This is a genomic window from Streptomyces sp. NBC_00442 (genome assembly GCF_036014195.1).
Lineage (GTDB): Bacteria > Actinomycetota > Actinomycetes > Streptomycetales > Streptomycetaceae > Streptomyces.
In genome coordinates, this window is the sequence record NZ_CP107918.1 from 5,991,390 (window position 1) to 6,219,078 (window position 227,689).

A 227,689-nucleotide genomic window follows, 5' to 3' on the forward strand; every position below is an offset into this window, starting at 1 on the left:
ACCGCCTCCTGGAAGGGCCCGCGACGGCCGAACAGCCGGCGGGCCTCGACGCGACGCTCCGCGACTACCAACTGCGCGGCCTGGCCTGGCTGTCCATGATGACCTCCATGGGCCTCGGCGGCTGCCTCGCCGACGACATGGGCCTCGGCAAGACGATCACCGTGATCGCCCTGCACCTGCGGCGCGCCCGCCGCGAGCCCACCCTGGTGATCTGCCCGGCCTCGCTGCTCGGCAACTGGCAGCGCGAGATCGCCCGCTTCGCGCCGGGCGTCCCCGTGCACCGCTTCCACGGCAGCAGCCGCACCCTGGAAACGCGGAGCGGCGAAGGCGGCTTCGTCCTCACCACGTACGCCACCATGCGCACCAGCGCGCCCCAACTCGCCTCCCGCGCCTGGAACATGGTGGTCGCCGACGAGGCGCAACACGTCAAGAACCCGTTCTCCGCCACCGCCAAGGCGCTGCGCACCATCCCCGCCCCCGCCCGGATCGCGCTCACCGGCACCCCGGTGGAGAACAATCTCTCCGAGCTGTGGGCGCTGCTCGACTGGACGACCCCCGGCCTGCTCGGCCCCCTCAAGGCGTTCCGGGCCCGGCACGCCCGCCTGGTGGAGAACGGCGAGGACGACGACGCGGCGGACCGCCTCGCCCGCCTGGTGCGGCCCTTCCTCCTCAGGAGGAAGAAGTCCGACCCGGGCATCGTGCCCGAGCTGCCACCCAAGACCCAGACCGACCACCCCGTGCCGCTGACACGCGAACAGGCCGCCCTCTACGAGGCGGTGGTCCGCGAAGTGATGGCCGCCGTCGAGGCCTCCGAAGGCATCGCACGGCGCGCCCAGGTCATGAAGCTGCTCACCGCCCTCAAGCAGATCTGCAACCACCCCGCGCAGTACCTGAAGGAGGAGTCACCGCGTCTCGCGGCCCGCTCGGGCAAACTGGCCCTGCTCGACGAGCTCGTGGACACCATCGTCAGCGAGGACGGCTCGGTCCTCGTCTTCACCCAGTACGTCGCGATGGCCCGGCTGCTCTCCCGCCACCTCACCGCACGCGGCGTGCCCTCCCAACTGCTCCACGGAGGAACCCCGGTGGCCGAGCGGGACCGCCTCGTCGACGCCTTCCAGACCGGCGAGGTGCCCGTGTTCATCCTTTCCCTCAAGGCCGCGGGCACCGGCCTCAACCTCACCCGCGCCGGCCATGTCATCCACTACGACCGCTGGTGGAACCCGGCGGTCGAGGAACAGGCCACCGACCGCGCCTACCGCATCGGCCAGACCCAGCCGGTCCAGGTCCACCGCCTGATCGCCGAGGGCACCGTCGAGGAGCGCATCGCCGAGATGCTGGAACAAAAACGCCGCCTCGCCGACGCCGTCCTCGGCTCCTCGGAGAGCGCCCTGACCGAACTCACCGACCGCGAACTGGCCGACCTGATCTCCCTGCGGAGAGCCACATGACCGCCGCCCGCCCCGCCGGCCCCTCCCTGCGCACCCCCCGCCACGACGACCGCCGGCGCACCTACCCCGCGCTCGGCGCCCGCACCGAGCGGACCGGCACCTGGTGGGGCGATGCCTGGGTGGAGGCCCTGGAGGAGCTGGCCCTCGACGCCGGCCGGCTGGCGCGCGGCCATGCCTACGCGCAGTCCGGTCACGTCGACGCGATCACTGTCACGCCCGGCCGCATCACCGCCTACGTCCACGGCTCCCGGCCCCGCCCCTACCGGACGGAACTGCGGCTGCGTACCCTGCCCGACCAGGCGTGGGAGGAGTTCCTCGACACCGCGGCGCAGGCACCCGCTCACATCGCCGCCCTCCTGGACAAGGATCTGCCGCACGCCCTGGCCGACGAGGCGGCCCTGCTGCCCGCCTCCGGCGACCTGATCCCCGACTGCTCGTGTCCCGACGACGGCTACCCCTGCAAGCACGCGGCGGCTCTCTGCTACCAGACGGCCCGCCTCCTGGACGAGGACCCGTTCGTGCTGCTGCTGATGCGCGGGCGCGGCGAGCAGGAGCTCCTGGCCGCGCTCACCCGGCGCAATGCCGCCCGTATGGCCGTGGAGCGGAGCGCCCCGCTGCCTCAACTCCCCACCGTCCAGGCCCGCTCCGCGGTCCAGCCGCGCACCAGGCCGCCGCTGCCGCCGCCGTTCCCCCTGCCGTCGCGTCCGGGACATCCGCCCGCGTTCCCCGCGGTGGCCGGTGGCCCCGACCCCCTTTCGCTCGACCTCCTCGCCACGGAGGCGGCCATCCGCGCCCACACCCTGCTCACCACCGGGCAGGATCCGATCGCCCCGCTCACCACCTGGCAGGACGCGGTGCGCCTGGCCGCGGCACATCCCGGCTCCGGGCTCACCTCCGCCACCCGCGCCCTCTACACCGCCTTGACCCGCGCCACCGACCGCACCCCCACGGATCTCGCGCGCGCGGTGGCCGCCTGGCGCCAGGGCGGCATCGAGGCGCTCGCCGTCCTCGAATCCCCCTGGGACCCGCCGGCCGGCCCCTTCGACCGGGCCCGCCCGGCCCTGAGCGCCGCCGGGTTCCCCGGTTTCCGGCCCAGCCGCAACCGCCTGTCCACCCCCAGCACCCAGCTCCGCTACGGCCGCGACGGGCTCTGGTACGGCTACGAGTCGGACCCGGGCCGGGACGACTGGTGGCCCCGGGGCAGCCCCGACGCCGACCCGGTGGGCGCGCTCACCACCCGCCTCGGCTGACGTTCACGGGCGAGCGAGGCGCCACCGGGCCGGCCGGGGCACGGCCCCAGCTGGGTCAGGCGGCGGGTCAGACAGCCGGGTCAGGCGGCCGTGCCGGGTGCCGTCGCCCTGCGCTGCGCCGGGCGGGGCCGCTCCAGGCGTGTCACCACATGGGAGTGGAACACGTCGACCGCCGCGTCGACACCGCGGATGAACCCGGTCTCGGCATTGCCGCGCGTATGGCCCACGCTCTTGGAGAGCGACAGGCGGAATCCAGTGATCCCCTCCGACCCCTTCGGGAGCAGGTCCCCGGGCTCGGGGCGCAACTTCTCCAGGGTGCCGCGCGGACCGACCCCGTCCCCTTCGAGCAGGGTCTGCACATGCAGATCGGCCGGCGCCTCGGCGAGCTGCCTCATCAGGCGCTTCACCCAGGAGAGCGGATAGCCCTGCTCGGGGGCCGGGATCTCGATGGACGTCCTGAGCCGCCCCATCCGCAGGTCGGCGACGACACCCAGCACCCCGGGCGCACCCTCGACCCGGATCTCCGCCCGGAGCTGCCCGTCCACGCAGAGGCGGTGTGCCAGTTCGGCCCGGCGCGACTGGGGGTCGGTGCCGCGCCGAGCCCGCTGCACGGGCACCACCTTCGCGCCGAGCTCACCGCCGAGCCGCAGACAGACCTGGCGGATCAGCCGCTCCCAGCTCTCGACGACCTGCACGGACCGCGGGTCGCCCGGCGTCAGGGTCTCCTCGTCGATTCCATTGCGCACCGGCACCCACGCCGGGCCCATGTTCTGGAAGCCGTGGCAGCCGGAGTTGTCGTGCTGGAGGTAGTGCAGCAATTCCTGGAGCAGCCAGGCGTGCGCCTCGTTGCGTACGCCCTCGTGGCGGATGAGGAGCTGTGCCTGGTGCGTCACCTCGGCCCAGGACAGGTGCCACAACGCGACCTTGTGCTTACGCCGCCCGTCGGTCTTCACCTCGACCAGGGAACTTCCCTCCAGGGCCACGTCGTTGGACAGGGTGATGACCGCCTCGTAGCCCCGCCGGGCGGCGATGTCCATGTACGCCTGGATCTGCTCGTCCTTGAGCGCGTTGCCGTTGGTCTTGGTTTCGACGAGCGCGGTCCACAGCTTCCCCGCGCGTTCCACGCGGATGACGCCGTCGGGCCGCTTGGGGCTGTCGCCGTGCGGGAGTGAGACCTCGGTGAAGGCCTCCATCCGCCCGGTGGGCGCGCCGAACGCGGCGGTGAGCCGGCGTCCGAACTCGGGCACCTGGGTCATCACCGCCAGCAGCACGGACGTCGCCCGCATCTCGCGTTCCCGGTCGCTCTTCAGCGAGGACGCGGGGAACAGCCGCGCGGCGCGCCACGTGTCGTTCTCCGCGAGGGAGGCCTTGGACGCCCTGGGCAGCGTGACCTTCTTCTTGGCCGTACGCAGGCGGCGCGCGGCGGCAGGGGCAGGGGCGGAGGCCGGTTCCGTGGCGGCCGGCTCGGAGCCGCTCTGGGCAGGCACCGTGGCCGAGGCCGACACTGCCACCTCAACTGCACCAGCCGGTACGGTGGTTGTCGCCCTGGCCTCGACAGCTGCCTCACCGGTGGCGCCGGAGACATCGGCCACAACGGTCTCCACGGCCACAACAGCCACCTCAGAAACCTCAGGGATCTCGGCGGCCTCCACCCCTTCACCCGCACCGCCGGGCCCGTCGCCGTCCTGCTCGTCGTCCTCGTCGATCTCGATGCCGTAGTCGGTGGCCAGCCCTGCGAGTCCGGAGTCGTAGCCCTGGCCGATGGCCCGGAACTTCCATGCGTCCCCGCGCCGGTAGACCTCGCCGAAGACGAACGCGCTCTCCGTGCTCGCCCCGTCGATGGAGAAGCCGAGCAGCCCGTCGCCCGAGCCGTCCGTCACCACCAGGCGGATGTTCTCCAACTCCCCGAAATGGGCCCTGCGGTGGCGGCTGGCCGCCACAATGACCCGGTCGACATCGCCGGGAATCGCGGTCAGATCGAGCCGAATTCGGTCCTCGGTGCCGTTCTCGGTCGGTGTGGCGCCGAGGAGCTGCACCGTGCCGTCGGCCGCGGCCGGGTTGTTGTAGAAGAAGAAGTCCGCGTTGTCGCGCACTTTTCCGTTCGCGCCGAGCAGCAGCACGGAGACATCGGCGTCACCCTCGCCGTTCGGGCTGCTCCAGCTCAGGCTGACGATGACGGAGCCGGCGTTCTCGCTCAGCGCGGACAGGGCGACGTTGGCACCCTTGACCATTTCCTGCATATGAGATCCCCCCACGGGATGGAGGGCTGCACGGGCATGGCCGAACTGCCCTCTGTTCACGGAAAGTTGTTGCTCTCCCCAAGAGCGCGAATTCAGCCTACTGGTCGGGGTGACCGGCGATCACGGTAATGGGCGCTCTTCGGTCAAGACCGTCGTCGCCCACCGGGTCAGCGTGGTGAAATCGGCCTCCCGCAGACCGCGTCGCGGATGCACGCGCACCAGCAGTGCGGGCGCGTCGTGGTGGTCGCGCACATAGGTCTCGTCCAGATCGGTGATCATGTCGTCGACCCAGGCGAACGGGCGTCCCGCCGCCCATTTCAGCAGGGGCCTGGTCTTCCAGTACAGGCCGTCCGGGTCGGTGGCGAAGAGCTCGGGCCAGGCGATGAAGGGGAGGTCGGGCGGGAGGCCGATGGCGGGGGCGATCATCTCGTTCGCCTCGTTCATCCAGGTGGTGGCCCAGGCGAGTTCGTAGGGCAGCGAACGGAGCCGGGGCCCGTGCGCCGGATTGAGCCGGACGCGCAGGCCCCGTCGGTGGGAGCGGGAGCCCGGGGCCTGGCGCGCGAGCCAGATCGCCGGGTGGAGCCGGTGGGCGCGGTAGCCGCGCAGTTGGGCCAGGCGGGCGGCGTACGGGTTGAGGGGGCCGTCGACGTCGAGGAGCAGCAGGGGACGGTGCGGCGCGGTCGTCATGGGGGAGGGATACCCACGAGCGTGCCGTCAGCCGCCCGAAGTGGTCACCGACTCCCGCGTCTCCGGGGCCCACGCGAGCGACACCAGCATGCCCGCCAGTAGAACCGCCGCCAGCCAGTACATCGAGCCGCTCAGCCCGAGGTGTTCCAGACTGACCGGCAGGATGAACGTGCCGACGGCCGAAGCGATACGGCTCGTGCCGTTGAGGAAGCCCACGCCGGTGGCGCGCAGATGCGTCGGGTAGAGCTCGGCCGGATACACCTGCGTGAGGTTTGAAGCGCCGGCCATCACAAAGGTGTAGACGAGGAAGGGAATCATGAGGGCGGTCGTCGAGGCGTGGGCGAAGGCGCCCATCAGCGCCAGCGCCGCCGTCATCACGCCGAACGTGACGATCGTCAAGGGGCGGCGCCCGGTCTTCTGCAGGAACCAGAGCCCGATGATGCCGCCGGCGAGCAGGAACAGGTTGAGCAGCAGGTTTTGCAGGTCGGGGTCGGGGACGTTCAGGGCGGCCAGAATGGTCGGCATGAAGGTGTAGATCGCGAAGTAGGGGAGCACCTGCGCGCTGTAGAACACCGTGCCGAACCAGGTGCGCCGGGCCTGACCGGGGGAGAAGAGCTCCCGGTACGCGGCGGTCGCACCCGCGTGGTGCCGGGCCGGGGCGGCCTCGGCGGGGCCGAGCTCCGACTTCAGATACCTCCGGGCGATGGCCCGCGCCTCCTCGACCCTGCCCTGACTGATGAGCCAGCTCGGTGACTCCGGCGTACCGATGCGCAGGAGCAGCACCACGAGCGCGGGGATTGCCCCGGAGGCGAGCAGCAGGTAGGCGGCGCCTTCGGACTTGCCGAGGTAGGTGCCGAGGATGCCCGCGATGACGTATCCGACGGTCCACATCACGGTCAGGGAGCCCAGGAGCACGCCCCGGAGCCTGCGGGGTGCGAATTCCGACAGCATCGTCGGACCCACCGCGTAGTCGGCGCCGAGCCCGAAGCCGATGAGCAGGCGCAGGGTGAACAGGAGCGCCGGATCGCGGGCCCAGAGCTGAAGGGCGGAGGCCACGGTGATCAGGACGAAGTTGTAGATGTACAGCTTCTGGCGGCCGATGATGTCGCCGACGCGACCGAGCACGATGCTGCCGAAGAACAGTCCGATCAGCGCGGAGGCGCCCAGCAGGCCCTGCCAGACGCCCGACAGGTGCCGGGCGTCGGTGAGGGTGGCGAGGACCGCGCCGATCATGCCCAGCGCATAGCCGTCGGAGAAGTTCGCCCCGAACGTTGTCGCCGTCACCCGCAGGTGAAAGGGGCGCAGGGGCGCCTCGTCGAGCGACGGGGCGAGTCGCTCAGGTGCGTCGGTTTCCGCGGTGGCCGGCTTCGGCATCGGCTGTTACCTCGCCTTGGGCGTGGGCCCGCCTGGGGTGGCGGGGACGGACGGCTTGAGTCGAGCGCAGCCATCCTGCCTGCCCGAGCCCTGGAAGGGAATCTTTCTATGCGAAAGAAGTGTGAGTGAATGGAATTCTTACGTATCCGGAGGATTGCCTTCCGCGACCATGGAGGCTACCTTGCCGGGCGCTGAGGGCGCTGAGGGCGCTGAGGGTGCTGAGGGTGCTGAGGGTGCTGAGGGCGTCGAGGGGGCCGACGGCGTCGGCTGCGGCAGCGACCACGCGGCCAGAACGGCGTCGATCGCGGCGGCCACCCTGACCCGCGCCCGGTTGTGCGGCACCCGGGCCATGAGCAGCGCGTCGTACTCCGTATCCAGATGGCGAACGGAGGCGCGTACGGCCAGCGTCACCGCCGTCTCGTCCAGCGCCCTGCCCGCCGCCGACCGCCCCACCCGCCCGCTGCCGCGCACCGAGGCGTGCTCGGCGATCTCGCGGGCACGCCCGGCCGGACACCTCGGAAAGAGCCGCAGGATCTCGCCCGTCAAGGCCGCGGTGAACCGGACGTCCTCGGCTGCCCGCCGCTCGGCATCGCGGGCGCGCCGCCGAGCACGCGCCTCGCCGTCGGCAAGACAGGCGGCCTCGGCGGCGGCGAGGGCGCGTTCTTCGACGAACACGCCCTGCCGCTCGTAGCGCCGTCGGCGCCGGTTGAAGCGGACCACGACGGCCGAGAGCGAACTGCCCGCCCGCGCGCGGCGGGTGAGCGCGGTGTCGCCGCGTGGCAGGAACACCAAGTGCCCCAGGTCCGAACAGTCAAGACAGCGCGGCGAGCCCGACTCCAGGACGAGACGGCGCAACGGTCCGCTATCGCAGTCGGCGCAGCGGTGGTGGCGCCGGGGTTCAATGACGAGAATGGCGGCAGCCTCCTTGCCCGCGTCCGCCCCCGGGACCTTCTCTTCTCTGTCCGGCCTCGCCGGCTCCCTCCCTTTCCCTTCCTGATTCCCCGCTCAACCGCCTCTGGAACAGGCCAAGTTGACGCAGGTGACCACGCGCTCCGCCCAGTACTCCGTTCAGACGGCCGTCGACGCGGTGTCCCGCAGCGTGACGTTGGCGTGGCTCTCCTGGAAACTCTGGTCGGAAACGAGCGTCAGGCGGGCCGATGAGCGGAACTCCGCCAGCGTCGTGGAACCGCAGGAGACCATCGTGGTCTTGAGCTTGGCGATGGTCAGGGCGAGCCCTTCGTCGAGGTCGCCCGCGTAGGGAACGTAACCGTCCACGCCCTCCTCGAAGAGGAGCCCCTGACCGCCCTGCCCGTAGCGCCGCCAGTTACGGGCGCGGTTCGAGCCCTCCCCCCAGTACTCCTTCACGAAGCCGTCCCGCGTGGGGAGTTTCGCGCCGGCCGCCTGGTCGAAGCGTGCGAAGTAGCGCCCCATCATGACGAAGTCCGCCCCCATCGCCAGGGCCAGCGCCACGTGGTAGTCGTGGACGAGGCCGCCGTCGGAACAGATCGGCACGTACTCGCCGGTCCGCTCGCGAAAGGCGTCCCGCGCCGCCGCGACATCCAGCACCGCGCTCGCCTGACCGCGGCCGATCCCCTTCTGGTCGCGGGTGATGCAGATGGAGCCGCCGCCCACACCGACCTTGACGAAGTCCGCCCCCGCCTCGGCGAGGAAGGTGAACGCCTCGCCGTCGACCACATTGCCGCCGCCCGCCGCGATCTCGGGATAGTGCTTCTTCACCCAGGCCAGAGCCTCCGCCTGCCAGTCGCTGTAGCCGTCGGAGGAGTCGAAGCACAACGCGTCCACGCCCGCCTCGGCGAGCGCCGGCACGCGCTCTCGGTAGTCGTGGGTGTTGACGCCCGCGCCGACCCGCGGACGCCCGGCGCCGTCCACCGCTGTGGCCTTGGCGTTCTTGACCTGGCAGACCGCCGCGACGTGATCCTGGATCGGACGGTTGTGGTGCAGGAAGCTGAGACCGCCGTTGCGGGCGAGGGCGATCGCGAGTTCCGGCGTGCTGACGGCCTGCATGATCGCGGACGTGAACGGCACATGCAGCTCGATGGCCGGCCGCTCACCCACGACGTGCCGGACCAGCGGCGTGCTCAGCCCCACCGTCGAGGGCGAACAGCCTGCCCGTGTGCGATTGGGCAGCAGAAGAAATTCGTTGAACGTCCGCGAGACCTCGGCGATGATCCGTGCCACTCGTTCCTCCTGACCCGTCGGCAGGGGCCCGACTGCCCCGCCGTGGAGACCGCCCCGGTCGTACCGGGGCCGGGCTGAGGCAGAGATCGGCACGGAAGTCGTGGAGGTGCCACAACCGCGGCAGAGCCCTGACCGGCCCATGGATCGAACTGGGTGCGGTCGTGACCTGGCACCCTACCGATCACGCGGCCGCCGCACGAATCGTGGCTTCCAGTCGCCAACGGCCGCTCCCGCACGTCCCCTTGGGGCGCCGACACCGCGGCGCACTCCAGGCCGCGCACCCGCACCCACCCCGACCACGCATGATGGAAGCGTGCGATTCGAAGCGATCACCTGGGAACGGCTGACCGACGCCCTCGCCGAGCGGGCCATGCGTCTGAAGCCCGCCGATGGCGGCTCCTGGCTGCGCGTCGGCATCGACGGGGCCCCCGCGGCCCGCACCGGAGAGCTCGCGCAACGCCTCGCGCAGTCGCTCCGGCTGGGCGGCAGGTCGGTGCTCGACGTCTCCACCGAGGGCTTCCTGCGACCCGCGTCGCTCCGCTACGAATACGGACATCAGGACCCGGACACGTACTACGACGGCTGGTTCGACACCGGCGCGCTGTGGCGGGAGGTCTTCGGGCCGCTGGACCCCGGCGGCACCGGACGGGTGCTGTCCGACCTGTGGGACCCGGTGACCGACCGGGCAACCCGGAGCCCCTACCAAGTCCTCCCGGAGGGCGGGGTGCTGATCGTGCACGGCCCGATGCTCCTTGGCCGCTGGTTCCCCCTCGACCTCACCGTGCACCTGCGCCTCGCGCCCCACGCGCTGCGCCGCAGAACGGAGGAGGACGCCCGCTGGACGCTCACCGCTCTCGAACGCTACGAGTCCGAGGTGCGGCCGACGGACGTGGCCGATGTCGTGGTGCGGGTGGACGACCCTCGCCATCCGGCCTGGGAGGCGAAGGGGGAACAGTAGACGGGTGAACAGCAGACGGGGCCCAGTGGACGGGGGCCAGTGGACGGGGCGCCAGTAAGGGCCGCCGTCCTCTACTCCCTTACTCCCTCGACAGCGGCCGCCCTCCCACCGCGCCCACCGCCAGCGCCCCGGCCCGGCACCCCGCCTCCGCGGCCCGCACCGGGGACGCCCCCAGCAGACGGGCGGCGAGAAAACCGCCGGTGAAGGCGTCGCCGGCACCCGTGGAGTCCAGGGCCCGCGCCCTCGGCGCCGGCACCCTCGCGACGACCTCCCCGGCCGCGGCCACCAGCGCGCCGGCCGAACCGAGCGTTACCGCCACCAAGGGGAACAGCCTGCTCAACTTGGCCGCCGCGTCGGCGGGTTCGGGCAGGCCCGTCAGGTACGTCGCCTCCTGCGCGTTGGGCAGCAGGACGTCCGCGCCCTCGGCCGCGGCAAGGAACCGTTCGACGCCGAGATCGGCGAGGAAGCCCGACGACGCCGGGTCGACGCTCACGCTGACGCCGGCGCCCCTGGCCGAATCCCGCGCCAGCAGAGCGAGTTGGCGGCTCCGGTCGGCGAACAGGAGATAGCCCGACAGATGGAGGTGGGCGACGCCGTCGAGGAGGGCGGGGGACCAGTCGGCGGGGCCCAGATGATGCACCGCGCCACTGTCCGTGAGGAAGGTCCGCTCCGCCGTGGCGGCGTCGACCAGGGAGATCACGGTCGCCGTCGGCGTGTCGGCGTCCTGGACCAGCAAGGGGCGCACACCCGCGCGACGCAACCGCAGATCGTGCCAAGCGGCGGCGTCCCGGCCGACCCGGGCGAGCAGCCGTACGTCCGGTAAGCCCGAATGAACCGCCCAGCACGCCGCGTTGGCGCCCGCGCCGCCCGCCACCGTAACAATGTCGGCCGCGGTGTCGCTGGCGGTACTGAGCGGTCCGCGGTACCGGGCGACCACGTCGGTCACGACGTCCCCGACCACCAGGAGCCCGCCCGCGGCACGGCCACGGCCCGCCTCGGCACCACCCGCTCCGCTCACAGCGCTGCCGCGATCTCCGCCGCGAGCCGCACGTTGCCGCGTACGGCCGCCACATTGGCCTCCAGGGACGCGCCCTGCGTGTGCTCGACGAGATGGGCCAACAGGAAGGGAGTGACCGCCTGCCCCGTGATCCCTTGGGCGCGGCAGGCGGCGAGACCCGAGGCGAGCACCTCGTCGTGCAGCCGGGGATCGAGCTGCTCCGCCTCCGGCACCGGATTGGCCACGATGACCGCCGAGCCGAGCGCGAGCGAGCGATGGGCCCGCAGGACGTCCGCCGCCTCCCGAGGCGTCCGCACCGTCCAGTCGACGGGCTCGCCCGAACTCGACAGGTAGAACCCGGGGAAGCGGTCGGTGCCGTATCCGACGACCGGGACCCCGAGCGTCTCCAGGCGCTGGAGCGTGGCCGGCACGTCGAGGATCGACTTCACGCCCGCGCACACCACCGCGATCGGCGTCGTCGCGAGCAGCCGAAGATCCGCCGACTCGTCCTGAGTGCGGTCCCACTCGCGGTGTACGCCGCCGAGGCCGCCCGTGGCGAAGACGCGCAGCCCCGCCCGCTCGGCCAGGAACGCGGTGGCCGACACCGTCGTCGCCCCGCTGACCCCCGTCGCCAGCGCCATCGGCAGATCACGGTGGCCGAGCTTGCGCAGCTCGTCATGGGCCACGCGCTCCAACTGCCCCTTGTCCAGGCCCACCCGGGGACGCCCGTCGAGCACGGCGATCGTCGCGGGAACGGCACCCCCGGCCCGAACCAGCTGCTCCAGCTCCTGGGCGACCCGCAGATTGCATGGCCGGGGGAGGCCGTGCGAGATGATCGTCGACTCCAGGGCCACCACGGGGCGGCCCTCTTCCAGGGCGGTCCGTACTTCCTTCGAGATCTCGGTGACATCGGTGATCTCGCGCGCGTCACGTACGTCGTCACAGGACATGTCCCATCCCTGGCGCGCCCGGAGGGCGGATAAACGCGTCCGGCGTGTCCGGCGGGGCCGACCGGAGGCCGCTCGACAGTGTGTCGCGCCGGGGCGCCCGGAGCGGGTCGCGGTGTCGCTCGAAGCCCCGGCCGGGCGCGGCTAGATTGAGCGGCCATGAGCACCATGGACGACGCCACCGCCCCCGCAGGCCACAACCCCCAGGGCCCCGCATCCTTCGCCGTGCGCGTGTCCGACGCCGCACTGGAACCCGAGCCGCTCGATCCGGCCCAGATCGTCTCCGGCAGCCCCGAGGTGACGGGGAAGGTGCTGTGGGAGTCGCCGGACGGCAAGCAGATCCGGGGCATCTGGCAGATCACTCCGGGCGTGGTCACCGATACCGAGGCCGACGAACTCTTCGTGGTGGTCAGCGGGCGCGCCACCGTCGAGGTGGCCGGAGGCGCCACCCTTGAGCTCGGGCCCGGCGACGCCTGCGTGCTGCGTGAAGGCGACCGCACCACCTGGACCGTGCACGAGACGCTCCGCAAGGTCTACCAGATCAGCTCGTAGGCCCCTGCGCTGGAGGCCGGGGGCGGGGGGCAGGGGCGGGGGCAGCGCCCAGACCAGTGACGCCGCTCGGAACAGAGGCGCCGCTCGGGACAGAGGCGCCTCTCAGAACAGAGGCTGCGGCAGCACCCCTTCGAGCGCGAGCAGCTGTCGCTTGGTCTCCAGGCCGCCGCCGAACCCGCCCAGGCCGCCGCCGCTCTCCACCACGCGGTGACAGGGCACCACCACGGGCAGCGGGTTCGCCCCCATGGCCGCGCCCACCGCCTGCGCCGCCCCGGGCTGGCCGACCCGGCCTGCCAGATCGCCGTAGCCCACCACCGTGCCGTACGGCACCCCGGCCGCGAGCTCGCGCAACACCTGCCGATTGAATCCGGACGCGAGCGACCAGTCGAGCGGCAGCGTGAATTCGCGCAGCCGGCCGTCGAAGTACGCCCCGATCTGGCGTATGGGCTCCTCCAGAGGGCCCGCGCGGCCGGGCACGGCCGGGGCGGGCTCCGTGCCGAACCGGGCGGCCAGGGCCCGCACGGCACGGGCCCGTACCGCTTCGTCGGCATGGAACACCACGTTCACCAGACCCTGGCCCGTCGCGGCCAGGAGCAGCGGACCGATGTCACTGCCGACCACGGTCCACTCGACGAACTGCGCATCGCTGTCCATGCCGACCACGGTACGACCGCCCACTGACAACGCGGCCCCGCCCGCCGGCACCGAAACCCCGCCCGCCGACGGCACAGCCCGTCCGCTGACACCAGCGCCCCGTCCGCCAGGGAAGCCACGAAGGCGGTGCCAAAGCGAACAGATCCCCCCAGAGGGGAACGCCCCGAGCGCCCGGAGTCGATAAATTGCCCGGAAAATGTTTGCCTGTCGCGCGGCGAGCCCTAATGTCGCCCCGAACCAGGGCCGCAACAGGAGTAGGGCCTCTTCAGTCGGTACGGGGTGAAGGGCACACGCGTATGCACGGGACGGTCGACGGATTCAGCTATGGCCTGGTGACGCCGGTGGCGGCGTTCATCATGGCCTGTCTAGGCGGAGCGCTCGGGCTGCGCTGCACCGCACGGTCCGTGCTGAGCGGGCGCTCCTTCAAGGCCGCCTGGCTCGCGCTCGGCGCCACGTCCATAGGCTCGGGCATCTGGACCATGCACTTCATCGCGATGATGGGCTTCAGCGTCCACGCGGTGCCGCTGGGCTACGACCGCGGCATCACCTTCGCCAGCCTCGTCGTGGCGATCGTCATGGTCGGCATCGGCATCTTCATCGTCGGCTACCGGGGCGCCACCCCCATGGCCCTGGTCACCGGCGGCACCATCACCGGGCTCGGCGTCGCCACCATGCACTACCTGGGCATGGCCGGGATCAAGATGAACGGAGAGTTCGAGTACAACACCTTCGTCGTCAGCATCTCCGTGGTGATCGCCGTGGTGGCCGCCACGGCCGCCCTCTGGGCGGCCGTCTCCGTGCACGGGTTCATGGCGAGCCTGGTGGCCAGCCTCGTCATGGGCGTCGCGGTCAGCGGCATGCACTACACCGGCATGGCCGCACTCAGCGTCCAGCTCCACGGCGGCGCCACCGGAACGTCCAGCGGCGGTGAGTCGCCCGCCGCCCTGCTCGCACCCATGCTGATCGGACCCGTCGCCTTCCTGGTCCTGGCCGGCGTGGTCGTGATGTTCGACCCCCTCGTGGTCATGGGCAAGCCGGACTGGCAAAAGCGCCCGCCGCGCCAGATCCCCACCCCCAGGCACCGCCCGTCCTTCCCGGAACGCACCAGCTGGGCGGCGTCCGAGCCACCGCGCGAAGGCTCCGCGTCGCCGCACGACTGGTGACGGGAACCCGATCGGACCGCGGTTGTCAGTGGCGGGTCGTACGGTGGTTGCATGCGGCCCGTTTCCAAGATCGAACGTACGGTGGCGCCCTTCGAGGTCGTCAGTCCCTACCAGCCCAGCGGTGACCAGCCGGCGGCCATCGCCGAGCTGGAGAAGCGCATCCGCGCAGGTGAGAAGGACGTCGTCCTGCTCGGCGCCACCGGCACCGGAAAGTCGGCGACGACTGCCTGGATGATCGAGAAGCTCCAGCGCCCCACCCTCGTCATGGCGCCGAACAAAACGCTGGCCGCCCAGCTGGCGAACGAGTTCCGTGAGCTGCTGCCCAACAACGCCGTCGAGTACTTCGTGTCGTACTACGACTACTACCAGCCCGAGGCGTACGTCCCGCAGTCGGACACCTACATCGAGAAGGACTCCTCGATCAACGAGGAGGTCGAGCGGCTGCGCCACTCCGCGACCAACTCCCTGCTGACCCGCCGTGACGTGATCGTGGTCGCCTCCGTCTCCTGCATCTACGGCCTGGGCACCCCGCAGGAGTACGTCGACCGCATGGTGCAGCTGAAGGTCGGCGACGAAATCGACCGCGACCAGCTGCTGCGCCGCTTCGTCGACATCCAGTACACCCGCAACGACGTGGCGTTCGCCCGCGGCACCTTCCGGGTGCGCGGCGACACCATCGAGATCTTCCCGGTGTACGAGGAACTGGCCGTCCGCATCGAGATGTTCGGGGACGAGATCGAGGCCCTCTCCACCCTGCACCCGATCACCGGCGAGATCATCAGCGAGGACCAGTCGCTGTACGTCTTCCCGGCGAGCCACTACGTGGCCGGCCCGGAGCGCATGGAGAAGGCCGTCAACGGCATCGAGAAGGAGCTGGAGCAGCGCCTGGCGGAGCTGGAGAAGCAGGGCAAGCTCCTGGAGGCGCAGCGGCTGCGCATGCGCACCACGTACGACCTGGAGATGCTCCGCCAGATCGGCAGCTGCTCGGGCGTCGAGAACTATTCGATGCACTTCGACGGCCGCGACCCCGGCACCGCGCCCAACACCCTGATCGACTACTTCCCCGAGGACTTCCTGCTGGTCCTGGACGAGTCGCACGTGACGGTGCCGCAGATCGGCGCGATGTACGAGGGCGACGCCTCCCGCAAGCGCACCCTCGTCGACCACGGTTTCCGGCTGCCCTCCGCGCTGGACAACCGGCCGCTGAAGTGGGAGGAGTTCCTGGGCCGCATCGGCCAGACCGTCTACCTGTCGGCCACCCCCGGCAAGTACGAACTGTCCCGCGGCGACGGCTTCGTGGAGCAGATCATCCGCCCGACCGGCCTGGTCGACCCGGAGGTCGTGGTCAAGCCCACCGAGGGGCAGATCGACGACCTGGTGCACGAGATCCGGCAGCGCACCGAGAAGGACGAGCGCATCCTGGTCACCACCCTGACCAAGAAGATGGCCGAGGACCTCACCGACTACTTCCTCGAACTGGGCATCCAGGTGCGCTACTTGCACAGCGACGTCGACACGCTGCGCCGCATCGAGCTCCTGCGCGAACTGCGGGCCGGCGAGTACGACGTCCTGGTCGGCATCAACCTGCTCCGTGAGGGCCTCGACCTGCCCGAGGTCTCCCTGGTGGCGATCCTCGATGCCGACAAGGAGGGCTTCCTCCGTTCGGGCACCTCTCTGATCCAGACCATCGGCCGTGCGGCACGCAACGTCTCCGGCCAGGTCCACATGTACGCCGACCGCGTCACCCCGGCGATGGAGAAGGCCATCGAGGAGACCAACCGGCGCCGCGAGAAGCAGATCGCGTACAACACGGAGAGGGGCATCGATCCGCAGCCGCTGCGGAAGAAGATCAACGACATCGTCGCGACCATCGCGCGCGAAGAGGTCGACACCGAGCAGCTGCTCGGCACCGGATACCGCCAGGGCAAGGAGGGGAAGGCCGCCAAAGCGCCGGTCCCCGCACTCGGAGGCAAGGCGGCGAAGACGGCCAAGGGCGCCAAGAAGGAGCTCACCGACCGGCCGGCGGCCGAACTGGCGGGAATCATCGAGGAGATGACCGACCGGATGCGGGCCGCGGCCGCGGACCTGCAGTTCGAGGTGGCGGCCCGGCTGCGCGACGAGGTCGGCGAACTGAAGAAGGAACTCCGTCAGATGAGGGAGGCGGGTCTCGCCTGACGGGCGGGGCGCGGGGGCGGGGCCCTTGCGTGCGCGGTGTGTTGCAACACCGCCACAAAAGGCCCCCGCGTAGTGGCGTGGGGCGCGTCACTGCGTAGGGTCGGGCGCGAGAACGTACAACAACGCAAAGCATGTCAAGGCACATCAAGAACGACACATGGGGAGAGGGGACAGCGCGTGACGGTCAATCTGTCCAAGGGTCAGGCCATCAGCCTGGAGAAGCAGGGTGGCGGCACCCTGACCGCGGTGCGCATGGGGCTCGGCTGGCAGGCGGCCCCGCGCCGAGGTCTGTTCGGCAAGCGGACGCAGGAGATCGACCTGGACGCCTCGGCGGTGCTCTTCGCCGACAAGCAGCCCGTGGACGTGGTCTTCTTCCGTCACCTCGTCAGCGACGACGGCTCGGTCCGGCACACCGGTGACAACCTGGTGGGCGGTGCGGGCCAGGGCGGTGACGACGAGTCGATCCTGGTCGACCTCGCGCGCGTGCCGGTCCACATCGACCAGATCGTCTTCACGGTGAACTCGTTCACCGGCCAGACGTTCCAGGAGGTGCAGAACGCCTTCTGCCGTCTGGTCGACGAGACGAACGGCCAGGAGCTGGCCCGCTACACGCTGGACGGCGGCGGCCAGTACACCGCGCAGATCATGGCCAAGGTGCACCGCGCGGGCGCCGGCTGGCAGATGACGGCCATCGGCAACCCGGCCAACGGACGCACCTTCCAGGACCTGATGCCGGCGATCCTGCCCCACCTCTGATCGCACCGCAGTACGGACACCGCAGTAGTACGAAACACCGCAGCTCCCGGAGGCACGACGCCGCCGGGAGCTGCATCACAACCACCGATGCATCGCCGTCCGCAACTGACGGTCCGTAACTGACAGTTGGAGAAGGGTAGTTGGGGACCAGTGGTCGGCCACTGACAGCGAAGTCTGCCAGCCGACGACTGACAGCCGAAGTCTGCCAGCCGTCAGCTGCCAGCCGACAGCTGACAGCCGGCGACTGACAATCGACGGCTGACAGCGGACAACTGACAACCGCGCACGCACGACCATCAACTCGACGAGGGGACAGAGGCGATGACGGCCGAGCTGGTACGGGGACAGAACCACCCCCTGCCCCAGACCCGACTGGAAATCCGGGTGTCGGCCGGCACCCCGATCGTGGCGGGCGCCACGCTCGGCGACGAGCAGGGCAGGGTGCACGGCGTCGAGCGGGTCGCCCACCCCGGCTCGCCGGCCCTGCCCGGCGTCGAGGTCTCCCGGCAGGCCGCCGCCGAGCACCGCTTGGCCGTGGACCTGGAGGCCCTGGGCGAGGGAGTGCACCGGGTCGGCGTGCTCCTCGCGCTGCCGCTCGGGACGCCGGGCCCCAGCCGTTTCGCCGCCGTCGCCGCGCCCTTCGTCGCCGTCACCGGCCTCGACGGCGCGGAGATCGCGAGTTACACGATCACGGGCCTCGGCGAGGAGTCCGCGGTCGTGGCCCTGGAGCTCTACCGCCGCCAAGGCGCATGGAAGATCCGCGCCGTCGGCCAGGGGTACGCGGGAGGCCTCGCGGACCTGCTGGCCGACCACGGCCTGCCCGAGGCCGGGCGGCTGGCCACCGCCGTCCAGGAGGCCATCGCGGTCGGTGTCTCCCGCTCCGTGGCGGCGCCGTCGCCGCGTACGAGCGACGACGCCCGCGTTCGCGCGTCCGGGGCGGCGCCCGGCGCTGGGCCCGCGCGGACCGACGTCGAGCCACCCGGCGCCCAGCCGTCAGTTGCTCAGCCGTCCGTTGCCGTGCCGCCCCAACAGGGAGTCGCCGACGGCGGTCCCATCAGCTATGCGCATCCGCGCCGCCGGACCACCCCACCGCCACCGCCATCGTCGGTGCCCTCCGCCGCGCCGGCGGCCGCCCCGGGTGAGCCGGCCCGTCCGGTCGCGGGCGACGCCGCCGGCTGGTCCATGGACGAGCGGCTCTACAACCAGGTGTGGGGCATGTTCGAGGACCTGGCCCGCGCCGTCGCGGCCTTCCGAAGCGCCGTCGACTTCGCGGACTCGCGCAGGGAGCAGGAGCTGGACCGGGCCCTGTCCGACCCGTGCGGCCGCCTGGGCTCCGCCGGAAACCAGGCACGGGAAGAGGCCCACGCCAAGCGGGAGGACCTCGTCGCACGGGCCAAGGAGGTGCTCGACCGCGACCTCGCTCAGCTGACCGCCGAGTCCGAGGTCGTCGAGCCCGCGCTGCCGCCCGCGTACGCCCGCTGGGACAACCCGGTCTGGCATGCCTACCGGGTGCCGATGGAGATTCCCATGGCGCTGCGGATCGGTGACGTCCGGCTGCCCGAGCGGCCGGAGCTGCGCATCCCGATGCTGGTCAGGCTGCCGTTGGAACGGGGCCTGTGGATCGACGCGGGCCGCGTCGGCTCCGAGGCGGCCGCGTTCATGGATGCCGCGCAGATCAAGGGCCTCGCCGTGGACACGGCCGTGGCGATCGCGGCCCGGCTCCTTGCGGTCTACCCTGCCCATGAGTTCGCCGTCCATGTCATCGATCCCGCGGGCTCGGCCGCGAGTCGGCTCGCCCCGCTCACGCGGTCCGGGGTGCTGGCCGCGCCGCCCGCCGCGGGCGCCGCGGGCGTGTCCGAGGTGCTGGCGCGGCTCACCGAGCGGGTGGACCTCGTACAGATGGCGGCCCGGGGCGGAGCGGGCGCCGACGCCCTGCCGCCCGACATGGACACCGCCGAGCAGCTCCTGATCGTCAACGACTTTCCGCACGGCTTCGACGACCGCGCCCTGAACCAGCTGCGCTACCTGGCCGACGAGGGCCCCTCGGTGGGCGTCCACCTCCTGATGGTCGCCGACCGCGAGGACGCGAGCGAGTACGGGCCGGTGCTGCACCCGTTGTGGCGCTCGCTGCTGCGGCTGACGCCCATCCCCGAAGACCACCTCGCCGACCCGTGGGTGGGGCACGCCTGGACGTACGAGCCGCCGCTGGCGCCGTCGGGCAGCCGGGTCCTGGAGCAGGTGCTCGACCGGGTCGGCGAGGCCCGCGCGGCCTGGCCCCGCTAGCGCGCGGCCTGTCCCCAGCCGGCCTCGTCCGTCGGGTTGAGGCGGCTCGGGCTGGGCCGAAAGAATGAGCGAGGAACCGCCTCCACCTGGCCTTTTGGTTCTTCTTTACCCATCTCTTTACCTTCTCTTGGTTATTCGGGTAGGCTTCCTCCCAGCGGAGGGGAGTACTCCCGACTGCGGCGTTCCCGTCAATACGGACCCACGGGACGGGTCCCGGGGCGCCGGCCCGCGGTGCGAGGGAAGGCGCCCGGGTGGAAGAGACCTCCGGCAGCGACGACGCTGATCAGTAGCCGTACGACGCCGGAGGCGCAGTGGACGTTTCAATGACTTTGTGGGTGCTGACCATTCTTGGTCTGTGCGCCCTGATCGCGGCCGACTTCTTCATCGGGCGCAAGCCCCACGACGTATCGGTCAAGGAAGCCGGCATCTGGACCGTGGTCTGGATCGTGCTGGCCGCGCTCTTCGGCGTGGGTCTGCTGCTCTTCGGCAGCAGTCAGGCGTCGGGTGAGTTCTTCGCCGGATTCATCACCGAGAAGTCGCTCTCCGTCGACAACCTCTTCGTCTTCATCCTGATCATGGCGAAGTTCTCGGTGCCCTCGCACCTGCAGCAACGGGTGCTGCTCTTCGGCGTGTTGATCGCCCTCGTGCTGCGCGCCATCTTCATCGCGGCCGGCGCGGCGGTCATCGCCAACTTCTCGTGGGTCTTCTACATCTTCGGCGCGTTCCTGATCTACACCGCCTGGAAGCTCATCCAGGAGGCGCGCTCCGGCGACGAGGAGGAGGAGTTCGAGGAGAACCGCCTCCTGAAGTCCGTCGAGAAGAAGTTCGGCGTCGCCGACAAGTACCACGGCACCAAGCTGTTCGTGGCGAAGAACGGCAAGAAGATCATGACGCCGCTGATGGTCGTCATGCTCGCCATCGGCACCACCGACGTGCTCTTCGCGATGGACTCGATCCCGGCGATCTTCGGCCTCACCCAGGACCCGTACATCGTCTTCACCGCCAACGCCTTCGCGCTGATGGGCCTGCGCCAGCTGTACTTCCTGATCGGCGGACTGCTCAAGAAGCTGGTCCACCTCAGCTACGGCCTCTCGGTGATCCTCGGCTTCATCGGCGTGAAACTGGTGCTGCACGCCCTGCACGAGAACGGGGTGCACGTCCCGGAGATCTCCATCCCGGTCTCCCTCGGTGTCATCTGCGGCGTGCTGGTCATCACCACCATCACCAGCTTCGTCGCCGCCAAGAAGCAGGGGGCGGCCGAGGCGCCGGAGAAGGACAGCATCGGCGCCTGACCCAAAGCCGGAAGGGCCCCGAAGCCTGAAGGGCCCCGGGGTACCCATGGGCCCAAGACCCCAGGCCCTAGGGGCCGTGGCGGCACGACGAGAGGGCCCCCTACGCGGGGGCCGTCTCCGATTCCGTCCCGGGCGCCGGCCGCATCACCGCGTGCGGGCCCGTCTCGGGCAGCAGCGCGAAACAGCCCAGACTCAGCAGCCCGAGCCCGGTCAGATACGCGGCGACGCCCCACGGCGGGCTGTCACCGCGTGACAGCGCGGTCGCCACGATCGGGGTCAGCGCGCCGCCGAGCACCCCACCCAGGTTGTAGCCGACCGCGGCGCCCGTGCAACGCACCCTCGGCTCGTACAGTTCCGGCAGGTACGCGGCGATCACCGCGAACATCGAGATGAACGCCAGCATCGCGCCGAGGAACCCCACGAACATCCACAGCGGCTCGGCGGTCCCGAGCAGGGCCACCATCGGGAACATCCAGACCACTGTCGCCGCGCACCCCACGAGGCACAGCGGCCGCCTTCCGTAGCGGTCGCCCAGCAGCGCCGCGAGCGGGGTCAGCGCGCCCATGATCGCGACGGCCGCCATGATGCAGGCCAGCATCACCGTGCGGTCCACCCCGAGGCGCTCCGTCGCGTACGCGAGGGACCAGGTGGAGACCGCGTAGAAGACGGCGTATCCGACCGCGAGCGCACCCGCGGTCAGCAGGACCAACCGGCCGTGTCCACGCGCCACTTCGAGCAGCGGCAGCCTGACCGGTTCGCCCATCTCGCGGAAGTGCGGCGTCTCCGCGAGGGAGGTCCGCAGCAGCAGCCCGGTCAGCGCGAGCAGCCCCGCGCCCCAGAACGGGACCCGCCACCCCCAGGCGTGGAACTGGGCGTCGCTCAGGGCCGAGGACAGGGCGAGGACGACGCCGTTGGCGAGCAGGAAGCCGACGGACGGCCCGATCTGCGGAAAGCTCGTCCACAGCCCGCGCCGGTGGGCGGGCGCGTGCTCGGCGGTGAGCAGTACCGCGCCGCCCCATTCGCCGCCGAGCCCCAGCCCCTGGAGGAAGCGCAGCACGAGGAGCAGGACGGGCGCCGCGATGCCGAGCGTCGCGTACGAGGGCACACAGCCGACCGCCACCGTGGCGAGCCCGGTCAGGGCGAGTGAGGCGAACATGACCGGGCGGCGCCCGTAGCGGTCGCCGATGTGTCCGAAGACGACGGAGCCCAGGGGGCGGGCGAGGAAGCCGGCCCCGAAGGTGCCGAAGGCGGCCAGGGTTCCCGCGAGCGCGGAGAAGGTCGGGAAGAAGAGCGGGCCGAGAACGAGTGCGGCCGCGGTCCCGTACACGAAGAAGTCGTAGAACTCGATGGCGGTGCCCGCGAGCGAGGCGGCCGCGAGGCGGACCATCGACGGGGGACCGGGGGCAGGTGTGGTGCTGGTGCGCATGCCGCGCCAACTACCCGCGGTGATCAAGCGTTACGGGGGCGCGCGGAAGCGCAGGGGGCGGGGTGGAGGCTCGGCGGCGGGGTGGGTGCCGCGCGCGCCGTGGGCCCGGAAACGGGGCGGACCCCGCGCACGGACCCGATTGTCAGTGGCGGGTGCCACGATCGGGGCATGGACTTCTTCGGCGCGGCGAACGGACCGGTTCCCCCGGTGGGGCCGGCGGCGCGTGCCGCCGGCGGGCGGCTACCAGCCCCGTGCGTGCCATTCCGGCAGGTGCGGGCGCTCGTCACCGAGCGTGGTGTCGTTGCCGTGGCCGGGATAGACCCAGGTTTCGTCCGGCAGGGTGTCGAAGAGCTTGGTCTCGACATCGCGGATGAGGCTGGCGAACGCCTCGGGGTCCTTCCAGGTGTTGCCCACACCGCCGGGGAAAAGGCAGTCGCCGGTGAACACATGGGGGTGCCCGTGCGGGTCGTCGTAGACCAGGGCGATCGAGCCCGGCGTGTGGCCGACGAGGTGGCGCGCGGTCAGCTGGACACGGCCCACGGCGATCGTGTCGCCGTCCTCGACGAGCACGTCGGTCGCCACCGGGATGCCCTCGGCGTCATGACGGCCCGCGTAGGTGCGCGCGCCGGTCGCGGCGACGACCTCGGCGAGCGCCTGCCAGTGGTCGCCGTGGCGGTGCGTGGTGACGACGGACGCGATGCCGTCGTCACCGATCAGCGTGAGCAGCGTCCCGGGCGCCGCGGCCGCGTCGATGAGCAGCTGCTCGCCGGTGGCGCGGCAGCGCAGCAGGTAGGCGTTGTTTCCCATGGATCCGACCTGCACCTTGGAGATCATCAGGTCGGTCAACTCGTGCACATCGGCGGGACCGCCGGCCTTCACCGCTCCGCTGTACGTCATGGGCTCAGCCTAGCGCCGGGGTCACAGCGGGGGCAGGGCGGGCAGCGTTCCGCCGGACGCCTTGAGGGCCGCGCCGTCGCGCCGTCCCGCGAGCCAGCCGACGAGATCGGCGGCGCGGCCGCTGACCTGGACGGGATCGCCCTCGGCGCCGCCTCCGGTGGTCCACGTCCGCCCCTTGTCGTCGCTGAGGCCGATCGACGGGAGGTCCTTGTGCCCGGCGAAGCGATCGGTGAGGAAGTCGGTCTCGCGGCGCACGAAGTCCTCGGGGAGGTCTTCGAGTTCATAGCCGATCCCGAGGTCCACGTGGTGCAGCTCGACCTCGACGAGCCGGCGGAACGGCACGCGGGCCGCGGCGTCCGTCACGCCGTTGCGCAACTCGACGGTGCGGGACCAGTCGGCGGGACGCTCACCCTCCGCCTGGAAGCCGGCCGCGCTGTCGCGTACGTCCGCGAGCTGGACCTCCAGCGGGCGGGGCGCGTCGCGGTCGATGTCCGCGTCCCGGGTCTCGGCGCTCGCATACATGGGCCGCCCCGCGAGCACATTGACGAGCGCGTCCGCATTGCGTGCGACGTGGGCCAGCACATGGCCTCGGCTCCAGCCCGGCAGCCGTGACGGCTCGGCGGCGGAGGCGTTGTCCAGGGCGGCGGCTGCGGTGAGCAGCCGGTCGGTGGCTTCGCGTACAGAGGCCAGGTCGCGCGCGTGATCAATCATGACGCCGACGATAGCCCCGCCACTCGTCCGGGTGAAGGTGGCTGGACGAGGCCGTAAATCGAATGCACGTGCTATACGCTCGGGAATGGGTTCCCGCTCAGAACCGTTGAGGAACCCGGCGGACCCTGTCCGGGTTCATCCAAGAATCAACGACATCACCGTGGCGGCCCCCCTACCCTGGATGGGGGCTCCTGCAGCTCCCTCCCCCCAAGAAAGGTGCGGACCGGCGTGGCCGACCGTCTCATCGTCCGTGGCGCGCGCGAGCACAACCTCAAGAACGTCTCGCTCGACCTGCCGCGCGACTCCCTCATCGTCTTCACGGGTCTGTCCGGGTCGGGCAAGTCCTCGCTCGCCTTCGACACGATCTTCGCCGAGGGCCAGCGGCGGTACGTCGAGTCGCTCTCCTCGTACGCCCGCCAGTTCCTGGGCCAGATGGACAAGCCGGACGTCGACTTCATCGAAGGTCTCTCGCCCGCCGTCTCCATCGACCAGAAGTCGACCTCGCGCAACCCGCGCTCGACGGTCGGCACCATCACCGAGGTCTACGACTACCTGCGTCTGCTCTTCGCGCGCATCGGCAAGCCGCACTGCCCCCAGTGCCACCGGCCGATCTCCCGCCAGTCGCCGCAGGCCATCGTCGACAAGGTGCTCGAACTGCCCGAGGGCAGCCGCTTCCAGGTGCTCTCGCCGCTGGTCCGCGAGCGCAAGGGCGAGTTCGTCGACCTGTTCGCCGACCTCCAGACCAAGGGATACAGCCGGGCCCGGGTCGACGGCGAGACCATCCAGCTCGCCGAGCCGCCCAAGCTGAAGAAGCAGGAGAAGCACACCATCGAGGTGGTCATCGACCGCCTCACCGTGAAGGACGGCGCCAAGCGCCGCCTCACCGACTCGGTGGAGACCGCGCTCGGCCTCTCCGGCGGCATGGTCGTGCTCGACTTCGTCGACCTGGCGGCCGACGACCCCGAGCGCGAGCGGATGTACTCGGAGCACCTGTACTGCCCGTACGACGACCTCTCCTTCGAGGAGCTGGAGCCGCGCTCCTTCTCCTTCAACTCGCCGTTCGGCGCCTGCCCCGACTGCACCGGCATCGGCACCCGCATGGAGGTCGACCCCGACCTGATCGTGCCGGACGAGGACAAGTCGCTCGACGAGGGCGCCATCCACCCGTGGTCCCACGGCCACACCAAGGACTACTTCGCCCGCCTGGTCGGCGCGCTCGCCGGCGAGCTGGGCTTCCGCACCGACATCCCCTGGGCCGGTCTGCCGCAGCGCGCCAGGAAGGCGCTCCTGTCCGGGCACAAGACCCAGATCGAGGTCCGCTACCGCAACCGGTACGGCCGCGAGCGGGCGTACACCACCGCCTTCGAAGGCGCCGTCCCGTTCGTCAAGCGGCGCCACTCCGAGGCGGAGAGCGACGGCGCCCGCGAGCGCTTCGAGGGCTACATGCGCGAGGTGCCCTGCCCCACCTGTGAGGGCACCCGCCTCAAGCCCCTGGTGCTCGCGGTCACGGTGATGGAGAAGTCCATCGCCGAGGTCGCCGCGATGTCGATCAGCGACTGCGCCGACTTCCTGGCCCGGCTGCGGCTCAACGCCCGCGACAAGAAGATCGCCGAGCGAGTTCTCAAGGAGGTCAACGAGCGGCTGAAGTTCCTGGTCGACGTCGGCCTGGACTACCTCTCGCTCAACCGCGCGGCCGGCACCCTCTCCGGCGGCGAGGCCCAGCGCATCCGGCTCGCCACCCAGATCGGCTCCGGCCTGGTCGGCGTCCTGTACGTCCTGGACGAGCCGTCGATCGGTCTGCACCAGCGCGACAACCACCGCCTCATCGAGACGCTCGTGCGCCTGCGCGACATGGGCAACACCCTGATCGTCGTCGAGCACGACGAGGACACCATCAAGGTGGCCGACTGGGTCGTCGACATCGGCCCCGGCGCGGGTGAGCACGGCGGAAAGGTCGTCCACAGCGGCCCGCTGAAGCAACTCCTCAGCAACAAGGAGTCGATGACCGGCCAGTACCTGGCGGGCAAGAAGTCGATTCCGCTGCCCGACGTGCGGCGCCCTTCGGACCCCAAGCGCCGGCTCACGGTGCACGGCGCGAAGGAGAACAACCTCCGCGACATCGACGTGTCGTTCCCGCTGGGCGTCCTGACCGCCGTCACCGGCGTCTCGGGTTCCGGCAAGTCGACGCTGGTCAACGACATCCTCTACACGCACCTGGCCCGGGAACTGAACGGGGCGCGCAGCGTGCCCGGCCGGCACACCCGGGTCGCCGGTGACGACCTCGTCGACAAGGTCGTGCACGTCGACCAGTCGCCGATCGGCCGCACCCCGCGGTCCAACCCGGCGACGTACACGGGCGTCTTCGACCACGTCCGCAAGCTGTTCGCCGAGACGATGGAGGCCAAGGTCCGCGGGTATCTGCCCGGCCGGTTCTCCTTCAACGTCAAGGGCGGCCGCTGCGAGAACTGCTCGGGCGACGGCACCATCAAGATCGAGATGAACTTCCTGCCGGACGTGTACGTGCCGTGCGAGGTCTGCCACGGGGCGCGCTACAACCGGGAGACCCTGGAAGTCCACTACAAGGGCAAGTCCATCGCCGAGGTCCTGGACATGCCGATCGAGGAGGGCCTGGAGTTCTTCGAGGCCGTTCCGACCATCGCGCGCCACCTGCGCACGCTCAACGAGGTCGGGCTCGGCTACGTCCGCCTCGGGCAGTCCGCGCCGACGCTGTCGGGCGGTGAGGCCCAGCGCGTGAAGCTGGCTTCCGAGCTGCAGAAGCGCTCCACGGGCCGTACGGTGTACGTCCTCGACGAGCCCACCACAGGGCTCCACTTCGAGGACATCTCCAAGCTGATCAAGGTGCTGTCCGGTCTTGTCGACAAGGGCAACACGGTGATCGTCATCGAGCACAACCTGGATGTCGTCAAGACGGCGGACTGGGTCATCGACATGGGCCCCGAGGGCGGCAACGGGGGAGGCCTCGTCATCGCCGAGGGCACGCCCGAGGAGGTCGCCTCGGTGCCGGCCAGCCACACCGGTAAGTTCCTGCGGGACATTCTGGGGGCGGACCGGATCAGTGACGCGGGGCCGTCGCCGGTGCGGAAGCCGCGGAAGGCGGTCTCTGCGGCCAAGGGTGCCGCGGCCAAGGGTGCCGCGGCCAAGGCTGCCCCCGCGAAGAAGGCGGCGCCGGCGAAGAAGGCGGTACGGGCTCGCAAGGCCTGAGGTCCGCCCCTCCCCGCCCCTTCCCCAAACCCTCCGGGGGCGGGAGGGGGCGGGCAAGCCGCCCTCCGGGGCTCCGTCCCCCTGCGCCCCCGTCCACGCCCGAACGACGCTCGTCCCCGACCTCCCCCAAGGCCTTAAGGGCCAGAGGGACCCCCATGACAGGCCAAAAACGCCCACACCGCCCGGAGCCGAGCAGTCAGGGGCGCGGGGAGCTGCGCACGCGGGTGGTCAGGAGACGGAGGCCAGCTCTTCGGACGTGGGGGGCTGGGCTCCCTCCTTCGTACAGGTCAGCGCCGCCGCCTTCGCCGCGTACCGCAGGACGTACGGCCAGTCCGCCGCGTCCAGGGCGGACCGCGTACGGACGTGGTGCAGCAGCGCCGCGTTCACCGTGTCGCCCGCGCCGATCGTGTCCGCCACCTCCACCCGCTCCGCCGGCACCACGTGCTCGGCGCCCCGCGCGGTGTGGACCGACAGGCCCGCCGCGCCGCGCGTCATGACCACCGCCCGCGGACCCTCCCTCAGCCACTCCTCGACCGTGCCGCCGAGCCACGCCGCGTCCTCCTCGGAGAGCTTCAGGAGGGACACGTACGGCAGCCAGCTCCGAAAGCGGGCGCGGTAGGCATCGGGGTCCGGGATCAGGGCCGGGCGGATGTTGGGGTCGAGCAGCGTGAGCAGGCCCCGCACCGACTCCCTGCGCAGCAGAGCTTCGTAGGCGGTCGCGCCCGGTTCGAGGATGAGGGAACATGTGCCGAGGGCCAACGCCGTTGCGCGGGGCGGAAGTTGGGGAGGGAGCTCGAAGAGGCGGTCCGCGGTGCCGTCCGCGTGGAAGCCGTACCCCGCCGAACCGTCGGGGCCCAGCGCCGCCACGGCGAGCGTCGTCGGCTCCGGGCCGCGCTGCACCAGGGACGTGTCCACCCCGGCCGCGGCCAGCCCGCCCAGGAGCGCCTCGCCGAACCCGTCCGTGGACACCCGGGAGCAGAAGGCCGCCCCCGAGCCGAGCCGCCCCAGGGCCACCGCGGTGTTGTAGGGCCCGCCGCCCGGCCGTGGCCACAGCGGGCCCAGGGGGTCTTCGGGGTGCTGCGGCACCAGGTCGATGAGGGACTCTCCGGCAACGACGATCACGGCCCAGAACGTAACCCATTCCGAGCCCGCAGACCCATCGCGGGCCGGTGTGGGCAGCCCCGGTGAAGGCCAGGCGTTCTGCGCCGGTATGGTCGATGCGCAACCCGGGTCGGTTGCGCGACGGCCGGGCAGGGGACCGGGCGGGTCGCGCGGAGGGCCGGCCAGGACAAGACCAGTGATCAGTGGAGACAGCCCATGACCGGCCAGCCCGCCGCCCGTCGCACCGTGCTGAAAGGCGCCGCCCTCGCCGGGGCCGCGGGGGTGGGTGTAGCCGCCTGCTCCACCGAGTCCAAGCTCGGCCACGCCGAGACCCCCACCCCGACCGCGCCCGAGCCGCTCGGCTCGCCCGACGAGGTGCCGGTCGGCGGCGCGAAGCTCTACCGCGAGCAGCGCGTCATGGTGTGCTGCCCGGCGAAGGGCGAGTACAAGGCGTTCAGCGCGCAGTGCACGCACGCCGGCTGCCTCCTGGAGAAGATCGAGGACGGCCACGCGAACTGCCCCTGCCACGGCAGCCGCTTCAACGTGATGACCGGCAAGCCCGTCCAGGGCCCCGCCACCGTGCCGCTGCCCTCGGTCCCGGTGAAGCTCAAGGGCGGCCAGCTGATCGCCGGGCCCGACGCCTAGGGCCTGTCCGGCGGGTCGGGTTGGCCTTGGTTCCGGGTGCGTTTTCGGTGGTGGTGGGCGTGCCAGCCCCCCCGCGTGCCGACAAGATCCGCCGCACAGGCCCTGGACACCGGGCCCGGGGGTGCGGGGCTCACTCCCAGTCCCAGTCCACCCCGAGGATCCCGGGGCGAATGCCCTGCTCCACCAGGTGTACCGACCGGTGCCGCCCGCTGAGCGTGAGGTCGCCGCGGCCCGAGCGGGTGGCACCCGTGGAGCTCTGGGAGAAGCGGCGGCAACGGGCCGGCAGCGCCCGCTCGTCGAACCGCACCTGCAGGACGTACTGGCCGCCCGCGAAGGTGAAGCCGCGCATGTACTCCCGGCTCGGGCCGCCCGTGCCGTCCTCGAAGCCGTATCCGAACAGGAACGTCTCGCCGGCCCGCAGCCGCGTGTCGAAGAGCAGCTCGGCGACCAGGACCCCGCTGGGCGCGTCCCAGCGGACGCGACCGGTGCGGCAGTTCTCGCCCGCGCGGACCTCGACCCGGGCCGGATCGCAACCGGCGTCCCCACGGTGGACGGCCAGATAGCGGTCGACGCCGTCGCGGTGGGCGCGTACGACGTGCTGCGAGGCGCGGCCGCGCAGTTCCCGGGCCGCGCCGATGCGGACCCGCTCGTGGTGGCCGACGGTGTGCAGCCCGCCGTCCACCGGTGATTCGAGCCCGGCGATGAGCTGTTCCACGATCCCCGACGCCTCGACCAGCGAACGGTAGGAACGCCCCGCGGGCCGGTCCACCTCGCTCGCGGCGGCGTCGTCGAGCAGGCGCAGCAGGGAGTGCGCGGGCAGCCCGAGCACCTCTTCGAGCCCGCGCACCGCGCGCAGCGACTCGGGGCGCTGAGGCCGGCGCGCGCCCTGCTGCCAGTAACTCAGGCTGGTCACACCGACCTTGATGCCGCGCCCGGCGAGATGGTGCTGGACGCGCTGGAGCGGCAGGCCTCGTACGGACAGTGCGGCGCGCAGCGCCAGGTGGAACGGGCCGGTGTGCAGCGCCTGTTCCAGGTCGGCTTCGGTGTGGAGCATGGGGGACTCCTCAGTGAACGTTCACGGTGGGGGGTGGGCGCGGCGTGGCGGCAGGTCGGGGAAAACCTGGTGGCGGGGAAGGAGCGGTTCACACTCCGGCCACTTCGTTCACACCCGCGTCCCACCCCGCATTCAAGCGCGTTGACCTGCTCTCGACAACGCCCGATGCTCATCAGCAAGCGTCCGGACGCGATCCCCCACCATCCCCAACCCCCCACCCCGCCATGGGAGGAACGCGATGCGCGACAAGAAGAGACGGCTGTCCGCCCTCACCCTCGTGGTGGCGGCCCTGTTTGCCGCCCCCACGGCAACGGCCACCGCCGCCCCGCACAGCGACAAGCCGGTGCCCGCCGCAGCCGCCGCGGCGAGTGCTGCCGGTTCCAAGCGCCTCAACATCACCATGCAGTCCCAGCAGAAGGACAACTGGTGCTGGGCCGGCAGTGGCAACACCATCGCCACCTGGTTCGGTCGCACCTACACCCAGAACCAGTTCTGCAACGCCGCCTTCGGCCGTGCGCAGGGCTACGACTGCCCCAACTGGCAGGCGGATCTGGGCAATGTGCAGAACGCCCTGAACTGGGCGGGCATCAACTCGGGCTCGTACGTGACCGGGTGGCTGCGCTACGCGACCGTACAGAGCGAGATCAACAGCAACCGCCCGATCGAGACCCGCATCCAGTGGTCGAGCGGCGGAGGTCACATGCACGTCGTGTACGGCTACGACGACGCCAACTCCTGGGTGTACTGGGGCGATCCCTGGCCCTCGAACACCCGCTACAACTGGGCGTCGCACGACTGGTACGTGAACAACGACTCCTTCTCCTGGACCCACTCGCTGTACCGGATCGGGGCGTGACCACGATGAAGCCGACCCGTCTCGTGCCCGCGGTCATCGCCGTGTCGCTCGTCGCTCTCGCGGCCCCGGCCGCCGTCGCCGGCCCGTCCGTCCCGTCACCGCTCGCCTCCGCCGAGTCCAGGGCCGCGGCCCGCCAGGCCGCGTCCGCCCCCGCCACCCTCGACACGCTCGCCCGCTTCTTCTCCCGGGACGGCAAGGTGGCCCTGAAGGCCGCGGACCCGCACATCGAGGGTGACGCGGTGCCCGTCTACGCGCTCTCCCCGCAGTTCGTGGCGGGCAAGGCCGGCGCTCCGGTCGCCCAGCTGGAGTACCTCGCCTCCACGGCCGTCGCCGCCGACGGCCAGAAGGCCTCGCTGTGGACGGTCCGGCAGGACGCGACGTGGAAGGTCGTCAACATAGCGACCGGCGACGACGAGTCCCGCTACGCCGCGGCCGGGGCCGCGAAGCTCCCCGGCGGCACCGTGTTCCAGGAGCCGCAGATCAACGCCTGGTACGTGGAGAAGGGCAGCAAGGTGCTGCCGCTCGACGAGGACGCCGTCAAGGCGATCGGTGCCGGTGGCACCACGCTCGCGGGCTACCAGAAGCGCGTCGCCACGGCGTACGGGGACAAGTTGCCGGGCTCGGCGTACGACAGGTCGGGCAAGGCGGGCGGCTACGCGGAGACGGCCGCGCCTCGTGGTACGGGGAGCGACGACTCCCTGACGGTGGTGTCCGTCGCCGGCGCGGTGTTGGTGTCCGGGCTGGCCGGGGTGGGCGTGCTGCGCAGGCGGCGGGGGGTGCGGGGGTAGGCCCGGGGCCGGTGCGGGGCCCCCGGCCCCGGCCCCGCACCGGCCGCCCCCACCCCGGGGCGCGGGTTGCTCGCGCAGTTCCCCGCGCCCCTGACCCCGCTGTCGTCCGCGGGCCGTGCCCGCTGCTCGCGCAGTTCCCCGCGCCCGTCAAGACCCCGGTTCGTCCGCGGACCGTGCTCGCTTCTCGCACAGTTCCCCGGCTTCGGGGCGCCCTGCGCCCACTGCGCGACCCGGATACGCCAGAAACCCGCCAGAACTTGCTCTTGGCCTGCTGAGTGCCTGACGCTGTCGGGGATCTTGGCGATGACGGACGGCCATGCCCTCGACATCCCGGCCTCCAAGATCCCCGACCTCGTCACCCGCGTCAGCTCTGTGTTTCCTCGCGGCGTCCAAGAGCGGCCGCACCGGGTACGACGAGCAGCTTGCCGGTGGTACGCCGAGCCTCCAGATCGCTGTGGGCCTGGGCGGCCTCGGACAATGCGTAGCGGCCCGTTACGGTGACCGCGAGCGCCTTGGAGCGCACCCACTCGAACACATCGGCGGCCCGTCGGAGCAGCTCGGACCGATCGGCGATGAAATCCCCGAGGCTGGGCCGGATCAGGGTCAGCGAACCGCCGTGGGCGAGCCGAATCGGATCAAACGGAGGCACGGCACCACTTGCCGCGCCGAAGAGCACGAGATGGCCGCGGGACCGCAGGCTGGCGAGGCTCGCATCGAAGGTGTGCGCGCCGACGCCGTCGAAGACGACCGGCAGTCCCTGACCGCCGTTGAGCCGCCTCACCTCGGCTGCGAGATCGTCGACCGCAGAGGACAGAATCACCTCAGCGGCCCCGGCACGCTTCGCCAGCTCGGCCTTCGCCGTGGTCGACGTCGTGCCGATCACCCTGCCGCCGAGATGGGTGATGAGCTGGGTCAAAAGCAGCCCCATGCCACCAGCAGCCGCATGCACGAGCACCGTGTCGCCCCCCTGAACCGGGTAGGCGTCCTTGACGAGATAGTGCGCGGTCATGCCTTGGAGGAGCACGGCGGCGGCTGTCTCGAAGTCGATGTCGTCGGGCAGCGGCACCAGCCGGGAGGAGTCCACGACGGCCCGCTCGGCATACGTGCCGGGAATCTCCACCCAACCAACCCGGTCCCCGACTGCGACGTCAGCGACGCCGGGACCGACTTCGACGACCGTGCCGGCGCCCTCAGCGCCCGGGGTGAAGGGCAGCGGGAGGCTGTACCGGCCTTCGCGGTGGTAGACGTCGAGGTAGTTGACCCCGGATGCGGCGACCTCCACGACCGCCTCGCCCGGACCCGGCCGCGGCTGGTCCACCTCGGCCTCCTTCAGCACCTCCGGACCGCCCACCTCGTACACCTGAATCGCTCGCATCATGGCCCTTCAATATGCTCTTCGACATCGGCTTTCCCCCACCAACCCCGTTGATGGCGATCCGATTCCCGGCCAGCAGACCAGCTCGCCGCCCGGCAGAGCCTCGTCCCGGACGAGGCCGGGATCGAGGACGCGGTCGTCTTCGAGGAGGACCCCGGCACCGCCAGCCGCCTCCACCCGCTCCAGCGCCCGAAGTTCGGCGAACTGCTCACGTACGCGCGGCCGGGCGGCACCCTGCACATCTCCGAGATGGCCTGGGCAGCACCCTGCGCGTCAGCGCCGTCCCCGCCGTGCACCGAGGGCTCCTCGCCCGCTGCCGGCCGCTCGGCGGCAGCCAGGACCGTCCCGCGGTCCCGGCCCGGCGCAAGGGCCGCCGCGAGTACGAGAACGGGGGCAGCGCCCTCACACCCTGAACAAGATCGTTCTCACCGGCAACCGCTGTACCGATGTTCCCCGACGCGGTTCCCCGCACCCCCGACGGGGCTCGGCAGGGGCAGCCTCAGCCCGTCATGGGGGTCCCCCTGCTCGTTGAGAGCTTGGGGAGGGGGCAGCGTGCGAACGGGGTCCGCGGACGGGGCCCCAGGGGCGGGGTGGTGTCGGTGGGCGCCAGTAGGGTGGTGGGCATGGCAGACCCCTCCACCTACCGCCCCAAGCCGGGACAGATCCCCGACTCGCCGGGGGTCTACAAATTCCGCGACGACCACCGCCGAGTGATCTACGTCGGCAAGGCGAAGTCCCTGCGCCAGCGGCTCGCCAACTACTTCCAGCCGTTGACGAGTCTGCACCCCCGCACGGCCACGATGGTCACCACGGCCGCCTCCGTGGAGTGGACCGTCGTCGCCACCGAAGTCGAGGCGCTCCAGCTCGAATACTCCTGGATCAAGGAGTTCGACCCCCGCTTCAACGTCAAGTACCGCGACGACAAGAGTTATCCGTATCTCGCGGTGACCATGAACGAGGAGTTCCCGCGCGTTCAGGTCATGCGCGGCGCCAAGAAGAAGGGCGTGCGCTACTTCGGGCCGTACGGACAGGCGTGGGCGATCCGCGAGACCGTCGACCTGATGCTCCGCGTGTTCCCGGTGCGCACCTGCTCGGCCGGCGTGTTCAAGCGTTCGGCGCAGATCGGCCGGCCCTGTCTGCTCGGCTACATCGGCAAGTGCGCGGCGCCCTGTGTCGGCCGCGTCACGCCCGAGGAACACCGCGAACTGGCCGAGGACTTCTGCGACTTCATGACCGGCCGCACCGGCGCGTACCTGCGCCGCGTCGAGCGGGACATGATGGTCGCGGCCGAGGACATGGAGTACGAGCGGGCGGCGCGGCTCCGGGACGACCTGGGCGCGCTCAGGAAGGCGCTGGAGAAGAACGCGATCGTCTTCAACGACGCCACCGACGCCGATCTGATCGCGGTCGCCGAGGACGAGCTGGAGGCGGCCGTCCAGATCTTCCACGTGCGCGGCGGCCGGGTGCGCGGCCAGCGCGGCTGGGTCACCGACAAGGTCGAGGCGGTCGACACCGCGGGCCTGGTCGAGCACGCGCTCCAGCAGCTGTACGGCGAGGAGACCGGCGACTCGGTGCCGAAGGAGGTCCTGGTACCGGCGCTGCCCGAGGACGCGGACGCGGTGAGCGGCTGGCTCGCCGCCCGGCGCGGCTCCGCCGTCTCGCTGCGCATCCCGCAGCGCGGCGACAAGAAGGCCCTGATGGTCACGGTCGCGCGCAACGCGCAGCAGGCGCTCATGCTGCACAAGACCAAGCGCGCGTCCGACCTGACCACGCGCTCGCGCGCGCTGGAGGAGATCGCCGCGGCCCTGGACCTCGACAGCGCGCCGCTGCGCATCGAGTGCTTCGACATCTCGCACCTCCAGGGCGACGACGTGGTGGCCTCGATGGTCGTCTTCGAGGACGGCCTCGCGCGCAAGAGCGAATACCGGCGCTTCCAGATCAAGGGCTTCGAGGGCCAGGACGACGTCCGGTCCATGCACGAGGTGATCAGCCGCCGCTTCAAGCGGTACCTGGCCGAGAAGGCGCGTACGGGGGAGTGGGCCGAGGAGGAGACCGGGGACGAGACCGAGGAGGGGGCCGGCCCCACCGCCGCCGGGACGCCCGCCGCTCCCGGGCCCGGCGCCCCGGTTCCGCTCCCCGCGGCGCCCGGCCCCGCGTCCGGTGAGGTGTCCGCGCTCCAGGACGAGGACGGCCGCCCCAAGCGGTTCGCCTACCCCCCGCAGCTCCTCGTCGTCGACGGCGGGCAGCCGCAGGTCGCCGCGGCCAAGCGGGCCCTCGACGAGCTGGGGATGGACGACATCGCCGTGTGCGGGCTCGCCAAGCGCCTCGAAGAGGTCTGGGTGCCCGGCGAGGACGACCCCGTGGTGCTGCCCCGCTCCAGCGAGGGGCTCTACCTCCTGCAGCGGGTGCGTGACGAGGCCCACCGCTTCGCCATCACCTACCAGAGGGCCAAACGGACCAAGCGCTTCAAGGCGGGCCCCCTCGATGCCGTGCCCGGCCTCGGCGACACCCGCAAACATGCTCTGATCAAGCACTTCGGCTCGGTGAAGAGGCTCCGGTCGGCGACAATCGACGAGATCTGCGAGGTCCCCGGCATAGGCCGCAAGACGGCCGAGACCGTTGCCGCGTTCCTCGCGCAGGCCGCCCCGGCGGCGCCCGCCGTGAACACGGCGACAGGAGAGATCATTGAAGAGGACGACGGGGGCAGCACGACATGACTGAGCAGAACGAAGAAGACCGAGAAGCAGGAGTAGACGTGAGTACGGGCACCACGATCGAGGCCGGCGGGGCCGATGCGCCCATCCCCGAGCTGGTGATCATCTCCGGTATGTCGGGCGCCGGGCGCAGCACCGCCGCCAAGTGTCTCGAGGACCTCGGCTGGTTCGTCGTCGACAACCTGCCGCCCGCGCTGATCCCCACCATGGTGGAGCTCGGCGCCCGCTCCCAGGGCAATGTGGCGCGCATCGCCGTCGTCGTCGACGTGCGCGGCCGCCGGTTCTTCGACAACCTCCGCGAGTCGCTCGCCGACCTCGACGCCAAGGAGGTCACCCGGCGGATCGTTTTCCTGGAGTCCTCCGACGACACGCTGGTGCGCCGCTTCGAGTCGGTGCGCCGCCCGCACCCGCTCCAGGGCGACGGCCGGATCGTGGACGGCATCGCCGCCGAGCGCGACCTGCTGCGCGAGCTGCGCGGCGACGCCGACCTGGTGATCGACACCTCCAGCCTCAACGTCCACGAGCTGCGCGCCAAGATGGACGCCCAGTTCGCCGGCGACGAGGAGCCGGAGCTGCGGGCCACCGTGATGTCGTTCGGCTACAAGTACGGCCTGCCGGTCGACGCCGACCTGGTGGTCGACTGCCGCTTCCTGCCCAATCCGCACTGGGTGCCGGAGCTGAGGCCCTTCACCGGCCTGAACGAGGAGGTGTCGGGCTACGTCTTCAACCAGCCCGGCGCCAAGGAGTTCCTCGACCAGTACAGCGAGCTCCTCCAGCTGATCGCGGCGGGCTACCGCCGCGAGGGCAAGCGGTACGTGACGATCGCGGTGGGCTGCACGGGCGGCAAGCACCGCTCGGTCGCCATGTCCGAGAAGCTCGCCGCCCGCCTCGCCTCCGAGGGGATCGAGACCGTCGTCGTACACCGGGACATGGGGCGCGAGTGAAGGTGTACCGTCGGCGCACCGTCGGTCCGGGGCTGCGCACCGGCCGCAAGCGGGGCGCCCAGCCCAAGGTCGTCGCCCTCGGCGGCGGCATGGGCCTCTCGGCCTCGCTCGCCGCGCTGCGCCGCATCACCGGCGACCTGACGGCCGTCGTCACCGTCGCCGACGACGGCGGCTCCAGCGGCCGGCTCCGCGACGAGCTGGGCGTGCTGCCGCCCGGCGACCTGCGCAAGGCGCTGGCCGCGCTGTGCGGCGACGACGACTGGGGCCAGACGTGGTCCCGGGTCATCCAGCACCGTTTCCAGTCCAAGGGCGAGCTGCACGAGCACGCCGTGGGCAACCTGCTGATCGTCGCCCTGTGGGAACAGCTCGGCGACCATGTGCAGGCCCTCGACCTGGTCGGCAAGCTGCTCGGCGCCCAGGGCCGGGTGCTTCCCATGTCCGCGGTCCCGCTGGAGCTCGAAGCCCTCGTACGGGGGCACGATCCGGAGCGCCCCGAGGACGTGGACACCGTGCGCGGGCAGGCCACGGTGGCGCTCACGCCCGGCGAGGTGCTCTCCGTCCAGGTGGTCCCGCACGACCCGCCGGCCGTCCCCGAAGCGGTCGCCGCGGTGCTCGACGCGGACTGGGTGGTGCTCGGTCCGGGTTCCTGGTTCTCCTCCGTCATCCCGCATCTGATGGTGCCCGAACTGCTCGACGCGCTCACCGAGACCAAGGCCCGCAAGGTCCTCTCGCTGAACCTCGCACCACAACCGGGTGAAACCGATGGCTTCTCACCGCAGCGTCATTTGGAGGTTTTGGGACGACACGCCCCTAAACTCGCCTTCGACGTGGTGCTGGCCGATGTGGCCGCCGTGCCCGACCGGGGGAGCCTGACCGAAGCCGCGAAACGGCTCGGAGCCGAGGTCGAGCTGGCGCCCGTGGCCAGGCCCGATGGTTCTCCGAAGCACGATCCGGAGCTGTTGGCCGCCGCGTACGACCGTATTTTTCGGATGCATGGAAGGATCGGCCCATGGCGATGACGCCGGCGGTGAAGGACGAGATTTCCCGGCTGCCCGTCACCCGGACCTGCTGCAGGAAGGCGGAGGTCTCGGCGATTCTTCGATTCGCGGGCGGGCTGCACCTGGTGAGCGGCCGCATTGTGATCGAGGCGGAGCTGGACACCGCGATGGCGGCACGCCGGCTCAAGCGGGACATTCTGGAGATCTTCGGGCACAGCTCCGAGCTGATCGTGATGGCTCCCGGCGGCCTGCGCAGAGGCTCGCGGTTCGTCGTACGGGTCGTGGCGGGCGGCGATCAGCTGGCCCGCCAGACCGGGCTCGTCGACGGGCGCGGGCGGCCCATCCGCGGCCTGCCGCCCCAGGTGGTCTCGGGGGCCACCTGTGACGCCGAGGCCGCCTGGCGCGGCGCGTTCCTCGCGCACGGTTCGCTGACCGAGCCGGGCCGCTCCTCGTCCCTCGAGGTGACCTGTCCGGGCCCGGAGGCGGCCCTCGCCCTGGTCGGTGCCGCACGGCGGCTCCAGATCGCGGCCAAGGCGCGCGAGGTCCGCGGTGTGGACCGGGTGGTCGTCCGCGACGGCGACGCGATCGGAGCGCTGCTCACCCGGCTCGGCGCGCACGAGTCGGTGCTGGCCTGGGAGGAGCGGCGGATGCGCCGCGAGGTCCGCGCCACCGCCAACCGCCTCGCCAACTTCGACGACGCCAACCTGCGCCGCTCGGCGCGGGCCGCGGTGGCCGCGGGGGCACGGGTCCAGCGGGCCCTGGAGATCCTGGCGGACGAGGTGCCCGAGCACCTGGCGGCCGCCGGCCGGCTGCGCATGGAGCACAAGCAGGCCTCCCTGGAGGAGCTGGGCGCGCTCGCCGACCCGCCGCTGACCAAGGACGCGGTCGCGGGCCGGATCCGGCGCCTGCTGGCGATGGCCGACAAGCGGGCCCAGGACCTGGGCATCCCCGGCACGGAGTCCAACTTGACGGAGGAGATGGCGGACGGTCTGGTCGGCTGAGTCCGTCCATCGCTCAACTCGCCACGCCCGGCGCCCACTTGGTGGGCGCCGGCTCCGTTTCCGTGAGCGGCGGCACCGAACCTGCGGTATTGACATGATCATGAAGTGTCATGAGCCTGGCGTCTGTCCACTTCCGTGGCACACATCAGCAAGGGGGGCTCATGAGACGCAGAGCGAGAGCGATCCTCGCCGCTGCATCACTGCTGACGGCCGGCCTGATGGCGGCACCCGCCGCCCAGGCCCGTCAGAGCGGAGCGGACGGCGAGGGCATCGTCGTCTGGAACGCCCAGGTCAGCCGCGCACAACTGCCGTTGCTCCTGGAAGCCGGAGCCGACGCCCAGGAACTGGGCGCCCGGCTGCCCGCCAAGGGCTCGGCCGGAGTCGAGCTCTACCTCACCAAGTCCCAGGCCGCGGCGCTGCGCGGCAAGGGCGTCGACCTGTCCGAGCGCAAGGTCTCCGCCCAGAGCCAGAACCACCTCAAGGCCGCGGGCGACGGCGTGTTCCGCCCCTACAGCGGCCCGAACGGCCTGAAGCAGGAGATCCTCGACACCGGCAAGGCCAACCCGTCGCTCACCAAGGTCGAGTCGATCGGCAAGACCACGGACGGCCAGGACATCCTCGCCCTCAAGCTGACCAAGGGCGCGAACAAGTCCAAGGACGGCTCCAAGCCCGCCACGCTGTACATGTCCAACCAGCACGCCCGGGAGTGGATCACTCCGGAGATGACCCGGCGGCTGATGCACTACTACCTCGACAACTACGGCAAGGACCCGCGGATCACCAGGATCGTGGACTCCACCGAGCTGTGGTTCGTGCTCTCAGCCAATCCGGACGGTTACGACTACACCTTCACGCCCGGCAACCGGCTGTGGCGCAAGAACCTCCGCGACAACAACGGCGACGGCAAGATCACCTCCGTCGACGGCGTCGACCCGAACCGCAACTTCCCCTACAAGTGGGGCTACGACAACGAGGGTTCGTCCGACGACCCCTCGAACGAGACCTACCGAGGCCCGAGCGCCGGCAGCGAGCCCGAGACCAAGGCGCTCGACTCCTTCGAGAAGCGCGTGCCCTTCGCCTACGCGATCAACTACCACTCCGCGGCCGAACTGCTGCTGTACGGAGTGGGCTGGCAGGTCGCCACGCCGACGCCCGACGACGTCATCTACAAGTCACTGGCGGGCACCCCCGACAAGCCGGCCATCCCCGGCTACCTCTCGGAGCTCTCCTCCGCGCTCTACACCACCAACGGCGAGGCCGACGGCCACGCGGCGAACGTCAACGGCACGATGATGTTCACCCCCGAGATGTCGACCTGCGCCACGGCCTCGAACGTGGACCCGAACGACGCGTGGAACGCCGCGGACTGCCCCTCGGACTTCAACTTCCCCGACAGCGAGAAGCTGATCCAGGGCGAGTTCGAGAAGAACATCCCCTTCGCGCTGTCCGTCGCCGAGACCGCCGCCCACCCCGACCGGCCGTCCTCCTCGGTCGGCATCGACGCCCCCGACTTCACGCCGGACACCTTCGCCACCTCCTACGCGCGCGACGACGACCAGCAGGTCGCCGTCACCGTACGCAAGTCGGTGCGCGACAAGACCCTCAACTACCGCATCAACGGCGGCCGCACGCACACCGAGGAACTGAAGGCCTGGAAGGGCGGCGACGTCTTCGGCGGCGAGGACAACATCCGCTTCGACCAGTACCGCGCCAAGGTCGCGGACGCGGGCGCGGGCGACAAGGTCGAGGTGTGGTTCACCGGCAGTACCGCGGCGGGGAAGCGCACCTCCAGCACGCCGTTCACGTACACCGTGGCCGCGCGGCCCGGCGCCGACACCCTGGTCCTCGCCGACGAGGGCGGCACGGCGCCCGCCAAGAACACCGCGCTCTACACCAAGGCGCTCGCCGACAACGGCAGGAGGGCGGCCGTCTGGGACGTGGCGACCCAGGGCGCGCCCAGCGCGCTCGGTGTGCTCAGCCACTTCCGGAACGTCCTCTGGTACACCGGCAGCGACCCGTCGACGCCGCCGACGGCGGCCACCACGTTCGCCGTGCGCGACTTCGTCAACGAGGGAGGCAAGCTGATCAACGCCGGTGAACAGGCCGGCGGCAGCGTCGACCTCGGCGGGGGCGCCCTCTCCGACGACTTCTCGCAGTACTACCTCGGCGCCTACAACAAGGCCGGGCTCACGTCCCCGCCCGCCTTCGCCGGGTCCGGGAAACTCGCCGGAGCCACGGCCCCGCTGGCCGCCGCGCCCGGCAGCCCGCTGACCGCGGCCGGCACGTACACCGTCACGTCCGACACCCTGGAGCCGGCGCGGTTCCCGCAGTTCAAGAGCGCCCCCGCCGGTGACTACCCCGGGGTGCGCACCCCCTTCGAGCCCGCCGAGGGGTCCTGGTTCGCCGCGGCCCAGCACCGCGACGACGCGTACATGAGGCTCGCCCGCACCGTCGACCTGACCGGCACGACGGCCGCCGACAAACCCAGCCTGGACTTCCAGCTCAGCTACGACACCGAGCCCGGTTACGACCAGGTGATCATCGAGGCGCACACCGTCGGCCAGGACGACTGGACGACGCTGCCGGACCTCAACGGCGCCAGCACCACCAGCGTGCCCAGCCAGTGCGAACAGGGCTTCCTCCTCCAGGAGCACCCCTTCCTCACGCACTACCTCACCCCCGGCTCGCCCGCCTGCACGGCGTCCGGCACCAGTGGCGCCTGGAACCGCTTCACCGGCTCCTCCAACGGCTGGCGGCAGATCTCCGTCGACCTCGGCGCCTACGCGGGCAAGCAGGTCGAGCTCGCCGTCGCCTATGTGTCCGACCCGGGCACGGGAGGCCTCGGCGCCTTCGTCGACGACACGAGGCTCGTCGTCGGCGGTGCGCCGCGGGGGGCGGAGGGCTTCGAGACCTCGCTCGGCCCCTGGAGCGTGCCGGGACCGCCGGCCGGCAGTCCGGGCAACAGCGGGGACTGGGCCCGTTCACAGGCCCTCGTCCACTCCTCGGCCGCCGTCACCACCCGCTCCACCGTCCTCCTCGGCTTCGGCCTGGAGAACGTCAGCACCGCCGCCGGCCGCAAGCAGGTCGTCGGAAAAGCACTCAGCGCACTGCACCGCTGACACCGTGTAGTGGGGCCGAAGGTCCCCGGAGGCCCGTATCGCATCCAGATACGGGCCTCCGGGCCGGTCCGGGCAGGATTTCGGAACCATACGGGCGCTCTGATGTCACTTCGCGGGCCCCGGGGAGGTAGGGTCGTAAGCGGTCGGGGACATCCCATACAACTCGCCGGCGTCGAGTACCCGGCGTACCTAACGAGGAGATCGGTTCGTGACGATCCGCGTAGGCATCAACGGCTTCGGCCGCATCGGGCGCAACTACTTCCGGGCGCTGCTTGAGCAGGGTGCAGACATCGAGATCGTGGCTGTCAACGACCTTGGTGACACCGCGACCACTGCTCACCTCCTGAAGTACGACACCATCCTGGGTCGCCTCAAGGCCGAGGTCACCCACACCGCCGACACCATCACGGTCGACGGCCACACCATCAAGGTGCTCTCCGAGCGCAACCCGGCGGACATCCCCTGGGGTCAGCTGGGCGTCGACATCGTCATCGAGTCGACCGGCATCTTCACCAAGAAGGCCGACGCCGAGAAGCACATCGCGGGCGGCGCGAAGAAGGTCCTCATCTCGGCCCCGGCCAAGGACGAGGACATCACCATCGTGATGGGCGTCAACCAGGACAAGTACGACGCGGCCAACCACCACGTCATCTCCAACGCCTCCTGCACCACGAACTGTGTGGCGCCGATGGCCAAGGTCCTCGACGAGAACTTCGGCATCGTCAAGGGTCTGATGACGACGGTCCACGCGTACACCAACGACCAGCGCATCCTGGACTTCCCGCACTCGGACCTGCGCCGCGCCCGCGCCGCCGCCGAGAACATCATTCCGACCACGACCGGTGCCGCCAAGGCCACCGCTCTGGTCCTGCCGCAGCTCAAGGGCAAGCTCGACGGCATCGCGATGCGCGTGCCCGTCCCGACCGGTTCGGCCACCGACCTGGTCGTCGAGCTGCAGCGCGAGGTCACCAAGGACGAGGTCAACGCCGCGTTCAAGAAGGCCGCCGGCGACGGCGACCTGAAGAACATCCTTTACTACACCGAGGACCCGATCGTGTCCTCGGACATCGTGGGCGACCCGGCCTCCTGCACCTTCGACTCCTCCCTGACCATGGTTCAGGAGGGCAAGACGGTGAAGATCCTCGGCTGGTACGACAATGAGTGGGGCTACTCCAACCGCCTCGTCGACCTGACCGTCTTCGTCGGCGGCCAGCTCTGACCTCGGTCCGGTAGGCACCTGATGTGAGCTACAGGGCTCGGGCAGCGCAATGAAGCGCTGTACGGGCCCTGTCGCCTGTCCTGACCGCCCCGCCTCGTACCTCCCAAGGAGCCACCCTCAATGAAGACGATCGACGAACTTCTCGCCGAAGGGGTCGCCGGCAAGCGGGTCTTCGTGCGCGCCGACCTCAACGTGCCCCTGGACGACGGCCGCATCACCGACGACGGCCGCATCCGCGCCGTGCTTCCCACTCTCAAGGCGCTCGTCGCCGCCGACGCCAAGGTCGTCGTGGCCTCGCACCTGGGCCGTCCCAAGGGCGCCCCGGACCCGCAGTTCTCGCTGCTTCCCGCGGCCGAGCGGCTCGGCGAACTCCTGGGCGCGCCGGTCGCGTTCGCCCAGGACACCGTCGGCGCCGCCGCCCACGACGCGGTCGACGGTCTGCAGCCCGGCCAGGTCGCCGTGATCGAGAACCTGCGGTTCAACGCCGGTGAGACGGCCAAGGACGACGCCGAGCGCGGCGCGTTCGCCGACCAGCTCGCCGCCCTCGCCGATGTGTACGTCGGCGACGGCTTCGGAGCGGTGCACCGCAAGCACGCCTCCGTCTTCGACCTTCCGGCGCGCCTGCCGCACTACGCGGGCTACCTCATCGCCACCGAGGTCGGCGTCCTCAAGAAGCTGACCGAGGACGTCAAGCGCCCGTACACCGTGGTGCTCGGCGGCGCCAAGGTCTCCGACAAGCTCGCCGTCATCGACGAGCTGCTCGGCAAGGCCGACCGCCTCCTCATCGGCGGCGGCATGGCGTACACCTTCCTGAAGGCCAAGGGCTACGAGGTCGGCATCTCGCTGCTCCAGGAGGACCAGATCCCGGTCGTCAAGGAGTACATGAAGCGTGCCGAGGAGACCGGCGTCGAGCTGGTGCTCCCCGTCGACGTGCTGGTCTCCAAGGACTTCCCCGATCTGAAGACCAAGGCGCCGGCCACCTTCCAGACCGTCGACGCGGACAGGATCCCCGCGGACGAGGAGGGCCTGGACATCGGCCCCAAATCCCGTGAGCTGTTCGCCTCGAAGATCACCGACGCCGAGACCGTGTTCTGGAACGGCCCCGTCGGCGTCGCCGAGCACCCCGACTACGCCGGCGGTACCGCCGCCGTCGCCAAGGCCCTGCTCGACAGCAAGGGCTTCACCGTGGTCGGCGGCGGCGACTCCGCCGCGGCCGTCCGCAATCTGGGCTTCGACGAGACGAAGTTCGGCCACATCTCGACCGGTGGCGGCGCCAGCCTCGAATACCTCGAGGGCAAGACGCTTCCCGGCCTCGCCGCACTGGAGGACTGAACACCCGTGAGCACCCGTACCCCGCTGATGGCGGGCAACTGGAAGATGAACCTCAACCACCTCGAGGCCATCGCGCACGTCCAGAAGCTCGCCTTCGCGCTCGCCGACAAGGACTACGACGCCGTCGAGGTCGCGGTCCTGCCGCCCTTCGTCGACCTGCGTTCCGTGCAGACCCTCGTCGACGGCGACAAGCTCAAGATCAAGTACGGCGCCCAGGACATCTCGGCGCACGACTCCGGTGCCTACACCGGCGAGATCTCGGGCCCGATGCTGGCCAAGCTGAAGTGCACCTACGTCGCCGTGGGCCACTCCGAGCGCCGTCAGTACCACGCCGAGACGGACGACATCTGCAACGCCAAGGTGAAGGCCGCCTACAAGCACGGCCTGACCCCGATCCTGTGCATCGGTGAGGGCCTCGACGTCCGCAAGGCCGGCGAGCAGGTCCCCTACACCCTCGCCCAGCTCGACGGCGGCCTCAAGGACGTGCCGGCCGAGCAGGCCGAGTCCATCGTCATCGCCTACGAGCCCGTCTGGGCGATCGGCACCGGCGAGGTCGCCACGCCCGAGGACGCGCAGGAGGTGTGCGGAGCGATCCGCGCGCGCCTGGCCGAGCTGTACTCCCAGGAGCTCGCCGACAAGGTGCGCATCCAGTACGGCGGCTCCGTGAAGTCCGGAAACGTGGCCGCGATCATGGCCCAGCCCGATGTGGACGGCGCCCTGGTCGGCGGCGCCGCGCTGGACTCCGAGGAGTTCGTCAAGATCGTCCGCTTCCGCGACCAGTAAGTATGCGGTAGCGCGGATCCGTCGTACCCTTGCGGGGGCCGGGACAGGGATGGTTGATGTCCCCCCGGCCCCCGTCGCCATATCAGTCCTAGGAAGTTGGTCCAGCCGTGATTGTCGGGTTCTCGATTGCCCTGATCGTCTTCAGCCTGCTGCTGATGCTGCTGGTGCTGATGCACAAGGGGAAGGGTGGCGGCCTCTCCGACATGTTCGGCGGTGGCATGCAGTCCTCCGTCGGTGGCTCCTCGGTCGCCGAGCGCAATCTCGACCGCATCACCATCGTGATCGGTCTGTTGTGGTTCGCGTGCATTGTCGTACTTGGTCTGCTGATGAAGCTCAAGTAAGCCGCTGCCATTCGGCGTTTCGGGGGTGGGGTGTAACTCCAATCGCTGGACGCGCGTTGGGCCTTACGTAGACTGGGGCATCTTCGAGCACCATCACGCAGGGAGTTACGACCGTGGCAAGTGGCAACGCGATCCGGGGAAGCCGGGTCGGAGCGGGGCCGATGGGGGAGGCCGAGCGCGGCGAGTCCGCGCCGCGTCTTCGCATCTCCTTCTGGTGCTCGAACGGGCACGAGACGCAGCCGAGCTTCGCCAGTGACGCACAGGTTCCGGAGACGTGGGACTGCCCGCGCTGCGGATTCCCCGCGGGACAGGACCGGGACAACCCGCCGGACCCTCCACGCACGGAGCCGTACAAGACCCACTTGGCGTACGTTCGGGAACGGCGCAGCGACGCGGACGGCGAGGCGATCCTCGCGGAGGCGCTCGCCAAGCTCCGCGGCGAGATCTGACAGATGAAGGGCCCCTTGGGTGAACTCGGTTCATCCGCAGGGCCCTTCGGCGTTTCCGGGGTCCTTCAGCGCTCGCACCTCCGCGCCGAGGGGCGAAGCGCAGGTCACCGGCGATTGTCAGTGGTGTCCTCTACCTTGTGAAGCAGCCGATCACGAGGGGGAGTTGTGGCAGCGGTGCAGGTCGTGGAGGGCGGCACGGCGCCGACGAAACCCGCCTGGCGCGGGGGATTCGGCCGGCTGTGGACGGCCGCCGTCGTCAGTCGTTTCGGTGACGCGCTGCGCACCGCCGCGCTGCCCCTGCTCGCCGTCACCCTCACCTCCGACCCCTTCCTCATCGCGCTCGTCGCCGCCTGCGGCTATGTGCCCTGGCTGCTCTTCGGGCTGCTCGGCGGTGCGCTCGCCGACCGGGTGGACCAGCGCCGCGCCATGTGGGCCGTGGACACGGTCCGTGCCGCCCTGGTCGCCGCCTTCGCCGTGGCCGTGGGCACCGGCCACGCCTCCCTGCCCCTGCTGATGGCGCTCGCCTTCACCCTGACCACCCTGGGCACGCTCTTCGACAACGCGGCGACCGCCCTGCTCCCCTCGCTCGTGCCCAGTGGCGCCCTGGGCAGCGCCAACGCCCGGGTGATGACCGGCCAGCAGATAGCGGGCAGCTTCCTCGCGGCCCCGCTGGTGCCGGTGCTGCTCGCGGTGTCGGTCGCGGCGCCCTACGGGGTGGACGCGGTCAGCTACGTCCTCGCCGCCGCCCTCGTCGCCTCGCTGCGGCCCGACGCCCCGGAACGGGCGCCCCGGAAGCCGGGCTCCACGCTGCGGGCCGAGACGGCCGAGGGGCTGCGGGCCCTGTGGGCCGACCGGATGCTGCGCGGGCTGTGCGCGGCCACCACCGTCTGCAACATCGGCATGGGCGCTCTCATCGCCACTCTCGTCCTCGACATCACCGGCTGGCTGGGCGCCGGGCGGAGCGGCTATGCCACGACCGTCACGGCGTACGGGGCCGGCAGTGTGGCCGGCGGGCTGCTCGCCAAGCCGCTGACCCGACGGCTCGGGCGGATACGCGGCCTGCTCCTTGCCGGGGTCGTGCAGACCGGCTGCCTGGTGGCCATCGGCACCGTCCGCGCGCTGGAGGTGACGGCCGCGGCCATGGCCCTGTTCGGCCTCCTGGGCATGGTGTGGAACGTGAACCTGGCGACGCTGGTGCAGGAGCGCGCACCGGAGGCGATGCTGGGACGGGTGAGCGCGGCGTTCCGGACGCTGTCCGTGGCGGGCGCCCCGCTGGGCGCCGTCCTGGGCGGCGCGGCGGCCGCGTCCTGGGGTCTCAACACCCCGGCGCTGCTGGCGTCCGGCTTGTTCGTCGCCGCCGTCGCCGCGCTGATTCCTGCCCGCGCCTCCTGATCAATTAGGTTGGAGGGGCAGCGGGGCAGGTACGCAAGTACGAGAGAAGTGGGCTGATGTCGGAGATGAACGCAGGAAGCCGTACCAGGCTCAACCAGATGCCCGAGTGGACCGCACTGGGCAAGCACCGGGAGCAGTTGGGCGACACCCATCTGCGTGAGCTGTTCGCCGCCGAGCCCGGCCGGGGCACCGCCTACACCGTGGCGGTCGGCGATCTGTATCTCGACTACTCCAAGCACCTGGTGACGGACGAGACCCTCGCACTCCTGCGCGAGCTGGCCGCGGCCGCCGACGTCGCCGGACTGCGGGACGCCATGTTCCGCGGCGAGAAGATCAACGTCACCGAGGACCGCGCCGTGCTGCACACCGCGCTGCGCGCCCCCAGGGACGCGGTGATCGAGGTCGACGGCGAGAACGTGGTGCCGGGCGTCCACGAGGTGCTCGACAAGATGGCCGGGTTCTCCGAAAAGGTCCGCTCGGGCCAGTGGACCGGGCACACCGGCAAGCCCATCAAGAACGTCGTCAACATCGGCATCGGCGGTTCCGACCTGGGCCCGGCGATGGCGTACGAGGCCCTGCGGGCGTTCACCGACCGGGAGTTGACGGTCCGCTTCGTGTCCAACGTGGACGGCGCCGACCTCCACGAGGCCGTCCGCGACCTGGACGCGGCCGAGACGCTGTTCATCATCGCGTCCAAGACCTTCACCACCATCGAGACCATCACCAACGCCACCTCGGCGCGCAACTGGCTGCTCACCGAGCTGAAGGCCGGTCAGGACGCCGTCGCCAAGCACTTCGTGGCCCTGTCGACCAACGCCGACAAGGTCGCCGAGTTCGGCATCGACACGGCCAACATGTTCGGCTTCTGGGACTGGGTCGGCGGCCGGTACTCCTTCGACTCGGCCATCGGTCTCTCCCTGATGATCGCGGTCGGCCCGGACCGGTTCCGCGAGATGCTCGACGGCTTCCACCTCGTCGACGAGCACTTCCGCACGGCCCCCGCCGAGTCCAACGTGCCTTTGCTGATGGGCCTGTTGGGAGTCTGGTACGGGGCGTTCTTCGACGCCCAGTCGCACGCGGTGCTGCCGTACTCGCACTACCTGTCGAAGTTCACCGCCTACCTCCAGCAGCTGGACATGGAGTCCAACGGCAAGTCCGTGGACCGCGACGGCAACCGGGTCGAGTGGCAGACCGGTCCCGTCGTGTGGGGCACCCCGGGCACCAACGGGCAGCACGCGTACTACCAGTTGATCCACCAGGGCACGAAGGTCATCCCGGCCGACTTCATCGGTTTCGCCGAGCCGGTCGCCGATCTGCTGCCGGGTCTGGTCGCCCAGCACGACCTCCTGATGGCCAACTTCTTCGCCCAGACGCAGGCGCTGGCCTTCGGCAAGACACCGGACGAGGTGCGGGCCGAGGGCGTGGCCGAGGAGCTCGTGCCGCACAAGACGTTCCAGGGCAATCACCCCACCACCACGATCCTGGCCGAGGAGCTGACCCCCTCGGTCCTCGGCCAGCTGATCGCGCTGTACGAGCACAAGGTGTTCGTCCAGGGCGCCATCTGGAACATCGACTCCTTCGACCAGTGGGGCGTCGAGCTCGGCAAGGTCCTCGCCAGGCGCGTCGAGCCCGCCCTGACCGAAGGCGCCGACGTGCCGGGGCTGGACGCGTCGAGCAAGGCGCTCGTCGCCAAGTACCGCACGCTGCGCGGCCGTTGAGGTCCACCCGCACATGACGGAACCGGCCCGGTCCACCCCCGAAGGGGAGACCGGGCCGGCTCGTGTGCGACGTCAGGCGGACGCCGGGGGGTACAGCGACCGCGGCAGCTCGGACGCGGCCGCCGCGTCGAGGAGCCACAGGGTGCGGGCGCGGCCGTACGCGCCCGCGGCCGGGGCCTGGACCTCGCCCGCGCCCGACAGGGCTATCTCCGCCGCGTGCGCCTTGTCCTCGCCGGCCGCGAGCAGCCACACCTCGCGGGCCGCCCGGATCGCCGGGAGGGTGAGCGAGATGCGGGTGGGCGGTGGTTTCGGGGCGCCGTGCACCCCGACGACCATCCGCTCGGTCTCCCGCACCGCGGGCAACTCCGGGAAGAGCGACGCCACATGGGTGTCGGGCCCGACGCCCAGCATCAGCACGTCGAACGTCGGCACCGGACCGTGGTCCTCGGGCCCCGACGCCCGCGCCAGCTCCGCCGCGTAGGCCGCGGCCGCCGCGTCCGCGTCGTTGCCGAAGGCTCCGCCCGAGGCCGGCATCGCGTGGACCCGCTTCGGGTCCAGCGGCACCGCGTCGAGCAGCGCCTCACACGCCTGCGTGTAGTTGCGCTCGGGGTCGCCCTCGGGCACGAACCGCTCGTCGCCCCACCACAGGTCGAGCCGCGACCAGTCGATCGCGTCCCGGGCCGGTGAGGAGGCGAGCGCCGCGAGCAGCCCATTGCCGTTGCGGCCGCCCGTGAGGACCACGGACGCCGAACCGCGGGCCGCCTGGGCGTCCACGACCTTCGTGATGAGCCGGGCCGCCGCGGCCTCGGCCATCAGCTCCTTGTCGCGGTGGACGACCAGCTGCGGGGTGCTCACTTGGCCGCTGCCTTCTTGGCCGGCGCCGCCTTCTTCGCGGGAGCCGCCTTGGCCTCGGCGTTGTCCGCGCTGTCCCTGCCGGCGTGCGCGGTCTTCTCCGCCACACCCTCGCCGAGCTTGTCGACGCCGTACTTCAGCGCGGACGCGTAGGTGTCGTCCGGGTCGAGTCGGCGCAGTTCCTCCGCGATGAGTTCGGAGGTCTCACGGCGCTTGAGGGCCACCGCGCGGTCGGGCTGGCCCTGCATGGACAGGGTGGCGAGCGAGCCGTCCGCACGGTCCAGGACGATCGGACCGCAGTCCGTCTCCAGACGTACGGCGGTCAGGCCGGGGCCCTGCGACAAGGAACGCCTGACCGGCACGTCGAGCCGGTCGGCGAGCCACATCCCGAGCAGCTCGCAGCTCGGGTTGAACTCCTCGCCCTCCACCTCGGCGCCGACGACCTTGCAGGTCACCTGGTCGAGGGCCGCGGCCAGCATCGAGCGCCACGGCGTGATGCGCGTCCACGACAGGTCGGTGTCGCCGGGGGTGTACGCCTCGGCGCGGGCGGTCAGCTCCTCGATGGGCTGCTCGGCCGCGTAGGTGTCGGTCACCCGGCGCTGGGCGAGCGCGCCCAGCGGGTCCTTCGCCGGGTCGACCGGCGCGTTCACCGGCCACCAGACGACGACCGGGGCGTCCGGCAGGAGCAGCGGCAGGACCACGGACTGGGCGTGGTTGAGCACCTCGCCGTACATCCGCAGCATCACCGTCTCGCCGGTGCCGGCGTCCGCGCCGACCCGTACCTCGGCGTCGAGGCGGGAGCTGGTGCGGTCGCGGGGCGAACGCGAGACGCGCTTGATGACGACGAGCGTGCGCGAGGGGTGCTCGCGCGAGGCGTCGCTCGCCGCCCGCAGGGCGTCGTAGGCGTTCTCCTCGTCGGTGACGATGACGAGCGTGAGCACCATGCCGACCGCGGGGGTGCCCACGGCCCGGCGGCCCTGCACGAGCGCCTTGTTGATCTTGCTGGCCGTGGTGTCCGTAAGGTCGATCTTCATGGCCGACGCCAGCTCCGTCCGTCTCGTGCGAGCATTTCGTCCGCCTCGTCGGGACCCCAGGTCCCCGAGGGGTACTGGGCGGGCTTGCCGTGGGCGTCCCAGTACTGCTCGATCGGGTCGAGGATCTTCCAGGACAGCTCGACCTCCTCCACACGCGGGAAGAGGTTGGAGTCGCCCAGCAGGACGTCCAGGATGAGGCGTTCGTAGGCCTCGGGGCTCGACTCCGTGAAGGACTCGCCGTAGGCGAAGTCCATGGAGACGTCGCGGACCTCCATCGAGGTGCCCGGCACCTTGGAGCCGAAGCGCACCGTCACGCCCTCGTCCGGCTGCACCCGGATGACCAGGGCGTTCTGGCCCAGCTCCTCCGTGGCGGTGTGGTCGAAGGGGGAGTGCGGGGCACGCTGGAAGACCACCGCGATCTCGGTGACGCGCCGGCCGAGCCGCTTGCCGGTGCGCAGGTAGAACGGCACGCCCGCCCAGCGGCGGTTGTCGATCTCCAGCTTGATCGCGGCATAGGTGTCGGTCTTCGACTTGGGGTCGATGCCGTCTTCCTGGAGGTAGCCGACGGCCTTCTCGCCGCCCTGCCACCCGGCCGCGTACTGGGCCCGTACGGTGGACTTGCCGAGATCCTTGGGCAGCCGCACGGCGCCGAGCACCTTGGTCTTCTCCGCCGCGAGCGCGTCCGCGTCGAAGGAGGCGGGCTCCTCCATCGCGGTCAGCGCCATCAGCTGGAGCAGGTGGTTCTGAATGACGTCACGGGCCGCGCCGATGCCGTCGTAGTAGCCGGCCCGGCCGCCGATGCCGATGTCCTCGGCCATCGTGATCTGGACGTGGTCGACGTAGGAGCGGTTCCACAGCGGCTCGAACATGGTGTTCGCGAACCGCAGGGCCAGGATGTTCTGAACGGTCTCCTTGCCCAGGTAGTGGTCGATCCGGAAGACCTCGTTGGGCGGGAAGACCTCGTGCACGACCTGGTTGAGCTCCTCCGCGGAGATCAGGTCGTGGCCGAACGGCTTCTCGATGACCGCACGGCGCCAGGATCCGTTCGCCTGGTCGGCGAGCCCGTGCTTCTTGAGCTGCTGGACGACCTTGGGGAAGAACTTCGGCGGCACCGACAGGTAGAAGGCGTAGTTGCCGCCCGTGCCCTGTGCCTTGTCGAGTTCCTGGATCGTGGTCTTCAGGGTCTCGAACGCGTCGTCGTCGTCGAAGTCGCCCTGGACGAAGCGCATCCCCTGGATGAGCTGCTGCCAGACCTCCTCACGGAACGGCGTACGGGCGTGCGCCTTGACCGCGTCGTGGACCTCCTGAGCGAAGTCCTCGTCCTGCCACTCGCGGCGGGCGAAGCCGATCAGGGAGAAGCCCGGCGGCAGCAGACCGCGGTTGGCGAGGTCATAGACGGCGGGCATCAACTTTTTACGGGACAAATCGCCCGTAACGCCAAAGATCACCAGGCCCGACGGCCCCGCGATGCGCGGGAGCCGTCGGTCTGCGGCGTCACGAAGCGGATTCGCTTGGCGAATCGCAGTCAAGATTTACGCCTCCGAGGGTGCGAGGCGCTTGAGCTCCGCCTCGGTGGACTTGAGCAGGTCGTTCCAGGCGCCCTCGAACTTCTCGACGCCCTCGTCCTCGAGGAGCTTCACGACCTCGTCGTAGGAGATCCCCAGCTTCTCGACCGCGTCGAGCTCGGCACGCGCCTGCTCGTAGGTGCCGGTCACCGTGTCGCCGGTGATCTGCCCGTGGTCGGCGGTCGCCTCCATGGTGGCTTCCGGCATGGTGTTCACCGTGTTGGGCGCCACCAGGTCGTCCACGTACAGGGTGTCCTTGTACGCCTTGTCCTTGACGCCGGTCGAGGCCCACAGCGGGCGCTGCTTGTTGGCGTGCGCCTTGTCCAGCGCGTTCCAGCGGTCGGAGGAGAAGACCTCCTCGTACGCCTGGTAGGCCAGGCGCGCGTTGGCGAGACCGGCCTTGCCACGGGCGGCCTTCGCCTCGTCGGTGCCGAGCGCGTCGATGCGCTTGTCGATCTCGGTGTCCACACGGGACACGAAGAAGGACGCCACGGAGTGGATCTTCGACAGGTCCAGGCCGCGCTCCTTGGCCTTCTCCAGGCCCGAGAGGTAGGCGTCCATGACCTCGCGGTAGCGCTCCAGCGAGAAGATCAGCGTGACGTTGACGCTGATGCCGAGACCGATGGTCTCGGTGATCGCCGGCAGTCCCGCCTTGGTGGCCGGGATCTTGATGAGCGTGTTCGGCCGGTCCACCAGCCACGCGAGCTGCTTGGCCTCGGCGACCGTCGCCCGGGTGTTGTGCGCCAGGCGCGGGTCGACCTCGATGGACACCCGGCCGTCCTGGCCGTCGGTGGCGTCGAAGACCGGGCGCAGGATGTCGGCGGCGTCCCTCACGTCAGCCGTCGTGATCATGCGGATGGCCTCTTCGACGGTCACCTTGCGGGCCGCGAGGTCGGTCAGCTGGGTGTCGTAGCCGTCACCCTGGCTGATCGCCTTCTGGAAGATCGACGGGTTGGTCGTGACACCCACCACGTGCGACTGGTCGATCAGCTCGGCCAGGTTGCCGGACGTGATCCGCTTGCGCGACAGGTCGTCGAGCCAGATCGCGACGCCTTCGTCGGAGAGGCGCTTGAGTGCGTCTGTCATGAGAAATGCATCTCCTACTAGTTCGTATACCGGCGTCAGCGCGCGGCGGCTTCGATCGATTCCCGGGCGGCCGCGGCCACGTGGTCGGCGGTGAAGCCGAACTCCTTGAACAGGACCTTGCCGTCCGCGGAAGCGCCGAAGTGCTCCAGCGAGACGATGCGGCCCGCGTCACCCACGAAGCGGTGCCAGGTCAGACCGATACCGGCCTCGACCGCGACCCGCGCCCTGACCGACGGCGGAAGGACGCTGTCCCGGTACGCCTGGTCCTGCGCCTCGAACCACTCCACGCACGGCATCGAGACCACTCGGGCCGGGACACCGGCGGCCTGGAGCTGCTCGCGCGCCTCGACGGCGAGCTGGACCTCGGAGCCGGTGCCGATGAGCACGACCTGCGCGTCGCCGCCCTCGGCGTCCACGAGCACGTAACCGCCCTTGGCGGCGTCCTCGTTGACCTCGTACGTCGGCACGCCCTGGCGGGTCAGCACGAGGCCGTGCGGGGCCCCCTTGCCGTACACCTTGGTGTAGCGCCTGAGGATCTCGCGCCAGGCGATGGCGGTCTCGTTGGCGTCCGCGGGGCGGACCACGTTGAGGCCGGGGATCGCGCGCAGCGAGGCCAGGTGCTCGACGGGCTGGTGCGTCGGACCGTCCTCGCCCAGACCGATCGAGTCGTGCGTCCACACGTACGTCACCGGCAGGTGCATCAGCGCGGACAGACGCACGGCGTTGCGCATGTAGTCGGAGAACACCAGGAAGGTGCCGCCGTAGATGCGGGTGTGGCCGTGCAGCGCGATGCCGTTCATCTCCGCGGCCATGGAGTGCTCGCGGATGCCGAAGTGCACGGTGCGGCCGTACGGGTCGGCCTCGGGCAGCGGGTTGCCGGCCGGCAGGAACGACGACGTCTTGTCGATGGTCGTGTTGTTCGAGCCGGCGAGGTCGGCGGAGCCGCCCCACAGCTCGGGCATGACCGCGCCGAGCGCTTGGAGGACCTTGCCGGACGCGGCACGGGTGGCGACCGCCTTGCCCGTCTCGAAGACCGGGAGGTGCGACTCCCAGCCCTCGGGCAGCTCGCCCGCGTTGATGCGGTCGAAGTCGGCGGCGCGCTCCGGGTTGGCGGTGCGCCAGGCGGCGAACGTCTTCTCCCACTCGGCCTTGGCCTCACGGCCGCGGTCGAGCGCCTCGCGGGTGTGCGCGAGAACCTCGTCGGCGACGAAGAAGGACTTCTCCGGGTCGAAGCCGAGGACGCGCTTGGTGGCGGCCACCTCGTCGTCGCCGAGCGCCGAGCCGTGCGCGGCCTCGGTGTTCTGCGCGTTCGGGGCGGGCCAGGCGATGATCGAGCGCATCGCGATGAACGACGGCCGGTCGGTGACCGCCTTCGCGGCCTCGATCGCGTCGTACAGCGCCTCCGCGTCCAGGTCGCCGTCGGGCTTCGGCGCGACGCGCTGGACGTGCCAGCCGTAGGCCTCGTACCGCTTGACGGTGTCCTCGGAGACGGCGGTCTCGGTGTCGCCCTCGATCGAGATGTGGTTGTCGTCCCACAAAAGGACCAGGTTGCCGAGCTGCTGGTGCCCGGCGAGCGAGGACGCCTCGGAGGAGATGCCCTCCTGGAGGCAGCCGTCACCGGCGATCGCGAAGACGAAGTGGTCGAACGGGGAGGTGCCGGGGGCGGCCTCCGGGTCGAACAGGCCGCGCTCGTAGCGGGCGGCCATCGCCATGCCCACCGCGTTGGCGACACCCTGGCCCAGCGGGCCCGTCGTCGTCTCGACGCCGGTGGTGTGGCCGTACTCCGGGTGGCCCGGAGTCTTCGAACCCCAGGTGCGGAACGCCTTGAGGTCGTCCAGCTCCAGGCCGAAGCCGGCCAGGTACAGCTGGATGTAGAGGGTCAGGGACGAGTGGCCCGCGGAGAGTACGAAACGGTCGCGTCCAACCCAGTCGGCGTCCGCCGGGTCGTGCCGCATCACCTTCTGGAAGAGGGTGTACGCGGCCGGCGAGAGGCTCATCGCCGTACCTGGATGGCCGTTGCCGACCTTCTGTACGGCATCCGCGGCCAGTACGCGGCCGGTGTCTACGGCCCGCTGGTCCAGCTCGGTCCACTGGAGGTCTGTGGTGGTCGGCTTGGTGCTCACCCTGAGTCAGGGCTCCTCTCCACATGTCGTTTCCCGGTGACTGAGGGCGCACCGGGCGTTGTCGAGCCTACCCCCGCAGGAACGCTCATTTTTTCGACTGACTGCACGTTGAGACGGACACGTCCAGGGTGCCGGGGACCGGCGAAATCCGCCTCCCGGCGAACCATCCCCAACACGACCCCACCCCCGGGGATGGCGACGTATGGGCAACGTCTACAGTGGCGTGGTACGCGCAAGTCTTTACCGGGCCTTCACGCTCGGAAACGTGCCGGAATACCGGGGACTTGCTGGGAATTCTCTGTCAGGGGTGTGCGTGACGGCCGTCGAGTCCCGACCCGCAGGGGTCGTCTTGACTCCCAGCCCGGGGGGCCATCGGCCATTCGGGGCCCGCGTCAAGGCCTTTGTGGCGCTGACCAAGCCACGGATCATCGAACTGCTCCTCATCACCACCATTCCGGTGATGTTCCTGGCCGAGCAGGGTGTTCCCCCGCTGTGGCTGGTCTTCGCCACGACACTGGGCGGGTACCTCTCAGCGGGCGGCGCAAACGCCCTCAACATGTACATCGACCGCGACATCGACGCGCTGATGGACCGCACCTCCCAGCGTCCGCTGGTGACCGGCATGGTCTCGCCGCGCGAATGTCTGGTCTTCGGCATCTCGCTCGCCGTCGTCTCGACGCTGTGGTTCGGGCTCCTGGTCAACTGGCTCTCGGCGGCCCTGTCGCTGGGCGCGCTGCTCTTCTACGTCGTCGTGTACACGATGATCCTCAAGCGCCGGACCTCGCAGAACATCGTGTGGGGCGGCATCGCGGGCTGTCTGCCGGTGCTCATCGGCTGGTCCTCGGTCACCGATTCGATGTCGTGGGCGCCGGTCATCCTGTTCCTCGTCATGTTCTTCTGGACGCCGCCGCACTACTGGCCGCTGTCCATGAAGGTCAGGGAGGACTACGCCCGGGTCGGCGTGCCGATGCTGCCGGTGGTCGCCTCCAACAAGGTCGTGGCCCGTCAGATCGTCCTCTACAGCTGGGTGATGGTGGCCGTCTCGCTGCTGCTGACCCCGCTCGGCTACACCGGCTGGTTCTACACGGCCGTCGCGCTGGTCTCCGGCGGCTGGTGGCTGTGGGAGGCACACGCGCTCCAGAACCGCGCCAAGCACGAGGCGACGGGGACCAAGCTGAAGGAGATGCGGCTGTTCCACTGGTCCATCACCTATGTGTCGCTGCTCTTCGTCGCCGTCGCGGTGGACCCGTTCCTGCGCTGAGCGCGACCGTTCGCATCCTTGAGGGGCCGTGGCGCAAGCCACTGGCCCCTCTTGTCGCTCCCGGGGCTACCCGCTAGTAGCATCGCGGCATGGCAGACACCCAGGTTGACGAGAAGCAGGCCGCGAAGGCCGAACGGCACGCGGCCAGGCTGGCCCGCCTGATCGGCTCCTTCGCCAAGGAACACGGCGGCGCCGAGGGCCAGATCGCGTACATCGGCCAGAAGGGCGCCCGCATCGTGCTGGTCGGCGAGGACGGCGGCTGGGGCGACCTGGTGGCCCCGACCCACGCCGTGGCGCTCAGCGCCGTCGAGAAGTCGGGCATCACCGTCCACGAGGACTTCGACGGGGAGTTCGCGGCCAAGGTGAAGACCGGCCCGTACGAGTGGAGCCGCATGGCCGGGATCCAGCTCGGCGGTCCGAAGAACAGCTGAGCGGCAGCCGATCAATACCGATCCGGGGCTCACCCGTTAGGAGGGGTACAAGCGCGTCCACCCCAGGGAGCCCCGGATGATCGACACACCGACCCTGGTGGACCAGTACTGCCACGGCATCCTGCGCACCGAACTGGGCCTCGGCACCTTCGAGACGGCCCTCGGCCGCACCGGCACCCTGCCCGCGCCCGGCACCACCTTCTTCGACACCCAGACCGGCTTCGCCGTACGCCGCTGGTGCCCCCCGCTCCTCGGCCTGGAGCCGCACTGCCCTCCGGCCCGCTATCTGGCCCGCCGGCGCGAACTGGGCGTCCTGGAGTCGGGCAGACGCCTGCTGAGAGGCTCCGGCGTCTCCACCTATCTGGTCGACACCGGGCTGCCCGGCGACCTCACCGCGCCGCACGAGATCGCCGCCGCCGGCGCGGCCGACGCCCACGAGATCGTCCGCCTCGAACTCCTGGCCGAACAGGTCGCCGACACGTCCGGAACCGTCGAGTCCTTCCTGGCCAACCTCGCCGAAGCCGTGCACACAGCCGCCCATTCGGCCATCGCCTTCGCTTCGGTCGCGGGCGTACGCGAAGGGCTCGACCCGCAGCCGCCGGGGCCGGGGGAGGTGCGCGGGGCGGCCGGGCGGTGGCTCGCGGGCCGGCGCAAGCACGACCGCCTCGCCGACCCCGTGCTCCTGCGCCACCTGCTGTGGAGCGCGGTCGCGGCCGGGCGCCCGCTCCAGCTCCAGGTGGGGATGGCGGACCCGATGCTGCTCGCCGGATTCGCGGACGCGACGGGCGGGCTCGGCACCGATCTGGTGCTGCTGCACGGCTATCCGTACCACCGCCAGGCCGCGCATCTGGCCGGCCTGCACCCGCACGTGTACGCGGACGTCGGGCCCGCCCTGGTGCGCACGGGGGCCCGGTCCGCCGCCGTCCTCGCGGAAATCCTGGAGCTGGCCCCGTTCGGGAAGCTGCTCTACTCCAGCGGGGCGTGCGGGCTGCCCGAGCTGCACGTGGTGGGCGCCCGGCTGTTCGCGGAGGCGCTGGGCCGGGTGCTCGGCGGCTGGGTGACCGAGGGTGCGTGGTCGCGCGCGGACGCGCAGCGGGTGGCGGGAATGATCGCGGCGGGCAACGCGCGGCGGGTCTACGGGCTGACGGATCCGGCGTAGGGCCCGTTCGGGCTCAGGGCCGGATCGGGGGGTCCGCCCCGTGGCGCGCCCGAGCGGTCAGGCGAGGCTCAGGGCGGAGTCGGCCTGGGCCGGAACCTCGGCCGTGATCTCCGGCCGCTCGCGCAGCGAGAGCAGCACCCGCAGTACGGCGATCCAGACCAGGCACGAGCCCAGCATGTGCAGGCCGACCAGGATTTCGGGTGTCTTCAGGAAGTACTGGACGTAACCGATCACGCCCTGACCGAGGAGCACCAGGAACAGGTCGCGGGCGCGGGCGCGCGGGCCGGGGGGCGCGTCGACGGCCTTCAGGACGAACCACAGCGCGACGGCGAGGGCCACGACGATCCAGGCGAGGTCCGCGTGCAGCTGGGTGATCATCGTCCAGTCGAGCGGGATGCGCGGCACGTCCTTGGAGTCGCCGGGGTGGCGGCCGGTGCCGGTGACGATCGTGCCCACCGCGATCAGCGCGGCCGAGGCGCCGACCAGGAGCCAGGTCAGCTGTACAACCGCCTTGCCCACCAAGGGCCTTGGCGCGCCGTCGCCCTCCTGGGTGCGCTGCCAGGTGACGACGGCGACCGCGATGAGCGCGCTGGAGAGCAGGAAGTGGGCGGCCACCGTGTACGGGTTGAGGCCGACCAGGACGACGATGCCGCCGAGGACCGCGTTGCCCATGACGACCCAGAACTGCACCCAGCCGAGCCGGGTCAGCGGGCGCCGCCAGGGCTTGGCGGAACGGGCCGCGATGATCGCCCAGCCGACCGCGGCACACAGCACGTAGGTGAGCATCCGGTTGGTGAACTCGATGGCGCCGCGGAAGCCCATCTCGCTGGTGGCGGTGAGGCTCTCGCTGGTGCACTTGGGCCAGGTGGGGCAGCCGAGCCCGGAACCGGTGAGCCGGACCGCGCCGCCGGTCACCACGATGGCGACGGCCATGACGAGCGCGGCCAGCGCCGCGCGCCGCACGATCCGGGGGGAGGCGGTCCAGCGCTGTGCGATGAAGAGAAGCGGATTGCGGGCCGCTGCGGTCACATCGGCGCGGGTCACTTTCGGCATGGGCCCTATCGTAGGCGCCCGTTTGTGCATGTTTTCACTAGGGGGTCCCGGCGGGCCCGGCAGGGAGGAAAGTCACTCCCGGCCGGGCCCGTCGCTCACTCCCAGCGGAAGAACTTCGCGGCGGCGCCGAGGCCGAGGACCGCCCAGACCGCGAGGATCCCGAGGTCGCCCCACGGCACGGAAGCGCCGTCCCGCAGCACGTCGCGCAGCCCGTCGGACAGGGCCGAGATGGGCAGGAGGTTCAGCACCGACTGCACGCCGCCGGGGAACTTGTCCATCGGCACGACGACCCCGCCGGCCACGAGCAGCAGCAGGAACACCAGGTTGGCCGCGGCGAGGGTCGCCTCGGCCTTGAGGGTGCCGGCCATGAGCAGCCCGAGCCCCGAGAAGGCGGCGGTGCCGAGCACCAGCAGGAACAGCACCGCGAGCGGGTTGCCGTGCGGGGACCAGCCGAGGGCGAAGGCGATCACGGTGAGCAGGACGACCTGGAGCACCTCGGTCACGAGCACGGCGAGCGTCTTGGACGTCATCAGGGCCCAGCGCGGCAGCGGCGACGCGCCGAGCCGCTTGAGCACTCCGTACCGCCGCTCGAAGCCCGTCGCGATGGCCTGGCCCGTGAAGGCGGTCGACATGACGGCGAGCGCGAGGATGCCGGGCGCGAGGAAGTCGACGGACTTGCCCTGCCCCGTGTCGATGATGTCGACGGTCGAGAACAGCACGAGCAGCAGGCTCGGGATGATCACGGTGAGCAGCAGTTGCTCGCCGTTGCGCAGCAGCATCCGCGTCTCCAGGGCGGTCTGCGCCCCGATCATCCGTCCGAGCGGCGCGGCCCCGGGCTTCGGTGCGTACGTACCAGCGCTCATGCGCGCAGCTCCCTGCCGGTCAGCTCCAGAAAGACGTCCTCGAGAGTGTGGCGCTCGACCGAGATGCCGTCGGGCATCACCCCGTGCTGGGCACACCAGGTGGTGACGGTGGCGAGCAGCTGCGGGTCGATGGTGCCGGCGATGCGGTACGCGCCGGGCGTCAGCTCGGCCGCGGCCGAGCCGTCCGGCAGTGCCTTCAGGAGCGAGCCGAGGTCGAGGCCGGGGCGGCCGGTGAAGCGCAGTGTGTTCTCGGCGCCGCCCCTGCACAGCTGCTCGGGGGAGCCCTGGGCGACGACCTTGCCCGCGTCGACGATGGCCACGTCGTCCGCGAGGGACTCGGCCTCGTCCATGAAGTGGGTGGTGAGGACCACCGAGACGCCGTCGGCGCGCAGTTCGCGCACGAGGTCCCAGGTGGCGCGGCGGGCCTGCGGGTCGAGTCCCGCGGTCGGCTCGTCCAGGAAGACCAGTTCGGGGCGGCCGACGACGGCCATCGCGAGCGCGAGGCGCTGCTGCTGGCCGCCGGAGAGCCTGCGGTAGGTGGTGCGGCCGCAACTGCCGAGCCCCAGGCGCTCGATGAGCGCGTCCACGTCCAGCGGGTGGGCGTGCAGTTTCGCCATGTGGCGGAGCATCTCGTCGGCGCGGGCGCCGGAGTAGACGCCGCCGGACTGGAGCATGACGCCGATGCGCGGCTTGAGCCGCCCGGCGTCGGCGACCGGATCGAGGCCGAGGACGCGGACGGTGCCCGCGTCGGGCCTGCGGTAGCCCTCGCAGGTTTCGATGGTGGTGGTCTTGCCCGCGCCGTTGGGGCCGAGGACGGCGGTCACGGTGCCCGCGTCGACGGTGAGGTCGAGGCCGTCCACGGCGGTCTTGGGTCCGTACCGCTTGACCAGGCCGGTGATCTCGACGACGGGGTGCGACCCGCGGGGTCTCCCTGAGGGGCGGAGGCCGGGAGACGGGAGGGCGGGCTCGCTGTTCATGACCGGCAAGTCTAGGCCTGGGCCCCGGGGACCGGAGGTGCGGGGGCCCGGGGCCGGTCCGGTCCCGGCCCGCGCCCCGCACCCGTATCCCCTCCGCTTCCTCGCGGCCGCGTTCTCACCCCGCGTACGGACGGTGTGCCGGCAGCCAGCGCTGGGCGTGGGCGACCGCGTCCGCCACCGGGAACAGGCGGCAGCGGGCCCCGCCGACCGTGCCGCCCGGAACCTGCCGGGTCCGCTCGAAGTCCGCGCCCAGTTCGTCGAAGCAGTCGCTGTCGAGACCGGCGTCCCGCACCGTGAGCCACTGGCGGCCCTGCGGGGTGCTCGCCGCGAACGACACGTCCTCCACCGGCCCCGGCACGCGGTATTCCGCGAGGTGGAAGGAGGTGCAGGAGCCGAAGCCCGCGCCGAGGAGCAGCACCCGGGCGCCGGTCTCCTCCAGGCGGGCCAGCGGGCTGCGCTCGCCGAGCTGGCAGTCGCGGGCGTGTCCCGCGGTGATCCGCGACGCGCCCGGTCCGATCGCGGCGAAGGATGTCTGGGGATGGTCGCTGCGCAGGGCGCCGGGCCAGGTGCGCACGGCCTCCGGGATCGCCCCGACGCCGCGGCTCGGCGTGGTCGCCGGGTCGTACGCGGGGATCGCGGCCCTGATCGGCTCCCACCACGCCTCGGGCACGGCCGGGCGCTGCCAGTGCGCGGGGTCGGAGTTGTCGTTGGAGAACGCGGGGACCACGAGCGTGCCCGTTTCGCCCAATGTGTCCAGAAGAGATTGGACGACCGCGACGGCGCCCCCGCAGACCCAGCCGAGCGACTTCAGGGAGGAGTGCACGAGGAGCGTCTCGCCGGGTCGGACCCCGAGCCCGCGCAGGTCGTGCGCGAGCGACTCGCGCGTACACAAAGGGCCGGTCACAGGTGGTGTGGGCATGGGTCGCGAGTCTGCCGCAGGCCTGCGGCGCGCACCATCGAATAACGGGATTCCGGTTGGCGCGACGATCGATCAAAGATCGTTTCCGCAGGTCAGCTTAGGTTCACCTAAGTGATACACCGCACCGCTGTTGATCGTGGCGTGGGTTGTCAGGCCCTGAGGAATTACGCAACAATGGTGTTGTGAAATACGTCGGCGAGGCTCCCCAGGAGGAACTCGCGACCGGTGAGCGGTCCACCCGCAACCGGGTCGCGCGCTCCATCCTGGACCACGGGCCCTCGACCGCACAGGACCTCGCCAAGCGCCTCGGCCTCACCCAGGCCGCCGTCCGCCGCCATCTCGACGCGCTCGTCGCCGACGAGGTCGTCGAGCCGCGCGAACAGCGCGTGTACGGCGCGCGGACCCGCGGCCGCCCGGCCAAGGTCTTCGCCCTGACCGACTGCGGCCGGGACGCCTTCGAGCAGTCCTACGACAAGCTCGCCGTCGAAGCCCTGCACTGGATCGAGCAGTCCGCGGGCGGCGGCGCGGCCGGCGAGGAAGCCGTCGCGGCGTTCGCGCGGGCCCGCGTCGAGGCTCAGGCCGGGGCGTACCGGGACGCGATCGAGGCAGCGGCGCCCGAAGAGCGGACCCAAGCCCTGGCCAAGGCCTTGAGCGCCGACGGGTACGCTGCTACGGCGCGCAGCGCGCCCCAGCCGCAGCGGGGCGAGCAGCTGTGCCAGCACCACTGCCCGGTCGCCCACGCCGCCGAGCGGTACCCGCAGCTGTGCGAGGCGGAGACGGAGTTCTTCTCCCGCCTCCTGGGAACACATGTGCAGCGCCTGGCGACGATCGCCCACGGCGACGGCGTCTGCACCACGTTCATCCCGCACGGCGCGCCACCACAGACCACACATCAGCAAGCATCTGCAAGCACAGCCGGGAGGAACCCCGCATGACGCTCCCCACGGAGACTGCCCACCCCGAACTCGAGGGCCTGGGTACGTACGAATTCGGCTGGGCCGACTCCGACGCGGCCGGCGCCGCTGCCAAGCGCGGACTCTCCGAGGCTGTCGTCCGCGACATCTCGCAGAAGAAGTCCGAGCCGGAGTGGATGCTGAAGCTGCGCCTGAAGGGTCTGCGCCTCTTCGACAAGAAGCCCATGCCGAACTGGGGCTCCGACCTCTCGGGCATCGACTTCAACAACATCAAGTACTTCGTGCGCTCCACGGAGAAGCAGGCGGAGTCCTGGGAGGACCTGCCCGAGGACATCAAGAACACGTACGACAAGCTCGGCATCCCCGAGGCGGAGAAGCAGCGCCTGGTGGCCGGTGTCGCGGCCCAGTACGAGTCCGAGGTCGTCTACCACCAGATCCGTGAGGACCTGGAGGAGCAGGGCGTCATCTTCCTCGACACCGACACCGCCCTGAAGGAGCACCCCGAGCTCTTCCAGGAGTACTTCGGCACCGTCATCCCGGTCGGCGACAACAAGTTCGCCTCGCTGAACAGCGCGGTGTGGTCCGGCGGCTCGTTCATCTACGTGCCCAAGGGCGTCCACGTCGACATCCCGCTCCAGGCCTACTTCCGCATCAACACGGAGAACATGGGCCAGTTCGAGCGGACGCTGATCATCGTCGACGAGGACGCGTACGTCCACTACGTCGAGGGCTGCACCGCCCCGATCTACTCCTCGGACTCGCTGCACAGCGCCGTCGTCGAGATCATCGTCAAGAAGGGCGGCCGCTGCCGCTACACGACCATCCAGAACTGGTCGAACAACGTCTACAACCTGGTCACCAAGCGCGCCGTGGCGTACGAGGGCGCGACCATGGAGTGGGTCGACGGCAACATCGGCTCCAAGGTGACGATGAAGTACCCGGCCGTCTACCTGATGGGCGAGCACGCCAAGGGCGAGACGCTCTCCATCGCCTTCGCGGGCGAGGGCCAGCACCAGGACGCCGGCTCCAAGATGGTCCACATGGCGCCGAACACCTCCTCCAACATCGTCTCCAAGTCGGTGGCGCGAGGCGGCGGCCGCACCTCCTACCGCGGTCTGGTCGAGATCGGCGAGGGCGCCCACGGCTCCAAGTCGAACGTGCTGTGCGACGCGCTGCTCGTCGACACGATCTCCCGCTCGGACACGTACCCCTACGTGGACGTCCGCGAGGACGACGTGTCCATGGGCCACGAGGCGACCGTCTCCAAGGTCTCCGAGGACCAGCTCTTCTACCTGATGAGCCGCGGTCTGACCGAGTTCGAGGCGATGGCGATGATCGTGCGCGGCTTCGTCGAGCCGATCGCCAAGGAGCTCCCCATGGAGTACGCCCTTGAGCTCAACCGGCTGATCGAACTGCAGATGGAGGGCTCGGTCGGATAACGACCGTCCCCCGTCCGGCAGTTGAGCAGATTCTGATTCAGGAAGAGAGCACTACGACAGCCATGGCTGAGGCTCAGAACATCCCGGCCGGTTCCACCACGGCCGGCTCGATCGCGGTGGCCGCCGAGTCGACCGTCGCCACCCGCATGAGCGCCCCCCCGTCCTTCGACGTCGCGGACTTCCCGGTCCCGCACGGCCGTGAGGAGGAGTGGCGGTTCACGCCGCTGGAGCGGCTGCGCGGGCTGCACGACGGCACAGCCGTCGCCACCGGTGACGGTGTGAAGGTCGTCGTCGAGGCGCCCGAGGGCGTCCTCGTCGAGACCGTCGGGCGCGACGACGCCCGCCTGAGCAGGGCCGGCACGCCGGCGGACCGCGTCGCGGCCCAGGCGTACTCGTCCTTCGAGAAGGCCTCCGTCGTGAGCGTCCCCAAGGACACGGTGCTCACCGAGCCGATCCGGATCGCCGTGCACGGCGAGGGCGGCGTGGCCTACGGCCACCAGGTCGTCGAGCTCGGCGCGTTCGCCGAGGCCGTCGTGGTCATCGACCACACCGGTGACGCGGTGCTCGCCGCGGGCGTCGACTACCTCATCGGCGACGGCGCCAAGCTGACCGTCGTCTCCGTGCAGGACTGGGACGACAAGGCCGTCCACGTCTCCCAGCACAACGCGCTGATCGGCCGCGACGCCACCTTCAAGTCCTTCGTGGTCACCTTCGGCGGCGACCTGGTACGGCTGCACCCGCGGGTCGCCTACGCCGGCACCGGCGGCGAGGCCGAGCTCTTCGGCCTGTACTTCACCGACAAGGGCCAGCACCAGGAGCACCGCCTCCTGGTCGACCACAACACCCCGCACTGCAAGTCCAATGCCGTGTACAAGGGCGCCCTCCAGGGCGACGACGCACACGCCGTGTGGATCGGTGACGTCCTCATCCAGGCCGCGGCCGAGGGCACGGACACCTACGAGATGAACCGCAACCTGGTTCTGACCGACGGCGCCCGCGTCGACTCGGTGCCGAACCTGGAGATCGAGACCGGCGAGATCGCCGGCGCCGGTCACGCGTCCGCCACCGGCCGCTTCGACGACGAGCAGCTCTTCTACCTGATGTCGCGCGGCATCCCGGCGATGGAGGCCCGTCGCCTGGTCGTGCGCGGCTTCTTCGCGGAGCTCGTCCAGCAGATCGGTCTGCCGGACGTCGAGGAGCGCCTCCTGGCGAAGATCGAGACGGAGCTGGAGGCTTCCGTCTGATGGCCTTCGTCAAAGCCTGTGCGCTGAGCGAGCTGGAGAGCGACACCCCCAAGCGGGTGGAGATCGACGGCACGCCGGTGTCCCTCGTCAAGACCGGGGGCGAGGTGTTCGCGATCAACGACATCTGCTCGCACGCGAACGTGTCGCTCTCGGAGGGCGAGGTCGAGGACTGCGCCATCGAGTGCTGGCTGCACGGCTCCAGCTTCGACCTCCGCACCGGCAAGCCGTCCGGCCTCCCCGCGACGCGCCCCGTGCCCGTATACCCCGTACAGATCCAAGGGGACGATGTGCTCGTCTCCGTCACCCAGGAGTCCTGAGTCCCCCATGGCAACGCTTGAAATCCGCGACCTGCACGTCTCCGTCGACATCGAGAACGGTACGAAGGAGATCCTCAAGGGCGTCGACCTGACCGTGAAGCAGGGCGAGACCCACGCCATCATGGGCCCCAACGGCTCCGGCAAGTCCACCCTCGCGTACTCGCTGGCAGGGCACCCCAAGTACACGATCACCAGCGGCACCGTCACGCTCGACGGCGAGGACGTCCTGGAGATGTCCGTCGACGAGCGCGCCCGCGCCGGCGTGTTCCTCGCCATGCAGTACCCGGTCGAGGTCCCCGGCGTCTCGGTCTCCAACTTCCTGCGCACCTCGGCCACCGCGATCCGCGGCGAGGCGCCCAAGCTGCGCACCTGGGTGAAGGAGGTCAAGTCCGCGATGGAGCAGCTCCAGATGGACCCGGCCTTCGCCGAGCGCAACGTCAACGAGGGCTTCTCCGGCGGTGAGAAGAAGCGCCACGAGATCCTCCAGCTGGAGCTCCTCAAGCCGAAGATCGCGATCCTCGACGAGACCGACTCCGGCCTCGACGTCGACGCGCTGCGCCAGGTCTCCGAGGGCATCAACCGCGTCCGTGAGAGCGGCGAGGTCGGCACCCTCCTGGTGACGCACTACACGCGCATCCTGCGCTACATCAAGCCCGACTACGTCCACGTCTTCGCGGCCGGCCGCATCGTCGAGTCCGGCGGCGCCGAGCTCGCCGACAAGCTCGAGGCCGAGGGCTACACGGCGTACACGAAGGGTGGCGCTTCCGAGTGACACAGCTGCCGGGCCTCCTCACCCAGTCCGCTCTCCTGGACGAGGCGATCCGCAAGGACTTCCCCTTGCTGGACCGTGTGGTCCACGACGGGAAGAAGATCGTCTACCTCGACAGCGCTGCGACCTCGCAGAAGCCGCGCCAGGTGCTCGACGCTCTCAACGAGTACTACGAGCAGCACAACGCCAACGTGCACCGTGGCGTGTACCTGGTCGCCGAGGAGGCCACGGCGCTGTACGAGGGCGCCCGTGACAAGGTCGCCCGGTTCATCAACGCGCCGAGCCGCGACGAGGTCATCTTCACCAAGAACGCCTCGGAGTCGCTCAACCTCGTCGCCAACATGCTGGGCTGGGCCGACGAGCCCTACCGCGTGGACAGCGAGACCGAGATCGTCATCACGGAGATGGAGCACCACTCCAACATCGTGCCGTGGCAGCTGCTCGCGCAGCGCACCGGCGCGAAGCTGAAGTGGTTCGGCCTGACCGACGACGGCCGCCTCGACCTGTCGAACATCGACGAGATCATCACGGAGAAGACGAAGATCGTCTCCTTCACGCTGGTCTCCAACCTGCTCGGCACCCAGAACCCGGTCGAGGCGATCGTCCGCCGCGCGCAGCAGGTCGGCGCGCTGGTCTGCATCGACGCCTCGCAGGCCGCCCCGCACATGCCGCTCGACGTGCAGGCCCTCCAGGCCGACTTCGTGGCCTTCACCGGCCACAAGATGTGCGGGCCGACCGGCATCGGCGTCCTGTGGGGCCGCCAGGAGCTCCTGGAGGACCTGCCGCCGTTCCTGGGCGGCGGCGAGATGATCGAGACGGTCTCGATGCACTCCTCCACCTACGCTCCCGCGCCGCACAAGTTCGAGGCGGGCACGCCCCCGATCGCGCAGGCCGTGGGCCTCGGCGCGGCCGTGGACTACCTGTCGGCCATCGGCATGGACAAGATCGCCGCGCATGAGCACGCGATCACGGAGTACGCAGTCAAGCGCCTCCTCGAGGTGCCCGACCTGCGGATCATCGGCCCCACCACGGCCGAGGACCGCGGCGCCGCGATCTCCTTCACGCTCGGCGACATCCACCCGCACGACGTGGGCCAGGTCCTCGACGAGGAGGGCATCGCCGTCCGCGTCGGCCACCACTGCGCGCGCCCGGTCTGCCTCCGCTACGGAATTCCCGCGACCACGCGAGCGTCTTTCTATCTGTACTCCACGCCCGCCGAGGTCGACGCCCTGGTGGACGGTCTGGAGCACGTACGAAACTTCTTCGGCTAGGAGAGTCGAGACGTGAAGCTTGATTCGATGTACCAGGACGTCATCCTGGACCACTACAAGCACCCGCACGGCCGGGGCTTGCGGGACGGTGACGCCGAGGTGCACCACGTGAACCCGACGTGCGGCGACGAGATCACCCTGCGGGTGAAGTACGACGGCGCGCGCATCGAGGACGTCTCGTACGAGGGCCACGGCTGCTCCATCAGCCAGGCCAGCGCCTCGGTCCTCAACGACCTCCTGGTCGGCAAGGAACTGGCCGACGCGCAGCGGATCCAGGAGACCTTCCTGGAGCTGATGCAGTCCAAGGGCCAGCTGGAGCCCGACGACGCGATGGAGGAGATCCTGGAGGACGCGGTGGCATTCGCCGGCGTCTCCAAGTACCCCGCCCGAGTGAAGTGTGCTCTGCTGAGCTGGATGGCGTGGAAGGACGCGACGGCCCAGGCTCTGGGCGACGTCGCCGAAAGGAAGACGGCATGACCGAGAACGCGGAGGCGGCCATCAAGCCGGCGACCGAAGAAGAGATCCGCGAGGCGCTGTACGACGTCGTCGACCCCGAGCTGGGCATCGACGTCGTCAACCTCGGCCTGATCTACGGCATCCACATCGACGACTCCAACGTCGTCACGCTGGACATGACCCTGACGTCGGCGGCCTGCCCGCTGACCGACGTGATCGAGGACCAGGCGAAGTCCGCGACCGACGGCCTCGCCAGCGAGCTGAAGATCAACTGGGTCTGGATGCCGCCGTGGGGCCCCGACAAGATCACCGACGACGGCCGCGAGCAGCTGCGCGCCCTGGGCTTCAACGTCTGAGCCCCGTTGTCAGGAGAGGCCCCCGGCGCCATTGGTGCCGGGGGCCTCGTCGCGTCCCAGGGCGCCGGCCAGGAGCCGGATCGTCGCCACGGGGAGTGACGGGTTGGCGGCCGCGGCATGGGCCAGTTCCTCGTCGTCGAGGAGGTCCGCGAGGCGGGGGAGCGGCAGGCGGGCGTGGCGGGCGAAGGCGTCGCGCACGTCCGCGTCCGGGTCCCGGGTGAGCCGGTCCACGGTTGTGGCGGCGACGTCGGGATCGCGCGCGGCGATCAGCCGTACCGCCGGGTCCCGGTGACCGGCGTACCGGGCGAGCCCCTCGCGCGGGAAGTTCGCCCGGCCCGGCAGGTCCTCGCGGCCCCGGCCGGTGTATTCCAGGTAGCAGCGCAGCAGCAGCTCGGGCGGCGCGTCCGGATGGTTCTGCGCCAGCAGGACGCGTACGCCGAGGTCGGGGTCGGCGGCCAGCAGGTTCAGCAGATCCTGCGGTAGGCGGGGATCCATGGCCGCACGCCGTCGCAACAGCGGGTGCCCGGAGTGTGCCAGGCGCCGGGACTCCGCGGGCTCCGCCGGCGCGCTGGGCAGCATGCGGCACGGGAACGGCCCGTCCTGGCTCACCTCGTAGTCGATCGCGGCCCGCTCCTCCTCCGTCAGGGCGGGATGGCAGGACACGGCGAGCCGCACCCCGGGATCGGGGTCGACGGTGAGGAGCCGGAGCTCGCCGGGCTCCAACTGCGGCCGTTTCGCGATCTGTTGGCGCACCGCCGGATCCGGGTCGCGGGCGAGCAGGGCCACCGTGCCGGCGGGCAGAGCGCGGTTGTTCGCCAGCGTCCGCCGCTCGTCGTGCCGTGCGGGAGAGGCGAGCACGCTCTCGATGACGGCGGGGCCGAGAGCGCCGTGCAGCAGGAGATGCGTGCGGAAGTGGCTGCCGTGCTCCGGGAGTTCGGCCTCCACGCGCGCCGGATCACGGTCGCGGTCGTGTCCCTCCTTGGCCGACCTGGCGCGCTCGCGCACCTCCTCGTCGGGATCGGTGAGCAGCGTGGCCCGTTGTTCGTCGGACAGGCCGTCCCATGCGTTCATGCCGATCCCGAAGGCCCGGACCTTCGGTTCGCCGTGGCCGAGCATCGAGACGCGGAACCGCGGCGAGAAGCGGCGCGTGAACGCGAAGGAGCCGAGGCAATCGTTCTCGTACGTCGTGATCATGCGGGCGGCGGCCCAGTCGGGCAGGGGGTCGGGCTCCTCGTCGAAGCCGGTGTGCGCGCCGTCGGCGAGGTGTGTCCGCACGCGCCAATCGGGGTCGTCCACGAGCCGCAGCCGCTCGGCCACGTCGACGTGCCGGTTGGTCGCGAAGAAGGCCCGGGTGCGCCAGTCCGGGTGGCCGGCCGCCGCGTCCACCACCGCGCCGGGCAGCGCCCGGTCCCGGCACAGGGTCGTGCGCGCCGCGGGCGGCCCCGCGGTCAGGATCCGCAGCAGTACGTCGTGGGGCGTGGCCGGGTTGAGGGCGACCCCGGCCAGGCGACGCTCCGCGAGGTCCGCCTCGTCCCGGATGCCGTGGGGGGTCCGCGCGCGACCGCTCATCGGACGGTGCACACTTCGGGTATGGCCGTTTCCATGTATCACCTTGTCGTCGATGCCCATGATCTGCCCGCGCTCGCCCGGTTCTGGTGTCAAGTCCTCGACTGGAAGGTGCTGTTCGAGGACCCGGAGGAGATCGTCATCGGGGCGGACGAGACAGCGTACCCAGGCATGTGCTTCCTGCCGGTGCCCGAGCGCAAGAGCGTCAAGAACCGGCTGCACATCGACCTCAACCCCGACGACCACGCCGCCGAGGTCGAGCGGATCATCGCGCTCGGGGCGCGCCGGGTGGACGTGGGGCAGGGGAAGGACGTGACCTTCACGGTGCTGGCCGACCCCGAGGGCAACGAATTCTGTGTGCTGCGGCCCAAGCGGAGCCTTATCGACTGACGTTCGCCCGCCGTACCCGTGGCGTACCCCCGCAATTGGCGGGGCGACCGGAACCTACTCGCGACACCCCCGCCGACGAGAGGCCATCCCCGTGCCGCACCACCCTTCGCTCCGCCGTGCCAGGGCCCTCGCGGCCGCGTCCGGAGTCCTCGCGCTGGCCGCGCCGGGGATGAACACCCCTGCGCACGCCGCGAGTTACGGCACCCCCACCATCTCCCTCTCGGCCTCCTACCTGTCGGGGGCCGTGGGAGCCACCGGCGACCCCACGGTCACCGTGAGCGTCGCGCAGAGCGGGGCGGACGCCTCGGCGCTCACCGTGGCCGCGTCCGCCAGCAGCAAGAGCTCGGTGGCCGGGACCGGGGACGTCCAGGTCACCGGCACCGGAGGGAGCCGAAGCCTGGCCGTGGCCGCACACGCCCGCGGCTACACCGACCTGACGGTCAAGGTCACCGGGCTCGGCGGCAAGACCGCCACCAAGACGCTGCACTACGCGGCGTCGGCCGCCGTGCAGAACGCCGCCGACACCCGCTACTTCACCGGCTCCAGCGACGCCTCGGCCGCCGTGGACGTGGGCGGCGGGTATGTCGTCGTCGCCGACGACGAGTCCAACACGCTGCGCCTGTACGACCGTTCGGCCTCCGGGGCGCCCGTGAAGACCTGGGACTTCAGCTCCAAGCTCGGCGTCTCCAAGGAGATCGACATCGAGGGCGCCGCCCGCGTCGGCAACACGATCTACTGGACCGGCTCGCTCGGCAACAACAAGGACGGCGAGTACAAGGCCGACCGCAACACCGTCTTCACCACCACCGTCACCGGCTCGGGCGCCGCCACCCAGCTCGCGCTCGGCGGCTCGTACAAGAAGCTGCGGGACGATCTCGTGGCCTGGGACCACGCCAACGGGGACCGCTTCGGGTTCGCCGCCGCGACCGCGGACGGCCAGGTGCCCAAGCAGATCGACGGGTTCAACGTGGAGGGCCTGGAGTTCGCGCCGGGCTCCACGAGCACCGCCTACATCGGCTTCCGGGCTCCGCTGGTGCCGCCGGTGAACGGCGGCAAGGCGCTCATAGTGCCCGTCACCAACATGGACAAGGTGGTGGGCAGCGGCGCCAAGCCGGTCTTCGGCGCCGCCATCCAGCTCGACCTCGGCGGGCTCAGCATCCGCGACATCCGCAAGAACGCCGCCGACCAGTACCTGATCGTCGCCGGTTCTTGGGCCGCGGACGACAACTCCGACCCGTACGCGGTCTACTCCTGGGACGGCGTCGCGGGCCACGCCCCGCTCAAGCGGGCCGACCTGCCGACCAGCGACCCGGGCGGCTGGGAGGCCGTGGTGGACGTGCCCGACCTCGGCCAGGCGGGCGCCCGCGCCCAGTTCATCACCGACGACGGCTCCGCCGACCTCTACGGCGACGGTACCGAGGCCAAGGACCTGTCCCACGCCGAGTGGAAGAAGTCCCGGGCCACCTGGTTCACGGTGACCGGCTGACCAGGCGCTCCGGCGCTACCAGGTGACCGCCGGCGGGGCTCCCGCCGGCGGCACACCGGCCGCCTCGGCCAGCGCGGACGCCAGCTCCTCGGTACGGATGCGCCGGTCGATGTAGAGCAGCCCCGAGGCCAGCTGGGGCAGGGTGGTCGACAGGAACTGGCTGACCACCATGCCGATCAGGCCCAGCACCATCACGATGACGACGGCCGCGACCCCTGAACCGGCCGACGGGTCGGAGAGCAGCAACGGCATGGCGGCAAGGACCCCGCCGTAGGTGAAGGGCACCTGCGCGAGGTTGCCGATGAACATGCTGATGAGGGCGACGAGCGTCACGACGCCGCACGTCCGCCACCAGGTGCCCCGCACCAGACGGGCCGAGCGGCGCAGCGCCTGGACGGGCCGCTGGTTCTCCAGGACCGCGGCCACCGGGGCGAAGCCGAAGCGCACCGCCATCCAGGTGTTGAACGGGATCAGCACGAGGACGCCGAGGCCGGCCAGGACCAGCAGGGAGGGCGGCGTGCCGCCGTCCCGCGTCGACAGGATCAGGAGCAGCATCACCCCGGCGAACAGGACCGTCGCGCCGATCGTGATCACCAGCGCGAGCGCCAGCGCGCCGAGCGCCGCGGGGAAGCGGGACCATGCCCTGCGCCACACGGCGCCGAAGGGGGTCCGCCGCCCGAGCACCGCGTCCTGGAGCACGGTCGCGGCGGCCGAGGACATCAGCGCCATCGCGAGGAGCCACATCGCCAGTGTGACGACGAAGGTGAGGGCGCCTGCCACCAGCACGGGCTCGACGTCGGAGCGCGCCGGGCCGCTCTCGTACGCCTCGCGGTGGCGGAAGACGGGGTCGAGGTGTTCGTGCACGGCGGCGATCGAGGCCGCACACGCCCCGCCGGTGACGAGCGCCGCGATTCCGTACGCGACGAGAGCCATCCCGAAGAGCTGCTTCCAGTGGCGGCCGAGGGTCGTGAAGGCGCCGCCGAGTATGTCGCCGAGGCCGAGCGGGCCCAGGGGTATCACGCCGGGGCGCGGCGGGGGCGGCGGCATCCAGCGGCCACCCCAGCCCGGTCCCCCACCCCGGCGGGGGACCGGGGGGAACGCCCTGCCCGCCGGGCCCCCACATCGGCGCGGCACCCCGGCCTGCGGGCCCCCATGCCGGTGGGGTTCCCGGTGCGGCGCCCTGCCCTGCGGGGTGGGGCCCCGGCAACGGCCCCTGGGGGCCGCCGCCCTGGTCGCCGGCGTCCGGTCCCGTGTCCTGCGTCACTGCGTCCTCGCTCTTCCCGTACGTCGCCGTACGCCCCGTCCCCTGATGATCGGCCCCACCGTAGCCCGCCCCCTCCCGGCGGTACGCTCGCCCCCATGCCCTACGTCCTGCTCGCCTGTGCCATCGGCTCGGAGATCGTCGCCACCTCCGCGCTGAAGTACAGCGAGGGCTTCACCAGGCTCTGGCCGTCGCTGATCACCGCGGCCGGCTATCTGCTCGCCTTCTACCTGCTGTCGCTGACGCTCAAGTCCCTTTCCGTGGGCACCGCGTACGCGATCTGGTCGGGCGTGGGGACGGCCGTCATCGCGGCCATCGGGATGGTCTTCATGGGGGAGGCGATGACCGCGGCGAAGATCGCCGGGATTGCCCTCGTCATCGGCGGAGTGGTCCTGCTCAACATCGGCGGCGCGGCGCACTGAACGCGGCGCACCGAACGCGGCTCGCCGAACTCGGCGCACCGAACGCGGCTCGGCGGACGCCGAGCCGGCTCACCCGCTGCCGTGCACCCCGTTCCCGTTCACCCCGCCGCGCGCACCGCACGGAGTGCGGCGTGCACACTCGCCTCGACGTCGGTGATCGGGTAGAGCGCCTCGATCACCGTACGGTCCCGGTCGACCACCAGGGTCAGCCGCTTGAGCCGGCTCGTCCCCGCCGTGCGGAAGGTGGGCAGGCGCAGCGCCGCCGTCAGGTCGAGCCCGGCGTCCGAGAGCAGCGGGAAGCGCAGGGCCTCCTTGTCGGCGAACGCCCTCTGCTCGTCCGGGCGTTGGGTGGACACGCCGTGCACGCTCGCGCCCGCCGCGCCGAACTCGGCGAGCTGGTCCCGGAAGGTGCACGACTCCAGGGTGCAGCCGCGCGCACCGGGAATCCCGGCCCAGCCGGGCGGGTACGACTCGGCGCGGGCGTAGGCGCCGGGGAAGCAGTACAGCACGGTGTACGGCGTCGAGGACGCGACCGGGTCCCTCGACTCCCCGTTGAAATCGATCAGTTGAAGCTCCGGTATCCGGGTGCCGACCAGCTCCCGCACCCGCTCGGTCTCGCCCGAGGTCTCCGTCGAGGTGGCCATGGTCTCTCCTTCTCCCAGCACCCAGGTGTCTCCCCAGTCCTGGAGTGCGATCAGTACGGGCAGCAGGGCGCGGCCGCGCGGGGTGAGCCGGTACTCGTGGCGCACCGGGCGCTCCTGGTACGGCTCGCGCGTCAGGACACCGCACTCCACGAGCAGCTTCAGCCGTTCGGTGAGTACCTTGCGGGACATGCCGAGCTCCCGCTGGAGGGCGTCGAAGCGGTGCACGCCGCGTGCGGTGTCGCGCACGATCAGCAGGGTCCACCAGTCGCCCACGACGTCCAGGGCCTGGGCGATGGCACAGTGCCCGTCGTCGAGCCGGGTGCGTTGCGGCATGCGGCCATCCCTTCGCGACCCCTTCGGGGCCGGCGCGCCGTGCGGGCCGGCCGGCCCGCACGGGAATCATGATGCCCTAGTTAGTTTCCATAGGGAACCCGGTCGGGTGCGGGCCGGCCGCACGGCCCGTCGGGCAGGGCGGGACACGGGCCCGTCACGTGAGACCGGTTCGCCCCGGCGGGCGGTGGCCGGTTAGGTTTTGGGGCATGACCGACACGACTGCTACTGCTACGACCGGCGCCGCGGCCGCCGGACTCGCCACCATCGCCGCCGACGGCACCGTCCTGGACACCTGGTTCCCCGCCCCCGAGCTCGTGGCCGTCGCCGAGCCCGGCCCGGCCGGCACCGAGCGGCTCTCCGCCGAGCGCGCCGCCGAACTGCTCGGCGCGGGTGCGCTCAAGGCCGTCGGCGTGGACGAGCGCCGCGGGGTCGAGGTCGTCGCCGTCCGTACGGTCATCGCCTCGCTCGACGCCAAGATGCTCGACGCGCACGACGCCTACCTGCGTCTGCACCTCCTCTCGCACCGGCTCGTCAAGCCGCACGGCCAGAACCTCGACGGGCTCTTCGGGCTGCTCGCCAACGTGGCCTGGACCTCGCTCGGTCCGGTCGCCGTCGACGACATCGAGACGGTCCGCCTCAACGCCCGCGCCGAGGGGCTGCACCTCCAGGTGACGTCGATCGACAAGTTCCCGCGCATGACGGACTACGTCGCCCCCAAGGGCGTGCGCATCGCCGACGCGGACCGGGTCCGCCTGGGCGCGCACCTCGCCGAGGGCACCACCGTCATGCACGAGGGCTTCGTGAACTTCAACGCGGGCACGCTCGGCACGTCCATGGTCGAGGGCCGCATCTCGGCCGGCGTCGTGGTCGGCGACGGCTCCGACATCGGCGGCGGCGCGTCCACGATGGGCACGCTGTCGGGCGGCGGCAACGTCCGCATCGTCATCGGCGAGCGGTGCCTCGTCGGTGCGGAGGCGGGGGTCGGGATCGCGCTCGGCGACGAGTGCGTCGTCGAGGCGGGGCTGTACGTCACGGCCGGTACGCGGGTCACCATGCCCGACGGGCAGATCGTGAAGGCGCGGGAGCTGTCGGGGGCGTCCAACATCCTGTTCCGGCGGAACTCGGTTACGGGAACGGTTGAGGCGCGGCCGAACAATGCGGTGTGGGGTGGCCTGAACGAGGTCCTCCACGCCCACAACTAGCCGACCCCCCTGGGGCTCCGCCCCAGGCCCCGGTTCGCGCCTCAAGGGCGCTCGTCCTCAATGTCCCCCAAGGCCTCAGGGGCCAGGGGGGACCCCCATGATGGGCTGAGGATGCCTGAGACGGGCACCCTGCCAAGGTCACCCCCCCCAGGGGCGCGGGGAACTGCGCGGTCGGCCCCCGCCGGCCCGCGGGTGGCATCGCACTCGGCGGGCCGGGGAAACCGGGGGGGGTGGGGCAGAGCCCCGGCCCCCCGGGCTCGGGAGGGGGTCCGGGGTCACCCCAGGAGGGTGGACAGGGCGGCCCGGAGGCGCGCCGTGTCCTCCTCGCCGGCCCCCTGCAAGGGCCCCCGCACCGGAAGGCCCAGAACCGCCTTCGCCGTGACGGCCCCCGGCAGCCCCGATGCCATCATCAACTCGGTCAGAGGCAGCGCGAGTTGATTGAGGCGAGCAGCCTCACGCACCGCCCCCGCGTCGAACGCGTCCAGCACCGCCCGCACGGCCCGCGGCGCCACGTTCGCCACCGTGCTCACACAGCCCGCCCCGCCCACCGCGTACAGCGGCAGGTTCAGCTCCTCGCAGCCGGAGTAGTACGCCAGCGACGTGCGGCCCATGACCTTGGTCGAGCCGAGCAGGTCGTACGCGCAGTCCTTCACCGCCACGATCCGCTCGTGCTCCGCGAGCCGCATCATCGTGTCGGTCTCGATCCGTGTGCCCGTGCGGCCGGGGATGTCGTACAGCATCACCGGCAGCCCGGTCGCGTCGGCCACCGTACGGAAGTGGGCCTCGACGGCGGCCTGCGGGGGCCGGCTGTAGTAGGGGGTCACCACCAACAGGCCGTCCGCGCCCGCCCGTTCGGCCGCGTGGCCCAGCGCGACGGTGTGGGCGGTCGACGCGCTGCCCACCCCCGCCACGACCGACGCTCGGCCGCCCACCTCCGCGGCCACCGCCCGTACCAGCGCGGTCTTCTCCTCGTCGGTGGTCGTCGGCGACTCCCCGGTCGTGCCGTTCAGGACCAGCCCGTCGCAGCCGTGGTCGACCAGGCGCGCGGCCAGGTCCCGCGCGGCCGCCAGGTCGAGTTCGCGGGACGCGGTGAACGGCGTGACCATGGCGCACAGCGCCCGGCCGAACGGGCGGGGAATCGGGCTCGATGTCGTCATACGGCAGTTTCGCCCCGGCGTAGAGTTAACGTCTACTTAGACTTTATTCCGGGATGATGCAGGGATGCTGAAGAGAGGTGGGGCCGGGTTCACTGGCTGGTCGTGTGCTCCGGGCGCAGGACCAGGACGACACGGCGATCGGCGTCGTCCAGCGGGCCCTCGTACTCCAGGCCGTAGCGCTGGGCCAGGACGTCGAAGAACGCCCCGGTCGGGTCGGGCTCGATGCGCTCGACCGTGCCACGGACCTCCAGGTAGCGGTAGGGGCGCTCCGGGTCGTTGACCGAGACGGACACCTCGGGGTGGGCCACGACGTTCTTGTACTTGCGGCGCGTGGTGGTCGTGGTGAAGCGCAGGAACTCGCCGTCCCAGATCTGCCAGACGGGGTTGACGTGCGGGGCGCCGTCCGGGCCGATGGTGGCGAGGTGCACGAAGAGGGGGCGGGTCAGCAGGTCCTCGTGGGCGGCGGGGATCACGGATGCGGCGTCGTTCGGGCTCTTGATCGTCATGGACCCGGACGCTAGCAACACCGGATCGGACAGCGGGAGTTGCCCCCATCCCGGCTCGGGCGGGCGGTCGTCGTGAGACGTGACGACCGCCCGCCCGAGCGCGTACCGCTACGGGTGGAAGCGGATGATCTGCGGGTCGTGGTCGCTGGTCTGGTTCGCGAACTCGGCGTTGATGTGCACGCTGTCGTAGTCGAAGCCACGGATCGCGGGGCTGGTCAGGACCTGGTCGAGGACCTGGGTGTTGCCCTGGTAGACGTAGGAGTAGCGCTCCTTCCCGGGCAGCGTGCGGTAGGCCGAGCGCAGCGCGCCGCCCTCCTCCAGGGCCTTGGTCGTGCCCGAGAAGTCGAAGTCGTTGATGTCGCCGACGGCCAGGACGTCCGCGTGCTTGTCGACCGCGAGCAGCTGCTTCACGAAGGCGTTGACGGCCTGCGCCTGCTGGAGCCGCTTGGCCTCCGAGGAGCGCGGCACCGGCTGGTGCTGCGAGACCAGGCCCTCGTCGCCGCCCTTCGACGCGAAGTGGTTGGCGATCACGAAGACCGTCTTCCCCTTGAACACGAACTCGCCGGCCAGCGGCTTGCGGCTGTCCCCCCACGCCGCGTTGGCCGGGTCGATCCGGCCGGGGGAGAGGGTCAGGGCCGGGTGGCCCTTGGTCCCGGTGACGCCGACGGCGGTCTTGTAGTCGCCGCCGGGACGGTCGGTGAAGGAGACCCGCGCCGGGTTGAACAGGAAGCCCTGGCGGATGTTGCCGCCGGGCTCGCCGCCGTCCTTGTTGCTCTCCGGGTCGATCGAACGCCACTCGTAGGCCGGGCCGCCCGCCGCGACGATCGCGTCCGTGAACTTCTTCACGGTCGCCGACGCGTCCACCGTGCCGTCGTTCTTCGCACCGTTGTTGTCCTGGATCTCCTCCAGGGCCACGATGTCCGGCGAGGCGAGGTTGGTCACCACACCCTGCGCCAGCGCGTCGAACTTCGACTGCGGGTCGGTCGGGTCCAAGTTCTCCACGTTGTACGTGGCCACCGCCAGCTCGCCGGTGCGCTGCTTGCGGGTGACCTCGCGCTTGAGACCGTTGTCCTTGACCGTGCCGAGCGTGCGCGCGGTGATGGTGTAGCCGCCGAACTGGTTGAAGTCCAGGGGGCCTTCGGTGGTCCCGGTCAGGGTGTCGCCCACGTTCGCGGTGGGGAAGGCCTGCTGCGCCGTCGGGATCAGGCTCTGGATCTGGAGGCGCCCGGTGTTCTGGTCGTTGTACGAGGAGTACAGCGAGCCGCCGCGCGCCGTCCGGTTCTCCTGCGGCTTCACCGTGACCCACAGCTCGGAGTACGGGTCGGTGGCGCCGACCACCCGCGAGGTGCCGATGCGGACGTTCATGCCCTCAAGGGACTCGTAGTAGTCCGTGGCGTACTTCTTCGGCCGCAGGGCCAGACCGTTGACGCTGTTGCCGGCCGCCGGGTCGCCGTTCGGCGTGTAGCGGTCGGGCACCGAGCGGGAGGTGATGACGACCGGGGCGGGCACCGCGTTGCCCGAGGAGAGGACCGTCACGGTCGGCTTGGACAGCTCGGTGACCGACTGGTTGCCCGAGGCCGGACCGCCGGGGACGTACTCGGTGACGGTGGCGGAGACCTCCACCGCGTCGCCCACGGCGACCGTCGGGTTGGAGCTCGTGAAGACGAAGACGCCCTCGCTGGTGGCCGGGTCCTTGTCGGGGGCGGTGTCCTGGAACCAGAAGCCCTTGGAGGAACCATAGGCGCGCACCCCGGTGACGACACCGGTCACGCCGGTGACCTGCTGGCCCGCCAGCGGGGATATCCGGGTGGTGCCCTGGATGTCGTGGATCTTCGCCTGCACGGGCGCTGCGGGGGCCGCCTGGGAGGAGGCGGCGCAGACCAGGCCGGCGGCGAGCGCGGCGGCGACCACGGCGGACACGGCGGCGGTTCTGGGAACGGGCATTCACGTACTCCGAGGGTGATGGGGGCGATGAGGGAAAAACGGTGCGTGCGGCGGTACGGTTCTACGCGCGTCAATCTCTTGGCTGGGGTGGGGAGTTGTCAAGGGTTTGCGAGTGGTCGATTACCGACGAGTAGATGAACGTTCGGGGGAGCGGCGCGGGAACGGGCGCGGCCGGGCGCCCCGGGTGGTGCGGGCGCCGGGTGTGTACGGCCGGCGCAACGAAACCCGGTGAAATACGTCTACGCTGGGTGCCGCTCGCCCCTCGCTGATCCAGCGCGACCAGAGCCCCCAGACCGTACGGCCGAGGAGTACCCCCAGATGTCCGGAGACCGCCCCACCCTGCCGCCGGTACGGCTGAACTCCGAGGCGGAGCTGGCGCGGGACGCGCTGTCCGCCCCGCTGCTCGCCCGTGCGGCGCGGCTCGCCCGCTGGGCCGGACCCGAAACCCGGGTCGGGGCCGGCGGCGAACTCGTCGAGGAGCAGCTGCCCGCGGCCGCCGCCGAACTCGGCCTGGGCGACGACCAGGACGGCCCGGCCTACGCGAGCGAGGCCTGGCGGGTCGCGGTCGACACTGGGCTCGTCGACATCGAGGACGCCGAGGGCCCCGAGGACGAGGACGCCGAGGGCACTGCCTCCACGGGCGACAACCTGGCCGTTCTCACCTCCGGCTCGCCCCAGGACGTCCTCGCGATCTGGGCCGACGCCTTCGACGTGGTCTTCGCCGACGCCACCGCCCCGATGATCGACGACTTCGCGGACCTGGTCGGCGAGGACGGCGAGATCGACTTCGAGCGCCTCGAATGGGACCCGGAGGAGGAGGCCGAGTTCCTGGAGGGCGTGCTCGGCAACCTGTACCTGCTGACGGTCAGCGAGGGCGGCACTCCCGAAGGCCCCGTGCCGCTGCCCGCGCTCGCCGCCTCGATGATCGTCCCCGACGACATGGGGGAGCCCACCGACGACATCCTGGAGCAGGTCTCCGACGCGATGATGCGCCTCGACGACCAGTTCCGGCTCCTGGAGCCGATCGGACTGGTCGAGTACGAGCCCGTCGACGAGGCCCTGATGGCCGAGGTGGGCGACGAGCCCGCCCCGCCGGTGGACGACGAGGACGTCTCCCGCTACGGAATGGTCCGGCTGACCCCGCTCGGTCTGTACGGCGTGCGCGCCCGGATGCTGGAGGCGGGCGTGGACGCCCCCGCCGTCGGCGACCTGGCGGACAAGGGCGCGGACGCGCTGCTCGACGGCATCGCCTACTTCCCCGAACTGTCGGCCCGCGCCGAGACCGAGCAGTGGCTGTCCCGGCGTGAACCGGCGCAGGCGGCACGAGAGTTGCTCGCCGCGGCCCGGGGCGGCGATGCGGGCGGCCCGCTGCGCAGGCTCCACTGCCAGCAGGCGCTCGCCCTGACGGGGGCCGCCGCGGAGCCCGCCGTGCGCGAGGTGCTGCCCGGCCCCGAACTGGGCGGCCTCGCCCGGGTCTGGCTCGCCGAGCGCGGCGCCCCCGATGTGCCGCCGCCCTCCGAGACGATGATCTTCTGGCTGGCCATCGACACCATCGCCGCCCAACTGGCCGTCGAGGGCGACCTGGAGGAGCTCCAGGAACTCGTCGAGGGTCTCGTCGGCCAGCACAGCGGGTTCTTCGACGCGGCCTGGCGGGTGGAGCACCCGGCGACCGCCGACGTCCTGGAGGCGATGGGACGCCTCCACCCCGACAAGTCCACCGCCAAGGAAGCGCGCAAGGCTGCCTTCAAGGCCCGCTCCCGCGCCTGACCGCGCCGAACCGCGGCCGCACCCGAACCGCGGCCGCACCCGAACCGCGGCCGCACCCGAACCGCGCCCGCACCCGTGCTACGACCTCGCACCGCCGCGAACCGCCCGGTGGCCACACGGCCGCCGGGCGGTGGCGTATCTGGCGCACCGTTACCTGGCGCATCGTCACTTGACGCACCGTCAATTTACCGGCGCCCACGGAAAACACTTGGCGCGCCCCCGCGCCCCGCGCCTATGGTCGTTCTTGTCCAGGTGCGCAGGCAGGACCTACTTCCACTGCTAATGGGGAGGTCGCGGGTTCGAATCCCGCCGCCGGCATCACGTGCCGGTGTAGCTCAGGGGACAGAGCACCAACTGTCGGTTCCGCCGCCCTGATCTCTGGACACCCACACTTCATTCGTTCGTGCACCTCCCGGTGCGCAGGCCACGGCTCCTTCTTCAGCGAAAACCGCCGTTGCCGACTCTGATCTCGGGAGGCCATTCACCATGGCTCGGTTCAACACGCGCGCCGTCAAGGCGCCCGCCTCGTCGCCGGTGGCGACCACCGGCGCCGTCGCCCGCACCCACGAGGGCGGCCCCGGCCACCTGCGCGACGCCAAGTCGGAGCTCTTCCTGCTCGCCGTCGCCAACTTCGTCGCCCAGCGGACGTTCTACGAGAGCGGTGCCGACCGCGACGACCGGTTCGCCGCGCTCGTGCGCCGGCTCGCCGTCGAGGACGCCGAGTGGACCGCGGGCCTGCTCGGCTGGCTGCGCGGCGAGGGCGGCATGCGTACCGCCTCGATCGTCGGCGCCGCCGAGTACGTCAAGGCGCGCCTCGACGCGGGTGTCCAGACCGGCCCCGCCAACCGGCAGGTCGTCGCGTCGGTGCTGCAGCGCCCCGACGAACCCGGCGAGCTGCTCGGATACTGGACCTCGACGTACGGCCGCACCGTTCCCAAGCCCGTGAAGCGCGGGATCGCCGACGCCGTGCGCCGCCTCTACAGCGGCAAGGCGCTCCTCAAGTACGACACCGCGTCGAAGGGGTACCGGTTCGGCGACATCCTCAACCTGGTGCACGCGGCGCCCGATCCGGACAAGCCGTGGCAGGGCGAGCTGTTCCGGTACGCGCTCGACCGCCGGCACAACCCCGGCACGGCGCGGCCGCCCGCCGGCGACCGGGTCCTGAACGCGCACCGGGCGCTGATGGCGGTGCCGGTCGAGGAGCGCCGCGCGGTCGTGCTCGCCCCCGACGCCGCCGAGCGGCTCTCCGAGGCGGGCCTGACGTGGGAGGCGCTCGCGGGCTGGCTCCAGGGGCCGATGGACAAGGCGGCCTGGGAGGCGGTCATCCCGTCGATGGGGCCGATGGCGCTCATACGCAACCTGCGCAACTTCGACGAGGCGGGCGTCTCGGACGAGGTGGCAGCGCGGGTGGCGGCCAAGCTCTGCGACCCCGAAGCCGTCGCGCGGTCACGGCAGTTCCCGTTCCGCTACCTCGCGGCGTACCGGCACGCGCCGTCGCTGCGCTGGGCGTACCCGCTGGAGCGGGCGCTCGGCCACTGTCTCGCCAACGTGCCCGCGCTCGGCGGCCGCACCCTGATCCTGGTCGACCGCTCGGGCTCGATGTGGTCGCCGCTCTCGGAGCGCTCCCAGCTCAACCGTGCCGACGCCGCCGCGGTCTTCGGCACGGCCCTCGCGCTGCGCGCCGACTCGGCGGACCTCGTGCAGTTCGGCTCCGACAGCGCTCCGGTGTCGTACCGGGCGGGCGAGTCCGTCCTGAAGATCCTCGGCCGGTTCGGCGACCTGGGCGGCACCAACACGACGGAGGCGGTCCGCAAGCACTACCGGGGCCACGACCGGGTGCTGATCGTGACGGACGAGCAGATCGCGTACCACCGCCACGGCACCCCGGCGGCGCAGGTCCCCGCGCAGGTGCCCGTCTACACCTGGAACCTCGCGGGGTACCGGGCGGGGCACGGTCCCTCGGGCACCGACAACCGTCATGTCTTCGCGGGCCTCACCGACGCCGCCTTCCGCATGGTGCCGCTGCTCGAAGCGGGACACTCGGCCACCTGGCCGTGGCCGCGCGCCTGACGCCGAGACGCCGAGACGCCGAGACGCCGAGACGCCGAGACGCCGAGACGCCGAGACGCCGTCAGGCGCGTGCCAGGACCAGGCTCACGTTGTGGCCGCCGAATCCGAAGGAATTGGCGAGAGCCGCGTCCCAGGACCCCGAGCGGTTCTCCCCGGCGACCACGTCGAGGGAGACCGCCGGGTCGAGACGGTCCAGGTTGCGGGTCGCCGGCACGGTGCCGTCCCGCAGCGCGAGCAGGGTCGCGATCGCGCCCACCGCGCCGGAGGCGCCCAGCATGTGCCCGGTCATCGACTTGGTGGCCGTGACCACGGGATGCGTGCCGAGCGCCTTGGCCACCGCCTCGGCCTCGGCCAGGTCGCCCGAGGGCGTGGAGGTCGCGTGGGCGTGCACCACGCCGATGTCGGAAGGGGCCAACTCGGCGTTCCGCAGGGCCGATTCGATGGCCCGGACCTGACCGTCCACGTCCGATGCGGTGATGTGGTCCGCGCTGGACGTGACGGCCGCCCCGGCCACCGACCCGTACACCCGCGCCCGCCGGGCCCGCGCGAACCCGGCGCGCTCAAGGACGAGGAGACCCGCGCCCTCGCCCATCACGAAACCGCTGCGGTCCGCGTCGAACGGACGGGACACGGCCCTGGGGTCACCGCCCTCGGTCGACAGCGCCTTCATCTGCGCGAACGCGGCGATCGTGAACGGGTGCAGACAGGCCTCGGTGCCACCGGCCACGACCACGTCGGCCCGCCCCGCGCGGATCAGGTCGAGGCCCATCGCGATCGCCTCGGCGCCGGACGCACAGGCGCTGACCGGGGTGCGGGCCCCGCCCTGCGCGCCGAGTTCCATGGAGACCCAGGCCGCGGGCCCGTTCGGCATGAGCATCGGCACGGCGAACGGGGAGAGCCTGCGGGCTCCGCTCCGCTCGAACGTGTCGTCCTGGCCCAGCGTGGTCAGCACGCCCCCGGTGCCGGTGCCGATCACCACGGCGAGCCGCTCGGGCGCCACCTCCGGGCTGCCCGCGTCCCGCCACGCCTCCCGCGAGGCGATCATCGCGAGTTGTTCACAACGATCAAGCTTGCGGGCCTCGACGCGGGCCAGCAGGGAGACCGGGTCGACGGGCAGGGCGGCGGTCACCCGGACCGGCAGCCCGGCCGCCCACTCCTCCTCGATCGGCCCGGCCCCGGACGCTCCCGCCCGCATGCCATCCCAGGTGGCGGAGGTGTTCGCGCCGAGCGGGGTGATCGCGCCGAGGCCGGTGACGAGTACTTCTCCAAGATCGCTCATGCCTCGACCCTGCCAGCGGGAGCGGCCCGCCGGGAGGGCGCGGACACAGCGATTTGTCCGGGGACTGTTGTTGGGTTCCCACAGCGACCCCGGTGTGAGGGAGGGGGCTACAGCGCCTCCGCCGACGGCTTGACCATGCCGCGTGCCGTGCGGGACTTCACGAAGGACCCGACGCCGGTCATCTCCCACTCGCCGCTGAACTGCTTGATCAGTTTGGCCATGATGACCCCCGTCTGCGGCTCCGCCCCCGTCAGGTCGAACCGCACCAGCTCGGCGCCGCTCGCCGCGTCGATCAGGCGGCAGTACGCCTTGGCGACCTCGGTGAACTTCTGGCCCGTGAAGGAGTTGACGGTGAAGACGAGCCCGGTGGCCTCGGCGGGGATGCGGCCCAGGTCGACCACGATCACCTCGTCGTCGCCCGCGCCCTCGCCCGTCAGGTTGTCGCCCGAGTGCTTGATGGCGCCGTCCAGGATGGAGAGCTTGCCGAAGTAGCAGGTGTCCAGATGGTTGCGCTGCGGCCCGAAGGCGATCACCGATGCGTCCAGGTCGATGTCCTTGCCGCGGAAGGCCGGCTCCCAGCCGAGCCCCATCTTGACCTGGGTCAGCAGCGGGCGGCCGCCCTTGACCAGGGACACCGTCTGGTTCTTCTGGAGGCTGACGCGGCCCTTGTCCAGGTTGATCTTCCCGCTGCCCGCGGGAGGCGACGGGGGAGCGGCGGGCGCGGCAGGAGCGGCCGGGGTCTGCGGCGCCGGCGCGGCGACGCGCGGGTCGGCCGGAGGGGCGGACGGCACGGGGGGCGCGGCGGCGGGCGCGGCGGGCTCTTCGACGGTGACGCCGAAGTCGGTGGCGATCCCGGCCAGGCCGTTGGCGTATCCCTGGCCCACCGCGCGGGCCTTCCACGCACCGCCGCGCAGATAGATCTCCATGACCACCAGCGCCGTCTCGCTGCCCAGTTGGGGCGGCGTGAAGGAGGCGATCACGCCGCCGTCGTCCGCGCTGCGCAGGGTGGCGGTGGGCTCGATGCCCCGGAAGGTCTGGCCCTCCGCGTCCGGACTCGCGGTCACCACGATCTTCTCGATGCCCGGCGGCACCGCCGACGTGTCCACCGTGATCGCGTCGGGCGCGGTGCCGCCGCCGGAGCGGTGGGTGACACCGGGGCCCTGCGGCTGGTTGTAGAAGATGAAGTCGTCGTCCGAGCGCACCTTGCCATCGGCGGTGAGCAGCAGGCCCGAGACGTCGAGCCGCACGGGGGCGGTGACGTCGACCGTCACGCGGGCGGTCGGGAGCGGGAGGTTCGAGCCGGGGGTCATTGCGGTCATGCCCCGGAAACGAGCGGCGCCGCTTTACGGTTCCTTGAACCTCGGCCGAATGTCGTGGCCCGCGCCCGTCAGCGCGGCCAGATCGGCGGCTCCGTGACGAAGTGACCGCCGAGACGGGCGTGCTCGGGCCTGTCCGGGTCGAGTTCGCCCTGTGCGGCGACGAGCGCGGCCGCGTACCGCTCGGAGTCGTCCCGCGGCTCGTAACCCAGCGCCCGCGCCGACGAGAGGTCCCACCACAGGCGGGTGTTCGCGGAGGATCCGTACACCACGCTGTGCCCGACCCGCTCGGCGGTGAGCGCGGCGTGGAAGAGCCGGGCCCCGTCCTCCGGACTCAGCCAGATCGACAGCATCCGTACGGAGGCCGGCTCGGCGAAGCAGGATCCGATGCGGACCGAGACGGTCTCCAGGCCGTGCTTGTCCCAGTACAGCTGCGCGAGATCCTCACCGAACGCCTTGGACAGGCCGTAGAAGGTGTCGGGGCGGTGCGGGGTCGCGACCGGAATCAGCGGGTCGGTGCCCCGCGGGCGGGGGGTGAAGCCGACCGCATGGTTGGAGGAGGCGAACACGACCCGCCGCACGCCTTCCTCGCGCGCCGCCTCGTAGAGGTTGTACGTGCCTTCGATGTTGGCGCGAAGGATCTTGTCGAAGGACGCTTCGAGGGAGATTCCCGCGAGGTGGAGGACCGCGTCGGCCCCGCGGACGGCCCCGCGCAGCGCGTCCTTGTCCGCCAGGTCGGCGGTGATCGCATCCGGTTCGCCGGGGATCGGCGCCATGTCCAGGAGTCTGAGCCGGTATCCGTACGCCGGGAGCAGCCCGCGCATCAGGGTGCCGAGCCCGCCGGCGGCGCCGGTGAGCAGGACGGTGCGGGGTGCGGGCATGGGCTCTCCTCGGGGTGCGGGGCGGTCCGGAGACGCACCGGACGGATAGCGGCTGATGCATCCGTGGACGTGATTCACATCTGTGGACACGCTAAGGAGCGCGGCCGAACCGCGTCAAGCGACGCGCGGCGGCGCCCAATTCGCCCGTGTTCCCGGGCCGTTCGGCTTGACCCCCGCCCGACGGCCGGCCTAGCGTGCGTATGTTCAGAGATATGGACGACAGTCAGAACTGTGCACACCGGTATGCGCCGGTGCACGCCGGTGCGCGTCGGTGCGCGCCTGTGCACGACGGTCCTCGCCCAGGGAGCAGCCCGTGACCTCAGCCCCGCTCGCCGCCCGTCTCACCCGCGTCAGCGGTCCGCTGTTCTTCCCCGTGACCGCGTACGCACCGGACAGCAGCCTCGACCTCGGCGTCTTCCGCGCGCATGTGCGGCAGGGGATCGAGGCCGGCGCGGCCGCGGTGTTCGCCTGCTGCGGCACGGGGGAGTTCCACGCCCTGACCCCGCAGGAGTTCCGGGCCTGTGTCGCGGCCGCCGTCGAGGAGAGCGCGGGGCGGGTCCCCGTGGTGGCCGGCGCCGGATACGGCACCGCCCTCGCCGTGCAGTACGCCCGGCTCGCCGAGGAGGGGGGCGCCGACGGGCTGCTCGCGATGCCGCCCTACCTCGTCGTCGCCGACCAGGCCGGTCTGCTCGCCCACTACAGCGAACTGGCCGCGTCGACCCGGCTCGACGTCATCGTCTACCAGCGCGACAACGCCGTCCTCACCCCCGAGACCGCCGTCGCGCTCGCCCGCGTCGACGGCGTCATCGGCTTCAAGGACGGTCTGGGAGACCTCGACCTGATGCAGCGCATCGTCAGCGCCGTACGGTCGGCGGGGCTCGACCCGCTCTACTTCAACGGCCTCCCCACCGCCGAACTCACCGGCCTCGCCTACCGGGGCATCGGCATCACCCTGTACTCCTCGGCCGTCTTCTGCTTCGCCCCCGACATCGCGCTGGCCTTCCACCACGCCCTCGCATCGGGCGACGACGAGCTCGCCAACCGGCTGCTCGACGGCTTCTTCGTGCCGCTCGTGGAGCTGCGCAACCAGGGCCGCGGGTACGCCGTTTCGCTGGTCAAGGCGGGGGTGCGGCTCGGCGGGCTCGACGTGGGCGAGGTCCGGCCCCCGCTGAGCGAGCCGGACGCCGACCACATCGAGCAGCTGGCCGTGCTGATCGAACGGGGCCGGGCACTGCTGCCCGCCGCCGAGCCGGGCGGGCCGGCGGAGTCCGGGGGCGCCGGGGGCGGCGGGGCGGCCGAGTGAAGGCGTCCGCGTTCCTCTATCCCTGGGACGTCGTGGGCGATCCGGACGCCCCGGCCCGCATCGCGGACCTCGGCGTCGGCCAGGTCACGCTCGCCTCCGCCTACCACTCCACCCGCGCCCTGACGCCGCGCCATCCCCGCCACCGCGTCGTCACGGCCGAGCACGCGGCCCTGCTGTACCCGCCGGACGAACCGTACTGGCGGGGCAGGGAGTTGAGGCCCCACGCCGCGGGTTCCTGGGCGCCCGGTGACGCCTTCGGCCGGGCCGCACAGGCGCTGGCGGCGGCCGGTCTGGACGTCCACTCCTGGGTGGTGCTCGCCCACAACTCCCGGCTCGGGGCCGATCACCCCGAGACCTCCGTGGTCAACGCGTACGGCGACCGCTACCCCTGGGCTCCCTGTATCGCCCAGCCCCGGGTCCGGGCCCACCTCGTCGCCCTCGCCGCGGAGGCGGCCGTCCGTCCCGGCGCCTCGGGCACCGAACTCGAATCCTGCGGCTGGTACGGACTGGCCCATCTGCACGCCCACGACAAGATCGCGGGCGTGGCGCTCGACGGCACCGCGCAGTACCTGATGTCGCTGTGCTTCTGTTCCTCCTGTGCGCAGGGATACGCCCAGGTCGGTCTGGACATGCGTGAGTTGAAGGACCGGGTGCGGCGGGCGCTGGAGCCGGTGTGGCGGGGCGGGCCGGCCGCGGACCCGCTCGTGGAGGCGGGCGGGGAACTGCTCGCGGCGACCCTGGCCTTCCGTACGCGCGTCGCCCGCGAGCTCCAGGAGTCGGCCGTAGCGGCGGTACGGGAGCGGGCCGGCGCGGGGTTCCAGGTGCTGCTGCACGCGGATCCGCGGCCCGATCGGTGCGGGGCCGACGCGGGGGCCGACCCGGCGCACGTCCTCGGCGTGGCGGACGGCGTCGTGGTGCCCTGCGCGGCCGGGCCGGAACTCCTGGACCCGTTCGCGGCATGCGCCGCCCCCGGCGCCGTGCTCGCGGCCAACCTGACCGTGGTGTCGGGGATGGGCGGTCGGCCCGAGGCGCTGGCGGACGACGCCGCCCGCGCCGCGGCGCACGGGGCTACTCAACTGCGCCTGTATCACGCGGGGTTGGCATCGGATACGGACCTGGAGCGGATCCGCCGGTCGGGGGCGCTGGGGTAGCCGGCTCGCGGGATGGAGCCAGGAGAAGCCACCCCGCGACCACCAGCCCCACCGCCCCCGTCACCGGCAGCATCACCCGGTGGTCCACCACCGCGACGAGCCCCGAACCCAGCGCGAGGGCCACCGCGTTCGGGGCGAACAGGAGCGTGTTCGCCGTGGCCGACACCCGCCCCACCAGATGTGCCGGGGTCTCGCGCTGCACCGATGTCAGCGACGCGATCAGCACGCACGGCAGGCCCGCCCCCACCGCGAAGGCGCAGCCGAACGCCACCGCGTCGCCGGGAACCGCCCGCAGACAGACCGCGGACGCGAACACCCCGGCGCCCAGGGCGCCGAAGACCCGGGCCGGCAGCCGGCGCAGCAACGGCCCGGACAGCACCCCGACGCAGACCGATCCCGCGCCCTGCACGGCGTACAGGACCCCGATGAACCCCGGCGCGTGGCCAAGACCCTTGTCGACCACCGCGTACGACGCCGAACTGATCAGGCTCGCGAGGAACAGCGTCGCGGCGCCGGCGAGCACCAGGGGGCGCAGGACCGCTGAGCCCCACAAGTGGCGCACGCCCGCCTTCGTTTCGGCCATCAGGGCCGTGGCCGTGGCCGGCGGCTCCGCCGTCCCCCGCTTTCCCGGCCGTGCGCGCGGCTCGTCCGACCGGACCAGCGAGAAGACGCCCGCGGCCAGGAGGAAGGTGCCCGCGTCGAGGAGGGCGACCGCCGGGCCGCCGAAGCGGGCGTAGCGCCCGGCGCCGGTGAGCGGAGCGAGGAGCTTCATGCCCTCGTTGGCCGTCATCCGCAGCCCGTTGAAGTCGCCGAGCAACTCCGCGTCGAGCGTGGTGGCGACCAGGGCCGCCTCGGCCGCGTCCTGCACCACGCCGTTCACTCCGTACAGCACGAGGACGGCGAAGAGCAGCCAGATCCGTGCGGGGGCGTCGGCGGCCACGAGCAGCGGGAGCAGAGCGGTCATCGTCAGATTGGCCGCCACCAGGAGCGGGCGGCGGCGCACCCGGTCGGCGACGGTGCCGAGCACCGGGCCCGCCATCGACGGCAGCCACAGCGCGCACGCCGTGAGCGCCGCCAGACCGTCCGATCCGGTGAGCGACTTGACCCAGATCCCGGAGGTCAGCCACATCGCGGACGACCCGAAGCCCGAGACGACCACACCGGTCAGGAAGAGCGCGGCGTTCCGGTCGCGCAGGACGCGGACGACCGCCGTGCCGTGGAGATGCCTGTTCACGGCGCCCATCGTGGCCACCGGACGGGCCCCCGCGGATCGGGCGGATTGCCTACGGGAACACGGGCCGCCTACCTATCCGAACGCCGACACCGGGCACCCGCCGTGAAACCCCGTCAAGGACACGGTGCGGCAAAGATTTCGGCATTTCCCCTGGCGGGGCGCGTGTGATGCGCGTAGACAAGCGGCCATGCGCATTCTCACCAAAGCCGCGGCGACGACCGCTGCCCTCTCCCTCACCGGTGCCGCCTTCTACGGCGTTGGTGCGGCCTCGGCCGACAACGCCACCCCGAAGTCGGACCGGGAGATCCCCAACATCACCAAGGTCGAAGACAAGATCAACGCGTACTACGGCGGGACGGCCGACGCCTCCGGCGCCTACCAGGCCTCGCCCAAGAGCAACTACGCCAAGCAGGTCGCCGACATCGAGGCGCGCGCCAAGCGGCAGATCAAGCACGCCGCCGAGCACCCGGGGCGGGACGGCCGTAAGCCCGCCATCGTGCTCGACGTCGACGACACGACGCTGCTGACGTACGACTACGAGAAGAAGAACGGCTTCGCCTACAACGCGGCCGCCTTCGACGCCTACGTACAGAGCGCCCGGTCCATCGCCGTGTTCGGCATGCCGGACCTCGTCAACTACGCGGCCAGGAACGGCGTCACGGTCTTCTTCCTCACCGGCCGCGACGCCTCGCAGCGCACCGCGAGCGCCGTCAACCTCACCAAGGCGGGCTACGACGTGCCGGTCGACGCCGCGCACTTCTTCCTCAAGGACAAGGCCAACCCGCCGGCGTACCTGAGCTGCGCGAAGCCCTCCTGGACCTGCTCGACCGTCGACTACAAGGCGGGCACCCGCAAGCACATCGAGTCGCTCGGCTACACCATCGTCGCCAACCTCGGCGACCAGTACACCGACCTCTCGGGCGGCCACGCCGACAACACCTACAAGATCCCCAACCCGATGTACTTCCTGCCGTAACCGGCGGACCGCCCCCGCACGAGCGACCGGTCCGGTGCGCGCGCCGTCCGTGCGCGCACCGGACCGGGACCGCGGGTCACGAGGAGGCCAGCGCGGCCTTCATCATGGCCTGGGCCACCGGGCCCGCCAGGCCGTTGCCGCTGACCTCGGTGCGCTCGGCGTCGGAATCCTGGATGACCACGGCGACCGCGACCTCCTTGCCGGTCCTCGGGTCCTTGGCGAACGAGGTGAACCAGGCGTACGGCTTCTTGGAGTTGTTCACCCCGTGCTGCGCCGTGCCCGTCTTGGCGCCGACTTCGAGGCCGGGCGTCTTCGCGTTGGACGCCGTGCCGTCGGTGACCACCGAGACCATCGCGCCGTACATCGCCCGCGCCGTCTTCGACGACATGATCCGCTTCCCGTCGGAGTCCGCGTACGACTGCAGCGTGCTCCCCTTGGAGTCCGTCACCTTGGACACCATGTGCGGCGAGGACATCACGCCATCGTTGGCAATGGCGGCCGACACCATGGCCATCTGCATCGGCGTCGCGGTCACATCGAACTGCCCGATGCCCGACAGCGCCGTCGACGACTTGTCCATGTCCTTCGGATACACACTCGTGGCCGCGCGGACCGGCACGTCCAGGGCGGCGTCGTTGAAGCCGAACTTCTCGGCCATCGCCCGCACCTTGTCCTGCCCCAGGTCCACGGCCATCTTGCCGAACACGTTGTTGCAGGAGTATTCGAGCGCCACACGGATCGAGGCGTTCTCGCACGGCGCGGAGGCCGACTCGTTGCGCAGGTCCGTCGTCGTGCCCGGCATCCGGTACGGGTTGGGGCTGTCGGTCCTGGCGTCGATGTCCGGGTAGAGGCCGGCCTCCAGCGCCGCCGACGCCACCACCAGCTTGAACGTGGACCCCGGCGCGAGCGGCTGGCGCAGCGCCCGGTTGAGCATCGGCTGGCTCTTGTCCTCCGACAGCTGCTTCCACGCGTCGCCGTCCGCCGACGACGACCCGGCGATCTTCGACGGATCGTACGACGGCGTGGAGACCATGCCGAGGATGCGCCCGGTCTTCGGATCCATCGCGACCGCCGCGCCCTCCTTGGTGCCGAGCGCACGGTAACCGGCCTTCTGCACGGCCGGGTCGATGGTGGTCAGCACATCGCCGCCGGCCCCGCGCTGCCCGGTGAGCGCGCCGAAGGGGTTCTGCATGCGCGGGTCGCTGCCGGCGAGGACCTTGGAGTAGATCCCCTCCAGCTGCGTCGAGCCGAACACCTGTGACGCGAAGCCGGTGACGGGCGCGTACATCGGTCCGTCCTTGTAGCCGCGCCGGTAGGCGAGGTCGCCGCTCTTCGTCCTTTCCGAATCGGTGACCGGGGATCCGGCCACGATGATGTCCCCGAGCGGCTGCGCGTACTCCGCGATGGTGTTCCGCCGGTTCAGCTTGTCGTCCGCGAGGGCCTGGCCTTTGTAGAACTGCACATAGGTGGCTCGTCCGAGGAGGGCGAGCACCATCAGCAGACAGAAGACCGAGGCGCGCCTGATTGTCTTGTTCATCCCATACGCACGACGGACGGGACCGGGCGCGGGGTTCCTGCCGGCCGGGTTTCTCAGAAAACCTTCATCGGGGCCGCGCGGGTGGCACGGGCCGCACGAACCCCGACTCGTACGCCGCGATCACCGCCTGGGTGCGGTCACGGGTGCCCGTCTTGGCCAGGACCGAGGCGACATGGGTCTTGACCGTGGCCGGGCCCACGCCCATCCGCCCGGCGATCTCGGCGTTGGTGAGCCCCGTCGTCATCAGCCGCAGCACCTGCGCCTCCCGCTCGGTCAGACGGGCCGCCCACGGCGCCGGGAGCGGCGTGGGGCAGTGCCGGGCCGCCAGCTCGCGCAGCCGGGCGGGGAAGAGGAGCGAGTCGCTGCGCGCCACCAGGCGGACCGCCTGGATCAGTTCCTCGGCGGCGGCCCGCTTCAACAAGAACCCCGAGGCGCCCGCGCGCAGCGCGTCGTACACGTAGCTGTCGTTCTCGAACGTCGTCACCACGACGATCCTGGGCGGCGCCGCCATGGACGCCAGGATCTGTTCGGTGGCGCGGATGCCGTCGACCTCGGGCATCCGTACGTCCATCAGGACCACGTCGGGACGCGTGGCGCGCACGACCGGGATCGCCCCGGCGCCGGTGGTGGCCTCGCCGACGACCTCCAGGTCGGGCTCGGCGTCGAGGATCACCCGCAGCGCCGTGCGCACCATCCGCTCGTCGTCCGCGACGACCACGCGGATCGTGCCGCCCGCCACGCGGCGCGTGTCGCCGCCCCGCCGGCTCGGGTCGGCCATGGCACGGCTCGGGTCGTCCACCGTGCGGCTCGTGTCGTTCACCGTGCGGCTCGGGCCGGTCGTCGCGCGCCACCGAGCGGAAGGCGTGCACGGAGCCGCCACACGCCGCCCTCGGAGCCCGCCGTGGCGTGCCCGCCAAGAAGGGCGGCCCGTTCGGCCATGCCGCGCAGACCACGGCCGCCGCCGGGACGCACCACCGGCGCCGCCCCGGACGCGGGGTTCTCCATCACCATCTCCAACTCTCCGTCGGCGACCGCGACATGCAGGGTCACCGTACGACCGGTTCCGTGCCGCACCGCGTTGCTCAGCCCCTCCTGGACGATCCGGTACGCCTCACGCGAGACCAGCTCGGGCACCGCCCCCGGATCGCCCCGCACGCAGTACGCGACCTCCAGGCCGGTGCGGATCAGCAGATCATCGAGGGCGTGGAGGCCGGGAGCGGTCGGGCCGGGACCGGCGAGGTCGGCGCCGTCCTGGCGCAACAGACCGAGGACGGCGTCGAGTTCGCCCACCGTATGCCGGGCGGTCTCCTCGATCGCGGTCAGCGCCTCCCGTGCGAACGCGCGGTCGTCGTCGAGGACGCGACGCGCCGCGCCCGCCTGGAGGGTCACGGCACTCAGGGCGTGGCCCACGGAGTCGTGGAGCTCCCGCGCGAGCCGGTTGCGTACGGCCAGCTCCGTCGCGCGCCGCTCCGCCGCGGCCAGCCGGTCGGCGGGGGTGGGCCCGAGCAGGACCGGAGCGAGCCGCGCCAGCAGCGCACCGGCCGCCGCCGAGCACGCCGCGAGCCCGAGCAGCAGCACGATCCCGGCGAACGGCGCGAGCGCGACGCCCCAGCCGGTGGCGAGGGGCCCGAATGCGTCGTACGGGGTGTGGCGCAGGCCCGGGAAGACGGGCAGTGCCATCAGGAGCACCGCGAACGGGGGCAGAGCCAGGCTCATTCCGCTCAGGATCCCGCCGGCCGTGACGTGCAGCGTGTACCAGGCGGCCGCGCGCAGCCGGGCGTCCCACGAGCGGGAGGGCCGGTCGGCGAGCGCCGCCGGGTCCACCCCGCACAGCGTCCGGACGCCGAACACGAGCAGCGGCCGCGCGATCGGCACCAGCGCGGTCACGGCGGGGAAGGGGAGCGCGACGGCGAGCGTGACGAGCGGGAGAGGGAACGAGCCGAAGGGGCTGACATCGGGCCGGCCGACGGAGGCGACGATGACCGTGCCGACCAGGAAGTACGGCATCAACAGGGCCCCGCCGATGACCAGATGGACCCAGCGGCGCCGGGCCCGTGCGCCGAACAGGGCGCGTATCACAGGGCGTCGCCGGGGCCCGCGGGGACGTTCGTGTGCCGGGAGCGCGCTGCGAGGAAGCGGGCGCCCGGGGCGACCACGGCCGGACCGGTGACCATGGGGACAGCGTAGGTGAGGTTCATCGCAGGGGTGGGCCGGCCCGCGGCGCCGGACACGGCGGACGCGAGCCGGAGCGGGCCGCCCCAGCAGGCGGTGGCCGCCGAACCCGGCCGGGTGGGAGCAGGCGGCACCGTCGCTGTCGTCGTTCGTCCGCGGTCCGGTGGAGGATGGCCGCTCAGGTCCCCGCACCCCTTTGGCAACCGGCGTCGCGGGGGTGCCTGGCCCGGGTCAGAGGCGGCGGGTGGCCAGGGTCAGGCGGTCCCGGGCGTCCAACAGGGCGTCCTTCACCGTCTGTTCGTGGGCCGGGGTCAGGCGGGCCACCGGCACCGAGCAGCTGATCGCGTCGCGTGCCGGGGTGCGGTACGGGATCGCCACGCCGAAGCAGCGCAGTCCGAGCGTGTTCTCCTCGCGGTCCACGGCGTAACCCTGCTCGCGGACGAGGTGCAGCTCCTCGATGAGCTTTTCGCGGTCGGTGATCGTGTGCTCGGTGAGCTGCTGGAGCGTCTCCGGGAGCAGCTTGCGCACCTGCTCGTCGCTGTGGGTGGCGAGCAGCGCCTTGCCGAGCGACGTCGAGTGCGCGGGCAGCCGACGGCCGACGCGGGTGAAGGGGCGCAGATAGTGCTGGGACTGGCGGGTGGCGAGATAGACGACGTTGGTGCCGTCGAGCCGGGCGAGGTGAATGGTCTCGGTCGTGTCGTCCGAGAGCCGGTCCAGGGTGGGGCGGGCCGCCGCCACCACCTCGTCGCCGTCGATGTAGGAGGTGCCCACCAGCAGGGCCCGCACACCGATCCCGTACCGGGTGCCGGTGGCGTCGGTCTCCACCCAGCCGAGCTCCACCAGGGTGCGGAGCAGCATGTAGAGGCTGGACTTGGGGTAGCCGACCGCCTCCTGCACGGCGGCCAGGGAGTGCATTCCGGGCCGTCCCGCGAAATACTCCAGCAACTCCACGGTCCGCACCGCGGACTTGACCTGTGCTCCACCCGAATCGGCAGCCGACATCCCGTACCCCGCTTCTTCTCGCCGAGGCTTCTTGCCAAGGCGGAACGCCCGTTAATAGAGTCCCAGCATATTGAGCATATTCAGCATCGGGAACTCTGTTCAGAATACCGAACAAGTCCTGGTGGGCGGCAGCAGCGGACCGGCAGTGGAAGGACAACGCGGTGAGCACAGCAGCACCAGTCTGGAGTGTCGACCCCCGAACGGGGAAGCCGCGTGAAGAGGTTGCGGTCGAAGCCACACCCGAGGAGGTCGACCAGGCGGTCCGGGCGGCACGCGCCACGCTCGGGGCGCTGGCGGACCTGAGCGTACGCGCCGTCTTCCTGCGGGCCGCGGCGGACCTCCTGGACGCGTCCGCCGCTCACGTGGTGGAGGCCGCCGACGCCGAGACGGCGCTCGGCCCCGTCCGCCTCACCGGTGAACTGGCGCGAACCACGGCCCAGTTGAGGGCGTTCGCCGAGGCCGTCGAGGACGGGTCCTTCCTCGACATACGGATCGACCACGCCGACCCGTCCCGGACCCCGCCGTGGCCGGACCTGCGACGGACCAAGATCCCGCTCGGGGTCGTCGCCGTCTACTCGGCCTCCAACTTCCCGCTCGCCTTCTCCGTGCCCGGCGGCGACACCGCCAGCGCGCTCGCGGCCGGCTGCCCGGTCGTCGTCAAGGCGCACCCCGACCACCCGGCCACCTCCGAGCTCTGTGTCTCGCTGCTGCGCCGCGCGGCCGCCCAGGTGGGGCTGCCCGAGGACGTCGTCGTCCTCGTGCACGGCTTCACCGCGGGCGTCGAGCTCGTACGCCATCCGCTGGTGTCGGCCGCCGGGTTCACCGGCTCGGTGCGCGGCGGGCGCGCCCTGTTCGACGCGGCGGCGTCGCGCCCCGTGCCCATCCCCTTCCACGGCGAGCTCGGCTCCCTCAACCCCGTCGTGGTGACGGCGGCCGCCGCCGAGGAGCGGGGCGAGGGGATCGGGGCCGGGCTCGGCGCATCGATGACCATGGGCGTCGGCCAGTTCTGCACCAAGCCCGGCTTCGTCCTCGCACCCGGGGGCGCGGCGGGCGACGCCCTGCTCAAGGCGCTCACCGCGGCCGTCAGCGACACCGACGCCGGGGTCATGCTCGACCACCGGATGCGGGACGCGTTCGTCGCCGGGGTCGCCGAGCGGGCCGCGCTGCCCGGAGTCGAGGCCCCGGTCACCCCCGGCGCGGGCGGCGAACACACGGTGAGCGGCGGCTTCCTGACCGTACCGGCCGCGCTGCTCGCCGAGGAGGGCGCGCACGACCTGCTCCTGGAGGAGTGCTTCGGGCCGGTCACCGTCGTCGCGCGGTACGCGGACGAGTCCGAGATCGGCGCGGTGCTCTCGCGTCTGCCCGGCAACCTCACCGCCACGCTCCAGCTCTCCGGCGCCGAGGCGCGGGGCGAGGGGGGCGGCGCCCAACTCATCGCGGAGCTGACCCAGTTGGCGGGCCGCGTCCTGGTCGACGGCTGGCCCACCGGTGTCGCGGTCGCCCCCGCCCAGCACCACGGCGGCCCCTACCCGGCGACGACCTCCACCTCCACCTCGGTGGGCGCCACCGCCGTGGAACGCTGGCTGCGTCCGGTCACCTACCAGAGCACCCCCGAGGCCCTGCTCCCGCCGGAGCTGCGCGACGGCAACCCGCTGGGGCTGCCGCGGCGGGTGAACGGCACGCCGGGGTAGCGGCGGGCCGGCGGGGGCCGCTCGCGCCGTTCCCCGCGCCCCCGGCGGGGCCGGTGCCGGGGGCGCGGGCGTCCCCGGCCCGTCAGGCGATCGGCTCCTGGAGTTCCGTCACCCACTGCGCCGTGTCCGCCGGACACTCCAGATTGACCTCGCGCGGATAGCCCACCGAACGGTGCCCGTGCGCGTCGATCCAGCGCGCCAGGCTCTGGGCGGTCGGCAGTACCGAGTCCATCGAGCCGCGGTGCACGACGGTCGCCGCCCGCTCGACGGCGGGCAGGTCGTGCACCCGCAGCCCGTCCACGTCCCGCGGCGCCGCCGAGACCTGGACACCTGCGTGCACGACGATCGCGCCGCCACCTCCCGGTGCGTCCTCGTAATAGGCGATGCCCGGTCCGGTCGGGGCGATCCCGGCCTCCTCCAGGCGCCGGAAGAGTTCCTCGTAGAGCGGCCGGATCACGGGGGAGATGTCCCCGGGCTCGTAGCCGGCGGCGGTGGCGCTCAGTTCGGCCACCCGTACCGCGGGCAGATTCTTCAGTACGACGTCGTGGACGGGCATGTGACCCTCACTCTCGATCGACCGGAGCCTCGCCTCGACCTGGATCAGTCGTGCCCGCGCCGCCGCCACGGCGTCCTCCAGCTCGGAGCGCCGCAGGCGCAGCATGCCACGCAGTTCCTCGGTGTCCAGCGTGTCGTCCAGGATCTCGCCCACCTGCTGGAGGGTGAAGCCGAGGTCCTTCAGGGCGATCACGCGGTTGAGGCGGGCGAGCTGGGCGGCGGTGTAGAAGCGGTAGCCGGTGGCGGGGTCGACGTGGGCGGGGCGCAGCAGTCCCGTCGCGTCGTAGTGACGCAGCATGCGGACCGATACGCGGCCGTGCCGGGCGAAGTCTCCGATGGTGAACATGATGGCTCCGAGTTCACGGCCTGACACGGTGTGAGGGTCAAGGACCCACGACGACGACTTTCGACGACTTACGGGAACCTACGCCAGATCCTTCCGCGTCCGCAGTGTGGCCAGGGCGGACACGGCGAACAGGGCGGCCGAGGCCAGCAGGCTGACGCGCAGCCCCGGCACGAACCCGGCGCCGCCCGCCACCAGCGAGCCGAACACCGCGATGCTGAGGGCTCCGGCGACCTGCCGGCCCGCGTTGAGCACCCCGGCCGCGAGTCCGGCCCGTTCCGGTGGCAGCGCCTCCATCATCGCGGCGGTCAGCGCGGGCACCGAGAGGCCGCAGCCCAGCGCGAGGGGGACCATCAGGAACGCGGCGAGCAGCGTCGGGGTGTTCCCGTCGACGAGCAGCAGTGCCAACAGGCCCGCCAGGGCCGTGAGTTGACCCATCAGCATCGGGATGCGCGGCCCGAACCGGTTCGACAGTTTGCCGGACAGTACGTTCATGACGGGGATCAGCACCGTCATCGGCAGGAACATCAGCCCGGCGGTCAGCGCGGATTCGCCGCGCACCCGCTGGAAGTAGAGGCTGAAGACGAAGACGACACCGTAGAAGGCGACGCTGGCCGCGGCGCCCGCGCCGATGGAGACGGTCACCGCCCGGCTGCGGAACAGACCGAGCGGCACCACCGGATGCGCCGCCCGCCGCTCGACCAGCCGGAACGCGACCCCCGCGGTCAGCGCGACCACCCCCGCCGCGATGCGTACCGCGCCCTGCTCGATCACCGCGAAGGCGAGCGCGGCCAGCGCCACGGCGGCCGTCAGCTGGCCCGGCAGGTCGAGCGGGGCGGGGCGGCGTGCGGCGCGCGGGGCGCGGGTGGTCAGGGCCAGGGCCGCGACTCCGAGCGGCAGGTTGACGAAGAAGATCCCCCGCCAGTCCCAGACGGTGGTCAGCGCGCCGCCCGCGACCGGGCCGAGCGCGACGGCGACCGAACCGCCGGCCGCCCAGAGCGCCACCGCCCTGGCCCTGCGCGCCGGATCCGGGTAGGCCTGGCGCACCAGGGCGAGGGAGGCGGGCAGCACCACCGCGGCGGCCACGCCCTGCACCACCCGCGCACCGATGAGCACACCGAGGTCCGGTGCGAGACCGCAGGCGGCCGAGGCCAGAGTGAAGACGACGATGCCGAGCGCGTACGCCTTCGCCGGGCCGATCCGGTCGGCGAACGCCCCGGTCGAGAGCATGAGCGCGGCGAACGCGAGCGTGTAGGCGTCCACCACCCACTGGAGGCCCGACATGCCGCCGCCGAGGTCGCCGCCGATCGCGGGCAGCGCCACGTTCACCACGGAGGCGTCCAGAGTGATCAGGGCGAATCCGAGCAGGGCGGCGGCGAGGGTGAGCACGGGGGAGGACCCCCGCGCCGGCTTCCGGCTCAACTCGTGCTCGGCGAATGCGGGTTGGAGCGTGGCATTGGTTGGCATGCCCTCAGCCTGGCGAGTGCGGGCCGCGTACAGTAGTGGCCCGAATGCCATACGTCCGGAGGTTCTGGCCATGCCGCTGCACCGGGTCGCGGTCGTCGCGCCCTCGCCCGTCTCGATGTTCAACCTGGCCATCCCGGAACTGCTCTTCGCGAAGGTGGAGATCGACGGCGGCCCCGGGTACGAGGTGGTCGTGTGCACCCCCGAGCCCGGCCCGGTCGCCACCACCGGCGGCCTCGACCTGTACGTGGCCCGGGGCCTGGACGCGGTGGAGGACGCCGACACGGTGCTGGTCGCCGGGACGGGGCAGCGCTACGAGGTGGACCCCCGTACGGTGAGCGCCGTCGCGGCGGCGGCCGCCCGGGGCGTGCGTATCGCGTCCATCTGCAGCGGCGCGTTCGTGCTCGCCGAGGCGGGACTGCTCGACGGGCGCAGCGCCACCACGTACTGGGAGCTCGCCGAGGAGCTGCGCAGACGCTATCCGGCGCTCGACCTCAAGGGCGACGTCCTGTACGTGCAGGACGGCAATGTGATGACCTCCTCCGGGTACGCCGCAGGGATCGACCTGTGTCTGCACATCATCCGCACCGACTACGGCGCCGCCGTCGCCAACGCGGTGGCCCGCCAGGCCCTGGTCGCACCGGTGCGGCCGGGCGGCCAGACCCAGTTCACCCAGACCCCGCTGCCCGCCGAGCGGGGCGTGGTCTGCGCGGACACCCGGGGCTGGGCCATGCGCAACCTCGACAAACCTCTCACCCTCACCGACCTGGCCCGGCACGCGGGCGTCAGTGTGCGCACCCTGACCCGCCGCTTCCACGCCGAGAGCGGCGTGAGCCCGCTCCAGTGGCTCCTGCACCAGCGCATCGAGCGGGCCAAGGAACTCCTGGAGACGACCTCCCTCGCGATGGACCGGGTCGCCGCGTCCAGCGGCCTGGGCAGCGCGGACTCCCTACGCACCCACATCACCCGCCGCACCGGCCTCACCCCGAGCGCCTACCGGGCGACCTTCAGCCGACTGGCGGCGGCGGGCTGAGGGACGCAAAAAACCGCGTGCTGCCGATGCCGCGGCAGGATCACCATGGGCGCCATGACGTGGCATCTGACCGACGACATCGAGATGTTCCGCAAGGCTGCCGGCGGGTTGTTGGCGGCGGACCCGGCCCGCTCGTCCGTGCTCCTGACCGTCTCGGAGACAGCCCGTGCCGGGGTGTGGCCGGAGATCCGCTCGGGATGGTGGGTCTGCGGTGGGACGGTTGCCGGGGCCTTCCTGCAAACGCCGCCCTTCCCGCCGCTGCTCGGCCCCATGCCCCCGGAAGCTGCCCGTGAGCTGGCAGGGGAGCTGCGCGGGATCTCGCCGACGGGCGTCAACGGCGTCAACGGGGAGAGCGACGCCGCGCTCGCTTTCGGACGGGCCTGGGGGCCTTACGAGGTGGAGCGCGCGGAGCGGCTGTTCGGCCTGGCCGAGCTGACCGGGCCGACGTCGGTCGCGGGGCGGGCCAGGATCGCGGCGATGGCGGATCTGCCGCTCCTGACGGCGTGGCTGGAAGCCTTCTCGACGGAGGCGGGTCTCTCGTCCGGCCAGCACGTCGGCGAACTCGCCGCCCGTCGGATCGCCGCCGGTCAACTGGTTCTCTGGGAGGCCGAGGCCGAGGGACCGGTTTCCCTGGCAGCCACCTCCGCGGTACTGGCCGGCCACGCCCGGATCGGCCCCGTCTACACGCCGCCCGAGCTGCGAGGCCACGGTTACGCGGCGGCGGCCACATCCGCCGCGACGCGGCTGGCCCAGGGCCGTGGCGCCGGTCACGTGGTGCTCTTCACGGATCTCGCCAACCCGACCAGCAACGCGCTCTACCAACGGCTCGGCTATCGGCGCCTCCGGGATCACCTGTCGCTGACCTTCACGGACCGGGTCCCCGTCGGACGGCGGCCGGAGCGCCGGTAGGTTCAGGGGCTTGGCACAGTCCCCCGCACCACGTCGAGTGCGGCCTTGCCGAAGGCCCGGACGCGGGCGGTGGTGCCGTCGGCGAGCCATATCAGGCCCCATTCCACCGGTGCGGCGTCGCTGAAGGGGACGTACGCGACGTCGGGGCGGGCGAAGTAGCGTCTGGCGTGGGCGCCTACGGACGCGACTCCCTCGCCCGCGCCGACGAGCGTCAGCAACTCGGTGAACGTCGTGGCCGACGGGGCGGGTGCGAGGGGGTGCCCGGCCGGGGTCCGGCGCGGCCGGTGGTCGTCGCGCGGGGAGTCCGGCGGCGTCTCGGCGATCTCCAGCACGGTGACGCGGGCCAGGTCCTCCTCGCGGACGGCGGTTCGGCGGGCGAGGGGATGGCCTGCCGGCACGGCGAGCATGCGTGCTTCCCGCACCAGGACCGGGCCCATGACGATGCCCTCCGCCCGCACCGGACGGCTGGTCAGTACGGTGTCCACCGCACCGCCGCGCAGCCACGGCAGAATGTCCTGCGGGCGGGCTTCGCGGATCTGGACGTCGCACTCGGGGTGCCGGGTGCGGAACGTCTGCGTCGCCCCGACCAGCAGCTGGCCCGCGGCCGGCCCGGAGAAGGCGACCCGCAGCAGTCCGGTCAGGCCGCGCCCGGCATCGACGGCCCGCTCGACGGCGTCGGCGATCCGGTCCCAGGCGGGCCGGACATCCTCGTACAACTGCCGTCCCACCGGCGAGAGTTCGACCCGGCGGCTGGTGCGGTGGAACAGCGGCACGCCGATGCGCCGCTCCAGCTTGGCGATGGTCTGACTGACCCGGGCCGTGGACAGGCGGAGCCGCTCGCCGGTACGGCCGAAGTGCAACTCCTCGGAGAGCGTCAAGAACGCCTCCAGCTCGTACCGCTCCAACATCCCCGCAACCCCTCCGTCGTCAACCGGGGCTCAACGATCGTTGCGCGGATGCGCGTTGATGCCCCCCTTGTTCCCGCAGCAGGATCAAAGGCGTCGGAAAGACCACCTGACCTGCACTGGAGAACATCATGTACGTCACCCGCGACCGCGCCCTGACCGCCCCCGCCGATGACAGCGCCGCGGTGCTCGCGGAACTCAGGGACCGTACGGAGATCATCGACGCGCTCTACCGCTTCGGCCTGGGCCAGGACCTCAAGGACGAGGAACTGTTCGCCTCGGCCTTCGCCGCGGACGCCGAGCTGGACTTCCGCCCGGCCGCCGCCAAGTGGGGAGCCGAGCCGCCGCTGATGTCGGGACGCGACACCATCGTCACCACCATCCTGGGCATGTTCGCCGGCCGCGTGGACACCACCCACCAGGTCACCAACCCGCGGATCACCGTCGACGGCGACACCGCCCGCCTCACCGCCCTGGTGGAAGCCCAGCACCTGCTCGTCGCGGACCGCGCCCGGTACGCGCTCCTTAAGAACCCCTACGACGTCGACCTGGTCCGCGACGGCGACCGCTGGGTCGTCCGGCGCCTCGTCATCGACAACACCTGGTTCGTCGGCGAACCCACCGCGATCTTCGGCTGACCGGTGCCCGTTCACTTCACCCCACCCCGAACGACCCTGCCAGGAAGGTGCGACATGAGATGCGCAGTGCTCGGCGGAACCGGGCTGATCGGTTCCACGATCGTGGAGAGGCTGGTCGAGGACGGCCACGAGGCCCTCCCGCACGCACGCTCCACCGGCGTGGACCTCCTCACCGGCGAAGGGCTCGCCCCGGCGCTGGCCGGCGCCGACGTCGTCATCGACGCGACGCAGTCGCCCGCCGCGGACGACACCGCCGCGGAATTCTTCCGGACCGCGACCGCGAACCTCCTCGCCGCGGCCGCGCAGGCCGGTGTCCGGCACGCCGTCCTGCTGTCCATCGTGGGCGTGGACCGCGTGCCCGACCTCGGCTACTACCGGGCCAAGGTCCTCCAGGAGGGCCTGTTCAGGGCAGGACCGGTCCCGTACTCCATCGTCCGCGCCACCCAGTTCTTCGAGTACGTCGACGCCATCATGTCCTGGACCACCGAGGGCGACACGGTGCGACTGCCCCCTGTCCCGTTGCAGCCCGTCGCCGCCGCCGACGCCGCCCGCGTCGTCGCCGACATCGCCGCCGGCGCTCCGCTCCAGGGGGTGCGCGACGTCGCCGGCCCCGACGTCCTGGCCCTGGACGAGCTCGGCGCGCTCACCCTCACCGCCCTCGGCGCCGCCCGCACCGTCCTGACCGACGCCGACGCCGGCCCCTTCGCCACCGCATCCGGCGGCGCCCTCACCGCACCCGGCGGCGCGCACCTCGCCCCGACGCGCTACCGCGACTGGCTGGCGGCGGCAGCCAGGCACAGGGGAGCCCACCTCGGCGAGGGCGCTTCGGAGACGGAGCAGTAACGCCGGGTGCGCAGGGGCGCCCGCTGGGAATGGGGTGGGGGGCGGTACGTGTTGTAGCGGGTCGTACGGGCTTCAACAATCTGAGAGAAGTGACATGCGCGTCGAGATCTGGAGCGACATCGCCTGCCCCTGGTGCTACATCGGCAAGGCCCGCTTCGAGAAGGGCCTGGCGGGCTTCGCCCACCGCGACGACGTCGAGGTGGTGCACCGCTCCTTCGAGCTCGACCCCGGCCGGGCCAAGGGGGAGGTCGGGCCGGTGATTCCGATGCTGGCCAAGAAGTACGGGCGGACCATCGAGGAGGCCCGCGCGATGGAGGAGAACGTCGCCTCCCACGCGCACGCCGAGGGGCTCGGCTACCTGGCCGAGGGCCGTGACCACGGCAACACCTTCGACATCCACCGGCTCCTGCACCTGGCCAAGGCCCGCGGCCGCCAGGGCGAGCTGCTCGACCTCGCCTACCGGGTCAACTTCGCCGAGGAGCGTTCCGTCTTCGACGCCGCGGTCCTGGCGGAGATCGCGGTCCTGGCCGGTCTGGACGCGGACGAGGTCCAGGCGGTCATCGGCGACGAGAACGCGTACGCCGACGAGGTGCGCGCCGACGAGCGCGAGGCGGCCGAGCTCGGCGCCAACGCCGTCCCGTTCTTCGTGCTCGACCGGAAGTACGGCATCTCGGGCGGCCAGCCCTCCGAGGTCTTCACGCGCGCCCTCGAACAGGCCTGGCAGGAGCACACCCCGGCCCTTGCGGTCATCGCGGGGGAGGGCGACGGCGCCGACGCCTGTGGTCCGGACGGGTGCGAGGTTCCCCGCTGAGTCGCGGGACGGCCCGGCCGATGCATAAGACCTGCTTGGGGGTATGCGTCAATGTTGCCCAATTGACGTGAGGTTGCCGGGGATTCAGGCTGGACCGCATGGAACTGGACTCCCTCGCGCCCGGCGAATTCGCCCCGAAGACCACCTACCTCAACACCGCGAGCACCGGGCTGCTGCCGGCCCGGACCGTGGCGGCGATGAACGAAGCCATCGTCGCCGCGGCCGCCGGGCGCCCGACCGACATGTTCGGTGACGTGGAGGCCGCCCGCGCCGCCTACGCCCGCCTCGTCGAGGTGCCCGTGCGGCGCGTCGCGTGTGGCGCGTCCGTCGCCGTCTACGCCGGACTCGTCGCCACGTCGCTGCCCGAGGGCTCCGAGGTCCTCGTCGCGGAGGCCGACTTCAGCTCGGTGGTCAACCCGTTCCACGTGCGCCGCGACCTGAAGGTGCGCACCGCCCCGCTGGAGGGACTCGCGCAGGCGGTGCGGCCGGGCACCGCGCTGGTCGCGGTCAGCGCGGTGCAGTCGGCCGACGGACGCATCGCCGATCTCGACGCGATCCGTGACGCCGCCCGTGCCCACGGCGCCCGGACCCTGGTCGACGTGTCCCAGGGCGCGGGCTGGTGCCCGGTGGACGCCGGCGCGTTCGACTACACGGTGACCGTCGGCTTCAAGTGGCTGACCGGCCCGCGCGGGGTCGCCTTCTTCACCGTCCCCGACGACCTCGGCGAGCTGACCCCCGTCTTCGCCGGCTGGGTGGCCGGCGAGCACCCCTGGGACAGCTGCTACGGCCCCGTCGAGGAGCTCGCCCACTCCGCCCGGCGGTTCGACGAGAGCCCCGCGCTCTTCTCCTACACCGGGGCCCGGCACTCCCTGGCGCTCCTGGAGGAGCTCGGCATCGAACGCGTCCACGCCCACAACACCGCGCTCGCCGACCGCTTCCGCGCCGGGCTCGCCCCGCTCGGGTACGAGGCGGTGGCCGCGCCCGGCTCGGCGATCGTCTCGGTCCCCCGACTCGGCCATGTTCAGGAGGAGTTGAGCCGTTCCGGCATCGAACTCTCCAACCGTGCGGGCAACTTGCGCGCCGCGTTCCACTACTACACGTCGGGCCAGGACGTGGACCGGCTGCTCGCTCTGCTGCCCGCCCGCTGACCGGCCCGGCTCAGGTCCCGCAGGCCGCCTCGTCGCCGGCCGAGCGGCACAGGTTCTCCTCCACCTTGCCCAACAGCCGTGTCAGCTCAGCCCGTTCATCCGCATCGAGGCCGGCCAGTGTCTGCTCCTCCAGCTCCGTCCAGGCGTCACGCACCCGCTCGTGCAGGACGCAGCCGTCGTCGGTGGCCTCGACGAGCGAGGCGCGCCGGTCCTTGGGATCCGGGGTGCGCCGCACGTAGCCCGCCTGCTCCAGACGCTGGAGCATCTTCGTCACCGTCGACGGATCCAGTTCGAGCAGCTTGATCAGCTGGGACTGGCGGGTCGCCCCCGCGTCCCACAGGTGCATCATCAGGAGCTCCTGCCCCGGGTAGAGCCCGATGCAGCGCAGCTGCCTGCCCGCCGCGATGCGGTGCAGCCGGGCCACCCGGGACACCGCGCGGCTGAACGGACCGCCGCGCGCGGCGCTCGGCAGATGGGCGTAATCGGGACAGACGGGGTCGTCGGAGGTCATGCCCGCAAGATTACCTTGGTCGGCCAATCAATGCGTTACAGTGACTCCCGGCGCCAATACTTGGCCGACCACATATTTTGCCGACCGCATGTTCGTGATCTCCCCTTCTCCCCGTTCGTCTCCTTGGAGGCCGCTGTGACCACCGCATTCGACCCGATCGACCTGGCCGGCACCCGGCTCGCCAACCGCATCGCCCTGGCGCCGATGACCCGCAGCCGGGCACACGGCCCGGGGCACACGCCGACCGCGTCGATGGCCGAGTACTACGCTCAGCGCGCGTCCGCCGGGCTCGTCATCACCGAGGGTGTCCAGCCCTCCCCGGTCGGCCAGGGCTACCCCGACACCCCCGGTCTGCACAGCGCCGAGCAGGTCGCCGCCTGGCGCAAGGTCACCGACGCCGTGCACGCCAAGGGCGGCCGGATCTTCGCCCAGATCATGCACGCCGGCCGGATCGGCCACCCGGACCTGCTGCCCGACGGCCTGATCAATGTGGCCCCTTCGGCGGTGGCAGCCGAAGGGCAGGTCTACACCCACGAGGGCCCGAAGCCGTTCATCACGCCGCAGGCGCTGAGCGAGGACCAGATCCTCGTCACCATCGGCGAGTTCGCCACCGCCGCGCGCAACGCGGTCGACGCGGGCTTCGACGGCGTCGAACTGCACGGCGCCAACGGCTACCTCATCCACCAGTTCCTCGCGCCCAACAGCAACGTGCGCGACGACGGCTGGGGCGGCTCCGTCGAGGGCCGCATCCGCTTCGCGGTCGAGGTCACCAAGGCCGTCGCCGCCGAGATCGGCCCCGAGCGCACCGCGATCCGCCTGTCGCCGGGCAACCCGTACAACGGCATCGAGGAGCCCGAGCCGCAGGCCCTCTACACGGCACTGGTCGACGCCCTCGAACCGCTCGGCCTCGCCTATCTGCATCTGCTCGAAGCCGCCCCGGAACAGCGGGAGTTGACGCTCCGGCTGCGCAAGGCGTTCTCGGGCGTACTGATCCTCAACGCCGCCACCGAAGGCCCGACCGGGCCCGCCGCGCTCACCCTGATCGAGGACGGCACCGCCGACCTCGTCTCCTACGGAGCGCTCTTCCTCGCCAACCCCGACCTCCCGGCCCGGCTCGCGGCAGGCGGCCCCTTCAACACCCCGGACGTGTCGACGTTCTTCGGCGGCGACGACCGCGGCTACCTGGACTACCCCGCGCTCGACGCCTGACGTCCGACACCCGAGGTGTCCGGCGCGTGACGTCGCACGCCTGACGGGTGCGGCGCACGCAATTCGCTGGTCGCGGCCCGGCCCGGCGGTGGAGGATCGCGCCGTGATCATCGACACCGACCCCACGGAGCCGGCGCGCGAAGCCGCCCGCAACAACGCCGCGTGGTGCGCCGCGCTCTGCCGGGCGCACGGCATCACCGGCCACGCCGGGGCGCGGGCCTGGACCAGCCCGCACCGGACCCCGCTCTACTATCCGGACGCAGTGACCCTCACCCCCGATGCCTCGGCCCAGGACGTCGTCGGCGGAATCGACCTCACGTCACCCGGCGCCTCGGTCAAGGACAGCTTCGCGGCGCTCGACCTGAGCGACGACGGCTTCGACGTCCTCTTCGACGCGCAGTGGATCCATCGACCGGCCCCCGAGGCCGCCGGTGAGGGATGGCAACTCGTGCTGGACGAGGGCGAGTTGATCGCATGGGAGGCGGCCTGGGCGCGGGGGGAGAGCGAAGGCCTCTTCCCGGCGGACCTGCTTGCCGCCCCGGACCACGCCTTCCTGGTGGACCGCGACCCGCGGGGAGCGGTGCGCGCGGGGGCCGTCGCCAGCAGAAGCGGAGCCGTCGCCGGCACGAGCGGGGCGGTCGCCGGCACGAGCGGAGCGGTCGTCGGGATCTCCAACCTCTTCGCCGCCGACGACGACCTGGACGCGGCATGGGCCGGCGCTCTGGACACCGTCGCCCGCGCCTGGCCGGGGCGCGCGGTCGTCGGCTACGAGAGCGGCGACGACCTCACGGCCGCCCTGCGCGCGGGCTTCACCCCCGCGGGGCCGCTCAGAGTGTGGCTGCACCGGAGCTGAGCGGCTCGCCGTACCAGCGCCACGAGTCCGGGCGGGACCGCCCCGGCAGGTCCGCGCGGCCACTGGCCCACAGCAGCACCTGCCAGCGGTCCTGGTCGTCCGGCACGTCCCGGAACAGCCGGGCCAGTACCCGGTCGCACAGTCCGGCGGGCGGCGCCCACGTCAGGCCGAGGCCCTCGGCCACGTCCTGGGTGTGCAGCAAGGTTTCCACGATGCCCATCGCGCCGAACCCCTCGGGATCCGAGATGCCGAAGCCGTGGTAGGCGCGTACGTCGGGCGACGTGGTGCGCACCATCGCGGTGAGCAGGGCGCCGCTCGCCTCCAGGGTCTGCAGGAGCCCGGCCGGCCCCGCGGCGCGGTCCGCGTGCACCGAGTTGCGGGGGCCGCCGGGACGCCTGGCCTCCCACAGGTACGGCACCTCGCCGTCCAGCGGGGGCTGGGCCGGGCCCATCTGTACGGCGTAGGCGAAGAGGTCGTCCGAGAGGTGTTCGACCGTCTCCCAGCAGTCCCACTCCAGCGTTCCCGCCTTCGCGCTCCAGTCCGCCGCGAGCCCGGCCCGCAGCGCGGTGACGGACAGCCGAACCGCGTGCTCCACATCGGCGGCGGTGACGGGAGTTCGGGAAGGTTCATCAACCATGGACATGGGGCGACCGTACCAACGATCTCTGTGGACGGTGCCGGGACGGCCCCCAGGCCGGGGGTCCAGGGGGCGGCCCCGGACCCCCGGCCTGGAGGTCGTTCACATCACCTGCGTTCACGTCGCCGGGGTGCAGTGCGCCGGCGTTCAGTGCACCGGTCTCACATCACCGGCGTGAAGTCCCGCGCACCGATGAACTCCGGGCGCCGGATCGGTGCGGCGAACGGCTCCACCGCGGTGTTCTCCACGCTGTTGAAGACGATGAACACGTTGCTGCGCGGGAACGGGGTGATGTTGTCCCCGGAGCCGTGCATCGCGTTGCAGTCGAACCAGGTCGCCGAGCCGGCGCGGCCGGTGAACAGCCTGATGCCGTGGCGGTCGGCCATCTTCGTGAGCGCCTCGTCGGACGGCGTTCCCGCGTCCTGCATCTGCAGGGACTTCTTGTAGTTGTCCTTCGGCGTCTCGCCCGCGCAGCCGAGGAAGTCCCGGTGCGACCCGGGCATGATCATCAGGCCGCCGTTGGTGTCGTGGTTCTCGGTCAGCGCGATCGAGACCGACACCGTCCGCATGTTCGCCAGACCGTCCTCGGCGTGCCACGTCTCGAAGTCCGAGTGCCAGTAGAAGCCCGAGGCGCCGAAGCCCGGCTTCACGTTGATCCGCGACTGGTGGACGTAGACGTCCGAACCGAGGATCCGCCGCGCCGTACCCACCACGCGCTCGTCACGCACCAGGCGCGCGAACAGCTCGCTGATCTTGTGGACCTCGAAGACCGAACGCACGGACTGCGACTGCGGTTCGATGATCGACCGCTCGTCGGCGCGCACCGCGGGGTCGGCGATCAGGCGCTCCAACTCGGTCCGGTAGACCGCGACTTCGTCGTCCGTGAGCAGATCCTGGATCGACAGGAAGCCGTCCTGCTCGAAGGATTCGAGCCCGGCCGCCGGTCCCCAGACGACCGGGTCCTGGCGGGGTGTGATCACCTCGGCGGCGCCACGCGTGGGGTAGAGATCCTGGGCGGTCATGGTCAGCCCTCCTCGGGTTCGGTCAACAGGGGGTAGACGCCGTTCTCGTCGTGGTCCTCCCGTCCGGTGACGGGCGGGTTGAAGACGCAGACGCAGCGGAAGTCGGTCTTGGGGCGCAGGGTGTGGCGCTCGTGGCCGTTCAGGAGATACATCGTGCCCGGCTCGATCCAGTGGGTCTCGCCGGTCTCCTCGTTGGTGAGCTCGGCCTCGCCCTCGGTGCACAGGACCGCCTCGATGTGGTTGGCGTACCACATGGAGGTCTCGGTGCCCGCGTAGAGCACGGTCTCGTGCAGGGAGAAGCCGACCTTCTCCTTCGCGAGGACGATCCGCTTGCTCTCCCACGTGCCTGAGGCGGCCTTCACATGGCGGTCGGTGTTCTCGATGTCCTTGAACGAGCGGACAATCACGGTGAGTTGCTGCCTTTCTGTGTACGTCGGTGTACGGCGGTGCACGTCCGTGCGGATGCGCCGGTGCGCCGGGCGGCGGGGCGGGTCAGACGGTCGCGGCGACCGCGCGGGCCAGCGTGCGCAGCCCCTCGTCCAGCTCCTCCTGCGTGATGGTCAGCGGCGGAAGCATCTTGACCACCTCGCTCTTGGGACCCGAGGTCTCCAGGAGAAGCCCCAGCTCGAAGGCGCGGGCGCAGACCTCGGAGGCGCGCGCCGGGTCGGCGAACTCCAGGCCCCACACCAGACCGCGGCCGCGGTAGCTGGCACCGAGCCCGCTGTGCTCGGTGCACAGCGCGAGCAGGGCCTGCTCGATCTGCTCGCCACGCGCCAGGGTGTGCTTCTCCATCTGCCCGCCGTCGGCCCAGTACGCCTCGAGCGTGGCGGTCGCGGTGACGAACGCCGGGTTGTTGCCGCGGAAGGTGCCGTTGTGCTCGCCGGGCTCCCACACGTCGAGCTCGCCCTTGAACAGGCAGAGCGAGAGCGGGAGTCCGTAGCCGCTGATCGACTTGGAGACGGTGACGATGTCCGGCACGATGCCCGCCTCCTCGAAGGAGAAGAAGGCGCCGGTGCGGCCGCAGCCCATCTGGATGTCGTCGACGATGAGCAGCATGTCGCGGCGGTGGCACAGGTCGGCGAGCGCGCGCAGCCACTCGGGCCGGGCCACGTTGATGCCGCCCTCGCCCTGCACGGTCTCCACGATCACGGCGGCCGGCTTGTTGAGGCCCGAGCCCTGGTCCTCCAGGAGCCGCTCGAACCACAGGAAGTCCGGGACCTGGCCGTCGAGGTAGTTGTCGAACGGCATCGGCGTGCCGTGCACCAGGGGGACGCCCGCGCCGGCCCGCTTGAAGGCGTTGCCGGTCACGGCGAGCGAGCCGAGCGACATGCCGTGGAAGGCGTTGGTGAAGGACACGATCGACTCGCGGCCCTTGACCTTGCGGGCCAGCTTCAGCGCCGCCTCGACGGCGTTGGTGCCCGTCGGGCCGGGGAACATGACCTTGTACGGCAGGTCGCGCGGGCGCAGGATCACGTTCTGGAACGTCTCCAGGAACGCCCGTTTCGCGGTCGTCGCCATGTCGAGGCCGTGCGTGATGCCGTCACGCTCGATGTAGTCGATCAACGCCCGTTTCATCACGGGGTTGTTGTGCCCGTAGTTGAGTGAGCCGGCACCGGCGAAGAAGTCCAGGTAGCTGTGGCCGTCCTCGTCGGTGAGGCGGGCACCCTGCGCGCGGTCGAACACGGCGGGCCAGCCGCGGCAGTAGCTGCGTACCTCGGATTCGAGCGACTCGAAGACACTGAGGGCGGGCGGGGTGATGGTCACAGCGATTCTCCCTGGGGGTGGAGGGGGCCGATGCGGTAAAGGACCTCGGGCTGGTGCCCGTCGTCCGGAAACAGCCCGGCGTCGAAGAGGACCTCGCGGCTGAGCAGGGCGCCGCGGCGCGTGGCGTACGAGGTGAAGAGCCGGTCGGAGGGGATGTTGTCCGGCGACACCGTCGTCTCGACGCGGGTGATCCCGTGCGAGTTGGTCACCTTCGAGGTGAGCGCTTCCAGCAGCAGTCCGGCCAGACCCTCGCCCCGGTGGGCGTGGTCCACGGCGACCTGCCAGACGACCAGGGTGTCCGGTCGTTCGGGCCGTACGTAGCCGGTGATGAACGCGATCGGCTCACCGTCGGTGCCGCGGGCCACCACGGAGGTCCGGGCGAAGTCACGGCACCAGAGCAGATAGCTGTACGAGGAGTTGAGGTCGAGCACCTCGGAGTCACGGGCGATGCGCCATATCGCGGCTCCGTCCTCCACTCGTGGGCTTTCGATTCGGACTGCTGTTTGTGCGGCGGTCATGCCGAGGGAATTTACCGATCAGAAATTGAAATCGCATTCCCGTCGGGGGGTGTGCATCGAGGAGATCCGTGTTATCACGCGAGCATGCACGCGAGCCGGTTTGTCCGGTAATTACCGGACAAAAAGGAAGGGTTGTGGAGTCGATCACACCCGCGCGGCGTGCCGGAAACCTTGATGAAACCTGTGCGTTTAGGGCCGCGGGGCCGGGGCAGAAGAAAACGGGAAGCCGCAGTGGATAAGCGGCTTCCCGTTCTGTGGAACGCATTGTGGAATTCAGTTGTTCTTTATGTGTCCAGCTTTATGTGTCCGAGGAAGTGCCGGAGGATCGCCGCCCAGGTGTCACCACGCTTCGGAAACGGCCCTGCGGGCGCCCTCCAGGTCCACCGCGATCCCGTATTCACCCAGCGCCGCCCCGAGCGCGGCGAGCGACGACTGGACCACGCCCCTCGTGGCGTCCACGCCGTAGTGGTTGACCCGGACCATCGTCGTCGCCAGTGCCCCGCCGCCCGCGATCAGGGGCAGCGACGGGTCGGCGGCGAGAGCCTTGGCGACCAGCTCCCCGGCATCGACCGCGTCGGGCACGCGCAGGGTCGTGGCCACCGGGGCGGCGTCCGCGGCCTCGTGCACGTAGGGGAGAAGGCCGCCGCCGAGCGCGAGGGCGCCCGCCCGGGTCGCCGCCGCGGCCGAGGCGTGCCGGGCCGTCACCGCGGCCAGGCCCTCGGAGTCGATGCGCTCCACGCACGCCTCGAGGGCCAGCATCTCCAGCTGGGCCGGCGCGTGCGGCAGGGCCGTGCGGCCGCCGTCGATCCAGCGCTGCTTCCAGTCCAGGAGCGAGAGGTAGGAGTGGCGGGGCGCCTTCGGGTTGGCGGCGATCCGCTCCCAGGCGCGGGCGCTGACGGAAACCGCCGAGACGCCGGCCGGGCCGCCCATCGCCTTCTGTCCGCCGATCACACACAGGTCCACGCCCCAGGCGTCGACCAGGAGCGGCTCGGCGGCCACCGAGGCCACCGCGTCCAGCATGAACAGCGCTCCGTGCCGGCGCACCACCTCACCGATCTCCGCGACCGGGTTGGTGTTGCCGGTCGCCGCCTCCGCGTGCACGAGCGAAACGAAGTCGATCTCCGGGCGTTCGGTGAGCGCACGGTCGATCTGCTCCGCGGTGACCGCCGCGTGGAAGGGCACCTCCAGGTCGACGACCTCGGCCCCGCAGTCGCGCAGCCAGTTGCCGAAGGTCTGCCCGTAGGGACCGGTCACCACGTTGAGCGCGGTGGAGCCGGGAAGCGCCGCGCCCCGGATGCAGCCCTCCAGGGGGAGCAGCGCCTCGCCCTGCATGATCACCACGTCCTGTTCGGTGGCGAGCAGGGCGGCCACCCGTCGCTCGATCGCCGCGAAGTGGGCGGCGGTCAGCGGGGCCAGGTCCAGGAGCGGGTGTGTCACGGCGATGCCTTCTTCGGTCGGGTCGGGGGTCACATCGGGGATCGGGCGGCCGGGGGTGACATCGGGGTGCACGCCGGGATGCACGCCGGGTGTCCGATCCTCTGGATGGAGACTACCCAGCGCCTCGTACAGTGCTGACCATGAGCGATCGCACGGTGCTGCATGTGAAGGGGCGCGTCCTCGCGGGGCCCGAGGAGGTGCGGGAGGAGCTGTGGGCGGTCGACGGGCGGATCACCTACGAGCGGCCGCCGGGCGAGGCCGTCACCGTCACCGGATGGGCGCTGCCGGGCCTGGTCGACGCGCACTGCCACGTCGGCCTCGACCAGCACGGCCCGGTTCCCGACGAGGTGAGCGAGAAGCAGGCCCTCACCGACCGCGACGCGGGGACGCTCCTGGTGCGCGACGCGGGATCGCCCTCCGACACCCGCTGGATCGACGGCCGCGAGGACCTGCCGAAGATCATCAGGGCGGGCCGGCACATCGCGCGCACCCGCCGCTACATCCGCAATTACGCCCACGAGATCGAGCCCGGCGACCTCGTCGCGTACGTCGCCCAGGAGGCGCGGCGCGGCGACGGCTGGGTCAAGCTGGTCGGCGACTGGATCGACCGGGACGCGGGCGACCTGGCCGCCTGCTGGCCGCGCGGCGAGGTGGAGGCCGCGATCGCCGAGGCGCACCGGCTCGGCGCCCGCGTCACCGCGCACTGCTTCGCCGAGGACTCGCTCAGGGACCTGGTCGAGGCGGGCATCGACTGCATCGAGCACGCCACCGGCCTGACCGAGGACACCGTCCCGCTGTTCGCCGAGCGCGGCGTGGCCATCGTGCCGACCCTGGTCAACATCGCCACGTTCCCGCACATGGCCGACGGCGGGGAGGCGAAGTTCCCCGACTGGGCCGCCCACATGCGGCGGTTGTACGAGCGCCGCTACGACACGGTGCGCTCGGCCTACGACGCCGGGATCCCGGTCTTCGTCGGTACGGACGCGGGCGGCTCGCTGGCCCACGGCCTGGTCGCCGCCGAGGTGGCCGAACTGGTCAAGGCCGGAATCCCCGCGCTCGACGCGCTCTCCGCGACGGCCTGGGGCGCCCGCGCCTGGCTCGGCCGCCCCGCCCTCGACGAGGGCGCCCCGGCCGACCTGGTGGTCTACGACGAGGACCCGCGTGCGGACATCCGCGTCCTCGCGGCGCCGAGCCGGATCGTGCTCAACGGCCGGATCGTGGGCTGACCCCGGCCGAGGTGTCCGGTTGACCGGGCGTTACGCGGGACGGGTACGGGTCGTTGAAGGTCTTCATGTGCCCCCCGGAGTGAACGCCGGGGCGAGAGGTGGGGTACGGGGCTCCGGGCGGGTGCGGGGGTGACGCGTGGGGACACCTGTGCCGGAACAATCGAATACAGGGCCGGAAACCACCCTTTGGGATGAACTGGCGCCGTGTGACGGCCAGTTCACTCTCAGTGCGTAAAGATGCGGTGTCTCAAGTCGCCGGTGCGCCCCTCGATTCGCAGGAGTCCCACGAGTCCCCGTGGCGGGCGCCCGGCCAGCCATGTCTCCTGTGGGGGTTCCACCATTTTGAACAGCAACAACTTCCGCCTGCCCGCGAACGGTCCGGCCGCCCGCCCGGCCCGTCGCTCCGTCGCCGTCGCGGCCTGTGTGGCGCTGACCGCGGGGCCGCTGCTGCTCGCCGCGCCCGCGGGGGCCACCGGCGTCGAGGGCGACGGCGGCGGCCGGGCGAGCGCCGTCGTGCTGCGCACCGGCCTCGACGTCTCCCTGCTCAACAAGGCGATCGACGTGCCGCTCAAGGCCACGCTCAACGAGGTGCAGGCCCCGGCGAGTGCCGAGAAGACCGCGCTCACCGTGAAGCTGGACGGGGTCGACGGCGGGCAGCCCGTCAGCGTGCTGAAGGCGGACGTGGCCACGGCCGGGGCGAGCGTCGACGCGAAGAAGGCGGAGGGCTCGACCCGGCTGGTCAACGCCCGGCTCCATCTGCCCGGCCTCCCGCTGCTCTCCCTCGTGGAGGTGGGCGAGGTGACGTCGAGCGCGGTCTGCGAGGCGGGCCGCGCGCCGGTCGCCAAGTCGAACGTGCTGGGCGCGGTGACCGTGCTCGGCAAGAAGGTGACGCTGTCGGCGGGCGGCACCACGCGCGTGCAGGTGCCCGGGGTCGGCGAGGTCACGCTCGACCTGTCGAAGGCCACGACGACGTCGCGGACCGCCGCGGCCGTCGCCCTCCAGCTCAAGGTCTCGGTCAATCCGCTCCATCTGAACGTCGCCGACGTCAAGGGCGAGGTCACCCTCGCCGAGGCGACCTGCCGGACGCCGAAGGCCGCCCCCGCCAAGCCGCAGGCGAGCGCGCCGGCCGTCCCGGACAAGGCGCCGGTCGATACGGGGGTCAGGACGCAGAACGTCGCCGACACCAAACTGGCCGAGACGGGCGGGAGTTCGGCCACGCCGTACCTCGCGGGGGGTGCCGCGGTGTTGCTCGTGGGCGGGGCGGGGGCGCTCGTCCTGACCCGCGTACGAGGTCGGGCGGGGCGGGGCTGACGTGGTGGGCGGGGCGGGGGCGCGGGTCTGCGACCCCCGCCCCCTTCGCCCCGCCCGGCCGCGCGACACCTGACTGCTCACGCAGTTCCCCGCGCCCCCGACGGGGCTTGGCGGAGGCATCCTCAGCCTGTCATGGGGGTCCCCCCTGGCCCTTGCGGCCATGGGGGAGATCGAGGACGAGCGCCCTTCGGCACGAACCGGGGTCTGGGGCGGAGCCCCGGGGGGTCAGGGGCGGGTCAGGGTGAGGGCCTGGTCCAGGGACTGGAGGAAGCGGTTCGTCGTGGTTCTGTCGCGAACCGCAACGCGCAGCCACGCGCGCCCCAGCCCGGGAAACGTGTCGCCCCGCCGAGCCGCGAACCCGAGCCCGCGCAGCCGCTCCCTGACCCGGTCCGCACCGTCGATCCGTACGAGCACGAACGGGCCCTCCGCCCCCTCCACCGCGCTCACCTCGTCGAACTCGGCGAGCCCCGCCAGAAGGTGGGCCCGGTCCTCGGCGATGCGTACGGCGGCCGCCTCGGCCTCCGCCAGCGCCCGGGGCTCCATGCAGGCGGCCGCCGCGACCAGCGCCGGAGCCGACACCGGCCACAGCGGCTGGGCCCGCTGGAGGGCCGCGACGGTCTCCGGCTCACCCAGCACGTAGCCGATCCGCAGGCCCGCGAGACCCCACGTCTTGGTCAGGCTGCGCAGCACCACGAGGCCGGGCAGGTCGGTGCGGCCCGCCAGCGCCGCACGCTCACCCGGCACCGCGTCCATGAACGCCTCGTCCACCACCAACGTCCGCCCGGGGCGCGCGAGTTGGCTCAGCACGTCGGCCGGGTGCAGCACGGACGTGGGGTTGGTCGGGTTGCCGACCACCACCAGGTCCGCCTCCTGGGGCACGGCCGCGGGATCGAGCCGGAAGCCGTCCTCGGCCCGCAACAGCACCCGCCGCACCGCGTGCCCCGCGTCGCGCAGCGCCGCCTCCGGCTCGGTGAACTGCGGGTGCACCACCACCGCATGACGAAACGTCAGGGCGCGGGCGAGAAGCACGAACGCCTCGGCCGCGCCCGCCGTCAGGAGTACCCGGTCCACCGGGACGCCGTGCCGCGCCGCGACCGCCGCGCGCGCGGCCCGGCCGTCCGGGTAGGAGGCGAGGCCGGTCAGCGAGTCGGCGATCCGCTCGCGCAGCCAGGCCGGGGGAGTGCCGGTGCGGACGTTGACCGCGAGATCGATCAGCTCTCCGCCGTCGTCGCGTACCTCCGCGTCACCGTGGTGGCGCAGATCGAGTGGGACCTCGGTGGTGGGGATGGGCATGGCTTCCTCGCTCCTGGTGGGGGGTGCGTCGCGCCCGTCGGCGGACGGCCGGAGGTGGGGTCGACGTACGATCGCACACGTCGCCATGGCGGCACGGCCCGTACCGCTCGACTTCCGCTTGGGCACGAGCAGTTCGCCGCCCCGGGCGAGCGCGGCGGCCTCCGCCACGGACGGCGTGCCGACCGCGGCGAGGGCCGCCCGGGAGCCGTGCGGCACCGCGACGGCCGCGAGCTCGTCGGCCGCGTACGCCAGAACGGGCACGCCGAGCCGGGCGGCCGCCCCCATGATCCCCGGCTCCCGGGACTTGCCGTCGAGCGTGGCCAGTTCGGCGACCTCGCCCGGATCGAGCCCCGCCTGCGCCAGCGCCGCCCCGATCAGCCCGAGCACCTCCTCGGCACGGACCCCCTTCGATGCGCCGACACCCACGACGAGACACGACCCGGCGCCCGGCGGTAGCGGGGCGGCTGCGCGGGGGACGGCGTCGGCGGCGGCCATGTCGGGGATCCTCTCAGGGCGCCGGCGGGCGGCGCGGGGGCGAGGCGTGAACATGCGGAGTACCGGCACCGTCGGCTAGCAAGGGCGCATGGCGGTAATCGTCGCGCTCGGCGCGTTCCTGATGACCCTGGTCGGCGGCTGGACCGCCCAGCGGGTCACCGACCGGCGCCACCTGGTGCTCGGGCTCGCCGGCGGGCTCATGCTCGGCGTGGTCGGCCTCGACCTGCTGCCGGAGGCCCTCGACGCGGCCGGCGAGGACCTCTTCGGGGTGCCCGGGGCCCTGCTCCTGTTCGTCGGCGGCTTCCTCTTCGCGCACGTCGTCGAGCGGATCCTCGCGGTGCGCCAGGCGGCCCACGGGGCGGGTGAGCACCGGGCGCCCCAGGTGGGCGTCGCGGTCGCGTCGGCGATGGTCGGGCACAGCCTGATGGACGGCATCGCGATCGGCGCCGCCTTCCAGGTGGGCGCCGGCATGGGCGTGGCGGTGGCCCTCGCCGTCATCACCCACGACTTCGCCGACGGCTTCAACACGTACACGATCACCAGCCTGTACGGGAACGAGAAGCGCAAGGCGCTCGCGATGCTGTTCGCCGACGCGCTGGCCCCGATGGTGGGGGCCGCGTCGACCCTGCTGTTCACCCTTCCGGAGCAGCTGCTGGGCAGCTATCTGGGGTTCTTCGGCGGCGTCCTGCTGTATCTGGCCGCGGCCGAGATCCTCCCCGAGGCCCACCACGAGCACCCCGCCCTGTCGACGCTGCTGTTCACCGTCGCGGGCGTGGGCTTCATCTGGCTGGTGGTGGGCGTCTCCGGCTGAGCACGTCATCGCGCACAGGCCCCGGCGAACCGGAGGGTGAGCTCCGGGCGGGCCGCCCAGTGCGTGTGCAGATAGCTCGCGTGCACACCCCGCTGTACGAAGCCCTCGACGCGGCGCTCCGGGTGCACCACGCCCCACGCGGGGTCGGCGCCCGCGCCCGGCTCGATCACGGTGCGGTGGAACTCGTGGCCGCGCAGCCGCGTCCCGGCGACGGCCAGGCTGCTGTCCCCGAGCGCGACGGCCTCCCGGTAGCCGAGGGTGAGGCGGCCCGACATGTGCGCGTCGGCGTCGAGCACCCCGCACATGGGCTGCCCGTCGAGCGTGCGCGCCAGGTAGAGCAGCCCCGCGCACTCGGCGGCCACGGGCACCCCCGAGCGGGCGAGCTCGGCGACGGCCTTGCGGAGCCGCTCGTTGGCGGACAGCTCGGCGGCGTACACCTCGGGGAACCCGCCGCCTATCACCAACCCGCTGGTGCCGGGCGGTAGCTGCTCGTCCCTGAGCGGGTCGAAGGTGACGACGTCCGCGCCGGCGGCGGTGAGCAGCTCGGGGTGCTCGGCGTAGGAGAAGGTGAACGCGGAGCCGCCGGCGACGGCGACGACGGGCTTTCGCTCACCGTGGGTCTCGGCTTCAGGGGCCAGGGCAAAGCCCCGTGCGAGCCGGCCCGCGGCCGACGATCCATCCGCCGGAGACTTTCGGGAAGGGGCGGGGCGGGGAGATTCGAAGGCCGGGTCCCACGCCTGAGCGCCCAGCGGCGGAGCCGACCGTGCCAGGGCGAGCAGCGCCTCCAGATCGCAGCCCTGCCGCACCTGCTCCCCCATGGCCGCCACCGCGTCCACCGCGTCCGTGCGCCGCTCGGCGACCGGGACCAGGCCCAGGTGGCGGGAGGGCGTGTCGACCTGGGGCGCGCGGCGCAGGGCGCCGAGCACCGGCACGCCGACGTCCTCCATCGCCTCGCGCAGCAGCGCCTCGTGCCGGTCCGAACCGACCTTGTTGAGGATCACCCCGCCGATCCGCACCCCGGGGTCCCACGACGCGAAGCCGTGCACGAGCGCGGCCACCGAGCGGGATTGCGAGGAGGCGTCCACGACGAGGACCACGGGCGCGCGCAACAGCTTGGACACCTGGGCGGTGGAGGCGAGTTCACCGAGCCCGCTCGCCCCGTCGTACAGACCCATCACGCCCTCGATCACGGCGAGGTCGCAGCCGCGCGCCCCGTGCGCGAACAGCGGGGCCATCAGCTCGGGCCCGCACATGTACGCGTCGAGGTTGCGGCCGGGCCGCCCGGTCGCCAGGGAGTGGTAGCCGGGGTCGATGTAGTCGGGGCCCACCTTGTGCGGGGACACGGCGAGCCCGGAGCGCGCGAACGCGGCCATCAGGCCCGTCGCCACGGTGGTCTTGCCGCTGCCCGACGCGGGGGCCGCGATGACGAGACGTGCTACCACTCGATGCCCCGCTGGCCCTTCTGGCCCGCGTCCATCGGATGCTTGACCTTGGACATGTCGGTGACCAGGTCCGCGAACTCGACCAGCCGCTCGGGGGCGTTGCGGCCGGTGATGACCACGTGCTGGGTGCCCGGACGCTCGCGCAGGACCGAGACGACCTCGTCCACGTCGACCCAGCCCCAGTGCAGCAGGTACGCGAACTCGTCGAGCACGTAGAACTTGTACGTCTCGGCCGCCAGGTCGCGCTTGACCTGCTCCCAGCCCTCGCGGGCCTTCTCCTCGTGCGTCGGCTCGCCCTCGGCGGTCTCGCGCTGGATCCACGACCAGCCCTCGCCCATCTTGTGCCAGTCGACGCTGCCGCCCTCGCCGGACGCCCCGAGCACCTTCAGCGCGTTCTCCTCGCCGACCTTCCACTTCGCCGACTTCACGAACTGGAACACCCCGACCGGCCAGCCCTGGTTCCAGGCGCGCAGCGCCATCCCGAACGCCGCGGTCGACTTCCCCTTGCCGACGCCCGTGTGCACCATGACGAGGTGCCTGTTGCGACGCTGACGAGTCGTCAGACCGTCCTCGGGTACGACACTGACCTGTCCCTGCGGCATTAAGCGGCCCTCCTCGAAGTTCCCTGGACATCCTTGACGAGGCCGGCGATGGAGTCCGCCCGCAACTCGTCCAACGTGACGGCTGCGCCGCCCAGTTCACGCGCGAGCTCTCCGGCCAGCCCGAGCCGCACCATTCCCGACTCGCAGTCCACGACCACCGACGCGGTGCCCTCGGCCGCGTGCAGCCGGGCGGCCCGCCCGGCGAGCGCCACCGGCTCGGGTCCGCCCGTGGCACGGCCGTCGGTGACGACGACGAGCAGCGGCCGCCGCGAGGGATCGCGCAGCCGCTCCACGCGCAGCACGTCGTGCGCCTTCAGGAGCCCCGCCGCGAGCGGGGTGCGCCCGCCGGTCGGCAGCGTTTCGAGCCGGGCCGCGGCCGCGTCCACCGACGAGGTGGGCGGAAGCGCCACCTCGGCGTCCTTGCCGCGGAAGGTGACGAGTCCCACCTTGTCGCGGCGCTGGTAGGCGTCCAGGAGCAGCGAGAGCACCGCGCCCTTGACCGCGCTCATCCGCTGCCGGGCCGCCATCGACCCCGACGCGTCCACCACGAAGAGCACGAGGTTGCCCTCGCGGCCCTCGCGGGTGGCCTGGCGCAGATCGTCGCGGCGCACCACGAGACCGCGGCCCGAGCGCCCGCGCGCCTTCTGGTGAGGGGCGGCCGCCTGCACGGTCGCCGTCAAGTGCAGCTTGGTGAGCGCCCCTTGGGGCCGGCGCGAACCGGTCGTCCTGCCGTGGTCGGTACGGGCCCGCGAGCGTCGGCCCGCCGCGCCCTCGCCGAGTCCCGGCACGCTCAGCATCTTCGTACGGAACGGCTCGGCGGCCTTCACCGCGGCGCGCTCGCCCGGACCCGCCGGGGCGGGGGAGGCGGGCGGCTCCACCGCGTCGGACGCGTCCGACGACGCGCGGGCCTCCGACGACGCGCGGGCCTCCGACGGCTCGGGGCTCTCCGGGGCCGCGGGTGGTTCGGCGGGGTTCTCGGGGGAGTCGCCCTGCGGCGGCACCCCGCCGCCCCCGCCACCGCCGTCGGGGCCCCCGGGGCCCGGGTCCGGATCGTCGTCGCCCTGGTCCTCGCCCCGGAACTGCTCCAGGGTCTCGTCGAGCTTGTCCTGGTCGAGGCCCGGCGCGTCGAAGGGGTTGCGCCGGCGCCGGTGCGGAAGCGCGAGCAGCGCGGCCTGGCGGACGTCGTCGCTCGTCACCTCCGTACGGCCGGCCCACGCGGCGAGCGCGGTCGCGGTGCGGGCCATCACGAGGTCGGCGCGCATGCCGTCGACCTCGAACGCGGCGCAGGTCGCGGCGATCTGGAGCAGCACCGCGTCCCCGAGCACCACGGAGGGCAGCAACTCCCGTGCCGCCACGATGCGTTGACGCAGCGCACCCTCCTCGTCGGCCCAGCGCGCGGCGAAGCGGGCCGGGTCGTCGTCGTACGCGAGGCGGCGGCGCACCACCTCGACCCGCCGCTCGGGCTCGCGGGAGGCCGCGACCTCGACCGTCAGGCCGAAGCGGTCGAGCAACTGCGGCCGCAGCTCGCCCTCTTCGGGGTTCATCGTGCCGACGAGCAGGAAGCGCGCGGCGTGCCGCACCGAGACGCCCTCGCGCTCGACGTAGGAGGATCCCATGGCGGCGGCGTCGAGCAGCAGGTCGATCAGATGGTCGTGGAGCAGGTTGACCTCGTCGACGTACAGGATGCCGCGGTGGGCGTCGGCGAGCAGGCCCGGCTCGAAGGCCTTGACGCCCTCGCCGAGCGCCCGCTCGATGTCGAGCGCGCCCACCAGACGGTCCTCGGACGCGCCGACCGGAAGCTCCACCATGCGTGCCGCGCGGGCGCCGCCGGGCCCGCTCTCGTGCGGCCCGTCCGGGCACTCGGGGTCCGGCGCCGCGGGGTCGCAGCTGAACCGGCAGCCCGGCACGACCGCCACCTCGGGCAGCAGATCCGCGAGCGCACGCACCGCGGTGCTCTTCGCGGTGCCCTTCTCACCCCGGACCAGGACCCCGCCCACCGCCGGGCTGACGGCGTTCAGGAGCAGCGCGAGGCGCAGGTCGTCCATGCCGACGACGGCGGTGAACGGATACCGGGTGCTCATGTGCTGATCTCTCCTTCGAGTAGTGCTGTACGCCGGGGGCCCGCCGGGGTGGTCATGGCGCCCCCGGCGGGATGAAGGGCAGCCCGGCGGGCGGGCCCTGCTCGATCAGGCGCAACAGGCCGTCGGTGTCGGCGTGTTCCTCGATCAGGTCGCCGAGCCGGTCGAGCTGCTCCTCGCGCAGCACCCCGAACGAGGTGTCGGGCGCGGGCACGAACCGGCGGCCCGCGTCCCGTGCGACCTGTTCGAGGAACCGGCGCCGGAACCCGTCGCTCTCCAGGGAGCCGTGCCAGTGCGTGCCCCACACCGCGCCCACCCGGCACCCGTCCGAGCCGTGGCCCCGGTCGTCGGACATGAACGCCTCCCCGCCCAGGACCTCGGCCACGCCGTGGTGGATCTCGTACCCCTCGACGTGTTCGCCGAGCGCCTCGCCGGCCGGACGCGCCAGGGTCTTCTCGACGGCGAACCGCACCCGCACCGGCAGCAGCCCGAGGCCCGCCACCGTGCCCGCCTTCGACTCGACGTCGTCCTCGATGTGCTCGCCGAGCAGCTGGTAGCCGCCGCAGATCCCGAGCACCGGGCGGCCGGCCGCCGCGCGCCGGGCGAGCTCCGCAGCGAGACCGCGCTCGCGCAGCCACTCCAGGGCGCGGACCGTGCCGCGCGTGCCGGGCACCACCACGAGGTCGGCGTCGGTGAGCTCCTCGGGCCGGTCCACGAACCGCACGACCACGCCGGGCTCGGCCGCGAGCGCGTCCACGTCGGTGAAGTTGGACATCAGCGGCACCGCGCACACCGCGACCCGCAGCACGTCCGCGCCGACCGGCGGCGCCACCACCGACTCCCGCACGGTCCCGCGCATCGAGACGCGCAGGCCGTCCTCCTCGTCGATGCCGAGACCGTGGGCGTACGGCAGGATCCCGTACGTGTGGCGTCCGGTGAGGCCGCGCAGCATCTCGATGCCGGGCTCAAGGAGCGTGACATCGCCGCGGAACTTGTTGACGACGTAGCCGGCGACCAGCGCCTGGTCCTCCGGGCTCAGCAGCGCCGTCGTACCGAAGAACGAGGCGAAGACCCCGCCCCGGTCGACGTCGCCGACCACGACCACGGGCAGCCGGGCGGCCCGCGCGATGCCCATGTTGACGATGTCGGTGCGCCGCAGGTTGATCTCGGCCGGGCTGCCCGCCCCCTCGCAGATCACGGCGTCATACGTGCCCCGAAGCTCCGCGAGGCAGTCCAGCACCGGTTCCAGGAGCGTCTGTTGGCGTCCCCCGTGATAGCCCCGGGCGCTCAGTTCCCCGACCGGCCTGCCCATGAGGACGACCTGGCTCGAGCGGTCGCTGCCCGGCTTGAGCAGCACCGGATTCATGAGCGCGGTCGGCTCCACGCGGGCCGCCTGCGCCTGCATCGCCTGGGCCCGGCCGATCTCCGCGCCCTCGCGCGTGACGAACGAGTTCAGCGACATGTTCTGCCCCTTGAAGGGCGCGACCTTCATGCCCCGGCGCACCAGCCAGCGGCAGATCCCGGCCGTGACGACGCTCTTGCCGGCGTCCGATGTCGTGCCCGCGATCAGCAGCCCGCCACCCATGTACGTCCCTTCCTCACAGCGGCCCGCGCCACCACGGCGGCGGCCAGCGTCAGCCCGCTCACCGTGCGCGAGAGCCGTACGGCCCGTTCGATGTCCCGGACCTCGACGGCGCGGCCCGCCGCGTTCAGGACCGGCCGGTGCTCGACGCGCCCGGCGTAGGAGAGCGTGCCGCCGAGCCGCACGCCGAGCGCGCCCGCGAACGCGGCTTCCACCGGGCCCGCGTTGGGGCTCGGATGCCGGCCGGCGTCGGCGCGCCAGGCCCGCACCGCGCCCTGGGAGTCGGGGCCCGCGAGCGCCGCGAGGGCGGCGGTGAGCCGGGCGCCCGGCCAGCCCAGCACGTCGTCCAGGCGCGCCGAGGCCCAGCCGTACCCGCGGTACCTCGCCGACTTGTGTCCGACCATCGCGTCCAGGGTGTTGACCGCCCGGAAGCCCACGAGGCCCGGCACGCCCGCGAACGCGCCCCACACCAGGGCGCCGACGACCGCGTCCGACGTGTTCTCTGCGACCGACTCGACCACGGCGCGCGCGATGCCGTCGGCGTCCAGGGACTGCGGGTCGCGCCCGCACAGGTGCGGAAGGCGTTCCCGGGCCGACTCCACGTCGCCCGCGGCCAGAGCCCCGCCGATCGCCCGCGCCTCGCGGCCCAGCGACGTGCCGCCCACCACGCTCCAGGTCGCGGCGGCGGTCAGTGTGGCGGTCGCGACGGGGCTCTCCCGTACGGCACGGGAGAGCAGGGCGGCGAGGCCCGCGGCGCCGCCCGCGCACACGACGGTGTGCAGCGCGCCCCAGCCGCGGTGGTCGCGCCACAGGGCGCGTTCGACGGCGCCGGCCGCCCGGCCGAACGCGGCGACCGGATGGCCGCGGCGCGGATCGCCGAGCAGGAGGTCGCCGATGAGTCCGGCCGTGGAGCCGTAGACGAAGGTGCGATCGGCCCGCACGATCAGCGCGCCGGGGCGTCGCGGAAGGGGCCGGAAGATCTCGACGGGCAGGCGCGCATGGCGGTGTGTCCTCACTCAGGGTGTCCGCGCCCTGGTACGACGTGACCGGCGGTGAGAGTTCCTGGCTCACGGGGATCGCTCCCCGGTGACAGTGGCGGGACCGCGCCGGATTCTCACCGGCTTCCTCTGCTGCCGCCGTAGCTGGCCGGTGCAGTCCACCACGCTGCGAGAACAGCCGTCAACTTGCCGTTGACCTGCGGCGCGAGAGAGTGTCCTGCGCCACGGCGAACCGCCCCCCGGCCGGAGCCGGGGGGCGGTTCGTGTGGTGCGTGCGGGTCAGGCGACGATCAGGTGGATCCCGTACGCCACGGCCGCCGCGCAGAGCGCGAAGCAGACGTACGCGCCGGTGCGGGCCATGGCCGCGTTGCCCGCGGTGCCCGACGCCGCGGCCTCCCGCTTGGTGAGGCCGACGATGCCGAGGGTGAACAGACCCACCAGGCCGACGGTCACCGCGAGGCTGACGCCGAAGACGGAGCCGAGGGCTGCCCAGTCGATGTGCATGAGGATTCCTTACCTGTACCTGGTCGGCGGCCGGTCAGACCGTGGCCGGGGTGGGCGGGTCGACGGGGGCCGGGGCCTGGATGGTGGCCCTGAGATCGGTCGCGACGGCCAGGGCGGTGGGCGGCGGGGCGACCGCGGCGATCGCGGTGGTGACGACACCGACGGGCTCGGCCGCGGGGGCCTCGTCGGGGGTGACGCTGTGATGGTCGACCGGCTGGCGGCGCGACAGCTTCCAGATGACGCCCGAGCCGGCGATCAGGAGGACCGCGACGGCCGCGATGCCCCAGGTGCCCTGCCGGGTGAGGAACTCCGCTCCGGCGCCGACGAGTGCCGCGGCCGGCAGCGTCAGGATCCAGGCGACGGCCATCCGGGTCGCGGTGGACCAGCGGACCACACCGCCCTTGCGGCCGAGGCCCGCGCCCATCACCGAACCCGAGCAGACCTGGGTGGTGGAGAGCGAGAAGCCGATGTGCGACGAGGCGAGGATGACGGTGGCGGCGCCGGTCTGGGCGGCGAAACCCTGCGGAGGACGCAGTTCGGTCAGGCCCTTGCCCATGGTGCGGATGATGCGCCAGCCGCCGAGGTAGGTGCCCATCGCGATGGCCAGACCGGCCGAGACGATGACCCACAGCGGGGGGTTGGCGCCCGGGTGCAGCACACCGCCGGTGACCAGGGCGAGGGTGATGATGCCCATCGTCTTCTGGGCGTCGTTGGTGCCGTGGGCGAGCGAGACGAGACCGGCCGAGGCGATCTGGCCCGCGCGGTAGCCCTTGGCGGTGGCCTTCTCGTCGGTGTTCCGGTTGATCCGGTACGTGAGCCTGGTGGCCAGCATCGCCGCGACACCCGCGACGATCGGGGCGGCGACGGCCGGGAGCAGCACCTTGGTGACGACGGTGGAGCCGTTGACCGAGGACCAGCCGGCCGACATCACCGCGGCGCCGATGAGGCCGCCGAACAGGGCGTGCGAGGAGCTGGAGGGCAGCCCGAGCAGCCAGGTCAGGAGATTCCAGAGGATGGCACCGACCAGGGCCGCGAAGATGACCTCGGTGCGGATTCCCTTCTCGTCGATGATCCCGCCGGAGATCGTCTTGGCGACCTCCACCGACAGGAACGCGCCGACCAGGTTGAGCGCGGCGGACATGGCGACCGCCGTCTTGGGCTTCAGGGCGCCGGTCGAGATGGTGGTGGCCATCGCGTTGGCGGTGTCGTGGAAACCGTTCGTGAAATCGAACACTAGAGCTGTCACGATCACAATCGCGAGCAGCAGCGTGATGTGTTCCATTTACCCAGGCAATCGTTCGACGTCAGTGGCGGGACGAACGTAAGTAACCTGAGTGAACGGAAGATGAACTGGGACGGGCGCATCGGTGACCGTGGCCGGTTCCCGCGTCGCCTCGGCGGGCACAGGCCGTTCAGCGCCCGGCCGCGAACCGCTTCAACTGCGCAAAAGTCCCATTGAAGAGATTCTGGTCACCCGGCAGGCGTCCGCTCCCGTTGGCGTGTTGCCACACCGTCCAGTACGACCAGCCCGCCGGCAGCGCGCCGGGCGTGGTGGCGTACCGGGCCAGCCACAGGGGATGCTCGGCGGCGAAGGCCCTGCTGTTGCCGGTGCACCGGTTCCACCAGGCCGTCGTCGTGTAGATGGCCGGACGGCGGCCGGTGCGCAGCCGCATCTGGTCGCTGAACCCGGCCACCCAGGCGGTCATCTCGGCCGGGCTCAGCCCGTAGCAGGTGTCGCCGCTGCCGCCCTTGGCGTCCTTGCCGTACGGATTGTGCTCCAGGTCGACCGCGGGCGGCAGGGTCCAGCCGTCGCTCCGCCAGCCGCCCCCGTTCGCCGCGAAGAAGTCGGCCTGCGCCCGGCCCGAGGACTGGTCGGGCACCGCGAAGTGGTAGGCCCCCCGGACCAGGCCCGCCCGCCGGGCGCCGTCGTACTGCTGCCCGAAGTAGGGATTGCGGTACGACGTCGACTCGGTGGCCTTCACGTACACGAAGGTGGCGCCGCGGCTCTTCGCGGCGGCCCAGTCGACGTTCTTCTGGTGCGAGGAGACGTCGTGGCCGGCCGGCTTGTCCTGCGCCGAGGCGCCGGGCGGCGACGTCAGCGCGGTGAGCGCCGTACCGCCCAGCGCCAGGGCCGCCACGCACACCCCGAGCGCGGCCCGCGCGCGGATCCGGCGGGTGAGCGGACCGAGGTCGCGAGCCATGGATTTCCCCCGAATTGCGGTGTACGGACCCAAACGTTCCGAGGCTAGTGGACGATCGCTCCCCGGCCCGTACCCCCGGCGCGCCCGCCCTGGCAGGATCAGCCTCATGAGCGACAACGAGGCGGCCACCGCCGGGGCATGGGCCGAACTGGTCGACACCGCGCGCAGGTCCGCGGCGCAAGGGCTGGTCGTCGGCACGTCGGGCAATGTGTCCGTGCGGGTCGGCGAGCTGGTCCTCGTCACCCCGACCGGTGTCCCCTACGACCGGCTCGGGCCCGCCGACACCGTCGCCGTCGACCTCGAAGGCCGCCAGGTCATGGGCGCGCTGCGGCCCACGAGCGAACTCCCGATGCACCTCGCCGTGTACCGCACCACCGACGCCCTCGCCGTCGTCCACACCCACGCCGTGCACGCCACCGCCGTGTCCACCCTGGTGCCCGAACTGCCCCTGATCCACTACATGGCGGCCGCGCTCGGCGGTCCGGTCCGTGTCGCGCCGTACGCCGTGTACGGAAGCGAGGAGCTGGCCGAGAACATGCTGGCGGCCCTGGAGGGCCGCACCGGGTGCCTCCTGCAGAACCACGGCACCGTCACCTACGGAGCCGGTCTCGCCCAGGCCTACGACCGCACCGCCCAACTGGAATGGATGTGCCGGCTCTGGCTCACCGCCGCCGCACTGCCCGGCCGCGCCCCGTCCCTGCTCAGCCCCGCCCAGCTCGACGAGGCGGCCCAGCGGCTGAGCGGCTACGGGCAGCCCTGAGCCCGGGGCCGGCGCGGCCACTGCCGGGCCCGTCCCGCACGGGGCCGGCGGCCCGCCCGGCCACCGCCGGACTCCTCTGACCCGGTGATCGGCTGACCCGGTGATCGGCGGCCTCGACGGGCCCCGCCCACTGGCACCGGGGCCACTTCGCCCCGACACTGGGCAGGTGCGCCCCGCTACGAAGACGGCAGCGGCCGTCACCACACTCATCGGCGTCGGCGCGGCAGCCGTCGTCGCCGGACGCTACGCCAGCGACGCCGCCCTCAAGGCGTCGCCAGGCCGTCCGCTGCCCGCCGACCGCCGGCTCACCGTGCACGCCACGGAGCCCGGCACCATCACCCTGACCCGCTCGTTCACGGCGCTGCGGCCCGGGACCTACGGTCTGGAGGGCGACGGTGTCCACGCCGTCGTCGGCGACGTCCTCGACCGGGCACCGCACACCGCCGACACGGTCGTACGGCGCCTGGAGCGGGTCACCCACGGTGTCCTCGCGGCAGGGGAGCGGGTCGCCCTCACGCCCCAGGTGCACCACGGCACCCCGGGCACCGCCCTCGGCATCGCGTACCGGGACGTCGAGATCCCGGCCGAACTCGGACCGCTGCCCGCCTGGCTGGTACCCGCCCCGCGCACCACCTGGGTGATCGCCGTGCACGGCCTCGGCACCACCCGCGAACACCCCCTGAACGTGCTGGAGTTCCTGCACCGCCAGCAGCTCCCGGTGCTCGCGCTCTCCTACCGCGGCGACGCGGGCGCGCCCCGCTCCCCGGACGGCCTCGGCCACCTCGGCGACTCCGAGTGGCGCGACCTCGACGCGGCCATCCGCTTCGCCCTGCGCTCGGGGGCCCGCCAGGTGGTCCTGCACGGCTGGTCCACCGGCGCCACGATGGCCCTGCACGCCGCCGCGCACTGCGCGCAGCGCGACCGCATCAGCGGCATCGTCCTCGACTCGCCGGTCCTCGACTGGGAGTTCACGCTGCGCGCCCTCGCCTCCGCCCACGGAACCCCGGGCGCGCTGCTGCCGCTCGCCGTCCGTGCCGCCCAGGGCCGCACCGGCCTCCACGGCGACCGGCTCAGGGAAGCCGTCGACCCCAAGGCCCTGCGCGTACCGACGCTGCTCTTCCACGGCCCCGACGACACGCTCGCCCCCTGGGGTCCCTCCCGCCGGCTCGCCGCCCGGCGCCCGGAGCTGGTCAGCCTGCACACCGTCCCGGACGCACCGCACGCCTCGATGTGGAATGCCGACCCGGCCGGTTACGAAGAAACCCTGCGCCGCTTCCTCACCCCCCTCATGTGACCCCCGCCCGCCCGGTCGGCTCCGGCGCCACCGATTCCGCTTGGGCCCGCGGACAGGTGGCGGGGGTCTGCTCCCGCGAGCGCGGCCCCTTGACCCCGGGCCGTCCGGGGCACTCCCGATGCGCCGGCCACGGCCGATTCCGCTTGACGTTCGGGCGGTGAGCGGGCCCGCGTTCTCGCCGGGGCCCGGCCCCGGGATCACCGGCCACCCCGGGGGCCCGGACGCGGTGTGCGTGGCCGATTCCGTTTGGGCTTTCGGGCAGTGAGCGGGAAGACTGCATGCGTGACGTCCCGGAAGCCTGAAGAGAAGTTGCCGCGCGACTCCAGACTGCGGCTTGTCCGCGCTCCGCACCCGATGCAGGCCCGGCCCCTCGCCGCAGCCCGCAGGGCCGTGTCCGACCGGCGCACCCGGTCGGCGCCCCGGCCCCCCGCGGGCACCCCGGCCGCAGGCGAACTGGCCCGCCAGGCCAGAGCGGTGCTCGCCGACGCCGAGCGCGTCGCCCGCTGGACCGATGCCGAGCGCGCCCGCGGCGCCGGCGCCGGCCGGCCGGGCCCGCTTCCCCCGCCGGTGGCCGAGCGGGCCGCCACCGCGCTGGGCCTGACCCCGGGTCAGGTACGCGCGGCCTGGGACCGGGCGCGCCTGGCGGGCCTCGTCGAGCTGCACGGCGCGACGGTGCGTCCCGGCTGGCGGCTGCGCGCCTGGGACCGCGACGACGCGGCCGTCCTGCGCGGCTGGGTCGCCCTCTTCGACGCGTGGTCCCTCGTCCATCCCGCCCCGGACGACATCGCCCCCACGGCGGTCGCCGAGGTCGTCGAGGCCGTCCCCCAGGTGCTCTCCCTCCTCCAGCTCTCCAACGGACCCGTCCTCGTGCCGGCCCTGCTCGACCTCCTCGAACAGCGCGTCGCCGAACTGCGCGAAGAGCGCTGCGAGGTCCCCTACGGCCCGCTGCCCGACCCGGCGTCCCTGCCCGAGCCCGCCGCCCTGCCGCCGCGCCTCGCCCACCTCCTGGACTGGGCCCTGGCCGGCCTTGCGGCCGTCGGCGCGCTGGTACTGGGCGAGGGTCAGGCCACCCTGACGCCGCTCGGCAACTGGGCGGTCTGGGTCAAGCTGGAGCAGATCTGTGTCGCGGCACAGAGCCCGGCCGGGAACATCGAGCAGCCCGCCGAGGCCATGCTGCGCGGCTGCGCCGGCCTCACCCCGGGCCCGGCCCGCGCCGAGTACCGCGCCTGGATCGCGGCCCGCACCGTGGGCAGCGCGGTCACCGAACTCCTCGACGTCGCCCGGGGCGACGACGCCCTGCTGCGCGGCCTCGCCTTCGAGGCGCTGCGCGCCGTGGGCGCGCCCGCCGAGCCCGGGGTGCGCGCCGCCGTCACGGAAACCTGCCTGCGCCCCTACGCCCTGCTGTGGCTCGCCGAGCACGAGGGCGGCGACCCCGAGGACGTGCTCGGTGTCCTGTCCCGGGAGGAGTCCACGTGGCTCTGGGTCGACACCGCCGCCGCCGTCGCCGACCACGGCGAGGCCGAACTGCTCGTACGCCACCTCGACTCGGCGGTGCAGGGCACGGTGCCCGCGCTGCTCGACGAGGTGCGGGCCGTCGGTCATCCCCGCACCGTGCAGGTCCTGGTCGCCCTCGCGGCGGCGCACCCCGACCCCGCCCTGGCCAAGGCGGTCCGGCGCGCGGCCTTCCAAGTCCACACCGGTTCCGTGTAGCGACGCGCGTAGCGGCGCCCCCGCCCGCCCCCGGGGGCGGGACGTCCTACGCCCTCAACTCCCGCTGCCCGGCTGCCTGGTGGACACCGGCGACGCGCTCGTCACGCACCGCCGCCCGGAGCGTATGTGCCGAAGCTCCACACATTGCCCTCCGCGTCCCTCGCCATGTAGTCCCGCGAGCCGTAGTCCTGATCGGTCGGCTCCATCAAGATCTCCACTCCGTGCTCGACGGCGCGCTGGTGATGCGCGTCCACATCCGTCACGACCACGTAGACGCCGGCCGGGCCCGCGTCGGCCATCGTCCGGGCGAACAGTCCGTCACGGCCCTTGGAGCCGAGCATCACGACGCCCGTGCCGTAGGACAGCTCGGCGTGCATCACGCTGCCGTCCTCCGCCTCGTACGCACACACCTCGGTGAAGCCGAAGGCGTCCTTGAGCTGGCGGATCGCCGCTTTCGCGTCGTTGTAGAGAATCGCCGGACACACGCTCATGCCGATCACTCCTTCCCCGTTCAGGCCGCTGACCGTGACCTGGATCTCAGTCTCGCACCCGGCACCGACAACGCCATCCGGTGCCGGAACTCAACGTGCGAAGGTGTTGCAGCGGCCCATGTCGCCGTTCTGGTAGCCGGTGTAGAACCACTGCTGGCGCTGCTGCGCCGAGCCGTGGGTCCAGGTCTCCGGGGTGACCCGGCCCTGGAACTTCTCCTGGATGCGGTCGTCGCCGACCGCGGCCGCCGCGTCCAGGCCGTCCTTGATGTCCTGGTCGGTGAGCCGGGTGATGAGCGGGCGGCCGGTCGACTTGTCGGGCGTCGTCGTCGCGTGCCGCGCCCACACCCCGGCGTAGCAGTCGGCCTGGAGCTCCACCCGCACCGCGTTGCTGTCCGCGCCCTGCCGGCCGTCCTGTGACTTCTGCAGGGTGCCCATCAGGTTCTGGATGTGGTGGCCGTACTCGTGCGCCACCACGTACGCCTGGGCGAAGGGGCCGCCGCTCGAACCGAACTTCGTCCGCAGTTCGTCGAAGAAGCCCAGGTCGAGGTAGACCTGCCGGTCGCCGGGGCAGTAGAAGGGCCCGACCGCCGACGTGGCCGTTCCGCACGCGGTGTTGACCCGCCCGGTGAAGAACACCGTGCGGGCGGGGGAGTACCTGCCGCCGCGGCGCGGGAACTCCTGACCCCAGTAGTCCTGGACGCTGTTGACCACCGCGACGATCCGGCAGTCCTCCTTGGTGTTGGCGTCCGAGCCGGTACGGCAGCTCTGGGCGACCTGTGCCTGCGACGACGAACTCGCGCCCGGCGCGGTGTCGCCCGACGAGAGCCCCAGCTGCTCGGGTCCCACGCCGAAGAAGAGGCCGAGGAGCAGCGCGATGACGCCGACGATCCCGCCCCCGATCGTGGCCCGGCCGCCCGGGATCCGGCCTCCGCCGCGCGCGTCGTCGACCTCCGACGTGTCCAGATCGGCGTCGTCGTCGAACTGCATGGGCGCACCACCCTGTGTTCCACCGGGGCCGCCCGAGGGGCGGTCCGCCCGGGGCCACCCCGCGTATCAAAGAGGTCACCCAGAGTATCGTCCCGTTCATTGCGCTACGCCCGTTTTGTTGCTTCGGCCGATACGCTCTGCGCGTCATGGACCGGACTCGCCTCGCACTGACCGCAGTCGCCGCCGTACTAGCCCTGCCGCTGGTCACCGCGGCGCAGCACACCCGCCAGACCCCGTACGGCGACCGCTTCGAAACGTTCGCCGCACCCGCCGCGGGGCGTACGGCGGTACGGATCAGGGGTGCGGTCGTCGAGGCGTACGACAGCGGCACCGGCGCGCGGCAGTGGGCGTACGGCAGACGTGGCAGTCGGCCGCTCGCGCTGCGCCGGGCCCCCGGGCACGCCTTCGCCCTGTGGGCCGACGGCATGGTCACCGACACCGACACCGACACCGACACCGCCAGGGGCAGGGGCGCCGACGGGGACACGGGCACGGACACCGCTCACCGCCGGGTCCGCTGGCACCGGGCGGTGCCGGGGCTGGCCGGCTGGCTGGCGGGGCGGCCCGAGCGCGCGGCCGGGGTGCTCCAGGCGCTCGACCCCGGCGCCCGCATGCTCGCCGTCGTCGCCCCCGGGCGCGTCAGCGCCTTCCGGGCCGCCGACGGCGACCTGCGCTGGCTGCTGACCGCCCGCGACGGATGCGCCTTCGACCCCGCGCGCACCGCGCACACCCGAGGCGTTCTGCTGATCGCGCGGCCCTGCCGGGACCGGGGTGCGTGGAGCCGGGCCCTGGCCGCGGTCGACGCACTCGGCGAGATCACCGAGGGGCGCACCCCGCTGGGCAACGGCCTCCCGGGTGAGGGGCGTGCGGACGGTGGCGGAAACCGGGTTGCACCGCCCAGTTAGAATTGACCCCATGGCAATTCTCCTTGTGCATTAGGCGGCGTCGACCTCCACGCCCTGCCGTCGCCCGACACCGCCCTCTCAAGGACGCGCTTCGCGCGGCGCCTCTTGCCGTCCCGTCCGCCGTCCATACCGCCTGGAGTCTTTCCGTGATCACCGCCACCGGCATCGAGCTGCGCGCCGGCGCCCGAGTCCTCATCGAGTCCGCATCCTTCCGTGTCGCCAAGGGCGACCGCATCGGTCTGGTCGGCCGCAACGGAGCGGGCAAGACCACCCTCACCAAGTGCCTGGCCGGCGAGGGCATCCCCGCCGCCGGCACCATCACGCGCTCGGGCGAGGTCGGCTATCTGCCGCAGGACCCGCGCACCGGCGACCTCGACGTGCTCGCCCGCGACCGCGTCCTGTCCGCCCGCGGCCTCGACGAAGTCCTGCGCAAGATGCGCGAGAACGAGGAGCGCATGGCGAACGGCAAGGGCGCCACACGCGAGAAGGCGATGAAGAAGTACGAGCGCCTGGAGACCGAGTTCCTCACCAAGGGCGGATACGCCGCCGAGGCCGAGGCCGCCACCATCGCCGCCGCGCTGGGCCTGCCCGACCGGGTGCTCGGCCAGCCGCTGCACACCCTCTCCGGCGGTCAGCGCCGCCGCATCGAGCTCGCCCGCATCCTCTTCTCGGACGCCGACACCCTGCTCCTCGACGAGCCGACCAACCACCTCGACGCCGACTCCATCGTCTGGCTGCGGGACTACCTCAAGACGTACCGCGGCGGCTTCATCGTGATCTCCCACGACGTCGACCTCGTCGAGACGGTCGTCAACAAGGTCTTCTACCTGGACGCCAACCGCGCGCAGATCGATGTCTACAACATGGGCTGGAAGCTGTACCAGCAGCAGCGCGAGGCCGACGAGAAGCGCCGCAAGCGCGAGCGCCAGAACGCCGAGAAGAAGGCCGCGGCCCTCAACTCGCAGGCCGACAAGATGCGCGCCAAGGCCACCAAGACCGTCGCCGCGCAGAACATGGCCAAGCGCGCCGAGCGCCTCCTTTCCGGCCTGGAGGCGGTCCGCGTCTCCGACAAGGTCGCCAAGCTGCGTTTCCCCGAGCCCGCGCCCTGCGGCAAGACGCCGCTGACGGCGGAGGGCCTGTCGAAGTCGTACGGCTCCCTCGAAATCTTCACCGACGTCGACCTGGCCATCGACAAGGGCTCCCGCGTCGTCATCCTGGGCCTCAACGGCGCCGGCAAGACGACCCTGCTGCGGCTGCTCGCCGGCGCCGAGAAGGCGGACACCGGCGAGGTCACCCCGGGGCACGGGCTCAAGATGGGCTACTACGCCCAGGAGCACGAGACGCTGGACCCGAACCGCACGGTCCTGGAGAACATGCGCTCCTCCGCGCCCGACCTGGACCTCGTCGAGGTGCGCAAGACGCTCGGCTCGTTCCTCTTCTCCGGCGACGACGTCGACAAGCCGGCCGGGGTCCTCTCCGGCGGCGAGAAGACCCGTCTGGCCCTGGCCACGCTCGTGGTGTCGTCCGCCAACGTGCTGCTGCTCGACGAGCCCACCAACAACCTCGACCCGGCGAGCCGCGAGGAGATCCTCGGAGCGCTGCGTACGTACAAGGGCGCGGTCGTCCTGGTCACCCACGACGAGGGCGCCGTCGAGGCGCTCCAGCCGGAGCGGATCATCCTGCTGCCGGACGGCGTGGAGGACCTGTGGGGCCCGGACTACGCGGACCTGGTCGCGCTCGCCTGACCGGGGCTCGGGGGTGGCTCCGGCCCGGCCGCCGCGCATGATCCATCCACTGATCCACTTCCTATGGATCATTCGGCTTACGCGTGATCCTCAATCTGAGTGAGTGCGTCTCGTACCCCGGTGTGTCGTGCGCGGGATCACGGTCCGCCCCTTGTGGGGCGGGCCTTTTTCCGTGTGTGACCCGGAACACAGCGCTGACCTGGCGCTTCATCTCGACTTTCGGGCCGGGATATGTCCAAGCGCAGGTGGAATGCGATATTCCGCCCTGCCCGGCCGCCGTACGCGCCCCCAAGCTTGTTGCACGGACCTTGCCGAATGGGTGGCCAGGAAGCGCGAGAGGGGTGATCATGAGAAGTCCAGAGCGCACTTCCCATGAGGAGGCACGGGTGGCCGAGACTCTGAAGAAGGGCAGCCGGGTTACCGGCGCCGCGCGCGACAAGCTCGCGGCAGACCTGAAGAAGAAGTACGACTCCGGTGCGAGCATCCGGGCGCTGGCCGAGGAAACCGGCCGGTCCTACGGGTTCGTCCACCGGATGCTCAGCGAGTCCGGGGTCATTCTCCGTGGACGCGGCGGAGCGACACGGGGCAAGAAGGCCGCCTCGGCCTGACGAGGCGGTCCCGGGCAGCTCCTGTGGCCCACCGGTTGCGGTGGTGGCCACCCGGTCGGCTCAGCGGCCGACCGGGTGGTTACTGTGCAGTCACTTAATGACCGCCGAGGCGGTTGTTCACTGACGGCCACGCACCCGGAGGCGCTCCATGGCTACGCCCGCATCCGCACTCGACGTATTCGACAAGGACGGTGTTCGGCTCTCCGTCGATGACGCGGTCGCCACGGTGACCCTGACCAATCCGGCCAAGCGCAACGCTCAGTCTCCCGCTCTGTGGCGGGCGTTGGCGGAGGCCGGACGGTCGCTTCCGGGCAGTGTCCGCGTCGTCGTGCTGCGCGGGGAAGGCAAGTCCTTCTCCGCCGGCCTCGACCGCCAGGCCTTCACTCCCGAGGGCTTCGACGGCGAGCCCTCGTTCATCGATCTCGCGCGCGGCTCCGATCAGGAGCTCGACGCGGTGATCGCCGAGTACCAGGAGGCGTTCACCTGGTGGCGCCGCAACGACATCGTGTCGATCGCGGCCGTCCAGGGGCACGCGATCGGTGCCGGCTTCCAGCTGGCCCTCGCCTGCGACCTCCGGGTCGTCGCGCAGGACGTGCAGTTCGCCATGCGCGAGACCGGTCTCGGCCTCGTCCCCGACCTCACCGGCACGCATCCGCTCGTCGGGCTCGTCGGATACGCCCGCGCGCTCGAAATCTGTGCGACGGGACGCTTCGTCGGGGCGGAGGAGGCCGAGCGCGTCGGCCTCGCCAACCTCGCCGTGCCCGCGGACGAACTCGACTCCGCGGTACAGGACCTGGCGGGCGCGCTGCTCGCCGCGCCGCGCGACGCGGTGGTCGAGACGAAGGCACTGCTGCGGGGTGCCGCGGGGCGGAGCTACGAGGAGCAGCGCCTGGCCGAGCGGGCCGCCCAGGCCCGCCGCCTGCGCGACCTGGCAGGGCTCTCGGACTGAGCGGGGACCTGGCGGGGCGTCATCCGACCGGCCCCCCGCTCGGCCCACGCCGCCCGGGTTCAGCCTGCCCAGGTGATCAGTACCGCCACCGAATCCGCCTCGGGCGCTGCGCGGCCCACCGCCACGCGGACCGCCCGTGCGACCTCCAGGGGGTTGTGGGGCGGGGCCGTGGCCAGTTCGACGCGGAGATGGCCCTCGGTCGTCTGGACGGGCGGGCCCAGCTCGGCCGTCAGCCGGGCCACGCCCGGCGTGGTGAGCGCGGCCGCCGCGGTCGCCGAGGCCGGCTGGTCCGCTGGGCCGGGCGGGGGACCGCCGTCCGGGGGATCCGGCAGCTCGTCCAGGAGCGCCGTCACCTCGACGTCGACGTCCGACACGACGAGCCCGAGCCCGCCCCGCGCCGCCGTGAACAGCGCTTCCCGCACGGCCGCCGCGAGCTCCGGCAGCGGCCTGCCGCCGAGCACCGCGAGCTCCGCCACGACGCGGAGCGGGCCGGGGCCTAGCGCGGACGGCGGTGCGGGGACCGCCGGTTCCGCCGGTGCTCCGGGATCGGCCGGGGCGAGCCGCAAGGACGTCACGGCGCAGCCCGGCACCGCCGCCGCCGCGGCCCCGAGCACCGACACCGCGGCCCGCTCCGTGATCCACGCCCCGTCCTCGCGATCGCCGAGGGCGAGCAGCCGGCCCAGTCCCAGTCGACGACGTACCGCCGCACTCCATCCATCACCCGTCATGCCCCCAGCCTGCCGCATCGAGGGCGCGAGTCGGGGCAACCGCGCTTAATGTGGGCATTGGAGTCCAAGGGCGAAGGGACGAACGGTCATGAGCGAAAGCGAACAGCGCAACCGGCCCGGTGCACCCGCGAACGAGCCGTCCACAGGGGCGGTCGAACACGCGGGGAAGCCGTCCACCGTCAAGCGGGGCGGCGGCGACCCGGCGGGGCGCGGCCGCACCACGATCGCCGACGGCGTGGTCGAGAAGATCGCCGGCCTCGCGGCCCGTGACGTCGTGGGTGTCCACGCCATGGGCAGCGGGCTCTCCCGCACGTTCGGCGCGGTCAGAGACCGGGTGCCGGGCGGCAAGTCGGGCGTCACCCGCGGCGTGAAGGCCGAGGTGGGCGAGGTACAGACCGCGCTCGACCTCGAAATCGTCGTCGACTACGGCGTGTCCATCGCGGACGTGGCCCGCGACGTCCGCGAGAACGTGATCTCCGCCGTGGAGCGGATGACCGGGCTCGAAGTCGTCGAGGTCAACATCGCGGTGAGCGACGTCAAGCTGCCCGACGACGACGATGACGAGGAGCCGGAGTCCCGGCTCCAGTGACCCGTGTGGCCCAACCGGGCCGCACGAACCCGCGCAGCCCGCGCCGGCCCCGAGCGGCCGCACAGACCGACACGTGGCCCGCAGCGGCCGCGACCAGCTCCACCGGCCCCTCCCCGGGGCCGTACTTCTCCGTACTTCACTTCTCCGTACTTCTCCGCACGGGCACGGTTCTCTCTCCGCACGGACCACTACGGACTACTGACGGGTCGGACTCATGGGACCGAGGAGTTCAGCATGAGCATGGCGGTGGTTGGGTTGATGGCCGGCATGGCACTCGGCTTCGCCGGATACTTCGGCGGCTTCGGGGCGTTCCTGCTGGTCGCGGCGCTGGGCGCGATCGGATTCGTGGCGGGCCGCTTCCTGGACGGTGACCTCGAACCCGGCGACTTCTTCCGCCCGCGCGACCGCGGCGACCGGCGGCGCTGACCCATGGCGGTGGCCGGACGGATCGAGCCCGCAGAGCGGGGCGCCACCAAGATCGCCGACCGGGTCGTGGCGAAGATCGCCGCGCAGGCGGCGCGGGAGGCGCTCACCGAGGTGCCCGACGGCGGTGCGCCGCCACGCGCTGATGTCGCCGTGCACCAGGATTCCGCCCGGGTCCGGGTCAGTGTCGAGCTCGGCTACCCCGGTGACCTCGGCGGCCAGTGCCGCGCGGTGCGTCGCCAAGTGGCCGAGCGGGTAAGGGCGTTGGCGGGGATGGAAGTTCCCGAAGTGGCGGTGCAGATCGAGCGTCTGCACACGGCGGACGCGCGCACGGCGGACCGGGGGAGGATCCGATGAGCCACCCGCAGGAAGGCGAAGGCGGCACCCAGCGGCTGCCCGTGATCGAGCAGGGCGACGAGGCCGCCCCCGCATCCGGTCTCGACCAGGCCGTCTCGGCCGCCGGTTACGACGCGGTGCCGGTGCTTGCCGACGGCGAAGGCAGGGCGGGCCGCTTCTGGTCGGCCCGCCGGGTCCCGGCCGGCCTGCTCGCCCTGGTGATCCTGGCCGCGGCCGGGCTCTTCCTCTACGACGTGGCCGCGGTGCGCGCCCACCACTCCGCCATGCGCTGGCGGGTGAGACTCACCGACTGGCTGGCGGCCCACCCCGTCGACGACGTGGCGGTTCTCGCCGGCGCGGCCGCCGTGGCGCTCATCGGCGTCTGGCTCGTGGTGCTCGCCCTGACGCCGGGGCTGCGCAGCATCCTGCCGATGCGGCGGCCCTCGCCGGCCGTGCACGCCGGGCTCGACCGGGCCGCGGCGGCGCTCGTGCTGCGCGACCGGGCCATGGAGGTGGCCGGCATCCAGTCGGCCCGGGTCCGCATGGGCCGTCGCCGCGTCGTCGTGCGCGCCCACTCGCACTTTCGTGAACTCGACGACGTACGGGCCGACTTGGACGCGGCGCTCGGCACCGGGATCAGGGAGCTCGGCCTCGCGGGGCCGCCCGGTCTCGCGGTCCGTGTGAGCCGCCCGGCACGGAAGGGCTGAGCCATGCTGCGAACGGTCAACCGGGTGGTGCTCGGCCTCGCCGGCCTCGTGCTGTTCCTCGCGGGCGGCGCGGTCCTCGCCGCGGGTTTCGGCCTCGCCGTGCCGTCGTGGTGGCCCTGGGGCACCAAGCACGACGTGCTCCTGAGCCGCTCCCGCCGCGACCACTGGCACGATCAGGGCTGGTGGTGGCCGGTCGTGATCGCCGTCCTGGCGCTCCTCGTGCTGCTCGCCCTGTGGTGGCTGTTCGCGCAGCTGCGCAGGGCCCGCCTCGCGGAGATCCTGGTGGACTCCGGTGACGGAGAGGGCGCGCTGCTGCGGGGCCGGGCCCTGGAGGCGGCCCTCGCGGGCGAGGCGGAGAGGCTGGACGGGGTGGCGCGGGCCCAGGTCGTCCTCGCCGGACGGCGGACCGCCCCGGCCGCGCGCGTGGCGCTGCTCCTTGAGCCGCACGCCCAGCCCGCGGTCGCTCTGGCCCGCCTCGACGGAGAGGCGCTGGCTCACGCCCGCGACTCCGCGGGGCTCGCGGAGCTGCCCGCCGAGGTCCGGCTACGGGCGGTCAAGCACCGGGCGCGGCGCGTGAGTTGAGGGCGCGAGCCCCGTCCCGTCGCACCACGTCCCGCGCCCGCACGGAGCGCGGGACGTTCCGCGTCGGGGCAACCCGTCAGCGAGCTGTCAGTTCCTCCGGCGACGGTGAGGCAATTTCTCACGCTGCCAAGGAGCTGGTTTTCGTATGTGGTCCCGACATGTGACGACGGTCCTCACGGTCCTCGCGGTGGGCACGGCCTCCGCCCTCATGGCTCCGGGTACGGCCGCGGCCGCGGCCCCCGCGACCTGTACTCCCACGAAGCTGCCGCTGCCCGCCGGAATGACCGAGGGCGAGATCGGCGCGGCCGACAGCGGCAGCGGATTCGCCGGGCGGGTGTACAACGCGTCCACCTATCACGCCGTCCGTTGGAGCGGCGGCAAGGTCATCGACTACGGCGACCTCCCCGGCCTGACCGCCACCATGACCGTCTCGGGTGTCAACCGGTCCGGAACGCTGGTCGGCAACACCATCGACCGCGACAACTCCAAGGCGCACGCCTTCCGCTCGCGCGACGGCAAGCTGGAGGCCCTGCCCCTGCCGTCCGGCATCCAGTCCGCCTTCCCCACGGCGATCAACGACGCCGGTGACATCGTGGGCTGGGGCTACGGCTCAGGCGGCCCCAGCATCGCGATCCTGTGGCCCGCCTCGGCTCCCGGCACCGTGGTGAAGGTGACCGGCGGGCTGCCGACGGCCGGATCGAGCCGAGCGGTCGGCATCGACCAGGACGGCACCGTGCTGGTCAACTCCTACCCGGTGGGCAACGGGACCGACCCCAACGCCGTCTACCTCTGGCGGGCGGGAAGCGCCCGCAAGCTGGCCGCTCCGCAGGGCAGCACCAGGGTGAGGGGCGACGCCGTCTCCCAGGGCCGGGTGGCCGGATCGGCATCGCCGGCCGACGGGCGGGGCGCGGGCATCCTGTGGGACAAGGACGGTTCGATGGTGCGACCCGAGAAGAGCGGGCTGCTCTACTCGGTCAACAGCACCGGCCAGTCCGTCGGCTTCGAGCCCGGAGGCACCTTGGACGAACCGCTGGTGACCGGTGTCTGGCAGTTCGGCAAGGAGACCGCCTCGCTGACCGGTGCGGAGATACGCGTCGCGGTCTCCGCGAACGACGGCACGCTGGGCGGCAGCGTCCGCGACTACGACGTGTACCGGACGTTCCCGACGACCTGGCGCTGCGGCTGACGGCTCCCGGTCCGCCCGCCGGGGGCCGTACCCCAGAAAGATCCCGGCGAGATCCCGGCCGCCCCCGATCGCGCGGGGCGGCCGGGACGGCGGGGCGCGTCAGAAACCGTGCCGCGCCCCGCCGTCCACCGGAAGCATGATGCCGGTGAGGTACGAGGCGGCGGGCGAGAGCAGGAAGGCCGCCGCGCTGCCGAACTCCTGCGGGGTGCCGTAGCGGCGCAGCGGGATCTTCGCCTCGTTGGCCGCGCGGGTCGCCTCCGCGTCCCCGGACAGCTCGTCCAGCTGGCGGACCCGGTCCGTGTCGATACGGGCCGGGAGCAGCCCCACGACACGGATGCCGCGGGGCCCCAGCTCGTCGGCGAGCGACTTGGCGAAGCCGGCGAGCCCGGGGCGCAGCCCGTTGGAGAGGGTGAGGCCCGGGATCGGCTCGTGCACGGAGCCGGAGAGCACGAAGCCGATCACCCCGCCGTCGTCGAGTTCCCCGGCGGCGGCGCGGGCGATGCGGACCGCGCCCAGGAACACCGACTCGAAGGCCGACTGCCACTGCTCGTCGGTGTTGTCGGCGACGAAGCCCGGCGCCGGGCCGCCCACGCTGATCAGGACGCCGTCGAAGCGTCCGAAGTGCTCGCGGGCGGCGGCGATCAGACGTCCCGCCGCCGCCGGGTCGGCGTTGTCGGAGGTCACCGGGAGCGCGCCGGGTCCGAGTTCGGCGGCCGCCTCCTTCAGCGTCTTCTCGTCGCGGCCGGTGATGACCGCCTTCGCGCCGTCCGCGACGAGCGCACGGGCGGCGGCGAGGCCGAGGCCCCGGGACGCGCCGGTGACCACGTACACGCGGTCCTTCAGTCCAAGATCCATGGGCCTATCCTGCCTCGTCGCCGCAGTCCGGCTCCAGCGCGCAGGCGGTGGCGACCAGTCCGATGTGGCTGAAGGCCTGCGGGAAGTTGCCGAGGTGCCGGCCGGCCACCGGGTCGTACTCCTCGGCGAGCAGCCCCACGTCGTTGCGGAGGGTGAGGAGCCGCTCGAACATCTCCCGCGCCTCCTTCACCCGGCCGATCAGGCGCAGCGCGTCCGCCATCCAGAACGAGCACACGAGGAAGGTGCCCTCGTCGCCCGGCAGACCGTCGACGTCCTCGGTCGCGCCGTCGGTGCTGTAGCGGCGCACGAACCCGCCCTGGCCCAGCTCCGCGTGGATCGCCTCGACGGTGCCGACCACGCGGGGGTCGTCCGCGGGCAGAAAACCGACGTGGGGGATGAGCAGGGTCGCCGCGTCCAGCTCCGCGGAGCCGTACGCCTGCGTGAAGGTGTTGCGGACCGGGTCGAAACCCTTCTCGCACACCTCCTTGTGCACCGCGTCCCGCATCCGCCGCCAGCGGTCGGCGTCGCCGCGCAGGGTGGGCTCCTCCTCCAGGGTGCGCACCGCGCGGTCCGCGGCCACCCACGCCATCACCTTGGAGTGCACGAAGTGCCGGCGCGGCCCGCGCACCTCCCACAGGCCCTCGTCCGGTTCGCGCCACCGCTCTTCGAGGAAGCCGAGCAGGGCGAGCTGGATGTTCCAGGCGTGCGCCTCGCTCTTGAGGCCGGCCCGGCGCGCCAGGTACAGCGAGTCGACGACCTCCCCGTACACATCGAGCTGGAGCTGGTCGACGGCCGCGTTGCCGATCCGGACCGGCGCGGAGCCGAAGTGTCCTTTCAGCCATGGCAGTTCACTCTCGGGCAGCCTCCGTTCGCCGGCGATCCCGTACATGATCTGGAGGTCCGCCGGGTCGCCGGCGACGGCGCGGAGCAGCCAGTCCCGCCATTGGGCGGCCTCGTCCAGATAGCCCGCGGAGAGCAGCGCTTCGAGGGTGAGGGTGGAATCGCGCAGCCAGCAGTAACGGTAGTCCCAGTTGCGGACGCCGCCGATCTCCTCGGGCAGCGAGGTGGTGGGCGCCGCCACGATGCCGCCGGTGGGCGCGTAGGTGAGGGCCTTGAGGGTGATGAGGGAGCGCATCACGGCGTCCCGGTAGGGGCCCTGGTAGCGGCAGTGCCCCGCCCATTCCCGCCAGTCGGCGAGAGACTGCTCCAGGGCCTCGTAGGGGTCGATGAGGTCGGGACGCGGCTCGTGCGAGGCGTGCCAGGTGAGGACGAAGGCGACCTTCTCGCCCTTGCCGACCGTGAACGAGGAGCGGGTGCTCATGTCCTGGCCCCACGTCTTGACCTCGGGTTCGCTGCGCAGCCACGCCGAGTCGGGTCCCGCGACCGCGACACGGTGCCCGTCCGAGCGCCGCATCCAGGGCACCACATGGCCGTGGTCGAAACGGAGCCGCAGCACGGAGCCCATCTCGACGGTGCCGCTGATGCCCTCCACGATGCGCACGACATCGGGTGCGAGATCGCGTTGCGGCATGAAGTCGATGACCTTCACCGTGCCGGTGCTGGTCTCCCAGTGGGTTTCGAGGACGAGCGAGTCGTCCGCGTAGACGCGCCGGGAGCACTGGCCCGTGTGGCCGGCCTCGACGGGGGCGATCCGCCAGTGGCCGTTGTCCTCGTCGCCGAGCAGTGCCGCGAAGCAGGCGGCGGAGTCGAAGCGGGGCAGGCAGAGCCAGTCGACGGATCCGTCGCGGCCGACGAGGGCGGCGGTCTGCAGGTCGCCGATGAGGGCGTAGTCCTCGATGCGCTGTGTACGTTGGGTCACGCCATGGCGTGTTCCCGGCCAGGCAAATTGCTAAGCAGAGCGCGCCCGCGCTGCCACGTCGCCCTACGCCGCCGCGTGCTCCGGCACCACCGCGGGCTCGGCCTTCGCGGCCTCCCGGTCCTGCCGCTCACGCCGTACGAGGATGAACCAGCCGACCGGCACCGCGGCGGAGAACAGCCACCACTGAACGGCGTACGCCATGTGCGGGCCGATGGAGCTGTCGTCGGGGGCGGGAATCAGTTCGGGGGAGTCGCCGGGCGGTTCGGGCGCGGTCTGCTCGATGTATCCGCCGAGCACCGGACGGCCGAGCGCCTTGGCCTGCTGGGCGCTGCTGATCAGCATGACCTGGCGGGGCGGCAGACCCTTGACGTCCTTGATGCCGCTGGCCGCGGTGGTCTGGTCGGCCATCAGACGTCCGGTGATGGTGACCTTGCCGTGGGGCGGCGCCGGGATCTTCGGGAAGTCCGTCTGGTTGCCGTTGTCGGCGATCCAGCCGCGGTTGACCAGCACGGTGGGGCCGTCGTCGAGGACGAACGGGGTGAGCACGTGGTAGCCGACCCGGCCGTCGGCCGCGGTCCTGCGCCGCACGACGACCTCGTGCGCGGTGTCCCAGGTACCGGTGGCGCTGACCTTGCGCCAGTAGTCCGACCGCGGGACGGTGTGGCCCGGCGAGGTGAGCTCGCCCACCGCGACCGGCTGGGCCTTCAGGTTGTCGGCGATCAGCGTGTTCTGGGCCACCTTGTGCTCGTGGCGGTGCAGCTGCCAGAAGCCCAGCTCGATCATCGTGGGGATGAGGGCCAGGGCCAGAAGGGTGACGAGCACCCACTGCCGGGACAACAGGAAGCGGTACACCCCATGACCGTACAACTCGGGCCACGGGGTGCGCTGAGTGGGGTGGGGGGAAATCCGGGCGGGACGGGAGCCCGGTCAGACCTTGTCGACGATGCCCGCCTTCCCTTCCGCGCGGGCGCAGTGCGCCCCGCAGAACCACGCGCCCTCGACCTCGACCCCCTGGCCGATGATCTGGACCCGGCAGTGTTCACAGATGGGCGCCATGCGGTGGATGGCGCACGAGAAGCAATCGAATACGTGTACCGCGCCCTGCGCATGTACCTCGAAGGACATCCCGTAGTCGTTTCCGCAGACCTCGCAACGTGCCATGCGCCACAGGGTGAAGGGTGCCCGGCGCGCGCGGTGGGCGCCGCGCCCTGCACTCACCCGTCTGCCGGTGTCACGTCCCGGAGCAACTGGGTGAAGGCGGCCTCGTCGACGACGGGCGTGCCGAAGGACTTGGCCTTGACCGTCTTGGAGGTGGCCGAATCGGGGTCGTTGGTGACGAGCAGGCTGGTGAGGCGCGAGACGCTCGTCGCCACGTGGAGCCCGGCCTCGACGGCCCGGTCCTCCAGGAGCTCCCGGTCGACGGAGGTGTCCCCGGAGAACGCGACCCGCATGCCCTGCTTCAGCGGCCGGTCCGGCTCGTAGCGCCCGGGGTTGGGGTGCGGGCAGGCCGGCCGTTTGCGCGAGGCCCGCCAGGTGCCCGATCCGCCCGATCCGCCCCGGTACGAGGCCTGGTAGCCGATGCGCGGCGTGGCCGGTGTGTCCGTCCACTCGGTGAGCGGCCGGCATTCGAGCAGCGGGAGCCGCACCCCGCCGGCGGCCGCCGCGTGCAGGCTCGGCCGGAACGCCTCGGCGAGCACCCGTGCGTCGTCGAGCGCGTGGTGGGCGCGCTGCTGCACGACGCCGTAGTGCGCGGCGAGCGATTCCAGTTTGTGGTTGGGCAGCGGGAGCGCCAGTTCCTTGGAGAGGGCGATGGTGCACAGCCGTTGCTTGACGGGCGCGGTGCGCGCGGCCCGCGCGTACTCCCGCGCGATCATCTGCCAGTCGAAGATCGCGTTGTGCGCGACGAGGACCCGGCCGTCGAGCCGCGCCGCGAACTCCTCGGCGACCTCGGGGAAGAGCGGGGCGCCTTCGAGCACATCACTGGTCAGCCCGTGGATCCACACCGGGCCCGGGTCGCGCTCGGGGTTGACCAGCGTGTACCAGTGGTCCTCGACGTTGCCCTGCGCGTCGAGCCGGTAGACGGCAGCCGAGATTATCCGGTCGTCGCGGGCGAGGCCGGTGGTCTCCACGTCGACGACCGCGTACCCCGGTGGGTAGGCGGCCGGCCACGTCGCTGCTGTCGTCAGGTCGTCGAGCATGGTCACAGAGAATACGGGGCCGCACTGACAGCCCGGTCCGCGCCCGTGGCCGGGACGGAGCGCCCGAACGCGGGCCACCCCGGGCCGCATCCCTCAACTGGCGCCCGGAACAAGCGATATGTGCCCCTCGTCCGTGGCCCGGGAGCCACCCGCGCGGGTGGCCCGGTGAGGCCCGAGCCACACCGCCCGGCGCCCCGGGGCGGCTTCGCCCCGGCCGCGCCCATGTGTCCCGGCACCACGGTGCCTACGCGCCCCGGCCCTTCGGCGGCCATGCGTCCCGGCCCCTCGGCGCCTACGTGTCCCGGCCCCTCAGCAGCCCGTCCACCAGGGCCCGCACCGAATCCGTGAACAGCCGCTCCTGATCCACCGGCGCGGCCAGCGCGCGGGCGAGGGAGGGATCCTGCCCGGATGTCGCGGCGTGCCACAGCTCCTCCTCGGCCGGGCGCTGCCGCGGGGCGCGCTCGCGGTTGCGTTCGACCAGGACGTACCCCACCACCTGGAACTGCACGGCCCGCACCGCCTGGGCCGCGCGGGCGCCGCGCAGGCCCGCGGCGTGCATCTCGAGGACCAGCGCCTGCTGCGCGGGCAGGAACATCCGCTCGGTCAGGCCGCGTTCGTGGACCATCGCGATCAGATGGGGGCGGGCGCGCAGCTCGCGGCGCAGGGTACGGGCCACGGACACCACGCGCGCGGCCGGGGTGCGCCCGCGCGGTGCGATCTCGCCCAGCTCCTCGACGGTCCGCTCGACGAGCGCGTCCAGGAGCGACTCGCGGTTGCCGACGTGCCAGTAGATCGAGGTGACGGCGGTGCCGAGCTCGGCGGCGAGTTTGCGCATGGTCAGGGCGGCCGGCCCGTGCTGCCTGACCAGGGATCCGGCCGCGATCAGGACCTCCTCCCGGGTGAGCGACTCACGCGCCATATCTGATGCCCCCTCAATTTCGGTGCCCGCACGGGCCTTTACCCTTCATCGCCGTCGGTGTAACTGTGTTACAGACCCCCGGAAATGACCGCGTGGAACAGCCGGCGAAGGGTGGTACGACATGGCACGCGTACGGTACGGGGCGCGCACCGAGGCCGAGATCCAGGCCGCGCGCACCGCGAGTTCCAAGCTCCCCGACATCTGGTCGACCGGCGTGGTGGCGCTCTGGGAGAGCGACCCCGACGCGGTCGCGGCGGTCCTGCCGCCGCCGCTCAAGCCCGCCGAGCGCCCGCTGGTGCGGGCCAACATCAGCAAGGTGGACCTGCCCGGCTATCCGCTCGGCGCCGGCTCGGTGGCGGTCGCCGCCGTGCACGACGGGCAGGAGGGCTGGTATCCGCTGGTGATGCCGATGACGCACGAGCGGGCCCTGATCGGCGGGCGCGAGGTGTTCGGCGAGCCGAAGAAGCTCGGCGAGGTGGACGTCGAGCGCGACGGCCTGGTCGTGCGGGCCTCGCTCGCCCGGCACGGGATCGCGTTCGTCGAGGTGCGGGGCGCCGTGGACGGGCCGCTGCCGCTGCCCGAGCCGACGCGCAGGACCGACTTCTACTTCAAGTTCCTGCCGGCCGTCGACGGCGAGGGCTTCGACGCCGACCCCGTTCTCGTCCACTGCGTACGCAACGAGAAGGTGCGCAAGCTGGAGAAGATCACCGGCGATGTGGTGCTGCGCGAGTCGATGTACGACCCCGTCGCCGACCTTCCGGTGCGCCGCCTCGTCGAGATCACCATCGGCGAGAAGACCACCGACCAGAAGGGCACGGTGGCCGAACGGGTCAGCGCCCAGACCCTGTTGCCCTACATCCACCAGCGCTACGACGACCCCCAGCAGATCCTCGACGGGCCGCCCGAGGGGAGCGTGTGACCATGGAGCTCGGGCAGGGGCAGGTCGCCGTCGTCACCGGCGCGGCGAGCGGGATCGGGCTGGCGATGGCCCGGAGGTTCGCCGCCGAAGGCCTCAAGGTGGTCCTCGCCGACGTCGAGGAGGGCGCCCTGGAGAAGGCGGCCGGGCAGCTCCGCGAGGACGGGGCGCAGGTACTGGCCCGCACCGTCGACGTCAGTGAGCGCGACTCGGTGCTCGCCCTGGCGGACGCCGCGTACGAGACGTTCGGGGCCGTGCACGTGCTGTGCAACAACGCCGGGGTCGGATCCGGCGCCGAGGGCCGCATGTGGGAGCACGAGGTCAACGACTGGAAGTGGGCCTTCGCCGTCAACGTGTGGGGCGTCTTCCACGGCATCCAGGCCTTCGTGCCCCGCATGATCGCGGGCGGCGAGCCCGGCCGGATCGTCAACACCTCCTCCGGCGACGGCGGCATCGCCCCGCTGCCGACCGCATCCGTCTACGCCGTCACCAAGTCGGCGGTCGTCACGATGACCGAGTCCCTGTACGCGCACCTGAAGGCCGAGGGCGTCCCGATCGGCGCGTCGGTGCTCTTTCCCGGCCCGCACATGCTGCGCACCGGCCTGTGGGAGTCGCACCGCAACCGGCCCGAGCGCTTCGCCAAGGAGCGGCCGCGCAGGACTCCGTACCGCAGCCTCGACCAGTGGGAGTCGGCCATGAAGGCGGCCGGCCAGGAGATCGAGTTCACCCCGGTCGAGGACGTGGCGGCCGAGGTCGTCGACGGGATCCGCGCCGACCGGTTCTGGATGCTGCCCGCGAGCGAGCACAGCGACCGGCAGATCAGAGCCCGTTCGCAGGCGATGCTCGACCGGGCGAACCCGGCGTATCTGGAAAGCTTCATCCTGGACTGACGAGGGACGTGCGATGACAGCACAGAACGAGAAGAAAGCGCAGAACGAGCCGGCCGTGCGGAACGAGACGGCAGCGCGGAACGCGCAGAACGACCCGTACCTGATCATCTCCTCCGACTGCCACGCCGGGCTCCCCACCGAGGAGTACCGGCCCTATCTGGACGCCCGTTTCCACCGGGAGTTCGACGAGTTCCTCGCGGGCCGCGACCGCCGCCGCGAGGAGATGACGCGGCTCGGCGTACGCAACGAGGCCTTCGCCGACCGCTGGTTCAGCGACAACGAGCAGGGACTGCGCGGGGGTTGGGACGCGGTGCAGCGCCTCAAGGAACTCGACGGCGACGGCGTGGCCGGCGAGGTCGTCTTCCCCGACGCGGACGCCGTCGACAGCCGCACCGCCGCCCCCTTCGGCGTGGGCCTCGGCCTCTCCGGCGACCAGGACCCCGACCTCGGCATGGCGGGCGCGCGGGCGCACAACCGCTGGCTCGCCGAGTTCGTCGGCCAGAACCCCGAACGGCACTGCGGGGTCGCCCTGTTGCCCGTCACCGGCGAGGTCGACCGGGTGGTCGCCGAGATCCACCGGGCCAAGGAGTCCGGGCTCGGCGCGCTGATGATCCCGTCCATGTGGGTGGACCGGGCTCCCTACCACGACCGCCGCTACGACCCCGTCTGGGCGGCCGCCGCCGAGACCGGGATGCCGCTCGTGACGCATTCGGGCGCGGCCCCGCGCCACGAGTACGGCGACCACCTGGGCATCTACGTGTCCGAGGTGACGTGGTGGCCCGCCCGGCCCCTGTGGTTCCTGCTGTGGTCGGGCGTCTTCGAGCGTCACCCAGGGCTCAAGTTCGGTGTGGCGGAGTCCGGTTGCTGGTGGCTGCCGAACCTGCTCTGGTTCATGGACCGCCTCTACCTCGGCGCCCACGGCGGCAAGAAGCTCTCGCCCTTCGCCGAGCTGAAGCGGCCGCCGAGCGAGTACCTCGACCGGCAGATCTTCATCTGCGCCACCAACACCAAGCGCCGCGAGCTGGCCCAGCGCTACGAGATCGGCGTCGACAACATCCTGTGGGGCTCCGACTTCCCGCACCCGGAGGGCACCTGGCCGCACACGCGTGAGTGGCTGAAGAACACCTTCCACGACATCCCGGTGAGCGAGACCCGGCGCATGCTCGGCCTCGCGGCGGCCGAGGTCTTCGGGTTCGACACCGCGAAGCTGGCGCCCATCGCCCGCAGGATCGGTCCGACCCCGGCCGAACTGGGCCAGCCCGACGACCAGTTGGCCGTCGAGGCGTCCTGGGCACGCTCGCGCGAGGTGGGCCGCCACTGGCTGACCGAACACGACTTCCCCGTCCTGGGGGTGGACCGGTGAGCGAGCGCTACACCGTCATCTCGGCGGACTGCCACGCCGGCGCCGACCTCCTGGACTACCGGCCCTACCTGGAGTCCAGGTACCACGACGCCTTCGACGCGTGGGCGGCCTCGTACGTCAATCCGTACGAGGATCTGATGGCCGACACCGCCGACCGCAACTGGAACTCGGACCGCAGGATCGCCGAGTTGGAGGCGGACGGCATCGTCGCGGAGGTCGTCTTCCCCAACACGATCCCTCCGTTCTTCCCCTCCGCCTCCCTCATGGCACCGGCGCCCACCCGCGCGGAGTTCGAACAGCGCTGGGCGGGACTGCGTGCCCATAACCGCTGGCTCGCCGACTTCTGCGACCGGGCCCCGGGACGCCGGGCGGGCGTCGCGCAGATCCTCCTCAACGACGTCGAGGAGGCGGTGCGCGAGATCCGCCGGGCCAAGGAGGCCGGCCTGACGGGCGGCATCCTGCTGCCGGGCGCCCCGCCCGGCTCGGGGATCCCCGAGCTCTACTCCGAGGCGTACGACCCGATCTGGGCGGTCTGCGCGGAGCTGGGCGTGCCGGTCAACCACCACGGGGGGTCCGCGTCCCCGGTGCTGGGGGAGGAGCCGGCGGCGCGGGCGGTGTTCATGGTGGAGACGACGTGGTTCTCGCACCGGGCGCTGTGGCACCTGATCTTCGGCGGGGTCTTCAACCGGCACCCCTCCCTCAGCCTCGTGCTCACGGAGCAGGGTTCGGGCTGGATCCCCGGTGTCCTGGACATGCTGGACTACTACCACGGGCGCCTCGTGGCGGCCGCGACGAAGGCGTCCACGGCGGAGTCCAAGTTCGGGGCGGGGCTCGCGGAGTCCATGGGAAAGGGCCCCTCTCGGGTGTGGCGGGAGAACTGCTTCGTCGGCGCGAGCTTCATGCGGCCGCACGAGGTGCCGCTGCGCGACCGGATCGGCCTCGACAAGATCATGTGGGGCAGCGACTACCCGCACGACGAGGGCACCACGCCCTTCTCCCGGGAGGGCCTGCGGATCGCGTACGCCGGCGTGCCGAGCGAGGAGGTCGCGGCGATGGTCGGCGGCAACGCGGCCCGCGTGTACGGCTTCGACCTGCCGGCCCTGGACAAGGTCGCGGCGCGGGTCGGTCCCACGGTCGCGGAGATCGCCGAGCCGCTGAAGGAGGTGCCGGCCGAGGCCACCAGCCCGGCGTTCGCCCGGGGCGGGTCGGTGCGGGTGTGGTGAGGAGCCGGGTGAGACGCTGCCCCGCATGAGCTCATCCGACCAGCACGACGAGGCGCACAACGGGGCGCTCGGCTCGCGGCTCAACTGGCTGCGGGCCGCGGTGCTCGGCGCCAACGACGGCATCGTCTCGACCGCCGGTCTCGTCGTCGGCGTGGCCGGGGCGACGGACGCGCGCTCGGCCCTCCTGACGGCGGGCCTGGCCGGACTGCTCGCCGGCTCCATGTCCATGGCGGCCGGCGAGTACGTCTCCGTCTCCACCCAGCGCGACTCCGAAAAAGCCGCGCTCGCGATGGAGCGGCGCGAGCTGAAGGAGCAGCCCGAGGCCGAACTCGCCGAACTGACTGGCTTGTTGGCGGCCCGGGGCCTCAGCGAGGACGTGGCCCGCGAGGCGGCGCTCCAGCTCACCGAACGCGACGCGCTGCGCGCCCACGCCGACGTCGAGCTGGGCATCGACCCCGACGAACTCACCAACCCCTGGCACGCGGCCTGGGCCAGCTTCCTGGCCTTCACGGCGGGCGCGCTGCTACCCCTCCTCGCCATCGTGCTGCCGCCGGCCTCGGTGCGCCTCTATGTGACGGTCGGCTCGGTCCTGGCCGCGCTCGCTCTGACGGGCTGGGGAAGCGCCCGCCTCGGCTCGGCCCCGGTGGGCCGCGCGGTCCTGCGGAACGTGGGCGGGGGTGCGGTGGCGATGGGGGTCACGTATGCGGCGGGGGTGCTGCTGGGCGCGGCCGGGGTGTAGGTCCCGCCCCGGCCGCGGGCCCGGATTGGCGGAACCCGCCAAAGCCTGCTGACAACACGTCTCGCATACTTGTCGGTAACAACATCTAGCCGGACCCGCCGCCGCGCCCCTACGGTGCAGGCATGTCGCCGAACCTGCCCGATGTCGTGCTGTGGTCGATACCCGCCTTCGTGCTGCTCACCGTCGTCGAGATGGTGAGCTACCGCCTCCATCCGGACGAGGACGCCGCCGGGTACGAGACGAAGGACGCCGCCACCAGCGTCGGCATGGGGCTCGGCAGTCTGGTCTTCGACGCCTTGTGGAAGATTCCGATCGTCGCCCTCTACACGGCGGTGTACGCCCTCACGCCGCTCGCGATCCCCGTGCTGTGGTGGACCGTGCCGCTGATGCTGCTCGGGCAGGACTTCTTCTACTACTGGTCGCACCGCGGCCACCACGTCATCCGGATCCTGTGGGCCTGCCACGTGGTGCACCACTCCAGCCGGAAGTTCAACCTGACCACCGCTCTGCGCCAGCCCTGGACGACGTGGACGGTGTGGCCGTTCTACGTGCCGCTCATCGCGCTGGGCGTCCACCCCGCCGTGCTCGCGTTCTGCTCCTCGGCCAACCTCGTCTACCAGTTCTGGGTGCACACCGAGCGCGTCGACAAGCTGCCCCGGCCCTTCGAGTTCGTGTTCAACACGCCCTCGCACCACCGGGTTCACCATGCTTCGCAGGGCGGCTACCTCGACCGCAACTTCGGCGGCATCCTGATCGTCTGGGACCGGATGTTCGGCTCGTTCACCGCCGAGACCGAGCGCCCCGTGTTCGGGCTCACCAAGAACATCGCCACCTACAACCCGCTGCGCGTCGCGACCCACGAGTACGCCGCCATCGCCCGTGACGTGCGCGCCGCGAGCACCTGGCGCGAGCGGGCCGGACGGATCTTCCGCGGGCCGGGCTGGCAGCCGCGGACCGCCGCCGCGAGCGCCGGCGAACCGGCCGCGCGGACGGTCCCCGCGGCCGCCGTCGAGCCCGCCCCGGTGGCGGAGCGCGCCGTATGACCGCACCCGGCGCGGACGCCGCCCCGCGCGGCACGGACCGGGACACGAACACGGCCCCGGGCACGGCGGCGGGCACGGCGGCGGGCACGGCCCCGGGTGCGAGCGGAGTGCCGGGCGGGCGGCGCGGTGGCGCCGCGGCCCCGCTCCTGATCGCGTTCGCCCTCGCCTGTCTCCTCGACCTCCTCTCGCTCCTCGCCGGATGGCACACCGGGCACCTGGTCGCCAAGCCGCTCCTCATGCCGCTGCTCGCCGGGCACGTGTACGCCCGGGGCGGGCCGAGGCCGCTCGTCGCCGCGCTCCTGTGCGGCTGGGGCGGAGACGTGTTCCTGCTCTCGGGCGCCGACGCCGCCTTCCTGCTCGGCATGGGCTGCTTCGCCGCCGGGCACGTCTGCTACCTCGTGCTGTTCGGGCGGGGCAGGACGCATCCCGCTCTCGGCGCCGCGTACGGGATCGCGCTCGTCGCCACCGTGGCCGCACTCTGGACGGACCTGCCCGCCGGACTGCGGATCCCGGTCGCCGGGTACAGCCTGCTGCTGACCACGATGGCCTGCCGGTCCTCGCGGCTCGGCCCGCTCGTCGGCCTCGGCGGCGCCCTGTTCCTGCTCTCCGACACCCTCATCGCCACCGGCGTCGCCGACTGGCCGCAGCTTCCGCGCCCCGACTTCTGGATCATGCTGACCTACGTCGGCGCACAGGCACTCCTCGCACAGGCGTACCGTGAAGAGTCCCGGACGACCCGAACGCCCCGGACCATCTGAACCACCCCTGACCGGCAAGGACCTGCACCATGCGCGCCACCGTCATCCACGCCCCCCACGACATCCGGGTGGAGGAGGTGCCGGACCCGAAGGTCCAGGTGTCCACCGACGCGGTCGTCCGTGTCCTGCGCGCCTGCATCTGCGGCAGCGACCTGTGGGCCTACCGCGGGGAGTCCGCGCGCAAGCCCGGCCAGCGGATCGGCCACGAGTTCCTCGGCATCGTCGAGGAGGCCGGTCCCGAGGTCCGCGGGTTCCGCAAGGGCGACCTCGTCGTGGCGCCCTTCGTCTGGTCGGACGGCACCTGCGACTTCTGCTCCGAGGGTCTGACCACCTCCTGCCCGCAGGGCGGCTTCTGGGGCTCGGTCGGCTCCGACGGCGGGCAGGGCGAAGCCGTCCGCGTCCCGTTCGCCGACGGCACCCTGGTCAAGCTCCCGGCCGACGCCGCGTCCGACGACCACCTGCTGACCGCGCTGCTCGCGCTGTCCGACGTCATGGGCACAGGACACCACGCGGCGATCGGGGCCGGCGTCGGGCGCGGCACGACCGTCGCCGTCGTCGGTGACGGCGCCGTCGGCCTGTGCGGGGTGCTCGCCGCCAAGCGGCTCGGCGCCGAGCGGATCATCGCGCTCGGCCGCCACCAGGCACGTACCGACATCGCGAAGCTCTTCGGCGCCACCGACGTCGTCGCCGAGCGCGGCGAGGCCGCCGTGGACGCGGTGCGCGACCTGACCCGCGGCCAGGGCGCGCACGCCGTCATCGAGGCCGTCGGCACCGAGCAGTCCATGCGCACCGCCGTCGACATCACCCGCGACGGCGGCGCCATCGGCTACGTCGGCGTCCCGCACGGCAGCGGCACCGGCCTCGACCTCGGCGTCATGTTCGACCGCAACATCGCGCTGCGCGGCGGCGTCGCGCCCGTGCGCACCTACATCCCCGAGCTGCTCGCCGACGTCCTCGACGGCACCATCGATCCCTCCCCGGTCTTCGACCTCACGGTCGGCATCGAGGGCGTGCCCGACGGCTACCGCGCGATGGACGAGCGCACCGCCCTGAAGGTCCTCGTCAAGCCGTAGCGGACCGCGGCACACCGAAGGGGGCCGTCCGCGATGCGGGCGGCCCCCTTCAACTCCCTTGGTGTATCTGTTACTTCACGGCGTTGAAGGCGTTGGTGATGCCCGCCCCGTAGAAGCCGTTGTAGAACTTCCCGCCCTGGCAGACCGCGTCCACCGTGCCGTCACCGTCGATGTCGTACGGCGTGGTGCACGGCGTCCGGTCCGCCTGGAGCGCGAGCAGCGCCTTGATCAGGGTCGCGGACGCGTGCGGGTGGGTCGACTTCAACAGGGCCGCCACGCCCACCACATGGGGCGTCGCCATGGATGTTCCCGCCATGTACGCCCATGTACCGCCCGGCACCGGGCCCAGGATCAGGCCGCTGGTGGCCGGGGCCTGCGGCGGCTGGTACGCCGTCGAGTCGCCGCCCGGGGCCGCGATGTCGATGACGCCGAGCCCGTAGTTCGAGAACGACGACTTCCACCCCTTGGCGCCGGTCGAGGCGACGGTCACCACGCCCGGCAGCTGGGTCGGGATGTCGAGGCACGTGCGCGGGTCGATCACCCGGCCGCCCGGGGTGGAGTCGTTCGGGCTCGACGGGTCGGTGATCGAGTCGGACGTGAAGTCGTAGTTCTCGTTGCCGGCCGCCGCCACGTTGACCGTGCCCCGGGACTCGGCGTACGTCGACGCCCGCGTGATCGCCTCCACCAGCGCCTTCTGGTCGGGGTCGTCCTTGCAGTTGAAGTACCAGGGGTCGGTGTAATAGCTGTTGTTGGTGACGTCGATGTGGTGCTCGGCCGCCCACATGAAGCCGCAGACGACGGCCTCCGTGTAGAAGAAGCTGCCCCCCTGCGTCGACACCTTGATCGCCGCGATCTTCACCCCGGGCGCCACCCCGGTGATGCCGACGCCGTTCTTGGCGCCCGCGATCTCGCCCGCCACATGGGTGCCGTGGGGGGAGCCGCCGGTGGTGAACGGGCGCCACGCGCCGTCCGTGGTGTCGGGCTTGCCGGTGATGCAGCTGACCGACTTGGCGCGGTCGAAGTTGGGCGCGATGTCGGGGTGGGTGTCGTCGACGCCCGTGTCGATCACGCCGACGGTCACCCGGGAGCTGCCCAGGGTCTTCTCGTGCGCCTTGTCCGCCTTGATCGCCTTCAGGTCCCACTGCAACGGCTCCAGGGGATCCTCGCCGGGCGCCGCCTTGGCGGTGACCGCCTTCAGTTGCTCGGCGGTGAGGTTCTTCGGCGTGCCCACATCGGTGGTGGACTGTGCGGGCAGCGGCGCGGTCCGCGTCGCCCCCGCCGAATCGACCCCCCGCACCGTGCGGATCGTCTTCGCGAAGTCCGCGTTGGCGGAGTGCACCACGAGGACGCCTATCCGGTCGTACGCCTGCAGGACCGAGCCGCCCGCCTGCGCGACCGCTCTCTTCACGCGGGCCGAATTACCTTGTCCGGGGCGGACGTTGACGATGTAGCTCAGCTCGGGCCCGGCGGTCTGCCCGGCCTTCGGGCCGGACGCGGCAGGACCGGCGGGCGCGGCCGTCGCCGTGCCGGGGAGCAGCGCGAGCGCGGCGGCGGTGGCCAGGCCCGCCGAGGCGGCGATGGCGCGGCGCGTACGGGAGATGTGCAACGTCATGGGGTCTCCATGGGGTTGGCGGGACTCTCGGTACGTACGGACGTGAGGAACGGCGGCCGGGGCCGCGGGGCCGCCACGGGCGGGCGGACCGAGAAGCGAAGCTATCGCCGATCATCCGGGCGGATCAACGACTTCGGCCGATTCGCGCGACACGTCGTGCGGCCGGACCGGGGGTCCGCGCGGAACGCGCCACGGGCCGGCGGGAGAACGCGCCACGGACAAAAAACGGCCGCGGTGAACCGAGACGCCCCGCGCCCCGTGCCGTTGTCAGGGGGACCGCATCACCACCCCACAGCGAGGACCCCATGTCCGAACTATCCGTGCCCGCCGCATCCGCACCGCGAGGAGAATCCGTGGCCACCGACGCGTCGCCCCCCGAAGCCGGGGCGGTCCCCCGCCCGGCCCAGCCCAGTACCGAGGCGTTCGTCTCGGAGCAGCAGAGCGCCGAATTCGGTGAACTCCGCCGCGCCCACCGGTCGTTCGCCTTCCCGCTGACCGTCGCCTTCATCAGCTGGTACCTGCTGTACGTGCTGCTGTCCAGCTATGCGGGCGGCCTCATGGGCACCAAGGTCGTCGGCAACATCAACGTGGCGTTCGTCTTCGGCCTCGCCCAGTTCCTGACCACCTTCCTCATCGCCTGGTTCTACTCCCGGCACGCCGCGGCGAAGCTCGACCCCAAGGCCGAGGTCATCAAGCACCGCATGGAGGCCGACGCATGAGCCCCGCCCTCGTTCCCCTCGCCCTCCCGCTCGCCGCCTCCTCGACCACCGAGCACCGGCCGCTGATCATCACCCTGTTCGCGGTGTTCGTCGCCGCGACCCTCGCCATCACCGTGTGGGCGGGCCGCCAGACCAAGAACGCCTCCGACTTCTACGCGGGCGGCCGCCAGTTCACCGCGTTCCAGAACGGCCTCGCGGTCTCCGGCGACTACATGTCCGCGGCGTCCTTCCTCGGCATCGCCGGAGCCATCGCCCTGTTCGGCTACGACGGCTTCCTCTACTCCATCGGCTTCCTCGTCGCGTGGCTGGTGGCGCTCCTCCTGGTCGCCGAACCGCTGCGCAACGCCGGCCGCTACACGATGGGCGACGTGCTCGCCTACCGGATGCGCCAGCGCCCGGTCCGTACCGCGGCCGGCGCCTCCACCATCGTCGTCTCGATCTTCTACCTCCTGGCGCAGATGGCCGGCGCGGGCGTGCTCGTCTCGCTGCTGCTCGGCATCACCACCGACGCGGGCAAGATCCTCATCGTCGCGCTCGTCGGCGTCCTGATGATCCTCTACGTCACCATCGGCGGCATGAAGGGCACCACCTGGGTCCAGATGGTCAAGGCGGTCCTGCTCATCGCCGGCACCATCCTGATGACCTTCCTGGTGCTGCTCAAGTTCCACTTCAACGTCTCCGACCTGCTCGGCTCGGCGGCCGAGAAGAGCGGCAAGGGCTCGGCGTTCCTGGAGCCCGGCCTGAAGTACGGCGCCAGCGGCACGTCCAAGCTCGACTTCATCTCGCTCGGCATCGCCCTGGTGCTCGGCACCGCCGGCCTGCCGCACATCCTGATCCGCTTCTACACGGTGCCCACCGCGAAGGCCGCCCGTAAGTCGGTGAACTGGGCGATCGGCATCATCGGCGCCTTCTACCTGATGACCATCGCGCTCGGCTTCGGCGCGGCCGCGCTGGTCGGGCCCGCCGCCATCAAGGCGCAGAACCCGGCCGGCAACACCGCCGCCCCGCAGCTCGCCGAATATCTGGGCGGCGGCGTGGGCACCACGGGAGGCGCGACCCTGCTCGCGGTGATCAGTGCGGTCGCCTTCGCGACGATCCTCGCCGTCGTCGCGGGTCTCACCCTCGCCTCGTCCTCGTCCTTCGCGCACGACATCTACGCCAACGTCATCCGCAAGGGGAAGGCGACCGAGAAGGAGGAGATGAGAGCCGCCCGCTGGGCCACCGTCCTCATCGGCGCGGTCGCCATCCTGCTCGGCGCGTTCGCCCGCGACATGAACGTGGCCGGCCTGGTCGCGCTCGCCTTCGCCGTGGCCGCCTCCGCCAACCTGCCGACCATCCTCTACAGCCTGTTCTGGAAACGCTTCACCACCCAGGGCGCCCTGTGGTCCATCTACGGCGGCCTGTTCAGCTCGGTGTTCCTGGTGCTGTTCTCGCCCGTCGTCTCCGGCAACCCGAAGACCTCGATGTTCAAGGGCGTCGACTTCCACTGGTTCCCGCTGGAGAACCCCGGGCTCATCTCCATCCCGCTCGGCTTCCTGCTCGGCTGGATCGGATCGCTCCTGTCCAAGGAGGAGTCCGACCCGGGCAAGTACGCCGAGCTGGAGGTCAAGTCCCTCACCGGCGTCGGCGCCCACTGACGTACGACCGCACGGAGCGTGGCGGAGGCCGTGTCGTAGGGTCCTACGACACGGCCTCGCCGCACCTCGTGACAATCGGCCCCCGCAGTTGTCGTATCTCTCGCGTAGGCTCGGGTGTATACACATCCGCGCGATGTCCGATGAATCTTCGACGACGGGGGAGGGGGCCCACAGTGCTCATCGACACCTACGGCCGTGTGGCCACTGACCTGCGTGTCTCGCTCACGGACCGGTGCAATCTGCGGTGCACGTACTGCATGCCGGAAGAGGGGCTGCAGTGGCTCGCCAAGCCCGATCTGCTGACCGATGACGAGATCGTCCGCCTGATCCGCATCGCCGTCACCGACCTCGGCATCACCGAGGTCCGCTTCACCGGCGGCGAGCCGCTGCTCCGGCCCGGCCTGGTCGGGATCGTCGAGCGCTGTGCCGCCCTGGAGCCGCGCCCCAGGATGTCGATCACCACCAACGGCATCGGTCTCAAGCGGACCGCCGCCGCCCTGAAGGCGGCCGGCCTCGACCGCGTCAACGTCTCCCTCGACACCCTGCGCCCCGACGTGTTCAAGACACTGACCCGCCGCGACCGGCACAAGGACGTCATCGAGGGCATGGAGGCCGCCCGCGCGGCCGGCCTGACCCCGGTCAAGATCAACGCCGTCCTGATGCCCGGCCTCAACGACGACGAGGCCCCCGACCTGCTGGCCTGGGCCGTCGAGCACGACTACGAGCTCCGCTTCATCGAGCAGATGCCCCTCGACGCCCAGCACGGCTGGAAGCGCGACGGCATGATCACCGCCGGCGACATCCTGCGGTCGCTGCGCACGCGCTTCGCGCTCACCCCCGAGGGCGAGGACGAGCGGGGCTCCGCGCCCGCCGAACGCTGGGTGGTCGACGGCGGCCCGCACACCGTGGGCGTCATCGCCTCCGTGACCCGCCCGTTCTGCGGGTCCTGCGACCGCACCCGGCTCACCGCCGACGGCCAGGTGCGCACCTGTCTGTTCGCCCGCGAGGAGTCCGACCTGCGCGCCGCGCTGCGCTCGGACGCGGGCGACGAGGAGATCGCCCGGCTGTGGAAGCTGGCCATGTGGGGGAAGAAGGCCGGATCCGGTCTGGACGACCCCTCGTTCCTGCAGCCCGAGCGCCCGATGTCAGCGATCGGCGGCTGAGCCCTCCGAGCCGGTCGACTCCCACGCGGAGAGCGTCACCACATCCTTCAGGAAGCCCCGTACGCCCAGGAATTGGGAGAGGTGCTCGCGGTGCTCCTGGCACGCGAGCCACGTCTTGCGCCGCTCCGGCGTATGGATCTTGGGATTGTTCCAGGCCAGGACCCAGACGGCCGCGGCACGGCAGCCCTTGGCGGAACAGATGGGGGTCTCGTCGCCGGTCTCGTCACTCACAGAGACATTGTGCGGCATGCGGCCCCGCAGAAATGGCGACGCCGAGCAGCCACGGGGGGAGCTGCCCGGCGTCGGTCCGTCGCTCCGACGGGGGATGCGGAGCGCTTACGAAGTATGTCATGGGGGACCCGGTGTGGTGCACCGGAACTTCATGATTGATCTGAGGTTTTCTTGAGCTTGGCGGACGGTGTGCGTCAGCCCTGTTCGCGGAGGCGCGACGCGTGGTCATCGGCCGGGGGCTCCGCCGCGGACGGGGCGGAGCCGCCCATCGGGGCCGCGCCGAGCGCAGGGCGGGAAGGGGCGGGGACGAAGGTGGAGGGGAGCGAAGTCACGTTCTCCCGGCCCCCGTTGGCGAACACGACCGCCACATAGGGCAGCAGCGCGCCCAGTGCCAGCGTCACGATGGCGACGGGACGCTCGACGTTCCACAGCACCGCCGTGAGGATCACGGAAAGCGTGCGGATCGACATCGAGATCACGTAGCGGCGCTGCCGGCCCCGGACGTCCTCGTCGAGCGACCGGCGGGCTCCGGTGATCCGGAAGACCTGGCCGCTGCTCTGCTTCCGCATCACGTTCCACCACCCGAATTCCACGGCGGGCTCTCCCCGGCCCGGACTGCTCTCACCGTACGCCGCGGCTCCGCCGGGTTCGAGACCGGGGCGGCTCCTACCCGCGTGAATGGCGCAGTACATGCCACGTACGGACGAGTCCGACATGCGCCGTACGGGGTACGGGTCGAGACTGGCTGAACCTGCTCACGTCGAGCCGTACTAGGAGGCAGCCATGGGCTGGTTGTGGGCCATCATCGTGGGATTCGTACTCGGTCTCATCGCCAAGGCGATCATTCCCGGCAAGCAGCACAGTCCGCTCTGGCTGACCACCATCTTCGGCATCATCGGCGCCATCGTCGGCAACTCGATCGCGCGGGCCATCGGCATCGCCGAGACCAAGGGCATCGACTGGGGCCGGCACGGCCTCCAGATCGCCGCAGCCGTCGTCATCGTCTTCCTCGGCGACATGCTGTACATGGCGGTGCGGGGCAACAAGCAGAGAGCCTGACGGCACGCGCGAGGGGGGCGGCTCCGCGACGGAACCGCCCCCCTCACGCGTGCTCGCACCGGCCCGGTCCGGCTCCCGCGCGGGCCGCCGGTCAGGTGCCGGTGAACCGGAAGGTGAACCCGGTCAGGCGCCGGTGAACTCCACGGCCGCCAGGTTCTTCTTGCCGCGGCGCAGCACCAGCCAGCGCCCGTGCAGTAGCTCCCCGGCCGTGGCCACCGCGTCCTCGGCCGTCACCTTCACGTTGTTCACGTAGGCGCCGCCCTCCTTCACGGTGCGGCGGGCCGCCGACTTGCTGGCGACCAGACCGACCTCGGCGAACAGGTCGGTGAGCGGGCCGAGTTCGGACACCTTCGCGTTCGGCAGCTCGGACAGGGCGGCGGCGAGCGTCGCCTCGTCCAGCTCCGTCAGCTCGCCCTGGCCGAAGAGCGCCTTGGACGCGGCGGTCACCGCGGCCGTCTGCTCGGCGCCGTGCACCAGCGTCGTCAGCTCCTCGGCGAGCGCCCGCTGCGCGGCCCTGGCCTGCGGCCGCTCCTCGGTGAGCCGCTCCAGCTCCTCGATCTCCTCGCGGGACGCGAAGCTGAAGATCCGCAAGAACTTCGAGATGTCCCGGTCGTCCGCGTTCAGCCAGAACTGGTAGAAGGCGTACGGCGTGGTCCGCTCGGGGTCGAGCCAGACCGTGCCGGACTCCGTCTTGCCGAACTTGGTGCCGTCCGCCTTGGTGATCAGCGGCGTGGCCAGGGCGTGCACCTCGGCGTCCGGCTCGACCCGGTGGATCAGGTCGGTGCCGGCCGTGAGGTTGCCCCACTGGTCACTGCCGCCGGTCTGCAGCGTGCAGCCGTAGCGCCGGTTGAGCTCCAGGAAGTCCATCCCCTGCAGGATCTGGTAGCTGAACTCGGTGTAGCTGATGCCCGCGTCGGAGTTGAGCCGGCGCGAGACGGCCTCCTTCGCGATCATCTTGTTGACCCGGAAGTACTTGCCGACGTCCCGCAGGAAGCCGATCGCCGACAGGCCCGACGTCCAGTCCAGGTTGTTGACCATGGTCGCGGCGTGCGGGCCCTCGAAGTCGAGGAACCGCTCGATCTGGCCGCGCAGCCGCTCGACCCAGCCCGCCACGACCTCCGGCGCGTTCAGGGTGCGCTCCGAGTTGGGCTTCGGGTCGCCGATCAGGCCGGTGGCGCCGCCGACCAGGCCCAGTGGCCGGTTTCCCGCGAGCTGGAGCCGGCGCATGGTGAGGATCTGCACCAGGTTGCCGAGGTGCAGGCTGGGCGCGGTCGGGTCGAAGCCGCAATAGAACGTGACGGGACCGTCCGCGAACGCCTTGCGCAATGCGTCCTCGTCAGTGGAGAGGGCGATCAGCCCACGCCACTGCAGTTCGTCGACGATGTCCGTCACGGGTCTCTTGTCTCCTTCGGACGTGCTGTCCAGATGTGCTTGACGTGCTTACTGCCAGCACCGAGGTTATACGCCCCGGCTGACCGAGCTCATGTTGAAGTCGGGAACGCGCAGCGCGGGCATCGCGGTCCGGGTGAAGTAGTCGCTCCACTCCCTGGGCAGCGTCTTCTCGGTGCGCCCGGCCTCGGTGGCCCGCGACAGCACGTCGACCGGCGACTCGTTGAACCGGAAGTTGTTGACCTCGCCGACCACCTCGCCGTTCTCGACGAGGTACACGCCGTCCCGGGTCAGTCCGGTCAGGAGCAGCGTCGCCGGGTCCACCTCGCGGATGTACCACAGGCACGTCAGGAGCAGACCCCGCTCGGTGGCGGCGACCATCTCGTCCAGGGAGCGCTCGCCGCCGCCGTCCAGGACGAGGTTCCCGGCGGGCGGCGTGACGGGCAGGCCGGTGAGGCGGGCGCTGTGCCGGGTGGTGACCAGGTTCTCCAGGCGGCCGTCGCGGATCCAGTCGGTCGCGCCGATGGGAAGACCGTTGTCGAACACCGACGCGGTGTCGCCCGAGGAGTGCGCCACCATGAACGGCGCGTAGGCGAGGCCCGGTTCGTTCGGGTCGCTGCGCAGCGAGAGCGGCAGCCGTGCGAGGGTCTCGCCGACGCGGGTGCCGCCGCCCTGCTTCGAGAACACGGTCCGGCCCTCGGCGGCGTACCGGGCCGAGGCCGACCAGATCTGGTAGATCAGCAGATCGGCCACGGCGGTCGGCGGCAGCAGCGTCTCGTACCGCCCGGCGGGCAGCTCGACGCGGCGCTCGGCCCAGCCGAGCCTGCGGGTGAGCTCCTCGTCGAGGGCGCCCGGATCGACGTCGGTGAAGTCCGCGGTGGTCCGGCCCGCCCAGGCCGAGCGGGCGGGGCCCCCGGCGGTCGCGGCGGCCTTCGCGTTGAGTTCAAGGGTGCCGTTGGGCTGGTCGTGACGCAGCCGCAGGCCCGTGGACGTGCCCAGGTACGTGCTGGTCAGCTCGTGGTTGGCGAACCCGTACAGCGCGCGTCCGCCCGCCTTGGCGCGAGCGAAGGCCGCGCCGAGCGCGGGCGCGAAATCGGCGAACACGGCGGAGGTGGTCTCGGCCGGCCCTTCGGTGAAGTCCGCCGACTGCGGGACTCCGGTGACCAGCGGCTGGGCGTCCTCGGACGGCCCGGCGGCCCGCGCGGCGGCCTCGGCGGCCCGCACCAGCGGCTCCAGGTCGGCGGCGGTGACGGCCGAGCGCGACACGACACCGGATGCGGTGCCCTCCGCGCCGTCGACCGTCGCGATCACGGTCAGCGTCCGCCCGCGGGTGACGCCGTTGGTGGTCAGCGCGTTGCCGGCCCAGCGCAGGTTCGCCGAGGAGTGCTCGTCGGCGATGACGACACAGCCGTCGGCGGTGGACAGCTCCAGGGCCCGCTCGACGATCTCGTGCGGCTTGACGGTCGTACGGGAACTCATCGACCCGCCTCCTGAGCGGTGTTGAGGATGTTGACGTCGCGGAACAGGGCGGAGGGGCAGCCGTGGGAGACCGCCGCGATCTGCCCCGGCTGGGCCTTGCCGCAGTTGAAGGCGCCGCCCAGGACATAGGTCTGGGGGCCGCCCACCTTCTCCATGGAGCCCCAGAAATCCGTGGTCGTCGCCTGGTAGGCGACATCGCGGAGCTGGCCCGCGAGGCGTCCGTTCTCGATGCGGAAGAAGCGCTGGCCGGTGAACTGGAAGTTGTAGCGCTGCATGTCGATCGACCACGAGCGGTCGCCGACCACATAGATGCCGCGCTCGACCCCGCCGATCAGATCCTCCGTGGAGAGCCCGCCCGGCTCCGGTGCGAGTGACACGTTGGCCATCCGCTGGACGGGCACGTGCTCGGCCGAGTCGGCGAAGGCGCAGCCGTTGGAGCGGCCAAGGCCCGTCAACTTGGCGGTGCGGCGGTCGAGTTGGTAACCGACCAGGGTGCCGTCCTTCACCAGGTCCCAGGACTGCGCCTCGACGCCCTCGTCGTCGTAGCCGATGGTGGCGAGCCCGTGCTCGGCGGTGCGGTCGCCGGTCACGTTCATCACTCGCGAGCCGTACGCCAGCTTGCCCAGCTGGTCGAACGTGGCGAACGAGGTGCCCGCGTACGCCGCCTCGTAGCCGAGTGCCCGGTCGAGCTCGGTGGCGTGGCCGATCGACTCGTGGATGGTCAGCCACAGGTTGGACGGGTCCACCACGAGGTCGTAGCGACCGCTCTCGACGGCGGGCGCCCGCATCTTCTCGGCCAGAAGCGAGGGGATCTCCGCGAGCTCGGAATCCCAGTCCCAGCCCGTGCCCGTCAGGTACTCCCAGCCGCGCCCGGCCGGCGGCGCGAGGGTGCGCATCGAGTCGAACTCGCCGCTCGTCCGGTCCACCGCGATCGCCGTGAGCTGAGGGTGCAGCCGCACCCGCTGCTGGGTGGTCACGGTGCCCGCCGTGTCCGCGTAGAACTTGTTCTCGTGCACCGTGAGCAGCGAGGCGTCCACGTGCTCCACCCCGTCGGCGCGCAGCAGCCGCGCGCTGAAGTCGGCGAGCAGCGCGCTCTGGTCCTCGTCCGCCACCGTGAAGGGGTCGATCTCGTACGAGGAGACCCAGGTCTTCTCCGAGTGCACCGGCTCGGCCGCGAGCTCCACCCTCTCGTCCGACCCGGCGGCCGCGATGACCTGCGCGGACAGCTTGGCCATGGCCACCGCGGCGGAGGCCACCTTGGCGGCCGCGCCCATGGTCGGATCGACCCCGGAGGCGAATCCCCAGGCACCGCCGTGCACGACGCGGACCGCGTAGCCGAGGTCGGTGGTGTCGGAGGAGCCGGCGGGCCGGGCGTCCCGCAGCCGCCGGGACGCGCTGCGCACCCGCTCGAAACGGAAGTCCGCGTGGTCGGCGCCGAGCGCGCGGGCGCGGGCCAGAGCCGCGTCGGCGAGCGCCCGCAAGGGGAGCGCCGTGAAGGCTTCGTCGATGGAATGGGTCCCAGTTGGCACAGCTGTCTCCCTGTCGTATGCGACCGGCCGCCCCGATCATGTCGCGTCCGGAGCCTTGCTGACTACGCCCTTTCTGTAGGGACCCGACAGCGCTCGTTCCATGCCACTGTCAGGGCTCGATTCCTCGTAAGTAGGGCGGTACCGATAGTTTGCGGGAGTACGAATCCGCCTATCGAAAGGGTGATCCGTTGAGCCGCTCGGTTCTCGTCACCGGAGGTAACCGGGGCATCGGCCTCGCCATCGCCCGCGCTTTTGCCGAGAGCGGCGACAAGGTCGCGATCACGTACCGCTCCGGAGAGCCGCCGGCCGCGCTCGCCGAACTGGGCTGCCTGGCCGTCAGGTGTGACATCACCGACGCCGAGCAAGTGGAGCAGGCCTACAAGGAGATCGAGGAGAAGCACGGTCCGGTGGAGGTCCTGGTCGCCAACGCGGGCATCACCAAGGACCAGCTCCTGATGCGGATGTCCGAGGACGACTTCACGTCCGTGCTCGACACCAACCTCACCGGCACCTTCCGTGTGGTCAAGCGCGCCAACCGCGCCATGCTGCGCGCGAAGAAGGGCCGCGTGGTCCTGATCTCCTCGGTCGTCGGACTCCTCGGCTCGGCGGGCCAGGCCAATTACGCCGCCTCCAAGGCGGGCCTGGTGGGCTTCGCCCGGTCGCTGGCGCGTGAGCTCGGCTCCCGGAACATCACTTTCAACGTCGTCGCACCCGGTTTCGTCGACACCGACATGACCAAGGTGCTCACCGAGGAGCAGCGCGCGGGCATCGTGTCCCAGGTGCCGCTCGGCCGCTACGCGCAGCCCGAGGAGATCGCCGCCGCGGTGAAGTTCCTCGCCTCCGACGACGCCTCGTACATCACTGGAGCCGTCATCCCGGTTGACGGCGGATTGGGCATGGGTCACTGATCACCATGAGCGGAATTCTCGAGGGCAAGCGCATCCTCATCACGGGTGTGCTGACGGAGTCCTCCATCAGCTTCCACGCGGCCAAGGTCGCGCAGGAGCAGGGCGCGGAGATCATCCTCACCGCGTTCCCGCGGCCCACCCTGACCGAGCGCATCGCCAAGAAGCTCCCCAAGCCCGCGAAGGTCATCGAGCTCGACGTGACCAACCAGGAGCACCTCGACCGCCTCGCGGGCCTGGTCGAGGACGAGCTCGGCGGCCTGGACGGCGTCGTGCACTCGATCGGCTTCGCGCCGCAGGGCGCCTTCAACTTCCTGGAGGCGAGCTTCGAGGACGTCGCGACCGCGATGCACGTCTCGGCGTTCTCCCTGAAGTCGCTCACCATGGCCTGCCGTCCGCTGATGCCGAACGGCGGATCCGTCGTCGGCCTCACCTTCGACGCCCAGTTCGCCTGGCCGAAGTACGACTGGATGGGCCCGGCCAAGGCCGCGCTCGAAGCGACCTCGCGCTACCTCGCCCGCGACCTGGGCAAGGAGAACTTCCGCTGCAACCTGATCTCGGCCGGGCCGCTCGGCTCGATGGCCGCCAAGTCCATCCCGGGCTTCTCGGACCTCGCCGACGTGTGGAACACCCGCTCCCCGCTGTCGTGGGACATGGCCGACCCCGAGCCGGCCGGCCGCGGCATCGTGGCGCTGCTCTCGGACTTCTTCCCGAAGACCACCGGCGAGATCATCCACGTCGACGGTGGCGTGCACATGATGGGCGCGTAACACCCGAACGCCCCGCGGCGGCCGCCCACCGACCCGTTCGGTGGGCGGCCGCCGTGCGTGGAGCGCGACCGGACCGCAGACTGATCGAACCGGACGGGCCGGACAGTCGAACGGGGAGGAGGTGGCGCGGTGTCGCGCCCCCTGCGTGTCGCGGAGCGCCGGGCCCTGGCCCTGCTCTTCCTCCTGCTCGTCACGGCGGCCGGTCTCGCGGCTCCGTCCGTGGTGCGCGCCGCGACCGCCCCCGAGGCCGTGCCCGCGACGCCGGCGCCCGAGCCGTTCGGCGCCGCCTGCCGGGCCTCGGTACAGGGCTCGCACGTCGTCGCGTACTGCCACAACCCCTACCCGGACACCGACCGGGTGGCGCTGCACACCGACTGCGCGATGTGGTGGGACCTGGACGCGGACGCGGCGCCGGTGGACGTGGCCCCGGGCCAGACCGTGCGGCTCACCGACCGGTGCTGGAAGGGCGTCGGCGCGGTGTGGATGACCCACCAGAAGGTGTCCTGACCGAGGCGCGGCCGGGGCTCAGTGGCCCGCGAGCCGCTCCGGCAGGCAGATGAAGGCGTGGGCCGCGGCCTCCGAAGCGGCCGTCTCCGCGTCGCCCGCCCGGATCGCGTCGACCATGCGGCTGTGGTCCATGTGGCGCTCCGGGGTCATGTCGAGGGCCACGTCGTCCCGCAGCCAGTCGCGCAGCAGATGGCCGAGGTCCGCGTACAGCTCGGTCAGTACGTCGTTGTGCGAGGCGGCGACGACCGCCAGGTGGAGCGTGGCGTCGGCCGCGACGAAGGCCTCCCGGTCGCCGGACGCCCAGGCCTCCTCCCGCCGTTCGAGCAGCGTGTCCAGCTGCTTGAGCTCGCGCTCGGTACGCCGCTCCGCGGCCAGCTTCGCCGCCGCCGACTCCAGGGTGGAGCGCAGCTCGGCCACGTGGCGCGGATCGGCGCCGGAGAACCTGCGGTGCATCACCCCGGCCAGCTCGCTCGTCGCCACGACGTAGGTGCCCGAGCCCTGCCGGATGTCGAGCAGACCGTTGTGGGCCAGGGCGCGCACGCCTTCGCGGACGGTGTTGCGCGCCACTCCGAGCTGCTCGACCAGCTCCGGCTCGGTCGGGATGCGTGATCCCACCGCCCACTCGCCCGAGGTGATCTGGTTGCGCAGCTGCGCGATCACCTGATCGACGAGGGCGGACCGCCGGGGAGAGCTCAGCGTCATGGTGCTCCTGTCCGAGAAGGGGCTGTGAAGTCCGAGAAGGGGCCGTGAACGATTGGACAACCAATCATCCCATGATTCTATGATGGCCTCATGGCCGACGAAGAAACCACCACGCTGAGCCCCGCGCCCACCGCCCCCGCCGCCCTCCCGGAAGCCCCCGCCACCGCGGGCCGGGCGCCGTCGTGGACGCGGTGGCTGGTGCCGCTCGCGCTGGTGCTCGCCGCCGTCAACCTGCGCCCCGCCATCACCAGCCTCGGCTCGCTGATGAAGGAGGTCACCGGCGGCCTGGGCATGAGCGACGGCATCGCGGGCGTCCTCACCTCGGTACCCGCGTTCTGCTTCGCCGTCTTCGGCATCATGGCGCCGCGCCTGGCCCGCCGCTTCGGCCCCGGAGCCGTCGTCTTCGCCGGCATGGCCGCCATCACCGCGGGACTGCTGCTTCGTCCCTTCGCGGGCGGCACCGCCGGCTTCCTCGCGGCCAGCGCGCTCGCCCTGATGGGCATAGCCGTCAGCAACGTCCTGATGCCGGTGATCGTCAAGCGGTACTTCCCCGACCGCGTCGGCTCCATGACCGGCCTCTACTCGATGGCGCTCGCCGCGGGCACCTCGCTCGCCGCGGTCACCACCGTCCCCGTCACCGACGCACTGGGCGGCAGCTGGCGCCAGGGCCTCGGCATCTGGGCGCTGCTCGCCGTCGTCGCCGTGGCGGCCTGGATCCCGCTGACCCGTGACCGCTCGGGAAACATGGAGCCGGCCCCCAGTAGCCGCGTGGAGGCAGCGCCCGCGCTGCGCATCACCCGTAGCGGCACGGCCTGGGCGCTCGCCTGCTTCTTCGGGCTCCAGGCCACCGGCGCCTACATCACCATGGGCTGGATGCCGACCATCTTCCGCGACGCGGGCGTCTCGGCCGGCACCGCGGGGCTGCTGCTCTCCATCACCATGGTCATGGGCGTGCCGCTGGGCTTCGTCATCCCGTGGCTCGTCAACCGGCTGCGCAGCCAGGGCCCCATCGTCGTCGCGCTCGGCGTCTGCGGTCTGGCCGGCTACGCGGGGCTCTACCTGGCACCGGCCGCGGGCGCCTGGGCCTGGGCACTGCTCCTCGGCGTCTCCAACTGCGCCTTCCCGCTCGCCCTCACGATGATCAGCAAGCGGTCGCGCAGCCACGCCGGCGTGGTGCGCCTGTCCGCCTTCGCCCAGTGCGTCGGCTACCTGCTCTCCATCCCGGGCCCCCTCCTGGTCGGCGTCCTGCACGACCGCAGCGGCGGCTGGGACCTGCCCATCGCGCTGATGGCGGCCCTCATGGTGCCGCAGATCGTCGTCGGCATCCTGGCGGGGCGCGACCGTACGATCGAGGACGAGGCCGGGGCCCGGCGATAGCGGGCCAAAGCGGGATGCGACACTGACCGCATGCCAGTGCTCGAACCCAATCCGCAGAACAGCCACAAGAAGCTCCTGCTCGTGCTCGGCGCGATGCTCGCCGTCACGGTCGTCGTCGCCATCATCGCGACGATCGCCTCGCCCTGACCGCTCGCCCGGCCCCGGCCCGGCCGTGGTGGGGCTAGCCCCACCATCCCCTAGGGGGTCAGGGTCAGGGTGAAGTGGGTGGGTCACCGGATGGGGCGGGACCCGGCGGATCCGTAGATTCTGACGTGCGGCGAACGACCGGTTCGTACGCGGCACTCGAACCCGCAATCCACGGAGGCGGTCATGTCGGCCCACACCCACCCCAGGTCCCCCCAACCGACCGCCGGTGGCGTCGACTTCAAGCTGCCGTGGTGGGGCGTGGTGCTGCCCGCCATCGCGTTCTTCGTGCTCCTCGCGCTCGTCGTGGGATCGGGTGACGCCCACGCGGCCTCCGGCGACGGCACCCTCAACCACCTCGTCGCCCGCATCCAGCACACCCTCGCGAACTAGCGGGCCGAGCCCTCCAACACCGTGCGCCCGTTGGCCTGATTCATGCGAAGCTGGACGGTATGAGCGCCGACACACCGCACAGGATCGTCCTCCTCAGGCACGCCAAGGCCGACTGGCCCGAGGTGTCCGACCACGACCGGCCGCTCGCCGAGCGCGGCCGGGCGGACGCCCCGGCCGCGGGCCGTCACCTCGCGGAGTCCGGCATCGCCTTCGACCTCGCCCTCTGCTCCAGCGCGCTCAGGACCCGCGAGACCTGGAAGCTCGCCGTGCACGAACTCGCGCACCGCCCCAAGACGGTGTACGAGGACAGGATGTACGAAGCCTCCCTCGGCGATCTGATCGCGCTGCTCAACGAGACGCCCGACGAGGTCGCCGACCTGGTGCTCATCGGGCACAACCCCGGCATGCACGCGCTCGCCGACGCGCTCGCGGGCCAGGCCGAGGGCGATGTGCTGTCGCGGATGAACCGCAGCGGCTTCCCGACCTCCGCCATCGCCGTGCTCACCTTCGACGGCTCCTGGAAGTCCGTCGAGCACGGCGTGGCCAAGCTCGTCCAGTTCTGGGCACCGCACGCCTGAGCCGCCGATGCGGGGCCGCTCCGCGAACGGTTGCGGACCGCGACCCCGCTGCTCCACGACGAGACGAAGGCCCCGGCGCACCGCCGGGGCCTTTCGCGTGCCGTGCGGGGCGGGCTCAGTCCAGGACGCCGTCGGCGGCCTCGACCTCTTCGCGGGTGATGCCGAGCAGATAGAGCACGGTGTCGAGGAAGGGCACGTTCACCGCGGTGTGCGCGGCCTCCCGCACCACGGGCTTGGCGTTGAAGGCGACGCCGAGGCCCGCCGCGTTCAGCATGTCGAGGTCGTTGGCGCCGTCACCGATCGCCACGGTCTGCGCCAGCGGCACCCCGGCCTGCGCGGCGAACTCCCGCAGCAGCCGCGCCTTGCCGGCCCGGTCCACGATCTCGCCGGTGACCCGGCCGGTGAACTTGCCGTCCTCGATCTCCAGGGTGTTGGCGGAGGCGAAGTCGAGCCCGAGCTCGTCCTTGAGCCCGTCGGTGACCTGGGTGAACCCGCCGGACACCACGCCGACCTGATAGCCGAGCGCCTTGAGCGTACGGACCAGAGTGCGGGCGCCCGGCGTCAGCCGGACCTCCGCCCGCACCTTGTCCACCACCGAGACGTCGAGGCCGCGCAGCAGCGCCACCCGGGCGTGCAGCGACTGCTCGAAGTCCAGCTCGCCGCGCATCGCGGCGGCCGTCACCCCGGCGACCTCGTCCTCGCAGCCGGCGTGCGCCGCGAACAGCTCGATGACCTCGTCCTGGATCAGCGTGGAGTCGACGTCCATCACGACGAGCCGCTGGGCCCGCCGGTGCAGACCCGCCGAGACGACGGCCACGTCCACCCCGAGGGCGGCGGCCTCGGTCGCGAGCGCGGTGCGCAGCGTCCCCGTCGCCACACCCGACACGGCGAACTCCACTGCCGTGACCGGGTACTTGGCGAGCCGGAAGATGCGGTCGATGTTGCCGCCGGTGCCGGCGATACGGGCCGCTATGGCCGCCGTGGACTCGGCGGTCAGCGGGTGGCCGAGCACCGTGACGTGCGAACGGCCGCTGCCGCGCGGCCTGTTGTCGCCGATGCCGGAGATGATCTCGGCTTCCAGCTTGAGCGAATCGGCCCAGCTGTGCACGGTCGCGCGCAGCTCGCCCGGGGTCGCCACGGTCGGCTCGGTGACGAGCGCGCACAGCACGAGGCGGCCGCGGGAGACGACCTGTTCGATGTCGACGACGTCGACGGCGTAGGCGGCGAGGGTGTCGAAGAGCCCGGCGGTGATGCCCGGACGGTCCTTGCCGAAGATCTTGACGAGGAGCGTCGGTACGTCAGAGCTCTGACCGGCGTCGGAGCTCCGGCCGGCGGGGGGCAGGGGCGATGGCGTCATGGTGCCTCCACCGTATCCGGCCCCGGCGCCCGCCCCGCACGCCGTCCCGCCCAGCGGACAGGGCTCCCTCCAACGGCCCCGGTCGGCGCCGGGGCGACCTCTCCGGGCTCGGTCCCGCCAGGTCCCGCCCGTGGCCGGCCGGCCCGGCCGACCGGCTCGGCCGGCTGGTGACGGCGCCTTGCGGGGCCGGATCCTTTTGAGCCGCATAGGCACCCTTTATGGGCGCACATCATGATCCGTCCGCAGTCATGGTCTCTTACCGCCCTCAATGGGCTTTTGTCCTATGCCAATGAGGGCGTTCCGGAGCCCTGTTGCAGGACCGCGACGGGACTGTGCCCGGTCTGTGCACCTAATTCACAAGGCCCGGGTTTCGGATACGAGGCCGGGCCTGAAATAGTTCCCCACGATGTTCACCATCCCTAGACTCCCGGTGTCGGGAGTAACGGGCCTCCGGCGCGGAGGTCTTTCGGGGGACGACAAGTGGGGCTGGAGTGCCGGAACTCGTACTGGAATTGAATGGCAGCACCTGGACGCTCGATCCGTCCAGGTCGTACACCCTGGGACGTGATCCGCAGGGTGACCTCGTCGTGGACGACGCCAGAGTCTCGTGGCGGCACGCCACGATCAGCTGGAGCGGCCGCAGTTGGGTCATCGAGGACCACGGATCCACCAACGGCACCTATGTGCGGGGCCAGCGCATCCATCAGATGGACATCGCTCCCGGCTCCTCGGTCCACCTCGGCAACGCGACCGACGGCCCGCGGCTGAATCTGTCCGGTGCCGCCGCGGCCGCCTACGCCCAGCCCGCCCCCGCCCAGCAGGCGCAGGCGGCCCCCGTCCATCCGCAACCGCAGCAGGCCCCGCCCCAGCAGGGGGGATGGCCGCAGCAGCCGCAGGCGCCGCAGCAGTCCTGGCAGCAGCAACAGCAGCAGCCGCAGTTCCCGCACCAGGGCGACGGCCCCGCGGGCACCCCGCCCGTGTACGGGGACCGCAGCCCGACCACGTTCCACCAGGTCGCGCTCGGCCGTGTCATGCGCATCGGCCGTGCCCTGGAGAACGAGCTGGTCGTCTCCGACCTCCAGGTCTCGCGTCACCACGCCGAGTTCCACGCGACGCCCGACGGCCGGATGGAGATCCGTGACCTCGGCTCCCACAACGGCACCTATGTCAACGGTCAGCCGATCGCCAAGGGCGGCAGCATCCTGCTCGGCCCGCAGGACATCGTCGGCGTCGGCCACTCGACCTTCCGCATCGTCGGCGACCGCCTCGAAGAGTTCGTCGACACCGGTGACGTCTCCTTCTCCGCCCGTGGCCTGACCGTCACGGTCGACGGAGGCAAGGACATCCTCAAGGACGTCTCCTTCGGCGTCCCCGAGAAGTCCCTCATCGCGGTCATCGGCCCCTCGGGCTCCGGAAAGTCGACCCTGCTCAAGGCGCTCACCGGCTACCGGCCCGCCAACAAGGGCGACGTCCTCTACGACAACCGCAACCTCTACAAGCAGTTCGCCGAGCTCCGCCAGCGCATCGGTCTGGTCCCGCAGGACGACATCCTGCACAAGGAGCTGACCGTCAAGAAGGCGCTGAAGTACGCGGCCAAGCTGCGCTTCCCCGCCGACACCACCGAGACCGAGCGCCAGCAGCGCATCGACGAGGTGCTGCGCGAGCTCAAGCTGGACATCCACAAGGAGAAGAAGGTCACCTCCCTCTCCGGTGGCCAGCGCAAGCGCGTCTCGGTCGCCCTTGAGCTCCTCACCAAGCCGTCGCTGATCTTCCTCGACGAGCCCACCTCGGGTCTCGACCCGGGCATGGACCGCGACGTCATGCAGCTCCTGCGCGGCCTCGCCGACGACGGCCGCACCGTCCTCGTGGTGACCCACTCGGTGGCCGAGCTCGCGATCTGCGACAAGCTGCTCGTGATGGCGCCGGGCGGCTCGGTCGCCTACTTCGGGCCGCCCGAGGAGGCACTGAACTTCTTCGGTTACGGGACCTGGGCCGACGTCTTCTCCGCCTTCGAGAGCTACCGCGACTACGACTGGGCGGGCCGCTGGAAGGGCTCGCAGCACTACCAGATGTACGCCGCGGACATCGACGCCGTCGCCCCGCAGTCGGTGCAGATGCCACCGGCCCAGGCGATGAAGCCGCCCAAGCCCCAGGGCTGGGTCTCCCAGCTGTGGACGCTGATGCGCCGCTACGTCTCCGTCATCGCCTCCGACAAGGGCTTCCTCGCCCTGTCGGTGGCCCTGCCCGCGGTGATCGGCTCGGTCAGTGTCGTCATCCCGGCGAAGTTCGGGCTCGCGCCGCCGACCCCGCCGTCCCGGTTCAACGGCGACGCCGGCACGATCATGCTGATCCTCGCCGTCGGCATGTGCTTCTCCGGCGCGGCCAACTCCGTACGAGAACTGATCAAGGAACGGGTCATCTACGAACGGGAACGGGCCACCGGCCTGTCCCGCTCGGCGTACCTGATGTCCAAGATCCTGGTGCTCGGTGTCATCACGGCCTTCCAGGGCGTGATCCTCTGCGTGATCGGCTTCTCCACGCGCAAGCTGCCCGCCGAGGGCCTGGTGATGCCGCCCGCGGTCGAGATGTGCCTGGTCGTGATCGCGCTCGGCTTCACCTCGATGATGTTCGGCCTGATCATCTCCTCGCTGGTGAAGACCTCCGAGAAGACGATGCCGCTCCTGGTCATGTTCGCCATCGTGCAGGTCGTCTTCACCGGCATCCTGTTCAAGCTGTACGACTCGGTGGGCCTTGAGCAGTTCGCCTGGCTGATGCCGTCGCGCTGGGCCATCGCCGGCGTCGGCACGACGCTCGACCTCTCGCACCTGATGGCGCCGATGGACCAGAGCGACCCGACCAATCTCGACCCGCTGTGGAAGCACGACGCCACCCAGTGGTTCGTGAACATCTCGGTGCTGCTCGTCATCGGCATCGTCCTCGGCTTCCTCGTGGCGCGCCTGCTGCGCCGCCACGAGCCCGAGGTCATGCGCAAGTAACCGCGTACGCCGGACGCCGAAGGGCGGCACCCCGCACGGGGTGCCGCCCTTCGGCGTCGCGTACGTCGCCCTGCGTCACTCAGTAGGCGCTGTTGACGTTGTCCATCGAGCCGTACTTGTCGGCCGCGTAGTTGGCGGCGGCGGTGATGTTGGCGACCGGGTCGTAGATGTTCCACGACGTGCCGGCCACGTGGTACGCGTTGAAGGTCGGCTGGATGACCTGGAGCAGACCCTTGGACGGGATGCCGTTGATGGCGTTGATGTCCCAGCCGTTGATGGCCATCGGGTTGCCGGTCGACTCGCGCATGATGTTGCGGTGCAGACCGTCGTAGGTGCCCGGGATGCCCTTGCTCTTCATGATGTCGAGGGACTGGCGGATCCAGCCGTCGAGGTTGTTGGCGTAGACGGGCTTGCGGGCGGCGGAGCGGCTGGCCGCTGCGGCCTCGTCACGCTTCTTCGCGTCGGCCGCGGCCTTCGCCTTGGCGTCCGCGGTGGCCTTGGCCTTCGCGGCGTCCTTGGCCTGCTTGTCCGCGGTGACCTGCTGCTTGGAGATGTTCTGCGAGACCGTCTTCGTGCTGACCACGTAGGCGGCGGGCTCCGCGGCAGCGGCGCTTTCCGACTGGCCCGTCCCCGGGAAGACCGAGAGAGCGAGGGCGGCGGCGCCAAGGGCGGCTACACCGGCGATCGAAATCTTGTGCGTCTTGTCGAGACGGCTATGACCGGGGTTGCTGGACTCGGGCATGGCTGTTGGACCTCTTCCGAATGACTGGGGACGGCGCAGCAAAGCGCCGCGGCGGTTGGCCGCAGCGCTGTGCGACGAGAGCCATTGTTAGCGGCCGCAAAATCTCGTGGCAAAGGTGCTACATACGAAGCCAGGTAGTGGATCACCCCGGCGCGAAAGGCGCCTCGTACCCACTCCACAGCGGCTCACACCGTCTTTATTCGTCCACTAGCAGCCTTCGTAAGTGATGTGCGTCCTATGCGCGGGCTCACATCGGGCCCGTAACATTTTCACCCCACGTTGCTGGAGCAATGCGCACGGTGAGGGTTCTCCTCCGGGAGGATGAGGTGGACGTCGCCGAACTCGTGCCACAGGTAGAGCCGGCTCAACGCCTGGTCGTAGGCGACGGCCAGCGCCGTCCGCCCGGCGATCGCCTCCAGCATCAGCAGATGCGAGGCCTCCGGCTCGTGGAGCCCGGTCAGCAGGCCGTCCACCACCCGCACCCCGCGCTCCGGCGTCACCACGACATCGGTCCAGCCCGTCGCCCCCCGCACCAGACCGTCGGCCCCGGCCGCCGATTCCAGGGCGCGCACCGCCGTGGTCCCCACCGCGACGACCCGGCCACCGCCCGCCCTGGCCGCGTTCACCACCCGGGCCGTCTCCTGCGGCACCCCGAAGCGCTCCGGATACGGCGGCTCGTGCGCCTCCGCCGACGCCACCCCCGTGTGCAGCGTGACCGGCGCGAACCACACCCCGCGCCGCACGAGATCGGCGACCGTCCCGGCCGTGAACGGGCGCGCCGCACTCGGCATCTCCGCCGAACCGAGCCCGCCGGGCGCGGACAGCGCGAACACCGTCTGGTACGCGGCCAGCGGCTGGTCCCGCTCGGTGTACCCGTACCGGATGGGCCGCCCGTACCGGTGCATGAGCCCCGGCACATCCGCCGCCGACACCCGCGCCCACCACAGCCGGTCCGGGCTCAGCGCCGCGTCCAGCACGAGCCGCTGCCCGCCGGGCAGCGCCACGACCGTGCCCGCCCGGTCCCCGTGGCGCCGCCGCGTGCTCCCCGCGGCCGTCGGCGTCCGCAGCTCCACCGCCCAGCGCCCGTCCGGGCCGAGCGTCGAGAAGTGCACCACCACCGGCCGGCCCGCCACCGTGGCGTCGACCGCCGCGGGCAGTGTCCGCGAGGTGTTGACGACCAGCACGTCACCGGCGCGCAACTGCCCCGCCAGGTCGCGGAAGGCGTGGTGCGATACGGCTTCGCCGCGCGACACCATGAGCCGTACGTCGTCGCGGCCCGCCCCGCGCACCTCGGCCGGCACCGAGGCGAGGAGCTCCTCAGGCACCCGCACCACCATGGGCACCGTCATCGCGCGGCCCTTCCCGTGCCGTCCCCCGGAGCGGCCACCGCGAAGGCGTCCTGGGAGAGCGCCGGACGCGTTGTCCCTGCACCGGGCGAGGGCTCCGCGAGCGAGGGGGCGCTGTAGCGGCCGCTCGCCGGCCGCTCGTCGAGCAGCCGAAGGAAGCCCGGCACCACCGCCGAGGGCTCCGGCCGCTCGGCGCCGTCGCCCGGCACCGCCGCCGCGTACAGATCGGTGCGCATGTCGCCCGGGTCCACCGCCCACACCCGAAGGCCGGGCTCCTCCACGGCGAGGACCGCGGCCAGCTGGTCGAGCGCCGCCTTCGAGGCCCCGTACCCGCCCCATGTCGCGTACGCCTCGGCCGCCGCGTCCGAACTGACCGCGACCAGCGCGCCCGCGGCCGACGCGCGCAGCATGGGCAGCGCATCGCGGACCAGCCCGAGCGCCGCCACCACATTGGTCTCGAGCGCGGCGCGCAGCCCCGCGAGTTCCAGCTCCGCGAGGCGTACGAGCGGCTCGGCGCCCAGGGCGGAGGCGTTGTGCACCAGGAGGTCGAGCCCGCCGAGCCGGCGCGCCGCCGCCACCAGCTCCGCGCGGTGCCCGGCGTCCGTGACGTCGCCCGTCAGCGCCACGACCCTCGTGCCGTACGGGCCGAGTCCGCGCGCCGCCTCCGTGAGTACGGGGCCCGTCCTTGCGTCCAGGACCAGATCCCAGCCCCGCTGGGCCAAGGCCGTGGCGAGGGCCCGGCCGAGCCCCTTCGAGGCCCCTGTGATGATTGCAACCGGCATGATGTCCGACCCCTTCGTTCATCGAGCTGTCCTTCGAGCCACCGACGAGGTGTTCGTCGATGGGTCCACGGTGGCGCCGGACACACCCGCCCCGCGTCGGACGCGGGGCCCACCCCGCGAGGAACTTCGGCCTAGGTCCTGCGGCCCAGTCGCGGCCGACCACCGGCCGAGGCGCGCTGTCACACCCCGCCGGTACGGTGACCACATGAGCCGTCCCCGACCCGCGCACCCCGCCGGACCAGGGCAGAGCCCCTCGCCGAGCGCGGGCCTCGCCGCCGTGAGCACCGCGCTGCTCGCGATGAGCCGGCACCTGGAGGTCGGGGACGTCCTCAAGACGATCACCGCGTCGGCCCGCGAGCTTCTGAACGCGCAGTACGCGGCGCTCGGCGTCCCCGACGACCACGGCGGCTTCGCGCAGTTCGTCGTCGACGGCGTCAGCGACGAGCAGTGGCGGGCGATCGGGCCGCTGCCGCGCCAGCACGGCATCCTCGCCGCGATGCTCCACGAGGAGAAGGCCGAGCGCCTCGCCGACGTCCGCAAGGACCCCCGCTTCGAGGGCTGGCCCTCCGCCCACCCCGACATGTCCGACTTCCTCGGCATGCCGATCCGTGACGGCGAGGAGACGCTGGGCGCCCTCTTCCTCGCCAACAAGCGCTGCCCCAAACCGGAAGGCGGCTGCGGCTTCACCGAGCACGACGAGGAGCTGCTCCGCCTGCTCGCCCAGCACGCCGCGATCGCCCTCACCAACGCCCGGCTCTACGAACGCAGCCGCGAGCTGACCATCGCCGAGGAGCGCTCCCGCCTCGCCCACGAGCTGCACGACGCGGTCAGCCAGAAGCTCTTCTCGCTCCGCCTGACCGCCCAGGCCGCCGCCGCCCTCGTCGACCGCGACCCGGCCCGCGCCAAGGGCGAGCTCCAGCAGGTCACCGCCCTCGCTGCCGAGGCGGCCGACGAACTGCGCGCCGCCGTCGTGGAGTTGAGGCCCGCCGCCCTGGAGGAGGACGGCCTCGTGCACACCCTGCGCACCCACATCCAAGTCCTGGACCGGGCGCACGCCGCCCGCGTCACCTTCGACAACCTCGGCGTGCGGGCCCTGCCGCCGGCCCAGGAGGAGGCCCTGCTGAGAGTCGCCCAGGAGGCCCTGCACAACGCGCTGCGCCACTCGGGAGCCGGCCGGGTCGACGTCGTCCTGGAGCGCGCGGGCCAGGGCGCCGTGCTGCGGGTCACCGACGACGGCCGGGGTTTCGAGCCGAGCCTGGTCCGCCGGGCGGGCCGCCACCTCGGCCTGGTGTCGATGCGGCACCGGGCGAGCGGGGTCGGCGGCAGGCTCACCGTGCATTCGGCACCCGGCGAGGGCGCCACGATCGAGATGGAGGTCCCCGGTGGCTGACAAGGTGATCCGGGTCCTGCTCGTGGACGACCACCAGGTGGTCCGCCGCGGACTGCGTACGTTCCTGGAAGTTCAGGACGACATAGAGGTGGTGGGGGAGGCGTCCGACGGCGCCGAGGGCGTGGCCCGCGCCGAGGAGCTGAGGCCGGACGTCGTCCTGATGGACGTGAAGATGCCGGGCATGGACGGCATCGAGGCCCTGCGCAAGCTCCGCGAACTCGCTAACCCGGCGAAGGTCCTCATCGTCACCAGCTTCACCGAGCAGCGCACGGTCGTTCCCGCCCTGCGCGGCGGTGCGTCCGGCTACGTATACAAGGACGTCGACCCGGAGGCGCTGGCCGGAGCGATCCGCTCGGTGCACGCCGGGCACGTGCTGCTCCAGCCGGAGGTCGCGGGCGCCCTGCTCAGCCAGGACGACGGCCACGGCGGCACCGGGCGCGGCACGACCCTGACCGAGCGGGAGAAGGAGGTCCTGGCCCTGATCGCCGACGGCCGCTCCAACCGGGAGATCGCCCGCCACCTCGTCCTGTCCGAGAAGACGGTCAAGACCCACGTCTCGAACATCCTGATGAAGCTGGACCTCGCCGACCGCACCCAGGCCGCGCTCTGGGCGGTGCGGCACGGCGTGACCGGCTGATCCCCGGGACAGGAACCGAAAGCGGACCCGGCGCGGACCCGACGCGGACGCGACGCGGACCCGACGCGGACCGAAGCGGACCGTCAGGGTCCGGTGCGAGATTCATACCGTCGTGTAAATGTCACCCACATAGCGCATCCCTTGAGGGTGCCGCGCGTTCTCCATGGCATGCCGCGACGGCTGGTCGCGGCGACGACCAGGAGGATCCACACCATGAAGCTCAACAAGGCTCTCGCCGTCACCGTGCTCGCCGGCGGCGCCCTCGCCGCCGCGACCGGCGCGGCCTCCGCCCACGGCGGGGCCCAGGCCGACGGCAAGGCCGAGCGCTCCCCGGGCGTCGTCTCCGGCAACGTGGTCCAGGTGCCGGTGCACGTGCCGGTGAACGCCACGGGCAACACGGTCAACGTGATCGGCGTTCTGAACCCGGTCTTCGGAAACCAGAGCTCCAACTTCTGACCGCCCCCGCCAAGCGGTGCGCCCCGGCCCCCGAGCCTCTGCCCGGGGGCCGCGGCGCGCCCCCGATCGCGTCCGGCGCAGTTCCCCGCCCCCCTTGACGGCCGGCTTTCGTGTGCGGACCGTGCCCGCGTCCCGCGCAGTTCCCCGCGCCCCTGAAACCCGGTCCGCTTTCGGGTGCGGGCCCGGTGCGGGCTGGACGCGCAGTTCCCCGCGCCCCTTGGGCATCCGGGACCGGGCAGCGTGCACATCCTCGGCCTGTCATGGGGGCCACTGGCCCTTGAGGCCTTGGGGGAGATTGAGGACGAGCGCCCTTAGGACGCGAACGGGGGTCTGGGGGTGGAGCCCGCAGGGAGCCGCACCCTCAAGTAGCCGCACGGGCCGGGCGGGGCTAGCCCCGGTTTCGCTCGCGCTCCTCCACGTACGCGTTGTACGCCGCCACCCTCGCCCGCCGAGCAACCCGCTCCACCGGCCGCAACGCCTCCGCCCGCGCCGCGATCTCCGACGCGCTCACCGCGCCGCCGTGCCCGTTCGCGTACGCCAGCGACACCAGCAGGCCCACCCGCCGGGCCAGCTCCAGGACCCGGACCGCGCGCGGCGGATAGCCCGGCGCGAGCACCTCCTCGTCGGGGCCCTCGGCCCGTGCGCGGTACGCGTCGATCGCCGCCGCGGCGGCCGGACCCGATCCCGCCACGTCGAGCCGGGTCAGCGCGACCGTCGCCTCCCGCAGCGCCTCCGCGAGCTCGCGCTCCGCCTCGCCGAGCGAGGGCACGTCGGCGGGCGGCGCCTGCCGCACAGCGAGGCAGTGCCAGACGACCTCCGTGTGCACGTCCCCCGCGGGCCCCGCCTCGTACAGCTCGGGCACGAGCCCGTACGGCGCGCCGAAACCGACCACGGCCTCCTCGGCCGCGAGCGCACGGGCATTGAACTCCGCGGGACCGCTCAGCCCGAGCGGATGCCCGGCCGCCGGGAGCGCGACGCGCCAGCCGCTCACCCCGAGGCCCCGCAGCCGCCCGAGCGCCAGCGTGAGCCCCACGGGAGCGGACTCGCCGGGCAGGCCCTCGACGCGGTGCACCGCGTCGTCCCCGACGATCGCGAGCGCCGCGTCGTCCGGTGAGACATTTCCGGCCAACAGGGCGTTTCCCCAAGCGGCCAGCCGACCTGAACGTGGTTCCGAGAACATGGCCCCAAGCGTAGAGAAACCGCACGACCGGACCTAGAGGCGGGATCACTTCGCCAGTGGCGTAGGTTTTCCCCTGGGGACCGCGCCCACAGGCGCGCCCCGCACCGCACTCGCGAACTCACGACGATGGCATGGGGAGACAACGCGCTCATGAGCGATGTACTGGAGCTGGTGGACGTATCCGTGGTCCGCGACGGACGCGCTCTGGTGGACGACGTCTCCTGGTCGGTCAAGGAAGGCGAGCGCTGGGTCATCCTCGGCCCCAACGGCGCCGGCAAGACCACCCTCCTCAACATCGCCTCCAGCTACCTCTTCCCGAGCGCCGGCACCGCCAAGATCCTCGGCGAGCAGCTCGGCCGGGTCGATGTCTTCGAGCTGCGCCCGCGCATCGGCATGGCCGGCGTCGCGATGGCCGACAAGCTCCCCAAGCGCCAGACCGTGCTGCAGACGGTGCTCACCGCCGCGTACGGCATGACCGCCACCTGGCAGGAACAGTACGAAGCCGTCGACGAGGACCGCGCCCGCGCCTTTCTCGACCGCCTCGGGATGACGGACTTCCTCGACCGCAAGTTCGGCACGCTCTCCGAGGGCGAGCGCAAGCGCACCCTGATCGCCCGCGCCATGATGACCGACCCCGAGCTCCTCCTCCTGGACGAGCCCGCCGCGGGCCTCGACCTCGGCGGCCGCGAGGACCTGGTCCGCCGCCTCGGCCGCCTCGCCCGCGACCCGTACGCGCCCTCGATGATCATGGTCACGCACCACGTCGAGGAGATCGCCCCCGGCTTCACCCATGTCCTCATGATCCGCCAGGGCAAGGTGCTCGCCGCGGGCCCCATGGAGACCGAGCTCACCTCCCGCAACCTCTCCCTCTGCTTCGGCCTCCCGCTCCTCGTGGAGCACCGCGGCGACCGCTACACGGCGACGGGCCTCCCGCTGAGCTGACCGCGTCAACCGGCCCCCGGGACCACCGATCCCCGTGGACCGTCGGCGCGCACCGTCCGCGCGCGGCGCCCGCGTGCGCCCACGGTGTGCACTGTTGGTGAGGACAGCCCCGCACCTACCATGACCTGGTGGACATCGAGGCATGGGTTTGGTGGCTGGTAGCCGCGGCGGGGCTCGGCATCCCCCTCGTCCTGACCGTCATGCCCGAGTTCGGCATGATGGCGCTCGGCGCGGTCGCCGCCGCCATCGGTGCGGGCCTCGGTCTCGGCCCCGTCGGACAGGTGCTCCTGTTCGTGGCCGTCTCGGTCGCGCTCATCGCCGTCGTACGCCCCATCGCCGCCCGCCACCGCGCGCAGCGCCCCCAACTGGCCACCGGCACCGAGGCGTTGAAGGGCCGTCAGGCCGTCGTCCTGGAACGGGTCGACGCCCTGGGCGGCCGCATCAAACTCGCGGGCGAGGTCTGGTCGGCCCGCGCGCTCGACGCGGAGCGGGTCTACGAGCCCGGCCAACAGGTCGACGTGGTCGAGATCGACGGAGCCACTGCCATCGTCATGTGAACCATGCCAGGATCATCGGGTCCGGTAACTGCCAACGTTTCCAGGGCCATTCGAGAGCAAGAGAGGCACGGGGGTAAGCGATGCAACCGATCATCATCGTCCTGATCATCCTGGTGGTGCTGGTCTTCATCGCCCTGATCAAGACCATCCAGGTGATCCCGCAGGCCAGCGCCGCGATCGTGGAGCGCTTCGGCCGCTACACGCGGACGCTGAACGCCGGACTGAACATCGTGGTCCCGTTCATCGACTCGATCCGCAACCGGATCGACCTCCGCGAGCAGGTCGTGCCCTTCCCGCCCCAGCCGGTGATCACCCAGGACAACCTGGTCGTCAACATCGACACCGTCATCTACTACCAGGTGACCGACGCCCGCGCCGCCACCTACGAAGTCGCCAGCTACATCCAGGCGATCGAGCAGCTCACCGTCACCACGCTCCGCAACATCATCGGCGGCATGGACCTGGAGCGGACCCTGACCTCCCGCGAGGAGATCAACGCGGCCCTGCGCGGTGTTCTCGACGAGGCCACCGGCAAGTGGGGCATCCGCGTCAACCGCGTCGAGCTCAAGGCCATCGAGCCGCCCACCTCCATCCAGGACTCGATGGAGAAGCAGATGCGCGCCGACCGTGACAAGCGCGCCGCGATCCTCCAGGCGGAGGGTGTACGGCAGTCGGAGATCCTGCGCGCCGAGGGCGAGAAGCAGTCCGCGATCCTGCGCGCCGAAGGTGAGGCCAAGGCGGCCGCCCTGCGCGCCGAGGGCGAGGCCCAGGCCGTCCGCACGGTCTTCGAGGCGATCCACGCGGGCGACCCCGACCAGAAGCTGCTCTCCTACCAGTACCTCCAGATGCTCCCGAAGATCGCCGAGGGCGACGCCAACAAGCTCTGGATCGTGCCCAGCGAGATCGGTGACGCCCTCAAGGGCCTCTCCGGCGCCTTCGGCAACCTCGGCGGCGGCATGCCCGGCTTCAACACCGGCAACAACCAGGGCAACGGCACCGTCGAGCGCCGCGAAGAGCCCCCCGTCGACTGACCAGGGGCCCGGGGCCGGGGCATCCGGCACCCCGGCCCCCCGGCACCTGAACGACCCGGGGGGCGTGGCCAGTTGACTGCCCCGTACACGCATCATGCATGATCAGTGCGGCCCCTCGACCTCCATGGCGGGGAGGCGACTCACTGAACGTGTAAGGAGATGGCCTTGTCCATCTGGGAAGCACTCGCGGTCCTCGCCGCCGGCATCGGCGCGGGCACCATCAACACGATCGTCGGATCCGGCACGCTCCTCACCTTCCCCGTGCTCCTGGCGACCGGCCTGCCACCGATCACCGCCAACGTCTCCAACGCGCTGGGCCTCGTCCCCGGCTCCATCAGCGGTGCCATCGGCTACCGCCACGAACTGCGCGGCCAGACCCGCCGCGTGCTCCGCCTCGGCGCCGCCGCCCTCCTCGGAGGGCTCGCCGGGGCGATCCTGCTGCTCGCGCTGCCGTCCTCGTCGTTCGACGCGATCGTGCCCGTCCTTGTCGGCCTGGCCCTCGTGCTCGTCCTGTTCCAGCCGCGCCTGGCCGCCGCCATCACCCGCCGCCGCGAGGCGCGCGGCACCGAGGCCCACCCCGAGGGCGGCGCCGCACTCCTCGCCGGCCTCTTCCTCGCCAGCATGTACGGCGGCTACTTCGGCGCCGCCCAGGGCGTCCTCTACCTGTCCCTGATGGGCCTTCTCCTGGCCGACAGCCTGCAGCGCATCAACGCCGTCAAGAACATCCTCGGCGCCGTCGTCAACGGCATCGCGGCCGTCTTCTTCCTCTTCGTCGCCGAGTTCAACTGGACGGCCGTGCTGCTCATCGCCGCCGGCTCGACCATAGGAGGCCAGATCGGCGCCAAGGTCGGACGCCGCCTCAAGCCGGCGGTCCTACGCGGCGTGATCATTGCCGTCGGCGTCGTCGCGATCCTCCAACTGACCCTGAAGTAAGGGCCAGTTGGATCTCGAAGGGCCGTCAGGCGGCCCCTGAACCGGAGCCCCAACCGGCCCCTGAACCGGCCCCTGAACCGGACCCTGAACCCTGGGTCACGCAGCCGGCGCGGCACCCGTCGCCAGCCACTCGGGCAGCTCCGAGCGGTCCCCGGCCGCCATCGCGAGCAGCATCGCGTCGGCGGGCGACGGCACGAACGGCTGCCGCAGCAGCGGCATCCCCGCCTCCTCCGGCGTACGGTCCGCCTTGCGGTGGTTGTCCTCGGCGCAGGAGGCCACCGTGTTCAGCCAGCCGTCCCGGCCCCCCTGCGCCCGAGGCACCACGTGGTCCACCGTCGTCGCGCGCCGCCCGCAGTACGCGCACCGGTGCTGGTCCCTGATCAGCACCCCCCGCCTCGACCACGGAGCGTGTCTTCGGAAGGGCACCCGGACGTATCTGCACAGCCGGATCACCCGCGGCACCGGTATGTCGACGGCGGCCGCACGCACTCGCAGACCGGGATGGGACTGCTCGACGACCGCCTTGTCCTGGAGGACCAGCACCACGGCACGGTTGAGCGTCACCGTCGACAGCGGCTCGAAGCTCGCGTTCAGTACCAGCGTGTCCCTCATCGTGCCCACCTCCGTAGTGCCGGCCCACTCCCTGGCGGGCTTGGATCAACTCTGGCCGGGCTCGCCACGATGGACAACGCAATATCCGAGCCCGTCCGGGCGGCGAACCCGGGCCGACGACAGAAAAATGCCCTGCCCTGATCTCTCCAAGACCAGGGCAGGGCAAACAGAAAACGAACGATCGGCTCTGCGCGATCAGCTGTCCGCGGGGGCGGTGTACTCGGCGACGAGCTGGGCCCGCCCGAGCGTGTGGAAGCGGAGATTGAAGCCGACCGCCGCGGGCGGGGTGTCGGCGTCGGGACCCAGCTTCTCCGTGTCGACCGCGTACACCGTGAAGACGTAGCGGTGCGTCTCGCCGGCCGGCGGCGCCGCCCCGCCGAAGTCCTTCGATCCGTAGTCGTTGCGCGCCTGCACCGCACCGGCCGGCAGCCCCTCGAACGTGCCGCTGCCCGCGCCCGCCGGCAGCTCGGTCACGGACGCCGGAATGTCGAACACCGACCAGTGCCAGAACCCGCTGCCCGTGGGCGCGTCGGGATCGAAGCACGTCACAGCGAAGCTCTTCGTCCCCGCCGGAAAGCCCTCCCACCGCAGCTGCGGCGATGTGTTCCCGGCGGCGTGGACCTGGGCGTCCTTGAGCACGGCACCCGGCTCGACGTCCTCGCTCACCACGGTGAACGACGGAACCTCGGGATGGAAGTCGTGGGGAAGCGGCGGCCTCTTGAGCTCGCTCACGTCGGCACCTCCTGATTCGGCAGCAACTGGTGGGACCGAGCCTAGGGGGTCGGCCCCTAGAACCAGTTGCGCCGCCCGCCGACCTCGGCCAGCCACTGATCGAGGTACGCCGGCCAGTCCGTCCCCTGGAAGTCGTGCAGGCCGACCTGGAACGAGCGGTAGGAGTCGCTGCCCTCGCTGAACAGGCCCGGCTTCTTGTCCATCTCCAGGATCACGTCCATCTCGCGGTCGTCCGCGACGAACGTCAGCTCCACCTGGTTCAGACCCCGGTACTGCGACGGCGCGAGGAATTCGATCTCCTGGTAGAAGGGCAGCCGCTGCCGCGTCCCGCGGATGTGGCCCTTCTCCATGTCCGCGCTCTTGAAGCGGAAGCCGAGCCGGATGAACGCGTCCAGGATCGCCTGCTGCGCGGGGAGCGGATGCACCTGGATGCGGTCCAAGTCGCCGGCGTCGAGCGCACGGGCGATCTCCAGTTCCGTCGTCACGCCGATGTGCATGCCCCGCAGCTGCTGCCCGTCGATCGCCGTGAGGGGCGTCTCCCAGGGGATTTCGAGCCCGAACGGCACCACGTGCACGGCGCCCGCCCGCACCTCGAAGGCCCCGCCGAGCCGGACCTTGGTGAACTCGATGTCCTGCTTGAGCTCGTGCTCGCCGCCCTCGACCTCGACCCGGGCCTGCAGCCCCACCGACAGCCCCTCGATCCGCTGGTCGACCGACCCGCCCGCGATCCGCACCTCGCCCCGCACGACTCCGCCCGGCACCACGTCGGTCTCCGTGAGCTCGGTCTCCACCGACGCCCCGCCGGCCCCCAAACTCGCCAGCAGTCGCTTGAACCCCATGCCCGTCCTTCCCCATGAATCAGCTCGATCTCGACCCCTACGAACGCGTGACGACGACCGCCGGTTCCCTCAGGAGGTCAAGTACGCTCGTACGGCATGATCGCGGCCACCGAACGTACGCCACTTCCCCGGGACTTCTTCGACCGCCCTGTCCTGGAGGTCGCCCCCGATCTCCTGGGCCGCACGCTGGTACGCCTCACACCGCACGGCCCGATCGAGCTCCGCCTCACGGAGGTCGAGGCCTACGACGGCCCCAACGACCCGGGCTCGCACGCCTTCCGCGGCCGCACGCCCCGCAACGACGTGATGTTCGGCCCGCCGGGATACGCGTACGTCTACTTCACGTACGGGATGTGGCACTGCCTGAACCTGGTGTGCGGCCCCGAGGGGCGGGCCAGTGGTGTGCTGCTCAGGGCGGGGGAGATCCGGGAGGGCTCCGAACTGGCCCGGTCCCGTCGACTCTCGGCCCGCCACGACAGGGAACTGGCCAAAGGCCCGGCACGGCTGGCCACGGCACTTGACGTGGGCCGCGCCCTGAACGGCACGGACGCCTGCGCCGGCCCCGATGCCCCTCTGTCCGTACTCACGGGCACTCCCGCGCCGCCCGACCTGGTACGCAGCGGTCCCCGCACCGGGGTGGGCGGCGACGGGGCTCCGCATCCGTGGCGCTTCTGGATCGCGGACGACCCCACGGTGAGCCCGTACCGGGCCCATCAGCCGCGCAAACGCCGAACTTGACTCGGCCTCTAGGGGCGCCTAACGTAGCCCGAGCCGCTTGACACGGGCCCTGCTGTTCAGCATCCCCAGGCGGCCATCCACTACCTACGATCGAACCCCAACGGGTACGAATTTCGGCATGCCTGAATTCGAACTCGAATGACTCGATTATGAAGAGCAGGGGAAACCCGCTAAAGTAGTGGACACGCCGAGAGGGAAACGCGAGAGCGAAGAACTCGAAGCGAACCCCAATTCGACGGGGAATCGGACACGAAAGTGTCTGGTAGAGTCGGAAACACGAAATACCGAAGGGAAGCGCCCGGAGGAAAGCCCGAGAGGGTGAGTACAAAGGAAGCGTCCGTTCCTTGAGAACTCAACAGCGTGCCAAAAGTCAACGCCAGATTGACAACCCCGTCTCCATTTCGGTGGAGCGAGGTTCCTTTGAAAAGTCCTGTCGGTCCTTGTGGCCGGCAGGCGATTACACAGCGAGGACGCTGTGGACGGGCCGCCTTATTCCGGTGGTTCCGTCCCGCTCTTACGTGATGTGTGCACCCGATTACGGGTAAACATTCATGGAGAGTTTGATCCTGGCTCAGGACGAACGCTGGCGGCGTGCTTAACACATGCAAGTCGAACGATGAAGCCCTTCGGGGTGGATTAGTGGCGAACGGGTGAGTAACACGTGGGCAATCTGCCCTTCACTCTGGGACAAGCCCTGGAAACGGGGTCTAATACCGGATAACACTCCTCAAAGCATTTTGAGGGGTTAAAAGCTCCGGCGGTGAAGGATGAGCCCGCGGCCTATCAGCTTGTTGGTGGGGTAATGGCCTACCAAGGCGACGACGGGTAGCCGGCCTGAGAGGGCGACCGGCCACACTGGGACTGAGACACGGCCCAGACTCCTACGGGAGGCAGCAGTGGGGAATATTGCACAATGGGCGAAAGCCTGATGCAGCGACGCCGCGTGAGGGATGACGGCCTTCGGGTTGTAAACCTCTTTCAGCAGGGAAGAAGCGAAAGTGACGGTACCTGCAGAAGAAGCGCCGGCTAACTACGTGCCAGCAGCCGCGGTAATACGTAGGGCGCAAGCGTTGTCCGGAATTATTGGGCGTAAAGAGCTCGTAGGCGGCTTGTCACGTCGGATGTGAAAGCCCGGGGCTTAACCCCGGGTCTGCATTCGATACGGGCTAGCTAGAGTGTGGTAGGGGAGATCGGAATTCCTGGTGTAGCGGTGAAATGCGCAGATATCAGGAGGAACACCGGTGGCGAAGGCGGATCTCTGGGCCATTACTGACGCTGAGGAGCGAAAGCGTGGGGAGCGAACAGGATTAGATACCCTGGTAGTCCACGCCGTAAACGTTGGGAACTAGGTGTTGGCGACATTCCACGTCGTCGGTGCCGCAGCTAACGCATTAAGTTCCCCGCCTGGGGAGTACGGCCGCAAGGCTAAAACTCAAAGGAATTGACGGGGGCCCGCACAAGCAGCGGAGCATGTGGCTTAATTCGACGCAACGCGAAGAACCTTACCAAGGCTTGACATATACCGGAAAGCATCAGAGATGGTGCCCCCCTTGTGGTCGGTATACAGGTGGTGCATGGCTGTCGTCAGCTCGTGTCGTGAGATGTTGGGTTAAGTCCCGCAACGAGCGCAACCCTTGTTCTGTGTTGCCAGCATGCCCTTCGGGGTGATGGGGACTCACAGGAGACTGCCGGGGTCAACTCGGAGGAAGGTGGGGACGACGTCAAGTCATCATGCCCCTTATGTCTTGGGCTGCACACGTGCTACAATGGCCGGTACAAAGAGCTGCGATGCCGCGAGGCGGAGCGAATCTCAAAAAGCCGGTCTCAGTTCGGATTGGGGTCTGCAACTCGACCCCATGAAGTCGGAGTTGCTAGTAATCGCAGATCAGCATTGCTGCGGTGAATACGTTCCCGGGCCTTGTACACACCGCCCGTCACGTCACGAAAGTCGGTAACACCCGAAGCCGGTGGCCCAACCCCTTGTGGGAGGGAGCTGTCGAAGGTGGGACTGGCGATTGGGACGAAGTCGTAACAAGGTAGCCGTACCGGAAGGTGCGGCTGGATCACCTCCTTTCTAAGGAGCACAGCACCGTCTGCAGACAAATGTTCTGCACGGTCAGCTCATGGGTGGAACGTTGACTATTCGGCACTCTTGGTCAATTCGGGCCGCTAGTACTGCTCTTCGGAGCGTGGAATGCGGGTCGGTGCGACGGAGAGGGCCGGGCACGCTGTTGGGTATCTGAAGGCACGGGCTTTGCCCGCTGGTCTTCGGTCGCCGGCCCCAGTGCACTCACCAGGTTCTGGTGGGGTGATGGGTGGTTGGTCGTTGTTTGAGAACTGCACAGTGGACGCGAGCATCTGTGGCCAAGTTTTTAAGGGCGCACGGTGGATGCCTTGGCACCAGGAACCGATGAAGGACGTGGGAGGCCACGATAGTCCCCGGGGAGCCGTCAACCAGGCTTTGATCCGGGGGTTTCCGAATGGGGAAACCCGGCAGTCGTCATGGGCTGTCACCCATACCTGAACACATAGGGTATGTGGAGGGAACGAGGGGAAGTGAAACATCTCAGTACCCTCAGGAAGAGAAAACAACCGTGATTCCGGGAGTAGTGGCGAGCGAAACCGGATGAGGCCAAACCGTATGCGTGTGATACCCGGCAGGGGTTGCGCATGCGGGGTTGTGGGATCTCTCTTTCACAGTCTGCCGGCTGTGAGGCGAGTCAGAAACCGTATGGATAGGCGAAGGACATGCGAAAGGTCCGGCGTAGAGGGTAAGACCCCCGTAGCTGAAATTCATACGGCTCGTTTGAGAGACACCCAAGTAGCACGGGGCCCGAGAAATCCCGTGTGAATCTGGCGGGACCACCCGCTAAGCCTAAATATTCCCTGGTGACCGATAGCGGATAGTACCGTGAGGGAATGGTGAAAAGTACCGCGGGAGCGGAGTGAAATAGTACCTGAAACCGTGTGCCTACAAGCCGTGGGAGCGTCGCGCATTGAGTTTACTCAGTGCGTCGTGACTGCGTGCCTTTTGAAGAATGAGCCTGCGAGTTAGCGGTGTGTAGCGAGGTTAACCCGTGTGGGGAAGCCGTAGCGAAAGCGAGTCCGAACAGGGCGATTGAGTTGCACGCTCTAGACCCGAAGCGGAGTGATCTAGCCATGGGCAGGTTGAAGCGGCTGTAAGAGGTCGTGGAGGACCGAACCCACCAGGGTTGAAAACCTGGGGGATGACCTGTGGTTAGGGGTGAAAGGCCAATCAAACTCCGTGATAGCTGGTTCTCCCCGAAATGCATTTAGGTGCAGCGTCGTGTGTTTCTTGCCGGAGGTAGAGCACTGGATAGGCGATGGGCCCTACCGGGTTACTGACCTTAGCCAAACTCCGAATGCCGGTAAGTGAGAGCACGGCAGTGAGACTGTGGGGGATAAGCTCCATGGTCGAGAGGGAAACAGCCCAGAGCATCGACTAAGGCCCCTAAGCGTACGCTAAGTGGGAAAGGATGTGGAGTCGCAGAGACAACCAGGAGGTTGGCTTAGAAGCAGCCACCCTTGAAAGAGTGCGTAATAGCTCACTGGTCAAGTGATTCCGCGCCGACAATGTAGCGGGGCTCAAGCGTACCGCCGAAGTCGTGTCATTCATACACATAGGGCCAACGCCTGTATGGATGGGTAGGGGAGCGTCGTGTGCCGGGTGAAGCTGCAGCGGAAGCTAGTGGTGGACGGTTCACGAGTGAGAATGCAGGCATGAGTAGCGATACACACGTGAGAAACGTGTGCGCCGATTGACTAAGGGTTCCTGGGTCAAGCTGATCTGCCCAGGGTAAGTCGGGACCTAAGGCGAGGCCGACAGGCGTAGTCGATGGACAACCGGTTGATATTCCGGTACCCGCTTTGAAACGCCCAATATCGAATCAGGCGATGCTAAGCCCGTGAAGCCGTTCCGGACCCTTCGGGGAAAGGAAAGTAGTGGAGCCGGTGACCCAGACTTGTAGTAGGTAAGCGATGGGGTGACGCAGGAAGGTAGTCCAACCCGGGCGGTGGTTGTCCCGGGGTAAGGGTGTAGGACGTTGTCTAGGCAAATCCGGACAACACATAGTCTGAGACCTGATGCCGAGCCGATTGTGGTGAAGTGGATGATCCTATGCTGTCGAGAAAAGCCTCTAGCGAGTTTCATGGCGGCCCGTACCCTAAACCGACTCAGGTGGTCAGGTAGAGAATACCGAGGCGTTCGGGTGAACTATGGTTAAGGAACTCGGCAAAATGCCCCCGTAACTTCGGGAGAAGGGGGGCCATCACCGGTGATGAGATTTACTCTCTGAGCTGGGGGTGGCCGCAGAGACCAGCGAGAAGCGACTGTTTACTAAAAACACAGGTCCGTGCGAAGCCGTAAGGCGATGTATACGGACTGACGCCTGCCCGGTGCTGGAACGTTAAGGGGACCGGTTAGTGACCTTTCGGGGTTGCGAAGCTGAGAACTTAAGCGCCAGTAAACGGCGGTGGTAACTATAACCATCCTAAGGTAGCGAAATTCCTTGTCGGGTAAGTTCCGACCTGCACGAATGGCGTAACGACTTCTCGACTGTCTCAACCATAGGCCCGGTGAAATTGCACTACGAGTAAAGATGCTCGTTTCGCGCAGCAGGACGGAAAGACCCCGGGACCTTTACTACAGTTTGATATTGGTGTTCGGTTCGGCTTGTGTAGGATAGGTGGGAGACTTTGAAGCGGCCACGCCAGTGGTTGTGGAGTCGTCGTTGAAATACCACTCTGGTCGTGCTGGATGTCTAACCTCGGTCCGTGATCCGGATCAGGGACAGTGTCTGATGGGTAGTTTAACTGGGGCGGTTGCCTCCTAAAGAGTAACGGAGGCGCCCAAAGGTTCCCTCAGCCTGGTTGGCAATCAGGTGTTGAGTGTAAGTGCACAAGGGAGCTTGACTGTGAGACCGACGGGTCGAGCAGGGACGAAAGTCGGGACTAGTGATCCGGCGGTGGCTTGTGGAAGCGCCGTCGCTCAACGGATAAAAGGTACCCCGGGGATAACAGGCTGATCTTCCCCAAGAGTCCATATCGACGGGATGGTTTGGCACCTCGATGTCGGCTCGTCGCATCCTGGGGCTGGAGTCGGTCCCAAGGGTTGGGCTGTTCGCCCATTAAAGCGGTACGCGAGCTGGGTTTAGAACGTCGTGAGACAGTTCGGTCCCTATCCGCTGCGCGCGCAGGAACATTGAGAAGGGCTGTCCCTAGTACGAGAGGACCGGGACGGACGAACCTCTGGTGTGCCAGTTGTCCTGCCAAGGGCATGGCTGGTTGGCTACGTTCGGAAAGGATAACCGCTGAAAGCATCTAAGCGGGAAGCCTGCTTCGAGATGAGTGTTCCCACCTCCTTGAGAGGGTAAGGCTCCCAGTAGACGACTGGGTTGATAGGCCAGATGTGGAAGCCCGGTAACGGGTGGAGCTGACTGGTACTAATAGGCCGAGGGCTTGTCCTCAGTTGCTCGCGTCCACTGTGTTTGTTCTGAAGCAACGAACAGTTGCTGGTTGAGCAGAACCCACTTAATTGAAAAGTGTGCTTGTTCGCTCGAAACCGATAGGGTTTCGGTGGTCATAGCGTTAGGGAAACGCCCGGTTACATTCCGAACCCGGAAGCTAAGCCTTTCAGCGCCGATGGTACTGCAGGGGGGACCCTGTGGGAGAGTAGGACGCCGCCGAACAATATTTCAGGACCCTTGGTCCCAGCGTTCATGCTGGGACCAAGGGTCCTTTTGTTTTTCCGCTTTGCTTTGCCGAAGCGCGTCGGGCAGCCGACTGCGCGAGAATGACTGCAGTACCCGAAGACTAGGAGTCACGATGTCCACCAACTCTCCCGACGATCGTCCGGAGCGCGAGCCGCGCCGTCAGGACGGTGGCGACCGGGGCGGCTACCGCGGTGGTCGAGACGACCGCGGTCCGCGGCGTGACAACGACCGCGACCGGGGTGGCTACGGCGGGCGTCGTGACGACAGTCGTGGTGGCTCCTCCAGTGGTGGCGCTTCCAGCGGTGGCTCCGGCGGCGGATATCCGCGCCGCGACGACCGCGGCGGGCGGCCCGCCGGCGGCGGCAGCTCGTACGGGCGTCGCGATGACCGTCCGGCTCCCCGTCGTGATGACGACCGTGGTGGGTTCCGTCGTGATGACAACCGTGGCGGTGGCGGCGGCTCCTACGGGCGTCGTGACGACAACCGTGGCGGGTCTTCCGGCGGCGGCTCCTACCCCCGTCGTGACGACCGTCCGGCCCCGCGCCGTGACGACGACCGTGGTGGGTTCCGCCGCGACGACAACCGCGGCGGGTCTTCCGGCGGCAGCTCGTACCCCCGTCGTGACGACCGTCCGGCTCCCCGTCGTGATGACGACCGTGGTGGGTTCCGCCGCGACGACAACCGCGGCGGGTCTTCCGGCGGCAGCTCGTATCCCCGTCGTGACGACAATCGTGGCGGTGGCTTCGGTGGGCGCCGTGACGACCGTCCGGCTCCTCGCCGTGATGACGACCGTGGCGGATTCCGTCGCGATGACCGTCCGGCTCCTCGCCGTGATGACGACCGTGGTGGGTTCCGTCGTGATGACAACCGTGGCGGTGGCGGCGGCTCCTACGGGCGTCGTGACGACAACCGTGGCGGGTCTTCCGGCGGCAGCTCGTACGGGCGTCGTGACGACCGTCCGGCTCCCCGTCGTGATGACGACCGTGGTGGATTCCGCCGCGACGACCGTGGTGGTCGCCCCGCCGGCGGTGGCAGCTCCTACCCCCGTCGTGACGACCGTCCGGCCCCGCGCCGTGACGACGACCGTGGCGGATTCCGCCGCGACGACAACCGTGGCGGGTCTTCCGGCGGTGGCTTCCGTCGCGACGACAATCGTGGTGGCGGCAGCTCGTACCCCCGTCGTGACGACAATCGTGGCGGTGGCAGCTCCTACCCCCGTCGTGACGACCGTCCGGCCCCGCGCCGTGACGACGACCGTGGTGGATTCCGCCGCGATGACCGTCCGGCCCCGCGCCGTGACGACGACCGTGGTGGGTTCCGCCGCGACGACAACCGTGGCGGGTCTGCCGGCGGCAGCTCGTACCCCCGTCGTGACGACCGTCCGGCCCCGCGCCGTGACGACGACCGTGGTGGGTTCCGCCGCGACGACCGTCCCGCACCCCGCCGCGACGACCGCGGCGACCGCGGCGGTTACCGCGGGCGTGACGACCGGCGTGACGAGCGCGGCCGCGACGACCGTGGCCGGGACGACCGCGGTGGTTACGGGCGTCGGGACGACCGCGACCGTGACCGGGACCGCGAGCCCGTCAAGCGGCTGCCGATCGACGAGGACGTCACCGGCAACGAGATCGACGAGGGCGTGCGTCAGGAGCTCATGAGCCTGCCCAAGGGGCTCGCCGAAGAGGTCGCGTGCAACCTGGTGATGGTGGCCCGGCTCATCGACGAGGAGCCCGAGCAGGCGTACGCGTACTCCCGCATCGCGCTGCGGCTCGCCTCCCGCGTGGCCGCCGTCCGCGAGGCCGCCGGGTTCGCCGCGTACGCCACGCAGAAGTACTCCGAGGCGCTCGCGGAGTTCCGTGCCGCGCGTCGCATGACCGGGTCCGTGGAGCTGTGGCCCGTCATGGCCGACTGCGAGCGTGGGCTCGGGCGTCCCGAGCGGGCGCTGACGATGGCCGGCGAGCCCGAGGTGCAGAAGCTCGACAAGCCCGGCCAGGTCGAGATGCGCCTGGTCGTGGCCGGGGCGCGTCGGGACATGGGGCAGCTGGACGCCGCCATCGTGACCCTGCAGAGCCCCGAGCTCGCCTCGAACTCCGTACAGCCCTGGACCGCGCGCCTGCGCTACGCGTACGCCGACGCGCTGCTCGCCGCGACGCGTGAGGACGAGGCCCGCGAATGGTTCGCCAAGGCCCTTGAGGCGGACAAGGACGGCACGACCGACGCCTCCGACCGCCTCGCCGAGCTGGACGGTGTCGACTTCGTGGACGCCATGGTCGAGGACGACGAGGTGGACGGCGACGCCGTTGCCCCGCGCGTGGTGGCCGAGGACCTGCCGGAGGACCCCGAGTTCGACGACGAGGGCGAGGAGGAGGACGAGTTCGAGGGCGACGACGCCGACTTCGTGCGCGCCGCTGACGAGACCGCCGACGCCGAGCCCGCGAAGGCCGAGCCCGTCAAGGCCGAGCCCGTCAAGGCCGAGCCCGTCAAGGCCGAGCCCGTGACGGACGAGCCCGCTCCGGCGGACACGGACGACAGGGGCACGGACAAGGACAAGGGCACGGACCAGGGTGCCTGACCAATCATCGGCATCCTCGGGCGTGTGACGTCCGAGCGGTGATGAGGGCGAAAGAGGCGGTGCCCTTCGGGGCGCCGCCTCTTTTTCGTTTCCCGGGTCGGTCAGTTCACGGTCAGGCTGCGCAGCACCAGGCCCGTGGCCGGTTTCGGGCCGAACGACGTCGACTTGCGGGGCATCGTGACGCCCTGCCGCGCCAGGTCGCGCACGACCTCCTCGCGGACCGGGTGCATCAGGACCGCCGTCTTGCCGTGGCGCTCCGCCTGTTCGACGGCGGCCGCCGTGTCGTGGATGTACGCGATCTCCTCCGGCGTGTCCGGGATGCGCCAGATCTCGTCCAGCAGCGTCGAGTGGAGGACCGTCGCGTCGAGCGAGCGCCAGGCCGGCGGCCGGTCGGCGCGGATCGTGCGGGCGAGCAGGGCCTCGTCGGGGCGGTCCAGGAGGTGGAAGCGGCCGTCGCCCGCGAGGAGGAAGACGTTGCCTTCGGCGGCTGCTTCCGCGAGCGCTTCCATGGCGCCGGCGAGCGGGACGTCGAGGGTGCGGACCCGGAAGGCGCCGGCCGCGGTGACCGCGGCGAGCGCCTTGGGCACCGCGAGACGGTGCAGCAGGCGGTGGATGGCGCGGACGCGCAGCGGGTAGCGCGCCGTGTCGACCAGGAGGACGAGGCCGAAGTCCCAGGGGCCCGGCGAGGTCTGTTCGTCGCGCAGACGCAGATAGGTGGCCCATCGGTGGTGGCCGTCGGCGATGACGGCCTGGTGAGCGGTCAGGTCGGCCTGGACCTCCGCGAGATCGGCCGGATCCGTGAGGGCCCACAGACGGTGGCGGAAACCGTCCTCCGTGGTCGTGCGGAGCAGAGGCTCGCGCTCGATGGCGCGGTCGATGACGGCGGTCGCGCCGCTCGGGGCGTCCCCGCCGCGGTAGGTCAGGAGAAGGGGTTCGAGGTGGGCCGCGGTCGTGCGCATGAGCGCGGCACGGTCCTCCACGACGTGCGGCATCACGTCCTCGTGCGGCAGGACGACGCCCTCGGACGGTTCGGACAGGGCGAGCGCACCGATGACGCCCCGTTGCAGGATGCCGTCGCCCTCCTGCTCGTAGACGTACAGGGCGGGCTCGGGGTCGGGGGCGAGGACGCCCTCGTCGAGCCAGTCGTCCAGGGTCAGCGCGGCCTGCTGGTTGCGGGCGGCCGGCGAGCTGGCCTGCGGCAGGATCAGCCGCACGATGTTGTACGGATCCGCCGACTCCAGGTGGAGCAGGCCGTCGGGGCGCACCACCACGTCGTACGGCGGTGAGGTCACGGCGGCGAGGCTGCCGACCCGCTCGGGAACATAGCGCAGTCCGCGGAACGGGATCAGGCGCAGCCCGAGGTCCGCACGCCCAGTTGTGCTCATCCGTGCATGGTATGTGGGGTGGGGGCATGCGCGATGATCGGGGGCAGAGCATCGATCGAGGAGTGGATGAAGATGAGCCAGACCGGCCGGATCAAGCCGAGTGGCAGCGAACGGGCGCTGAACGAGGCCTACGACACGGCTCTGCTGGATCTGGACGGGGTCGTCTACGCGGGCGGTGCGGCGATCGACCACGCCGTCGACGCGCTGGCCGACGCGCGGGACGGCGGGATGCACCTCGCCTATGTGACCAACAACGCGCTGCGGACACCGGACGCGGTCGCCGAGCACCTGACGGAGCTCGGGGTGCCCGCGCAAGCCACCGATGTGATCACCTCGGCGCAGGCCGTGGCACGGCTGATGTCGGATCAACTCCCGCAGGGATCAAAGGTGTTGGTGATCGGCGGCGAGGGGCTGCACGTCGCCCTGTCCGAGCGCGGTCTTGTGCCGGTGGAGTCGGCCGACGACGATCCGGCGGCCGTCGTGCAGGGCTACGGAGGCCCGGACCTCACCTGGTCCCGGTTCGCGGAGGCCTCGTACGCGGTCAACCGCGGCCTGCCCTGGTTCGCGTCGAACGTCGATCTGACGATTCCGAGCGGGCGGGGGATCGCGCCCGGCAACGGGGCCGCGGTGGAGGTCGTACGCATCGCCACCGGCGCCGAGCCCCAGGTGGCCGGAAAGCCGCTGCCGCCGATGCACCGGGAGACCGTGCTGCGGACCGGCGCCGAGCGGCCCCTGGTCGTCGGGGACCGGCTCGACACGGACATCGAGGGCGCGTTCAACGGCGGTGTCGACTCCCTGCTCGTGCTGACCGGGGTGACGGACGGCGCGCAGCTCCTGGCGGCCCGGCCCGAGCACCGGCCCACCTTCGTCGACGCCGATCTGCGCGGGCTTCTGACCGGGCAGCCCGAAGTGACCGGAAAGGGCGACGGGTTCGTATGCGGCGGGTGGACCGCCTCCGTGGCCGACGGGGCGTTTGCGCTCGACGGGGACGGGGAAGCGATGGACGGGCTCCGGGCGCTGTGCGCGGCGGCCTGGAGCCATGCCGGGGACGGCATGTGTGACGTGGATGCGGCGAAGGTGCTGGCGCGCCTGGGGCTGTGAGGTCCGAGAAGCCCGTGGCCGGGGCGCGACCGGTGAAGTGAGCCCGCGGCCGGGGCGCGATCGGCAAAGTGCAGGGTAGGCTAACCTAACTTTCGTGTTGGTAGACAGTCCTCCTCAGCCGCGCGACGGGACCACCTCCGCGCCCCCGGCCCCGACCGCGACACGCCGTGCGCTGCGCGCCGCGGGTCTGTTCGCGTCCGTGGGCGCGCTGGCGCTCGTCGCCGTCGCGAGCATCGCGATCGGGGCGAAGCCCATGCCGCTCGGCGATGTCTGGCACGGCCTCTTCCACGGTTCGGGCACCGCCAACGACATCCTCGTCCACGACGTACGGGTGCCGCGGACCCTGCTGGGCCTGCTCGTCGGGGCCGCGCTCGGGCTCGCCGGCGCGGTCATGCAGGCGCTCACCCGCAACCCGCTCGCCGAGCCCGGCATCCTCGGTGTCAACGCGGGAGCGGCCGCCGCCGTGGTCTCCGCGATCAGCTTCCTCGGGGTCGACTCCCTCACCGGATACGTGTGGTTCGCGTTCCTCGGCGCGGGCGTCGTGTCGGCCGCCGTCTACCTGCTCGGCGGCAGCCGGGCCGCGACGCCCGTGCGGCTCGCGCTCGCCGGGACGGCGGCGAGCGCCGCGCTCTACGGCTACGTCAACGCCGTCCAGCTCACCGACTCCGCCGCCCTCAACCAGCTCCGGTTCTGGCAGGTCGGTTCGCTCGCCGCGGCGGACGCGGCGACCGTCCGCAGGGTCGCGCCGTTCATCCTCGTCGGAATCGTCGTCGCGCTGCTGCTCGCCCGCCCGCTCAACGCGATGGCGATGGGCGACGACACCGCCCGCGCGCTCGGCGCCCACCTGACCCGCACCCGCGTCGCGTCCATGATCGTGATCACCCTGCTGTGCGGGGCCGCGACCGCCGCCTGCGGTCCCATCGTCTTCATCGGCCTCATGGTCCCGCACATCGTGCGCGCCATCACCGGGCCCGACCTGCGATGGATCCTGCCGTACGCGGCCGTGCTCTCGCCCGTGCTGCTGCTCGGCTCCGACGTGGTCGGGCGGATCATCACGCGGCCCGCCGAACTCCAGGTCGGCATCGTCACCGCCCTCATCGGCGGGCCCGTCTTCATCTACCTCGTACGGCGCAAGAGGATGGCCCAACTGTGAAGGCGATCCGTACCCCCGGCGGTCTCTCCTTCCGGGCCGAGCCGCGCGCCCTGGCCGTCGTCGGCGCTCTCGCCCTGCTGGCGCTCGCCGCCGGAGTCGTCCTGATCGGCACCGGCGACTTCGCCATCGCCCCCGTCGACGTCCTGCGCGGCCTGTCCGGATCGGGCACGCCCGCGCAGGACTTCATCATCAACGAACTGCGGCTGCCGCGCGTGCTCGTGGCGCTCCTGGTCGGTGCCTCCCTAGGGATCTCCGGCGCGCTCTTCCAGTCGATCTCCCGCAACCCGCTGGGCAGCCCGGACGTCATCGGCTTCGGACAGGGCTCGTCCGTCGGTGCGCTCACCGTCATCGTGTTCTTCCACGGCGGTGCGTTCGCGGTCTCGCTCGGCGCGCTGGCCGGCGGGCTCGCCACCGGTGTGGCGGTCTATCTGCTGGCGTGGAAGAAGGGCGTGCACGGCTACCGCCTCGTCCTCGTGGGCATCGGCGCCGCCGCGATGCTCACCGCGGGCATCCAGTATCTGCTCACCAAGTCCACCCTGGTCGACGCCACCCGCTCGATGGTCTGGCTCACCGGCTCCCTCGACGGACGCGACTGGGCGCAGGTCCGGCCGCTGCTCGTCCTGTTCGTGGTGCTCCTGCCGGTGGTCCTCACTTACGCTCGGCCGCTGCGGATGCTGGAGATGGGTGACGACGCGGCGTACGCGCTGGGTGTGCCCGTGCAGCGGACCCGTACCGTCCTGATGCTCTGTGCCGTGCTCCTCAACGCCTCGGCGACCGCGGCCGCCGGGCCCATCGCCTTCGTCGCGCTGACCGCGCCCCAGCTCGCCCGGCGCCTCACCCGTGCCACCGGGCCCAACGTCCTCGCCTCCGCCTGCATGGGCGCGGCGCTCCTGGTCGTCGCGGACTGGGGCGCGCAGCGGCTGTTCGGCGAGAGCACGCTTCCGGTGGGGGTGCTGACCGGGATGGCCGGCGGCGTCTACCTGCTGTGGCTCCTCGTCACCGAACGCCGGGCGGGCCGAGTATGAGCCGCCGCCCCGCGACCGCCGACAGCGTCCCCGACTTCCTTACGGATTCCGGTAGTTCAAGCAGGAGTACGAGCATGCAACGCCTCAGCGCCGAATCGGTCACCCTCGGCTACGACCAGCGGGTGATCGCCAAGGACCTGTCGGTCGAGATACCCGACCATTCGTTCACGGTGATCGTCGGGCCCAACGCGTGCGGCAAGTCCACGCTGCTGCGGGCGCTGTCCCGGATGCTCAAGCCGCGCGAGGGGCGGGTGCTGCTCGACGGGCGGTCCATCCACGCGCTGCCCGCGAAGAAGGTCGCCCGGACCCTCGGGCTGCTCCCGCAGTCCTCCATCGCGCCGGACGGAATCACGGTCGGGGATCTCGTGGCGCGCGGGCGCTACCCCCACCAGGGGCTGCTGCGGCAGTGGTCGTCCGAGGACGAGCGGATCGTCCAGGAGGCCATGGAGGCGACGGGGGTCGGGGGGCTGGGGGAGCGGTACGTCGACGAGCTGTCCGGCGGGCAGCGCCAGCGGGTCTGGATCGCCATGGCGCTCGCTCAGCAGACGCCGCTGCTGCTGCTCGACGAGCCGACGACGTTTCTGGACATCCAGCACCAGTTCGAGGTGCTGGATCTGTGTGCTCAGCTCCACGAGGAGCAGGGGCGCACGCTGGTCGCCGTGCTGCACGACCTCAACCAGGCGGCCCGGTACGCCACGCATCTCATCGCCATGAGGGGCGGTGAGGTGGTGGCCGAGGGGGAGCCTTCCTCGGTGGTTACCGCGGAGCTGGTGGAGCGGGTGTTCGGGGTGCGGTGTCAGGTGATTCCTGATCCCGAGACGGGGACGCCGCTGGTGGTGCCGGCGGCGCGGCGCGCGCGGGTCGGCTGAGGCAAGCGACCTGGGGCTCCGCGCCGGCCGGCACCGAGTAGTCAAAAGGCGCGGGGAACCGCCAGAGACGGGGGCACGGTCCGCGGACGGAAGCGGGGTTGGGGGCGCGGGGAAGTGTGCGGGTATGGGGTGGGGTCAGAGCAGGGTGCGTAGGCGGAGCAAGTCGCGGAAGCCCGCTTCCAGGGCGACCCGGCCCGACGCCCACGCCTTCGCGAAGTTCAGCTCGCCCGCCACCATCGCCACCAGATCGTCCCCCGTCATCGCGAGACGGATCTGCGCCCTCTGCCGCGGCGCCCCCGTCACCGCACCGACGACCTCGACGTGGCCGCCCCGCAGCCGGCCCACGAACGTGGTGTCCAGGTCCATGACGTAGCAGCTCAGCGAGCGGTCGAATGCGGCGGCAGCATGCACGTCGCCTCCCGCGCGGGCCAGATTGTCCGAAAGTTTTTCGAGTGCGCCGCGGCACTCCTCCAAGGTCGCCATCGCCACCGACCGTACCGCAGGGCTTCGCGGTAGCGTTTCGGGCATGAGCGACTCGATGCCGGCGTCCGACGCGCACGACGCCATGGCGGACGAAGCCACGGCGCCGGACGGCGCGCCCGCACCTCTCGGCGTGCCCCGCACCCCCACCGGCCACACCGGGGTCGACGCCCTCGTCGAGCGGCTCGGCGACGTCGACCACCTCGGTACCGACGGTCACCTCGACGTGTACGAGGATGTACACCGGGGGCTGCGGGACTCGCTGACCGCGCTGGACGCCCGTCAGGGGCCGCCCGCGCCGGGCGCCGTGCCGGGAACGTCCGGGGCGGGCCGGCCGTTGGCTGACCAGCGCCCCTAACGGTCCGACGAGCCGCCGGGCCATGAACGAACTACGACTACAGGAGCTGAACCGAACGTGGCAGGAGTGGCACGCCGCCGCCTCGACGCCGAGCTGGTGCGCCGGAAACTCGCGCGGTCGCGGGAGCACGCCGCCCAGCTGATCGCCGCGGGGCGGGTGAGCGTCGGCAAGACCGTCGCCACCAAATCCGCCACCCAGGTCGAGACCGCCGCCGCGATCGTGGTGGTCGACGACGACAGCGATCCCGACTACGTCTCGCGCGGAGGGCACAAGCTGGCCGGGGCGTTCGAGGCGTTCGTCCCGCAGGGGCTGAAGATCGAGGGGCGGCGGGCGCTCGACGCGGGCGCCTCCACGGGCGGCTTCACCGATGTGCTGCTGCGTTCCGGAGCCGGCCACGTGGTCGCCGTCGACGTCGGTTACGGCCAGCTCGCCTGGTCCCTTCAGAGTGACGACAGGGTCACCGTGAAGGACCGTACGAACGTACGCGAGTTGACGCTCGACGACCTCGACGGGCAGCCCGCCGACCTCGTCGTGGGCGACCTCTCCTTCATCGCGCTCGGCCTGGTGCTGCCCGCCCTCGTGCGCTGCGCGGCGCCCGACGCGGACCTGGTCCTCATGGTCAAGCCGCAGTTCGAGATCGGCAAGGAGCGGCTCGGCAGCGGCGGCGTCGTGCGCAGCCCCGAGCTGCGGGCCGAGACGGTACGGACGGTGGCGGCGCAGGCGGCCGGGCTCGGGCTCGGCGTGGTCGGAGTGACGGCCAGCCCGTTGCCCGGACCCTCCGGCAATGTCGAATACTTTCTGTGGCTGCGGGCCGGGGCGCCCGCGCTCGATCCCGCGGACGTGGAGCGCGCAGTGGCGGAGGGACCCCGGTGAGTTCGTCGGAAAGCAGCACTCGGAGCAGTACACAGAGCAGCACTGACATCAGCACTGACATCAGTGCGCAGAGCAGTGTCGAGGGCGGTACGGACAGTCGTGCCTGCGGCGGCTCGCAGAGCGGCGCCGCCGAGGCGCGCACCGTTTTCCTGCTCGCGCACACCGGAAGACCCGCGGCCATTCGCAGCGCGGAACTCGTCGTCCGCGGCCTGCTGCGCAGCGGCATCGGCGTACGCGTCCTGCGGGCGGAGGCCGCCGATCTGCCACTGCCCGTCGAGGCGGAGATCGTCGAGGACGCACGGCCCGCGTGCCTCGACGCCTGCGAGCTGCTCATCGTGCTCGGCGGCGACGGCACCTTGCTGCGCGGCGCGGAACTCTCCCGCGCGTCCGGCGTTCCGATGCTCGGAGTCAACCTCGGCCGCGTCGGCTTCCTCGCGGAGGCCGAGCGCGACGACCTGGACAAGGTCGTCGACCGTGTGGTGACGCGCGCCTACGAGGTCGAGGAGCGGATGACCCTCGACGTCGTCGTGCACAACAACGGCGATGTGGTGCACCGGGACTGGGCCCTCAACGAGGCGGCCGTCCAGAAGGTCTCGCCCGAGCGGATGCTGGAGGTCGTGCTGGAGATCGACGGCCGTCCCGTCACCGGGTTCGGCTGCGACGGCATCGTGTGCGCCACGCCGACCGGTTCGACCGCGTACGCCTTCTCGGCCGGCGGCCCGGTGGTGTGGCCCGAGGTCGAGGCGCTGCTCATGGTGCCGATCAGCGCGCACGCCCTGTTCGCCAAGCCCCTGGTCACGTCGCCGGACTCGGTGCTCGCGGTCGAGGTGCAGCCGCACACGCCGCACGGAGTGCTGTGGTGCGACGGGCGGCGTACGGTCGAACTCCCTTCGGGCGCACGGGTGGAGGTACGGCGGGGCGCCGTCCCGGTGCGGCTCGCGCGGCTGCACCACGCCTCGTTCACCGACCGTCTTGTCGCCAAGTTCGCCCTGCCGGTACAGGGGTGGCGCGGGGCGCCGCACTGACCGGTCCGGGCGGGGCGGGCCCCCAGGTCCCGGTGCTGCCGAGTGGGCACGGCGTCCGTCGTCGAGGCGATCACGGAAATCGACATGTAGACGGATCCGACGAGCTTCACGACCGCGTGTCCGGGTCGGTGCCCGGGTCGACATTTCCCCGCGCGTCCGAGCGGACCCGGCGGGCGGGCCCTTTGTCGATGTGCCGACCGGGACGGGTGTTGACACGCTCGCCCCGCCGCGGCGACCGGTGACCGCCACGTTCATGCCGGGGAACGGCTCGCGTCGGCGGCGGGGCGGAACGGGCCGGTCCGTTCTCGTGCGCCAGGGCTCGCGGCAAGGGCGGTGCCGGGACCCGTCCGGCGAGCCTCCCGATCAGGCCGGGGCATTGCCCCGCGCCGATGGCCGCGCCGACGGGCACGCCGACGGTTCGGGGTCCACGAGAGGGTGACGGGACGGGGCACGTCGCACACAGGGCTCCGGACCTCGTAAGGTCGTGTCCGTGTTGGAGGAGATGCGGATACGGTCGCTCGGGGTCATCGACGACGCAGTCGTGGAGCTGTCACCCGGTTTCACCGCGGTGACCGGCGAGACCGGTGCGGGCAAGACCATGGTCGTCACCAGCCTGGGGCTGCTGCTCGGCGGCCGTGCCGATCCCGCGCTCGTGCGGATCGGCGCCAAGGCGGCCGTCGTCGAAGGGCGGATCGCGCTGCGGCCCGGCAGCTCGGCGGTGCTGCGGGCGGAGGAGGCAGGGGCAGAGCTGGACGACGGCGCGCTGCTCGTCAGCCGTACCGTTTCGGCGGAGGGCCGCTCACGGGCGTACCTCGGCGGCCGGTCGGTGCCGGTCGGGATGCTCGCCGAGCTCGCCGACGAACTCGTCGCGGTGCACGGCCAGACCGACCAGCAGGGCCTGCTGCGCCCGGCCAGACAGCGCGAGGCGCTCGACCGGTACGCCGGCGAGGCGGTGGCGGGGCCCCTGGCCAAGTACGCCGGGGCCTACCGGAGGCTGCGGGCCGTCGCCGTCGAGCTGGAGGAGCTGACCACGCGGGCGCGCGAGCGGGCGCAGGAGGCCGATCTGCTGCGCTTCGGGCTCGACGAGATCGCCGCGGTGGAGCCGCTGCCCGGCGAGGACGGCGAACTGTCCGCGGAGGCCGAGCGGCTCGGCCACGCCGAAGCGCTCGCCTCGGCCGCCGCCGTCGCCCACGCCGCGCTGGCCGGCAACCCCGAGGACCCCGAGAGCGTGGACGCGACGACCCTCGTCGCCGGCGCCCACCGGGCCCTGGAGGCCGTACGCACCCACGACCCCGCGCTGGCGGCGCTCGCCGAACGCATCGGCGAGGTCGCGATCCTGCTCGGCGACGTGGCGGGCGAACTCGCCGGATACGCCGACGACCTGGACGCCGATCCGCTGCGCCTGGCCGCGGTGGAGGAGCGCCGGGCGGCCCTGACCTCCCTGACCCGTAAGTACGGCGAGGACATCACGGCCGTGCTCGCCTGGTCGCAGGAGAGCGCGGCGCGTCTGACCGAACTCGACGGCGACGACGACCGGATCGAACAGCTCACCGCCGAGCGGAACGGGCTGCGCGACGAACTGTCCGTCCTGGCGCAGGAGTTGACGGACGCCCGCACCGAGGCCGCGGCCCGGTTCGCCGAGGCCGTCACCGCCGAGCTCGCCTCTTTGGCGATGCCGCACGCGCGGGTGTCGTTCGCGGTCGGCCAGAGCGAGGACCCCGAAGGCGTCGAGGTCGGCGGGCGGACCGTGGCATACGGGCCGACCGGCGCCGACGAGGTCGAGCTGCTGCTCGCCCCGCACCCCGGCGCACCGGCCCGGCCGATCGCCAAGGGCGCGTCCGGCGGTGAGCTCTCCCGGGTGATGCTGGCGGTGGAGGTCGTCTTCGCGGGCACCGACCCGGTGCCGACGTACCTGTTCGACGAGGTCGACGCGGGCGTCGGCGGCAAGGCGGCGGTCGAGATCGGCCGCAGGCTCGCCAAACTCGCCAAGTCGGCGCAGGTCGTGGTGGTCACCCACCTGCCGCAGGTGGCGGCGTTCGCCGACCGTCAGCTCCTGGTCGAGAAGACCAACGACGGCACGGTCACCCGCTCCGGCGTCACCGTCCTCGAAGGCGAGGACCGGGTGCGTGAGCTGTCGCGCATGCTGGCCGGCCAGGAAGACTCCGAGACCGCCAGGGCGCACGCCGAGGAACTCCTGGCCACCGCCCGCGCGGACGGCTGACCGCCCGACCGGCTGACGGAGCGGCGCACCGCCGACCCGCTCCGGGGCCGCCGACCGGGGTGCCCCGCCGCCGACCGGCGGCGCGGGCGTTCACCCGTGTGGGTGATCGGGGGCGGTGGTCTTCCCGGCCCGGCGGGGCAGGAACCTCCGGGCGGTGCCGGAACGCCCGTACGGACTGGCATCCTTGGCCGGAACCACCGACCTCCGCCGCTCCGGGAGCCTGTTCACGTGTCACAGCTGCGTACGGTCCACGTCCTGGGCGGCGGCAGTGCGGGCAGCAGCGCGCATGTCAGATCGCTCGCGGCAGGCCTGGTCGCCCGGGGTGTGCGCGTCACCGTCTGCGCCCCCGCCGAGCTGGAGCGGGAGTACGACTTCCCCGGCGCGGGCGCCCTCTTCGTGCCGGTCGCCCGGCGCGGCGATCCGACGGCGGTCGGCGCGCTCCGGGCCGCCTGCGCCCACGCGGATGTCGTGCACGCGCACGGCCTGCACGCCGCCGTCCGCGCCGCCCTCGCGCTGAGCGGCCGACGAGGCGTGCCGCTGGTCGTCACCTGGCACACCCGCTCGCACGCCGACGGCGCCCGCGGTCACGTGCTTCGGCTCCTGGAGCGCCGGGTCTCGCGGACCGCCGCCGTGGTGCTCGCCACCTCGTCCGAACTCGTCGACCGGGCCCGCAGCCGCGGCGCGCGCGACGCCCGGCTCGCCGCGGTCGCCGTCCCCGCACCCCGGCCGACGGCCGGACTCGACGACGGCAAGGCGCGGGCCGAACTCGGCGCTGTGGACCGGCCGTTGCTCATGGCCGTGGGCAGCCTCGTCGAACACCGCGGCTACGAGGTGCTGCTCGACGCGGCCCGTGCCTGGCGCGATCTCGACGTGGTGCCGCTGCTCGTCATCGCGGGGGAGGGGCGGGGGCGGCCGGCGCTGCAGCGGCGCATCGAGGCGGAGTCCCTGCCGGTCAGGCTCGTCGGCCGGCGCGACGACATCACCGAGCTGCTCGCCGCCGCCGACATCGCGGTCCTGCCCAGCCGCTGGGAGGCCCGCTCGCTGCTCGCCCAGGACGCGCTGCGCCTGGGCGTGCCGCTGGTCGCCACGGCGGTCGGCGGGGTGCCGGAGCTGGTCGGGGACGCGGCGCTGCTCGTCCCGTACGGAGACGCCGGGGCGCTCGCGGACGCCGTCGTGGGCCTGCTCGCGGACCCCGACGCGCGCCGTGCGCTGGCCCACGCGGGACGGGTGCAGGCCGCGAGCTGGCCCACCGAGGACGAGACCGTGGCCCAAGTCCTCGCCGTCTACGACGAGTTGACGGGCGCCTGAGCCGCCGCGCCCCGGTCCGTATCGCAGCCGTCACCCGCTGCGCCCCCGGTCCGTCATCGCGGCTCGCTACCCCGCCGCGTGCCGGCGCGCCCGGAGCGCCAGGGACAGGGCGAGCACCGTCTGCGGATCGTCGAGGTCGGTGCCCAGGAGATCCGCTATGCGGGCCAGGCGGTTGTAGAGGGTCTGCCGGTTGAGGTGGAGTTCGCGCGCGGTCTCCGCCTTGCGGCCGGCGTGCGCCAGATAGGTTTCGAGGGTCGGCAGCAGGGGCGGCCGCGCGGCGCGGTCGTGGGCCTGGAGCGGACCGATCGCCCGCTCCACGAACGCCGCGAGGTCGCGGTGTTCGCGCAGCCGCCACAAGAGCAGGTCGATGTCGAGGCGCCGGGCGTCGTACCAGGGGCGCTCGGGCAGGCCCTGGGCGGCCGCCGCGGTCTCCGCCGCGTGCCGCAGCCCGGCGCCGGCCGCCGCCCAGCTGCCCGCCACGCCCACCACGACGACGGGCTGGGTGCCGGCCCGCGCGCCCATCAGGCCGGCCCGCTCGACGCCGGCGCGCAGGGCCGCGGCGACCCGGTCGGCGACCGCGGTGCGCTCCGACTCCGAGCGGAGCCCGAGCAGCAGCGGCACCCGGCCCTCGACGGGGCGTACGCCGAGCAGTACGGGCACGCCCACCGAGGACAGCTCTTCGAGGACCGCACGCGCCAGGACCGCCCAGTTGCCCGTCGGGGCGAGCTCGGACGCCAGCCGCATCACCACCGGGAGCAGTGGCCCGTCGCCGGGCCTGAAGCCGAGGACCTTGGCCTGGCCGGGCGCGTCCTCGGGGGTGATGCGGCCCTCGGCGAGGTCGGTGAGGAAGTCGCCGCGGCCGCGCGCGGCGAGCTCCTCCTCCTGACGGGCCTGCATGAGGACGACGGCGAGGATGCCGGCCGCGCGCTCGGCGGCCATGCGGTGCACCGGGAGCAGGGGCGGGCCGACCGCGAGGAGCGCGAGGCGGGCCCGTACCGACCCGGCCCCGTGGCCCCCGCCCGGCACGTCCACCAGGACCGCGCCCACCGGCGGCCCCGACGCCCGGGTCTCGCGCTGGCCGCGCAGCCCCTCCCAGACCTGGAGCGGATCGGCGGCCGCCTCGCCCGCCCCGCAGCCGGCGGCGTACAGGAGCTGGCCGTCGGGAGTTTCCAGGAAGACCGGGTTGGCGGTGAAGTCGGCCAGGATGCCGAGGACCTGGGGGATCCCGCCGCCGCCGAGCAGGGCGCCCGTGCAGCGCCGGTGGACCTCCTCGGCGCGTTGCAGCAGGGCGTAGTGGCCGTTGACGATCTCGGTGTGGATCTCCTCGGTCACCGTGACGAACGGGACCTCGCGGTGCAGCTGGACCAGGGGGAGCCCGGCGGCCCGCGCGGTCTCGACGAGGGTGGCCGGGAGCCGGGCGAAGCGCGGGCCGAGCTCGACGACGAGGGCGGCGATGCCCCGGTCCGCGAGCCGCCGGACGAACGCGCGCTGCTCCGCGGGGCGGGTGCCGAGGCCGAGGCCGGTGGTCAGGAGCAGCTCGCCGCCCTTGAGTAGCGACGCGATGTTGGGCACCTCGCCGGCGTGTACCCAGCGCACGGTGCGCTGGAGCCGGTCGGCGCCCGCGACGACCTCCGGCAGGCCGCCGCGCAGCCCCGGCAGTTCGAGGGCCCGCTGCACGGTGATCCCGCCCTGCTGCGTGTCCACTGCGCCCACCTCTTCCTCCCGCGGACCCGGGGCCCGACCCCGGGACGACACCGCATGCGGCGGACGCTACCTGCGGTTACGTCCGGTACCCGCCCCTTGTGGCACACCTCACGCGGGTCGTGCGGGAGTCCGGGCGCGTCGCCCGGACTCCGGAGCGCGGGGCACGGCCCGAAGGCCCCGCGCCGTTGGGCCCTTCAGCCGCCGTAGGCGCCCGACGCGGTCAGCCGCAGCGCCGTGTCGATCAGCGGAACGTGGCTGAAGGCCTGCGGGAAGTTGCCCACCTGGCGCTGGAGGTGCGGGTCCCACTCCTCGGCGAGCAGGCCCAGGTCGTTGCGGAGCGCGAGCAGCTTCTCGAAGAGCTTGCGGGCCTCGTCGACCCGGCCGATCATCGCGAGGTCGTCCGCCATCCAGAACGAGCAGGCCAGGAACGCGCCTTCCTCGCCCGCCAGGCCGTCGAGGTTGTCCGTGTCGCCGCCCGTGGTGGGGTAGCGCAGGATGAAGCCGTCCGGCGTGGACAGCTCGCGCTGGATCGCCTCGATGGTGCCGATGACGCGCTTGTCGTCCGGCGGCAGGAAGCCCATCTGCGGGATCAGGAGCAGCGAGGCGTCCAGTTCCTTCGAGCCGTAGGACTGCGTGAAGGTGTTGCGTTCCTTGTCGTAGCCCTTCTCGCAGACGTCCCGGTGGATGTCGTCGCGCAGCTGGCGCCACTTGTCGAGCGGGCCGTCCGCGTCGCCGGACTCGATCAGCTTGATCGTGCGGTCCACGGCCACCCAGGCCATCACCTTGGAGTGCACGAAGTGGCGGCGCGGGCCGCGCACCTCCCAGATGCCCTCGTCCGGCTGGTCCCAGTGGCTCTCCAGGTAGCGGATCAGCTTCAGCTGGAGCAGCGAGGCGTAGTCGTTGCGGGCCAGGCCCGTCATGTGCGCCAGGTGCAGGGCCTCGGTGACCTCGCCGTACACGTCGAGCTGGAGCTGGTGGGCGGCGCCGTTCCCGGCCCGTACCGGGGTGGAGCCCTCGTACCCGGGCAGCCAGTCGAGCTCGGTCTCGCCGAGCTCGCGCTCGCCCGCGATCCCGTACATGATCTGCAGGTTCTCGGGGTCGCCCGCGACCGAGCGAAGCAGCCACTCGCGCCAGGCGCGGGCCTCCTCGCGGTAGCCGGTGCGCAGCAGCGAGGACAGGGTGATCGCGGCGTCCCGCAGCCAGGTGTAGCGGTAGTCCCAGTTGCGTTCGCCGCCGACGTGCTCGGGCAGCGAGGTCGTGGGGGCGGCCACGATGCCGCCGGTCGGGCCGTAGGTGAGCGCCTTCAGGGTGATCAGGGAACGGATCACGGCCTCGCGGTAGGGCCCGTGGTAGGTGCAGTGCTCCACCCACTCCCGCCAGAAGTCCTCGGTCGCCTCCAGGGACGCCTCCGGCTCGGGAAGGGCGGGCGGCTCGCGGTGCGAGGGCTGCCAGCTGATGGTGAAGGCGACCCGTTCGCCGGGCGAGACGGTGAAGTCGGAGTACGTGGTGAGGTTCTTGCCGTACGTCTCCGCCTCGGTGTCCAGCCACACCGAGTCGGGGCCCGCGACGGCCACCGTGCGGGAGTCGACCTTGTGCACCCAGGGCGTGATGCGCCCGTAACTGAACCGCATGCGCAGCATCGAGCGCATCGGGACCCTGCCGGTCACGCCCTCCACGATGCGGATCAGCTGGGGAGCGCCGTCACGCGGCGGCATGAAGTCGGTCACCCGGACCGTGCCGCGCGGGGTGTCCCACTCCGATTCCAGGATGAGCGAGTCGCCCCGGTAGTGGCGGCGGTCGGCCACCGGCGGCGGATCGTCGCCGTTGTGGGCCGGCCCGACCCGCCAGAAGCCGTGCTCCTCGGTGCCGAGCAGTCCGGCGAAGACGGCGTGCGAGTCGAAGCGGGGCAGACAGAGCCAGTCCGCCGTGCCGTCCCGGCAGACCAGTGCCGCGGTCTGCATGTCTCCGATGAGTGCGTAATCCTCGATGCGCCCGGCCACGTGCAATCTCCAGTCGAACGGCCACGTCGCCCCCTGGGGGCGCTTACAGCGACAGCGGTCAAGGGTTCGCCAACGAGCGCATGTTCCGGATGACGGACGGGGTGGCGCCGTGCTACCAGGTGGCTCGGCAAGCGAGTGTCCGAGCAGGATACGACGCACCATAGTGATCCGCTGGAGCCTTCATCGAACGCCACTGGGCCGAACGAGTGAGGCTCCTACGCAGGGCTGACCAGCGGCATACAGAGCGTGGCCGGACGCGCTCTCCCGCTGGCGCTGATACCCTGGTAGCCCGTGGCCGGGTGCTGAAAAAAGCCCCGAACCGCAGCGACGGCACCCTCTGTAATCCCGCGACATCTCGCACAAGATCCACACAGGGTGACCGGTACGCACTCCAGACAGCGACCACGGGAGCCCCCTCTTGGCCATGCAGACTCGATCCTTGGCATCTTCGACGACCAAGCACATCTTCGTCACCGGGGGTGTCGCCTCTTCCCTCGGCAAGGGTCTGACTGCCTCCAGCCTGGGTGCGCTCCTCAAGGCGCGGGGGCTGCGGGTCACGATGCAGAAGCTCGACCCGTACCTCAACGTCGACCCCGGCACGATGAACCCGTTCCAGCACGGTGAGGTGTTCGTCACCAACGACGGCGCCGAGACGGACCTGGACATCGGCCACTACGAGCGCTTCCTGGACGTGGACCTCGACGGCTCCGCCAACGTGACCACCGGCCAGGTCTACTCGCAGGTCATCGCCAAGGAGCGGCGCGGCGAGTACCTGGGCGACACCGTGCAGGTCATCCCGCACATCACCAACGAGATCAAGCACCGCATCCGCCGCATGGCCACCGACGACGTCGACGTCGTCATCACGGAGGTCGGCGGCACGGTCGGCGACATCGAGTCGCTGCCGTTCCTGGAGACCGTCCGCCAGGTCCGCCACGAGGTCGGCCGCGACAACGTCTTCGTCGTGCACATCTCACTGCTGCCCTACATCGGCCCCTCGGGCGAGCTGAAGACCAAGCCGACCCAGCACTCGGTCGCCGCGCTGCGCAACATCGGCATCCAGCCCGACGCGATCGTGCTGCGCGCCGACCGCGAGGTGCCGCTGTCCATCAAGCGCAAGATCTCGCTGATGTGCGACGTCGACGAGGCCGCCGTGGTCGCCGCCATCGACGCCAAGTCGATCTACGACATTCCCAAGGTGCTGCACACCGAGGGCCTGGACGCCTACGTCGTGCGCAAGCTGGACCTGCCGTTCCGCGACGTGGACTGGACGCAGTGGGACGACCTGCTCGACCGGGTCCACAACCCGCAGCACGAGGTCACCGTCGCGCTGGTCGGCAAGTACATCGACCTGCCCGACGCCTACCTCTCGATCACCGAGGCCATGCGCGCCGGCGGCTTCGCCAACAAGGCGCGTGTCACGGTCAAGTGGGTCACCTCGGACGACTGCAAGACGCCGGCCGGCGCCAAGAAGGCCCTCGGTGACGTGGACGCGATCCTGGTCCCGGGCGGGTTCGGCGACCGCGGCGTCAACGGCAAGATCGGCGCCATCCAGTACGCCCGCGAGAACAAGGTGCCGCTGCTCGGCATCTGCCTGGGCCTGCAGTGCATCGTCATCGAGGCGGCGCGCAACCTGGCCGGCATCCCGGACGCCAACTCCACCGAGTTCGACGCCGCCACCGCCCACCCCGTCATCTCCACGATGGAGGAGCAGCTGGCCTACGTCGAGGGCGCGGGCGACCTGGGCGGCACGATGCGGCTCGGCCTGTACCCGGCGAAGCTCGCCGAGGGCTCGATCGTGCGGGAGGTCTACGACGACCAGCCCTACGTCGAGGAGCGCCACCGCCACCGCTACGAGGTGAACAACACCTACCGCGCGGAGCTGGAGAAGAAGGCCGGCCTCGTCTTCTCGGGCACCTCCCCGGACAACAAGCTCGTCGAGTACGTCGAGTACCCGCGCGAGGTGCACCCCTACCTCGTCGCCACCCAGGCCCACCCGGAGCTGCGCTCGCGTCCCACGCGCCCGCACCCGCTGTTCGCCGGGCTGGTCAAGGCGGCCGTCGAGCGCAAGACGGGCAAGCCCGCCAAGTAGTCGGCGCCCGCGTTAACGTTGCCGGGGTACGAGCCCTTCCGGGGGCCCGTGCCCCGGTTTCTGTTTTTTGCTCTTTGTTGTGCGCGCACTGTGGGAGGACGCCGACATGGCCATCGAGGACACCGCCGAACACTGGCAGATCGTGGCTACCGCCACTCCCTTCACGGGTCACAAGACCAGCGTCCGCACCGACGACGTGGTGATGCCCGACGGCTCGGTCCATCAGCGCGACTACCAGGTGCACCCGGGCTCGGTGGCGATCCTCGCCCTGGACGACGAGGGCCGGGTCGTGGTGCTGCGCCAGTACCGCCACCCCGTCCGCCACAAGCTCTGGGAGATCCCGGCCGGGCTCCTGGACGTGCCCGGCGAGAACCCGCTGCACGCCGCCCAGCGCGAGCTGTACGAGGAGGCGCACATCAAGGCCGAGCGGTGGCACGTCCTGACCGATGTGTTCACCAGCCCCGGCGGCAGCGACGAAGCCGTACGGATCTTCCTGGCGCGGGACCTGTCCGAGGCCGAGGGCGAGCGCTTCGAGGTCGCCGAGGAGGAGGCCGACATGGAGCTGGCCCGGGTGCCGCTCGACGAACTCGTGCGGGGCGTCTTCGCGGGGGTGCTGCACAACACCTGCCTCGTGGTCGGCGCGCTCGCGCTGTCCGCCGCCCTGAGGGGGGACGGCCTCGACGCGCTGCGTCCGGCCGAGGCGCCGTGGCCGGCCCGGCCCTTCGACGCGTGAGGCGCATTCCCCGCACCCCGCATCCCCGTATCCCCGTATCCCCGCGTCGCCGGTCACGCGCGATCGCGCTCGATCCCGTGTGATCTGAAAATCTGCTGATCCGATCGGGCGACATCCCCGCCGCGCTCCACCCAAACGGTCACGAAGCGTGAACTACGCTCGGACTGCCCGTGCGGATACCCGCACGGTCTCCAGGTGCGCAGGCGGACGGAGCGTGGCCCGTGACGGATCAGGCGGTGGACGTGGGTGGCGCTGCCGCCGGGCAGTGCACGGGGGAATTCCTGGGCAGGCACCGGGAGTTGAAGGAACTCCGGGCCGACATCGAACGGGCCGGGCTCGACACCCTGTCGGGGAAGAAGTCGCCCCGGGCCAGGGTCCTGCTGATCGCGGGCCGGCCCGGCTCCGGGCGGACCGCGCTCGCCGCCGAACTGGCGCGCCGGGTCGCCGGCGACTATCCCGACGGCGTGCTGCGCGCCGCGCTCAGCGAGCCCAGCGGGGCCCGCGTCCCGGCCGACCGGGTCGCGCGGGACCTCCTTGACGCCCTGAAGGTGCCGGCGCCGCCCGGGGCCGGCCAGGACGAGCTGAGCGAACTGGTCCGCGGGGCGCTCGCGAGCCGCCGGGCGATCGTGCTGCTCGACGACGCGGCCGACGCCGAACAGGTCGGCCCGCTCCTGCCGGACACCTCCCGCTGTCTGATCGTGGCGACGGCCGCGGGACCGCTCACCGGAATCCCGGACGTCCGCCCCTGCACCCTCGGCGGCCTCGACACCAAATCGGCCGTCGAGCTCCTTGAGGGCTTCACCGGAGCGGTACGCGTCACGGTGGACCCGCGCGCCGCCGAAACCCTCGTCGAGGTGTGCGGAGGCCAGCCCGCCGCCCTCGTCCTGGCCGGCGGCTGGCTCGCGGCCCGCCCCAAGGCCGCCGTCTCCGACGTGGCCAAGCAGCTGCGCGCCATCTCCGACGAGGTGGCCGAACTCCCCAGCGCGGCAAGGCCGTTGGCCCGCTCCTTCCGCCTCGTGTACGACTCCCTCTCGCAGCCGGCCGCGCGGATACTGCGACTGCTCTCCCTCGCCCCCGCCGGGATCGCCGACGCCCACACCGCCTCCGCGCTGGCCGGCTGCTCGGTCTCCGGCGCCCAGACGGCGCTGAGCGACTTCGTGGCGTACGGACTGCTGCGCAAGGACCCCGATGTGCCCGAGCAGTACCGGGTGCCCGGCGCGCTCGCGCCGCTGCTGCGCGCCCTGTGCGAGAGCGTCGACCGCCCCGGCGAGGTGCAGCTGGCCCGCGCCCGCATGCTGGAGCGGACCGTCCGGCTGCTCCAGTCCTGCCGCGCGGTGACCGAGCCCGAGGGCTCGCCCGCGCGCAAACGCCTCGCCGGCCTGCCGCGCGCCCTGCGCTTCCCCAGCCGGGCCGCGGCCGACGCCTGGCTCGGCGGCCGCAGGCCCGCGCTGCTCGCCGCCGCACGGCTCGCCGTGGAGGACGGCGAGCTCGACACCCTCGCGCGGCGCCTGGTCGCCGCCCTGGTGCGGGCACTCGCCGCCCACCGGGGCGCCGAGGCGGCCGCGCCCGAGCTGTACGGCCTGCACCAGCTCGTCCTCGACGTCGCCGAGCGGCGCGATCTGCACCGCGAGAAGGCGGCGGCCCTGCTCAACCTGGGCGACCTGGACGCGCGGACCGGACGCACCGCCGACGCACTGGCCCGCTACCGGCTCGCCCTCGACGCCGGGCGCGCCGCGAACGACCCGTACGCCACCGGCCGCGCGATGGAATCCGTAGGCGGCGCCCATCAGGAGCTGGGGGACTGGCAGCGGGCCTCGGACTGGTACGGCCGGGCCCTGTCGCAGCGGCTCGCGCGCGGCGAGCGCGCCGACGAGGCCCGGCTGTACGGCCGGCTCGCCACCGTGCACACCTACGCCGGCCGCTACGGCGAGGCGCTGCGCGGCTGGCGCGCAGCGGTGGCCGGATACCGACGGCTGGGCGATCTCCCCAGCCAGGCAAGGGCGTTGAGCGAGGCGGCCCGGGTCCAGGAGTACGCCGGACGCCCCGAGGAGTCGCTGCGTACCTGCCGGGAGGCGGTGGAGCAGGCGCGCAGGGCCGGTGATCTGCGCTTGCAGGCCGCGCTCCAGCTCCGGCTCGCCGACACCCTCGACCGGCTCGGCGACCCCACGGCGGCGCGATTGCACCGTGCGACGGCCGACCGACTTCTGGAAGATGAGGCAGCAGCCCCAGGGGACCTGCGAAATCCGTAGCGCTTCAGCCAAAGATTAGAGCTTTGTAAGGGTAGACAGCGAGAAAACCTTCATTAGACTGGCTCTGCCGCAACCTCCTGCGGTGCCTCCCGGTGTGCCGTCGTGCGTCCGGGTATGTATGGCATTGCCCCCCTTTTTCCCTGAGCCAAGGACCGTGATCGACGTGAAGGTCGGTATCCCCCGCGAGGTCAAGAACAACGAGTTCCGGGTGGCCATCACCCCCGCCGGTGTGCACGAGCTCGTACGCCACGGCCACCAGGTCTTCGTCGAGCAGAACGCCGGCGTCGGCTCCTCGATCACGGACGCCGAGTACGTCGGCGCCGGCGCGGAGATCCTCGCCACCGCCGACGAGGTCTGGGCCACCGCCGACCTGCTGCTCAAGGTCAAGGAGCCCATCGCGGAGGAGTACCACCGCCTCCGCAAGGGCCAGACGCTCTTCACCTACCTGCACCTCGCCGCCTCCCGCGCGTGCACGGACGCCCTCCTGGAGTCCGGCACCACCGCGATCGCGTACGAGACCGTCGAGACGGCCGGCCGCCAGCTGCCGCTGCTCGCTCCGATGTCCGAGGTCGCGGGCCGGCTCGCCCCGCAGGTCGGCGCCTACCACCTGATGCGCTCGGCCGGCGGCCGCGGCGTGCTCCCCGGCGGCGTTCCCGGCACCCACGCGGGCAAGGCCGTCGTCATCGGCGGCGGCGTCTCCGGCTGGAACGCCACGCAGATCGCCGTCGGCATGGGCTTCCACGTGACCCTGCTCGACAAGGACATCAACAAGCTCCGCGAGGCCGACAAGATCTTCGGCACCAAGGTGCAGACGATCGTCTCCAACGCCTACGAGCTGGAGAAGGCCGTCGTCGAGGCCGACCTCGTCGTCGGCGCGGTGCTCATCCCCGGCGCCAAGGCCCCGAAGCTGGTCACCAACGAGCTCGTCGCCAAGATGAAGCCCGGAAGTGTCCTTGTCGACATCGCGATCGACCAGGGCGGCTGCTTCGAGGACTCGCGTCCGACCACCCACGCCGAGCCGACCTTCATGGTCCACAACTCGGTCTTCTACTGCGTCGCCAACATGCCGGGCGCCGTGCCGAACACCTCCACCTACGCCCTCACCAACGCCACGCTGCCCTACATCGTGTCGCTGGCGAACAACGGCTGGGTCGAGGCGCTGCGCCGCGACGCCGCGCTCGCGCTCGGCCTCAACACCCATGACGGCCAGGTCGTTTACGGCCCGGTCGCCGAGGCCCACGGCCTGGACCAGGTCGAGCTGCACACGCTCATCGGCTAGTCACACGCCGGTTCGTCAACCCGGACCGTCAACCCCGCACATCCGGCCGGACCTTGTCGACCAAGGTCCGGCCGGATGTGTATCGCGACACTTCCGCCCCCCTGTGAGCGGCCCGCTCAACTCGCCTCGAACGTAACCCTTTAACCGTTTCGAGCACTGGTGAAACGTGCGCTTGAGTACCCGCACGCCCTTGACAGAGTGGTGTTCGGTTGCCGACACATCGGGCCCGGTCCGGTGGATTGTGTTGCTGCGGAGCGGTGACACGCCATAGAGTCGCCAACCGTCGGCATGGTGCCACGCTGACCTATCGATAAAGTTTCCTGGTCACGTCCAAGGAGGTAAGACGACTTGTGAATGAGTCGACATTTACTCCCGGAGGTGGTCAGTCGGGAATCCCTGCGGGGACGTCCGTACGGGGCCAGAGCCCTTCGGGGCCCGAGGCTGTCGGCTCCGTCGCGGTCCGCACCTTCGAAACCACTCCGATCCCCGCCCACGCGGGGATGGTCCCCACCCAGCACATGACGACAGCCCCACGGATGATGGACGGCCTACACGTGAACGCCACGGCCGGCAACGAGAGCGGCCGGGACACCGCCGCTCTCGCCGACTTTGACGAGGTGCCCCAGGGGCACTTCTACGACCCCGACGCCGAGTACGAGCCCGACCCCGAGTACGCGGCCACCCTCGCGCCCGACGCCGCACGCCAGCGTCGCGAGCGGATCGGCCCGACCGGACGGCCGCTGCCGTACTTCCCGATCCCGGGTCCGCTGACCGACCACGGTCCCGCGAAGATCATCGCGATGTGCAACCAGAAGGGCGGCGTGGGCAAGACGACGTCGACCATCAACCTGGGTGCCGCGCTCGCGGAGTACGGACGGCGCGTGCTGCTCGTCGACTTCGACCCGCAGGGAGCCCTGTCGGTCGGCCTCGGAGTCAACCCGATGGAACTCGACCTCACCGTCTACAACCTGCTCATGGAGCGGGGCATGTCGGCCGACGAGGTGCTGCTCAAGACCGCGGTCCCCAACATGGACCTGCTGCCGAGCAACATCGACCTGTCCGCCGCCGAGGTGCAGTTGGTCAGCGAGGTCGCGCGCGAGTCCACGCTCCAGCGGGCGCTCAAGCCGCTGATGCAGGACTACGACTACATCGTGATCGACTGTCAGCCCTCGCTCGGCCTGCTCACGGTGAACGCCCTGACGGCGGCTCACAAGGTGATCGTGCCGCTGGAGTGCGAGTTCTTCGCGCTGCGCGGTGTCGCGCTGCTGACCGAGACGATCGAGAAGGTGCAGGAACGTCTCAACCCCGACCTGGAGTTGGACGGCATCCTCGCCACGATGTACGACTCGCGCACGGTGCACAGCCGTGAGGTCCTGGCCCGTGTGGTCGAGGCCTTCGACGAGCACGTCTACCACACGGTCATCGGCCGGACCGTACGCTTCCCCGAGACCACGGTCGCCGGTGAGCCGATCACCACGTACGCCTCCAACTCCGTCGGCGCTGCCGCCTACCGTCAGCTCGCCAGGGAGGTGCTCGCCCGGTGTCACGCCGAGTGAGTCTGCCCGGGGCCGACGAGCTGTTCCGTACGACCGGGGGGATGGCGCTCTCGCCGTCCGCCCCGCGGCGGGGGACCAACGGCGAGGCGCGCGTGCCGGCCCCGGCGGGCGAGAGCGAGCCCGTCGCCGCCGAGCCCGCCCCCGAGGCGGAGCACACCGCAGCCGACGAGGACTCCGGCTCGGCCGAACCGCGCAGCAGGGGCGCCGCCGACGCGGAGGCCGCCAAGGCCCGGCGTACGCCCGCACAGGGCGGCTCGGGCACCGCACAGCAGCGGCGCCGGCAGCGGGCCGCCAACCGGCGGCCCAGCGGACGGGAGCGGCACGACGAGAAGATCACCGTGTACGTCTCCGCCGAGGAGCTGATGGACCTGGAGCACGCCCGCCTGGTGCTGCGCGGGGAGCATGGGCTCGCGGTCGACCGCGGGCGGATCGTCCGCGAGGCGGTCGCCGTCGTCCTCGCCGACCTGGAGTCCCGGGGCGACGCGAGCATCCTCGTACGGCGTCTTCGGGGGCGGTAGCCGTTAGCCTGCGGCGGAGCCCTTCGCCCCGCCCGCCCGCCATTCCCTCCCCTGGACCACCCTTGCCGACTGCTGACGAGTCCGACGTTCCCGCTGCGCGTGAGGTGCGGCGTGCGCTGGGGCGGGGCCCCGGGGGTGTTTCCCCCATCCCGCCCCTTCCCGAGACCCTCCGGGGGTTGGATTCGGGTGCGGCCGCAGGGGTGGTGCCGGGGCCCGCGGCGGGGCCGCTGATGAGCACGGCGGCCCCGGACCCCCGCTCCTCGGGCTCCCCCAAGGACTTCGTCCAGGGGGGACCCCCAGGGGCTGTTTTTTCGCCCGCCGAAGCCGAAGCCGAAGCCGAAGCCGAACCGGATGCCGGTTCCGAAGCCGGTACCGCACCCGAGCCCGAACCCGGTGACGGTCGGTTCACCGTGCGGCTCGCCAACTTCGAGGGGCCCTTCGACCTCCTCCTCCAGCTGATCTCCAAGCACAAGATGGACGTCACCGAGGTCGCCCTTTCCAAGGTCACCGACGAGTTCATGGCGCACATCCGCGCCATGGGGCCGGACTGGGACCTCGACCAGACGACCGAGTTCCTCGTCGTCGCCGCCACCCTGCTCGACCTCAAGGCCGCCCGGCTGCTGCCCGCCGCCGAGGTGGAGGACGAGGCCGACCTCGCGCTCCTGGAGGCCCGTGACCTGCTGTTCGCGCGGCTGCTCCAGTACCGGGCGTACAAGCGCATCGCGGACATCTTCAGCGAGCGGCTCGACACCGAGGCGCGCCGGTATCCGCGGACCGTCGGCCTGGAGGCGCACCTCGCCGAGCTGCTGCCCGAGGTCGTCATCAGCATCGGAGCCGAGGGATTCGCGAAGCTGGCCGTCAAGGCCATGCAGCCGCGAGCCAAGCCACAGGTGTACGTCGACCACATCCACGCCCCGCTCGTCTCGGTGCGGGAGCAGGCCGAGATCGTGGTGGCGCGGCTGCGCGAGGCGGGGGAGGTCAGCTTCCGGGAGCTGGCCGAGGACGCCCCGGACACCCTCACCGTGGTCGCCCGCTTCCTGGCCCTCCTCGAGCTGTACCGGGAGAAGGCCGTCGTCCTGGACCAGGACGAGGCGCTGGGGGAGCTCACGGTGCGCTGGAGCGGCGGCGAGGGCGACGGTGCGCCGAGGGTGACCGACGAGTTCGACCACGTGGTGACGGAGACGGAGGAGGAGAAGGCGTGAGCGAAGGCGTGAGCGAGGAACTGGAGCTGAAGCCGGCGCTGGAAGCCGTCCTCATGGTCGTCGACGAGCCGGCCACCGAGGAACACCTGGCCAAGGTCCTCGACCGGCCGAGACGGGCCGTGGCGGACGCCCTGCGGGAGCTGGCCGACGAGTACACCGTCCAGGGCCGCGGCTTCGAGCTGCGGCTCGTGGCGGGCGGCTGGCGGTTCTACAGCCGGGCCGCGTACGCGGACGCCGTCGAGGGCTTCGTCCTGGACGGCCAGCACGCCCGGCTCACCCAGGCGGCCCTGGAGACCCTCGCGGTCGTCGCCTACCGCCAGCCGGTGAGCCGCTCGCGGGTCTCCGCGGTGCGCGGAGTCAACTGCGACGGGGTCATGCGGACCCTGCTCCAGAGGGGTCTGGTCGACGAGGCGGGCACGGAACCCGAAACAGGTGCGATCCTGTACAGGACGACGAACTACTTTCTGGAGCGGATGGGCCTGCGCGGCCTGGACGAGCTCCCGGAGCTGGCGCCCTTCCTCCCCGAGGCGGACGCGATCGAGGCCGAGACGCTGGAGGGTGTTCCGTCGTTCGACCCGGACGCGCCGGACGCGCCGGAAACCCACGCAGACGACAAGACGGAAATGTGATGCGAAGCAGCAGCGGCAGGAACAGCAGCGGAAACAACGGCGGGAGCCGTGGTGGCAACAGCGGCGGCCGCGGCAGCAGTGGTGGTGCCGGTGGCCGGGGCGGCAGCAGCCGGGGCGCCGGCGGCGGCGGTCGCGACGACCAGCGCGGCAACCGGCCCGCGGGCGGCGGCGGCCGCGACGGCCAGGGCAAGAGCGGTGGCGGCTGGGGCGCCGGTGGCGGCGGCCGTGACGGCCAGGGCAAGAGCGGTGGCCCGCGCCAGAGCGGCAGCGGCAAGCCGCGCCCGCTGCGCCCCGAGGAGCGCACCTACGACGTGGGCTTCGACGACAGGGGAGGCGCCCCCCGCAGCGGTCGCGGTGCCTCCGCGCGCGGCGGCGCCAAGGGCGGCCCCAAGTCGCCGCAGGGCGGTACCCCGGTGCGTCGCGGCCCGCACGGCCAGCGCCTGGGCCAGGCCCGCCCGCGCGAGCTCGACGCCAAGATCGAGCAGCGCAACCGCGACCGGTACGCGGACAAGCCGGACGTGAAGACCCCGAAGACGTTCCCCGGAGCCGAGCAGGAGGGCGAGCGGCTGCAGAAGGTGCTCGCTCGGGCCGGCATGGGCTCGCGCCGCGCCTGCGAGGAGCTGATCGAGCAGTCCCGCGTCGAGGTCAACGGCGAGATCGTGCTCGAACAGGGCAAGCGCGTCGACCCGGAGAAGGACGAGATCAAGGTGGACGGCCTGACCGTCGCCACCCAGTCGTACCTCTTCTTCGCCCTGAACAAGCCGGCCGGCGTCGTCTCCACCATGGAGGACCCGGACGGCCGCCAGTGCCTCGGTGACTACGTCACCAACCGCGAGACCCGGCTCTTCCACGTCGGCCGGCTCGACACCGAGACCGAGGGCATCATCCTGCTCACCAATCACGGCGAGCTGGCCCACCGTCTCACCCACCCCAAGTACGGCGTGAAGAAGACCTACCTGGCCGCCATCACGGGCCCGCTGCCGCGCGAGATCGGCAAGCGGCTCAAGGAGGGCATCCAGCTGGAGGACGGTTACGCACGGGCCGACGCCTTCCGGGTCGTGCAGCAGACCGGCAAGAACTACCTCGTCGAGATCGAGCTGCACGAGGGCCGCAAGCACATCGTGCGCCGCATGATGGCCGAGGCGGGCTTCCCCGTCGAGAAGCTGGTGCGCGTCGCCTTCGGCCCGATCGGGCTCGGCGACCAGAAGTCCGGCTGGCTGCGCCGCCTCACCAACACCGAGGTCGGCATGCTGATGCGCGAGGTCGACCTCTAAAGACCCCGAACAGCAGCTGAGAGAGCCCGGTTCCCCCTGTGCGCGGGGGAGCCGGGCTCTCTCGTCGTGTGCGCCCCCCCGAATCCTTGTGCGCCCGTCCGAACAGTCTTGTGCGCCCGCCCCGGAGACCTTTATAGTCACACTGACCATTAAGGAGGTCGGCGTGAGCCTCACCTGGACAGAGATCCTCGGCTTCGCCAGCGGCGCGCTCTGCGTGTGGCTGGTGGCCCGGCAGCACATCGCCAACTGGCCGGTGGGTCTGGCCAACAACGTGTTCTTCATCGTGCTGTTCCTCCAGGCGGGCCTGTACGCGGACGCCGGACTCCAGGTCGTCTTCATCGCCCTCGCCGTGTACGGCTGGTGGACCTGGGCCCACGGGGGTGGACCAGGTTCCGGCACGCTCGCGGTCCGGCGGACGACCCGCACCGAGTGGCTGTGGCTGCTCGCGGCGGGGGCGGTGGGGACCGTCGCACTGACCTTCCTGCTCGGCGCGGCCACCGACTCGACCGTCCCGTTCTGGGACGCGCTCACCACCGCGCTCTCCCTGGCGGCGACGTACGGACAGTGCGAGAAGCTCGTCGAGTCCTGGTGGCTGTGGATCGCGGCCGACGTGGTGTACATCCCGCTCTACGCCTACAAGGACCTCTATCTGACGTCGTTGCTGTACGCCGGATTCCTCACCCTGTGCCTGATCGGGCTGCGGGGCTGGCGGCGCGGGCTCGGCGCCCGGCCGGCGCGGCTGGTGGAGGCGACGGCGTGACGAGCCACGAACACGGCCTGGTCCTCGGCAAGTTCTATCCGCCGCACGCCGGCCACCACCACCTCGTGCGCACCGCGGCCGAGCGCTGCGAACGGCTGACCGTGCTGGTGTGCGCGGCCTCCGTCGAGACGGTCCCGCTGGCCGAGCGCGTCCAGTGGATGCGCGAGGCGCATCCGGACGCGCGGATCGTCGGAGCCGTCGACGACACCGGGATGGATCTGAACGACCCGGCGATATGGGACGCCCACATGGCCGTCTTCCGGGGCGCCGTCCCCGAACGCGTCGACGCGGTGTTCACCTCGGAGCCGTACGGCGACGAACTCGCCCGGCGCTTCGGCGCCGAACACGTCCTGGTCGACCTCGACCGCACGGCCTTCCCCGTCTCCGGCACCGCCGTGCGCAAGGACCCGGTGGGCAGTTGGGACTTCCTCGGACAGCCCGTGCGGGCCTGGCTCGCCCGGCGCGTGGTCGTGCTCGGCGCCGAGTCCACCGGCACCACCACCATGGCCCGCGCCCTCGCCGAGCACTATCGCGCGCGCGGCGGGGTCTGGGCCCGCACCCGGTGGGTCGTGGAGTACGGGCGCGAGTACAGCGAGGGCAAGCTGGCCGCGCTGCGCTCCCGCTTCCCGCAGGCCCAGTGGGAGGACGTCGAGTTCGGCTCGGACGAGTTCCCGGTGATCGCCGAGCGGCAGAACGAGCGCGAGAACACCGCGGCCGGGCTCGGCTCGCCCGTGCTGTTCTGCGACACC

The 227,689-nt window shown here is 71.5% G+C and carries 205 protein-coding genes, 3 rRNA genes, 1 pseudogene and 1 riboswitch (2 of these 210 only partly in view); of the genes and pseudogenes, 124 read left to right on the forward strand and 85 right to left on the reverse strand.

Going from position 1 to position 227,689, the window contains the following annotated elements; all coding sequences use genetic code 11:
* Together OG432_RS26830 and OG432_RS26835 are read left to right on the forward strand one after the other, a co-directional pair.
* Positions 1 to 1,448, forward strand: the end of a protein-coding gene (locus tag OG432_RS26830) for a DEAD/DEAH box helicase (RefSeq protein WP_328315250.1). The gene continues 1,516 nt to the left of window position 1, outside the view; the window shows 1,448 of its 2,964 coding nt (coding positions 1,517-2,964); the start codon falls outside the window, past its left edge; it ends in the stop codon at positions 1,446 to 1,448.
* Positions 1,445 to 2,698 carry an SWIM zinc finger family protein gene (locus tag OG432_RS26835; protein WP_328313533.1) on the forward strand — a complete coding sequence of 418 codons (1,254 nt, stop codon included), beginning with the start codon at positions 1,445 to 1,447 and terminating at the stop codon, positions 2,696 to 2,698. The genes OG432_RS26830 and OG432_RS26835 overlap by 4 nt, the downstream gene beginning before the upstream one ends.
* An 80-nt stretch (positions 2,699 to 2,778) precedes the next feature.
* Here the strand turns inward: OG432_RS26835 and OG432_RS26840 are convergent, their stop codons facing one another.
* The 5 genes from OG432_RS26840 to OG432_RS26860 all read right to left on the reverse strand — a co-directional run bounded on the left by OG432_RS26840 (position 2,779) and on the right by OG432_RS26860 (position 9,198).
* Positions 2,779 to 4,929 carry a TerD family protein gene (locus OG432_RS26840; protein WP_328315251.1) on the reverse strand — a complete coding sequence of 717 codons (2,151 nt, stop codon included), beginning with the start codon at positions 4,927 to 4,929 and terminating at the stop codon, positions 2,779 to 2,781.
* A gap of 129 nt (positions 4,930 to 5,058) precedes the next feature.
* Entirely contained in the window at positions 5,059 to 5,625 is a 567-nt protein-coding gene (locus OG432_RS26845) for a hypothetical protein (protein ID WP_328313534.1), read from the reverse strand.
* Positions 5,626 to 5,652: 27 nt separating this feature from the next.
* On the reverse strand, positions 5,653 to 6,999 hold the full coding sequence (locus OG432_RS26850) for an MFS transporter (RefSeq protein WP_328313535.1): 1,347 nt from the start codon (positions 6,997 to 6,999) through the stop codon (positions 5,653 to 5,655).
* A 138-nt stretch (positions 7,000 to 7,137) separates the two neighbouring features.
* A complete protein-coding gene (locus OG432_RS26855; protein WP_328315252.1) occupies positions 7,138 to 7,911 on the reverse strand; it encodes a DUF2293 domain-containing protein in 774 nt (257 codons plus the stop codon).
* Positions 7,912 to 8,067: 156 nt separating this feature from the next.
* Entirely contained in the window at positions 8,068 to 9,198 is a 1,131-nt protein-coding gene (locus OG432_RS26860) for an IMP dehydrogenase (RefSeq protein WP_328313536.1), read from the reverse strand.
* Between the two features lie 313 nt (positions 9,199 to 9,511).
* On the opposite strand from OG432_RS26860, the gene OG432_RS26865 reads away from it, so the two are divergent.
* Entirely contained in the window at positions 9,512 to 10,156 is a 645-nt protein-coding gene (locus tag OG432_RS26865; protein WP_328313537.1) for a uridine kinase, read from the forward strand.
* 79 nt (positions 10,157 to 10,235) lie between these two features.
* Here the strand turns inward: OG432_RS26865 and OG432_RS26870 are convergent, their stop codons facing one another.
* A complete protein-coding gene (locus tag OG432_RS26870) occupies positions 10,236 to 11,174 on the reverse strand; it encodes a carbohydrate kinase family protein (RefSeq protein ID WP_328313538.1) in 939 nt (312 codons plus the stop codon).
* Positions 11,171 to 12,103: a pseudouridine-5'-phosphate glycosidase gene (locus OG432_RS26875; RefSeq protein WP_328313539.1), complete on the reverse strand. Its 933-nt coding sequence runs from the start codon at positions 12,101 to 12,103 to the stop codon at positions 11,171 to 11,173. The genes OG432_RS26870 and OG432_RS26875 overlap by 4 nt, the downstream gene beginning before the upstream one ends.
* Positions 12,104 to 12,268: 165 nt before the next feature.
* On the opposite strand from OG432_RS26875, the gene OG432_RS26880 reads away from it, so the two are divergent.
* Positions 12,269 to 12,652, forward strand: a complete 384-nt coding sequence (locus OG432_RS26880; RefSeq protein WP_443058611.1) for a cupin domain-containing protein — start codon at positions 12,269 to 12,271, stop codon at positions 12,650 to 12,652.
* A gap of 102 nt (positions 12,653 to 12,754) precedes the next feature.
* Here OG432_RS26880 and OG432_RS26885 read toward each other — a convergent pair whose 3' ends face one another.
* Positions 12,755 to 13,306 carry a methylated-DNA--[protein]-cysteine S-methyltransferase gene (locus OG432_RS26885; RefSeq protein WP_328313541.1) on the reverse strand — a complete coding sequence of 184 codons (552 nt, stop codon included), beginning with the start codon at positions 13,304 to 13,306 and terminating at the stop codon, positions 12,755 to 12,757.
* Positions 13,307 to 13,602: 296 nt separating this feature from the next.
* On the opposite strand from OG432_RS26885, the gene OG432_RS26890 reads away from it, so the two are divergent.
* From OG432_RS26890 to OG432_RS26910, 5 genes are all read left to right on the forward strand, one after another.
* The gene (locus OG432_RS26890) at positions 13,603 to 14,469 is read left to right on the forward strand and encodes an MHYT domain-containing protein (RefSeq protein WP_328313542.1); all 867 of its coding nucleotides are present in this window, start codon (positions 13,603 to 13,605) and stop codon (positions 14,467 to 14,469) included.
* A gap of 51 nt (positions 14,470 to 14,520) precedes the next feature.
* A complete protein-coding gene (gene uvrB, locus OG432_RS26895; RefSeq protein ID WP_328313543.1) occupies positions 14,521 to 16,644 on the forward strand; it encodes an excinuclease ABC subunit UvrB in 2,124 nt (707 codons plus the stop codon).
* Between the two features lie 177 nt (positions 16,645 to 16,821).
* A complete protein-coding gene (locus OG432_RS26900) occupies positions 16,822 to 17,400 on the forward strand; it encodes a TerD family protein (protein WP_328313544.1) in 579 nt (192 codons plus the stop codon).
* Between the two features lie 321 nt (positions 17,401 to 17,721).
* On the forward strand, positions 17,722 to 19,683 hold the full coding sequence (locus OG432_RS26905) for a TerD family protein (RefSeq protein WP_328313545.1): 1,962 nt from the start codon (positions 17,722 to 17,724) through the stop codon (positions 19,681 to 19,683).
* Between the two features lie 311 nt (positions 19,684 to 19,994).
* Positions 19,995 to 20,975: a TerC family protein gene (locus OG432_RS26910; protein WP_328313546.1), complete on the forward strand. Its 981-nt coding sequence runs from the start codon at positions 19,995 to 19,997 to the stop codon at positions 20,973 to 20,975.
* Between the two features lie 100 nt (positions 20,976 to 21,075).
* Here the strand turns inward: OG432_RS26910 and OG432_RS26915 are convergent, their stop codons facing one another.
* From OG432_RS26915 to OG432_RS26925, 3 genes are all read right to left on the reverse strand, one after another.
* The gene (locus OG432_RS26915; RefSeq protein ID WP_328315253.1) at positions 21,076 to 22,362 is read right to left on the reverse strand and encodes an MFS transporter; all 1,287 of its coding nucleotides are present in this window, start codon (positions 22,360 to 22,362) and stop codon (positions 21,076 to 21,078) included.
* A 279-nt stretch (positions 22,363 to 22,641) separates the two neighbouring features.
* Complete coding sequence (locus OG432_RS26920; protein ID WP_328313547.1) at positions 22,642 to 23,298, reverse strand: MBL fold metallo-hydrolase; 657 nt, start codon at positions 23,296 to 23,298, stop codon at positions 22,642 to 22,644.
* Between the two features lie 21 nt (positions 23,299 to 23,319).
* Positions 23,320 to 24,009, reverse strand: coding sequence for a maleylpyruvate isomerase family mycothiol-dependent enzyme (locus OG432_RS26925; protein WP_328313548.1), 690 nt, complete (start codon positions 24,007 to 24,009; stop codon positions 23,320 to 23,322).
* A gap of 228 nt (positions 24,010 to 24,237) precedes the next feature.
* On the opposite strand from OG432_RS26925, the gene uvrA reads away from it, so the two are divergent.
* On the forward strand, positions 24,238 to 27,231 hold the full coding sequence (gene uvrA / locus OG432_RS26930) for an excinuclease ABC subunit UvrA (protein WP_328313549.1): 2,994 nt from the start codon (positions 24,238 to 24,240) through the stop codon (positions 27,229 to 27,231).
* Positions 27,232 to 27,459: 228 nt separating this feature from the next.
* On the opposite strand, the gene OG432_RS26935 is transcribed toward uvrA, so the two are convergent.
* Positions 27,460 to 28,353: a carbohydrate kinase family protein gene (locus OG432_RS26935; protein WP_328313550.1), complete on the reverse strand. Its 894-nt coding sequence runs from the start codon at positions 28,351 to 28,353 to the stop codon at positions 27,460 to 27,462.
* Between the two features lie 195 nt (positions 28,354 to 28,548).
* Here OG432_RS26935 and OG432_RS26940 point away from each other — a divergent pair, with 195 nt between their 5' ends.
* Positions 28,549 to 28,977: a Rieske (2Fe-2S) protein gene (locus OG432_RS26940; protein ID WP_328313551.1), complete on the forward strand. Its 429-nt coding sequence runs from the start codon at positions 28,549 to 28,551 to the stop codon at positions 28,975 to 28,977.
* Positions 28,978 to 29,107: 130 nt separating this feature from the next.
* Here OG432_RS26940 and OG432_RS26945 read toward each other — a convergent pair whose 3' ends face one another.
* Positions 29,108 to 30,031, reverse strand: a complete 924-nt coding sequence (locus OG432_RS26945) for a hypothetical protein (RefSeq protein WP_328313552.1) — start codon at positions 30,029 to 30,031, stop codon at positions 29,108 to 29,110.
* A gap of 238 nt (positions 30,032 to 30,269) precedes the next feature.
* Between OG432_RS26945 and OG432_RS26950 the strand changes: the two genes are divergently transcribed.
* Both OG432_RS26950 and OG432_RS26955 read left to right on the forward strand, forming a co-directional pair.
* On the forward strand, positions 30,270 to 30,887 hold the full coding sequence (locus OG432_RS26950) for a papain-like cysteine protease family protein (protein ID WP_328313553.1): 618 nt from the start codon (positions 30,270 to 30,272) through the stop codon (positions 30,885 to 30,887).
* A 5-nt stretch (positions 30,888 to 30,892) separates the two neighbouring features.
* Entirely contained in the window at positions 30,893 to 31,675 is a 783-nt protein-coding gene (locus OG432_RS26955; RefSeq protein ID WP_328315254.1) for a hypothetical protein, read from the forward strand.
* A gap of 364 nt (positions 31,676 to 32,039) precedes the next feature.
* On the opposite strand, the gene OG432_RS26960 is transcribed toward OG432_RS26955, so the two are convergent.
* A complete protein-coding gene (locus OG432_RS26960; RefSeq protein WP_443058466.1) occupies positions 32,040 to 33,035 on the reverse strand; it encodes a quinone oxidoreductase family protein in 996 nt (331 codons plus the stop codon).
* A gap of 305 nt (positions 33,036 to 33,340) precedes the next feature.
* Here OG432_RS26960 and OG432_RS26965 point away from each other — a divergent pair, with 305 nt between their 5' ends.
* From OG432_RS26965 to pgi, 13 genes are all read left to right on the forward strand, one after another.
* A complete protein-coding gene (locus OG432_RS26965) occupies positions 33,341 to 33,463 on the forward strand; it encodes a hypothetical protein (RefSeq protein WP_328313554.1) in 123 nt (40 codons plus the stop codon).
* Positions 33,464 to 33,673: 210 nt separating this feature from the next.
* Positions 33,674 to 35,767: an excinuclease ABC subunit UvrC gene (gene uvrC, locus OG432_RS26970; RefSeq protein ID WP_328313555.1), complete on the forward strand. Its 2,094-nt coding sequence runs from the start codon at positions 33,674 to 33,676 to the stop codon at positions 35,765 to 35,767.
* Positions 35,764 to 36,708 carry an RNase adapter RapZ gene (gene rapZ, locus OG432_RS26975; RefSeq protein WP_328313556.1) on the forward strand — a complete coding sequence of 315 codons (945 nt, stop codon included), beginning with the start codon at positions 35,764 to 35,766 and terminating at the stop codon, positions 36,706 to 36,708. Before uvrC ends, rapZ begins: the two co-directional genes overlap by 4 nt.
* On the forward strand, positions 36,705 to 37,727 hold the full coding sequence (locus tag OG432_RS26980) for a gluconeogenesis factor YvcK family protein (protein WP_328313557.1): 1,023 nt from the start codon (positions 36,705 to 36,707) through the stop codon (positions 37,725 to 37,727). Before rapZ ends, OG432_RS26980 begins: the two co-directional genes overlap by 4 nt.
* Positions 37,718 to 38,707 carry a DNA-binding protein WhiA gene (gene whiA, locus OG432_RS26985; RefSeq protein ID WP_120724474.1) on the forward strand — a complete coding sequence of 330 codons (990 nt, stop codon included), beginning with the start codon at positions 37,718 to 37,720 and terminating at the stop codon, positions 38,705 to 38,707. Before OG432_RS26980 ends, whiA begins: the two co-directional genes overlap by 10 nt.
* Positions 38,708 to 38,868: 161 nt before the next feature.
* Positions 38,869 to 41,826 carry a M14 family metallopeptidase gene (locus OG432_RS26990; RefSeq protein ID WP_328313558.1) on the forward strand — a complete coding sequence of 986 codons (2,958 nt, stop codon included), beginning with the start codon at positions 38,869 to 38,871 and terminating at the stop codon, positions 41,824 to 41,826.
* 208 nt (positions 41,827 to 42,034) lie between these two features.
* Positions 42,035 to 43,045 (forward strand): type I glyceraldehyde-3-phosphate dehydrogenase, encoded by a 1,011-nt coding sequence (gene gap / locus OG432_RS26995; protein ID WP_328313559.1) that lies wholly within the window; start codon positions 42,035 to 42,037, stop codon positions 43,043 to 43,045.
* A gap of 120 nt (positions 43,046 to 43,165) precedes the next feature.
* Positions 43,166 to 44,377, forward strand: coding sequence for a phosphoglycerate kinase (locus tag OG432_RS27000; protein WP_328313560.1), 1,212 nt, complete (start codon positions 43,166 to 43,168; stop codon positions 44,375 to 44,377).
* A gap of 6 nt (positions 44,378 to 44,383) precedes the next feature.
* Entirely contained in the window at positions 44,384 to 45,160 is a 777-nt protein-coding gene (tpiA, locus tag OG432_RS27005) for a triose-phosphate isomerase (RefSeq protein WP_328313561.1), read from the forward strand.
* A 107-nt stretch (positions 45,161 to 45,267) separates the two neighbouring features.
* Positions 45,268 to 45,501, forward strand: a complete 234-nt coding sequence (secG, locus tag OG432_RS27010) for a preprotein translocase subunit SecG (protein WP_261711188.1) — start codon at positions 45,268 to 45,270, stop codon at positions 45,499 to 45,501.
* A 113-nt stretch (positions 45,502 to 45,614) separates the two neighbouring features.
* Positions 45,615 to 45,950: an RNA polymerase-binding protein RbpA gene (locus tag OG432_RS27015; RefSeq protein ID WP_003976875.1), complete on the forward strand. Its 336-nt coding sequence runs from the start codon at positions 45,615 to 45,617 to the stop codon at positions 45,948 to 45,950.
* 165 nt (positions 45,951 to 46,115) lie between these two features.
* On the forward strand, positions 46,116 to 47,342 hold the full coding sequence (locus OG432_RS27020; protein WP_328313562.1) for an MFS transporter: 1,227 nt from the start codon (positions 46,116 to 46,118) through the stop codon (positions 47,340 to 47,342).
* A gap of 65 nt (positions 47,343 to 47,407) precedes the next feature.
* Positions 47,408 to 49,060, forward strand: coding sequence for a glucose-6-phosphate isomerase (gene pgi / locus OG432_RS27025; protein ID WP_328315256.1), 1,653 nt, complete (start codon positions 47,408 to 47,410; stop codon positions 49,058 to 49,060).
* A gap of 72 nt (positions 49,061 to 49,132) precedes the next feature.
* Here the strand turns inward: pgi and pgl are convergent, their stop codons facing one another.
* Genes pgl through tkt form a run of 5 tightly spaced genes read right to left on the reverse strand, consistent with a single transcriptional unit; the run spans position 49,133 to position 55,720 of the window.
* Positions 49,133 to 49,915 (reverse strand): 6-phosphogluconolactonase, encoded by a 783-nt coding sequence (pgl, locus tag OG432_RS27030; RefSeq protein ID WP_328313563.1) that lies wholly within the window; start codon positions 49,913 to 49,915, stop codon positions 49,133 to 49,135.
* On the reverse strand, positions 49,912 to 50,946 hold the full coding sequence (gene opcA / locus OG432_RS27035; protein ID WP_328313564.1) for a glucose-6-phosphate dehydrogenase assembly protein OpcA: 1,035 nt from the start codon (positions 50,944 to 50,946) through the stop codon (positions 49,912 to 49,914). Before opcA ends, pgl begins: the two co-directional genes overlap by 4 nt.
* On the reverse strand, positions 50,943 to 52,475 hold the full coding sequence (zwf, locus tag OG432_RS27040) for a glucose-6-phosphate dehydrogenase (RefSeq protein WP_328313565.1): 1,533 nt from the start codon (positions 52,473 to 52,475) through the stop codon (positions 50,943 to 50,945). Before zwf ends, opcA begins: the two co-directional genes overlap by 4 nt.
* 3 nt (positions 52,476 to 52,478) lie before the next feature.
* Positions 52,479 to 53,597, reverse strand: coding sequence for a transaldolase (tal, locus tag OG432_RS27045; RefSeq protein ID WP_328313566.1), 1,119 nt, complete (start codon positions 53,595 to 53,597; stop codon positions 52,479 to 52,481).
* A gap of 35 nt (positions 53,598 to 53,632) precedes the next feature.
* Positions 53,633 to 55,720: a transketolase gene (gene tkt / locus OG432_RS27050; protein WP_328313567.1), complete on the reverse strand. Its 2,088-nt coding sequence runs from the start codon at positions 55,718 to 55,720 to the stop codon at positions 53,633 to 53,635.
* Between the two features lie 307 nt (positions 55,721 to 56,027).
* On the opposite strand from tkt, the gene OG432_RS27055 reads away from it, so the two are divergent.
* From OG432_RS27055 to OG432_RS27065, 3 genes are all read left to right on the forward strand, one after another.
* Complete coding sequence (locus OG432_RS27055) at positions 56,028 to 56,981, forward strand: heme o synthase (RefSeq protein WP_328313568.1); 954 nt, start codon at positions 56,028 to 56,030, stop codon at positions 56,979 to 56,981.
* A gap of 89 nt (positions 56,982 to 57,070) precedes the next feature.
* Positions 57,071 to 57,412, forward strand: a complete 342-nt coding sequence (locus OG432_RS27060; RefSeq protein WP_328313569.1) for a hypothetical protein — start codon at positions 57,071 to 57,073, stop codon at positions 57,410 to 57,412.
* 76 nt (positions 57,413 to 57,488) lie between these two features.
* Complete coding sequence (locus tag OG432_RS27065; protein ID WP_328313570.1) at positions 57,489 to 58,571, forward strand: amidohydrolase; 1,083 nt, start codon at positions 57,489 to 57,491, stop codon at positions 58,569 to 58,571.
* Between the two features lie 57 nt (positions 58,572 to 58,628).
* Here the strand turns inward: OG432_RS27065 and OG432_RS27070 are convergent, their stop codons facing one another.
* The 4 genes from OG432_RS27070 to OG432_RS27085 form a co-directional block, all read right to left on the reverse strand.
* On the reverse strand, positions 58,629 to 59,624 hold the full coding sequence (locus OG432_RS27070; protein WP_443058467.1) for a COX15/CtaA family protein: 996 nt from the start codon (positions 59,622 to 59,624) through the stop codon (positions 58,629 to 58,631).
* A 95-nt stretch (positions 59,625 to 59,719) separates the two neighbouring features.
* Positions 59,720 to 60,487 (reverse strand): ABC transporter permease, encoded by a 768-nt coding sequence (locus OG432_RS27075; RefSeq protein ID WP_328313571.1) that lies wholly within the window; start codon positions 60,485 to 60,487, stop codon positions 59,720 to 59,722.
* A complete protein-coding gene (locus tag OG432_RS27080; protein WP_328313572.1) occupies positions 60,484 to 61,464 on the reverse strand; it encodes an ABC transporter ATP-binding protein in 981 nt (326 codons plus the stop codon). Before OG432_RS27080 ends, OG432_RS27075 begins: the two co-directional genes overlap by 4 nt.
* Before the next feature lie 115 nt (positions 61,465 to 61,579).
* Positions 61,580 to 62,383 (reverse strand): aminoglycoside N(3)-acetyltransferase, encoded by an 804-nt coding sequence (locus OG432_RS27085; protein WP_328313573.1) that lies wholly within the window; start codon positions 62,381 to 62,383, stop codon positions 61,580 to 61,582.
* A gap of 182 nt (positions 62,384 to 62,565) precedes the next feature.
* On the opposite strand from OG432_RS27085, the gene OG432_RS27090 reads away from it, so the two are divergent.
* From OG432_RS27090 to OG432_RS27125, 8 genes are all read left to right on the forward strand, one after another.
* A complete protein-coding gene (locus OG432_RS27090; RefSeq protein WP_328313574.1) occupies positions 62,566 to 63,318 on the forward strand; it encodes a helix-turn-helix transcriptional regulator in 753 nt (250 codons plus the stop codon).
* Entirely contained in the window at positions 63,315 to 64,736 is a 1,422-nt protein-coding gene (sufB, locus tag OG432_RS27095) for a Fe-S cluster assembly protein SufB (protein ID WP_328313575.1), read from the forward strand. Before OG432_RS27090 ends, sufB begins: the two co-directional genes overlap by 4 nt.
* A gap of 62 nt (positions 64,737 to 64,798) precedes the next feature.
* Positions 64,799 to 65,980 (forward strand): Fe-S cluster assembly protein SufD, encoded by a 1,182-nt coding sequence (gene sufD, locus OG432_RS27100; RefSeq protein ID WP_328313577.1) that lies wholly within the window; start codon positions 64,799 to 64,801, stop codon positions 65,978 to 65,980.
* Complete coding sequence (locus OG432_RS27105; RefSeq protein WP_267053846.1) at positions 65,980 to 66,297, forward strand: bifunctional 3-phenylpropionate/cinnamic acid dioxygenase ferredoxin subunit; 318 nt, start codon at positions 65,980 to 65,982, stop codon at positions 66,295 to 66,297. The genes sufD and OG432_RS27105 overlap by 1 nt, the downstream gene beginning before the upstream one ends.
* 7 nt (positions 66,298 to 66,304) lie before the next feature.
* Complete coding sequence (sufC, locus tag OG432_RS27110; RefSeq protein ID WP_328313578.1) at positions 66,305 to 67,069, forward strand: Fe-S cluster assembly ATPase SufC; 765 nt, start codon at positions 66,305 to 66,307, stop codon at positions 67,067 to 67,069.
* Positions 67,066 to 68,337: a cysteine desulfurase gene (locus OG432_RS27115; protein ID WP_328313579.1), complete on the forward strand. Its 1,272-nt coding sequence runs from the start codon at positions 67,066 to 67,068 to the stop codon at positions 68,335 to 68,337. Before sufC ends, OG432_RS27115 begins: the two co-directional genes overlap by 4 nt.
* A gap of 12 nt (positions 68,338 to 68,349) precedes the next feature.
* On the forward strand, positions 68,350 to 68,814 hold the full coding sequence (gene sufU, locus OG432_RS27120; protein WP_328313580.1) for a Fe-S cluster assembly sulfur transfer protein SufU: 465 nt from the start codon (positions 68,350 to 68,352) through the stop codon (positions 68,812 to 68,814).
* Positions 68,811 to 69,149, forward strand: coding sequence for a metal-sulfur cluster assembly factor (locus OG432_RS27125; protein ID WP_328313581.1), 339 nt, complete (start codon positions 68,811 to 68,813; stop codon positions 69,147 to 69,149). The genes sufU and OG432_RS27125 overlap by 4 nt, the downstream gene beginning before the upstream one ends.
* Positions 69,150 to 69,158: 9 nt before the next feature.
* On the opposite strand, the gene OG432_RS27130 is transcribed toward OG432_RS27125, so the two are convergent.
* A complete protein-coding gene (locus OG432_RS27130) occupies positions 69,159 to 70,718 on the reverse strand; it encodes a hypothetical protein (RefSeq protein WP_328313582.1) in 1,560 nt (519 codons plus the stop codon).
* 21 nt (positions 70,719 to 70,739) lie between these two features.
* Here OG432_RS27130 and OG432_RS27135 point away from each other — a divergent pair, with 21 nt between their 5' ends.
* Together OG432_RS27135 and OG432_RS27140 are read left to right on the forward strand one after the other, a co-directional pair.
* Entirely contained in the window at positions 70,740 to 71,105 is a 366-nt protein-coding gene (locus OG432_RS27135) for a VOC family protein (RefSeq protein ID WP_328313583.1), read from the forward strand.
* A 169-nt stretch (positions 71,106 to 71,274) separates the two neighbouring features.
* Complete coding sequence (locus OG432_RS27140) at positions 71,275 to 72,591, forward strand: DUF3616 domain-containing protein (RefSeq protein WP_328315258.1); 1,317 nt, start codon at positions 71,275 to 71,277, stop codon at positions 72,589 to 72,591.
* Positions 72,592 to 72,606: 15 nt separating this feature from the next.
* Here the strand turns inward: OG432_RS27140 and OG432_RS27145 are convergent, their stop codons facing one another.
* Positions 72,607 to 73,638 (reverse strand): hypothetical protein, encoded by a 1,032-nt coding sequence (locus OG432_RS27145; protein WP_328313584.1) that lies wholly within the window; start codon positions 73,636 to 73,638, stop codon positions 72,607 to 72,609.
* Positions 73,639 to 73,950: 312 nt separating this feature from the next.
* Here OG432_RS27145 and OG432_RS27150 point away from each other — a divergent pair, with 312 nt between their 5' ends.
* On the forward strand, positions 73,951 to 74,274 hold the full coding sequence (locus OG432_RS27150; protein WP_328313585.1) for a DMT family transporter: 324 nt from the start codon (positions 73,951 to 73,953) through the stop codon (positions 74,272 to 74,274).
* Positions 74,275 to 74,372: 98 nt separating this feature from the next.
* Here OG432_RS27150 and OG432_RS27155 read toward each other — a convergent pair whose 3' ends face one another.
* On the reverse strand, positions 74,373 to 75,251 hold the full coding sequence (locus tag OG432_RS27155) for a winged helix-turn-helix transcriptional regulator (RefSeq protein ID WP_328313586.1): 879 nt from the start codon (positions 75,249 to 75,251) through the stop codon (positions 74,373 to 74,375).
* Positions 75,252 to 75,457: 206 nt separating this feature from the next.
* Between OG432_RS27155 and dapD the strand changes: the two genes are divergently transcribed.
* A complete protein-coding gene (gene dapD, locus OG432_RS27160; protein ID WP_328313587.1) occupies positions 75,458 to 76,453 on the forward strand; it encodes a 2,3,4,5-tetrahydropyridine-2,6-dicarboxylate N-succinyltransferase in 996 nt (331 codons plus the stop codon).
* A gap of 275 nt (positions 76,454 to 76,728) precedes the next feature.
* On the opposite strand, the gene dapA is transcribed toward dapD, so the two are convergent.
* The 3 genes from dapA to OG432_RS27175 all read right to left on the reverse strand — a co-directional run bounded on the left by dapA (position 76,729) and on the right by OG432_RS27175 (position 80,060).
* Complete coding sequence (gene dapA, locus OG432_RS27165) at positions 76,729 to 77,610, reverse strand: 4-hydroxy-tetrahydrodipicolinate synthase (protein ID WP_328313588.1); 882 nt, start codon at positions 77,608 to 77,610, stop codon at positions 76,729 to 76,731.
* A gap of 89 nt (positions 77,611 to 77,699) precedes the next feature.
* The gene (locus OG432_RS27170; RefSeq protein ID WP_328313589.1) at positions 77,700 to 78,116 is read right to left on the reverse strand and encodes a PPOX class F420-dependent oxidoreductase; all 417 of its coding nucleotides are present in this window, start codon (positions 78,114 to 78,116) and stop codon (positions 77,700 to 77,702) included.
* A 108-nt stretch (positions 78,117 to 78,224) separates the two neighbouring features.
* Entirely contained in the window at positions 78,225 to 80,060 is a 1,836-nt protein-coding gene (locus OG432_RS27175; RefSeq protein ID WP_328313590.1) for an endonuclease/exonuclease/phosphatase family protein, read from the reverse strand.
* A 318-nt stretch (positions 80,061 to 80,378) separates the two neighbouring features.
* Between OG432_RS27175 and OG432_RS27180 the strand changes: the two genes are divergently transcribed.
* Positions 80,379 to 81,827 carry a hypothetical protein gene (locus OG432_RS27180; RefSeq protein ID WP_328313591.1) on the forward strand — a complete coding sequence of 483 codons (1,449 nt, stop codon included), beginning with the start codon at positions 80,379 to 80,381 and terminating at the stop codon, positions 81,825 to 81,827.
* A 486-nt stretch (positions 81,828 to 82,313) separates the two neighbouring features.
* Complete coding sequence (locus OG432_RS27185) at positions 82,314 to 83,897, forward strand: TROVE domain-containing protein (protein ID WP_328313592.1); 1,584 nt, start codon at positions 82,314 to 82,316, stop codon at positions 83,895 to 83,897.
* A gap of 61 nt (positions 83,898 to 83,958) precedes the next feature.
* On the opposite strand, the gene OG432_RS27190 is transcribed toward OG432_RS27185, so the two are convergent.
* The 3 genes from OG432_RS27190 to OG432_RS27200 all read right to left on the reverse strand — a co-directional run bounded on the left by OG432_RS27190 (position 83,959) and on the right by OG432_RS27200 (position 87,373).
* Positions 83,959 to 85,176 carry a beta-ketoacyl-[acyl-carrier-protein] synthase family protein gene (locus OG432_RS27190; protein ID WP_328313593.1) on the reverse strand — a complete coding sequence of 406 codons (1,218 nt, stop codon included), beginning with the start codon at positions 85,174 to 85,176 and terminating at the stop codon, positions 83,959 to 83,961.
* A 107-nt stretch (positions 85,177 to 85,283) separates the two neighbouring features.
* A complete protein-coding gene (locus OG432_RS27195) occupies positions 85,284 to 86,495 on the reverse strand; it encodes a TerD family protein (protein WP_328313594.1) in 1,212 nt (403 codons plus the stop codon).
* A 68-nt stretch (positions 86,496 to 86,563) separates the two neighbouring features.
* Positions 86,564 to 87,373, reverse strand: a complete 810-nt coding sequence (locus OG432_RS27200) for an NAD-dependent epimerase/dehydratase family protein (protein WP_328313595.1) — start codon at positions 87,371 to 87,373, stop codon at positions 86,564 to 86,566.
* A 313-nt stretch (positions 87,374 to 87,686) separates the two neighbouring features.
* Here OG432_RS27200 and OG432_RS27205 point away from each other — a divergent pair, with 313 nt between their 5' ends.
* Complete coding sequence (locus tag OG432_RS27205; protein ID WP_328313596.1) at positions 87,687 to 88,676, forward strand: 5-dehydro-4-deoxyglucarate dehydratase; 990 nt, start codon at positions 87,687 to 87,689, stop codon at positions 88,674 to 88,676.
* Entirely contained in the window at positions 88,673 to 89,827 is a 1,155-nt protein-coding gene (locus OG432_RS27210) for a hypothetical protein (RefSeq protein ID WP_328313597.1), read from the forward strand. The genes OG432_RS27205 and OG432_RS27210 overlap by 4 nt, the downstream gene beginning before the upstream one ends.
* Here the strand turns inward: OG432_RS27210 and OG432_RS27215 are convergent.
* Complete coding sequence (locus OG432_RS27215) at positions 89,745 to 91,061, reverse strand: MFS transporter (protein WP_328313598.1); 1,317 nt, start codon at positions 91,059 to 91,061, stop codon at positions 89,745 to 89,747. The genes OG432_RS27210 and OG432_RS27215 overlap by 83 nt on opposite strands.
* A 187-nt stretch (positions 91,062 to 91,248) precedes the next feature.
* Here OG432_RS27215 and OG432_RS27220 point away from each other — a divergent pair, with 187 nt between their 5' ends.
* A complete protein-coding gene (locus tag OG432_RS27220) occupies positions 91,249 to 92,037 on the forward strand; it encodes an HAD family acid phosphatase (RefSeq protein ID WP_328313599.1) in 789 nt (262 codons plus the stop codon).
* Positions 92,038 to 92,113: 76 nt separating this feature from the next.
* On the opposite strand, the gene OG432_RS27225 is transcribed toward OG432_RS27220, so the two are convergent.
* The 5 genes from OG432_RS27225 to OG432_RS27245 form a co-directional block, all read right to left on the reverse strand.
* Positions 92,114 to 93,574 carry a peptidoglycan D,D-transpeptidase FtsI family protein gene (locus OG432_RS27225; RefSeq protein ID WP_328313600.1) on the reverse strand — a complete coding sequence of 487 codons (1,461 nt, stop codon included), beginning with the start codon at positions 93,572 to 93,574 and terminating at the stop codon, positions 92,114 to 92,116.
* A gap of 64 nt (positions 93,575 to 93,638) precedes the next feature.
* On the reverse strand, positions 93,639 to 94,352 hold the full coding sequence (locus tag OG432_RS27230; protein ID WP_328315259.1) for a response regulator transcription factor: 714 nt from the start codon (positions 94,350 to 94,352) through the stop codon (positions 93,639 to 93,641).
* A 38-nt stretch (positions 94,353 to 94,390) separates the two neighbouring features.
* The gene (locus OG432_RS27235) at positions 94,391 to 95,653 is read right to left on the reverse strand and encodes a sensor histidine kinase (RefSeq protein ID WP_328313601.1); all 1,263 of its coding nucleotides are present in this window, start codon (positions 95,651 to 95,653) and stop codon (positions 94,391 to 94,393) included.
* Entirely contained in the window at positions 95,650 to 95,880 is a 231-nt protein-coding gene (locus tag OG432_RS27240; protein WP_328313602.1) for a hypothetical protein, read from the reverse strand. Before OG432_RS27240 ends, OG432_RS27235 begins: the two co-directional genes overlap by 4 nt.
* A 97-nt stretch (positions 95,881 to 95,977) precedes the next feature.
* Positions 95,978 to 96,748 (reverse strand): IclR family transcriptional regulator, encoded by a 771-nt coding sequence (locus OG432_RS27245; RefSeq protein WP_328313603.1) that lies wholly within the window; start codon positions 96,746 to 96,748, stop codon positions 95,978 to 95,980.
* A 161-nt stretch (positions 96,749 to 96,909) separates the two neighbouring features.
* Between OG432_RS27245 and OG432_RS27250 the strand changes: the two genes are divergently transcribed.
* Positions 96,910 to 98,439 (forward strand): aldehyde dehydrogenase (NADP(+)), encoded by a 1,530-nt coding sequence (locus OG432_RS27250; protein WP_328313604.1) that lies wholly within the window; start codon positions 96,910 to 96,912, stop codon positions 98,437 to 98,439.
* A gap of 82 nt (positions 98,440 to 98,521) precedes the next feature.
* Here OG432_RS27250 and OG432_RS27255 read toward each other — a convergent pair whose 3' ends face one another.
* Both OG432_RS27255 and OG432_RS27260 read right to left on the reverse strand, forming a co-directional pair.
* Positions 98,522 to 99,340, reverse strand: coding sequence for a MerR family transcriptional regulator (locus OG432_RS27255; protein ID WP_328315260.1), 819 nt, complete (start codon positions 99,338 to 99,340; stop codon positions 98,522 to 98,524).
* Positions 99,341 to 99,418: 78 nt separating this feature from the next.
* Positions 99,419 to 100,804: an MFS transporter gene (locus OG432_RS27260; protein ID WP_328313605.1), complete on the reverse strand. Its 1,386-nt coding sequence runs from the start codon at positions 100,802 to 100,804 to the stop codon at positions 99,419 to 99,421.
* Between the two features lie 70 nt (positions 100,805 to 100,874).
* Between OG432_RS27260 and OG432_RS27265 the strand changes: the two genes are divergently transcribed.
* Positions 100,875 to 101,834 (forward strand): GlxA family transcriptional regulator, encoded by a 960-nt coding sequence (locus tag OG432_RS27265; protein WP_328313606.1) that lies wholly within the window; start codon positions 100,875 to 100,877, stop codon positions 101,832 to 101,834.
* Positions 101,835 to 101,888: 54 nt separating this feature from the next.
* Positions 101,889 to 102,743, forward strand: a complete 855-nt coding sequence (locus OG432_RS27270) for a GNAT family N-acetyltransferase (RefSeq protein ID WP_328313607.1) — start codon at positions 101,889 to 101,891, stop codon at positions 102,741 to 102,743.
* 2 nt (positions 102,744 to 102,745) lie between these two features.
* Here the strand turns inward: OG432_RS27270 and OG432_RS27275 are convergent, their stop codons facing one another.
* Positions 102,746 to 103,651 (reverse strand): LysR family transcriptional regulator, encoded by a 906-nt coding sequence (locus OG432_RS27275; protein ID WP_328313608.1) that lies wholly within the window; start codon positions 103,649 to 103,651, stop codon positions 102,746 to 102,748.
* 128 nt (positions 103,652 to 103,779) lie between these two features.
* Between OG432_RS27275 and OG432_RS27280 the strand changes: the two genes are divergently transcribed.
* The 4 genes from OG432_RS27280 (at position 103,780) to OG432_RS27295 (ending at position 107,088) form a co-directional block, all read left to right on the forward strand.
* Positions 103,780 to 104,286 (forward strand): nuclear transport factor 2 family protein, encoded by a 507-nt coding sequence (locus OG432_RS27280; protein ID WP_328313609.1) that lies wholly within the window; start codon positions 103,780 to 103,782, stop codon positions 104,284 to 104,286.
* Between the two features lie 54 nt (positions 104,287 to 104,340).
* The gene (locus OG432_RS27285) at positions 104,341 to 105,129 is read left to right on the forward strand and encodes an SDR family oxidoreductase (RefSeq protein WP_328313610.1); all 789 of its coding nucleotides are present in this window, start codon (positions 104,341 to 104,343) and stop codon (positions 105,127 to 105,129) included.
* 94 nt (positions 105,130 to 105,223) lie between these two features.
* Positions 105,224 to 105,940, forward strand: coding sequence for a DsbA family oxidoreductase (locus OG432_RS27290; protein WP_328313611.1), 717 nt, complete (start codon positions 105,224 to 105,226; stop codon positions 105,938 to 105,940).
* 98 nt (positions 105,941 to 106,038) lie between these two features.
* Entirely contained in the window at positions 106,039 to 107,088 is a 1,050-nt protein-coding gene (locus OG432_RS27295) for an aminotransferase class V-fold PLP-dependent enzyme (RefSeq protein ID WP_328313612.1), read from the forward strand.
* Between the two features lie 10 nt (positions 107,089 to 107,098).
* Here OG432_RS27295 and OG432_RS27300 read toward each other — a convergent pair whose 3' ends face one another.
* Complete coding sequence (locus tag OG432_RS27300) at positions 107,099 to 107,599, reverse strand: MarR family winged helix-turn-helix transcriptional regulator (RefSeq protein ID WP_328313613.1); 501 nt, start codon at positions 107,597 to 107,599, stop codon at positions 107,099 to 107,101.
* 135 nt (positions 107,600 to 107,734) lie between these two features.
* On the opposite strand from OG432_RS27300, the gene OG432_RS27305 reads away from it, so the two are divergent.
* Both OG432_RS27305 and OG432_RS27310 read left to right on the forward strand, forming a co-directional pair.
* On the forward strand, positions 107,735 to 108,808 hold the full coding sequence (locus OG432_RS27305) for an alkene reductase (RefSeq protein WP_328313614.1): 1,074 nt from the start codon (positions 107,735 to 107,737) through the stop codon (positions 108,806 to 108,808).
* A gap of 109 nt (positions 108,809 to 108,917) precedes the next feature.
* On the forward strand, positions 108,918 to 109,661 hold the full coding sequence (locus OG432_RS27310) for a hypothetical protein (protein WP_443058612.1): 744 nt from the start codon (positions 108,918 to 108,920) through the stop codon (positions 109,659 to 109,661).
* On the opposite strand, the gene OG432_RS27315 is transcribed toward OG432_RS27310, so the two are convergent.
* The 6 genes from OG432_RS27315 to OG432_RS27340 form a co-directional block, all read right to left on the reverse strand.
* The gene (locus tag OG432_RS27315; RefSeq protein WP_328313616.1) at positions 109,636 to 110,304 is read right to left on the reverse strand and encodes a hypothetical protein; all 669 of its coding nucleotides are present in this window, start codon (positions 110,302 to 110,304) and stop codon (positions 109,636 to 109,638) included. The two genes, OG432_RS27310 and OG432_RS27315, sit on opposite strands and share 26 nt — an antisense overlap.
* 155 nt (positions 110,305 to 110,459) lie before the next feature.
* Positions 110,460 to 111,320, reverse strand: a complete 861-nt coding sequence (gene thpD / locus OG432_RS27320) for an ectoine hydroxylase (protein WP_328313617.1) — start codon at positions 111,318 to 111,320, stop codon at positions 110,460 to 110,462.
* Between the two features lie 2 nt (positions 111,321 to 111,322).
* The gene (locus OG432_RS27325) at positions 111,323 to 111,727 is read right to left on the reverse strand and encodes an ectoine synthase (protein WP_100574374.1); all 405 of its coding nucleotides are present in this window, start codon (positions 111,725 to 111,727) and stop codon (positions 111,323 to 111,325) included.
* An 85-nt stretch (positions 111,728 to 111,812) separates the two neighbouring features.
* On the reverse strand, positions 111,813 to 113,084 hold the full coding sequence (gene ectB / locus OG432_RS27330; RefSeq protein WP_328313618.1) for a diaminobutyrate--2-oxoglutarate transaminase: 1,272 nt from the start codon (positions 113,082 to 113,084) through the stop codon (positions 111,813 to 111,815).
* Positions 113,081 to 113,602: a diaminobutyrate acetyltransferase gene (gene ectA / locus OG432_RS27335; RefSeq protein WP_328313619.1), complete on the reverse strand. Its 522-nt coding sequence runs from the start codon at positions 113,600 to 113,602 to the stop codon at positions 113,081 to 113,083. The genes ectB and ectA overlap by 4 nt, the downstream gene beginning before the upstream one ends.
* Positions 113,603 to 113,941: 339 nt before the next feature.
* Entirely contained in the window at positions 113,942 to 115,039 is a 1,098-nt protein-coding gene (locus OG432_RS27340; protein WP_328315261.1) for a pyridoxal-phosphate-dependent aminotransferase family protein, read from the reverse strand.
* A 140-nt stretch (positions 115,040 to 115,179) separates the two neighbouring features.
* Between OG432_RS27340 and OG432_RS27345 the strand changes: the two genes are divergently transcribed.
* Positions 115,180 to 116,265 carry an amidohydrolase family protein gene (locus OG432_RS27345; protein ID WP_328313620.1) on the forward strand — a complete coding sequence of 362 codons (1,086 nt, stop codon included), beginning with the start codon at positions 115,180 to 115,182 and terminating at the stop codon, positions 116,263 to 116,265.
* A gap of 342 nt (positions 116,266 to 116,607) precedes the next feature.
* Complete coding sequence (locus OG432_RS27350; RefSeq protein WP_328313621.1) at positions 116,608 to 117,576, forward strand: SCO1860 family LAETG-anchored protein; 969 nt, start codon at positions 116,608 to 116,610, stop codon at positions 117,574 to 117,576.
* 225 nt (positions 117,577 to 117,801) lie between these two features.
* On the opposite strand, the gene cobC is transcribed toward OG432_RS27350, so the two are convergent.
* Complete coding sequence (cobC, locus tag OG432_RS27355) at positions 117,802 to 119,364, reverse strand: Rv2231c family pyridoxal phosphate-dependent protein CobC (RefSeq protein ID WP_328313622.1); 1,563 nt, start codon at positions 119,362 to 119,364, stop codon at positions 117,802 to 117,804.
* 88 nt (positions 119,365 to 119,452) lie between these two features.
* On the opposite strand from cobC, the gene OG432_RS27360 reads away from it, so the two are divergent.
* A complete protein-coding gene (locus tag OG432_RS27360; protein WP_328313623.1) occupies positions 119,453 to 120,175 on the forward strand; it encodes a ZIP family metal transporter in 723 nt (240 codons plus the stop codon).
* A 5-nt stretch (positions 120,176 to 120,180) separates the two neighbouring features.
* On the opposite strand, the gene OG432_RS27365 is transcribed toward OG432_RS27360, so the two are convergent.
* From OG432_RS27365 to OG432_RS27400, 8 genes are all read right to left on the reverse strand, one after another.
* Positions 120,181 to 121,617 (reverse strand): cobyrinate a,c-diamide synthase, encoded by a 1,437-nt coding sequence (locus OG432_RS27365; RefSeq protein WP_328313624.1) that lies wholly within the window; start codon positions 121,615 to 121,617, stop codon positions 120,181 to 120,183.
* A complete protein-coding gene (gene cobO / locus OG432_RS27370; protein WP_328313625.1) occupies positions 121,611 to 122,219 on the reverse strand; it encodes a cob(I)yrinic acid a,c-diamide adenosyltransferase in 609 nt (202 codons plus the stop codon). The genes OG432_RS27365 and cobO overlap by 7 nt, the downstream gene beginning before the upstream one ends.
* Positions 122,219 to 124,300, reverse strand: a complete 2,082-nt coding sequence (locus OG432_RS27375; protein ID WP_328313626.1) for a putative cobaltochelatase — start codon at positions 124,298 to 124,300, stop codon at positions 122,219 to 122,221. The genes cobO and OG432_RS27375 overlap by 1 nt, the downstream gene beginning before the upstream one ends.
* A 52-nt stretch (positions 124,301 to 124,352) precedes the next feature.
* Positions 124,353 to 125,882 carry a cobyric acid synthase gene (locus OG432_RS27380; protein WP_328313627.1) on the reverse strand — a complete coding sequence of 510 codons (1,530 nt, stop codon included), beginning with the start codon at positions 125,880 to 125,882 and terminating at the stop codon, positions 124,353 to 124,355.
* Positions 125,864 to 126,820, reverse strand: a complete 957-nt coding sequence (locus OG432_RS27385; RefSeq protein ID WP_328315262.1) for a cobalamin biosynthesis protein — start codon at positions 126,818 to 126,820, stop codon at positions 125,864 to 125,866. Before OG432_RS27385 ends, OG432_RS27380 begins: the two co-directional genes overlap by 19 nt.
* A 96-nt stretch (positions 126,821 to 126,916) precedes the next feature.
* A riboswitch (cobalamin riboswitch) is annotated at positions 126,917 to 127,055 on the reverse strand.
* Positions 127,056 to 127,156: 101 nt separating this feature from the next.
* The gene (locus OG432_RS27390) at positions 127,157 to 127,381 is read right to left on the reverse strand and encodes a hypothetical protein (RefSeq protein ID WP_328313628.1); all 225 of its coding nucleotides are present in this window, start codon (positions 127,379 to 127,381) and stop codon (positions 127,157 to 127,159) included.
* A 34-nt stretch (positions 127,382 to 127,415) separates the two neighbouring features.
* Positions 127,416 to 128,663, reverse strand: coding sequence for an inorganic phosphate transporter (locus OG432_RS27395; RefSeq protein WP_328313629.1), 1,248 nt, complete (start codon positions 128,661 to 128,663; stop codon positions 127,416 to 127,418).
* Positions 128,664 to 128,793: 130 nt separating this feature from the next.
* A complete protein-coding gene (locus OG432_RS27400) occupies positions 128,794 to 129,582 on the reverse strand; it encodes a lysozyme (protein ID WP_328313630.1) in 789 nt (262 codons plus the stop codon).
* Positions 129,583 to 129,688: 106 nt separating this feature from the next.
* On the opposite strand from OG432_RS27400, the gene OG432_RS27405 reads away from it, so the two are divergent.
* From OG432_RS27405 to OG432_RS27415, 3 genes are all read left to right on the forward strand, one after another.
* The gene (locus OG432_RS27405; RefSeq protein ID WP_328313631.1) at positions 129,689 to 130,342 is read left to right on the forward strand and encodes a class II aldolase/adducin family protein; all 654 of its coding nucleotides are present in this window, start codon (positions 129,689 to 129,691) and stop codon (positions 130,340 to 130,342) included.
* 166 nt (positions 130,343 to 130,508) lie between these two features.
* Positions 130,509 to 131,636: an alpha/beta hydrolase gene (locus tag OG432_RS27410; RefSeq protein ID WP_328313632.1), complete on the forward strand. Its 1,128-nt coding sequence runs from the start codon at positions 130,509 to 130,511 to the stop codon at positions 131,634 to 131,636.
* 354 nt (positions 131,637 to 131,990) lie between these two features.
* Complete coding sequence (locus OG432_RS27415; RefSeq protein ID WP_328315263.1) at positions 131,991 to 133,346, forward strand: hypothetical protein; 1,356 nt, start codon at positions 131,991 to 131,993, stop codon at positions 133,344 to 133,346.
* Positions 133,347 to 133,447: 101 nt separating this feature from the next.
* Here the strand turns inward: OG432_RS27415 and OG432_RS27420 are convergent, their stop codons facing one another.
* Together OG432_RS27420 and ypfJ are read right to left on the reverse strand one after the other, a co-directional pair.
* Entirely contained in the window at positions 133,448 to 133,837 is a 390-nt protein-coding gene (locus OG432_RS27420; protein ID WP_328313633.1) for a VOC family protein, read from the reverse strand.
* A gap of 90 nt (positions 133,838 to 133,927) precedes the next feature.
* Entirely contained in the window at positions 133,928 to 134,824 is an 897-nt protein-coding gene (gene ypfJ / locus OG432_RS27425; protein WP_328313634.1) for a KPN_02809 family neutral zinc metallopeptidase, read from the reverse strand.
* A gap of 146 nt (positions 134,825 to 134,970) precedes the next feature.
* Here ypfJ and OG432_RS27430 point away from each other — a divergent pair, with 146 nt between their 5' ends.
* The 4 genes from OG432_RS27430 (at position 134,971) to OG432_RS27445 (ending at position 139,031) form a co-directional block, all read left to right on the forward strand.
* The gene (locus OG432_RS27430; RefSeq protein WP_328313635.1) at positions 134,971 to 135,729 is read left to right on the forward strand and encodes a hypothetical protein; all 759 of its coding nucleotides are present in this window, start codon (positions 134,971 to 134,973) and stop codon (positions 135,727 to 135,729) included.
* A gap of 146 nt (positions 135,730 to 135,875) precedes the next feature.
* Positions 135,876 to 137,474: an ABC-F family ATP-binding cassette domain-containing protein gene (locus OG432_RS27435; RefSeq protein ID WP_328313636.1), complete on the forward strand. Its 1,599-nt coding sequence runs from the start codon at positions 135,876 to 135,878 to the stop codon at positions 137,472 to 137,474.
* A 386-nt stretch (positions 137,475 to 137,860) separates the two neighbouring features.
* Entirely contained in the window at positions 137,861 to 138,082 is a 222-nt protein-coding gene (locus OG432_RS27440) for a helix-turn-helix domain-containing protein (protein ID WP_030163146.1), read from the forward strand.
* A 148-nt stretch (positions 138,083 to 138,230) separates the two neighbouring features.
* The gene (locus OG432_RS27445; RefSeq protein WP_328313637.1) at positions 138,231 to 139,031 is read left to right on the forward strand and encodes an enoyl-CoA hydratase/isomerase family protein; all 801 of its coding nucleotides are present in this window, start codon (positions 138,231 to 138,233) and stop codon (positions 139,029 to 139,031) included.
* 59 nt (positions 139,032 to 139,090) lie between these two features.
* Here the strand turns inward: OG432_RS27445 and OG432_RS27450 are convergent, their stop codons facing one another.
* A complete protein-coding gene (locus OG432_RS27450; RefSeq protein ID WP_328313638.1) occupies positions 139,091 to 139,759 on the reverse strand; it encodes a hypothetical protein in 669 nt (222 codons plus the stop codon).
* A gap of 88 nt (positions 139,760 to 139,847) precedes the next feature.
* On the opposite strand from OG432_RS27450, the gene OG432_RS27455 reads away from it, so the two are divergent.
* The 6 genes from OG432_RS27455 to OG432_RS27480 all read left to right on the forward strand — a co-directional run bounded on the left by OG432_RS27455 (position 139,848) and on the right by OG432_RS27480 (position 143,582).
* Positions 139,848 to 140,348: an Asp23/Gls24 family envelope stress response protein gene (locus OG432_RS27455; RefSeq protein ID WP_328313639.1), complete on the forward strand. Its 501-nt coding sequence runs from the start codon at positions 139,848 to 139,850 to the stop codon at positions 140,346 to 140,348.
* A 234-nt stretch (positions 140,349 to 140,582) separates the two neighbouring features.
* Complete coding sequence (locus OG432_RS27460; protein ID WP_328313640.1) at positions 140,583 to 140,774, forward strand: hypothetical protein; 192 nt, start codon at positions 140,583 to 140,585, stop codon at positions 140,772 to 140,774.
* Between the two features lie 3 nt (positions 140,775 to 140,777).
* Positions 140,778 to 141,128 carry an iron-sulfur cluster assembly protein gene (locus tag OG432_RS27465; protein WP_328313641.1) on the forward strand — a complete coding sequence of 117 codons (351 nt, stop codon included), beginning with the start codon at positions 140,778 to 140,780 and terminating at the stop codon, positions 141,126 to 141,128.
* Complete coding sequence (locus OG432_RS27470) at positions 141,125 to 141,814, forward strand: DUF6286 domain-containing protein (protein ID WP_328313642.1); 690 nt, start codon at positions 141,125 to 141,127, stop codon at positions 141,812 to 141,814. The genes OG432_RS27465 and OG432_RS27470 overlap by 4 nt, the downstream gene beginning before the upstream one ends.
* Positions 141,815 to 141,817: 3 nt before the next feature.
* Positions 141,818 to 142,396 (forward strand): alkaline shock response membrane anchor protein AmaP, encoded by a 579-nt coding sequence (amaP, locus tag OG432_RS27475; protein WP_328313643.1) that lies wholly within the window; start codon positions 141,818 to 141,820, stop codon positions 142,394 to 142,396.
* A 145-nt stretch (positions 142,397 to 142,541) separates the two neighbouring features.
* Complete coding sequence (locus OG432_RS27480) at positions 142,542 to 143,582, forward strand: hypothetical protein (protein ID WP_328313644.1); 1,041 nt, start codon at positions 142,542 to 142,544, stop codon at positions 143,580 to 143,582.
* Positions 143,583 to 143,681: 99 nt separating this feature from the next.
* Here the strand turns inward: OG432_RS27480 and OG432_RS27485 are convergent, their stop codons facing one another.
* The 6 genes from OG432_RS27485 to OG432_RS27510 form a co-directional block, all read right to left on the reverse strand.
* The gene (locus OG432_RS27485) at positions 143,682 to 144,437 is read right to left on the reverse strand and encodes an SDR family oxidoreductase (protein ID WP_328313645.1); all 756 of its coding nucleotides are present in this window, start codon (positions 144,435 to 144,437) and stop codon (positions 143,682 to 143,684) included.
* A 4-nt stretch (positions 144,438 to 144,441) separates the two neighbouring features.
* Positions 144,442 to 146,256, reverse strand: a complete 1,815-nt coding sequence (locus OG432_RS27490; protein WP_328313646.1) for a glycoside hydrolase family 15 protein — start codon at positions 146,254 to 146,256, stop codon at positions 144,442 to 144,444.
* Between the two features lie 63 nt (positions 146,257 to 146,319).
* Positions 146,320 to 147,108, reverse strand: a complete 789-nt coding sequence (locus OG432_RS27495) for an SURF1 family cytochrome oxidase biogenesis protein (RefSeq protein ID WP_328313647.1) — start codon at positions 147,106 to 147,108, stop codon at positions 146,320 to 146,322.
* 75 nt (positions 147,109 to 147,183) lie between these two features.
* Entirely contained in the window at positions 147,184 to 147,417 is a 234-nt protein-coding gene (locus tag OG432_RS27500; RefSeq protein WP_328313648.1) for a hypothetical protein, read from the reverse strand.
* A 53-nt stretch (positions 147,418 to 147,470) separates the two neighbouring features.
* Positions 147,471 to 148,460, reverse strand: coding sequence for a DEDDh family exonuclease (locus OG432_RS27505; RefSeq protein ID WP_328313649.1), 990 nt, complete (start codon positions 148,458 to 148,460; stop codon positions 147,471 to 147,473).
* A 286-nt stretch (positions 148,461 to 148,746) separates the two neighbouring features.
* Positions 148,747 to 149,373, reverse strand: coding sequence for a TetR/AcrR family transcriptional regulator (locus OG432_RS27510; protein WP_328313650.1), 627 nt, complete (start codon positions 149,371 to 149,373; stop codon positions 148,747 to 148,749).
* A 121-nt stretch (positions 149,374 to 149,494) separates the two neighbouring features.
* Here OG432_RS27510 and OG432_RS27515 point away from each other — a divergent pair, with 121 nt between their 5' ends.
* The 8 genes from OG432_RS27515 to OG432_RS27550 all read left to right on the forward strand — a co-directional run bounded on the left by OG432_RS27515 (position 149,495) and on the right by OG432_RS27550 (position 157,378).
* Entirely contained in the window at positions 149,495 to 150,292 is a 798-nt protein-coding gene (locus OG432_RS27515) for an acetoacetate decarboxylase family protein (RefSeq protein WP_328313651.1), read from the forward strand.
* 2 nt (positions 150,293 to 150,294) lie between these two features.
* Complete coding sequence (locus OG432_RS27520; protein WP_328313652.1) at positions 150,295 to 151,179, forward strand: SDR family NAD(P)-dependent oxidoreductase; 885 nt, start codon at positions 150,295 to 150,297, stop codon at positions 151,177 to 151,179.
* A gap of 13 nt (positions 151,180 to 151,192) precedes the next feature.
* Positions 151,193 to 152,542: an amidohydrolase family protein gene (locus OG432_RS27525; protein WP_328313653.1), complete on the forward strand. Its 1,350-nt coding sequence runs from the start codon at positions 151,193 to 151,195 to the stop codon at positions 152,540 to 152,542.
* On the forward strand, positions 152,539 to 153,765 hold the full coding sequence (locus tag OG432_RS27530) for an amidohydrolase family protein (protein ID WP_328313654.1): 1,227 nt from the start codon (positions 152,539 to 152,541) through the stop codon (positions 153,763 to 153,765). Before OG432_RS27525 ends, OG432_RS27530 begins: the two co-directional genes overlap by 4 nt.
* Positions 153,766 to 153,790: 25 nt before the next feature.
* The gene (locus OG432_RS27535) at positions 153,791 to 154,504 is read left to right on the forward strand and encodes a VIT1/CCC1 transporter family protein (protein WP_328313655.1); all 714 of its coding nucleotides are present in this window, start codon (positions 153,791 to 153,793) and stop codon (positions 154,502 to 154,504) included.
* Between the two features lie 122 nt (positions 154,505 to 154,626).
* Positions 154,627 to 155,547: a sterol desaturase family protein gene (locus OG432_RS27540; RefSeq protein WP_328313656.1), complete on the forward strand. Its 921-nt coding sequence runs from the start codon at positions 154,627 to 154,629 to the stop codon at positions 155,545 to 155,547.
* A complete protein-coding gene (locus tag OG432_RS27545) occupies positions 155,544 to 156,305 on the forward strand; it encodes a lysoplasmalogenase (RefSeq protein ID WP_328313657.1) in 762 nt (253 codons plus the stop codon). The genes OG432_RS27540 and OG432_RS27545 overlap by 4 nt, the downstream gene beginning before the upstream one ends.
* 29 nt (positions 156,306 to 156,334) lie before the next feature.
* Positions 156,335 to 157,378, forward strand: a complete 1,044-nt coding sequence (locus OG432_RS27550; RefSeq protein WP_328313658.1) for a zinc-dependent alcohol dehydrogenase family protein — start codon at positions 156,335 to 156,337, stop codon at positions 157,376 to 157,378.
* Positions 157,379 to 157,448: 70 nt separating this feature from the next.
* On the opposite strand, the gene OG432_RS27555 is transcribed toward OG432_RS27550, so the two are convergent.
* A complete protein-coding gene (locus tag OG432_RS27555; protein ID WP_328313659.1) occupies positions 157,449 to 158,990 on the reverse strand; it encodes a S8 family peptidase in 1,542 nt (513 codons plus the stop codon).
* A gap of 353 nt (positions 158,991 to 159,343) precedes the next feature.
* On the opposite strand from OG432_RS27555, the gene OG432_RS27560 reads away from it, so the two are divergent.
* The 3 genes from OG432_RS27560 (at position 159,344) to moaA (ending at position 162,509) form a co-directional block, all read left to right on the forward strand.
* Complete coding sequence (locus OG432_RS27560) at positions 159,344 to 159,709, forward strand: DUF485 domain-containing protein (protein WP_328313660.1); 366 nt, start codon at positions 159,344 to 159,346, stop codon at positions 159,707 to 159,709.
* Positions 159,706 to 161,346, forward strand: a complete 1,641-nt coding sequence (locus OG432_RS27565) for a solute symporter family protein (RefSeq protein ID WP_328313661.1) — start codon at positions 159,706 to 159,708, stop codon at positions 161,344 to 161,346. Before OG432_RS27560 ends, OG432_RS27565 begins: the two co-directional genes overlap by 4 nt.
* Positions 161,347 to 161,519: 173 nt before the next feature.
* Positions 161,520 to 162,509, forward strand: coding sequence for a GTP 3',8-cyclase MoaA (gene moaA / locus OG432_RS27570; RefSeq protein ID WP_328313662.1), 990 nt, complete (start codon positions 161,520 to 161,522; stop codon positions 162,507 to 162,509).
* Here moaA and OG432_RS27575 read toward each other — a convergent pair.
* Positions 162,492 to 162,740, reverse strand: coding sequence for a hypothetical protein (locus OG432_RS27575; RefSeq protein WP_328313663.1), 249 nt, complete (start codon positions 162,738 to 162,740; stop codon positions 162,492 to 162,494). The genes moaA and OG432_RS27575 overlap by 18 nt on opposite strands.
* 194 nt (positions 162,741 to 162,934) lie before the next feature.
* Entirely contained in the window at positions 162,935 to 163,309 is a 375-nt protein-coding gene (locus tag OG432_RS27580) for a DUF3099 domain-containing protein (protein ID WP_328313664.1), read from the reverse strand.
* Positions 163,310 to 163,523: 214 nt separating this feature from the next.
* Here OG432_RS27580 and OG432_RS27585 point away from each other — a divergent pair, with 214 nt between their 5' ends.
* Positions 163,524 to 163,799, forward strand: a complete 276-nt coding sequence (locus OG432_RS27585) for a GlsB/YeaQ/YmgE family stress response membrane protein (RefSeq protein ID WP_328313665.1) — start codon at positions 163,524 to 163,526, stop codon at positions 163,797 to 163,799.
* Between the two features lie 123 nt (positions 163,800 to 163,922).
* Here the strand turns inward: OG432_RS27585 and tyrS are convergent, their stop codons facing one another.
* From tyrS to OG432_RS27600, 3 genes are all read right to left on the reverse strand, one after another.
* A complete protein-coding gene (tyrS, locus tag OG432_RS27590) occupies positions 163,923 to 165,191 on the reverse strand; it encodes a tyrosine--tRNA ligase (RefSeq protein ID WP_328313666.1) in 1,269 nt (422 codons plus the stop codon).
* 66 nt (positions 165,192 to 165,257) lie between these two features.
* Positions 165,258 to 166,667 (reverse strand): TldD/PmbA family protein, encoded by a 1,410-nt coding sequence (locus tag OG432_RS27595; protein WP_328313667.1) that lies wholly within the window; start codon positions 166,665 to 166,667, stop codon positions 165,258 to 165,260.
* A complete protein-coding gene (locus tag OG432_RS27600; RefSeq protein WP_443058613.1) occupies positions 166,664 to 168,175 on the reverse strand; it encodes a TldD/PmbA family protein in 1,512 nt (503 codons plus the stop codon). The genes OG432_RS27595 and OG432_RS27600 overlap by 4 nt, the downstream gene beginning before the upstream one ends.
* Before the next feature lie 209 nt (positions 168,176 to 168,384).
* On the opposite strand from OG432_RS27600, the gene fabG reads away from it, so the two are divergent.
* From fabG to OG432_RS27615, 3 genes are all read left to right on the forward strand, one after another.
* Entirely contained in the window at positions 168,385 to 169,104 is a 720-nt protein-coding gene (gene fabG / locus OG432_RS27605) for a 3-oxoacyl-[acyl-carrier-protein] reductase (RefSeq protein WP_267053936.1), read from the forward strand.
* A gap of 5 nt (positions 169,105 to 169,109) precedes the next feature.
* Positions 169,110 to 169,871, forward strand: a complete 762-nt coding sequence (gene fabI, locus OG432_RS27610) for an enoyl-ACP reductase FabI (RefSeq protein WP_328313669.1) — start codon at positions 169,110 to 169,112, stop codon at positions 169,869 to 169,871.
* Positions 169,872 to 170,000: 129 nt separating this feature from the next.
* Positions 170,001 to 170,378: a hypothetical protein gene (locus tag OG432_RS27615; RefSeq protein WP_443058468.1), complete on the forward strand. Its 378-nt coding sequence runs from the start codon at positions 170,001 to 170,003 to the stop codon at positions 170,376 to 170,378.
* Positions 170,379 to 170,396: 18 nt separating this feature from the next.
* Here OG432_RS27615 and OG432_RS27620 read toward each other — a convergent pair whose 3' ends face one another.
* Positions 170,397 to 171,080 carry a FadR/GntR family transcriptional regulator gene (locus OG432_RS27620; protein ID WP_328313670.1) on the reverse strand — a complete coding sequence of 228 codons (684 nt, stop codon included), beginning with the start codon at positions 171,078 to 171,080 and terminating at the stop codon, positions 170,397 to 170,399.
* A gap of 90 nt (positions 171,081 to 171,170) precedes the next feature.
* Here OG432_RS27620 and OG432_RS27625 point away from each other — a divergent pair, with 90 nt between their 5' ends.
* From OG432_RS27625 to OG432_RS27640, 4 genes are all read left to right on the forward strand, one after another.
* On the forward strand, positions 171,171 to 172,457 hold the full coding sequence (locus OG432_RS27625; protein WP_328313671.1) for a CynX/NimT family MFS transporter: 1,287 nt from the start codon (positions 171,171 to 171,173) through the stop codon (positions 172,455 to 172,457).
* A gap of 30 nt (positions 172,458 to 172,487) precedes the next feature.
* Positions 172,488 to 172,604: an SGM_5486 family transporter-associated protein gene (locus tag OG432_RS27630; protein ID WP_262985314.1), complete on the forward strand. Its 117-nt coding sequence runs from the start codon at positions 172,488 to 172,490 to the stop codon at positions 172,602 to 172,604.
* Between the two features lie 183 nt (positions 172,605 to 172,787).
* Positions 172,788 to 172,994 carry a hypothetical protein gene (locus tag OG432_RS27635; protein WP_328313672.1) on the forward strand — a complete coding sequence of 69 codons (207 nt, stop codon included), beginning with the start codon at positions 172,788 to 172,790 and terminating at the stop codon, positions 172,992 to 172,994.
* Between the two features lie 59 nt (positions 172,995 to 173,053).
* Positions 173,054 to 173,572 carry a SixA phosphatase family protein gene (locus OG432_RS27640; RefSeq protein WP_328313673.1) on the forward strand — a complete coding sequence of 173 codons (519 nt, stop codon included), beginning with the start codon at positions 173,054 to 173,056 and terminating at the stop codon, positions 173,570 to 173,572.
* A gap of 115 nt (positions 173,573 to 173,687) precedes the next feature.
* Here OG432_RS27640 and serB read toward each other — a convergent pair whose 3' ends face one another.
* A complete protein-coding gene (gene serB, locus OG432_RS27645) occupies positions 173,688 to 174,929 on the reverse strand; it encodes a phosphoserine phosphatase SerB (RefSeq protein WP_328313674.1) in 1,242 nt (413 codons plus the stop codon).
* A 491-nt stretch (positions 174,930 to 175,420) separates the two neighbouring features.
* On the opposite strand from serB, the gene OG432_RS27650 reads away from it, so the two are divergent.
* Complete coding sequence (locus OG432_RS27650; RefSeq protein ID WP_328313675.1) at positions 175,421 to 177,925, forward strand: ABC transporter ATP-binding protein/permease; 2,505 nt, start codon at positions 175,421 to 175,423, stop codon at positions 177,923 to 177,925.
* Positions 177,926 to 178,004: 79 nt separating this feature from the next.
* On the opposite strand, the gene OG432_RS27655 is transcribed toward OG432_RS27650, so the two are convergent.
* From OG432_RS27655 to OG432_RS27665, 3 genes are all read right to left on the reverse strand, one after another.
* Positions 178,005 to 178,667, reverse strand: coding sequence for a transglycosylase SLT domain-containing protein (locus tag OG432_RS27655; protein WP_328313676.1), 663 nt, complete (start codon positions 178,665 to 178,667; stop codon positions 178,005 to 178,007).
* 269 nt (positions 178,668 to 178,936) lie between these two features.
* On the reverse strand, positions 178,937 to 180,016 hold the full coding sequence (locus tag OG432_RS27660; protein ID WP_328313677.1) for an S-adenosylmethionine:tRNA ribosyltransferase-isomerase: 1,080 nt from the start codon (positions 180,014 to 180,016) through the stop codon (positions 178,937 to 178,939).
* The gene (locus tag OG432_RS27665; RefSeq protein ID WP_328313678.1) at positions 180,013 to 180,795 is read right to left on the reverse strand and encodes an SDR family NAD(P)-dependent oxidoreductase; all 783 of its coding nucleotides are present in this window, start codon (positions 180,793 to 180,795) and stop codon (positions 180,013 to 180,015) included. Before OG432_RS27665 ends, OG432_RS27660 begins: the two co-directional genes overlap by 4 nt.
* 205 nt (positions 180,796 to 181,000) lie before the next feature.
* Here OG432_RS27665 and OG432_RS27670 point away from each other — a divergent pair, with 205 nt between their 5' ends.
* The 3 genes from OG432_RS27670 to OG432_RS27680 all read left to right on the forward strand — a co-directional run bounded on the left by OG432_RS27670 (position 181,001) and on the right by OG432_RS27680 (position 183,278).
* On the forward strand, positions 181,001 to 182,185 hold the full coding sequence (locus tag OG432_RS27670) for a GAF domain-containing sensor histidine kinase (RefSeq protein ID WP_328313679.1): 1,185 nt from the start codon (positions 181,001 to 181,003) through the stop codon (positions 182,183 to 182,185).
* Positions 182,178 to 182,822: a response regulator transcription factor gene (locus OG432_RS27675; RefSeq protein WP_328313680.1), complete on the forward strand. Its 645-nt coding sequence runs from the start codon at positions 182,178 to 182,180 to the stop codon at positions 182,820 to 182,822. Before OG432_RS27670 ends, OG432_RS27675 begins: the two co-directional genes overlap by 8 nt.
* A gap of 213 nt (positions 182,823 to 183,035) precedes the next feature.
* Positions 183,036 to 183,278 carry a chaplin gene (locus OG432_RS27680; RefSeq protein ID WP_328313681.1) on the forward strand — a complete coding sequence of 81 codons (243 nt, stop codon included), beginning with the start codon at positions 183,036 to 183,038 and terminating at the stop codon, positions 183,276 to 183,278.
* A gap of 388 nt (positions 183,279 to 183,666) precedes the next feature.
* Here OG432_RS27680 and OG432_RS27685 read toward each other — a convergent pair whose 3' ends face one another.
* A complete protein-coding gene (locus OG432_RS27685; RefSeq protein ID WP_328313682.1) occupies positions 183,667 to 184,458 on the reverse strand; it encodes a hypothetical protein in 792 nt (263 codons plus the stop codon).
* A gap of 150 nt (positions 184,459 to 184,608) precedes the next feature.
* Between OG432_RS27685 and OG432_RS27690 the strand changes: the two genes are divergently transcribed.
* The 4 genes from OG432_RS27690 (at position 184,609) to OG432_RS27705 (ending at position 187,921) form a co-directional block, all read left to right on the forward strand.
* Positions 184,609 to 185,400 carry an ABC transporter ATP-binding protein gene (locus tag OG432_RS27690; protein WP_328313683.1) on the forward strand — a complete coding sequence of 264 codons (792 nt, stop codon included), beginning with the start codon at positions 184,609 to 184,611 and terminating at the stop codon, positions 185,398 to 185,400.
* Positions 185,401 to 185,525: 125 nt separating this feature from the next.
* Positions 185,526 to 185,957 (forward strand): NfeD family protein, encoded by a 432-nt coding sequence (locus OG432_RS27695; RefSeq protein WP_328315265.1) that lies wholly within the window; start codon positions 185,526 to 185,528, stop codon positions 185,955 to 185,957.
* Between the two features lie 80 nt (positions 185,958 to 186,037).
* A complete protein-coding gene (locus OG432_RS27700) occupies positions 186,038 to 186,988 on the forward strand; it encodes an SPFH domain-containing protein (RefSeq protein WP_328313684.1) in 951 nt (316 codons plus the stop codon).
* A 159-nt stretch (positions 186,989 to 187,147) separates the two neighbouring features.
* Positions 187,148 to 187,921: a sulfite exporter TauE/SafE family protein gene (locus OG432_RS27705; RefSeq protein ID WP_328313685.1), complete on the forward strand. Its 774-nt coding sequence runs from the start codon at positions 187,148 to 187,150 to the stop codon at positions 187,919 to 187,921.
* Between the two features lie 96 nt (positions 187,922 to 188,017).
* On the opposite strand, the gene OG432_RS27710 is transcribed toward OG432_RS27705, so the two are convergent.
* The 3 genes from OG432_RS27710 to OG432_RS27720 all read right to left on the reverse strand — a co-directional run bounded on the left by OG432_RS27710 (position 188,018) and on the right by OG432_RS27720 (position 190,104).
* The gene (locus tag OG432_RS27710) at positions 188,018 to 188,533 is read right to left on the reverse strand and encodes an HNH endonuclease (protein WP_328313686.1); all 516 of its coding nucleotides are present in this window, start codon (positions 188,531 to 188,533) and stop codon (positions 188,018 to 188,020) included.
* A 195-nt stretch (positions 188,534 to 188,728) separates the two neighbouring features.
* Complete coding sequence (locus OG432_RS27715) at positions 188,729 to 189,265, reverse strand: YbhB/YbcL family Raf kinase inhibitor-like protein (protein ID WP_328313687.1); 537 nt, start codon at positions 189,263 to 189,265, stop codon at positions 188,729 to 188,731.
* 56 nt (positions 189,266 to 189,321) lie between these two features.
* Complete coding sequence (locus OG432_RS27720) at positions 189,322 to 190,104, reverse strand: sporulation protein (protein ID WP_328313688.1); 783 nt, start codon at positions 190,102 to 190,104, stop codon at positions 189,322 to 189,324.
* 96 nt (positions 190,105 to 190,200) lie between these two features.
* On the opposite strand from OG432_RS27720, the gene OG432_RS27725 reads away from it, so the two are divergent.
* The 6 genes and pseudogenes from OG432_RS27725 to OG432_RS27750 all read left to right on the forward strand — a co-directional run bounded on the left by OG432_RS27725 (position 190,201) and on the right by OG432_RS27750 (position 199,146).
* Positions 190,201 to 190,842 (forward strand): DNA-3-methyladenine glycosylase, encoded by a 642-nt coding sequence (locus OG432_RS27725; protein WP_328313689.1) that lies wholly within the window; start codon positions 190,201 to 190,203, stop codon positions 190,840 to 190,842.
* Positions 190,843 to 191,390: 548 nt separating this feature from the next.
* Positions 191,391 to 192,916: ribosomal RNA gene (locus tag OG432_RS27730) — 16S ribosomal RNA — on the forward strand.
* Positions 192,917 to 193,204: 288 nt separating this feature from the next.
* Positions 193,205 to 196,328 (forward strand): 23S ribosomal RNA (locus OG432_RS27735).
* Between the two features lie 105 nt (positions 196,329 to 196,433).
* Positions 196,434 to 196,550: ribosomal RNA gene (gene rrf / locus OG432_RS27740) — 5S ribosomal RNA — on the forward strand.
* Together the 16S, 23S and 5S rRNA genes form the textbook arrangement of a ribosomal RNA operon.
* 136 nt (positions 196,551 to 196,686) lie before the next feature.
* Positions 196,687 to 198,141 (forward strand): annotated as a pseudogene (locus OG432_RS34975) (hypothetical protein); the annotation flags it as partial.
* A gap of 72 nt (positions 198,142 to 198,213) precedes the next feature.
* The gene (locus tag OG432_RS27750; RefSeq protein WP_328315266.1) at positions 198,214 to 199,146 is read left to right on the forward strand and encodes a hypothetical protein; all 933 of its coding nucleotides are present in this window, start codon (positions 198,214 to 198,216) and stop codon (positions 199,144 to 199,146) included.
* Between the two features lie 101 nt (positions 199,147 to 199,247).
* Here the strand turns inward: OG432_RS27750 and OG432_RS27755 are convergent, their stop codons facing one another.
* Positions 199,248 to 200,531 carry a DUF1015 domain-containing protein gene (locus OG432_RS27755; protein ID WP_328313690.1) on the reverse strand — a complete coding sequence of 428 codons (1,284 nt, stop codon included), beginning with the start codon at positions 200,529 to 200,531 and terminating at the stop codon, positions 199,248 to 199,250.
* A 72-nt stretch (positions 200,532 to 200,603) separates the two neighbouring features.
* Between OG432_RS27755 and OG432_RS27760 the strand changes: the two genes are divergently transcribed.
* The 4 genes from OG432_RS27760 to OG432_RS27775 all read left to right on the forward strand — a co-directional run bounded on the left by OG432_RS27760 (position 200,604) and on the right by OG432_RS27775 (position 204,679).
* Entirely contained in the window at positions 200,604 to 201,632 is a 1,029-nt protein-coding gene (locus OG432_RS27760) for an HAD-IIA family hydrolase (RefSeq protein ID WP_328313691.1), read from the forward strand.
* A gap of 97 nt (positions 201,633 to 201,729) precedes the next feature.
* Entirely contained in the window at positions 201,730 to 202,785 is a 1,056-nt protein-coding gene (locus tag OG432_RS27765) for an iron chelate uptake ABC transporter family permease subunit (protein ID WP_328315267.1), read from the forward strand.
* The gene (locus tag OG432_RS27770; protein ID WP_328313692.1) at positions 202,782 to 203,810 is read left to right on the forward strand and encodes a FecCD family ABC transporter permease; all 1,029 of its coding nucleotides are present in this window, start codon (positions 202,782 to 202,784) and stop codon (positions 203,808 to 203,810) included. The genes OG432_RS27765 and OG432_RS27770 overlap by 4 nt, the downstream gene beginning before the upstream one ends.
* 74 nt (positions 203,811 to 203,884) lie before the next feature.
* Complete coding sequence (locus tag OG432_RS27775; RefSeq protein WP_328313693.1) at positions 203,885 to 204,679, forward strand: ABC transporter ATP-binding protein; 795 nt, start codon at positions 203,885 to 203,887, stop codon at positions 204,677 to 204,679.
* 135 nt (positions 204,680 to 204,814) lie between these two features.
* Here the strand turns inward: OG432_RS27775 and OG432_RS27780 are convergent, their stop codons facing one another.
* Positions 204,815 to 205,162 carry a sterol-binding protein gene (locus OG432_RS27780; protein WP_328313694.1) on the reverse strand — a complete coding sequence of 116 codons (348 nt, stop codon included), beginning with the start codon at positions 205,160 to 205,162 and terminating at the stop codon, positions 204,815 to 204,817.
* A 43-nt stretch (positions 205,163 to 205,205) separates the two neighbouring features.
* Here OG432_RS27780 and OG432_RS27785 point away from each other — a divergent pair, with 43 nt between their 5' ends.
* The 5 genes from OG432_RS27785 (at position 205,206) to OG432_RS27805 (ending at position 210,944) form a co-directional block, all read left to right on the forward strand.
* Entirely contained in the window at positions 205,206 to 205,517 is a 312-nt protein-coding gene (locus OG432_RS27785; RefSeq protein ID WP_443058469.1) for a hypothetical protein, read from the forward strand.
* Positions 205,518 to 205,574: 57 nt separating this feature from the next.
* On the forward strand, positions 205,575 to 206,390 hold the full coding sequence (locus tag OG432_RS27790) for a TlyA family RNA methyltransferase (RefSeq protein ID WP_328313695.1): 816 nt from the start codon (positions 205,575 to 205,577) through the stop codon (positions 206,388 to 206,390).
* A gap of 59 nt (positions 206,391 to 206,449) precedes the next feature.
* On the forward strand, positions 206,450 to 207,415 hold the full coding sequence (locus OG432_RS27795) for an NAD kinase (protein ID WP_328315269.1): 966 nt from the start codon (positions 206,450 to 206,452) through the stop codon (positions 207,413 to 207,415).
* A gap of 502 nt (positions 207,416 to 207,917) precedes the next feature.
* Entirely contained in the window at positions 207,918 to 209,636 is a 1,719-nt protein-coding gene (recN, locus tag OG432_RS27800; protein WP_328315270.1) for a DNA repair protein RecN, read from the forward strand.
* Positions 209,637 to 209,864: 228 nt separating this feature from the next.
* Positions 209,865 to 210,944: a glycosyltransferase family 4 protein gene (locus tag OG432_RS27805; RefSeq protein WP_328313696.1), complete on the forward strand. Its 1,080-nt coding sequence runs from the start codon at positions 209,865 to 209,867 to the stop codon at positions 210,942 to 210,944.
* Positions 210,945 to 211,010: 66 nt separating this feature from the next.
* Here the strand turns inward: OG432_RS27805 and OG432_RS27810 are convergent, their stop codons facing one another.
* Both OG432_RS27810 and OG432_RS27815 read right to left on the reverse strand, forming a co-directional pair.
* Complete coding sequence (locus tag OG432_RS27810; protein ID WP_328313697.1) at positions 211,011 to 212,648, reverse strand: PucR family transcriptional regulator; 1,638 nt, start codon at positions 212,646 to 212,648, stop codon at positions 211,011 to 211,013.
* A 194-nt stretch (positions 212,649 to 212,842) separates the two neighbouring features.
* Positions 212,843 to 214,648, reverse strand: a complete 1,806-nt coding sequence (locus OG432_RS27815; RefSeq protein WP_328313698.1) for a glycoside hydrolase family 15 protein — start codon at positions 214,646 to 214,648, stop codon at positions 212,843 to 212,845.
* A 424-nt stretch (positions 214,649 to 215,072) separates the two neighbouring features.
* Here OG432_RS27815 and OG432_RS27820 point away from each other — a divergent pair, with 424 nt between their 5' ends.
* From OG432_RS27820 to OG432_RS27870, 11 genes are all read left to right on the forward strand, one after another.
* Positions 215,073 to 216,740 (forward strand): CTP synthase, encoded by a 1,668-nt coding sequence (locus OG432_RS27820; RefSeq protein WP_328313699.1) that lies wholly within the window; start codon positions 215,073 to 215,075, stop codon positions 216,738 to 216,740.
* Between the two features lie 106 nt (positions 216,741 to 216,846).
* Positions 216,847 to 217,473 (forward strand): NUDIX hydrolase, encoded by a 627-nt coding sequence (locus OG432_RS27825; protein WP_328315271.1) that lies wholly within the window; start codon positions 216,847 to 216,849, stop codon positions 217,471 to 217,473.
* A 221-nt stretch (positions 217,474 to 217,694) separates the two neighbouring features.
* Positions 217,695 to 219,722, forward strand: a complete 2,028-nt coding sequence (locus OG432_RS27830) for a tetratricopeptide repeat protein (protein ID WP_443058470.1) — start codon at positions 217,695 to 217,697, stop codon at positions 219,720 to 219,722.
* A gap of 163 nt (positions 219,723 to 219,885) precedes the next feature.
* Complete coding sequence (gene ald, locus OG432_RS27835) at positions 219,886 to 221,001, forward strand: alanine dehydrogenase (RefSeq protein WP_328315272.1); 1,116 nt, start codon at positions 219,886 to 219,888, stop codon at positions 220,999 to 221,001.
* A 350-nt stretch (positions 221,002 to 221,351) separates the two neighbouring features.
* A complete protein-coding gene (locus OG432_RS27840; RefSeq protein ID WP_443058471.1) occupies positions 221,352 to 222,557 on the forward strand; it encodes a ParA family protein in 1,206 nt (401 codons plus the stop codon).
* Complete coding sequence (locus OG432_RS27845) at positions 222,542 to 223,075, forward strand: hypothetical protein (RefSeq protein WP_328313700.1); 534 nt, start codon at positions 222,542 to 222,544, stop codon at positions 223,073 to 223,075. Before OG432_RS27840 ends, OG432_RS27845 begins: the two co-directional genes overlap by 16 nt.
* A gap of 62 nt (positions 223,076 to 223,137) precedes the next feature.
* Positions 223,138 to 224,277 (forward strand): segregation and condensation protein A, encoded by a 1,140-nt coding sequence (locus OG432_RS27850; RefSeq protein WP_328313701.1) that lies wholly within the window; start codon positions 223,138 to 223,140, stop codon positions 224,275 to 224,277.
* Positions 224,274 to 224,906: an SMC-Scp complex subunit ScpB gene (gene scpB, locus OG432_RS27855; RefSeq protein WP_328313702.1), complete on the forward strand. Its 633-nt coding sequence runs from the start codon at positions 224,274 to 224,276 to the stop codon at positions 224,904 to 224,906. The genes OG432_RS27850 and scpB overlap by 4 nt, the downstream gene beginning before the upstream one ends.
* Positions 224,906 to 226,180 carry a pseudouridine synthase gene (locus OG432_RS27860; RefSeq protein ID WP_328313703.1) on the forward strand — a complete coding sequence of 425 codons (1,275 nt, stop codon included), beginning with the start codon at positions 224,906 to 224,908 and terminating at the stop codon, positions 226,178 to 226,180. Before scpB ends, OG432_RS27860 begins: the two co-directional genes overlap by 1 nt.
* A 142-nt stretch (positions 226,181 to 226,322) precedes the next feature.
* A complete protein-coding gene (gene pnuC / locus OG432_RS27865) occupies positions 226,323 to 226,940 on the forward strand; it encodes a nicotinamide riboside transporter PnuC (RefSeq protein WP_443058614.1) in 618 nt (205 codons plus the stop codon).
* Positions 226,937 to 227,689: the 5' portion of an AAA family ATPase gene (locus tag OG432_RS27870; RefSeq protein ID WP_328313705.1), read on the forward strand. Its footprint extends 330 nt past the window's final position; 753 of the gene's 1,083 nt are visible here — the first part of the coding sequence; it begins with the start codon at positions 226,937 to 226,939; its stop codon lies off the right edge, out of view. The genes pnuC and OG432_RS27870 overlap by 4 nt, the downstream gene beginning before the upstream one ends.

Excerpts from the sequence above, each read along its gene's own strand:
- OG432_RS26835 (WP_328313533.1), top strand. The coding sequence starts at position 1,445 with ATGACCGCCGCCCGCCCCGCCGGCCCCTCCCTGCGCACCCCCCGCCAC.
- OG432_RS26840 (WP_328315251.1), bottom strand. The coding sequence starts at position 4,929 with ATGGTCAAGGGTGCCAACGTCGCCCTGTCCGCGCTGAGCGAGAACGCC.
- OG432_RS26845 (WP_328313534.1), bottom strand. The coding sequence starts at position 5,625 with ATGACGACCGCGCCGCACCGTCCCCTGCTGCTCCTCGACGTCGACGGC.
- OG432_RS26850 (WP_328313535.1), bottom strand. The coding sequence starts at position 6,999 with ATGCCGAAGCCGGCCACCGCGGAAACCGACGCACCTGAGCGACTCGCC.
- OG432_RS26875 (WP_328313539.1), bottom strand. The coding sequence starts at position 12,103 with ATGTCCTGTGACGACGTACGTGACGCGCGCGAGATCACCGATGTCACC.
- OG432_RS26880 (WP_443058611.1), top strand. The coding sequence starts at position 12,269 with ATGGACGACGCCACCGCCCCCGCAGGCCACAACCCCCAGGGCCCCGCA.
- OG432_RS26885 (WP_328313541.1), bottom strand. The coding sequence starts at position 13,306 with ATGGACAGCGATGCGCAGTTCGTCGAGTGGACCGTGGTCGGCAGTGAC.
- OG432_RS26890 (WP_328313542.1), top strand. The coding sequence starts at position 13,603 with ATGCACGGGACGGTCGACGGATTCAGCTATGGCCTGGTGACGCCGGTG.
- uvrB (WP_328313543.1), top strand. The coding sequence starts at position 14,521 with ATGCGGCCCGTTTCCAAGATCGAACGTACGGTGGCGCCCTTCGAGGTC.
- OG432_RS26905 (WP_328313545.1), top strand. The coding sequence starts at position 17,722 with ATGACGGCCGAGCTGGTACGGGGACAGAACCACCCCCTGCCCCAGACC.
- OG432_RS26915 (WP_328315253.1), bottom strand. The coding sequence starts at position 22,362 with ATGGTCCGCCTCGCGGCCGCCTCGCTCGCGGGCACCGCCATCGAGTTC.
- OG432_RS26920 (WP_328313547.1), bottom strand. The coding sequence starts at position 23,298 with ATGACGTACAGCGGAGCGGTGAAGGCCGGCGGTCCCGCCGATGTGCAC.
- OG432_RS26925 (WP_328313548.1), bottom strand. The coding sequence starts at position 24,009 with ATGATTGATCACGCGCGCGACCTGGCCTCTGTACGCGAAGCCACCGAC.
- OG432_RS26940 (WP_328313551.1), top strand. The coding sequence starts at position 28,549 with ATGACCGGCCAGCCCGCCGCCCGTCGCACCGTGCTGAAAGGCGCCGCC.
- OG432_RS26945 (WP_328313552.1), bottom strand. The coding sequence starts at position 30,031 with ATGCTCCACACCGAAGCCGACCTGGAACAGGCGCTGCACACCGGCCCG.
- OG432_RS26950 (WP_328313553.1), top strand. The coding sequence starts at position 30,270 with ATGCGCGACAAGAAGAGACGGCTGTCCGCCCTCACCCTCGTGGTGGCG.
- OG432_RS26955 (WP_328315254.1), top strand. The coding sequence starts at position 30,893 with ATGAAGCCGACCCGTCTCGTGCCCGCGGTCATCGCCGTGTCGCTCGTC.
- uvrC (WP_328313555.1), top strand. The coding sequence starts at position 33,674 with ATGGCAGACCCCTCCACCTACCGCCCCAAGCCGGGACAGATCCCCGAC.
- rapZ (WP_328313556.1), top strand. The coding sequence starts at position 35,764 with ATGACTGAGCAGAACGAAGAAGACCGAGAAGCAGGAGTAGACGTGAGT.
- whiA (WP_120724474.1), top strand. The coding sequence starts at position 37,718 with ATGGCGATGACGCCGGCGGTGAAGGACGAGATTTCCCGGCTGCCCGTC.
- OG432_RS26990 (WP_328313558.1), top strand. The coding sequence starts at position 38,869 with ATGAGACGCAGAGCGAGAGCGATCCTCGCCGCTGCATCACTGCTGACG.
- OG432_RS27000 (WP_328313560.1), top strand. The coding sequence starts at position 43,166 with ATGAAGACGATCGACGAACTTCTCGCCGAAGGGGTCGCCGGCAAGCGG.
- pgi (WP_328315256.1), top strand. The coding sequence starts at position 47,408 with ATGAACGCAGGAAGCCGTACCAGGCTCAACCAGATGCCCGAGTGGACC.
- opcA (WP_328313564.1), bottom strand. The coding sequence starts at position 50,946 with ATGAAGATCGACCTTACGGACACCACGGCCAGCAAGATCAACAAGGCG.
- tal (WP_328313566.1), bottom strand. The coding sequence starts at position 53,597 with ATGACAGACGCACTCAAGCGCCTCTCCGACGAAGGCGTCGCGATCTGG.
- OG432_RS27060 (WP_328313569.1), top strand. The coding sequence starts at position 57,071 with ATGGCAGACACCCAGGTTGACGAGAAGCAGGCCGCGAAGGCCGAACGG.
- OG432_RS27065 (WP_328313570.1), top strand. The coding sequence starts at position 57,489 with ATGATCGACACACCGACCCTGGTGGACCAGTACTGCCACGGCATCCTG.
- OG432_RS27070 (WP_443058467.1), bottom strand. The coding sequence starts at position 59,624 with ATGCCGAAAGTGACCCGCGCCGATGTGACCGCAGCGGCCCGCAATCCG.
- OG432_RS27075 (WP_328313571.1), bottom strand. The coding sequence starts at position 60,487 with ATGAGCGCTGGTACGTACGCACCGAAGCCCGGGGCCGCGCCGCTCGGA.
- OG432_RS27080 (WP_328313572.1), bottom strand. The coding sequence starts at position 61,464 with ATGAACAGCGAGCCCGCCCTCCCGTCTCCCGGCCTCCGCCCCTCAGGG.
- OG432_RS27085 (WP_328313573.1), bottom strand. The coding sequence starts at position 62,383 with ATGCCCACACCACCTGTGACCGGCCCTTTGTGTACGCGCGAGTCGCTC.
- sufB (WP_328313575.1), top strand. The coding sequence starts at position 63,315 with ATGACGCTCCCCACGGAGACTGCCCACCCCGAACTCGAGGGCCTGGGT.
- sufD (WP_328313577.1), top strand. The coding sequence starts at position 64,799 with ATGGCTGAGGCTCAGAACATCCCGGCCGGTTCCACCACGGCCGGCTCG.
- OG432_RS27105 (WP_267053846.1), top strand. The coding sequence starts at position 65,980 with ATGGCCTTCGTCAAAGCCTGTGCGCTGAGCGAGCTGGAGAGCGACACC.
- sufC (WP_328313578.1), top strand. The coding sequence starts at position 66,305 with ATGGCAACGCTTGAAATCCGCGACCTGCACGTCTCCGTCGACATCGAG.
- OG432_RS27125 (WP_328313581.1), top strand. The coding sequence starts at position 68,811 with ATGACCGAGAACGCGGAGGCGGCCATCAAGCCGGCGACCGAAGAAGAG.
- OG432_RS27130 (WP_328313582.1), bottom strand. The coding sequence starts at position 70,718 with ATGAGCGGTCGCGCGCGGACCCCCCACGGCATCCGGGACGAGGCGGAC.
- OG432_RS27135 (WP_328313583.1), top strand. The coding sequence starts at position 70,740 with ATGGCCGTTTCCATGTATCACCTTGTCGTCGATGCCCATGATCTGCCC.
- OG432_RS27140 (WP_328315258.1), top strand. The coding sequence starts at position 71,275 with ATGAACACCCCTGCGCACGCCGCGAGTTACGGCACCCCCACCATCTCC.
- OG432_RS27145 (WP_328313584.1), bottom strand. The coding sequence starts at position 73,638 with ATGCCGCCGCCCCCGCCGCGCCCCGGCGTGATACCCCTGGGCCCGCTC.
- OG432_RS27150 (WP_328313585.1), top strand. The coding sequence starts at position 73,951 with ATGCCCTACGTCCTGCTCGCCTGTGCCATCGGCTCGGAGATCGTCGCC.
- OG432_RS27155 (WP_328313586.1), bottom strand. The coding sequence starts at position 75,251 with ATGCCGCAACGCACCCGGCTCGACGACGGGCACTGTGCCATCGCCCAG.
- dapD (WP_328313587.1), top strand. The coding sequence starts at position 75,458 with ATGACCGACACGACTGCTACTGCTACGACCGGCGCCGCGGCCGCCGGA.
- dapA (WP_328313588.1), bottom strand. The coding sequence starts at position 77,610 with ATGACGACATCGAGCCCGATTCCCCGCCCGTTCGGCCGGGCGCTGTGC.
- OG432_RS27170 (WP_328313589.1), bottom strand. The coding sequence starts at position 78,116 with ATGACGATCAAGAGCCCGAACGACGCCGCATCCGTGATCCCCGCCGCC.
- OG432_RS27175 (WP_328313590.1), bottom strand. The coding sequence starts at position 80,060 with ATGCCCGTTCCCAGAACCGCCGCCGTGTCCGCCGTGGTCGCCGCCGCG.
- OG432_RS27180 (WP_328313591.1), top strand. The coding sequence starts at position 80,379 with ATGTCCGGAGACCGCCCCACCCTGCCGCCGGTACGGCTGAACTCCGAG.
- OG432_RS27185 (WP_328313592.1), top strand. The coding sequence starts at position 82,314 with ATGGCTCGGTTCAACACGCGCGCCGTCAAGGCGCCCGCCTCGTCGCCG.
- OG432_RS27190 (WP_328313593.1), bottom strand. The coding sequence starts at position 85,176 with ATGAGCGATCTTGGAGAAGTACTCGTCACCGGCCTCGGCGCGATCACC.
- OG432_RS27195 (WP_328313594.1), bottom strand. The coding sequence starts at position 86,495 with ATGACCGCAATGACCCCCGGCTCGAACCTCCCGCTCCCGACCGCCCGC.
- OG432_RS27200 (WP_328313595.1), bottom strand. The coding sequence starts at position 87,373 with ATGCCCGCACCCCGCACCGTCCTGCTCACCGGCGCCGCCGGCGGGCTC.
- OG432_RS27220 (WP_328313599.1), top strand. The coding sequence starts at position 91,249 with ATGCGCATTCTCACCAAAGCCGCGGCGACGACCGCTGCCCTCTCCCTC.
- OG432_RS27225 (WP_328313600.1), bottom strand. The coding sequence starts at position 93,574 with ATGAACAAGACAATCAGGCGCGCCTCGGTCTTCTGTCTGCTGATGGTG.
- OG432_RS27230 (WP_328315259.1), bottom strand. The coding sequence starts at position 94,352 with ATGGCCGACCCGAGCCGGCGGGGCGGCGACACGCGCCGCGTGGCGGGC.
- OG432_RS27245 (WP_328313603.1), bottom strand. The coding sequence starts at position 96,748 with ATGTCGGCTGCCGATTCGGGTGGAGCACAGGTCAAGTCCGCGGTGCGG.
- OG432_RS27255 (WP_328315260.1), bottom strand. The coding sequence starts at position 99,340 with ATGTTCACCATCGGAGACTTCGCCCGGCACGGCCGCGTATCGGTCCGC.
- OG432_RS27260 (WP_328313605.1), bottom strand. The coding sequence starts at position 100,804 with ATGCCAACCAATGCCACGCTCCAACCCGCATTCGCCGAGCACGAGTTG.
- OG432_RS27265 (WP_328313606.1), top strand. The coding sequence starts at position 100,875 with ATGCCGCTGCACCGGGTCGCGGTCGTCGCGCCCTCGCCCGTCTCGATG.
- OG432_RS27270 (WP_328313607.1), top strand. The coding sequence starts at position 101,889 with ATGACGTGGCATCTGACCGACGACATCGAGATGTTCCGCAAGGCTGCC.
- OG432_RS27275 (WP_328313608.1), bottom strand. The coding sequence starts at position 103,651 with ATGTTGGAGCGGTACGAGCTGGAGGCGTTCTTGACGCTCTCCGAGGAG.
- OG432_RS27280 (WP_328313609.1), top strand. The coding sequence starts at position 103,780 with ATGTACGTCACCCGCGACCGCGCCCTGACCGCCCCCGCCGATGACAGC.
- OG432_RS27285 (WP_328313610.1), top strand. The coding sequence starts at position 104,341 with ATGAGATGCGCAGTGCTCGGCGGAACCGGGCTGATCGGTTCCACGATC.
- OG432_RS27290 (WP_328313611.1), top strand. The coding sequence starts at position 105,224 with ATGCGCGTCGAGATCTGGAGCGACATCGCCTGCCCCTGGTGCTACATC.
- OG432_RS27295 (WP_328313612.1), top strand. The coding sequence starts at position 106,039 with ATGGAACTGGACTCCCTCGCGCCCGGCGAATTCGCCCCGAAGACCACC.
- OG432_RS27300 (WP_328313613.1), bottom strand. The coding sequence starts at position 107,599 with ATGACCTCCGACGACCCCGTCTGTCCCGATTACGCCCATCTGCCGAGC.
- OG432_RS27315 (WP_328313616.1), bottom strand. The coding sequence starts at position 110,304 with ATGTCCATGGTTGATGAACCTTCCCGAACTCCCGTCACCGCCGCCGAT.
- thpD (WP_328313617.1), bottom strand. The coding sequence starts at position 111,320 with ATGACCGCCCAGGATCTCTACCCCACGCGTGGCGCCGCCGAGGTGATC.
- ectA (WP_328313619.1), bottom strand. The coding sequence starts at position 113,602 with ATGACCGCCGCACAAACAGCAGTCCGAATCGAAAGCCCACGAGTGGAG.
- OG432_RS27345 (WP_328313620.1), top strand. The coding sequence starts at position 115,180 with ATGAGCGATCGCACGGTGCTGCATGTGAAGGGGCGCGTCCTCGCGGGG.
- cobC (WP_328313622.1), bottom strand. The coding sequence starts at position 119,364 with ATGGCCGCCGCCGACGCCGTCCCCCGCGCAGCCGCCCCGCTACCGCCG.
- OG432_RS27360 (WP_328313623.1), top strand. The coding sequence starts at position 119,453 with ATGGCGGTAATCGTCGCGCTCGGCGCGTTCCTGATGACCCTGGTCGGC.
- cobO (WP_328313625.1), bottom strand. The coding sequence starts at position 122,219 with ATGCCGCAGGGACAGGTCAGTGTCGTACCCGAGGACGGTCTGACGACT.
- OG432_RS27375 (WP_328313626.1), bottom strand. The coding sequence starts at position 124,300 with ATGAGCACCCGGTATCCGTTCACCGCCGTCGTCGGCATGGACGACCTG.
- OG432_RS27380 (WP_328313627.1), bottom strand. The coding sequence starts at position 125,882 with ATGGGTGGCGGGCTGCTGATCGCGGGCACGACATCGGACGCCGGCAAG.
- OG432_RS27390 (WP_328313628.1), bottom strand. The coding sequence starts at position 127,381 with ATGCACATCGACTGGGCAGCCCTCGGCTCCGTCTTCGGCGTCAGCCTC.
- OG432_RS27395 (WP_328313629.1), bottom strand. The coding sequence starts at position 128,663 with ATGGAACACATCACGCTGCTGCTCGCGATTGTGATCGTGACAGCTCTA.
- OG432_RS27400 (WP_328313630.1), bottom strand. The coding sequence starts at position 129,582 with ATGGCTCGCGACCTCGGTCCGCTCACCCGCCGGATCCGCGCGCGGGCC.
- OG432_RS27405 (WP_328313631.1), top strand. The coding sequence starts at position 129,689 with ATGAGCGACAACGAGGCGGCCACCGCCGGGGCATGGGCCGAACTGGTC.
- OG432_RS27415 (WP_328315263.1), top strand. The coding sequence starts at position 131,991 with ATGCAGGCCCGGCCCCTCGCCGCAGCCCGCAGGGCCGTGTCCGACCGG.
- OG432_RS27420 (WP_328313633.1), bottom strand. The coding sequence starts at position 133,837 with ATGAGCGTGTGTCCGGCGATTCTCTACAACGACGCGAAAGCGGCGATC.
- ypfJ (WP_328313634.1), bottom strand. The coding sequence starts at position 134,824 with ATGCAGTTCGACGACGACGCCGATCTGGACACGTCGGAGGTCGACGAC.
- OG432_RS27430 (WP_328313635.1), top strand. The coding sequence starts at position 134,971 with ATGGACCGGACTCGCCTCGCACTGACCGCAGTCGCCGCCGTACTAGCC.
- OG432_RS27445 (WP_328313637.1), top strand. The coding sequence starts at position 138,231 with ATGGCTACGCCCGCATCCGCACTCGACGTATTCGACAAGGACGGTGTT.
- OG432_RS27450 (WP_328313638.1), bottom strand. The coding sequence starts at position 139,759 with ATGACGGGTGATGGATGGAGTGCGGCGGTACGTCGTCGACTGGGACTG.
- OG432_RS27455 (WP_328313639.1), top strand. The coding sequence starts at position 139,848 with ATGAGCGAAAGCGAACAGCGCAACCGGCCCGGTGCACCCGCGAACGAG.
- OG432_RS27460 (WP_328313640.1), top strand. The coding sequence starts at position 140,583 with ATGAGCATGGCGGTGGTTGGGTTGATGGCCGGCATGGCACTCGGCTTC.
- OG432_RS27465 (WP_328313641.1), top strand. The coding sequence starts at position 140,778 with ATGGCGGTGGCCGGACGGATCGAGCCCGCAGAGCGGGGCGCCACCAAG.
- OG432_RS27470 (WP_328313642.1), top strand. The coding sequence starts at position 141,125 with ATGAGCCACCCGCAGGAAGGCGAAGGCGGCACCCAGCGGCTGCCCGTG.
- amaP (WP_328313643.1), top strand. The coding sequence starts at position 141,818 with ATGCTGCGAACGGTCAACCGGGTGGTGCTCGGCCTCGCCGGCCTCGTG.
- OG432_RS27480 (WP_328313644.1), top strand. The coding sequence starts at position 142,542 with ATGTGGTCCCGACATGTGACGACGGTCCTCACGGTCCTCGCGGTGGGC.
- OG432_RS27485 (WP_328313645.1), bottom strand. The coding sequence starts at position 144,437 with ATGGATCTTGGACTGAAGGACCGCGTGTACGTGGTCACCGGCGCGTCC.
- OG432_RS27500 (WP_328313648.1), bottom strand. The coding sequence starts at position 147,417 with ATGGCACGTTGCGAGGTCTGCGGAAACGACTACGGGATGTCCTTCGAG.
- OG432_RS27510 (WP_328313650.1), bottom strand. The coding sequence starts at position 149,373 with ATGGCGCGTGAGTCGCTCACCCGGGAGGAGGTCCTGATCGCGGCCGGA.
- OG432_RS27515 (WP_328313651.1), top strand. The coding sequence starts at position 149,495 with ATGGCACGCGTACGGTACGGGGCGCGCACCGAGGCCGAGATCCAGGCC.
- OG432_RS27520 (WP_328313652.1), top strand. The coding sequence starts at position 150,295 with ATGGAGCTCGGGCAGGGGCAGGTCGCCGTCGTCACCGGCGCGGCGAGC.
- OG432_RS27525 (WP_328313653.1), top strand. The coding sequence starts at position 151,193 with ATGACAGCACAGAACGAGAAGAAAGCGCAGAACGAGCCGGCCGTGCGG.
- OG432_RS27535 (WP_328313655.1), top strand. The coding sequence starts at position 153,791 with ATGAGCTCATCCGACCAGCACGACGAGGCGCACAACGGGGCGCTCGGC.
- OG432_RS27540 (WP_328313656.1), top strand. The coding sequence starts at position 154,627 with ATGTCGCCGAACCTGCCCGATGTCGTGCTGTGGTCGATACCCGCCTTC.
- OG432_RS27545 (WP_328313657.1), top strand. The coding sequence starts at position 155,544 with ATGACCGCACCCGGCGCGGACGCCGCCCCGCGCGGCACGGACCGGGAC.
- OG432_RS27550 (WP_328313658.1), top strand. The coding sequence starts at position 156,335 with ATGCGCGCCACCGTCATCCACGCCCCCCACGACATCCGGGTGGAGGAG.
- OG432_RS27555 (WP_328313659.1), bottom strand. The coding sequence starts at position 158,990 with ATGACGTTGCACATCTCCCGTACGCGCCGCGCCATCGCCGCCTCGGCG.
- OG432_RS27565 (WP_328313661.1), top strand. The coding sequence starts at position 159,706 with ATGAGCCCCGCCCTCGTTCCCCTCGCCCTCCCGCTCGCCGCCTCCTCG.
- OG432_RS27580 (WP_328313664.1), bottom strand. The coding sequence starts at position 163,309 with ATGCGGAAGCAGAGCAGCGGCCAGGTCTTCCGGATCACCGGAGCCCGC.
- OG432_RS27585 (WP_328313665.1), top strand. The coding sequence starts at position 163,524 with ATGGGCTGGTTGTGGGCCATCATCGTGGGATTCGTACTCGGTCTCATC.
- OG432_RS27595 (WP_328313667.1), bottom strand. The coding sequence starts at position 166,667 with ATGAGTTCCCGTACGACCGTCAAGCCGCACGAGATCGTCGAGCGGGCC.
- fabI (WP_328313669.1), top strand. The coding sequence starts at position 169,110 with ATGAGCGGAATTCTCGAGGGCAAGCGCATCCTCATCACGGGTGTGCTG.
- OG432_RS27620 (WP_328313670.1), bottom strand. The coding sequence starts at position 171,080 with ATGACGCTGAGCTCTCCCCGGCGGTCCGCCCTCGTCGATCAGGTGATC.
- OG432_RS27625 (WP_328313671.1), top strand. The coding sequence starts at position 171,171 with ATGGCCGACGAAGAAACCACCACGCTGAGCCCCGCGCCCACCGCCCCC.
- OG432_RS27630 (WP_262985314.1), top strand. The coding sequence starts at position 172,488 with ATGCCAGTGCTCGAACCCAATCCGCAGAACAGCCACAAGAAGCTCCTG.
- OG432_RS27635 (WP_328313672.1), top strand. The coding sequence starts at position 172,788 with ATGTCGGCCCACACCCACCCCAGGTCCCCCCAACCGACCGCCGGTGGC.
- OG432_RS27640 (WP_328313673.1), top strand. The coding sequence starts at position 173,054 with ATGAGCGCCGACACACCGCACAGGATCGTCCTCCTCAGGCACGCCAAG.
- serB (WP_328313674.1), bottom strand. The coding sequence starts at position 174,929 with ATGACGCCATCGCCCCTGCCCCCCGCCGGCCGGAGCTCCGACGCCGGT.
- OG432_RS27655 (WP_328313676.1), bottom strand. The coding sequence starts at position 178,667 with ATGCCCGAGTCCAGCAACCCCGGTCATAGCCGTCTCGACAAGACGCAC.
- OG432_RS27660 (WP_328313677.1), bottom strand. The coding sequence starts at position 180,016 with ATGACGGTGCCCATGGTGGTGCGGGTGCCTGAGGAGCTCCTCGCCTCG.
- OG432_RS27665 (WP_328313678.1), bottom strand. The coding sequence starts at position 180,795 with ATGCCGGTTGCAATCATCACAGGGGCCTCGAAGGGGCTCGGCCGGGCC.
- OG432_RS27670 (WP_328313679.1), top strand. The coding sequence starts at position 181,001 with ATGAGCCGTCCCCGACCCGCGCACCCCGCCGGACCAGGGCAGAGCCCC.
- OG432_RS27680 (WP_328313681.1), top strand. The coding sequence starts at position 183,036 with ATGAAGCTCAACAAGGCTCTCGCCGTCACCGTGCTCGCCGGCGGCGCC.
- OG432_RS27685 (WP_328313682.1), bottom strand. The coding sequence starts at position 184,458 with ATGTTCTCGGAACCACGTTCAGGTCGGCTGGCCGCTTGGGGAAACGCC.
- OG432_RS27690 (WP_328313683.1), top strand. The coding sequence starts at position 184,609 with ATGAGCGATGTACTGGAGCTGGTGGACGTATCCGTGGTCCGCGACGGA.
- OG432_RS27700 (WP_328313684.1), top strand. The coding sequence starts at position 186,038 with ATGCAACCGATCATCATCGTCCTGATCATCCTGGTGGTGCTGGTCTTC.
- OG432_RS27705 (WP_328313685.1), top strand. The coding sequence starts at position 187,148 with ATGGCCTTGTCCATCTGGGAAGCACTCGCGGTCCTCGCCGCCGGCATC.
- OG432_RS27710 (WP_328313686.1), bottom strand. The coding sequence starts at position 188,533 with ATGAGGGACACGCTGGTACTGAACGCGAGCTTCGAGCCGCTGTCGACG.
- OG432_RS27720 (WP_328313688.1), bottom strand. The coding sequence starts at position 190,104 with ATGGGGTTCAAGCGACTGCTGGCGAGTTTGGGGGCCGGCGGGGCGTCG.
- OG432_RS27725 (WP_328313689.1), top strand. The coding sequence starts at position 190,201 with ATGATCGCGGCCACCGAACGTACGCCACTTCCCCGGGACTTCTTCGAC.
- OG432_RS27755 (WP_328313690.1), bottom strand. The coding sequence starts at position 200,531 with ATGAGCACAACTGGGCGTGCGGACCTCGGGCTGCGCCTGATCCCGTTC.
- OG432_RS27760 (WP_328313691.1), top strand. The coding sequence starts at position 200,604 with ATGAGCCAGACCGGCCGGATCAAGCCGAGTGGCAGCGAACGGGCGCTG.
- OG432_RS27775 (WP_328313693.1), top strand. The coding sequence starts at position 203,885 with ATGCAACGCCTCAGCGCCGAATCGGTCACCCTCGGCTACGACCAGCGG.
- OG432_RS27780 (WP_328313694.1), bottom strand. The coding sequence starts at position 205,162 with ATGGCGACCTTGGAGGAGTGCCGCGGCGCACTCGAAAAACTTTCGGAC.
- OG432_RS27785 (WP_443058469.1), top strand. The coding sequence starts at position 205,206 with ATGAGCGACTCGATGCCGGCGTCCGACGCGCACGACGCCATGGCGGAC.
- recN (WP_328315270.1), top strand. The coding sequence starts at position 207,918 with ATGCGGATACGGTCGCTCGGGGTCATCGACGACGCAGTCGTGGAGCTG.
- OG432_RS27820 (WP_328313699.1), top strand. The coding sequence starts at position 215,073 with ATGCAGACTCGATCCTTGGCATCTTCGACGACCAAGCACATCTTCGTC.
- OG432_RS27825 (WP_328315271.1), top strand. The coding sequence starts at position 216,847 with ATGGCCATCGAGGACACCGCCGAACACTGGCAGATCGTGGCTACCGCC.
- OG432_RS27860 (WP_328313703.1), top strand. The coding sequence starts at position 224,906 with ATGCGAAGCAGCAGCGGCAGGAACAGCAGCGGAAACAACGGCGGGAGC.